210 protein-coding genes and 5 tRNA genes (2 of these 215 cut by a window edge) are annotated in these 230,686 nt (G+C 59.3%); 112 read left to right on the top strand and 103 right to left on the bottom strand.

Going from position 1 to position 230,686, the window contains the following annotated elements:
* A protein-coding gene (locus tag J7416_RS04165; RefSeq protein ID WP_209223343.1) for a cytochrome c3 family protein crosses the window boundary here: on the bottom strand, positions 1-128 show its 5' portion. Its footprint begins 1,774 nt before the window's first position; only the first 128 of its 1,902 coding nucleotides appear in the window; the start codon lies at positions 126-128; its stop codon lies beyond the left edge, outside the window.
* Positions 125-991: a YihY/virulence factor BrkB family protein gene (locus J7416_RS04160; protein ID WP_209223341.1), complete on the bottom strand. Its 867-nt coding sequence runs from the start codon at positions 989-991 to the stop codon at positions 125-127. Before J7416_RS04160 ends, J7416_RS04165 begins: the two co-directional genes overlap by 4 nt.
* A 179-nt stretch (positions 992-1,170) precedes the next feature.
* On the opposite strand from J7416_RS04160, the gene J7416_RS04155 reads away from it, so the two are divergent.
* From J7416_RS04155 to J7416_RS04120, 8 genes are all read left to right on the top strand, one after another.
* Positions 1,171-2,256, top strand: a complete 1,086-nt coding sequence (locus J7416_RS04155; RefSeq protein ID WP_209223339.1) for an AI-2E family transporter — start codon at positions 1,171-1,173, stop codon at positions 2,254-2,256.
* A 3-nt stretch (positions 2,257-2,259) separates the two neighbouring features.
* Positions 2,260-3,372, top strand: coding sequence for an acetoin utilization protein AcuC (locus J7416_RS04150; protein WP_209223337.1), 1,113 nt, complete (start codon positions 2,260-2,262; stop codon positions 3,370-3,372).
* 116 nt (positions 3,373-3,488) lie between these two features.
* Positions 3,489-4,466 carry a MoxR family ATPase gene (locus J7416_RS04145; RefSeq protein ID WP_209223335.1) on the top strand — a complete coding sequence of 326 codons (978 nt, stop codon included), beginning with the start codon at positions 3,489-3,491 and terminating at the stop codon, positions 4,464-4,466.
* Positions 4,467-4,483: 17 nt separating this feature from the next.
* Positions 4,484-5,431: a DUF58 domain-containing protein gene (locus tag J7416_RS04140; protein ID WP_209223333.1), complete on the top strand. Its 948-nt coding sequence runs from the start codon at positions 4,484-4,486 to the stop codon at positions 5,429-5,431.
* The gene (locus J7416_RS04135) at positions 5,428-5,901 is read left to right on the top strand and encodes a DUF4381 domain-containing protein (RefSeq protein ID WP_209223331.1); all 474 of its coding nucleotides are present in this window, start codon (positions 5,428-5,430) and stop codon (positions 5,899-5,901) included. Before J7416_RS04140 ends, J7416_RS04135 begins: the two co-directional genes overlap by 4 nt.
* Entirely contained in the window at positions 5,901-6,884 is a 984-nt protein-coding gene (locus J7416_RS04130; protein WP_209223329.1) for a VWA domain-containing protein, read from the top strand. The genes J7416_RS04135 and J7416_RS04130 overlap by 1 nt, the downstream gene beginning before the upstream one ends.
* An 80-nt stretch (positions 6,885-6,964) precedes the next feature.
* Positions 6,965-8,386 carry a VWA domain-containing protein gene (locus J7416_RS04125; RefSeq protein WP_247744093.1) on the top strand — a complete coding sequence of 474 codons (1,422 nt, stop codon included), beginning with the start codon at positions 6,965-6,967 and terminating at the stop codon, positions 8,384-8,386.
* Positions 8,383-9,618 (top strand): BatD family protein, encoded by a 1,236-nt coding sequence (locus tag J7416_RS04120; RefSeq protein WP_209223325.1) that lies wholly within the window; start codon positions 8,383-8,385, stop codon positions 9,616-9,618. Before J7416_RS04125 ends, J7416_RS04120 begins: the two co-directional genes overlap by 4 nt.
* Here J7416_RS04120 and J7416_RS04115 read toward each other — a convergent pair.
* Positions 9,609-10,289, bottom strand: a complete 681-nt coding sequence (locus tag J7416_RS04115; protein ID WP_209223323.1) for a Crp/Fnr family transcriptional regulator — start codon at positions 10,287-10,289, stop codon at positions 9,609-9,611. The genes J7416_RS04120 and J7416_RS04115 overlap by 10 nt on opposite strands.
* Before the next feature lie 238 nt (positions 10,290-10,527).
* On the opposite strand from J7416_RS04115, the gene J7416_RS04110 reads away from it, so the two are divergent.
* The 3 genes from J7416_RS04110 (at position 10,528) to cls (ending at position 14,585) form a co-directional block, all read left to right on the top strand.
* Entirely contained in the window at positions 10,528-12,099 is a 1,572-nt protein-coding gene (locus tag J7416_RS04110) for an arylsulfatase (protein WP_209223820.1), read from the top strand.
* Between the two features lie 73 nt (positions 12,100-12,172).
* Positions 12,173-13,147 carry an HAD family hydrolase gene (locus tag J7416_RS04105; RefSeq protein WP_209223321.1) on the top strand — a complete coding sequence of 325 codons (975 nt, stop codon included), beginning with the start codon at positions 12,173-12,175 and terminating at the stop codon, positions 13,145-13,147.
* A 25-nt stretch (positions 13,148-13,172) separates the two neighbouring features.
* On the top strand, positions 13,173-14,585 hold the full coding sequence (gene cls / locus J7416_RS04100; protein ID WP_209223319.1) for a cardiolipin synthase: 1,413 nt from the start codon (positions 13,173-13,175) through the stop codon (positions 14,583-14,585).
* Here the strand turns inward: cls and J7416_RS04095 are convergent.
* Positions 14,582-15,016: a two pore domain potassium channel family protein gene (locus J7416_RS04095; RefSeq protein ID WP_209223317.1), complete on the bottom strand. Its 435-nt coding sequence runs from the start codon at positions 15,014-15,016 to the stop codon at positions 14,582-14,584. The genes cls and J7416_RS04095 overlap by 4 nt on opposite strands.
* Before the next feature lie 169 nt (positions 15,017-15,185).
* Between J7416_RS04095 and J7416_RS04090 the strand changes: the two genes are divergently transcribed.
* The 4 genes from J7416_RS04090 to J7416_RS04075 all read left to right on the top strand — a co-directional run bounded on the left by J7416_RS04090 (position 15,186) and on the right by J7416_RS04075 (position 20,157).
* Positions 15,186-15,833, top strand: a complete 648-nt coding sequence (locus tag J7416_RS04090) for an ABC transporter ATP-binding protein (RefSeq protein ID WP_209223315.1) — start codon at positions 15,186-15,188, stop codon at positions 15,831-15,833.
* A complete protein-coding gene (locus tag J7416_RS04085; RefSeq protein ID WP_209223313.1) occupies positions 15,830-18,244 on the top strand; it encodes an ABC transporter permease in 2,415 nt (804 codons plus the stop codon). The genes J7416_RS04090 and J7416_RS04085 overlap by 4 nt, the downstream gene beginning before the upstream one ends.
* Positions 18,234-19,274 carry a lipocalin-like domain-containing protein gene (locus J7416_RS04080; protein ID WP_209223311.1) on the top strand — a complete coding sequence of 347 codons (1,041 nt, stop codon included), beginning with the start codon at positions 18,234-18,236 and terminating at the stop codon, positions 19,272-19,274. The genes J7416_RS04085 and J7416_RS04080 overlap by 11 nt, the downstream gene beginning before the upstream one ends.
* Positions 19,275-19,341: 67 nt before the next feature.
* On the top strand, positions 19,342-20,157 hold the full coding sequence (locus tag J7416_RS04075; RefSeq protein ID WP_209223309.1) for a sugar phosphate isomerase/epimerase family protein: 816 nt from the start codon (positions 19,342-19,344) through the stop codon (positions 20,155-20,157).
* Between the two features lie 2 nt (positions 20,158-20,159).
* Here the strand turns inward: J7416_RS04075 and J7416_RS04070 are convergent, their stop codons facing one another.
* The 3 genes from J7416_RS04070 to J7416_RS04060 form a co-directional block, all read right to left on the bottom strand.
* Positions 20,160-20,591 carry a universal stress protein gene (locus tag J7416_RS04070; protein WP_209223307.1) on the bottom strand — a complete coding sequence of 144 codons (432 nt, stop codon included), beginning with the start codon at positions 20,589-20,591 and terminating at the stop codon, positions 20,160-20,162.
* Entirely contained in the window at positions 20,588-23,200 is a 2,613-nt protein-coding gene (locus J7416_RS04065) for a TRAP transporter permease (protein ID WP_209223304.1), read from the bottom strand. Before J7416_RS04065 ends, J7416_RS04070 begins: the two co-directional genes overlap by 4 nt.
* 100 nt (positions 23,201-23,300) lie before the next feature.
* Complete coding sequence (locus J7416_RS04060) at positions 23,301-24,269, bottom strand: TAXI family TRAP transporter solute-binding subunit (protein WP_209223302.1); 969 nt, start codon at positions 24,267-24,269, stop codon at positions 23,301-23,303.
* A gap of 362 nt (positions 24,270-24,631) precedes the next feature.
* Here J7416_RS04060 and J7416_RS04055 point away from each other — a divergent pair, with 362 nt between their 5' ends.
* Positions 24,632-26,152: a BCCT family transporter gene (locus tag J7416_RS04055; RefSeq protein ID WP_209223300.1), complete on the top strand. Its 1,521-nt coding sequence runs from the start codon at positions 24,632-24,634 to the stop codon at positions 26,150-26,152.
* 238 nt (positions 26,153-26,390) lie between these two features.
* On the opposite strand, the gene J7416_RS04050 is transcribed toward J7416_RS04055, so the two are convergent.
* Positions 26,391-27,074, bottom strand: coding sequence for an OmpA family protein (locus J7416_RS04050; RefSeq protein WP_209223298.1), 684 nt, complete (start codon positions 27,072-27,074; stop codon positions 26,391-26,393).
* 151 nt (positions 27,075-27,225) lie between these two features.
* Here J7416_RS04050 and J7416_RS04045 point away from each other — a divergent pair, with 151 nt between their 5' ends.
* The 3 genes from J7416_RS04045 to J7416_RS04035 are packed head-to-tail and all read left to right on the top strand — an operon-like array spanning position 27,226 to position 32,207.
* Positions 27,226-28,638, top strand: a complete 1,413-nt coding sequence (locus J7416_RS04045; RefSeq protein ID WP_209223296.1) for a TolC family outer membrane protein — start codon at positions 27,226-27,228, stop codon at positions 28,636-28,638.
* A complete protein-coding gene (locus J7416_RS04040; RefSeq protein WP_209223294.1) occupies positions 28,583-30,901 on the top strand; it encodes a type I secretion system permease/ATPase in 2,319 nt (772 codons plus the stop codon). The genes J7416_RS04045 and J7416_RS04040 overlap by 56 nt, the downstream gene beginning before the upstream one ends.
* Positions 30,888-32,207: an HlyD family type I secretion periplasmic adaptor subunit gene (locus J7416_RS04035; protein WP_209223292.1), complete on the top strand. Its 1,320-nt coding sequence runs from the start codon at positions 30,888-30,890 to the stop codon at positions 32,205-32,207. The genes J7416_RS04040 and J7416_RS04035 overlap by 14 nt, the downstream gene beginning before the upstream one ends.
* Positions 32,208-32,213: 6 nt before the next feature.
* Here the strand turns inward: J7416_RS04035 and J7416_RS04030 are convergent, their stop codons facing one another.
* Together J7416_RS04030 and J7416_RS04025 are read right to left on the bottom strand one after the other, a co-directional pair.
* Positions 32,214-43,214, bottom strand: a complete 11,001-nt coding sequence (locus tag J7416_RS04030) for a hypothetical protein (RefSeq protein WP_209223290.1) — start codon at positions 43,212-43,214, stop codon at positions 32,214-32,216.
* A gap of 417 nt (positions 43,215-43,631) precedes the next feature.
* Positions 43,632-43,717: transfer RNA gene (locus tag J7416_RS04025), tRNA-Leu, on the bottom strand.
* Positions 43,718-43,863: 146 nt separating this feature from the next.
* Between J7416_RS04025 and J7416_RS04020 the strand changes: the two genes are divergently transcribed.
* Both J7416_RS04020 and J7416_RS04015 read left to right on the top strand, forming a co-directional pair.
* A complete protein-coding gene (locus J7416_RS04020; protein ID WP_209223288.1) occupies positions 43,864-44,442 on the top strand; it encodes a YqaA family protein in 579 nt (192 codons plus the stop codon).
* Positions 44,439-44,903: a disulfide bond formation protein B gene (locus J7416_RS04015; protein ID WP_209223286.1), complete on the top strand. Its 465-nt coding sequence runs from the start codon at positions 44,439-44,441 to the stop codon at positions 44,901-44,903. Before J7416_RS04020 ends, J7416_RS04015 begins: the two co-directional genes overlap by 4 nt.
* A gap of 3 nt (positions 44,904-44,906) precedes the next feature.
* Here J7416_RS04015 and J7416_RS04010 read toward each other — a convergent pair whose 3' ends face one another.
* Positions 44,907-45,494, bottom strand: a complete 588-nt coding sequence (locus J7416_RS04010) for an HNH endonuclease (RefSeq protein WP_170424606.1) — start codon at positions 45,492-45,494, stop codon at positions 44,907-44,909.
* Between the two features lie 212 nt (positions 45,495-45,706).
* Between J7416_RS04010 and J7416_RS04005 the strand changes: the two genes are divergently transcribed.
* The gene (locus tag J7416_RS04005; RefSeq protein WP_209223284.1) at positions 45,707-46,312 is read left to right on the top strand and encodes a pseudouridine synthase; all 606 of its coding nucleotides are present in this window, start codon (positions 45,707-45,709) and stop codon (positions 46,310-46,312) included.
* A gap of 31 nt (positions 46,313-46,343) precedes the next feature.
* Positions 46,344-46,769, top strand: a complete 426-nt coding sequence (locus J7416_RS04000) for a VOC family protein (RefSeq protein WP_209223282.1) — start codon at positions 46,344-46,346, stop codon at positions 46,767-46,769.
* A gap of 4 nt (positions 46,770-46,773) precedes the next feature.
* On the opposite strand, the gene J7416_RS03995 is transcribed toward J7416_RS04000, so the two are convergent.
* From J7416_RS03995 to J7416_RS03980, 4 genes are read right to left on the bottom strand one after another with little or no spacing between them, the layout of a single operon-like run.
* Positions 46,774-47,076 carry a putative quinol monooxygenase gene (locus J7416_RS03995; RefSeq protein ID WP_209223280.1) on the bottom strand — a complete coding sequence of 101 codons (303 nt, stop codon included), beginning with the start codon at positions 47,074-47,076 and terminating at the stop codon, positions 46,774-46,776.
* Positions 47,070-47,573, bottom strand: a complete 504-nt coding sequence (locus J7416_RS03990) for a GNAT family N-acetyltransferase (protein ID WP_209223278.1) — start codon at positions 47,571-47,573, stop codon at positions 47,070-47,072. Before J7416_RS03990 ends, J7416_RS03995 begins: the two co-directional genes overlap by 7 nt.
* 2 nt (positions 47,574-47,575) lie before the next feature.
* Positions 47,576-48,241, bottom strand: a complete 666-nt coding sequence (locus J7416_RS03985) for an alpha/beta fold hydrolase (RefSeq protein ID WP_209223276.1) — start codon at positions 48,239-48,241, stop codon at positions 47,576-47,578.
* A complete protein-coding gene (locus J7416_RS03980; protein ID WP_209223274.1) occupies positions 48,238-48,870 on the bottom strand; it encodes a DNA-3-methyladenine glycosylase 2 family protein in 633 nt (210 codons plus the stop codon). Before J7416_RS03980 ends, J7416_RS03985 begins: the two co-directional genes overlap by 4 nt.
* Before the next feature lie 98 nt (positions 48,871-48,968).
* On the opposite strand from J7416_RS03980, the gene J7416_RS03975 reads away from it, so the two are divergent.
* Positions 48,969-50,186 carry an MFS transporter gene (locus J7416_RS03975; protein ID WP_209223272.1) on the top strand — a complete coding sequence of 406 codons (1,218 nt, stop codon included), beginning with the start codon at positions 48,969-48,971 and terminating at the stop codon, positions 50,184-50,186.
* A gap of 5 nt (positions 50,187-50,191) precedes the next feature.
* Here the strand turns inward: J7416_RS03975 and J7416_RS03970 are convergent, their stop codons facing one another.
* Genes J7416_RS03970 through cysS form a run of 3 tightly spaced genes read right to left on the bottom strand, consistent with a single transcriptional unit; the run spans position 50,192 to position 54,002 of the window.
* Entirely contained in the window at positions 50,192-50,974 is a 783-nt protein-coding gene (locus J7416_RS03970; protein WP_209223270.1) for a squalene/phytoene synthase family protein, read from the bottom strand.
* A complete protein-coding gene (cimA, locus tag J7416_RS03965; protein ID WP_209223268.1) occupies positions 50,971-52,605 on the bottom strand; it encodes a citramalate synthase in 1,635 nt (544 codons plus the stop codon). Before cimA ends, J7416_RS03970 begins: the two co-directional genes overlap by 4 nt.
* On the bottom strand, positions 52,605-54,002 hold the full coding sequence (gene cysS / locus J7416_RS03960; RefSeq protein ID WP_209223266.1) for a cysteine--tRNA ligase: 1,398 nt from the start codon (positions 54,000-54,002) through the stop codon (positions 52,605-52,607). The genes cimA and cysS overlap by 1 nt, the downstream gene beginning before the upstream one ends.
* 217 nt (positions 54,003-54,219) lie before the next feature.
* Between cysS and J7416_RS03955 the strand changes: the two genes are divergently transcribed.
* Positions 54,220-54,564, top strand: coding sequence for an MmcQ/YjbR family DNA-binding protein (locus J7416_RS03955; protein ID WP_209223819.1), 345 nt, complete (start codon positions 54,220-54,222; stop codon positions 54,562-54,564).
* 57 nt (positions 54,565-54,621) lie between these two features.
* Positions 54,622-55,809 carry a pyridoxal phosphate-dependent aminotransferase gene (locus J7416_RS03950; RefSeq protein WP_209223264.1) on the top strand — a complete coding sequence of 396 codons (1,188 nt, stop codon included), beginning with the start codon at positions 54,622-54,624 and terminating at the stop codon, positions 55,807-55,809.
* Positions 55,810-55,815: 6 nt separating this feature from the next.
* Here J7416_RS03950 and J7416_RS03945 read toward each other — a convergent pair whose 3' ends face one another.
* On the bottom strand, positions 55,816-56,334 hold the full coding sequence (locus tag J7416_RS03945; protein ID WP_209223262.1) for an outer membrane beta-barrel protein: 519 nt from the start codon (positions 56,332-56,334) through the stop codon (positions 55,816-55,818).
* A gap of 416 nt (positions 56,335-56,750) precedes the next feature.
* On the opposite strand from J7416_RS03945, the gene J7416_RS03940 reads away from it, so the two are divergent.
* The gene (locus J7416_RS03940; RefSeq protein WP_209223260.1) at positions 56,751-58,295 is read left to right on the top strand and encodes a trimethylamine methyltransferase family protein; all 1,545 of its coding nucleotides are present in this window, start codon (positions 56,751-56,753) and stop codon (positions 58,293-58,295) included.
* Positions 58,296-58,349: 54 nt separating this feature from the next.
* On the opposite strand, the gene J7416_RS03935 is transcribed toward J7416_RS03940, so the two are convergent.
* Both J7416_RS03935 and J7416_RS03930 read right to left on the bottom strand, forming a co-directional pair.
* Complete coding sequence (locus J7416_RS03935) at positions 58,350-58,595, bottom strand: hypothetical protein (RefSeq protein WP_209223258.1); 246 nt, start codon at positions 58,593-58,595, stop codon at positions 58,350-58,352.
* 551 nt (positions 58,596-59,146) lie between these two features.
* A complete protein-coding gene (locus tag J7416_RS03930) occupies positions 59,147-62,767 on the bottom strand; it encodes a vitamin B12-dependent ribonucleotide reductase (RefSeq protein WP_209223256.1) in 3,621 nt (1,206 codons plus the stop codon).
* A gap of 535 nt (positions 62,768-63,302) precedes the next feature.
* On the opposite strand from J7416_RS03930, the gene J7416_RS03925 reads away from it, so the two are divergent.
* On the top strand, positions 63,303-63,731 hold the full coding sequence (locus tag J7416_RS03925; RefSeq protein WP_247744091.1) for a hypothetical protein: 429 nt from the start codon (positions 63,303-63,305) through the stop codon (positions 63,729-63,731).
* Positions 63,732-63,741: 10 nt separating this feature from the next.
* Here J7416_RS03925 and J7416_RS03920 read toward each other — a convergent pair.
* The 4 genes from J7416_RS03920 to pdxH all read right to left on the bottom strand — a co-directional run bounded on the left by J7416_RS03920 (position 63,742) and on the right by pdxH (position 65,591).
* Positions 63,742-63,818 (bottom strand) — tRNA-Pro (locus tag J7416_RS03920).
* A gap of 43 nt (positions 63,819-63,861) precedes the next feature.
* Complete coding sequence (locus tag J7416_RS03915; RefSeq protein WP_209223253.1) at positions 63,862-64,329, bottom strand: DUF192 domain-containing protein; 468 nt, start codon at positions 64,327-64,329, stop codon at positions 63,862-63,864.
* 7 nt (positions 64,330-64,336) lie between these two features.
* A complete protein-coding gene (locus J7416_RS03910) occupies positions 64,337-64,864 on the bottom strand; it encodes a cold shock domain-containing protein (protein WP_170424566.1) in 528 nt (175 codons plus the stop codon).
* A 121-nt stretch (positions 64,865-64,985) separates the two neighbouring features.
* Positions 64,986-65,591, bottom strand: a complete 606-nt coding sequence (gene pdxH, locus J7416_RS03905; RefSeq protein ID WP_209223251.1) for a pyridoxamine 5'-phosphate oxidase — start codon at positions 65,589-65,591, stop codon at positions 64,986-64,988.
* A 135-nt stretch (positions 65,592-65,726) separates the two neighbouring features.
* Here pdxH and fabI point away from each other — a divergent pair, with 135 nt between their 5' ends.
* The 5 genes from fabI to trpE all read left to right on the top strand — a co-directional run bounded on the left by fabI (position 65,727) and on the right by trpE (position 71,730).
* Entirely contained in the window at positions 65,727-66,533 is an 807-nt protein-coding gene (gene fabI, locus J7416_RS03900; protein ID WP_209223249.1) for an enoyl-ACP reductase FabI, read from the top strand.
* A 5-nt stretch (positions 66,534-66,538) separates the two neighbouring features.
* Positions 66,539-67,048 (top strand): xanthine phosphoribosyltransferase, encoded by a 510-nt coding sequence (gpt, locus tag J7416_RS03895; protein WP_209223247.1) that lies wholly within the window; start codon positions 66,539-66,541, stop codon positions 67,046-67,048.
* A 57-nt stretch (positions 67,049-67,105) separates the two neighbouring features.
* The gene (locus J7416_RS03890) at positions 67,106-68,281 is read left to right on the top strand and encodes an aminotransferase (RefSeq protein WP_209223245.1); all 1,176 of its coding nucleotides are present in this window, start codon (positions 67,106-67,108) and stop codon (positions 68,279-68,281) included.
* Positions 68,282-68,364: 83 nt separating this feature from the next.
* Entirely contained in the window at positions 68,365-70,206 is a 1,842-nt protein-coding gene (locus tag J7416_RS03885) for a peptidyl-prolyl cis-trans isomerase (RefSeq protein ID WP_209223243.1), read from the top strand.
* A 12-nt stretch (positions 70,207-70,218) separates the two neighbouring features.
* On the top strand, positions 70,219-71,730 hold the full coding sequence (gene trpE / locus J7416_RS03880) for an anthranilate synthase component I (RefSeq protein WP_209223241.1): 1,512 nt from the start codon (positions 70,219-70,221) through the stop codon (positions 71,728-71,730).
* A 45-nt stretch (positions 71,731-71,775) separates the two neighbouring features.
* Here trpE and J7416_RS03875 read toward each other — a convergent pair whose 3' ends face one another.
* Positions 71,776-73,377 (bottom strand): divergent polysaccharide deacetylase family protein, encoded by a 1,602-nt coding sequence (locus tag J7416_RS03875; RefSeq protein ID WP_209223238.1) that lies wholly within the window; start codon positions 73,375-73,377, stop codon positions 71,776-71,778.
* 195 nt (positions 73,378-73,572) lie between these two features.
* Here J7416_RS03875 and J7416_RS03870 point away from each other — a divergent pair, with 195 nt between their 5' ends.
* The 6 genes from J7416_RS03870 (at position 73,573) to lexA (ending at position 78,398) form a co-directional block, all read left to right on the top strand.
* A complete protein-coding gene (locus tag J7416_RS03870; RefSeq protein WP_209223237.1) occupies positions 73,573-74,154 on the top strand; it encodes an aminodeoxychorismate/anthranilate synthase component II in 582 nt (193 codons plus the stop codon).
* Positions 74,151-75,170: an anthranilate phosphoribosyltransferase gene (gene trpD / locus J7416_RS03865; protein WP_209223234.1), complete on the top strand. Its 1,020-nt coding sequence runs from the start codon at positions 74,151-74,153 to the stop codon at positions 75,168-75,170. Before J7416_RS03870 ends, trpD begins: the two co-directional genes overlap by 4 nt.
* Entirely contained in the window at positions 75,167-75,979 is an 813-nt protein-coding gene (gene trpC / locus J7416_RS03860) for an indole-3-glycerol phosphate synthase TrpC (RefSeq protein WP_209223232.1), read from the top strand. The genes trpD and trpC overlap by 4 nt, the downstream gene beginning before the upstream one ends.
* Positions 75,979-76,452, top strand: coding sequence for a cyclic pyranopterin monophosphate synthase MoaC (gene moaC / locus J7416_RS03855; protein ID WP_209223230.1), 474 nt, complete (start codon positions 75,979-75,981; stop codon positions 76,450-76,452). Before trpC ends, moaC begins: the two co-directional genes overlap by 1 nt.
* Positions 76,449-77,621, top strand: coding sequence for a gephyrin-like molybdotransferase Glp (glp, locus tag J7416_RS03850; protein WP_209223228.1), 1,173 nt, complete (start codon positions 76,449-76,451; stop codon positions 77,619-77,621). The genes moaC and glp overlap by 4 nt, the downstream gene beginning before the upstream one ends.
* 78 nt (positions 77,622-77,699) lie before the next feature.
* Positions 77,700-78,398, top strand: a complete 699-nt coding sequence (gene lexA / locus J7416_RS03845) for a transcriptional repressor LexA (protein ID WP_170424540.1) — start codon at positions 77,700-77,702, stop codon at positions 78,396-78,398.
* Here lexA and J7416_RS03840 read toward each other — a convergent pair.
* Positions 78,392-80,437: a ComEC/Rec2 family competence protein gene (locus J7416_RS03840; protein WP_209223226.1), complete on the bottom strand. Its 2,046-nt coding sequence runs from the start codon at positions 80,435-80,437 to the stop codon at positions 78,392-78,394. The genes lexA and J7416_RS03840 overlap by 7 nt on opposite strands.
* 78 nt (positions 80,438-80,515) lie before the next feature.
* Between J7416_RS03840 and gltX the strand changes: the two genes are divergently transcribed.
* Together gltX and gltA are read left to right on the top strand one after the other, a co-directional pair.
* Complete coding sequence (gene gltX, locus J7416_RS03835; RefSeq protein ID WP_209223818.1) at positions 80,516-81,916, top strand: glutamate--tRNA ligase; 1,401 nt, start codon at positions 80,516-80,518, stop codon at positions 81,914-81,916.
* Positions 81,917-82,037: 121 nt separating this feature from the next.
* Positions 82,038-83,333, top strand: a complete 1,296-nt coding sequence (gene gltA, locus J7416_RS03830; RefSeq protein ID WP_209223224.1) for a citrate synthase — start codon at positions 82,038-82,040, stop codon at positions 83,331-83,333.
* Positions 83,334-83,387: 54 nt separating this feature from the next.
* Here gltA and J7416_RS03825 read toward each other — a convergent pair whose 3' ends face one another.
* Entirely contained in the window at positions 83,388-84,452 is a 1,065-nt protein-coding gene (locus tag J7416_RS03825; RefSeq protein WP_209223222.1) for a PA0069 family radical SAM protein, read from the bottom strand.
* Between the two features lie 290 nt (positions 84,453-84,742).
* On the opposite strand from J7416_RS03825, the gene J7416_RS03820 reads away from it, so the two are divergent.
* The 3 genes from J7416_RS03820 (at position 84,743) to J7416_RS03810 (ending at position 87,365) form a co-directional block, all read left to right on the top strand.
* A complete protein-coding gene (locus tag J7416_RS03820) occupies positions 84,743-85,441 on the top strand; it encodes a B12-binding domain-containing protein (RefSeq protein ID WP_170424530.1) in 699 nt (232 codons plus the stop codon).
* A 145-nt stretch (positions 85,442-85,586) separates the two neighbouring features.
* Positions 85,587-86,621, top strand: coding sequence for a Hint domain-containing protein (locus J7416_RS03815; RefSeq protein ID WP_209223220.1), 1,035 nt, complete (start codon positions 85,587-85,589; stop codon positions 86,619-86,621).
* A gap of 75 nt (positions 86,622-86,696) precedes the next feature.
* Positions 86,697-87,365 (top strand): DUF1638 domain-containing protein, encoded by a 669-nt coding sequence (locus tag J7416_RS03810; protein ID WP_209223218.1) that lies wholly within the window; start codon positions 86,697-86,699, stop codon positions 87,363-87,365.
* 3 nt (positions 87,366-87,368) lie between these two features.
* On the opposite strand, the gene J7416_RS03805 is transcribed toward J7416_RS03810, so the two are convergent.
* Positions 87,369-87,779 carry a SufE family protein gene (locus tag J7416_RS03805; RefSeq protein WP_209223216.1) on the bottom strand — a complete coding sequence of 137 codons (411 nt, stop codon included), beginning with the start codon at positions 87,777-87,779 and terminating at the stop codon, positions 87,369-87,371.
* Positions 87,780-87,918: 139 nt separating this feature from the next.
* On the opposite strand from J7416_RS03805, the gene J7416_RS03800 reads away from it, so the two are divergent.
* Complete coding sequence (locus tag J7416_RS03800; protein ID WP_209223208.1) at positions 87,919-88,446, top strand: hypothetical protein; 528 nt, start codon at positions 87,919-87,921, stop codon at positions 88,444-88,446.
* On the opposite strand, the gene rnd is transcribed toward J7416_RS03800, so the two are convergent.
* The 3 genes from rnd to purM form a co-directional block, all read right to left on the bottom strand.
* Positions 88,443-89,606 (bottom strand): ribonuclease D, encoded by a 1,164-nt coding sequence (rnd, locus tag J7416_RS03795; protein ID WP_209223206.1) that lies wholly within the window; start codon positions 89,604-89,606, stop codon positions 88,443-88,445. The two genes, J7416_RS03800 and rnd, sit on opposite strands and share 4 nt — an antisense overlap.
* A 119-nt stretch (positions 89,607-89,725) precedes the next feature.
* Positions 89,726-90,322 (bottom strand): phosphoribosylglycinamide formyltransferase, encoded by a 597-nt coding sequence (gene purN, locus J7416_RS03790; RefSeq protein WP_209223204.1) that lies wholly within the window; start codon positions 90,320-90,322, stop codon positions 89,726-89,728.
* Complete coding sequence (gene purM, locus J7416_RS03785; protein ID WP_209223202.1) at positions 90,319-91,365, bottom strand: phosphoribosylformylglycinamidine cyclo-ligase; 1,047 nt, start codon at positions 91,363-91,365, stop codon at positions 90,319-90,321. Before purM ends, purN begins: the two co-directional genes overlap by 4 nt.
* A gap of 107 nt (positions 91,366-91,472) precedes the next feature.
* Here purM and J7416_RS03780 point away from each other — a divergent pair.
* Positions 91,473-91,549 (top strand) — tRNA-Ile (locus tag J7416_RS03780).
* A 20-nt stretch (positions 91,550-91,569) separates the two neighbouring features.
* Here the strand turns inward: J7416_RS03780 and J7416_RS03775 are convergent.
* On the bottom strand, positions 91,570-92,889 hold the full coding sequence (locus J7416_RS03775; protein ID WP_209223200.1) for an ATP-binding protein: 1,320 nt from the start codon (positions 92,887-92,889) through the stop codon (positions 91,570-91,572).
* Between the two features lie 44 nt (positions 92,890-92,933).
* Here J7416_RS03775 and J7416_RS03770 point away from each other — a divergent pair, with 44 nt between their 5' ends.
* The 3 genes from J7416_RS03770 to J7416_RS03760 all read left to right on the top strand — a co-directional run bounded on the left by J7416_RS03770 (position 92,934) and on the right by J7416_RS03760 (position 94,203).
* A complete protein-coding gene (locus tag J7416_RS03770; RefSeq protein ID WP_209223198.1) occupies positions 92,934-93,848 on the top strand; it encodes an MBL fold metallo-hydrolase in 915 nt (304 codons plus the stop codon).
* 76 nt (positions 93,849-93,924) lie between these two features.
* Positions 93,925-93,999 (top strand) — tRNA-Asn (locus tag J7416_RS03765).
* A gap of 129 nt (positions 94,000-94,128) precedes the next feature.
* Positions 94,129-94,203: transfer RNA gene (locus tag J7416_RS03760), tRNA-Asn, on the top strand.
* Positions 94,204-94,223: 20 nt separating this feature from the next.
* On the opposite strand, the gene J7416_RS03755 is transcribed toward J7416_RS03760, so the two are convergent.
* The 4 genes from J7416_RS03755 to zwf all read right to left on the bottom strand — a co-directional run bounded on the left by J7416_RS03755 (position 94,224) and on the right by zwf (position 99,765).
* Positions 94,224-95,843, bottom strand: a complete 1,620-nt coding sequence (locus tag J7416_RS03755; RefSeq protein ID WP_209223196.1) for a long-chain-fatty-acid--CoA ligase — start codon at positions 95,841-95,843, stop codon at positions 94,224-94,226.
* A gap of 180 nt (positions 95,844-96,023) precedes the next feature.
* Entirely contained in the window at positions 96,024-97,637 is a 1,614-nt protein-coding gene (gene pgi, locus J7416_RS03750) for a glucose-6-phosphate isomerase (RefSeq protein ID WP_209223194.1), read from the bottom strand.
* Between the two features lie 5 nt (positions 97,638-97,642).
* Positions 97,643-98,314 carry a 6-phosphogluconolactonase gene (gene pgl, locus J7416_RS03745; protein ID WP_209223193.1) on the bottom strand — a complete coding sequence of 224 codons (672 nt, stop codon included), beginning with the start codon at positions 98,312-98,314 and terminating at the stop codon, positions 97,643-97,645.
* Positions 98,311-99,765 carry a glucose-6-phosphate dehydrogenase gene (gene zwf / locus J7416_RS03740; protein ID WP_209223191.1) on the bottom strand — a complete coding sequence of 485 codons (1,455 nt, stop codon included), beginning with the start codon at positions 99,763-99,765 and terminating at the stop codon, positions 98,311-98,313. Before zwf ends, pgl begins: the two co-directional genes overlap by 4 nt.
* Positions 99,766-99,926: 161 nt before the next feature.
* Here zwf and J7416_RS03735 point away from each other — a divergent pair, with 161 nt between their 5' ends.
* Positions 99,927-100,880: a radical SAM protein gene (locus tag J7416_RS03735; RefSeq protein WP_209223189.1), complete on the top strand. Its 954-nt coding sequence runs from the start codon at positions 99,927-99,929 to the stop codon at positions 100,878-100,880.
* On the opposite strand, the gene J7416_RS03730 is transcribed toward J7416_RS03735, so the two are convergent.
* The gene (locus J7416_RS03730; RefSeq protein ID WP_209223187.1) at positions 100,877-101,572 is read right to left on the bottom strand and encodes a hypothetical protein; all 696 of its coding nucleotides are present in this window, start codon (positions 101,570-101,572) and stop codon (positions 100,877-100,879) included. The two genes, J7416_RS03735 and J7416_RS03730, sit on opposite strands and share 4 nt — an antisense overlap.
* Before the next feature lie 90 nt (positions 101,573-101,662).
* The gene (locus J7416_RS03725; RefSeq protein WP_209223185.1) at positions 101,663-101,932 is read right to left on the bottom strand and encodes an usg protein; all 270 of its coding nucleotides are present in this window, start codon (positions 101,930-101,932) and stop codon (positions 101,663-101,665) included.
* Positions 101,933-102,125: 193 nt separating this feature from the next.
* Between J7416_RS03725 and gyrA the strand changes: the two genes are divergently transcribed.
* Both gyrA and J7416_RS03715 read left to right on the top strand, forming a co-directional pair.
* Entirely contained in the window at positions 102,126-104,852 is a 2,727-nt protein-coding gene (gene gyrA, locus J7416_RS03720; RefSeq protein WP_209223183.1) for a DNA gyrase subunit A, read from the top strand.
* Between the two features lie 154 nt (positions 104,853-105,006).
* On the top strand, positions 105,007-105,759 hold the full coding sequence (locus J7416_RS03715; RefSeq protein ID WP_209223181.1) for an AAA family ATPase: 753 nt from the start codon (positions 105,007-105,009) through the stop codon (positions 105,757-105,759).
* Positions 105,760-105,773: 14 nt separating this feature from the next.
* Here J7416_RS03715 and J7416_RS03710 read toward each other — a convergent pair whose 3' ends face one another.
* From J7416_RS03710 to J7416_RS03700, 3 genes are all read right to left on the bottom strand, one after another.
* Entirely contained in the window at positions 105,774-107,243 is a 1,470-nt protein-coding gene (locus J7416_RS03710; RefSeq protein ID WP_209223179.1) for a carboxypeptidase M32, read from the bottom strand.
* A 4-nt stretch (positions 107,244-107,247) separates the two neighbouring features.
* On the bottom strand, positions 107,248-108,393 hold the full coding sequence (gene ctaA, locus J7416_RS03705; RefSeq protein WP_209223177.1) for a heme A synthase: 1,146 nt from the start codon (positions 108,391-108,393) through the stop codon (positions 107,248-107,250).
* Positions 108,394-108,455: 62 nt separating this feature from the next.
* Positions 108,456-109,199: an RNA methyltransferase gene (locus J7416_RS03700; protein WP_209223175.1), complete on the bottom strand. Its 744-nt coding sequence runs from the start codon at positions 109,197-109,199 to the stop codon at positions 108,456-108,458.
* A 153-nt stretch (positions 109,200-109,352) separates the two neighbouring features.
* Here J7416_RS03700 and J7416_RS03695 point away from each other — a divergent pair, with 153 nt between their 5' ends.
* The 4 genes from J7416_RS03695 to J7416_RS03680 all read left to right on the top strand — a co-directional run bounded on the left by J7416_RS03695 (position 109,353) and on the right by J7416_RS03680 (position 112,565).
* On the top strand, positions 109,353-109,970 hold the full coding sequence (locus J7416_RS03695; RefSeq protein WP_209223173.1) for a thiamine phosphate synthase: 618 nt from the start codon (positions 109,353-109,355) through the stop codon (positions 109,968-109,970).
* Positions 109,971-110,015: 45 nt separating this feature from the next.
* Positions 110,016-110,909 (top strand): PfkB family carbohydrate kinase, encoded by an 894-nt coding sequence (locus J7416_RS03690; protein WP_209223171.1) that lies wholly within the window; start codon positions 110,016-110,018, stop codon positions 110,907-110,909.
* Positions 110,906-111,820 (top strand): pseudouridine-5'-phosphate glycosidase, encoded by a 915-nt coding sequence (locus tag J7416_RS03685; protein WP_209223169.1) that lies wholly within the window; start codon positions 110,906-110,908, stop codon positions 111,818-111,820. The genes J7416_RS03690 and J7416_RS03685 overlap by 4 nt, the downstream gene beginning before the upstream one ends.
* Before the next feature lie 67 nt (positions 111,821-111,887).
* Positions 111,888-112,565 carry a DUF502 domain-containing protein gene (locus tag J7416_RS03680; RefSeq protein WP_209223167.1) on the top strand — a complete coding sequence of 226 codons (678 nt, stop codon included), beginning with the start codon at positions 111,888-111,890 and terminating at the stop codon, positions 112,563-112,565.
* Here the strand turns inward: J7416_RS03680 and J7416_RS03675 are convergent, their stop codons facing one another.
* Positions 112,566-113,591: a patatin-like phospholipase family protein gene (locus tag J7416_RS03675; RefSeq protein WP_209223165.1), complete on the bottom strand. Its 1,026-nt coding sequence runs from the start codon at positions 113,589-113,591 to the stop codon at positions 112,566-112,568.
* A gap of 64 nt (positions 113,592-113,655) precedes the next feature.
* Positions 113,656-114,429 (bottom strand): 3-hydroxybutyrate dehydrogenase, encoded by a 774-nt coding sequence (locus J7416_RS03670; protein WP_209223163.1) that lies wholly within the window; start codon positions 114,427-114,429, stop codon positions 113,656-113,658.
* A gap of 292 nt (positions 114,430-114,721) precedes the next feature.
* Between J7416_RS03670 and J7416_RS03665 the strand changes: the two genes are divergently transcribed.
* A complete protein-coding gene (locus tag J7416_RS03665; RefSeq protein WP_209223161.1) occupies positions 114,722-116,536 on the top strand; it encodes an extracellular solute-binding protein in 1,815 nt (604 codons plus the stop codon).
* Between the two features lie 446 nt (positions 116,537-116,982).
* On the top strand, positions 116,983-117,219 hold the full coding sequence (locus J7416_RS03660; RefSeq protein ID WP_209223159.1) for a hypothetical protein: 237 nt from the start codon (positions 116,983-116,985) through the stop codon (positions 117,217-117,219).
* Here J7416_RS03660 and J7416_RS03655 read toward each other — a convergent pair.
* On the bottom strand, positions 117,208-117,831 hold the full coding sequence (locus tag J7416_RS03655) for an XRE family transcriptional regulator (protein WP_209223157.1): 624 nt from the start codon (positions 117,829-117,831) through the stop codon (positions 117,208-117,210). The genes J7416_RS03660 and J7416_RS03655 overlap by 12 nt on opposite strands.
* A gap of 65 nt (positions 117,832-117,896) precedes the next feature.
* Here J7416_RS03655 and J7416_RS03650 point away from each other — a divergent pair, with 65 nt between their 5' ends.
* The 5 genes from J7416_RS03650 to J7416_RS03630 all read left to right on the top strand — a co-directional run bounded on the left by J7416_RS03650 (position 117,897) and on the right by J7416_RS03630 (position 123,699).
* The gene (locus tag J7416_RS03650) at positions 117,897-119,414 is read left to right on the top strand and encodes a class I adenylate-forming enzyme family protein (RefSeq protein ID WP_209223155.1); all 1,518 of its coding nucleotides are present in this window, start codon (positions 117,897-117,899) and stop codon (positions 119,412-119,414) included.
* Entirely contained in the window at positions 119,411-120,070 is a 660-nt protein-coding gene (locus J7416_RS03645) for a DsbA family oxidoreductase (protein ID WP_209223153.1), read from the top strand. Before J7416_RS03650 ends, J7416_RS03645 begins: the two co-directional genes overlap by 4 nt.
* Before the next feature lie 75 nt (positions 120,071-120,145).
* Positions 120,146-121,354: a multidrug effflux MFS transporter gene (locus tag J7416_RS03640; RefSeq protein WP_209223151.1), complete on the top strand. Its 1,209-nt coding sequence runs from the start codon at positions 120,146-120,148 to the stop codon at positions 121,352-121,354.
* 57 nt (positions 121,355-121,411) lie between these two features.
* Positions 121,412-123,076 (top strand): tetratricopeptide repeat protein, encoded by a 1,665-nt coding sequence (locus J7416_RS03635; protein WP_209223149.1) that lies wholly within the window; start codon positions 121,412-121,414, stop codon positions 123,074-123,076.
* A complete protein-coding gene (locus J7416_RS03630) occupies positions 123,073-123,699 on the top strand; it encodes an SH3 domain-containing protein (protein ID WP_209223147.1) in 627 nt (208 codons plus the stop codon). The genes J7416_RS03635 and J7416_RS03630 overlap by 4 nt, the downstream gene beginning before the upstream one ends.
* Here the strand turns inward: J7416_RS03630 and mfd are convergent.
* Both mfd and J7416_RS03620 read right to left on the bottom strand, forming a co-directional pair.
* Positions 123,696-127,154: a transcription-repair coupling factor gene (mfd, locus tag J7416_RS03625; protein ID WP_209223145.1), complete on the bottom strand. Its 3,459-nt coding sequence runs from the start codon at positions 127,152-127,154 to the stop codon at positions 123,696-123,698. The genes J7416_RS03630 and mfd overlap by 4 nt on opposite strands.
* 22 nt (positions 127,155-127,176) lie before the next feature.
* A complete protein-coding gene (locus J7416_RS03620; protein ID WP_209223143.1) occupies positions 127,177-127,701 on the bottom strand; it encodes a component of SufBCD complex in 525 nt (174 codons plus the stop codon).
* Positions 127,702-127,818: 117 nt separating this feature from the next.
* Between J7416_RS03620 and hemB the strand changes: the two genes are divergently transcribed.
* The 4 genes from hemB to J7416_RS03600 all read left to right on the top strand — a co-directional run bounded on the left by hemB (position 127,819) and on the right by J7416_RS03600 (position 132,668).
* Complete coding sequence (gene hemB, locus J7416_RS03615; protein ID WP_209223141.1) at positions 127,819-128,817, top strand: porphobilinogen synthase; 999 nt, start codon at positions 127,819-127,821, stop codon at positions 128,815-128,817.
* Positions 128,818-128,960: 143 nt separating this feature from the next.
* Positions 128,961-129,533 (top strand): YSC84-related protein, encoded by a 573-nt coding sequence (locus J7416_RS03610; protein ID WP_209223139.1) that lies wholly within the window; start codon positions 128,961-128,963, stop codon positions 129,531-129,533.
* A 169-nt stretch (positions 129,534-129,702) separates the two neighbouring features.
* A complete protein-coding gene (locus J7416_RS03605) occupies positions 129,703-132,165 on the top strand; it encodes a penicillin acylase family protein (RefSeq protein WP_209223137.1) in 2,463 nt (820 codons plus the stop codon).
* A gap of 107 nt (positions 132,166-132,272) precedes the next feature.
* Complete coding sequence (locus J7416_RS03600) at positions 132,273-132,668, top strand: nuclear transport factor 2 family protein (protein ID WP_209223135.1); 396 nt, start codon at positions 132,273-132,275, stop codon at positions 132,666-132,668.
* Position 132,669: 1 nt separating this feature from the next.
* Here J7416_RS03600 and J7416_RS03595 read toward each other — a convergent pair whose 3' ends face one another.
* From J7416_RS03595 to trkA, 5 genes are all read right to left on the bottom strand, one after another.
* Positions 132,670-132,954, bottom strand: a complete 285-nt coding sequence (locus tag J7416_RS03595) for a putative quinol monooxygenase (protein ID WP_209223133.1) — start codon at positions 132,952-132,954, stop codon at positions 132,670-132,672.
* A gap of 18 nt (positions 132,955-132,972) precedes the next feature.
* Positions 132,973-134,244 (bottom strand): GTPase HflX, encoded by a 1,272-nt coding sequence (gene hflX / locus J7416_RS03590; protein ID WP_209223131.1) that lies wholly within the window; start codon positions 134,242-134,244, stop codon positions 132,973-132,975.
* The gene (gene hfq, locus J7416_RS03585; RefSeq protein ID WP_005982826.1) at positions 134,244-134,483 is read right to left on the bottom strand and encodes an RNA chaperone Hfq; all 240 of its coding nucleotides are present in this window, start codon (positions 134,481-134,483) and stop codon (positions 134,244-134,246) included. The genes hflX and hfq overlap by 1 nt, the downstream gene beginning before the upstream one ends.
* A gap of 126 nt (positions 134,484-134,609) precedes the next feature.
* Positions 134,610-136,148 carry a TrkH family potassium uptake protein gene (locus J7416_RS03580; protein WP_209223128.1) on the bottom strand — a complete coding sequence of 513 codons (1,539 nt, stop codon included), beginning with the start codon at positions 136,146-136,148 and terminating at the stop codon, positions 134,610-134,612.
* Positions 136,148-137,524, bottom strand: a complete 1,377-nt coding sequence (gene trkA / locus J7416_RS03575) for a Trk system potassium transporter TrkA (RefSeq protein WP_209223126.1) — start codon at positions 137,522-137,524, stop codon at positions 136,148-136,150. The genes J7416_RS03580 and trkA overlap by 1 nt, the downstream gene beginning before the upstream one ends.
* 96 nt (positions 137,525-137,620) lie before the next feature.
* Here trkA and J7416_RS03570 point away from each other — a divergent pair, with 96 nt between their 5' ends.
* Positions 137,621-138,100, top strand: coding sequence for a hypothetical protein (locus tag J7416_RS03570; protein WP_209223124.1), 480 nt, complete (start codon positions 137,621-137,623; stop codon positions 138,098-138,100).
* A gap of 5 nt (positions 138,101-138,105) precedes the next feature.
* On the opposite strand, the gene J7416_RS03565 is transcribed toward J7416_RS03570, so the two are convergent.
* The 7 genes from J7416_RS03565 to dusB form a co-directional block, all read right to left on the bottom strand.
* On the bottom strand, positions 138,106-139,281 hold the full coding sequence (locus J7416_RS03565) for an MFS transporter (RefSeq protein ID WP_209223122.1): 1,176 nt from the start codon (positions 139,279-139,281) through the stop codon (positions 138,106-138,108).
* A gap of 43 nt (positions 139,282-139,324) precedes the next feature.
* Positions 139,325-139,900, bottom strand: a complete 576-nt coding sequence (locus tag J7416_RS03560; protein WP_209223120.1) for a helix-turn-helix transcriptional regulator — start codon at positions 139,898-139,900, stop codon at positions 139,325-139,327.
* Positions 139,901-139,931: 31 nt separating this feature from the next.
* Positions 139,932-141,341 carry a sigma-54 dependent transcriptional regulator gene (locus J7416_RS03555; RefSeq protein WP_209223118.1) on the bottom strand — a complete coding sequence of 470 codons (1,410 nt, stop codon included), beginning with the start codon at positions 141,339-141,341 and terminating at the stop codon, positions 139,932-139,934.
* Entirely contained in the window at positions 141,338-143,626 is a 2,289-nt protein-coding gene (locus J7416_RS03550; RefSeq protein ID WP_209223116.1) for a PAS domain-containing sensor histidine kinase, read from the bottom strand. Before J7416_RS03550 ends, J7416_RS03555 begins: the two co-directional genes overlap by 4 nt.
* Before the next feature lie 99 nt (positions 143,627-143,725).
* Complete coding sequence (locus J7416_RS03545) at positions 143,726-145,093, bottom strand: response regulator (protein WP_209223114.1); 1,368 nt, start codon at positions 145,091-145,093, stop codon at positions 143,726-143,728.
* A gap of 39 nt (positions 145,094-145,132) precedes the next feature.
* Positions 145,133-146,200 (bottom strand): ATP-binding protein, encoded by a 1,068-nt coding sequence (locus tag J7416_RS03540; protein ID WP_209223112.1) that lies wholly within the window; start codon positions 146,198-146,200, stop codon positions 145,133-145,135.
* Complete coding sequence (dusB, locus tag J7416_RS03535) at positions 146,197-147,180, bottom strand: tRNA dihydrouridine synthase DusB (RefSeq protein WP_209223110.1); 984 nt, start codon at positions 147,178-147,180, stop codon at positions 146,197-146,199. The genes J7416_RS03540 and dusB overlap by 4 nt, the downstream gene beginning before the upstream one ends.
* Positions 147,181-147,365: 185 nt before the next feature.
* Here dusB and J7416_RS03530 point away from each other — a divergent pair, with 185 nt between their 5' ends.
* From J7416_RS03530 to J7416_RS03505, 6 genes are all read left to right on the top strand, one after another.
* Positions 147,366-148,496: a bifunctional 2-C-methyl-D-erythritol 4-phosphate cytidylyltransferase/2-C-methyl-D-erythritol 2,4-cyclodiphosphate synthase gene (locus J7416_RS03530; RefSeq protein WP_209223108.1), complete on the top strand. Its 1,131-nt coding sequence runs from the start codon at positions 147,366-147,368 to the stop codon at positions 148,494-148,496.
* Positions 148,493-148,990 (top strand): phosphatidylglycerophosphatase A, encoded by a 498-nt coding sequence (locus J7416_RS03525; RefSeq protein WP_209223106.1) that lies wholly within the window; start codon positions 148,493-148,495, stop codon positions 148,988-148,990. Before J7416_RS03530 ends, J7416_RS03525 begins: the two co-directional genes overlap by 4 nt.
* Positions 148,987-149,451 carry a CinA family protein gene (locus J7416_RS03520; RefSeq protein ID WP_209223104.1) on the top strand — a complete coding sequence of 155 codons (465 nt, stop codon included), beginning with the start codon at positions 148,987-148,989 and terminating at the stop codon, positions 149,449-149,451. The genes J7416_RS03525 and J7416_RS03520 overlap by 4 nt, the downstream gene beginning before the upstream one ends.
* Before the next feature lie 170 nt (positions 149,452-149,621).
* Entirely contained in the window at positions 149,622-150,803 is a 1,182-nt protein-coding gene (locus J7416_RS03515; RefSeq protein WP_209223102.1) for an ammonium transporter, read from the top strand.
* 142 nt (positions 150,804-150,945) lie between these two features.
* On the top strand, positions 150,946-151,626 hold the full coding sequence (locus J7416_RS03510) for an orotate phosphoribosyltransferase (RefSeq protein WP_209223100.1): 681 nt from the start codon (positions 150,946-150,948) through the stop codon (positions 151,624-151,626).
* A gap of 225 nt (positions 151,627-151,851) precedes the next feature.
* On the top strand, positions 151,852-153,342 hold the full coding sequence (locus J7416_RS03505) for a replicative DNA helicase (protein ID WP_209223098.1): 1,491 nt from the start codon (positions 151,852-151,854) through the stop codon (positions 153,340-153,342).
* A gap of 3 nt (positions 153,343-153,345) precedes the next feature.
* On the opposite strand, the gene J7416_RS03500 is transcribed toward J7416_RS03505, so the two are convergent.
* Both J7416_RS03500 and J7416_RS03495 read right to left on the bottom strand, forming a co-directional pair.
* Positions 153,346-153,885: an N-acetyltransferase gene (locus J7416_RS03500; RefSeq protein WP_209223096.1), complete on the bottom strand. Its 540-nt coding sequence runs from the start codon at positions 153,883-153,885 to the stop codon at positions 153,346-153,348.
* A complete protein-coding gene (locus J7416_RS03495; protein ID WP_209223094.1) occupies positions 153,882-154,070 on the bottom strand; it encodes a hypothetical protein in 189 nt (62 codons plus the stop codon). Before J7416_RS03495 ends, J7416_RS03500 begins: the two co-directional genes overlap by 4 nt.
* Here J7416_RS03495 and alr point away from each other — a divergent pair.
* The 7 genes from alr to J7416_RS03460 all read left to right on the top strand — a co-directional run bounded on the left by alr (position 154,069) and on the right by J7416_RS03460 (position 160,598).
* On the top strand, positions 154,069-155,103 hold the full coding sequence (alr, locus tag J7416_RS03490) for an alanine racemase (RefSeq protein WP_209223092.1): 1,035 nt from the start codon (positions 154,069-154,071) through the stop codon (positions 155,101-155,103). The genes J7416_RS03495 and alr overlap by 2 nt on opposite strands.
* Complete coding sequence (locus J7416_RS03485; RefSeq protein WP_209223090.1) at positions 155,100-155,882, top strand: ABC transporter permease; 783 nt, start codon at positions 155,100-155,102, stop codon at positions 155,880-155,882. The genes alr and J7416_RS03485 overlap by 4 nt, the downstream gene beginning before the upstream one ends.
* Positions 155,879-156,625: an ATP-binding cassette domain-containing protein gene (locus tag J7416_RS03480; protein WP_209223088.1), complete on the top strand. Its 747-nt coding sequence runs from the start codon at positions 155,879-155,881 to the stop codon at positions 156,623-156,625. The genes J7416_RS03485 and J7416_RS03480 overlap by 4 nt, the downstream gene beginning before the upstream one ends.
* Positions 156,626-157,071: 446 nt before the next feature.
* A complete protein-coding gene (locus J7416_RS03475; RefSeq protein ID WP_209223086.1) occupies positions 157,072-157,524 on the top strand; it encodes a paraquat-inducible protein A in 453 nt (150 codons plus the stop codon).
* A gap of 147 nt (positions 157,525-157,671) precedes the next feature.
* The gene (locus J7416_RS03470; RefSeq protein WP_170424402.1) at positions 157,672-158,454 is read left to right on the top strand and encodes a DNA repair protein; all 783 of its coding nucleotides are present in this window, start codon (positions 157,672-157,674) and stop codon (positions 158,452-158,454) included.
* A 121-nt stretch (positions 158,455-158,575) separates the two neighbouring features.
* Positions 158,576-159,937, top strand: a complete 1,362-nt coding sequence (gene radA, locus J7416_RS03465) for a DNA repair protein RadA (RefSeq protein WP_209223084.1) — start codon at positions 158,576-158,578, stop codon at positions 159,935-159,937.
* 40 nt (positions 159,938-159,977) lie between these two features.
* Positions 159,978-160,598 carry a CvpA family protein gene (locus J7416_RS03460; protein ID WP_209223082.1) on the top strand — a complete coding sequence of 207 codons (621 nt, stop codon included), beginning with the start codon at positions 159,978-159,980 and terminating at the stop codon, positions 160,596-160,598.
* A gap of 153 nt (positions 160,599-160,751) precedes the next feature.
* Here J7416_RS03460 and J7416_RS03455 read toward each other — a convergent pair whose 3' ends face one another.
* Entirely contained in the window at positions 160,752-161,399 is a 648-nt protein-coding gene (locus J7416_RS03455) for a hemolysin III family protein (protein WP_209223080.1), read from the bottom strand.
* Between the two features lie 808 nt (positions 161,400-162,207).
* On the opposite strand from J7416_RS03455, the gene purF reads away from it, so the two are divergent.
* The 3 genes from purF to J7416_RS03440 all read left to right on the top strand — a co-directional run bounded on the left by purF (position 162,208) and on the right by J7416_RS03440 (position 164,935).
* A complete protein-coding gene (purF, locus tag J7416_RS03450; RefSeq protein WP_209223078.1) occupies positions 162,208-163,731 on the top strand; it encodes an amidophosphoribosyltransferase in 1,524 nt (507 codons plus the stop codon).
* Positions 163,732-164,000: 269 nt separating this feature from the next.
* Positions 164,001-164,249, top strand: coding sequence for a hypothetical protein (locus tag J7416_RS03445; protein WP_170424394.1), 249 nt, complete (start codon positions 164,001-164,003; stop codon positions 164,247-164,249).
* 41 nt (positions 164,250-164,290) lie between these two features.
* The gene (locus tag J7416_RS03440) at positions 164,291-164,935 is read left to right on the top strand and encodes an SDR family NAD(P)-dependent oxidoreductase (protein ID WP_209223075.1); all 645 of its coding nucleotides are present in this window, start codon (positions 164,291-164,293) and stop codon (positions 164,933-164,935) included.
* A gap of 62 nt (positions 164,936-164,997) precedes the next feature.
* Here the strand turns inward: J7416_RS03440 and J7416_RS03435 are convergent, their stop codons facing one another.
* The 4 genes from J7416_RS03435 to J7416_RS03420 form a co-directional block, all read right to left on the bottom strand.
* Complete coding sequence (locus tag J7416_RS03435) at positions 164,998-165,840, bottom strand: ATP-binding protein (protein ID WP_209223073.1); 843 nt, start codon at positions 165,838-165,840, stop codon at positions 164,998-165,000.
* Positions 165,841-165,953: 113 nt separating this feature from the next.
* Positions 165,954-166,829: a twin-arginine translocase subunit TatC gene (gene tatC / locus J7416_RS03430; protein ID WP_209223071.1), complete on the bottom strand. Its 876-nt coding sequence runs from the start codon at positions 166,827-166,829 to the stop codon at positions 165,954-165,956.
* Entirely contained in the window at positions 166,826-167,284 is a 459-nt protein-coding gene (tatB, locus tag J7416_RS03425; protein ID WP_209223069.1) for a Sec-independent protein translocase protein TatB, read from the bottom strand. Before tatB ends, tatC begins: the two co-directional genes overlap by 4 nt.
* Before the next feature lie 6 nt (positions 167,285-167,290).
* On the bottom strand, positions 167,291-167,506 hold the full coding sequence (locus tag J7416_RS03420; RefSeq protein ID WP_209223067.1) for a twin-arginine translocase TatA/TatE family subunit: 216 nt from the start codon (positions 167,504-167,506) through the stop codon (positions 167,291-167,293).
* A gap of 215 nt (positions 167,507-167,721) precedes the next feature.
* Between J7416_RS03420 and J7416_RS03415 the strand changes: the two genes are divergently transcribed.
* Both J7416_RS03415 and J7416_RS03410 read left to right on the top strand, forming a co-directional pair.
* Positions 167,722-168,030 (top strand): hypothetical protein, encoded by a 309-nt coding sequence (locus J7416_RS03415; protein WP_209223065.1) that lies wholly within the window; start codon positions 167,722-167,724, stop codon positions 168,028-168,030.
* Positions 168,031-168,045: 15 nt separating this feature from the next.
* Entirely contained in the window at positions 168,046-168,717 is a 672-nt protein-coding gene (locus tag J7416_RS03410) for a YafY family protein (RefSeq protein WP_209223063.1), read from the top strand.
* 60 nt (positions 168,718-168,777) lie between these two features.
* Here the strand turns inward: J7416_RS03410 and J7416_RS03405 are convergent, their stop codons facing one another.
* The 8 genes from J7416_RS03405 to J7416_RS03370 form a co-directional block, all read right to left on the bottom strand.
* Entirely contained in the window at positions 168,778-169,947 is a 1,170-nt protein-coding gene (locus tag J7416_RS03405; RefSeq protein WP_209223061.1) for a LysM peptidoglycan-binding domain-containing M23 family metallopeptidase, read from the bottom strand.
* Between the two features lie 62 nt (positions 169,948-170,009).
* Complete coding sequence (locus J7416_RS03400) at positions 170,010-170,660, bottom strand: protein-L-isoaspartate(D-aspartate) O-methyltransferase (protein WP_209223058.1); 651 nt, start codon at positions 170,658-170,660, stop codon at positions 170,010-170,012.
* Entirely contained in the window at positions 170,657-171,439 is a 783-nt protein-coding gene (surE, locus tag J7416_RS03395; RefSeq protein WP_209223056.1) for a 5'/3'-nucleotidase SurE, read from the bottom strand. Before surE ends, J7416_RS03400 begins: the two co-directional genes overlap by 4 nt.
* Before the next feature lie 120 nt (positions 171,440-171,559).
* On the bottom strand, positions 171,560-172,645 hold the full coding sequence (locus J7416_RS03390) for an ABC transporter ATP-binding protein (RefSeq protein WP_209223054.1): 1,086 nt from the start codon (positions 172,643-172,645) through the stop codon (positions 171,560-171,562).
* A gap of 80 nt (positions 172,646-172,725) precedes the next feature.
* Entirely contained in the window at positions 172,726-173,772 is a 1,047-nt protein-coding gene (locus J7416_RS03385) for a methyltransferase domain-containing protein (protein WP_209223053.1), read from the bottom strand.
* 105 nt (positions 173,773-173,877) lie between these two features.
* Entirely contained in the window at positions 173,878-174,990 is a 1,113-nt protein-coding gene (locus J7416_RS03380) for a hypothetical protein (RefSeq protein WP_209223051.1), read from the bottom strand.
* A 2-nt stretch (positions 174,991-174,992) separates the two neighbouring features.
* Positions 174,993-175,772: an SDR family oxidoreductase gene (locus J7416_RS03375; RefSeq protein WP_209223049.1), complete on the bottom strand. Its 780-nt coding sequence runs from the start codon at positions 175,770-175,772 to the stop codon at positions 174,993-174,995.
* A 69-nt stretch (positions 175,773-175,841) separates the two neighbouring features.
* Positions 175,842-176,204: a nuclear transport factor 2 family protein gene (locus J7416_RS03370; RefSeq protein ID WP_209223047.1), complete on the bottom strand. Its 363-nt coding sequence runs from the start codon at positions 176,202-176,204 to the stop codon at positions 175,842-175,844.
* A gap of 109 nt (positions 176,205-176,313) precedes the next feature.
* Here J7416_RS03370 and J7416_RS03365 point away from each other — a divergent pair, with 109 nt between their 5' ends.
* From J7416_RS03365 to J7416_RS03350, 4 genes are all read left to right on the top strand, one after another.
* On the top strand, positions 176,314-177,921 hold the full coding sequence (locus tag J7416_RS03365) for a peptide chain release factor 3 (protein ID WP_209223045.1): 1,608 nt from the start codon (positions 176,314-176,316) through the stop codon (positions 177,919-177,921).
* 21 nt (positions 177,922-177,942) lie between these two features.
* Positions 177,943-178,698, top strand: coding sequence for a hypothetical protein (locus J7416_RS03360; RefSeq protein ID WP_209223043.1), 756 nt, complete (start codon positions 177,943-177,945; stop codon positions 178,696-178,698).
* Entirely contained in the window at positions 178,695-179,624 is a 930-nt protein-coding gene (locus tag J7416_RS03355; RefSeq protein ID WP_247744090.1) for a glycosyltransferase family 2 protein, read from the top strand. Before J7416_RS03360 ends, J7416_RS03355 begins: the two co-directional genes overlap by 4 nt.
* Before the next feature lie 184 nt (positions 179,625-179,808).
* Positions 179,809-181,167 (top strand): DEAD/DEAH box helicase, encoded by a 1,359-nt coding sequence (locus J7416_RS03350; protein WP_209223041.1) that lies wholly within the window; start codon positions 179,809-179,811, stop codon positions 181,165-181,167.
* Here J7416_RS03350 and J7416_RS03345 read toward each other — a convergent pair.
* The 3 genes from J7416_RS03345 to J7416_RS03335 are packed head-to-tail and all read right to left on the bottom strand — an operon-like array spanning position 181,164 to position 183,168.
* Positions 181,164-182,066 carry a DMT family transporter gene (locus tag J7416_RS03345; protein ID WP_209223039.1) on the bottom strand — a complete coding sequence of 301 codons (903 nt, stop codon included), beginning with the start codon at positions 182,064-182,066 and terminating at the stop codon, positions 181,164-181,166. The two genes, J7416_RS03350 and J7416_RS03345, sit on opposite strands and share 4 nt — an antisense overlap.
* A gap of 21 nt (positions 182,067-182,087) precedes the next feature.
* Positions 182,088-182,972, bottom strand: coding sequence for a fatty acid desaturase (locus tag J7416_RS03340; RefSeq protein ID WP_209223037.1), 885 nt, complete (start codon positions 182,970-182,972; stop codon positions 182,088-182,090).
* Positions 182,965-183,168: a DUF2061 domain-containing protein gene (locus J7416_RS03335; protein WP_209223035.1), complete on the bottom strand. Its 204-nt coding sequence runs from the start codon at positions 183,166-183,168 to the stop codon at positions 182,965-182,967. The genes J7416_RS03340 and J7416_RS03335 overlap by 8 nt, the downstream gene beginning before the upstream one ends.
* A gap of 107 nt (positions 183,169-183,275) precedes the next feature.
* Between J7416_RS03335 and J7416_RS03330 the strand changes: the two genes are divergently transcribed.
* Positions 183,276-184,139: a helix-turn-helix transcriptional regulator gene (locus tag J7416_RS03330; RefSeq protein ID WP_209223033.1), complete on the top strand. Its 864-nt coding sequence runs from the start codon at positions 183,276-183,278 to the stop codon at positions 184,137-184,139.
* A gap of 94 nt (positions 184,140-184,233) precedes the next feature.
* Positions 184,234-184,416 (top strand): hypothetical protein, encoded by a 183-nt coding sequence (locus J7416_RS03325; protein ID WP_170424350.1) that lies wholly within the window; start codon positions 184,234-184,236, stop codon positions 184,414-184,416.
* Here the strand turns inward: J7416_RS03325 and J7416_RS03320 are convergent.
* The 3 genes from J7416_RS03320 to J7416_RS03310 form a co-directional block, all read right to left on the bottom strand.
* Positions 184,413-185,174, bottom strand: a complete 762-nt coding sequence (locus J7416_RS03320) for an SDR family oxidoreductase (protein ID WP_209223031.1) — start codon at positions 185,172-185,174, stop codon at positions 184,413-184,415. The two genes, J7416_RS03325 and J7416_RS03320, sit on opposite strands and share 4 nt — an antisense overlap.
* Positions 185,171-186,634 carry a carnitine 3-dehydrogenase gene (locus J7416_RS03315; RefSeq protein WP_209223029.1) on the bottom strand — a complete coding sequence of 488 codons (1,464 nt, stop codon included), beginning with the start codon at positions 186,632-186,634 and terminating at the stop codon, positions 185,171-185,173. The genes J7416_RS03320 and J7416_RS03315 overlap by 4 nt, the downstream gene beginning before the upstream one ends.
* 85 nt (positions 186,635-186,719) lie before the next feature.
* Positions 186,720-187,637 (bottom strand): 3-keto-5-aminohexanoate cleavage protein, encoded by a 918-nt coding sequence (locus J7416_RS03310; RefSeq protein ID WP_209223027.1) that lies wholly within the window; start codon positions 187,635-187,637, stop codon positions 186,720-186,722.
* Between the two features lie 132 nt (positions 187,638-187,769).
* Between J7416_RS03310 and J7416_RS03305 the strand changes: the two genes are divergently transcribed.
* On the top strand, positions 187,770-188,756 hold the full coding sequence (locus J7416_RS03305) for a GlxA family transcriptional regulator (protein ID WP_209223025.1): 987 nt from the start codon (positions 187,770-187,772) through the stop codon (positions 188,754-188,756).
* A 69-nt stretch (positions 188,757-188,825) separates the two neighbouring features.
* Here J7416_RS03305 and J7416_RS03300 read toward each other — a convergent pair whose 3' ends face one another.
* Genes J7416_RS03300 through J7416_RS03290 form a run of 3 tightly spaced genes read right to left on the bottom strand, consistent with a single transcriptional unit; the run spans position 188,826 to position 191,839 of the window.
* Positions 188,826-189,872, bottom strand: coding sequence for an aldo/keto reductase (locus tag J7416_RS03300; protein ID WP_209223023.1), 1,047 nt, complete (start codon positions 189,870-189,872; stop codon positions 188,826-188,828).
* Between the two features lie 37 nt (positions 189,873-189,909).
* Complete coding sequence (locus J7416_RS03295) at positions 189,910-190,368, bottom strand: DNA polymerase III subunit chi (RefSeq protein ID WP_209223021.1); 459 nt, start codon at positions 190,366-190,368, stop codon at positions 189,910-189,912.
* A 4-nt stretch (positions 190,369-190,372) separates the two neighbouring features.
* Positions 190,373-191,839 carry a leucyl aminopeptidase gene (locus tag J7416_RS03290; protein ID WP_209223019.1) on the bottom strand — a complete coding sequence of 489 codons (1,467 nt, stop codon included), beginning with the start codon at positions 191,837-191,839 and terminating at the stop codon, positions 190,373-190,375.
* A 240-nt stretch (positions 191,840-192,079) separates the two neighbouring features.
* Here J7416_RS03290 and lptG point away from each other — a divergent pair, with 240 nt between their 5' ends.
* The 5 genes from lptG (at position 192,080) to rsmA (ending at position 198,475) form a co-directional block, all read left to right on the top strand.
* Complete coding sequence (gene lptG, locus J7416_RS03285; RefSeq protein ID WP_209223017.1) at positions 192,080-193,180, top strand: LPS export ABC transporter permease LptG; 1,101 nt, start codon at positions 192,080-192,082, stop codon at positions 193,178-193,180.
* On the top strand, positions 193,180-195,342 hold the full coding sequence (lptD, locus tag J7416_RS03280) for an LPS assembly protein LptD (protein WP_209223015.1): 2,163 nt from the start codon (positions 193,180-193,182) through the stop codon (positions 195,340-195,342). The genes lptG and lptD overlap by 1 nt, the downstream gene beginning before the upstream one ends.
* Positions 195,333-196,586: a peptidylprolyl isomerase gene (locus J7416_RS03275; RefSeq protein ID WP_209223013.1), complete on the top strand. Its 1,254-nt coding sequence runs from the start codon at positions 195,333-195,335 to the stop codon at positions 196,584-196,586. The genes lptD and J7416_RS03275 overlap by 10 nt, the downstream gene beginning before the upstream one ends.
* The gene (pdxA, locus tag J7416_RS03270; RefSeq protein ID WP_209223011.1) at positions 196,583-197,548 is read left to right on the top strand and encodes a 4-hydroxythreonine-4-phosphate dehydrogenase PdxA; all 966 of its coding nucleotides are present in this window, start codon (positions 196,583-196,585) and stop codon (positions 197,546-197,548) included. The genes J7416_RS03275 and pdxA overlap by 4 nt, the downstream gene beginning before the upstream one ends.
* An 84-nt stretch (positions 197,549-197,632) precedes the next feature.
* Positions 197,633-198,475 carry a 16S rRNA (adenine(1518)-N(6)/adenine(1519)-N(6))-dimethyltransferase RsmA gene (gene rsmA, locus J7416_RS03265; protein WP_209223009.1) on the top strand — a complete coding sequence of 281 codons (843 nt, stop codon included), beginning with the start codon at positions 197,633-197,635 and terminating at the stop codon, positions 198,473-198,475.
* 62 nt (positions 198,476-198,537) lie between these two features.
* On the opposite strand, the gene J7416_RS03260 is transcribed toward rsmA, so the two are convergent.
* The 3 genes from J7416_RS03260 to prfA form a co-directional block, all read right to left on the bottom strand.
* Positions 198,538-199,119 carry a DUF4167 domain-containing protein gene (locus J7416_RS03260; RefSeq protein WP_209223007.1) on the bottom strand — a complete coding sequence of 194 codons (582 nt, stop codon included), beginning with the start codon at positions 199,117-199,119 and terminating at the stop codon, positions 198,538-198,540.
* A gap of 240 nt (positions 199,120-199,359) precedes the next feature.
* Positions 199,360-200,205 carry a peptide chain release factor N(5)-glutamine methyltransferase gene (gene prmC / locus J7416_RS03255; protein ID WP_209223005.1) on the bottom strand — a complete coding sequence of 282 codons (846 nt, stop codon included), beginning with the start codon at positions 200,203-200,205 and terminating at the stop codon, positions 199,360-199,362.
* Positions 200,202-201,257: a peptide chain release factor 1 gene (gene prfA / locus J7416_RS03250; RefSeq protein ID WP_209223816.1), complete on the bottom strand. Its 1,056-nt coding sequence runs from the start codon at positions 201,255-201,257 to the stop codon at positions 200,202-200,204. The genes prmC and prfA overlap by 4 nt, the downstream gene beginning before the upstream one ends.
* Positions 201,258-201,320: 63 nt before the next feature.
* Here prfA and J7416_RS03245 point away from each other — a divergent pair, with 63 nt between their 5' ends.
* A complete protein-coding gene (locus tag J7416_RS03245) occupies positions 201,321-201,608 on the top strand; it encodes a hypothetical protein (RefSeq protein ID WP_209223003.1) in 288 nt (95 codons plus the stop codon).
* Here J7416_RS03245 and J7416_RS03240 read toward each other — a convergent pair.
* The 4 genes from J7416_RS03240 to J7416_RS03225 all read right to left on the bottom strand — a co-directional run bounded on the left by J7416_RS03240 (position 201,549) and on the right by J7416_RS03225 (position 205,174).
* Positions 201,549-201,956, bottom strand: coding sequence for a DUF1499 domain-containing protein (locus J7416_RS03240; protein ID WP_209223001.1), 408 nt, complete (start codon positions 201,954-201,956; stop codon positions 201,549-201,551). The genes J7416_RS03245 and J7416_RS03240 overlap by 60 nt on opposite strands.
* 63 nt (positions 201,957-202,019) lie before the next feature.
* A complete protein-coding gene (gene speB, locus J7416_RS03235) occupies positions 202,020-202,967 on the bottom strand; it encodes an agmatinase (RefSeq protein ID WP_209223000.1) in 948 nt (315 codons plus the stop codon).
* Between the two features lie 62 nt (positions 202,968-203,029).
* The gene (speB, locus tag J7416_RS03230; RefSeq protein ID WP_209222998.1) at positions 203,030-203,998 is read right to left on the bottom strand and encodes an agmatinase; all 969 of its coding nucleotides are present in this window, start codon (positions 203,996-203,998) and stop codon (positions 203,030-203,032) included.
* A 12-nt stretch (positions 203,999-204,010) separates the two neighbouring features.
* Positions 204,011-205,174, bottom strand: coding sequence for a M20 aminoacylase family protein (locus tag J7416_RS03225; protein WP_209222996.1), 1,164 nt, complete (start codon positions 205,172-205,174; stop codon positions 204,011-204,013).
* A 66-nt stretch (positions 205,175-205,240) separates the two neighbouring features.
* Between J7416_RS03225 and mazG the strand changes: the two genes are divergently transcribed.
* The 3 genes from mazG to J7416_RS03210 all read left to right on the top strand — a co-directional run bounded on the left by mazG (position 205,241) and on the right by J7416_RS03210 (position 207,549).
* On the top strand, positions 205,241-206,098 hold the full coding sequence (mazG, locus tag J7416_RS03220; protein WP_209223815.1) for a nucleoside triphosphate pyrophosphohydrolase: 858 nt from the start codon (positions 205,241-205,243) through the stop codon (positions 206,096-206,098).
* A 63-nt stretch (positions 206,099-206,161) separates the two neighbouring features.
* On the top strand, positions 206,162-207,103 hold the full coding sequence (locus tag J7416_RS03215; RefSeq protein WP_209222994.1) for a nucleoside hydrolase: 942 nt from the start codon (positions 206,162-206,164) through the stop codon (positions 207,101-207,103).
* Positions 207,100-207,549: a GNAT family N-acetyltransferase gene (locus tag J7416_RS03210; protein ID WP_209222992.1), complete on the top strand. Its 450-nt coding sequence runs from the start codon at positions 207,100-207,102 to the stop codon at positions 207,547-207,549. Before J7416_RS03215 ends, J7416_RS03210 begins: the two co-directional genes overlap by 4 nt.
* Positions 207,550-207,597: 48 nt before the next feature.
* Here the strand turns inward: J7416_RS03210 and J7416_RS03205 are convergent, their stop codons facing one another.
* The 6 genes from J7416_RS03205 to J7416_RS03180 form a co-directional block, all read right to left on the bottom strand.
* Positions 207,598-207,765, bottom strand: coding sequence for a hypothetical protein (locus J7416_RS03205; RefSeq protein ID WP_209222990.1), 168 nt, complete (start codon positions 207,763-207,765; stop codon positions 207,598-207,600).
* A gap of 148 nt (positions 207,766-207,913) precedes the next feature.
* Positions 207,914-208,453, bottom strand: a complete 540-nt coding sequence (locus J7416_RS03200) for a GNAT family N-acetyltransferase (protein ID WP_209222988.1) — start codon at positions 208,451-208,453, stop codon at positions 207,914-207,916.
* A 48-nt stretch (positions 208,454-208,501) separates the two neighbouring features.
* Entirely contained in the window at positions 208,502-209,779 is a 1,278-nt protein-coding gene (eno, locus tag J7416_RS03195; protein ID WP_209222986.1) for a phosphopyruvate hydratase, read from the bottom strand.
* A gap of 144 nt (positions 209,780-209,923) precedes the next feature.
* The gene (locus J7416_RS03190) at positions 209,924-210,805 is read right to left on the bottom strand and encodes a DMT family transporter (RefSeq protein WP_209222984.1); all 882 of its coding nucleotides are present in this window, start codon (positions 210,803-210,805) and stop codon (positions 209,924-209,926) included.
* A 135-nt stretch (positions 210,806-210,940) separates the two neighbouring features.
* The gene (locus J7416_RS03185; protein ID WP_209222982.1) at positions 210,941-211,354 is read right to left on the bottom strand and encodes a Fur family transcriptional regulator; all 414 of its coding nucleotides are present in this window, start codon (positions 211,352-211,354) and stop codon (positions 210,941-210,943) included.
* A 71-nt stretch (positions 211,355-211,425) separates the two neighbouring features.
* Positions 211,426-212,130 carry an endonuclease/exonuclease/phosphatase family protein gene (locus J7416_RS03180; RefSeq protein WP_209222980.1) on the bottom strand — a complete coding sequence of 235 codons (705 nt, stop codon included), beginning with the start codon at positions 212,128-212,130 and terminating at the stop codon, positions 211,426-211,428.
* 210 nt (positions 212,131-212,340) lie between these two features.
* On the opposite strand from J7416_RS03180, the gene J7416_RS03175 reads away from it, so the two are divergent.
* Positions 212,341-213,228: a DMT family transporter gene (locus tag J7416_RS03175; RefSeq protein WP_209222978.1), complete on the top strand. Its 888-nt coding sequence runs from the start codon at positions 212,341-212,343 to the stop codon at positions 213,226-213,228.
* 86 nt (positions 213,229-213,314) lie between these two features.
* Positions 213,315-214,286: a cation transporter gene (locus tag J7416_RS03170; RefSeq protein ID WP_209222976.1), complete on the top strand. Its 972-nt coding sequence runs from the start codon at positions 213,315-213,317 to the stop codon at positions 214,284-214,286.
* A gap of 4 nt (positions 214,287-214,290) precedes the next feature.
* Here J7416_RS03170 and J7416_RS03165 read toward each other — a convergent pair whose 3' ends face one another.
* The gene (locus J7416_RS03165; protein ID WP_209223814.1) at positions 214,291-215,709 is read right to left on the bottom strand and encodes a protein adenylyltransferase SelO; all 1,419 of its coding nucleotides are present in this window, start codon (positions 215,707-215,709) and stop codon (positions 214,291-214,293) included.
* An 85-nt stretch (positions 215,710-215,794) separates the two neighbouring features.
* Between J7416_RS03165 and J7416_RS03160 the strand changes: the two genes are divergently transcribed.
* Positions 215,795-216,214, top strand: a complete 420-nt coding sequence (locus J7416_RS03160) for a cupin domain-containing protein (RefSeq protein ID WP_209222974.1) — start codon at positions 215,795-215,797, stop codon at positions 216,212-216,214.
* A gap of 3 nt (positions 216,215-216,217) precedes the next feature.
* Positions 216,218-217,120 carry a fatty acid desaturase gene (locus tag J7416_RS03155; protein ID WP_209222973.1) on the top strand — a complete coding sequence of 301 codons (903 nt, stop codon included), beginning with the start codon at positions 216,218-216,220 and terminating at the stop codon, positions 217,118-217,120.
* 866 nt (positions 217,121-217,986) lie between these two features.
* On the opposite strand, the gene cydB is transcribed toward J7416_RS03155, so the two are convergent.
* The 4 genes from cydB to J7416_RS03130 form a co-directional block, all read right to left on the bottom strand.
* Complete coding sequence (gene cydB, locus J7416_RS03145) at positions 217,987-218,988, bottom strand: cytochrome d ubiquinol oxidase subunit II (RefSeq protein ID WP_209222969.1); 1,002 nt, start codon at positions 218,986-218,988, stop codon at positions 217,987-217,989.
* On the bottom strand, positions 218,988-220,370 hold the full coding sequence (locus J7416_RS03140; RefSeq protein ID WP_209222967.1) for a cytochrome ubiquinol oxidase subunit I: 1,383 nt from the start codon (positions 220,368-220,370) through the stop codon (positions 218,988-218,990). Before J7416_RS03140 ends, cydB begins: the two co-directional genes overlap by 1 nt.
* 399 nt (positions 220,371-220,769) lie before the next feature.
* Complete coding sequence (locus J7416_RS03135) at positions 220,770-221,060, bottom strand: glycine zipper domain-containing protein (RefSeq protein WP_209222965.1); 291 nt, start codon at positions 221,058-221,060, stop codon at positions 220,770-220,772.
* A gap of 143 nt (positions 221,061-221,203) precedes the next feature.
* Positions 221,204-222,211 carry an AraC family transcriptional regulator gene (locus tag J7416_RS03130; protein ID WP_209222963.1) on the bottom strand — a complete coding sequence of 336 codons (1,008 nt, stop codon included), beginning with the start codon at positions 222,209-222,211 and terminating at the stop codon, positions 221,204-221,206.
* A 398-nt stretch (positions 222,212-222,609) separates the two neighbouring features.
* Here J7416_RS03130 and J7416_RS03125 point away from each other — a divergent pair, with 398 nt between their 5' ends.
* Together J7416_RS03125 and J7416_RS03120 are read left to right on the top strand one after the other, a co-directional pair.
* Complete coding sequence (locus J7416_RS03125; protein ID WP_209222961.1) at positions 222,610-222,990, top strand: hypothetical protein; 381 nt, start codon at positions 222,610-222,612, stop codon at positions 222,988-222,990.
* A complete protein-coding gene (locus J7416_RS03120; protein ID WP_209222959.1) occupies positions 222,987-224,204 on the top strand; it encodes an HlyD family secretion protein in 1,218 nt (405 codons plus the stop codon). The genes J7416_RS03125 and J7416_RS03120 overlap by 4 nt, the downstream gene beginning before the upstream one ends.
* A 246-nt stretch (positions 224,205-224,450) precedes the next feature.
* On the opposite strand, the gene J7416_RS03115 is transcribed toward J7416_RS03120, so the two are convergent.
* Positions 224,451-225,557 carry an anhydro-N-acetylmuramic acid kinase gene (locus tag J7416_RS03115; RefSeq protein ID WP_209222957.1) on the bottom strand — a complete coding sequence of 369 codons (1,107 nt, stop codon included), beginning with the start codon at positions 225,555-225,557 and terminating at the stop codon, positions 224,451-224,453.
* 162 nt (positions 225,558-225,719) lie between these two features.
* On the opposite strand from J7416_RS03115, the gene J7416_RS03110 reads away from it, so the two are divergent.
* Both J7416_RS03110 and tyrS read left to right on the top strand, forming a co-directional pair.
* Positions 225,720-226,985: an MFS transporter gene (locus tag J7416_RS03110; protein WP_209222955.1), complete on the top strand. Its 1,266-nt coding sequence runs from the start codon at positions 225,720-225,722 to the stop codon at positions 226,983-226,985.
* A 90-nt stretch (positions 226,986-227,075) separates the two neighbouring features.
* Positions 227,076-228,326 (top strand): tyrosine--tRNA ligase, encoded by a 1,251-nt coding sequence (tyrS, locus tag J7416_RS03105; RefSeq protein WP_209222952.1) that lies wholly within the window; start codon positions 227,076-227,078, stop codon positions 228,324-228,326.
* 75 nt (positions 228,327-228,401) lie between these two features.
* Here the strand turns inward: tyrS and J7416_RS03100 are convergent, their stop codons facing one another.
* Entirely contained in the window at positions 228,402-229,496 is a 1,095-nt protein-coding gene (locus tag J7416_RS03100; RefSeq protein WP_209222950.1) for a hypothetical protein, read from the bottom strand.
* Positions 229,497-229,737: 241 nt separating this feature from the next.
* Here J7416_RS03100 and J7416_RS03095 point away from each other — a divergent pair, with 241 nt between their 5' ends.
* Both J7416_RS03095 and J7416_RS03090 read left to right on the top strand, forming a co-directional pair.
* Positions 229,738-230,493: a 3-hydroxyacyl-CoA dehydrogenase gene (locus tag J7416_RS03095; protein ID WP_209223813.1), complete on the top strand. Its 756-nt coding sequence runs from the start codon at positions 229,738-229,740 to the stop codon at positions 230,491-230,493.
* Between the two features lie 9 nt (positions 230,494-230,502).
* On the top strand, positions 230,503-230,686 hold the start of the coding sequence (locus J7416_RS03090) for a sugar O-acetyltransferase (RefSeq protein WP_209222948.1). It continues 362 nt past the right edge of the window; only the first 184 of its 546 coding nucleotides appear in the window; its start codon is at positions 230,503-230,505; its stop codon lies beyond the right edge, outside the window.

Below are 230,686 nucleotides of genomic sequence, written 5' to 3'. Positions count from 1 at the left end.
GATGAAGACCATTCAGCGGCCACGTCCTTGTGGCATTCGACACACTGATCTGAGCCGACATACGCCGCTGACTGACCAAAAGCAGCAATGGGCAACAGCAGCCCGACGCCAAGAACCAGAACTTTCACGCCGACCCCTTACCCTGATTATCTTCCAGATCCATCAAAGCACCATTGTATTCGGCGCCAAAGATTAGAATGGCCGCACACAGATACAGGAAAATCAATGCCGCCATGACACCGGCCAGACCCGCATATGTGGCGCTGTAAGTTGCAAACTGGGCGATGTAGATCGAGAACCCCCACCCGCCTGCGGCCCATAGGGCCAGTGTCAGAATAACTCCGGGAAGAATCTGCATGATCTTGTGCCGCCGCGTTGGCAGGATCAGATGCGCCAAAAGAACGGTGCCTGCCGGAACCGCGACTGTGAAGGTCCAGCGCAGGCGTTCGACCGACAGCCAGTCCGACAGGTCAACATCCGTCTTTTCACTGACCAACTGCGTATAGACCGGCAAGACAACCTCGACCGCTGCAATGCCCAAAATGGCGACGCCGCCTACGATCACAAGCCCCAGGCATAGCAGCCGGGTTTTCCAGAACGGCCAGACGTCCCGGTCGTGATAGGCCTGGTTCATTGCAGCCCGTACCGCCATCACCCCATTCGATGCAAAGAAGATCGCCAGCAGACCACCCAAGGTGATGACGCCAGAGCCCGACTCCTGCAAAACCGCCCGCAATTCGGCAACGATTGGGCCCGCAACATCTTTGGGCCAGGCCCCGAACACCAACTCGATCAATTCGTCGGTGACATAGCCTTGCGACAAGGACCCGGCCAACGCCACCGTAAAAAGCACAAAGGGAAACAAGGCCAGCATCAGCGACATGGCGACGTGGCTGCTCATGACAAAGCCGTTTTTGTTGCTGAACCGAACTATGGCAAGCCACAGCGCCCTGATGGGTCGGCTGAAAGAGGGAATCACTTGTGCGCTCATTGGCAGAGCCTAACCCGCGGGGCCATTCCTCTGAAACGGCAAATCCGGGTTGCAACGTAAATTATCCCGGCCAAACATTTGCCCGCATTGCAAAATCCCGCTCGGCTATGCAGGATCGCCTTCCAGACCGACCACCAATCGGTGTAACGTGCCACGCGGTATCACAGGCGGGCTGAGCGATGACTTTGGAACCAGATCAGAACACGAGCGGCCCCCGGTTGAAACTGTCGGTCGTGCGGGACACGACCATCGTGGCCACGCTGATCGTGCTGGGCCTTTATGCTGGGTCTGCCTTTTTGATCCCGCTGACGATGGCGCTGTTGATAAACGTTCTGATCATCGCCCTCAGTGATCGTGTGATCGCCCTGACGCGCGTTCCCATCTGGCTGGCCAATATCGCCGCTGTCACGGTCGTTCTGGCCGGTTTGTTCATGATCATGTACATTCTGGGCAGTCAGGCCACGCAATTCGCCCGCTCTATCAGCACCTATGAAAACCAGTTCGACGGTGCCGTACACCGCATCACGGGGCTGGTTGGCAATGATGTGACAACATTCATCCGCGACAACCTTGTCAGCATCGATATGTCCTACGTGGCCCGTGTATTGCTGAGCAGTGCGACATCGCTGTTGAACCAGTTCTTTCTGATCAGCCTGTACGTCGCCTTCCTGATGGCCGAGCGTCTGGCCTTTCGAAAAAAGATCCGGCTGGCCGCAGGCAGCCCTGAAACCGGGGCCGAGTTCACGGCCATTCTGGACGCCATCACCTACAGCCTGCAGCGGTATGTCGGTGTAAAAACCTTTATCAGCCTTGTCACAGCGGGCATCAGCTATACCGTCTTCAAGATGCTTGGACTAGAATATGCAGAGACATGGGCCGTGCTGACCTTTGCGCTGAACTTCATCCCGTCGATCGGGTCGATCATTGCCGTGATCTTCCCGGCAATGATTGCCTTGGTACAGTTTGAAACGATCGGACCGTTCCTGATCATCGTACTGGGTTGCGGCACCATCCAGTTCATGATCGGCAACTTTCTCGATCCCGCCATGTTGGGCCGATCACTGAACATGTCCACCTTTCTGGTCATCCTGGCGCTGACCTTCTGGACCACGGTCTGGGGCCTGATCGGAGCGTTCCTCAGCGTGCCCCTGACGGTCTGCATTCTGATCATCTTCAGCCACATACCCGCTCTGCGCCCCGTGGCAATCCTGATGTCGCTGGACGGCCGTCTTGGCGATGACACACCGCCAGCGCAGGCCCACTAGTCTGTGAACAGCCCCATTTTCATAGGGTCAGAGATCTATCGCCATTCCACCTATGGCTCAAAACATCCTTTGGCTATTCCGCGTGTTTCCACCGTGATTGACCTGTGCCGCGCGCTGGGCTGGCTGGGCGCCAACAACTATCGCGTCAGCCCCTGCGCGAAACCCAGCGCTTTGCACCGGTTTCATACGCCCGAATATATCGACGCGCTGCAAACGGCCGAGGCTGCGCAGACCGTTTCTGACGATGTCCGCTCAACCTATGCGCTGGGCACATTGTCCAACCCCGTCTTCCCCGAGATGTACCGCCGCCCCGCCACCGCAGCCGGAGGGTCCATGCTGGGCGCTGAACTGATCCGTGACGGTGGCATCGTCTACAACCCTGCCGGCGGCACGCATCACGGTCTGCCCGACCGCGCCAACGGGTTTTGCTATCTGAACGATCCCGTTCTTGCGATCCTGACCCTGCTACAGATGGGTTTGGACCGGATCGTCTATGTGGATATCGACGCGCATCATTGCGACGGCGTCGAGGTCGCGTTCCACGGCTCGGACACTGTTCGCATGATCTCGATCCACGAAACCCGACGCTGGCCTTTTACCGGACGTCTTGAGGACGAAGCTGACGGCGCTGCCTTCAACCTGCCGGTGCCCAGGAACCTCAATGATGATGAGTTTGCCGCCATCCTTGATCAGTTGATCCTGCCCGCAACCCAGGCCTTTGCGCCACAAGCCATCGTTTTGCAATGTGGCGCGGATGCTGTGGCCGAGGACCCTCTGTCGCGTTTGGCCCTGTCCAACACTTCGCACTGGAAGGCGGTCGCCGCTCTCAAAGGCCTCGCGCCGCGATTTCTGGTTCTGGGCGGCGGCGGCTATAACCCATGGTCCGTCGGCCGGTTGTGGACCGGAGTATGGGCCACCCTGAACGGGTTCGACATTCCCGATAAGCTCGATACAAACGCCCAAGACGTTCTGCGCGCGCTGACCTGGAACCGGTCGGCAGGCCGCAACCCTCCGGCGCACTGGTTGGACACCTTGCGGGACGCTGCCAACCACGGCCCAGTCCGAGAGGAATTAAGACAGGACTTGGACCGATTGGCCGCGCGGATTTCACGGTAGATCGTCCGAACGAACACTGCTAACATACGGGTGTCACGACAGATTTTCTGCTCTCAGTCTTTTTCTGAACAACCACACTTCTAACACTGAATGTGGACGCCGATTGGACCCGCCAAATGAATGCACTTAATCAGATAAATGATCTCAAGGCCCGCATGGGGCAATCCATCATCGGACAAACCGACGTAATCGACCGCCTTCTGATCGGAATGTTGGCCAACGGCAATCTGCTGATCGAGGGGTTGCCCGGTTTGGCCAAAACCCGCGCAGTCAAGGCAATGGCCCGCAATCTGGACGCAAGTTTCAGCCGCATCCAGTTCACACCCGACCTCCTGCCCTCGGACGTCACCGGCACCGAGGTCTTTCAGCAAACCGACGATGGCGGAACCTTCCGGTTCGAGCCTGGCCCGATCTTTGCAAATATTGTCCTCGCCGACGAGATCAACCGCGCACCTGCCAAGGTACAGGCAGCTCTGCTTGAGGCGATGGAAGAACGGCAGGTAACCGTCTCAGGCACAACACATAAAATGGAACCGCTGTTCATCGTGATGGCAACGCAGAACCCGATCGAACAGGAAGGCACCTATCCCTTGCCCGAGGCGCAGATGGACCGGTTCCTGATGCATGTGCAGATCACCTACCCTCCGGTCGAAGACGAAGTTGAAGTGATCCGCCTGGTACGCGGAGAAGAGATTGCGGCGGGCAAAGGCGGGTCCAAGGATGCACCGCCGACGATCCCTCAGGACGCGGTATTCGCGGCGCGTGCCGAGATCGGGCAAATCCACGTCTCGGACGCAATGGACCGCTATATGGCAGACCTAGTGCAAGCCACCCGAACCCCGGGCGCACTGAGCGAGGAACTGGCCAGTTGGATCGACATCGGCGCCAGCCCGCGCGCCTCGCTGGCGTTGGACAAATGCGGACGCGCACATGCCTGGATGAACCAGCGTGATTACGTGGACCCCGCCGATATCCGCGCCATCGCCCATGACGTATTCCGACATCGCATAACGCTCAGCTTCGAGGCGCAAGGCAGTGCGAAATCCGCCGACGATGTGATTTCGGAAATCCTGCAGCTTGTTGCGCTGCCCTGATAGCTAAGGAACGCCGCGTGTCCCAGACCGCCGCCTATCCCGACGACCCGCGCATCCATGTGGATGCGGACCACCTGCTACGGTTGGGGCCTAAGTCGCGCGCGATCAGCCTTTTACCACGTCAGCCCGCTCGTTCCATTCTGAACGGACGGCACGCATCGCGTTTGCGCGGGCGCGGTCTGAACTTTGAAGAGCTGCGCAATTATCTGCCCGGTGACGACATCCGCACGATCGACTGGAAAGTCACGGCCCGCACGGGAAAGCCCCACGTTAGGGTCTATACGGAAGAACGCGACCGCCCGGCCCTATTGCTGGTCGACCAGCGAGTTTCGATGTTTTTTGGCACGCAAGTGTATATGAAATCCGTGATCGCGGCCGAGGCTGCGGCGATTTCCGCGCACAGAGTACTGGGTCAAGGCGACCGGGTCGGAGGGCTCGTCTTCGGCGACACCGATCTGGCCGAACACCGCCCACAACGTCGCCCCGCCGCACTAACGCGGTTTCTGTCATCTGTGGGCGCGCTGAACTGCAGCCTGCGCGCCTCGCAGCGCGCCGACGCGACAGTGACCCTAAACGCAGTGCTGAAACAGGCTGCCCGCATTGCGCATACCAACACACTGATCTGCGTCTTTTCGGATTTCGACGGGCTGGATGACAGCTCTGAGATTTTGATACGTGAACTTGCCGCTTCAAATGATCTGATTTTGTTCAATATTTCAGACCCAAGCTCTCGCGAGTTGGTACCCAACCTTAGGCTGACTGTATCGGACGGAGATAACCAGATCGAACTGGACAGCGCGGACACGGGTTTGTCGGACCGTATCCGTCAAGCGATGGAAGATCGGCTGGCTCAGTTGCAAACTTGGTCGCGCCGCTATGGGTTTCCCATCGTGCCTTTGACGACGGCAGAACCAACACTCGACCAGTTGCTCAGGTTGTTTGGTCACGCCGGAGGCCGCAGATGAGTGTAGACGTCGAAGGCAAATCACTGGTCGATCTGCTCGACATGCTCGAACCCGCGCCAGCGCCGGACCCGGTTTCCATGGTGCCGCAGACATGGGGGTGGGTTGTGCTTGCCGCCATTATTGTAGGGCTGATCGCATTTGTCATTCATGCGTTTCTTCGCCATCGACGGGTGAATGCCTACAGGCGCGAGGCGCTGACTGAACTGGCGACTGCAAAAGACAATCCCGCAAAGATCGCCGAGATCCTGCGCCGAGCGGCGCTTGTCGCCTTTCCGCGCGATAAGGTTGCTGGCCTGCACGGAGACGTTTGGATAAACTTCCTAAACGAAACATTTGACCAAAAACGCTTTTCCGGCACTGAAGCTGATGCGTTGACGTCAGCGCCTTACACGACCATTCCCGCCAATCCGGAATTGACGAAACTGGCGCAGCAATGGATCAAATCCCACAAACGCGAAAGGAATACGTGATGTTTTCCTTTGCCGCGCCTTGGGTGTTCGTCCTGCTTCCACTTCCCGCTTTGGTGTACTGGCTCGCCCCGCCTCACCGCGAGAAAAGCAGTTCGATCCGCATTCCCTTTTTCCGCCATGTTGCAAAGGCCGCTGGCGTCGAGCCCCGGTCAGGGTCTGTCATTCCGCGCCGCGCGGCCTTCCAGACTGGGACCGTGGTTGTAATCTGGTGCCTTCTGGTCATTGCAATGGCCCGCCCAGAAAAGCTGGGAGAGCCCGTGGTGATTGAAAAATCGGCCCGAGACGTAGTTCTGGCGCTGGATATCTCGGGTTCAATGGACCAGAGGGATTTCACCGCGTCAGACGGCGCGCCGACGCAGCGCCTCGCCGCAGTAAAGGATGTGTTGCGCCAGTTCATTGCCGAACGGCAAGGCGATCGGATGGCGCTGATCATCTTTGGCACCCGCGCTTTCGTGCAGGCCCCGTTTACCGAAGATCTTAATAGTTTGAATGGCTTTCTGGACCAAACTCAAGTCGGCATGGCCGGTCCGAACACAGCCCTTGGAGATGCCATCGGACTGGGTATCCGCACCTTTGAATCCAGCGAAGTTGACCAACGTCTGATGATTGTCCTAAGCGACGGCGCTGACACCTCCAGCCGTATGACACCGGTCAATGCAGCAGCTATCGCGGCGGAAAAAGGCGTTGTCATCTATACAGTTGGCGTTGGCGACCCGGACGCGTCGGGTGAGGATCGCGTTGATCTGGATGCGCTGAAAGATATCGCGGACAGAACAGGTGGTGCATATTTCTTTGCCAACGATCAGGACGCGCTGGCCGAAACCTATGCCCGCATAGATGAGCTCAACCCAAGAATTGTAGAGACGCAAAGCTACAGACCACGTGAAAGCCTTGCGCACTATCCGCTTGGGTTTGCTGTATTGGTGATGCTGATGACCTTGGCAGTCTTGCTGGTCGCCCAACGGCGCAAGGGTGCGGCATGATAGGCGTTTTGGCAGATTTCCATTTCCTTCGAGCAGGTTGGCTTCTGCTCCTCATACCAGTTTTTGCCCTTTGGTGGCTGATGCGACCTAAACCAAACGCCCGCACGCAGGCTATGTCCGGCATTGCGCCGCACCTTGCTGCTGCGCTTGAGTTGGGGGCTGACAACGCGAAACGTCTCTGTCCGATTGACGTTGCCATGATTGCTTCGGCTCTGGTCACACTGGCCGCCGCTGGGCCAACGTGGTCGCGAGCACCCAATCCGTTGGTTGCAGACACGGCCCCACTGGTGATCGCTCTGAAAGTGACCGACAGCATGGAAGAGCCTGACTTGGCCCCATCTCGTCTGGATCGCGCCAAGTTCAAAGTCACCGATCTGATCAACGCGCGCGTGGGCGCTCGAACTGCGCTAGTCGCATATGCCGGGACACCCCATCGCGTCGCCCCGCTTACCGAAGACGCCAATATTCTGCGCCCGCTACTGGAAGGCCTCACCCCTGCTGTCATGCCCAAACAAGGCGGCGCCGCAGCGGATGCGCTGACGCTTGCCGAGACGATCCTGAACGATAGCGAAACGCCCGGCGCTGTCCTTTTTGTGCTGGACGACCTCGACCCTTCGCAATTGGCCGGATTCGAGAACGCGACTGTGCCCGTGTTCTTTCTGACCATGCTGCCCAATGGTCAAAACATCGCACAACTCGATGGCTTGAACGGGGCGACAGTGGTTCCGTTCTCAGGCGATGATCGAGATATCAATCGCTTACAGCGTCAAATTCAATCGGCTTACACGGCTGCACTGGATGATGATGACCGCTTGGACTGGCAAGACAAGGGATGGGTGCTGGCCTGGCCAGCCGCTTTTCTGTCCTTGCTTTGGTTTCGCAGAGGTTGGGTAATCCGGTTGATATTGCTGGCCTTCTTCTTTGGGTCCCCGTCAGGCCCGGCTTATGCCGATGGCTGGCGCGACTGGTTTCTGACGCCGGACCAGCAAGGCAAGATCGCGATGAACCAGAAACGCTATGCCGAAGCGGCCGAGTTGTTTCAGGACCCCTATCAGGAAGGTTATGCACGACTAAAGGCCGGGCAGTATCCCGAAGCTGCCGCGATCTTTGCCGAGCTGGACACGCCCGAAGCCGCATTTTCCGAAGGCATGGCGCGCATACGCAACCGCGAATATCGCCCCGCTATCACGGCCTTTGAAACCGCATTGGACCGCCGTCCGGATTGGCCCGAAGCGCAGCATAACCTCGAGGTCTCGAAAGCGATCCTCGACTATGTTGAAACCACGCGCGAACAGTCTGATACCGGCGAGGAAGCCGGGATCGGGGCCGACGACACGGTCTTTGACAACGACGCTGGGCGTGGGGAACAGACGACCATTCAGGCCCCAACGGACGGAGCGCAGGCCATGTCAGCTGACCAATGGATCAGTACGATTGATACCGACATGCAAGACTTTCTGCGCAATCGCTTCCTGTTGGAAAATCAGGAGCAACAGCAATGAGATACCTTGCTCTCCTTATGCTTTTGATCCCGACGCATCTTTGGGCCCAGACCAGCGTCCAGCCACAAGTGACCGCCGAGGCACCCACGGAACCGGTCATGGTGGGGCAGCCTGCAATTGTGCGCATCAAGGTGCTTGTGCCAACCTTCATGCCCTCGCCTCCGGTGTTCCCGTCGCTTGAGCAAGAGAACCTTTTGGTGCGCCTGCCGGAACGTGCTTCGGGACCAGTGAGTGAATCCGTTGATGGTGAAACCTGGTCAGGCGTTCAACGCAGCTATCGCCTCTATCCTCTGCGCGCCGGGGACGTTGCGTTTGGTGCGCAGGACGTCGTGGTCACCTTTGCCGATCCCGAAACGAACGCGCCGGTGCAGGTCAGCGTACCCTTGCCGGACTTGACCCTGAAAACAGTGGTTCCCGAGGGCGCACGCGATCTGGATCCGCTGATCATCGCAACCGGTCTGACCGTCGATCAGCAGATCGACGGGGATACGGATATGGAAAATGGCGGATCGATCACGCGTCGCCTGACCGCCAAGATATCCGGGACGACACCGTTTCTGGTGCCTGAACTGATCCCGGACAACCCGGACCCGCTTTTGCGCGCCTATCCAAAAGAGCCCCGATTTACAGAAAATGAAGACCGGGGCGTTCTCTCGGGTCAACGGGTAGATGAAGTCGTCTATCTGGCGCAGGACGGCGGTCAAACCCAACTGCCGTCGATTACGATCCGCTGGTACAATTTGGGCGGCGATCAGGTCGAGACCATCAACATTGACCCGGTCGACCTGACACTGGCCCGGCCTAAGTGGCAACCGCCAGACACCGAAACGATTCTAAGGTTCGTGGTTTGGTTCGCCGCCTTTTCGCTGTTCATATGGCTTGCCATCCGGTTCCTGCGCCCGCGTGTCGACCGATGGCGCCGACTTCGGCGGGATGCGTTCCTGTCTTCGCCCGACTATGCTTTGGGTGAACTTAAGAAAGCGCTGCAAGATCATGATATCGCAGCAGCTTACGCGGCTTTGGAGATGTGGAAATCTCGCTGCGGCATGGCCAGTCAAACGACCAGTTTGGACCAGCACCTCGCCCAGATCGGCGCCGCCAGATACTCGGCGCATCCCGACACCAGGACCGAGGATTGGGCTGGTGCGCTGTCAGCGCTGGCGTCACTCAAGCAATCCGCGCAAGCGCCAGCGAACCCGCTGCCGCCGCTCAACCCCGGAGCTCAGCACTGACACGAAGCGATCAACTGGCGCCGGTCCTTCAGGCGCACGCGCCCGTATCCAAGTTCGATCAGCCCCGCATCTGCGAGACGATGCAAATTGCGATGTAACGTCGGCTGCGACACGGCCACCATCGCGGCCAGTTCTTCTTGCGAGATTACGATCCACCCATCGGATTTTGCGGTCCCTTCGTCCAAGTGCAAAAGGCGTAGAACAAGACGTTTTTCCGTGCCGGTCACAGCCAGATTGGCCATGATACGCAAAGCAGTTTGCATGTTTTCATGAGACAAGGCGTAGAAATCGCGAATGTAATCGGGATTGTCATCAACCAACCGGTCCAACCGAGGCGACGGGAAAAACAACGTTCGTGTGGTTTGGGTGGCAACGACGCTCACCAGCCTTCTGGCCTCGGCAAATAGGGCCAGATCCCCGATCCAGAACCCGCCACCTTGCCTGTGCACAACGAATTCCTGACCATCATCAGCGGGGGCTGTGATCTGAACTGCGCCTTCCAGAACCGCATAAACCCCGTTGGCCAAGTCGCCATACAGGTACAGCGACTCTTCAGCCTCAAAGGTTCGTTCAATTGCGCAGGCCAGCAGGTCCGACTGAAACCGCGCCCCACGCGCGCCAAACCAGCCAGAGCCCAACAATCGCTTTCGATCATGCGGATTATCAAACATTTGTATTCTTCAATCTAATCATATGATAGGTTTCGAGACATTGTCATAGCCTAAGATAAGGCTATTCGATTCTCGACGTAATGCGAATATTTCCTGCCGGGAATCAATACCTTGTTGGCAGATCTAAAACGATACTGATCGCCTTCAATTACTTTTACTTCAACGGATCATTAAGATCCGGTCAGTTCAGGAGCAAACTATGTCACCACCTCGTTCGATTGCAGAAAGTTGGCGCAGCATGATACGCAAATTCGCTGTAGCTTCGGTCGCTGTTGCACTGGCCCTGCCCGCATGGGCGCAGGATCAAAAGCCCAACATCCTGGTTATCTGGGGTGACGATATCGGTCAGTCCAACATCTCGGCCTACACGATGGGCCTGATGGGCTATCAAACGCCGAACATCGACCGCGTTGCAAAAGAAGGCATGATCTTCACCGATTATTATGGCGAGCAATCCTGCACCGCCGGTCGATCCTCCTACATCATGGGTCAGTCGGTTTACCGTACAGGTTTGTCGAAGGTTGGCTTGCCTGGCGCCGATCTGGGGATGCAGGTCGAAGATCCGACAATCGCGGGCCTGCTGAAAGATCATGGTTATGTGACCGGTCAGTTCGGCAAGAACCACCTTGGCGACAAGGATGAGCATCTGCCGACAAATCACGGGTTTGACGAGTTTTTCGGCAATCTATACCACCTGAACGCCGAGGAAGAGCCCGAGAATGAGGACTATCCCGGTGACATGGTTCTGGCCGATGGCCGGACCTTCCGCGAAGCTTATGGCCCGCGCGGCGTGATCAAATCCAAGGCTGACGGCACCATCGAAGACACCGGCCCGCTGACACGCAAGCGCATGGAAACGGTGGACGAAGAAACCGTCGCGGCTGCGATCGACTTCATCAAGCGCGCGCATGAACAGGGTCAGCCCTTCTATGTCTGGTGGAACGGAACGCGCATGCACTTCCGTACCCATGTCAAAGATGAGATGCGCCAACAGGCCAACGAGATCATAGGTGGCGTTGCCGACGAGTACACCGCTGGCATGATCGAGCATGACATGCATGTCGGACAACTGCTTGATCTGCTGGATGAACTTGGCATTGCCGACAACACCATCGTTCACTACTCGACCGATAACGGCCCGCACATGAACACATGGCCGGATGCTGCGGCAACGCCGTTCTGGGGCGAAAAGAACACCAACTGGGAAGGCGGCTGGCGCGTTCCGTCGATGGTCCGCTGGCCCGGCCAGATCGAGGCCGGATCGGTCACCAACGAGATCGTGCACCACATGGACTGGTTGCCGACCTATCTGGCGGTTGCGGGTGATCCCGACATCAAGGAAAAGCTGAAAGCGGGCTATAGCTCGTCAGGCATGGGCCGCGACTATAAGGTGCATCTGGATGGCTACAACATCCTGCCCCTGTTGACCGGTGAAACCACGGAAAGCCCACGTTCCGAGATCTTCTATTTCTCGGATGACGGCGACCTGACGGCGCTGCGCTATGACGACTGGAAGCTCATCTTCCTGGAGCAGAAAGCCTGGGCAACTCTGCGTGCTTGGATCGAACCCTGGACCGAACTGCGCATCCCGCTGATCGTGAACCTGCGTCGTGATCCGTATGAGCGCGCCTATCGCACCTCCAACACCTATTATGACTGGCTGTTGGATCGGGCGTATTTCCTGGTTCCCGCGCAGCAATATGTGGGTAACTTCCTGGCGACCTTCCAGGAATTCCCACCGCGCCAGAAAGCGGCAAGCTTCAACCTGGATCAGGTTATGGAGAAACTGACGACACCGACAAACAACTAAGTCGCGTGTAAGTCAAAACCGGGCCGCCACTTCAATGGCGGCCCTTTTTATCTTGAAATTGAATGAGAAATTCATGCGACACCTAGTTCTCAGCGCACTGCTGATCTGCGCCCCGCTATCCCTGCTTGCCGATCCCCTGCCCAGTTGGAACGACACCGACAGCAAAGACAGGATCATCGACTTTGTCGCCGCCGTCACAGACCCTGAACGTCCTGAATATGTAACGCCTGCCGAACGGATCGCCGTTTTCGACAATGACGGCACGCTCTGGGCCGAACAGCCTGTTTATTTCCAACTGTTTTTTGCCATGGACCGGCTGGCTGAATTGGCCGCAGACGATCCTTCGATCCTGACCTCCCCGACATTGCAGGCCGCAGCCGAGGGTGACCTGAACACCGTATTGCAAGGCGGCCATGATGCCCTGATCGAAGTTGTAAATGCCTCGCATTCGGGCGTTTCGGTCGACGCGTTTCAGGACGCAGTCGCCGAATGGCTTGAGACTGCCCGCCACCCCGAAACCGATATGCCCTATGATCAGATGACCTATCAGCCGATGGTCGAGCTGCTGCGCTATCTGCGGGACGAAGGGTTCAAGACATACATCGTCTCGGGAGGTGGTTTGCACTTCATGCGCGTCTTCGCCGAAGAGGCCTATGGCATCCCGCCCGAGCAGGTTCTGGGCACATACACCGGCACCGCCTATGCCAGCACCGACGGCACTCCGGTCATCACCAAAACCCCTGACATCGCCTTTGTCGACGACAAAGAGGGTAAGCCGATCAATATCGAACGCACCATCGGAAGGCGCCCGATCCTGGCAGGTGGCAACTCGGACGGTGACTTTGCTATGATGGAATGGACCACGGCGGGCGATGGGCCACGGCTGGGCGTTCTGGTGCACCATACGGATGCCGAGCGTGAATGGGCCTATGACCGCGAAAGCCCGATTGGCAATCTGGTCGATGGATTGGACAAGGGTCCTGAAATGGGTTGGGTGATCGTAGATATGGCGCAAGACTGGTCTCGCATCTACACTAGGTCGAATTAAACCGCCTTCGGAGCCCGATAACCCCATGTGGACATTGCTTGTTTCCGTATTTGTATTTGCACTTTATGCAACGGCAATTGTCTTCGCGGTGCGCGCGGCGCAAACCGCGCGAACCCCTCAGGGTGCCGTCGGTTGGGTGGTTTTTCTGATCGCCGCCCCCATGTTCGGTGTGCCGCTATACCTGTTTCTGGGGCACCACCGGTTTCGCGGCTACCGGATCGCTCGGAAGGAAAGTCAGCGTGTGGTCGAAGGGATCAAGACCTTCGCCGACTACTCAAAACCCAACGCAGACAAGATGCTGATCAACCCGCGCCCCTTCGAGGCGCTGGCACACATGCCCGTCTCGCGCGGGAACGGGGCCGAGTTGCTGGTTGATGGGCAGGCCACATTCGACGCCATTTTCGAGGCCATCGACGCGGCACAGGTTTACGTTCTGATTCAGTTCTACATCGTGCGGGACGACGCACTGGGTCAGCGACTTAAGGACAAACTGATCGCAGCCGCGAAACGCGGCGTCAGCGTCCGCTTCATGATGGACGCGGTAGGCAGCTATGCCCTGAACACCGACTATATCCAGGACATGCGGGACGCCGGTATCGCGGTCGTTGACCCCAGTGAACAGCGCGGGCCGAAGTTCCGGTTTCAGCTGAACTACCGCAACCACCGCAAGACGGTCATCATTGACGGTGAGACGGGCTTTATCGGCGGGCATAACGTGGGGGTCGAGTATTTGGGCCAAGACCCACACTTCGGTCGCTGGCGTGATACCCATATCAAGATGACGGGCCATATCGTCCGGCAGTTGCAGCTTATTTTCATCGAGGATTGGCACTGGGCGCATGAAGAGGATTTGATCGACCAGTTGGACTGGGCTGGCACAGTTTCAGATCAGGACATGAACGCATTGCTGGTGGCGACCGGACCGGGGGACGAGACCGAAACCGGCGCGATGATGTTCTTTGCTGCGATCACTGAAGCGCAGCACAGGATCTGGATCGCATCGCCCTATTTCGTCCCCGATATCGACATCATGACGGCCCTGAAACACGCCGCCTTGCGCGGTGTCGATGTGCGTATCCTTGTGCCTGACACCATCGACCACCGCCTGCCGTGGCTTGCCGCTTTTGCCTATTTTGACGAGATCCGCGCCTGTGGCGCGCAGGTCTTGCGCTATACTGACGGTTTCCTGCACCAGAAGGTGTTTCTGGTTGATGACGCACTGGCGGCTGTCGGGACCACCAATCTGGACAATCGGTCTTTTCGTTTGAATTTCGAGGCGATGGCGCTGTTCTTTGATGCGCGGGCCGCCGCTGCCGTGGCCGAGATGCTGGAGGACGACTTTGAGAACAGCTATACGCTGTCCCGCACACTCGGGCAGCAACCGGTCCACATACGCCTCGGCGCACCATTGGCACGCCTGTTTGCGCCGATCCTTTAGGACATGAACCGTTCCTGAAACACGCGGGTCATCAGGGCGACCATATAGGCGGTGGACAGTCCAAACGCCAACAGGCCCGTGACCGCGGCGAATGTGCCGAATATCCGCAGGTCCTCGCCCAGCACGATGTCGCCGTAACCGAGCGTTGTGAACGACACCAATGAGAAATACAGTGCCGTGTTCCAATCCGGCAGCACGTCGTTCGTGACCCAAACAATTGCCCAGATCCAGACCTGAATGGTGTGGGTCAAAACGATAAATGCCAGCGCGGTTGCGATCGGGCCCGCTGTCACCAGGATGACGCCTTTATTCTCCCAGCGTGCGATCAGCTTGTTTGTCATAACGGTGCATAAGGTCAGCAGGATGATCTCGACCAGAAAGCACAGCCCTAGAAACATGCTGCCCCAAAGGATTTGCTGCGACAAGGTCATGTTTTTGCATCCTGATTTCTGCTGACGACAAACAATGCCACAATGACCCGCGCGGGCCTGTGACACAACCCGCCCAATCCGGGCAGAGTGCGGCGAAAGGAACCGATCCTGTGCTACCTCTGGACAGTCGGCGAAACTGTTGCAAATCCTACTGAAAATGGGGACAAACATGCTTCTGACATTTGACAGGGTTCAGAAATCCTATCCCGGCGGACGCCCGGTACTGCGCGACGTGTCACTGACGTTGGAGCGCGGACAAACTCTGGCCCTGACCGGCGAAAGTGGCAGCGGCAAAAGCACACTGCTGAACCTGGCTGCGGCCCTCGACACCGTGGATGGCGGAGAAATCACTCTGGATGGCACAGCCCTGTCGCAATTGGATGATCCGGGACGCGCCGCCCTGCGCCGAAATGCGCTGTCTCTGGTGTTTCAACAGTTCAACCTGATCCCGTCATTGACCGTCGATCAGAACCTGTCCTTTCATGCCCGGCTTGCGGGGTTCCACGACCCCGAGTGGTGCGCGCATCTGGCCCAACGGCTGGGTCTGTCCGACTTGCTGCAACGCTACCCCGAGAACCTCTCGGGTGGTCAGCAGCAGCGTGTCGCCATCGGTCGCGCGATGGCCGCCCGACCGAAACTGTTGCTGGCGGATGAGCCAACGGGGAACCTGGATGAGACCGCTAGCGCAACGGTGCTGGATCTGATGCTGTCTTTGGTCGCGGACACTGGCGCCGCTTTGCTGTTGGTCACGCATTCCACCGAGATTGCGGCGCGTCTGGATCGCCGCGTGCACCTCTCGGGTGGGCATATCGCATGACACTGGCCGTCATTCAGGCGCTGGCGTCGCATTGGCGGGCGCATCGGCTGCAACTGGCGACCCTGTTGATCGGTCTTGCCTTGGCGACCGGTCTTTGGTCGGCGGTGCAGGCCATCAACGCCGAGGCGCGCGCAAGCTACGGGCGCGCTGCCGATCAGCTGGCTCTGGGTCAGTATGACGAGTTGCACAACCCAAGCGGTGCAATTCCCCTGTCGCAGTACATCGCGTTGCGGCGGGCGGGCTGGCAGGTTGCGGCCGTGCTCGAAGGTCCTTTGCGGATCAATGGTCGAACCCTGCGGCTTTTGGGCGTCGACTTTGTCGCCTACCCGGCTCTGCCTGCTGTTACCGAGGTCGAACAAAGCGAGACGCCGCCTGATCCTGCTGATCTGCTGACCGCACCGGGCCGATTGTTGACCACGCCTGAGGTGCAGCCGCTGTTGTCCGGGCAACCAGGCCTGCCACCGGTGCTGACGAGCACAGCGCTGCCGCCCGATCTGATCCTCACGGATATTGGCGTCGCAGAGGTTCTGCTGGACCGGCGCGGAGAGATCTCGCGCCTGATCATTTTGCCAGGACAACCGGGCTCTGTCCCGCCACTGTCAGAAATCGCACCGGACCTGCAGCGCATCGCGGCGGCATCACAGCTGGATACAGCACAGCTGACAGACAGTTTTCACCTCAACCTGTCCGCCTTTGGCTTGCTGTCCTTTGCTGTTGGGCTGTTCATCGTGCACGGCACCGTCGGGCTGGCGTTTGCCCAACGACGGGGGATGATCCGCACCTTGCGCGCGTTGGGTGTCTCGATGCGGCGTCTGGTCTGGCTGATCATGGCCGAACTTTCGATCCTTGCCGTCATAGGCGGGGTATTGGGTCTGGTGCTGGGGTTCTTTCTGGCCGGCGCGTTGCTGCCGGATGTCGCGGCGACGCTGCGCGGGCTCTATGGCGCGCCGGTCAGCGGGCAGATTACCCTGCAACTGCAATGGATACTGGCCGGGCTCGCCATGGCCTTGGGCGGCACCTTTCTGGCCAGCGGGCATGCCTTGTACCGACTGTCCCGGATGCCGATCCTCAGCGGAGCGGGGTTGCAGGCCTGGCGCAGCGCGGCCTCGGGCAACTGGCTTGTCGCGCTTGCAGGCGTAGCTGCCATTGCAATCGGCGTTTTGGCCCTGCTGCTGGTCGGAGGGTTGGTTGCAGGTCTCATCATGGTCGGTGGGCTGCTGGTCGGGGCCGCGCTGGTGCTTCCCTACTTGTTGTCGCGTGTCCTGATCCTGATGCAACGCATCGCAAAGGGACCCGTTGCGCAATGGGTCTGGTCGGACATGCGCGCGCAATTACCCGGACTGTCACTGGCCTTGATGGCCTTGCTGCTGGCTCTGGCCGCAAATATTGGCGTGGGCACAATGGTTTCCAGCTTTCGGCTGACCTTTACCGGTTGGCTGGATCAACGCCTGACATCCGAGGTCTATGTGACCGCAGCCGATGACCAGCAGGGACTGGAGATCGCGGATTGGTTGGCCCCGCAGGTGAACGCCGTCCTGCCGATCCGCAGTGTCGAGCTGGCGCATCCGTCCGGACCGCTGTTCCTCTATGGCATTATCGACGATGAGACCTATCGCGAGAAATGGCCGCTGATCGCCTCACTGGACGGCGTTTGGGATCAAGTCCTTGACGGGTCTGCCGTGTTGATCAACGAACAGCTCGCACGGCGCGAGAACCTGTGGCCCGGCGATAGCGTTGCACTGACCCCTTTAGTCACATTGCCCATCGCCGGGGTCTACTCCGACTATGGCAACCCGACGGGTCAGGCCATCGTGTCGATGCCGCAGCTGGACGCGATCGCTCCGGGTGCTGAAACGCGGCGGTTTGGCATCCGCATGAACCCGGACCGCGCTACCGAAATGACACAGAGGTTGCGTGAGAAATTCGACCTGCCGCCGCGCGCCGTAATCCAACAGGCAGCGCTCAAGGCGCAGTCGATGGCCGTGTTCGAAAAGACATTCGTAGTAACTTCGGCTCTGAATATCCTGACGCTAGGTGTCGCGGGTTTTGCCATTCTGACCAGCCTTCTGACCCTGTGGACCCAGCGCCTGCCGCAAATCGCGCCTGTCTGGGCGCTGGGGCTCACGCGTGCCGAATTGGCCCGGCTTGAGCTGTTGCGCAGCGTTCTGCTGGCAGCATTGACCGCTGTTTTGGCATTGCCGCTGGGTCTGGCACTGGCCTGGACCCTGTTGGCCGTCATCAATGTCGAGGCCTTCGGCTGGCGCCTGCCCATGTTCCTGTTTCCAGTCGATTGGATCTATCTTTTGGGCCTGACCCTGCTGGCCGCAGCCGTCGCTGCCGCCCTACCCGCCGCCCGACTGCTGCGCCTGCCGCCTGCGGATTTATTAAGAGTTTTTGCCAATGAACGTTAAAACGTGGATTCTCATCCTTATCCTGGCCTTGCCCGGATTTGTGCGCGCCCAAGGGTACGCTGGTCTGGGCGGCTCTGCCGAAGGGTTCGCTGTACCGCAGGCCGGGTACCAGTTTCAGTTCCCACAGGATCACGGCCCTCACCCCGCCTATCGGATTGAGTGGTGGTACCTGACCGCAAACCTCAAAGGCGAGGACGGGCGCGATTATGGAATCCAATGGACTTTGTTCCGGTCAGCCCTCAAGCCCGAGGAAACAGGCGGCTGGCAAAGCCCGCAGATCTGGATGGGCCATGCGGCAGTAACGACGCCCGACAAGCACTATTTTGCAGAACGTCTCTCGCGCGGTGGGATCGGTCAGGCCGGAGTGACGGCTGCGCCTTTTGAAGCATGGATTGACGAATGGCACATGCGCGGCCCGGACCCGAACAACGTCAGCCTGTCCGCAAATGGGGCTGATTTTGGCTATGACCTCAAGCTCGACACCCAGGGGCCGCTGGTGTTTCACGGTCAGCATGGGTACTCGGTCAAATCCGCAGACGGTCAGGCCAGCTATTACTATTCCCAGCCGTTCTATCAAGTCGAAGGCGTGTTGCACCTGCCCGATGGCAAGGTCGAAGTCACCGGGCAAGGATGGTTGGACCGCGAATGGTCCTCGCAACCCCTGGCCGCAGATCAAAGCGGGTGGGACTGGTTCTCGCTCAGCTTCGATGACGGCGACAAGATGATGGCATTTCGCCTGCGCGGCGACCGCGGAGACTTTACAGCAGCCACATGGATTGCCGCCGATGGCACGACAACAATGATCCCTGACGGTTCGGTCGCGTTCGAGCCACTTGCATCCGCCCCGGTCGCGGGCCGCGATGTCCCCGTTCAGTGGCGCGTCACCCTGCCCGACCGCAATCTGGACGTCGAAGTCTCGGCACTGGTGCCCGACGCGTGGATGGCGACCCGGTTCGAATACTGGGAAGGTCCGGTGCAGATCAGCGGCAGCCATTCAGGTCGCGGATACCTTGAAATGACCGGTTACTGATCCCCTGTCGCCCTTCTGTCACACGTCCATTCTATCAAGGCGGCGACAAGCGAAGGACGATGATTTAATGACTAAATTGAAAGTAGGCGCTGCATTGATGGTCGCCGATCTGGCAGCGCATCGCGACTGGTTGATCGACGGGCAGCGCGATCTGGAGATTCAAGATTTTCTGCTCCCCGATACCCTCGGAGATGCGGCCGAACCTCTGATAGAAGAGGCGAAATCCGCCCTCAAAGGCCATGCCGGGCGGCTTGGCATCCACGGGCCGTTTTACGACCTTCCGCTGGATTGCCGTGACCCAGATATCCGGGCCGTCATCCAGAAGCGGCTCAGCCAAGGTCTGGACGTTGCGGCATCTTTGGGTGCAACGCAGATGGTGATGCACTCGCCTTACACCACATGGGACCACAACAACCTGAACATGACCCGCAACGCTCGGCAAAGCCAAATGTCACGGGTGCATGACACTTTGCGCCCGATTGTCGAGCGCGCCCAGACGCACGGCGTCGAATTGGTGATCGAGAACATCGAAGACATTGACCCGACCTATCGCGTGGATTTGGCGGAAAGTTTCGGTTCGAAATACGTGCGCGTTTCGCTGGATACCGGTCACGCGCACTATGCCCATGGCTCAAACGGCGCGCCGCCGGTTGACTACTTTGTCCGGGCCGCTGGCGATAAACTTGCCCATGTGCATCTGCAGGACGCGGACGGGTATGCCGACCGCCATTGGCGCCCCGGTCAGGGCAGTGTCAACTGGCAGTCGGTTTTTGAGGCGCTGGTCGAATGCGCGCCACAAGCGCGACTGGTGCTGGAATTGCGCGACAGTAAAGACGTTCTGCCGGGCTTTGAGCACCTGTGCGCACTTGGGCTGGCCGAATAGCCCTAGCGCACCACGTAGACCGAGACACTGGAATGCCGCACGACACGCGCGGCATTCGGGCCCAGCAGGTAATCCTTGAAGTCGGGCTTGTGCGCCCCGATCACGATCAGATCACTACCGGCACTTTCTGCGGTTTTCAGGATCTCCTGATAAGCGGTGCCCGTGGCGACCACGTGGCGGATCTTTTCGTTCCGGTCTGCTCCAACGGCTGCGACACACATCTCGGCCAGTTTGGTATGCGCCTCCTCCAGCGCTTTGTCGTGGAAGTCGCTTTCGAAAAAGCCGGACACCCAGCTTTCTCCGAAGTCCGGAAGGACGGTGACCACGTCCAGCTGTGCGTTCTCCTGATCGGCCAGCGCAGCCGCTTTTTTCAGAACCGGCGCGTCAAGATCGCCATTGCTGATGTCGACGGCACAAAGAACAGCATTTGTCATGCGGGCACCTCTTCTTTTCTGGCGGCACGGCTGCGTTGCAGGAAGGCGATCAGACCCAGCAACAACATTGCCGGAATGTAGATCAGCTGTTTCGGCGGTTGGCTGGACGGCAGGCTGACCGAGGTCAGGCGTACGGCCTCATCCCCGTAGTAGTCAAAGATATCCAGATCGTCGGCAACCGGGGATCCAAACATCGGCTCTTCAAGTTTGACCAACCCATCCTCTTCGAGCAGCAGCAGGCCCATCGCATCAACGCGCGCTTGGCCCCCTTCTTCGCTGCCAACAGGCACGACCACAGTCGTGTCCGTCATCTCAAGCGTGTCAAAGTCCGGCCCGCTGATCACCATCCGCACTTCGGTGCCCGGTGGTGTTTGCCCTATCGTCTCGACAAAGGCAGACGGCTCGACCGAGGTGAAGGGTGGTGAGATGCGGTCCATGAAGAAATCAGGCCTGAACAGCGCGAAGGCCACAAAGATCAGCGCGAAGCTTTCGTAGATGCGGCTGTGGGTCAGGAAGTAACCCATGGTGCCTGCGGTAAAGACTAGGATCGCAATGGTGGCAAATATCGCCACTATGATCCCTTCGACCCAGGTCACATCAATCAGCAGCAGGTCAGTGTTAAAGATGAACACGAATGGCAGGGCAACGGTGCGCAGCGAATAGAAGAAGGCGGTAAAGCCCGTCTTGATCGCGTCTCCGCCCGACACGGCGGCGGCTGCAAAGCTTGCCAGACCAACCGGAGGTGTCACGTCCGCCATGATCCCGAAGTAGAACACGAACAGGTGCACCGCGATCAGCGGCACGATCAACCCGCTCTGCGCGCCCAGTTCGACGACCACTCCAGCCATCAGCGAGCTGACCACAATGTAATTCGCGGTGGTCGGCAGACCCATCCCGAGGATCAGGCTGAGCAGGCCCACCATCACCAGCATGAGGATCAGGTTGCCGCCCGACAGGAACTCGACCAGATCGGCCATCACCTGCCCGACACCCGTCAGCGTCACGGTGCCGACAATCACGCCCGCAGTCGCGGTCGCCAAGGCGATCCCAATCATGTTGCGCGCGCCGTCTATCAGGCCCTGCCACAGATCGGCGACACCGTCGATGAAGGTGTTGTAGACGTTGCTTTGTCCGCGGAAGATCGCCTTGAGCGGTTTCTGCGTCAGCAGGATCACAAACAGCAACGACGTCGCCCAGAACGCGGACAGACCCGGCGATTTCTGTTCGATCATCAGGAAATAGACCAGCACGATGATCGGCAACAGATAATGCAGACCGGCTTTGTAAATGTCTGCAATGACTGGCAGGGTGACTTCCTTGGCGTTCGGATCGTCCGGCTCAAGGTCTGGCACTGTAGCGGCCAGCTTCAGCAGCACCACGTAGACCGCACAGACGATCAGGCTGAGGACCAAACCGGCCATGGACGGCACCCAATTGGTCACCGCCTCGACCGGGAATTGCGAGCCGTAGCAGAGGCCAGCGAATACCAGGAAGAAGGACAGCATCCCAACAACAGTCCGCGCCAGATGCACGTCGCGGTCGCCCAGCGTGGGCATGTTCCGCTTCACCGCTTCAAGGTGCACGATATAGACCAGCGCGATGTAGGAAATCGCCGCGGGCAGGAAGGCGTGGGTGATCACCTCGACATAGGAAATGCCGACATATTCCACCATCAGGAAGGCCGCAGCCCCCATCACCGGCGGCATGATCTGGCCATTCACAGACGACGCCACCTCGACCGAGCCCGCCTGTTCACTGCTGAACCCAACGCGCTTCATCAGCGGGATGGTGAAGGTACCGGTGGTGACAACGTTGGCGATGGACGAACCCGAGATCAGACCGGTTGCTGCCGAGCCCACAACCGCCGCTTTGGCCGGACCACCGCGCAGGTGACCCAAGGCACCAAAGGCCATTTTGATAAAGTAGTTCCCTGCCCCGGCCTTATCGAGCAGAGCGCCGAACAGCACGAACAGGAACACGAATTTCGTAGATACACCAAGCGCGATGCCGAACACGCCCTCGGAGGTGATCCACATGTGGCTCATCGCCTTTTTCAGGCTTGCGCCTTTCCAGCGAATTACTTCGGGCACCCAATCGGATGAGCCGAAGAAAACATAAGCCAGGAAGATCGTCGCAATAATCGCCATTGCCGGGCCAAGCGCGCGCCGCGCGGCCTCGAACAACAGCAGCAGGCCGACCAACGCGACCCATTTGTCTGTGTCATCCGCAAGACCACCCGCATCGACGATCTTTTGGTAGAAGAAATAACCGTACAGCGCGACAAACGCACCAAGCAGGCCCATGATCCAATCCTGAATCGGGATGTGATCACGCGGGCTGGACTTCAGCGCAGGATAGGCCGCAAAGGCCAAAAACATCGCAAAGGCCAGATGAAACTGCCGTGCATTGTTCACGATGCTGCCGGGCAGCACGTAATTCGCAAGGGGTGAGGCCAACACGACCTGAAAGATCGACCAGATCGCAGCAACGACGGCCAAAAATACACCGACATTACCGACCGGATTGCGCCCACCCGCATCGGACGAGGCTACAAGATCCTGCAGCTCTTCTTCGGATAGCGGACGATTGGATTGTGTGTCGGAACTCATGAAATGTCTCCCCGTCGCGGCCGTTTCGACCTTCTAGTTCACCCGATTTGTTCGGGCTTGGGTAGCAGGGCGCCCGTAGGCGCCCTGCATCAGGTCTGGCTTACTGAATCCAGCCTTTTTCTTTGTAGTACTTCTCGGCGCCCGGATGCAGCGGGGCCGACAGGCCGTCTGCGATCATCTCTTCGGGCTTGAGGTTGGCAAATGCCGGGTGCAGCTTTTTGAAGTCATCGAAGTTTTCGAAGACCGAGCTGACAACCGCATAAACCGCGTCTTCCGAAACGTCTGCCGAGGTCACGAAGGTCGCGCCGACACCAAAGGTCGAGGTGTCGCCGTCCGAACCGCGATACATGCCACCGGGGATGGTTGCGGTACGGTAGAACGAGTTGTCGCCGACCAGCTTGTCGACGGCTTCACCGCTGACGTTCACGAGAACCGAGTCACATGCGGTGGTCGCTTCCTGGATCGAACCAGACGGGTGACCAACGGTGTAGACCATGGCGTCGATCTGGTTGTCACACAGAGCTGCGGACTGTTCAGCCGCTTTCAGCTCGGTCGCCAGTTCGAAATCATCGGTAGACCAACCCATTTCGCCCAGCAGAACCTCCATGGTGCCGCGCTGACCGGAACCTGGGTTACCGATGTTGACGCGCTTGCCCTTCAGGTCTTCGAAGTTGGTGATGCCGGAATCGGCACGCGCAACAACGGTGAACGGTTCAGGATGGACCGAGAAGACGGCGCGCAGGTTTTCGAAGGGGCCGGCCTCTTCGAATTTCGAGCTGCCGTTATAGGCGTGGTACTGCCAGTCGGACTGCGCAACACCGAACTCCAGCTCGCCTTCGCGAATGGTGTTGATGTTGTAGACCGAACCACCGGTCGACTCGACCGAGCAACGCACGCCGTGCTCTTTGCGGCCTTTGTTCACCAGACGGCAGATCGCGCCACCGGTCGGATAGTAAACGCCGGTCACACCACCGGTGCCGATGGTGATGAATTCCTCTGCATAAGCGGCCGGAGCCATAAGAGCAGCGGTCACGACCGCACCCAGGCTAAGCTTGCTGCTGTTTTTCATTTTTGAGAACTCCCAACTCTTATTGTGGATGGGAAACCGATCAGCGGCCCCCAACCAGGGACCTTGCCGGTACGGCAAGCGCGCCCGTGTTGCAACGGGTCAAGCATCTGAAATTTAAAAGTCTCCCAACATGTTTGACGTTTCATTCAGACACTCCGCTTGTCAACCCCCGCACCGGGCTAGATGGCCCAGATCGGCAGATGTGAAGATGTTTCCGAAACTTTCCCCCTTTAAACGCGGGGAATGGCAACAATCAGTGCGACAGGCTTGGACCGCGCCGGTTCATATGTGCTAACCACGCATAAACACTTTGAAACTTGGAAAGCCACAATCTAGGCTCAGCGCAGCGACCAAGTGTTTCAATGGACCGAACGAAAGGGCTCTGGACAGTGGACGGAAAATCTCCCAGCCCGATGCTTATGATCGCTCTGACGCTCAGCGCGGCCATTGCGGTTTGGGGTATCGCAGACCCGCAGGGGCTGGGCCGTATCGCAGCCTCAGCTGTTGAGACTCAATTCGACAGCCGTGGCTGGTTCATTATGCTTGAAGTCAGCGCGCTGTTGTTTGTGGCTTTGTATCTGGCTTTGTCCCGGTTCGGCGATATTCGCCTTGGCCCCGACGCAGCAGAACCCGAGTTTTCGACGCCAGCTTGGATTGCCATGTTATTTGCGGCTGGAATGGGCGTCGGACTGTTGTTCTACGGCGCAGCTGAACCCCTGACCCACTTCGAGGTGTTGCGCCAATACAGTCCGGACCCCAAGGCGGCTAGCCATGCATTGTTTGTGACCTATCTGAACTGGGGCTTTCACGCCTGGGCCATCTACGGAATCGTCGGCCTGGTTATCGCCTATTTCGCCTATCGCCGCGGCCGGACCCTGTTGCTGAGCGCCCCGGTTTTGGACGCATTGGGCGAAGCCCGCTGGACCAAAGCAATGGGCTGGTTGTTCGACCTGCTATCGATCGTGGCCATCGCCGTCGGGTTGGCAGGGTCTTTGGCGATGGGCGTCTTTCAGATCCAGACCGGGTTGGCCGGATTGATCGGGGTGGATTCACCCGGCGTTCTGACCCTGCCCGTCTTTGGTTTGCTGTGCATCGCGTTCATCATCCCCCTACGGCGCGACCTGAGCGACGGTATGGCCCGGCTCTCGAATGCCGCAATGCTGATCGCCGTTGGGATGATGGTTTACCTTCTGGTCCTTGGCCCAACGTCTTACCTCATGGACGGAATCGTCACAGGGTTTGGGCGTTACCTGTTCGGCGTCCTGCCCGCAGGGTTTTCGACTGCCGAGTTTTTTAACGACAATCTGGTCGGATGGTTTCACGGCTGGACATTGAATTACATGATCTGGTGGCTGGCCTGGTCACCCTTTGTCGGGATTTTCATCGCCCGGATTTCACGCGGGCGCACGATCCGGGAGTTCCTGATCGGAGTCGTCGTCACCCCGACCCTGTTTTCCATCCTGTGGTTCGGTGTGTTCGGAGGCCTGGGCTTTTTCGATGCGCTTCGACAGGACGGAGCGCTGGCGGCAGTCAACGCTGACAACCTAGACGCCACGACCTTTGCCCTGCTCGAGCGATTTCCGCTGGATCCCATCACGCGAACGGCAACGATCGCCGCCGCGTTCCTGTTCGTGGTCACCAGTGTGGTCAGCGCGGGCTTCACCCTGGCGATGATTGGCGCTGAAGGGGATGAGAACCCCTCGCCCAAGCTCAGAACCATCTGGGGCATCATCCTCGGGGCATTGGGTTTGGCGATGATTCTGGTCGGTGACATTTCATTGGTCAGGTCCATCATCGCCCTATCGGCGATCGCCTTTGTCTTTATCGTACCGATTCTGGTAATCTGCCTTTTCAAATCCCTGGTTCGCGAGGGCAGATCATGAGCGGCCAACTGATCGACACAGCCCTAAACTTAAACATTTTCGCCTATGTCGGATTTCTGGTCTGGCTCGCGCTGCGACCTGACCCCTGAGCCTCACCAATAACGCTGGGGTATCATTTGCGTCTGGCTTTTGCTTCAGCCTTAGCGGAAGTGCTAAATCAGGGAACCCACCGCACTGCCTCTAGTGACCAGTCGGTACTTCGTGAACAACGCCAATCGCCGTTGCTTCTAAGAACGCACTACTGAAGGGCCGCTTCCAGACGCGCGAAGCTGCAGAAACACCGCTTTGAATACTCAATTTTCCTGATCGATCCAGCATCCAGCCCCGCAGCTTTCCCACAATCCTCTCTGGCTGCACCGGCCATCTGGAACGCTGGACCGTTTCGCCCCGAGTTCTGAAGCTGTGCGCGCTGTGAAGTGGCCGTGTTTAAACGTTGCAAAACGTCGGCCTGCAGCTCGTCACCAGCCGCGGTGTCGGGAATCTGAACCTCACGATAGCTTCGACACGCCGCGAGTATTTCAGCCAAGCCGACAGTCACCCGACGGTTGCGACGATCCGCGGTGGTCACCGCGATCAGCAAGTCGGTTTTTCCACGGCTGGAAATATTGCCAATCTCGTCGACCGAGACACCTGCAGCCACCAAAGCGCGTGCCACTGTGTTGGCCCGCCTTAATCCCAAATCCTGGTTGTAGCCTGTCGAACCAACGGCATCCGTGTATCCAACGACAACAGTTGGTTTATAGCTGTTCACGGATTTCAGGCGCTGCGCGATCTCTTCGACCTGTTGCTTGCCCTGCGCATCCAACTGGTCCGAGTCAAAGTTGAAATTGACAGTGCCAAAGACCTCAGCCGCGACCGAGACGGGCAATATCACACAGGCCAGAAACAGAAAACTCCGTACGACTTGAATGCACTGTCTCATCTGAGCCTCACACAAAACGATACAGCAACAATGACAACTGGTGCGGAACTAGGCAAGTCCGAAGCTCCGCACTTGACGGGCGCTGGCAAAACTGAGGAAATGCAATAAGATAAAAATCAAGATACGTTAACTTGAATATTCGAGGTCGTGGATGCGCCAGTTGTTGAGGGCTTGTGTCATTGGGTGTCTGTCGCTGGCAGTTCAGTCCAAATCCATCGAAGCGCTGACGCTGGAAGATGCAATCCTGTTTGTGCTTGAAACAAACCCCGAAATCACCGCGGCGGAAGCCAACAAACAAGCCATCGAGTTCGAACTGCAGCAGGCGCGCAGCTTTTGGGCACCTCGGTTCGAGATCGACGCCTTTGCGGGTGGCAGCATAAACGACGGCAATACCACGCCCGACCTGTCCTCGGCGCAAAGCTGGATCGGCGGGTACGAACTGGGCATTCGGATGTCGCAGCTTTTGTTTGACGGCAAAGAAACGCGATCCGAAATCGAGCGGCAGGCCTACCGGATCGACGCCGCCGCCCTGCGGGTTCTGGAGCGGTCCGAGGTTTTGTCCCTCGAAGCGGTGCGTCTTTACGCTGATGTTCTGCGCGCCCAGTCTTTGGTGCAACTGGCACGTGAAAACCGGGACTATCACGTCGAGGTCCTGAAACGCATCCAGCGCGCCTTTGACAGCGGTGTGGTTGGCATTGGTGATCTGCAACAGGCCGAGGAACGCCTGATCCTGGCCGAAGATACGATCATCTCGTTCGAACTTGATCTGGAAGACATCAGTAACCTGTTCATTGTGGTTGTCGGGGTCGAGGCGGAAGGCCTGTCTACCGTGCCCGATATTCGCCGCGCCCTGCCTTCTGATCTGGATGCGGCGCTGCAAATTGCGCGACGAACCAATCCGACCATTCGGTTCCTGCAAGCCGATGTCGGCTCGGCCGAGGCGCTGTCGCGGCGCACAGATGCCAATGCATTTCCCAAACTATTCCTTGAGGCGGACGGGCGCGTCGGCGAAGATGTGGGCGGTTACGAAGGCGACGTTGCCGATGCCCGCATCGGGCTGGTCCTACGCTATCAGTTCCAGGGCACATCCAAGCGGGCCGCGCGCCAGGAAGAAGTACGCCGTGTGAGCGAAAGCCGGGCGCGGTTGCTAGCCCAGACGCGGCGTGTCGAAAACGAAGTGCGCCAAAGCTATTCGATCTATCGCTCGGCCCAACGGCGCACGAAGACCATCACGGCACAGGTTCAGATCGCGCAAAAGCTGCGGGATACGTATGAACAGGAATTCACTGTCGGGCAGCGCTCGCTTTTGGATGTCCTGAACACCCAGAACGCACTGTTTCAGGCCGAGGCCAACCTGGTGAACGCAAAATCCGCCGAAAACTATGTCAGGTACCGCATACTGGCCTCGATCGGTGTGCTGCTGAAATCCCTGAATATTGAGCCGCCAGAGGACTCGAACGTCTATGCAAGGGACGAGTTGAACGTGCAACCGCTTCGTCCGAAAGGCGATGAACAGAGACTGGACGCGAGGGCCTTCAAGGACTGGCGGAAGTCGCTGGATTAAACAACTCCTCGCAAACGGAGAAAATCAGATCACCACCGACGACACGCCAAAACAAGCAACCCGGCTCAGCATCTCGCCGCGCGTCGTCTCGGGCGAAAAAACTGCTGCCTCCGGCAAGTCGGATTGGCAGTTCAAACAACCTCCTAAAGACCCGTTAGCCAGTGCCGTGGCCGCCTGCATGCATCTGCGTGGTCGGGATATCGGGGTCGAGGTTCTGACAGCCGGCCACCCGTTGGATGCCCATGGCACCCTGAGCCCCGATCAGGCCATCAAAGCGGTTGAGGCCCACGGGTATCGCGCGCATCTGACGCGCCGCAAGCTGAACGACATCCCCACATCCGTCTTGCCCGCTGTTCTGTTTCTGTCTGGGCGCGAGGCCTGTGTGCTGGTCAAAAAGGACCACGATTCAGCAACGGTAGTCTGGCCATCGCGCTCGGATGATACGCTGACTCTGCCGCTTGCAGAGCTTTCGGAAACCTATGCCGGACACGCCTTGTTGTTGCAGACAGAGGCTGCATCTGCTGTCAGCGATACGCCATCAGACACGCCGCGCCACTGGTATTGGAGCGTGGTGAACCGGTTCTGGGGCGACTACATGCAGGTCATCATGGCCTCGGCCATGATCAACGTGCTGGCCCTGGCGATGCCGCTGTTCACCATGAACGTATATGATCGCGTATTTCCGAACGCGGCGGTGATCACGCTCTGGTCGCTGGTCGCTGGTGTGGGTTTGGCCCTGTTCGTGGATGCGATCCTGAAATGGGTGCGCGCGCGGGTTGTCGACAAGGTCGCGCGGCGTGTCGATCTGGCTGTTTCCGCCGAGATTTTCAGGCATATCTCGGACTTGCGACTGGACAGTCAGGCGCAGCCTGCAGGGGGCCTGATAAACAACCTCAAGGACTATGAGCAGGTTCGCGATTTCTTCTCGTCCCAAACACTGGCGTCACTGACCGATCTGGTCTTTGCCTTTCTGTTCATCGGCGTCATTGCCTATATCGGCGGCCCTCTGGCCTGGCCTCCGGCGATTGCATTGGTTTTCGTTCTGGTGATGGGCCTGCTGATCATGATCCCGCTGCGCCAGGCGTCCAATTCTGATCGGCAGATGACAGGCGTCAAAAATGCCGTCGCGGTCGAGGCTGTGACTGACCTTGAGACGCTCAAGGCCGTGTCTGGCCAAAGCCGGATGCAAACACGGTGGGAGCGGATGGTGTCAGAATCCGCAACGACACAGGAACGCAGCCGCCGCTTGGCCACGCTTGCAACAACCGTGACCGGATTTGCGCAACAGCTCTCCTCGATCGGGATCGTGGTCATTGGGGTTTATCTGGCGCTGGAAGGCAATCTGACGATGGGCGCCGTGATCGCGGCGATGATCCTGTCCGGCAGAGCCATGGCGCCTACGGCCGCTTTGGCCGGGCTGTTCGTCCGCGCGAGCTTTGCATTTTCAACGTTACGCGGACTGAACGCGTTGATGTCACAACCTTCGGACAAGGGCGTCTCGGGCGCGACAGTGAATGCGCCGGCCGAAGAGGGACGATTTGAGCTGAAGGCCGTTTCTCTGAAATACCCCGGCACCAAGGTTCCTGCGCTGAAAGAGGTATCGCTCACCACCAAGCCAATGGCGCGGATCGGGGTGATCGGCCCGGTCGGTGCAGGAAAGACCAGTCTGGTTCGCGTTCTTTCAGGCCTGTACGCGCCATCCGAGGGCATGGTTTTGTTGGACGGGCTGAACATGGCCCAGATTGCGCCTGCGCAACTGCGGAAAGACATCCAGCTTGTTCCGCAAGAAGCGGTTCTGTTCTCGGGAACGCTGGCTGAGAACATTGCCTTCGGCGTGCCCCACGCGACCAATGCCGACGTCCTGCGCGTGGCACGACTGGCAGGCGTGGATCGCATCGCCGCCTCACACCCGCAGGGATTTGGCATGCCCATCACCGAACGGGGCCGCAACCTGTCAGGCGGACAACGCCAGTTGGTCGCTTTGGCACGTGCTTTGCTCCCTCGCCCAAGGGTGCTGATTTTGGATGAGCCGACCTCTTCCATGGACACACAGACCGAAAAACTGTTCGTGCAGAATCTGGCGCGCATTTTGGACCACTGGCCCATGAGCCTGATCGTCTCGACACACCGCAGTTCCTTGTTGGCGCTGGTCGACACCTTGATCGTGCTGGACAACGGCGAGGTCACGGCCAAGGGGCCAAAGGATGTGATCCTGAAACAACTGGCAGAGAACAACACGAGGGTTCGCAGTGAGCAATCGTGATTGGGAACTGGTCGATTTCGCGCAAGGTCGCGAGGCGGCAAGCGTCCGGCGATCCTCGGGTTGGGTCTTTGCTGTTCTTCTTGGCCTTTTGCTGATCGTCGGCTGCGCACTTTTGTGGGCTTCGTTGGCGCGGATCGAGGAATTGGCCCGCGCCACAGGTCGCGTTGTCCCATCGGGTCAGGCCCGCGTTGTTGAAAGCCTTGAAGGCGGGATCGTCCGCGAAATCCTGGTGCGCGAGGGCGATGCAGTCACAGCCGAAGAAATCCTGGTACGGCTGGACGATACCAGTTCAGCCGCCAGTCTGGGCGAGTTGCGCGCGCAACAACTGGCCCTGCGCGCGCGTGCCTTGCGCCTTGAGGCCGAGTTGGCCGGAGCTCAAACGCCTGACTTTTCCTCGGCGGGTATCGACCCGGACAGTTCGCTGGCCGTACGGGAAAGCGCGCTGTTTGATAGCCGAACCGCCTCTTATGTGGGGCAAAGCGCTGTTCTGGATGCGCAGGTCCAACAACGCGTGCAAGAGATTGCGGAACTGGACGCGGCGCTGGATCGCGTGGCCGAAAACCTTGCCCTGCTGGACGAGGAGATCCAGATCAAAACCGACAGCGGCATCGTCCCCCGCGCCCAGATCTTGCCGGTCGAACGCGAACGCAGCGCCAAACGACAAGAGCGCGACGCGCTGAACGGGCAACGCGAACAGGCCCGAGCGGCCCTGACCGAGGCCGAAGCCCGTGTGACCGAGGCCGAATTGCAGCGCCGGGCCGAGATCAACATCGAACGGTCCGATACGCTCAACCAACTCAGTGTCATCGAAGAAAGCATCAAAAGCGCAACCGATGTTGTGAACCGGGCAGCTTTGCGCGCGCCGGTGGACGGCATAGTCTCGACCCTGAACGTCTACACCATTGGCGCTGTGATCGCGCCGGGCGAAGAGGTTTTGCGCATCGTCCCTGCAGATGACACCCTGCTGATCGAAGCGCGGGCCAAGCCCGAAGATGTGGCCTTTATCCGCCCCGGCCTGCCCGCCAGCGTGAAGCTGACGTCCTTTGATTTCACCGTTTACGGCTCACTTGACGGTCAGGTCACCCGCGTTGGCGTTGATGCCGAACAGGACGAGGCCACGGGTGAGGTTTACTTCCCACTGGTCGTCGAAACGCAAAGCAACGCTTTGGAAAAGGGCGATCTGCGTCTGGAAATCCGCCCCGGCATGGTTGCCTCGGTCGATATTCTGACCGGAGAGCGTACAGTTTTGGACTATCTCCTCAAACCTTTCCGAAAGGCCCGGTTCGAGGCCATGCGCGAGCGGTGATCCGGTTCAGATCACCGCAGTCTGCTGCGCGCCGCTGGCATCGTTAAAAATCACTTCGACCTGATTTCCAAAACCTCCGCCTGCTGCGTTCACCGTCACAGCCAACGCCCCCGAGACATCCAATTCACCGGTCGTATTGTCATAGGTGACCTCGGTTCCCAGATTGATCGGATCAACGCTGACAAGCGCGGTCAGATCGATCTGATCGCCCGCCCCCGGCCCCTCATAATCCGTGATCACATCAGACGTGGTCAGGTCAGTCATTACGAAGATGTCCGAACCGGTTCCGCCTTCCAGCGTGTCCGACCCTTCTCCTCCGGTTATCGTGTCGTTGCCAGAGCTACCAATCGCCCAGTCATCTCCTGCGCCAAGATCGACGCTGTAACCTTGGGCAGATGCGGACAGGTTGATGAAGTCGTTTCCGTCCAGCAGGCTGAACCCCTCGATCTCGGCATAGGGCGAGGTCGCGGACAGAACCACACCGTCATTCCCACTTGTCCCCTTGGCAATGTCGTTCCCCCCTGCTGCGCCGGTCACATCATCCAAAAGATCGCGCGTGGCACCGCCGGGATCGGTGATTGTCGTGCCTGTGGATTCCATTTGCAGGGTGTCGATGTCCAAATCGGCCTGTGTACTTGTACTGGCAGGAACCGCACCGCTATCAACGACATCATAAGTCAGAACCGGCGTTCCAACATAAGCGTTAGGTACCGTGATCTGAACACCTGCTGCCTGTACGTCGATCGCGACGTCAGGGTCGGTCGTTGCGATATTCGCAACGCTCAATGGTTGATCCGGATCGCTGGCATTGGCCAGCAAAGTCGCAAAATCGATAAAGAAAACCGGATCCGTTGAGGTCACGCTGACCGGGCCCGACACCGCAGGCTGATCATTGACGTCGATCGCGAAACTATCGCTTGGGCCGGAACCATGGTTTGTCGAAACCGTAACAGTCCCTTCCACGGCCCCCGCAAAACTCGCCGGAAGCGTGATTGCCAGTGCCGCGACCAACAGAGCGAAGTCAGCCGGAGAAGTGGCCCCTCTGCTCAGCGTCAATGTCTGTCGGTCCCCTGACAAACTGCCAGCCGAAACGGTTGTTCCTGCAGGCAAAGGTGCCGTGAACTGAACCAGGACCTGCTCCAGCGTTTCTGATGGCGTCGTCTGAGTATCCGTGACCGTCGCAGTGATGCCAAAGTCTACCTGAATGGGGTTGCCGGTTTGCGGGGCGGATTGCGGCATCGGATCAATCGTAACGGTAAGGTCCAATTCACCATCGATCTCGATCGTGAAATTACTGGTCTGATCGCCGCCTTCGTTTGTGGTCACCTGCAACGAGCCGTTCAACGCGGTTCCGTTGGTTGCGAAATCCGCGGGGAAGTTCACCTGCAACTGATTGAAGTCGGCCAGACTGCCGGTGAAGACAAGATCCCCGGTTACGGCAATCGGAGCACCAGCGCCGATCTGATAGGTCGTCCCCGCAGGGACGCCTGTGATCGTATACGTCACCTGATCGACAAACTCTGACCCATCGACATCCGTGACCTGAATGTCAAAATCACCCGCAGGCGTATAGCTAACGACATCGTCCGTTTCGGTCAGGACAACGTCTGGATCGGTCACTGTGAGTATGAGGTCAGGCGTAGGCGTGATCGTGATGTCCAGCGCGATAGGTGCGGATGTTTCAGTATCCGAAAATCCTCCACCGACGGCCGTATCTGTCGTTACCGCCACGACATCAAGGCTGATGTCCCCGGCAAAATCCGGAGGCGGTACAAAATTGACCACGGTCCCGTCGGGAACGAACACATATTGGCCGCCTGCGTTTTGCCCCAGAAACTCACCCGGCAAGGTAACGACGCCACCAACCGGGGTCTGCTCGACACCGGCAAGAAAGATCTTACCGCCAGGTGGAACGGTAATCTGAAAACTCATGGTTTCGTGCGGATCTGGCGTGGTGCCTTCGATCTGCAGCGAGTAGCTCAGACCATCGTCCTCCTGTCCGGTTCCCGGGATGATGTCCGCCTGTAAGGTCGGCACGTCTGCATCCGGGCGTACCTGCACCACAAAGTCGACCGAACCCGAAGCACTGTCCGAGTTCGCAAGCTCCAAAGTGTTGACCGTCAAAGTCAGAGGGATCTGAGACGGCAGCGTCGGGTCCAGCGCGTCCGGCGTCCGGGCGTGTTCATCCTTCAGCTTGATTTGGACCTGTGTCCAAGCCGCCGGAGTGATCGTGAAACTGCCGTCCCCATTGTCGATAAACCCGCTGGCGGGGCCCGTTACCTCAAGGTAATCCGGCACGCCGGACAGCACCAAAGTGACTTCCTCAGACCCATCCTGATCCGGTGAATCCGCGTCAATCACGCTTTTTAACGTAAACGGAATGTCTTCGATAATCGTGATGACCGGTGTCGGCCCGCTGGTGTCAACAAAGGGTTGGCCGGTGTCCGGGTCGATCGGTGTCTGATCAAAGTTGAAAAAGGGCGTGTCCGCGACAGGGATGATGTTGATTGTCCGCGTGATCGTATCAGACAGGGTGGAACCGTCGACATCCTCGGTCGTTGCTGTAACGCGATACTCCAATGGTCCGCTATAGTGTTCTCTGGCCGTTATTTGAACGGTCGCCAATTGAGCCTGAGTTACGGTGTAAGCGATAAAGCCGCCCGCGACCGGGGTGCCGGGGATCGGATTACCGCTGCCGTCCAGCAACTGACCTCCGTTCGCCCCGTCGATTTCGATGATGATATCACCGGTCAGGCGTTCACCGGGGTCGATCCCGTTGATCTCGATACCCGGAGTGAAAGGCGTATCTTCCAAAACCGAGTTGCCACCGGTCGTCGTAATGTCCGGGCCATCGACGACCGGATTGATGGTGATGTTGAAATTACTGGTCGCGCTGTCGGTGGTGCCGCAGGTGAAGTTGTTGAGCAGCATGAAATATTCAAGCTGGGTCAGGTTGTCGTACGGGTCATCCGGTCCAAATGTTTCGTTTGGGTCGAACGGGTTAACCGGGCTCGACTGGTGCTCAGGCGGCGTAAACAGGATCGAACCGGCCGTCTGTGTCGGATCGTTGGGATCAACGCCTAACAGCGCCAGATCAATGGCATACAGCCCTGTAACCGGATCAAACAGCACCGCCCCCGGTGGGTCGCTGCTCAGCGATGCGCCCGGAGGAAGGTTTATGCCCAACCCGAAGTCTCCGGTCACACCATTCGGCAGGTTCGATAGGTCGTCGATACTGTCATAGAAAGGCGGATTTGGTGTGATCTTGATCTTGAAGGCGATTTCTGTGTCTTCATCACCGCTGCCGACCAATTCAAGAACCGGCAGAGGCAAGTCCTGTTCCGGAGTACAGGGATTGCCGCCGCCACCATCAGGGTCCGGGACAACGACGATTGTAAAGTCTTCCGAAACCGCCGCCCCACCGGGCAAAGCGTCAATGGCTGCAATGACCTGTTCTGCGGTCAACCCTGCAAAGTTGGGCGGGTTATAATCATCCTCGACCACAATCGCGGTAAAGGTCATGTCGTAATACGTTGGCTGGCTTACATCCGCCGGGACAAATTCCAGGTTCGGCAATTCGGTCTCGGTGACCAGATAGCTTGTCCCGCTCGAGTCGATCGGCGTTGCGTTTGTAAAGGCCGTCGCCGGGTCCACACCGGTAATGATGTAGTAAATCGTCTCGGACCCGTCAAAGTCCGCATTGGCGGCCCCTTGGGGGACAAGAATTTCGGTCATTTCACCGCTCAGAGGGGTAACATTCTGGCTGAATGTGATGGCCTCGTTCTGGGAAATGATACCGCTGTCGATGGTGAAAATGCTCAGCCGTTTATCAAGCAGGAACGGCGCCGTATCAAAACCGGCATAGCCATAGATACGGTCCGAGTTTTCCACGCCGTCGACCACTTCATCCGGCCTGAAAATAGGATCGATCAGGTTTGGGTTTTGCGGAAAGGACGCCTCGTCCTGAACGGTTATGATCGGATCGTCGGCAATGCCTTTAACGGTCAAAGTGGCGGTTCCCGTTGCGACCTGAACCTGCGTCGGATCGAGCGTTTCGAAATAGATCAGAGACACGTCAAAAACGAAGTCTTCATTGCTATCCTGACCCGGAACGACCCAAAGGTTCGACGCCTGAGCGACCGTCAGTTCCAGAGACCCGCGGGGGCCGGTGAACACTGGCGTCAATTCGACCGAGGCCGGATCATTGGGCGGCCCATCGAAGAACTTTGGAACCCGCCCTCCGGAATCCGCGACAATGTTGCTGATGATCACAACATCCAAAATCGCCTCGGGCGATCCCGGAGAGTTTGTGGGGTTGTCGATCAAGTTTCCGTCGATCGGAAAGAACACAGCCTGATCTTCATTTGTCGAGTTTGTCTCACTCGGGTCGCCACCATCGACAATTGGGTCGATAAACAGCGTTTCTGGAAGAGTCGTCACTCGCGTACCGCCGCCGTCCGCTTCGGTGGTCACTACCTCTACGTTGACAGAAACGGGACCGGCAAAATGCAGCGGTATTCCTCGTGCTTCCGCCTCCAGCCAGCCACCGTTTTCCAAACTCCAAGTGTTGAAACCCGGAGGCGTGTTCACCTCGGTCAGCAAGGCCGGTATTTTGGGGCCACCCGGATTGGCAGGGTCAGGCACGAAAATGGTGATGAAATCTGGAACCTGCCTGAGCACAACGGCTGTAACTTGCTCACTGCCATCCTGATCCTGAATGATCGGATTGAACGGGATTTCCCAGACCCCTCCAGCCGCGTCGATGACGGCCTCGTTGCCTTCGGGCAGCGTTAAAATGACCGCAAAATTGTTGACCGGATCGACGTCCACATCAAACGTGGCATCCGATACCTGATCATCCGTCGTGACCGTGTTGTCATCTTGTGTGGTGAGTGTGATTGTCAGGTCATCACCAAAAAAATCTCCAGCAGACGTGAACGGATCGCTGTTTTCGCGGTCGATGTCATAGTCTTCATAGAGTGTCGGCTGAAGCTGAATTGAGCCTTCGAAGCTGGTGACATCAGGCACAAATGTGATCGTCAGCGCGCCCGTTGCAGCGTCATATGTCGCGCTGTCAATCTTGTCCAACTCGGACTGCGCCAGGGGGCCGGTGCCGTCAGAGGTGAAGAACGCTGCCGCATCAACATCCGATCCATTCAGGAAATCGGCAATCCAGTCGGTGGGCACGTTGCCAATGACCAACGTGCTCAACGCTTCCGAGCCATCCGTGTCGGGTGACGAGGCATCCAGCCCCACAAACAAAGCGACCTGTCCGGGCCCCGAGCCATCACCGGTGCTTTCCAGCAGGGTCAAAATCTCAGCCCCGTTGACAGACCCATCCTCGACGCTGGCCGACACTGCAGTCGGGCTGCCGGATGCAACTTCGGCCGCCGTCAACACAAAGACCGAGGCCGTCAGATCAGCTTCGGCCCTTGGGTTCACGGTTTGGGTGATTTGGAACGTTCCGGTGTTGAAGTTGTCGGATGTGTCATCCTCGACGTCACCGGTTGTGGTTTCGTTCCACGCCAGCGTTCCATTCAACGTCAGAACGCCGCTGAAATGCTGAGGCACGATCGTCTCAAGCGACTCGATGGCAGATGTGAACTGGGCCTGCGTTGCACCGGGTGCTGGCGTCAGGCTGTAGGAGACGCTGTCAGCGGTTGAGCCGGTTTGCGTGATCGTGACGAACCCTCGCAGCGCCGAGTCGCTGACACGCAATTCCAGTTGGCTGGTGTCTGATGGGTCAAACACGTCGCTGGCGGTCGCAACGCTGATCGTCAGGCTGAGCGACGAGATGGTTTCAGATCCGTCATTGTCTGCCAGGGCCGTGCCCGAGATATCGACATCGATCCGGCGTCTGTTATTGACGTTTTCGTTGACCGTGACGTCTGCTGCCGCAAAGTTCAGGTCGTCAACAATCGCATCCACGTCCACATCTACGCTGTCTGTTGCCGTCTGCGTATCCGTTGGCAGTGTCGCCGCCTGATCCACCGATGTGACGGTCGCAGTCAGTTCTCCGCCGACGATTGTTGCAACGTCCCTGTCGTCATTGGCCAGAGGCGTGACACGAACAGCTCCGTCGAAATCCGTTACACCGGGCGTTAGCGTGATCGTCAGCGTCGTTCCCGACAAGCTGGCCGATGTGATCTGGGCTGCACCCTGTTCGAACAACGCCAGATCGACCACACCACCCGTATCAGCAATCCAGCCCGGCGGGACGTTTTCGATCACGATCTGGGTCAGCGCTTCGGACCCATCCCGATCTGGTGTTTCCGCATCGATCAACAACAGGAATGAGCTGTCTTCGTCGACGATGAAATTGTCTGGCCCACGCTCATCCACATTCGGCGTGCTGTCATCGACCGACAGAATGATCGTCGGCTCGGCCACCGGCGTCACATTCAGCTTGAAGCTTTCGGTTGCGACGGTCGGGTCGCCTTCGTCCGTGTCGATGGTCACGGTTATGTCGATGACACCGGAATAATGCGTCGGCAAGCTGACAACGGCGAGGGTTTGCAGTTCGGCCACCGTGCCGGTCCACTGCGTGTTGCCTGCATTCAGGACCGTACCGTCGCTTAGCACCGTATCCCCGGTAGGCAAGTTGGCGAAATCCAGCGTCAGCGCGGTGATGGACTCGGACCCGTCAATATCCGTGATATCAACGTCCAGGTTCAACGGGATTGGCTGGCCCAGATCTTCGATCACCGTGATGTCCTGCGCGGTGATTTCAACATCCTGCTCGGAATTCACGGTGACTGTGAAAGTACCCGTTTCGACGCCGTCATTTGGACCGGTATCCGTTTCTCCGGCCAGCAAGGCCTCATCCGTGGTGAAGGTCGCACTTCCGGTGATCGGAGTTGTGGTCGAGAAATCGTCGGGCAGCCGGATAACAAGGTTTTGGTAGTCAGGCAGGCTAAGGCCCGTCAGGGTCAATACTCCGCCCGGTGTGGCCGCAAGAAACGTCACCCCGTTGTTTATGGAATACTGCGTGCCGGGCGGCAGACCGTTCACCACCACATCCACCGTTGCGATGGACTCAGAACCATCCGCATCCGTTGCCTGCCCGGTGACGGCATCTGCCAATCGGAACTCAAGCGGGGCGGTGGTCGTGTTGTCTTCGTCGGTATCGCCAGGCGCGTCGTTTTCATTCAGGACCAGCGCACCGGGTCCCGACAGATCCAAATCGCCTTCAGCAGACAGGTTGATGACCAGAAAACCATCGTCGACCCCGCCTTCGTTCGTGATGCCAACAACCTGAGCTTCAAGCACAGCAGCCGGGTTTTGGGTCGAGAAATCCGCTGGCAGTTCGATTACAAGGTTCTGGTATGTTGCGAAATCGCCGGAAAAGTTCAAAGTCGGGGACGCAGGCGTGAAGGTCGCGCCCCCATCCGTCGACACGCGCGTGCCCGCAGGCAGGGCGTTGAACACGACCAGCACCTGCTCGACCGATTCCGACAGATCGATATCCGTTGCTCTCGGCAGTATGAAATCGGCGGGCGTGACAAGCACGACATCATCGGTTTCGGCCAGATTTACCGTCGCGTCGTCGACCTCGACGTCACCTTCGAAATTGACCGTGACGGGGATTTGACCCGTCGTCGTGCCCTGATCGGTTACGATCTCCAGCGAGGCCTCAAGGTTCACCAGCGGGCTTGTGGTCGAATAGTCGGTCGGGAACACCAGACGCACATCGCGTGGGTCCGTCCCGGTCCCGTTATAATTGAACAGAAAATTCTCTGTCCCATCAGGGTTGGTGGAAAATGATCCAACCGGGGTCCCTGCCCCATCTACGGCTTGAGTGCCGGGTGGCAGGTTGTCCAGCGAGAATTCCAGCGTCTGGATGGTTTCGTCAGGAGGGATCTGGACATCTATGAAAGTAGACAGCAGCACCTCGACCGGCGCGTCCGTTTCAGTGGCGACGACCTCACCACCAATCGTAACGTCCGAGACTGGATCAACCACGATGACCTGAGGCGTGGTTACCTGACCCTCGGGCGTCGTGACGGTGATAAAGCTGGCGATTGTACCGTTGTAGTCACCGGGCAGACCCAGAACCAGCGCTTCGGCCTCGGCAACTGTTCCAGTCCAGACGCCTGTGGTCGTATCAAAATTGCCGGTTGGGAAAGTTGTACCCGCAGGCATGCCGAAAAACGTGATCGATACGCTGGCTGAAAACGGGGTGCCGGGTGTCGCGGTCTCGGACCCGTCGATATCGGTGATGTCGATGTCGATCTGCAGGTCTACGTCAACGCCGACGGAACTGTTTGGAACGCCGCCATCTTCCTCGGCTTCGATCAAAAGTGGCGCGTCCAGCTCGGCGTCCAGTTCAAAATCGATATCGACGACGCGGGTTGCAGTCGCCGTACCGTCCATAGCCGTGTCTGTATTGGGGTCCTGATCCTCATCCGTTTGTACATCCAGCGTAAAGGTCAGGGGCAATGTGTTGGAACCGTTGGTCAGGTCGGCCCGGTTCGCGGTCGAAAAGTCCTGCGGCAAGGTCAGTTCAAACGCGTCATAGGCCGCCAGAATATCCGCGACCGAAGCCGAATTCATCGTCAAGGTCAGTGTCGCAGCACCGGTCGCAGGATCATCGGCAATGGTCAGCACTGCGCCAGGCGGGGTCGTGATCGCCAGCGAGGCTGCGGTCGATCCCGCGGGAAGACCGGTGATCGTAAGCGTCAGACTCTCCAGACTTTCCGAGCCGTCGGCATCTGTCACAACTGGCTCCAGCAGGTCGGACGGGGTGATCAGCGTTGCAGAGTCCGTCTCATCGGGAATGGTGTCAGGCTTCCTGTCGTCGATGAACACGTCCCCTTCGGCCCCAATGACGATATCGAACGTGTCAGAGACCGGGGTGGTCAACACGCCGTTTTCCCGCGTGGTTACTGTCAAGTCCGCAACCAGCGTCGTAGGCGGGCTTTCTGTCGAGAAATCCGTGGGAAAGATCAGCCGTATTTCGGCGGGATCGAAACCGGAACTGTCCACATCGTAGTTCAGCACCAGATCCACGGTTGATCCGGCACCGGGGGTGAAAGTGCCGATGTCTGCCCCGTTTTCGTCAACCAACCGCGTGCCGGCGGGCAGGCCGTTGATGCTCAACTCGAACTGCGCCAGTTCTTCGTCCGGGTCGTCGATACGTATATCGACGAAATCCGAAATTCGGATGTCCAGCGGCGCATCCGTTTCCTGCGTTACAATGTCCCCGATGATCTCGACATCCGAGGTCGGTGTGACGACGATCTCTTGGTTTATGGTCTCGCTGCCCTCGCGCGTAGTCACCGTGACTTGCGTGTTGATCTGGCCCGAGTAATCCGGCGGCAGCGACAGGATCAATGCTTCGGCTTCGGGCACGGTACCCGTCCAGACATTGCCGTTCAATGTACCGCCATTGACCGTGGTGCCCGGCGGCAATGTGTCGAACCGAACCTCGACCATTGCGCCAAAAACAGGGTCATTCGGATCCTCGGTTTCCGAGCCATCCTGATCGTCAACCGTGATCTCTATCCCAAGATCAATGTCAACGCCGATGCTTGCGTTCGGATTGCCGCCGTCCTCCTCAGCGTCGATACGAGCCGGGCCGGACAGGTCGATATCTTCCTCGAACCCGATATCGATGACCCGCGTGACCGTAACGGTCCCGTCATTGGGCGCGTCCACTGCCGCCGACACGTCCTCATCCGTTTGGATATTCAGTGTCAGGCTGATCGGCAACTGTGTTCCGGATGTCAGGTCCGAACGGTTGTCGGTCGAAAAATCCGCAGGCACAGTGACCTGCAAGGAATCATAAGCGCTTTGGATATCAGCAACCTGCGTGACATCCATCGTAATCGACAGCGTCGCAGACCCATCTGCTGCTGCCGCGATGACCGCAGTGGCCCCGGCGGGCACAACGATCCCCAACCCGGCAAGCGTCGATCCGCCCGGCAAACCCGTAACGATCAACTCAAGCGTCTCATAGCCCTCAGAGCCGTCTGTGTCAGTCACCTGAGGTGCAAGCAGATCGGCCGGTTTGAAGGTGATCGGATCGTCGGTTTCGTCGGGCACCGTGTCCGGCGACGTATCGTCGATGACCGCGTCGCCCTCGGCCAATACCGCGATTTCAAAGCTGAACTGGCTTGAGCCCAGAAAGTTGGTCTCGATCGAAACCGTTGCCTGCAACGGACCCGGCGCGGCGTCGTTGCGGCTTTGCGTCGAAAAGTCGGTGGGATACGTCAGAGACAGTGCGTTGAAATCTGCCTCGGAGCCAGAGAATGACAGCGTCGCCACCCCGCCAGAGACCGTTATCTGGCCAAGGTTCGAGTTCGTACCCACCGGCAATCCGTTGATTTCCAGCGTCACAAGCGTGATCGCCTCGCCCAGATCAGCTTGTTCAATGTCGAATTGCAGAAACGAGGCGGGACGCATCTCAACCGGCGCGTCGGTTTCGCGCGCAACCGGCAGTCCGGACAGGGAAATCCTGTTGTCACCGGGTTCCGGCACGCCGCCATCGTCGAAGACTTCGCCCGCGAAGAATTGTTCATCCCGACGAAGTTCAGGTGGATACTCGGTTGGCGGCAAGAGCGGATTGTATTCCAGACCGATCAGAGGGTCGCCAACCCGCACCTCCTCCTGCTCTCCGGTACCGGGTCTTGTACCGCGCAGGTTTGTCATCTGGTCCAGTGTCAGGCTGGGAACATCGCCCAGCTGATCCCAATCCCCCAGCGCATCAATCGAATCCTGCAACCGCGTCGCGCTGAATGGAAAGCCCTCAGAAAGAAGGATATAGCTCGTCTCGGCACCTGAAATCAGCGCTACGGTTTCCCCATCTTCTGAAATCAGGAACAAGTCGCCATCTACAACCACAAATTTGGTGGCCACGAAGCCGTCGGGCAAATTAACCGCTGTTAAACCATCCGTGTCTACGATCAGGCGAAACAGATCGGGTGCGTTTATCAGCGCCGCGCTTAACTGCTCCGCCGTCGTCTCGTCGGGGAACCTGTGAGATTGGTCAATTGTATCCTTGGCCATCAGCGATCACCGTTCAAAAAACACTCCACACAATGCCCACTATAAGACCCTATTCGAATTTAGGTATCTTTATGTTTGTTGATATCTGCCAGACACTTTGGACCCGCACAGTTGTATGCGTGCCGGTTGTTTTGGGACCACGTTTGACAGTTTCCGCAGCCAGGGCGCGCGCGCCTTGCTCTGTCTTTGAAGTTGGGTATCGGGCTTGGATCATTCGGGGCGATCTCGCGACGCTCGGCGCGCAAGTTGGTCTGACTGACAAGATGTGACTTGCAACCCAGAGCAGCGTGTTTTCAAAGTTATGAAAACCGACCCGTTATCAAACCACTGAACCATCGCAGCAAATTTGATGCCAAACATGTCCGCGAGCAGGGTCGAACCCCAAACATTCCGATGCACGTTCTAAAGGGTTTAAGGTGGTGCCCAAGGAGAGACTCGAACTCTCACGCCCGTGAAGGCGGGGGATTTTGAATCCCCTGCGTCTACCATTCCGCCACTTGGGCCACAAACACTGGATTAGCGTCCAAGTTCAGGAAGGTCCAGAGGCAAAAAACAACCGATATTTAGTTTGTTTTCCTTCCGTCCTGTTGACGGCCCTTCGGTCGCGTGGTTTGGCTGGCTCGACACGAGACTGGGATTTTAGCACCTGATGTTGCGATCGCTCTATGACTGGACCATTCGTCTGGCCGAACACCCGCATGCCCTTTGGGCACTGGCCATTGTGGCGTTTGCCGAAAGCTCGTTCTTTCCGATCCCGCCAGATGTTCTGATGATTCCCATGATTATTGCGCGCCCCTCGCGCGCGTGGCTGATCGCCTCGGTTGCACTGGTCGCATCGGTTCTGGGCGGGCTGCTGGGATACGCAATCGGTGCATTCTTTTACGAGAGCATTGGCCAACCGATTCTTGAATCTATGGGCAAAGCGCAGGCCATGGAGCAGTTCAACACCAAGTTCAACGACTTCGGCTTTTGGGCCGTGCTGGGCGCTGGGATCACGCCTTTCCCGTACAAGGTTATCACCATCATGTCGGGCTGGACGGGCATGCCCTTGGGCACGTTCATCGCCACTTCGATTCTGGCGCGTTCGCTTCGGTTCTTTATCGTCGCTGGCCTGCTTTGGGGCTTTGGCGAGCCCATTCGCGCCTTCATCGAAAAGCGCCTTGGGCTTATGTTCACCCTATTCGTTATCCTGCTGTTCGGCGGATTTTTGGCGGTGAGGTACCTATGACCCGAAAAAGGCTTCTGATCCTGATTGCCGCTGGTGGCTCGGCTGCAATGTTGCTTGGGGCGTGGGGCTTTCAGCATCTGGGTGGCATGGCCCCGTGCAAAATGTGCATTTGGCAACGCTATCCCCACGGTGCGGCCGTCCTGATTGGCGTGCTGGCCTTTGCATTCCCCGGTATTCGTCCCCTGCCCCTTTTGGGTGCAGTGGCAGCCATGGTCACAGCCGGAATTGGCCTGTTCCACGCCGGGGTCGAGCAGAAATGGTGGGAAGGCCCCAGCAGTTGCACCTCGGGCGATATCGGTGGTCTTTCGACTCAGGAACTGATGGACCAGATCATGTCTGCGCCACTGGTCCGCTGCGACGAGATTCCGTGGGAGATGTTCGGCCTGTCCATGGCCGGATGGAACGCCCTGATCTCAGCCGGGCTGGTTCTGGTCTGGCTGGCCGCATTCCGCGCCAAGTAGCCGTTACAGCTCGTCCAGTTCTGCATCCCAATACAGAAAGTCGATCCAGCTGTCGTGCAGGTGGTTCGGCGGGAACTTGCGGCCGATATTCCGCAACGCTTCGGCATCGGGCTGACGAGGAGGCTTTCGCAGGGTCATCCCTGCCTGGCGCAGCGATTTTGAACCCTTCTTGAGGTTACAGGGGCTGCAAGCGGCCACCACGTTTTGCCAACTGGTCACGCCACCCGCCGCACGGGGGACGACGTGGTCAAAAGTCAGATCTCCACGGCTTCCGCAGTACTGACAGCGGAATTCATCCCTCAGAAATAAATTAAAGCGCGTGAAGGCCACGCGCTTTCTGGGTTTTACATAGTCCTTGAGAACAACGACCGACGGTATTCGGATCTCGGTACTCGGGCTTCGTACGACCTCGTCGTACTCGGCGACAATATCCACCCTATCCAGCCAGGCCGCCTTGATCGCTTCTTGCCAGGGCCACAGTGACAGTGGGTAATAAGACAAGGGGCGATAATCGGCGTTCAAAACCAATGCCGGATGATGCTTTAGCGCACCGGGTTCCCTGACAAATTCGGTCCTGAAGTCTCCATCCATGTCAGAATCGCTCCTCGCTCTGCTCTGCCCGTTTTTGACATCAGAGCGGGGAACACCCGCCCCGGCCTTAATCTAACTATATATCGTGTTAAAACTCTGACAAGCCCTGAGTTTCCACAATATCTCGGGGATTGGGTAATCCGAATCCGTAACAGCCACGTGACAGTTATCCACAGGTTGCGCCAATGTGGCCTGCGGGCTATGGCGAGGTCATGAGCTGGTTCATTCGATTCAACAAACCCTTCGACGTACTGCCGCAGTTTACCGACCGTGCAAACGCGGATTCGCCGCGCAGCACGTTGTCGGATTTCATCGATCTGCCCGGTGTGTACCCTGCGGGGCGGCTGGATCGCGACAGCGAAGGGCTGATGCTGTTGACCGACAACGGGAAGCTTCAGGCGCAGATATCGGACCCCAAGCACAAGATGGCAAAAACCTATTGGGTGCAGGTCGAAGGCCTGCCCGACGCAGCCACTCTCAGGGCATTGCGCGACGGGGTCGAGTTGAAGGATGGGCAAACCCGCCCCGCCAATGCCCGATTGATCGACGAACCCGAAGGGCTGTGGCCGCGTAACCCTCCGATCAGAGTGCGGCGGACGGTGCCGGATTGCTGGATCGAACTGACCCTGCGCGAAGGCCGCAATCGACAGGTACGTCGCATGACTGCGGCGGTTGGTCATCCCACGCTACGCCTGATCCGGGCGCGGATCGGCGATTGGACGCTGGATGGGTTGGAACCCGGCCAATGGGACAGCCTCCCCGCACCCGCACTCAATTCCGCGCCGCAACGCAAACGGGATCGCCGCGCGCGCAGGTGACGAAAACGCCTGATTGTGATAGGGTTAAGGCATGAAGGTCACCCGGACCATACCGCCGCCCGAGGGCATTCTGGAAGCCGCGCTTTACGTCGATGACCTCGACGCAGCCGAACGGTTTTATGGGGACATCCTGGCTCTGGAACAAATTCAGCGCGTCGCAAACCGGCACGTGTTCTATCGGGTCGGAGCCTCGGTCCTGTTGCTGTTCAATGCCGACGAAACCGAGCAACCGCCTGGAAACCCGAACCTGCCGGTCCCGCCGCATGGCGCGCGCGGATCGGGACACGTGTGTATGACCCTGTCGCGAGAGCAGATCGAAGAGATGCGCAAACACTTGCTCGAATGGAACGTACCCGTCGAAGCCGAGTTCGATTGGCCAAACGGCGCGCGATCACTGTACATCCGCGACCCCGCCGGAAATTCGGTCGAGTTTGCCGAAGGTCACTTATGGGCCTGATACCTTAGCGCAGCGGCTGTTTCTCACCACCCACAACGCGGTAAATCTCGCTGGAGGTGACGCCCACCTCACCCAGAACCGCTTGAAACTCGGCCATATGTGGCGCGGTGAAATGCGCCTCGAGCGCAGCTTGGTCCTGCCATTCTTCATACACGCGGAACCGGTTTGCGTGTCCAAGGATCTGGCTGAACTCGTAGATCAGACAGCCGGGTTCTTTCACAGTTTCCGCAACCATACGCTGCGCCGCTGCCACGGCTTTTTCTACGCCATCCGGCGACACTTCGACTGTACCTGTGACAATCAGCATGATCTGCCCTTCTTCAACTCGAACCGTTTGGAAATTCTGTCGACGGGCGTCCCGTCGCGCAAAGCGACGCCGTACGCGACCGAGTAATCGCGAAACCCCATCTTGTCGTAGTAGCTTAGCCCCGTTCTGTTATCGGCCCGGATGGTGGCATTGATCGCACCAAACCCAAGGGCCGCGGCCCGGGTGGCGGTTTCCGCAAACAACGCCCGCCCAGCCCCTTTCAGCAGCGGCGCACGTCGCGTGAACGTGGCGATATCGGCGCAGTCCTCGGGCAGGTCCTCATGGGTACCCAGCCATTGAAAACCGGCCACTTCGCCCTGATCGTCCAAGGCGACGTGGCAACATATCTTATCTACTCCATCCAGATAGGCCTGAGCAAAAAGCGCTTCCGAGAACGGAGTTTCAAACGCGGTCGTCCCGCCGATCGCTATGATATCATTGAGGATCTGGCAGGCGACTGCCACATCCTCTGGCATCATGGGCCGGACCGCGATCATCGCTACAGGCTCAGCTTGTCGCGCATAAAGGCCAGCGCGACGCTCAGGCCGTCCGGCGCTATCCCGTGGCCGGTGCCTTTCATGACATGGGCATAGACTTCCTCAAACTTGGCCGCCTGCAAGGCTTCTGCCGCTTCGGGCAGTGATTGCGGCGGCACTACGTCGTCCATATCGCCATGCACCAGCAGAACCGGCATGCGGCTTACGGTTTCGTCTGGCAGCAGGTCAGGTTCCAACAAACGGCCCGAGAAGGCGACGATCCCCGCAATCGGGTCTTCGCGGCGCGGGGCGACATGCAGGCTCATCATCGTACCCTGGCTAAAGCCGAACAATACGACCTGTTCCGGCAGCACGTCCTCATCGACCATCAGGGCATCAAGGAACGCGTTGAAATCCTCGACCGCCATTTCCATGCCGCGGCGCGCCTCTTCCTCGGACGAACCATCGATCCATGGGATCGGGAACCACTGAAACCCGTTCGGCATTCCGGGGATCTGTTCAGGCGCATCCGGCGCGACAAACAGCGTGTCTGGCAAATGCTCGCCCAGCGGATCGGCCAGCCCCAGCAAATCGGCACCATTGGCCCCATAGCCGTGCACGAACACCACGACCGAGCGTGTGTCGCCCGAAACCGGCTCTTTTCTGAGCGCATTCATAACCCGTGTCATCTGATCCCTTCTCGTTCTTTGGCAACCCGGTAATAGGCCCACAGCACCCGCGCCGCAACCGACCGCCAGGGTGACCAGTCTTCCGCCATTTGGCGCAGTTGTTTGTCAGTCGGCCGTTCCGGCAGGTCATAGAGAATGCGCGCAGCCTCTTGCAGGGCCAAATCACCGGGTGCGATCACGTCGGCACGGCCCAGCGAGAACATCGCATAAATCTCGGCCGTCCAGACGCCAATACCCGGCACCTCGGTCAGGATGGCAACCACGTCTTCGTTAGAAGCGACGCGCAACGCCTTGTAATCAATGCGCGCCTCGGCCAAGGCGCGGGCATAACGGATTTTTTGACGGCTTAGCCCGACTGCGCGCAAATCGTCGTCAGTCGCCCACATGATTTTGCGCGGGCCGGTCAGCTTGGCCTCTTGCAACCTTTTCCAGATCGCGTTGGCCGAGGCGACACTCACCTGCTGGCTGACAATCGCGCTGAGCAGCTGCGCAAACCCATCCGGGCGGCGGCGCAACGGCAATGGCCCGGTCTGATCCATCGCATACGCCATACGCGGGCAGGTTTCGGCCAGCCAAGTCGCCCCTTCTGCAACGCAGTCGGGTGTTTCGATGATCCGTCCAACGGACATGTGCCCTCCGGGCCAGAATAAGTACCGGCACGTTAGGCCGCTTTGCCGCAGATGCAACCCGCTTGTGCACAATCGTTTTCGCCGATACGCATGTCCCCATGACAATGATCACCGCCACCCCAGACGATCGTCAGGCCAAACGAAACGTCGCCGTTCTGGTTGCGGCCCAAGCCGTGCTTGGGGCGCAGATGCCGATGATCTTCATCGTCGGCGGGCTGGCCGGTCAGTCCCTGGCCACCAATGCCTGCCTTGCGACGCTGCCTATCTCGCTGATCGTTCTGGGATCAATGCTGGCGGCGACGCCGATTTCAGCCATCATGCAGCGCTGGGGCCGCAGGGCCGGCTTTCTGGTTGGTGCCACCGCCGGGGCGTGCGGAGGTCTGGTTGGGGCCTATGGCCTGTTCTTAGGATCGTTCCCGGTGTTTCTGTTGGGCAGCCTGTTGACTGGCATCTACATGAGCGCGCACGGATTCTACCGGTTTGCCGCCGCTGATACCGCGTCAGACGCGTTCCGGCCAAAGGCGATTTCCTATGTCATGGCAGGTGGCCTGGCTGCAGCGATTATCGGGCCGCAGATCGTCAAGATGACCTCAACCGCGTATGTGATCCCATTTTTGGGCACTTATCTCGCCGTCATCGCCGTAAACGCCATCGGCTCGGTCCTGTTCTTCTTTCTGGATATTCCCACACCGCCCAAACCGGCGGCGGATGCAACTAAAGGCCGGTCGCGGCTTGAGATGCTGAAGACCCCGCGCATCGCGGTCGCCATTATCTGCGCGATGGTGTCCTATGCGCTGATGAACCTGGTGATGACCTCGACCCCTCTGGCGGTTGTCGGCTGCGGTTTCAGCGCCAACGACGCCGCCGATGTGGTCACCAGCCACGTTCTGGCCATGTATATTCCCAGCTTTTTCACCGGGCAGCTGATCGCGCGGTTCGGCGTAGAGAAAATCGTGGCCCTTGGACTGGCCATACTGGCTGCTGCAGGGGTTGTCGCCTTGCAAGGCGTCGAACTGGGTAATTTCTTTGTCGCGCTGATCCTTCTGGGGATCGGGTGGAACTTTGGCTTTATCGGGGCGACCACGATGCTGGCCGATAGCCATGACGTGAGCGAGCGCGGTCGGATGCAGGGCCTCAACGACCTGTTGGTATTCGGCGGCGTAACATTTGCCTCACTCGCGTCCGGCGGGTTGATGAACTGCTCGGGCGGCTCGCCTGTTGATGGCTGGACCGCGGTCAACGTCGCGATGGTGCCACTGCTGACCCTTGCCGGTGGCGCGTTGCTGTGGCTGACGATGCGCCCACGCACGGCCTGACACGGTCACCAGCGCCCCGTCGCAACCTGGGCCATCAAAGACAACCTGCGGCGCATCTCGCCACAGCCAAGCGCCCCAACGGCCACTCGGTCAGGACGCGCCACGGCCTGTTTCAGGATCATTCCGGCCTGCCACCCCGCATGCAACGCAGGACCCGCCTGTGACGACACCGCGCGCCGATTGGACCGGGCCCGGTTCAATCGATCCAAGGCGTTTTGGGCCAGCTGCCGCACGCCCTCGGGCGTGCCATCAAGAAGTGGAATACGCCCACGGGCCTCAAGCTGCGGGACTGCGCGCAGCCAGTTGGCCACACCAACCCCATAACCAAAATCACGCAGAACATCTGCGTCCGCCGTTCCCAGAGCCTGTGCCGAAACCACCATCAGCGTACCGGCGCTGTGGTTGATATAGGCGTCAAAGTGATCCTGGTCTTCGAACGGGTCACGGTAGATATCCCAACGCCTTACGGCCACATATTCATCCAGCATCGCCGCCAGATGCGGCGACAACACACGAGACAAAGGCGTGACAACCTCGTGCCGCCGGACGGTCGGGCCTTCGGCGATTTCCTGCAAGGCATCGCGCCACCATTGCAGGCGCATCTCTGCGATCATCGGCTCTTGTGTGACCCACGGTGCACGCGCAACCTCGACGTTCAGGGCATAGATCGGAAACAGCACGGTCCGTGCCGCAACCGGGCCTGCCATCGCTGCCATGAACCGGTCAGGATCGGCTCGGTGCAACAGCGCGGCACACGCATTTACGTCATCATCAAACGGCCCGCTCACTCGGCCACCACGGCCTGAGGGCCGCAATCACGCACCAGCTTCCAGTGGATCGCGTCCAGCAGCGCCTCGAACGAGGCATCGACTATGTTCGCGCTGACGCCCACGGTCGACCAACGCCGCCCCTGCCCGTCCTCACTGTCGATGATGACTCGGGTCACGGCCTCGGTACCGCCTTGGGTGATACGCACCTTGAAGTCGACCAGGTGCATATCGTCCAGAATGCGCGAATACTGCCCCAGATCCTTGGCCAGCGCCTTGGCCAGCGCGTTCACCGGACCCCGGTCACTGCCGTCGCCATCCAGCGATTCGCTGACCGACAGCTTTTTCTCACCATCGACCTTCACCACGACGACCGCCTCGGACAGGCTTACCATCTTGTTGTACTTGTTCTTGCGCCGCTCAACGGTGACCTTATAGCGCTTCACCTCAAAAAACTCGGGCAGTTGCCCCAGTTCATCCCGCGCCAGCAGTTCAAAACTGGCCTGAGCGGTGTCGTAGGAGTATCCATCCGCCTCGCGCAGCTTGATCCGCTCGAGGATGCGGCCCAGGGCGGGATCACCGGCCTCGACGGCCAACCCGGCCTCGGTCAAACGCTTACGCAGGTTCGATTGCCCCGCCTGGTTCGACATCGGAATGACCCGGGCGTTGCCGACCGATGCCGGATCGACATGTTCATAGGTCGTCGGGTCCTTGAGGATCGCACTGGCATGCAGCCCGGCCTTATGCGCAAAGGCCGACGCGCCGACATAGGCCGACTGTTTGCTGGGCACCCGGTTCAGGATGTCGTCCAGCATCCGGCTGACACGGGTCAGACCGGCCAGAGCCTGAGCGTTGACGCCGATGTTATAGGTCGAGGCATAGGGTTCTTTCAGAACCAGTGTCGGGATCAAAGCGGTCAGGTTTGCGTTACCACAACGCTCTCCCAACCCGTTCAAAGTCCCCTGAATCTGACGCGCGCCCGCATCGACCGCTGCCAGCGAACAAGCCACCGCGTTTTCTGTGTCGTTATGGGTATGGATGCCCAGCCGATCACCCGGCAAGCCTGCCGCGATCACCGCGGACACAATCCGCGATACCTCAGCGGGCAGCGCGCCGCCATTGGTGTCACACAGCACAACCCAGCGGGCACCAGCGTCCAGCGCGGCGCGGCAAACCTCAACCGCGTAATCGGGATTGTCCTTGTAGCCGTCAAAGAAATGCTCGGCATCAAACAGCGCCTCGCGCCCCTGCGCCACGATATGCGCGACCGAGGCGCGCACATTCTCGACATTCTCTTCCAGCGGGATTCCGAGGGCATGGCTCACGTGATAGTCATGCGACTTCCCCACCAGACACACCGCCTGCGTGCCCGCATTCATCACGGCGGCCAGAACGTCGTCATTCTCGGCCGAGCGACCGGACCGTTTGGTCATCCCAAAGGCGGTCAGACGCGCTTTGGTTTTGGGCGCAGCATCAAAAAACGCACTGTCCGTCGGGTTTGCACCCGGCCAGCCGCCCTCGATGTAATCCACTCCCAACTCATCCAGAGCCTGCGCGATCTGCGCCTTCTCAGAGGTCGAAAACTGCACCCCCTGCGTCTGCTGCCCGTCCCGCAGGGTGGTGTCGTAGAGGTAAAGGCGTTCCTTGGTCATCACACACCCTCCAGCTTGGCTGCATCGAACCCGGTACCGGGCACGAGCTCAACGCCGTTCTTGCTCATGCGCACTTCAAGTCCGGCTGCAACATAGGCGGCCTTCAACCGATCAACCTCCGAGAAGTCCTTGCTCTGCATAGCGACCGCGCGGGCATCTGCCAAACGATCCGCATGGGATGAAAGATCAACGGAATCCGTGTCCGCCCAAGCGCCCATTTCCGCAGACAACAGCCCCAGAACCTGCGCGCTGGCCAGCAGTCTCGCCGCATCACCCTCTGCAGCCAGACGGTGCAACTCGGACAGTGCCCCTGCAGTGTTCAGATCATCGCCCAGAGCCGCGATCACCGCAGGGGCCGCGCTGGCGGCGGGCTCGATGCCCGCTGTCAGCGCCCGCCACTTGCGCAACGTCGCCTCGGCTTCACGGGCTTTCTTCTCGGTCCAGTCCATCGGCTTGCGGTAATGGGTTTGCAGAAACACGAACCGGATCACCTCGCTCGGTACACCCTGCACCAGCAGATCATGCACGGTGAAGAAATTGCCCAGCGATTTGGACATCTTCTTACCTTCGACCTGCAGCATCTCATTATGCAGCCAGTAGCGCGCGAACTCACCTTCGGGGTGCGCGCAGCAGCTCTGCGCGATCTCGTTCTCATGGTGCGGGAACATCAGGTCATTGCCACCGCCGTGGATGTCAAAGCTGGCGCCCAGCAACTCATAGCTCATGGCCGAGCATTCGATGTGCCAGCCCGGACGACCCCGGCCCCAAGGGCTGTCCCACCCCGGCAGCTCATCCGTCGACGGCTTCCAAAGCACAAAATCCATTGGGTTCTGCTTGTACGGCGCAACCTCGACCCGTGCCCCGGCGATCATGTCATCGACCGAACGGCCAGACAGTGCGCCGTATTTGGTCTTCCAGCTGTCCACGGCGAACAGAACATGCCCCTCGGCCGCATAAGCGTGGCCTTTGGCGATCAAGTCTTCGATCATCGCGATCATCTGGTCGATATACTGCGTCGCGCGCGGCATCTCGTTAGGTTCGAGCGCGCCCAAAGCGCCCATATCATGCAGATACCAGCCGATGGTCTCGTCCGAGCGTTCCTGCACCAGTTGCTCCAACGTGCCCGCTGCACCCGCTTTCTGGCGCGCCAGTGCGGTCGCGTTGATCTTGTCATCGACGTCGGTGAAGTTGCGCACATAGGTCACGTGGTCGTCGCCGTAGACATGCCGAAGCAACCGATAGAGCACATCGAACACGACAACAGGCCGCGCGTTGCCCAGATGGGCGCGATCATAGACCGTGGGACCACAGACATACATCCGCACGTTTTCTGGATCGATCGGAACGAAATCCTCTTTCGTCCGCGTCCGGGTGTTGTGCAGTTTGATCGTCGTCATCGGTCAGCTCCTAAGAACGGCAAAGCTTTTCGCGTTGGCGCGGGCTTAGCAACTTGTCTCAGGGATGAAAACGAAAGAAACCGGCCCGCTTGATAAATCAGCAGGAAATGCAGCAGATAATGATGCAGGTCATACGGTTCATGTTGCTTCGCATAGCACGGAGATACGATTGAGCCAAGGCTTGAGTTTCAATGCCTCTCAGCGCACCCTAGCATCCATGAGCCGCGAATTGGTCAATTCCATCTGCCGTACGTTTCCGGGGGCCGACCTGTCGGACCCTTGGGGTGGCGGCCATGATGCGTGGAAAGTCGGAGGCAAGATGTTTGCCTGTATCGGCACGGCGAATGACGGCGTGTCGGTCAAAACCGCGGACATAGAGACAGCTCAGATGCTGATCGATGCCGGTGTCGGGGTCAAAGCCCCCTATTTTCACCGCAGCTGGATTCGCCTGCCGTTTGACTGTGACGAGGATGAGATGCGCCATCGGCTGACCGCCTCGTATGATTTGGTGCGGGCTTCGCTGACCAAAAAACTACAGGCCACGTTACCGCCGCGAGACTGATTGACTTTTCCCAACGGCTCTGGCCCTGTCGGCCGGAAGTCACGAGCGGAGCGGGCCATGAAACTGTCGCAGCGTATTACTCAACTGACCGGAGGCGGCAGCGATGGGTGGGATGTATTCTACCGCGCGCGCCGGATGATGAGCGAAGGGCACCCAATCACAGAACTGACGATTGGCGAGCATGACATCCGCACGGATCAAGCCATCCTCGACGCCATGGATCTGTCCGCGCGGCAGGGCAATACCGGCTACGCGATCGTTCCAGGCAACGATCTGCTGCGCGATACGGTGGCGGCGCGTGTTCAGGCCCGGACCGGAGTTCCCACAAGTCGAAACAACGTTTTGATCACACCGGGCGGCCAGTCTGCCCTGTTCGCCGCGCATGTGGCTGTCTGTGATCCCGGCGACGTCGGCCTGTACCTCGATCCTTATTACGCCACCTACCCCGGCACCATCCGCGGTGCGGGCGCTACAGCACGGGCGGTTCAGACCTGGGCCGCGGATGCGTTTCAACCACGGGCCGAAGACATCGACGCAGCAGCGGACGGTGCAGTGTCGCTGTTGATCAACACCCCGAACAACCCAACCGGCGTAGTCTATTCCCGTCAAACCCTTAAAGGAATCGCCGAGGTCTGCCGCAAACGCGACCTCTGGCTGATTTCGGATGAGGTTTATGACACACAAGTCTGGGACGGCGTACATATCTCACCGCGCGCCCTGCCCGGTATGTCCGATCGCACGCTTGTTGTTGGGTCAATGTCCAAGTCGCACGCCATGACCGGATCGCGCTGTGGCTGGGTCGTTGGACCAGAAGAGGTGATTGCACATCTGATCAACCTTGCCACACACACCACCTACGGCGTGCCCGGGTTTATCCAGGATGCCGCCAGCTTTGCCCTGAATGCAGGCACTGATTTCGAAGAAGAGATCGCGGCCCCCTTCCGCCGACGTCGCGCTTTGGCGGTCGAGATTCTCTCTGCGCAAAACACAATCGGTTTGGTGCCTGCCCAAGGCGCGATGTACCTGATGCTGGACATCCGTGCCACCGGGCTCAGCGGTGAAGCTTTTGCCAACGCGCTGCTGGATACACACGAGATTGCGGTCATGCCGGGCGAGAGCTTTGGCAAAGCCGCCGCAGGCCATATCCGCGTTGCGATGACGATCGAGGATGAACGATTTGCCGCGGCGCTGAAAACAATCTGTGATTTCGCGGCAAGTTTGGCTGACAGCGCAGCCGCAGAATAGCTTCGCTTAGAACCGGAAGGTTGTGCGCAGGTTGAACACGTTCGTGTCGACGCCGCCCTGACTGCGTGTGACGTCATTAAAGTTCTGGCGCAGCGCCTCACCGCTGATGACAAAGCTGTCTCCGATCGGATAGGCAAGCCCGATTCCGTACACGGCAGCCGTGTCATTTTCTGGTGACGCATCAAGCCGTGCCGCGCCTACGACCACATAACCAAGCGCCGGTCCGAAATCGTAGCCGCCCCGCAATTTCAGGCGGGTCAGACTGTCCACGCTGCCTTCACCCTGCCCCAGATCCAGCGAGAGCCGGTTGTACTCCAACTCTCCGCCCAGGACAAAATTACCGAAGTCATAGTCATATCCGACATGCGGGCCAAAGGTTGTGTCGTCACCGCCCGAGCCATTTGGGCCATCGACATCTGCGTAACCAAAGCTGAACCCAGCGTACGCACCTGTCCAATCCTCAGCCAATACCGGAGCAGCGCCTATTGCCAGGCAGGTTGTCACGATGGCCTTCAGGGCTTTCATCAACCTCTCCAAAATTGTTTGCAGCTCGCCCGATCGGGATCGGGTTTTGTCACACAATAACTGGCTTGCAATCGTTAAAATTCCATTGCGATCACGGCGCACTCTTAAATAAGTGATAGAAGCATAACAGATTTTCCGGAATTCGGGAAAAAACTTTACCCAACGGCAAGAACTGATGCGCACAGGGCACAACACTTCGCTTTTGGACGGTTGGGTCGCAAACAGGACAGATTGTATGCCGTGGTATTGAGAGAGTGCGCCTCACCAGTTGAGGACCCGCATGCAAAGTGACGTTTGGAAAATTCGCCTGATCAGCCGTACCATTGGTGCGGATCGCGGGCGTGCCGCGCGGGGGCGGCCATTTGCGGTCTGAGTACACTCACCCTGAACGTACTTTTTCGACCGGACTCTAAACTATGAACGAACAAACCCGAAATTCATCGCGTAGCGGCGGCCGTGCCGCGCGTCGTGCTGCCCGTGCCACGGCTCTGCCGGAACATCTGCGCCCTATCCGCCCCGGTATGGAAGGCGGAACGCTGAAGGTTCTCACGCAGGCTCAGATCGAACGTATTCACGAGGCCGCCCTGACCGCGCTGGAAACCATCGGTCTGGCAGACGCACCGCAAAGCGGTATCGACTATCTCGTGGCAGCAGGCTGCACACTGGGCGACGATGGACGGATCCGCTTTCCCCGCGCTTTGGTCGAAGACACCATTGCCAAGGCCAATCGCTCCATCACCCTCCACAGCCGTGACGGGAATAACGATCTGGAGCTGTCTGGCAAGCGCGTCCACTATGGCACCGCCGGGGCCGCTGTCAGCATGGTCGACGTGCATGGGCAAGAGTACCGCGACTCGACCCTTCAGGACCTGCATGACGCGTCGCGTATCTGCGAACAGCTTGAAAACATTCACTTTGTCCAGCGCCCTATGGTGTGTCGCGACATCGCGGACAACCTCGAGATGGACCTGAACACCGTTTACGCGACGACCTGCGGCACGTTCAAACACATCGGAACATCATTTACCGAGCCCAGCCACGTCGCCCCGGCGATTGAGATGCTGCACATGATCGCGGGCGGAGAGGACAAGTGGCGGGAACGGCCTTTCATGTCCAACTCGAATTGCTTTGTGGTGCCGCCGATGAAATTCGCGACTGAAAGCTGCGAAGTGATGGAGGAATGCATCAAAGCCGGGATGCCGGTGCTGTTGCTATCCGCCGGTATGGCCGGAGCCACCGCACCGTCGACCGTTGCCGGGGCGATCACGCAAGCGACGGCCGAATGCCTCGCCGGACTGGTTTATGTAAACGCGGTAAGTCCGGGTGCTCCGGCGATTTTTGGCACTTGGCCTTTTGGCCTTGACCTGCGCACGGGCGCAATGTCCATTGGTTCTGGCGAGCAAGCTCTGCTGACCGCGGGCTGCGCCCAGATGCACCAATTTTATGATTTGCCCGGCGGTGCCGCAGCTGGCGCCTCGGATGCGAAACTGCCCGACATGCAGGCCGGTTGGGAGCAGATGTGTTCAAACGTCATGGCCGGTCTGTCGGGCCTGAACATGGTGTATGAGGCCGCGGGTATGCATGCCTCGCTGCTTGGGTTCTGTCACGAAAGCCTGATCCTCAGCGATGATCTGATCGGTCAGGCGCAACGCTGTGTGCGCGGGATTGAGGTGACGGACGAAACGCTGGCGCTGGATCAGATGGCCGAGGTCTGTCTGGGCGGACCCGGCCACTATCTGGGAACTGACGCGACGCTCAGCCGGATGCAGGCGGACTACGTCTATCCCACCTTTGGCGACCGGTCATCCCCGAAGGAATGGGTGGAACTGGGCAAGCCTGACCTGATTGAAAAGGCCGTGAAACGGAAGGAAGAGATCCTTGCGACCCCGTCAGCGGCCCGATTCGATCCGCTTCTGGATGCCGAATTACGCAGCAAATTCAACATTTACTTGCCTGCGTAACCCATTGAAATAAGGCGGCCCGTGGGGGAACGGGCCGCCGATGCCATCGCGGGATCAGCCGTTGCTGGGCGGTAGCAAACCTGCTTCCTGCGCGACGGCAATTTCATCCGCATCCAGCGACCCGTCGCCATTGGCGTCCATTGCCGAGAAACCATCGGCGTCAACATCGGGCAGAATGGCCTGGACCTCTTCTATGGTCAGAACCCCGTCACCATTGGTGTCTGCTGATGATTGCGCTGCGGCGATTGCGGGCAGACCAAGGGCGAATGCGGAAATGATTGCCAGGTTTTGCGGTTTCATTGTGATGCCTCCTAAGTGGTATTTGTGTGTGTGTTTTCGTCCGGACAGGCACCACAAACACCCAAACGCCTGAGGTCGTCACCCCACCCCCGACGCGCCGTCGAATTCGCGCCATTCTCCGCGTGTTTGTCCGAGTCGCGTCTGCAATCAACCGCTGGGCGAAATCGACAATTCGCGTTTCGGCGGTTCTTGCCCGATGCCTCAGCGGCGTTCCGGCAAAGCCCTGCCCAAATCGCTGAGTCGGTGCAGGAAAAAAGAAAGGGGGCCGAAGCCCCCTGTCAGTTTCGCCTTCCAGGCTCATTTCGTTGACCGCCCGGTGTTTTTTTGCCTGCGGCCTGGACTGCGCATGGGACGAGCGCACCCGCCCCGTGAAAGAGTGGGAGGGAGCAAATATTCCGCCCCACCCTGTTCCCGGCCAACACGGGCATGTCGGCCGAGTGGACCAAGGCATATTTGGTAAGTCTAAATGCCTTGATCCGTGTTCGTCGGGGTCGGTTACCTAGGGCAGCGTCCGACCCCTACACCCCGGGGTGCCGGGGCGTTAAATCCTGTCAGCTACACCCGCTTGTTGCGCCGCAGGTGTTGCACTTCATGCAGGTGCCGTTGCGCACCAGCGTATAGTTTCCGCATTCGCCGCAGGGGTCGCCCTCGTACCCTTGCATCTTAGCTTTGGTGCGAGCGTCCATGGTGGTCGCCGTGGCCGCTTCGATGGTAGGCGACTGGAATACCGCTGCGGTTTCCGCCATCCCTGAGGCGTCGCTCTGACCGCCATTCAAAGCCATCAAATCCTGTGGCAGTCGCTTGCGCAGATACCCGGTCGAGCTGATTTGTTTCAGCACTTCCAGTGACTTGGACGCCGCACTTTCGCTGATTTCCGAGACGTTCGAGACGCCCTCTTCCTCGCCCCGACCCAGATCATCAAAGGTCGCGCCTTCGGGTTTCACATGGGCCAGATCGGTGCGGTCCAGATAGGACACGGCCAGTTCGCGGAAGATGTAATCCAGGATCGACGTCGCGTTCTTGATCGAGTCGTTGCCCTGCACCATGCCCGCCGGTTCGAACTTGGTGAAGGTAAAGGCATCCACGAACTCCTCCAGCGGCACGCCGTATTGCAGGCCGACCGAGACTGCGATGGCAAAGTTGTTCATCATCGCGCGGAAGCCAGCGCCTTCCTTGTGCATGTCGATGAAGATCTCGCCCAGTTGGCCGTCTTCGAACTCACCGGTGCGCAGATAGACCTTGTGGCCGCCGACGATTGCCTTCTGGGTATAGCCCTTGCGGCGATGTGGCAGTTTCTCGCGATGGCTGCGGATCATTTCCTTGACCACGACCTTCTCGATCACCTTCTCGGCCAGAACGACGGCTTTTTCCTGTGTCGATCCGCTTTCCAGCACTTCCGCTGCTTCGTCATCATCCTCGACCAGTGCCGCCGCCAGAGGCTGCGACAATTTCGAGCCATCACGGTAAAGCGCGTTGGCTTTCACACCCAGCGACCAGCTGAGTTCGTAGGCCTTCTGGCAATCCTCGATGGTCGCGTCATTCGGCATGTTGATCGTCTTCGAGATCGCGCCCGAGATGAAGCTCTGCGCCGCTGCCATCATGGTGATGTGGCTATCAACCCCAAGGAAACGCTTGCCTTTCTTGCCGCACGGGTTGGCGCAGTCGAAGATCGAATAATGCTCTTCCTTCAGATGCGGCGCGCCTTCCAGCGTCATGGTTCCGCAGACGTGATCGTTGGCTGCGTCGATATCCGCCTTGGTAAAGCCCAGATGGCGCAGCAGGTCGAAGGTCGGATCATTCAGCTTGGTCGCTGGGATGCCCAGAACGCCGGTGCAGAAATCCTCACCCAGTGTCCACTGGTTGAACACGAACCGGATGTCGAAGGCGCTTTCCAGCGCGGCATCCACCTTGGCCAGCTCGTTCGGGCCAAAGCCATGACCGGTCAGCGAGGTGTGGTTGATCCCCGGCGCGTTGCCGATGGTGCCGTGACCGACAGCGTAGCTGACGATCTCTTCGATCTGCGACGAGGAATACCCCAGCTTTTCCAGCGCCGACGGCACCGAGCGGTTGATGATCTTGAAGTATCCGCCGCCCGCGAGCTTCTTGAACTTCACCAGCGCAAAGTCCGGCTCGATCCCCGTGGTGTCGCAATCCATCACCAGACCAATGGTGCCGGTCGGTGCGATCACGGTCGCCTGTGCGTTGCGGTAACCGTTCTTCTCACCGAGGCTCAGCGCTTCATCCCAGGCCGACATGGCCAGATCGATCAGACGCTTGTCGGGGCAGTTGCCGTGGTCCAGAGGCACCGGCTTGACCGCCAGTTTCTCATAACCCTCGGTCACACCCTGCGACGCGCGGCGGTGGTTGCGGATGACACGCAGCATGTGGTCGGCGTTGCGCTCATACCCTTTGAACGCGCCCAGCTCACCTGCAATCTCAGCCGAGGTCGCATAGGCCACACCGGTCATGATCGCGGTCAGCGCGCCACAGATTGCCCGACCCTCATCCGAGTCGTAGCTGTAGCCCATGTTCATCAGCAGGCCGCCGATATTGGCATAACCCAGGCCCAGCGTGCGGAAGTCATAAGACAGTTGCGCGATTTCTTTCGACGGGAACTGCGCCATCGTCACCGAGATTTCCAGCGTCAGGGTCCACAGGCGCGATGCGTGCATGTAGTCCGCCGCCTGGAAATCACCATCCTTGAGGAAGGTCAGCAGGTTCATCGACGCCAGGTTACAGGCCGTGTCATCCAGGAACATGTACTCCGAGCACGGGTTCGAACCGCGAATCTCACCGTCTTCGGGGCATGTGTGCCATTCATTGACGGTGTCGTGGAACTGAATGCCCGGATCGGCACAGGCCCATGCCGCATGACCGACCTTTTCCCACAGATCGCGGGCCTTGACGGTCTTGGCGACCTTGCCATTGGTGCGGTTGATCAGCTCCCAATCCGCGTCTTTCTCAACAGCGGTCAGGAACGCGTTGGTCACGCGGATGGAGTTGTTCGAGTTCTGGCCCGAGACCGAGCTGTAGGCTTCGGAATCCCAGTCCGTGTCGTAGGTCGGGAACTCGATGCTGTCGTGGCCCTGCCGCGCATAGTCCAGCACGCGCTTGATGTAAGTTTCTGGGATCGCGACCTTTTTGGCTTCGCGCACAGCGGATTTCAGGCTGTCATTCTTGTTGGGATCATACGCATCGTCTTGCGCGCCGTCCCAGCTGCGGATGGCCTCGAAAATGCCGTTCAGCATCTTCTCGTGCATCTTCGATCCGGCAACGATCGAGGCCACCTTTTGCTCTTCGATCACCTTCCATTCGATGAATTGCTCGATGTCCGGGTGATCTGCATCGACGATCACCATCTTTGCTGCTCGACGGGTTGTTCCGCCTGATTTGATCGCGCCAGCGGCGCGGTCGCCGATCTTGAGAAAGCCCATGAGGCCCGAGGACTTGCCGCCACCCGACAGCGCTTCGCCTTCTGCGCGCAGATGGCTGAAGTTGGTCCCGGTACCCGAGCCGTATTTGAACAGGCGCGCCTCGCGCACCCACAGATCCATGATGCCGCCTTCGTTCACCAGATCATCATCGACGGACTGGATGAAGCACGCGTGCGGTTGCGGATGCTCATACGCGGATTTCGATTTGGTCAGCTTGCCGGTTTTATAGTCGACATAGTGGTGCCCCTGCGCCGGGCCGTCGATTCCATAGGCCCAGTGCAGACCGGTGTTGAACCACTGCGGGCTGTTCGGCGCAGCGCGTTGGGTCGCCAGCATATAGCGCATCTCATCAAAGTAGGCGCGCGCGTCTTCTTCGGTCGAGAAGTAGCCACCTTTCCAGCCCCAATATGCCCAGGCACCGGCCAGACGATCGAAAACCTGCTTCGAGGAGGTCTCTCCATCGAATTCTGCGCCATCAGCCGGAACCGAGCGCCACAGGAATTCAGGAACGTCTTTTTCTTTTACTTTCTTGAGCTTGGAGGGCACGCCTGCCTTGCGGAAATACTTCTGCGCAATGACGTCGCTTGCCACTTGGCTCCAGCTTGAGGGGACTTCAATATTGTCCAGTCGGAAAACGATGGTTCCATCCGGGTTTCGGATTTCGGATGTCGCCGAGACAAAGTCCAGCTCTGCGTAAGCATCCTGCCCCGATTTCGTAAACTTCCTGTCAATCTTCATGTCCGCCGCCTATATTCAATTCACTTGTCCAAGGACGTCAGGTCCGGGGATACGAACCGATCGCCATGCCGTAATATCGGGCGTAATCAGCCGGTCGCCGCAATCCGCAGCGCAAAACCGACCCAACGGTGCACGTGAGTATGATGTGCTTTCCGACCCTCGCCCTGTGCCATATTCTGGTTTTGCTACCAGATTTAGTGGCCACCCTTCCGGCCTATACAACTTGACGTATCCACCCATAGATCGTCAACGGCATTTTTAAGTCATTTTTGATATCTTTTGTGTTGACCCGTATTTGAATCTGCCCGGTCGACGGCCATGCTCCGATTCCTCCACAGATTCATCCCCTGCAAGTCATCCTACTAAGGAGAAACCTCCAGCCCGATTAACTGTTTTTCCCGGCACAGTTAGCAGCATTTTGTAAACCAGGGTTATGATGATCAGAGTGGATAGGAATCACGGCGCGGCTATGTTCAGATCGAATGTGATGAAAAAGTTCTGATGGGCTGCATTGAAGGGAACAGGGTATATGGTGATGTTGCGTTTGCTACCGGTACTGGCCCTAATCGTGGCGTGCACACCACAAGATGTGCCCCCTCCGACGCGCAGCGCGCAGTTCGACACTTTCCCCAAAAAACTATTCGAAACCTTCGAAATCAGCTGTGGTGGCCCCGGTGAACGCTTTGAAAAAACGGGGAATCGAATATTTGAATGTACCGAGCTGCTGCCGCCGGACACCACGGCCTTCCTGATTCTCAATTATGACGGCTACCCGCAGGATCTGCCCAAAAGCGTGATGCGGCTGACCTCAACCAAGAATGCGCGTGGGTATCGCGTGGACGCAGACCTGTACTTCAACGTCCCGCGCCGCACCGGTCCAGCGGTCCAGGTGCCTGTAGAAAGTGAAACGCTGGATAAGGCGCTTGGCGCGCTTTACCAAGCGATGGGTGGTTCACCAACGTAAGTGAGAGAAGTGGTCGGGGCGGCAGGATTCGAACCTACGACCCCCTGTACCCAAAACAGGTGCGCTACCAGACTGCGCCACGCCCCGGACCGTGCGCCTTCCTAACGATGCCGATCTGATTTGAAAAGCCCTAACAGGACCAAATTGCCGGACCTTCGGAAAAAATTTCGTGCCGCATCACGGTTCCCGGCTGGATCGCGTAGCGCGCAGCCAGACCGGCGTTGATTTCCAGCACAGCAAAAACGGAATCGCCGCCTTCGATCGGGGTCAAATCACCGGGAATCGCGCCTTGATGGACTCGGGTAACCACCCCTGCCCGGTCCAGGAAAATGATGTCGAGGGGAATCAGCGTGTTCTTCATCCAGAACACAACGGGCTGCGGCGGATCGAACACGAACAACATGCCAGAGCGGTTGGGCAACGACTCGCGGAACATCAGCCCCCGAGAGCGTTCTTGCGGTGTAATCGCCAATTCGATGTTGAAACGAATCTGGGCCGAATCATTCTTGATGTCGATCCGGTCTGCCTGACATGCCGCCCAAGCCATTCCGGACCAAAGCAACAAGGATGCAACAAGACCCGGAAAAAACTTAGACATCAATCACTCAGTCATCCAGGGCAGCTTCCCAAGCGAGAACCTGTGCCGCCATTCGTCCACGTTTGCCATCGATGACTCGCATCGCCAGCGCTTCGCCCGGCTGCAAATCGGACAGGCCCGAGCGGCGCAGAACCTCGATGTGCAGGAACACGTCCTCGCCACGGCCGAACACGTTGGCAAAGCCAAAGCCCTTGCCTTTGTCAAACCACTTGACCCGCGCAGCTTCAAGCGGGGCCGCCGCTATCTCGACCGGGTCGAGTTCAGCGAAATCGGCCAGCATCATGGTATCGGTTCGCGCAGGCGGATCGACGCTGATGACTTCAACCGCCTGAACGCCGCGGTCGGTGCGATGAGTCATGATCTCAATGCCGGCACCATCCGCGACCGAGCTTTGGCCGAAATTACGCAACACGTTGACATGCAACAAAATATCAGGACCGCCCTCGTCGGACACAACAAATCCGTAACCCTTTGCAGGGTCGAACCATTTCACGTGTCCACGGACGCGGTACATATTGTTCAGGTCTTCTGGCACGGTGTTCCCATCGCGAAAATTACCATTTCGTTAAGGGTCCGATGTGTATGGGAATGACACGCAAATTCAAGCTGAAAAAATCTTTTCATTTCGGTCGTTTGCATTTCACGATACGCGAATGTCATGGATTCAACCTCTGTATCTGCCAGTCGGAACCCTCCTGATCCCGCTGCCACCGGAACCTATCATGCAACCGAAAGGCCCCATCGGCCCAAAATTCAATTTCGGTTGGTACCAGTCGATATCCCCCCCAGAACGGAGGACGTGGCGGATTCGGTCCAAGTTTGGCCGTGACCTTGGCCACCTCGGCCATCAGTGCCGCCCGACTGCTGAGAGGCTGAGACTGCTTGGACGCCCAGGCCCCCAATCGGCTTTTGAGCGAGCGTGAGGCGTAATACTCATCCGCCTGCGGCCCACTTTCTTTGGTGATTGTACCACGAACCCGGATTTGCCGCCGCAGTGATTTCCAGTGCATCACAAAAGCGGCCTTCCCGGCGCTATCCAACTCGGCCGCCTTGGCACTTTCATAGTTGGTGTAGAATACAAATGCCGCAGGTTCGATTTCTTTCAACAAAACCATACGCACGTTCGGCATGCCATCCGGGTCAACGGTTGCAAGGGCAATCGCGTTCGGATCGTTCGGTTCTTTGTCTTTGGCCTCGGCCAGCCACCGCTCCGCTATTACAAACGGGTCAGCGCCGGCAAAAATGCCGTCACGTTCGCTCATTCCCATCCCCTGGAAACCAATTACCGGTACCCTAGGGCGAGAACCTGCCACGGGCAAGAGCGCGCGGCCTTGAAGCAGCGCACCCAATGGCATAAACCATCCCAACATGACGCGAAGACAGGCGGAGAACCGAACATGGCAAATCAGTTGATGGCCGGCAAACGCGGCCTCATCATGGGACTGGCCAATGATAAATCAATCGCATGGGGAATAGCCCGCGCCTTGTCCGAATCCGGAGCAGAGCTGGCATTTTCCTACCAAGGGGACGCACTTAAGAAACGCGTGGATCCGTTGGCCTCGCAATTAGGCAGCGACATTGTGCTGCCGTGCGACGTCAGCGACGAAGGGTCAATCGACGCTCTGTTCACCGCGCTGGAAGAGAAATGGGGCAAGCTGGACTTTGTCGTTCACGCCATCGGCTTTTCCGACAAGAACGAATTAAGGGGCCGGTATGTTGACACCTCGCGCGCGAATTTCAAACTGACCATGGATGTGTCGGTCTATTCCTTCACGGCCGTGATGCAGCGTGCCGAAAAAATGATGTCCGAAGGCAGCAGCGCAATCACCCTGACCTACTACGGCGCTGAACAGGTGATGCCGCACTATAATGTAATGGGTGTCGCGAAAGCCGCGCTTGAGGCATCGGTCAAATATCTGGCCGAGGATTTGGGCAAGGACGGTATCCGTGTGAACTCGATCTCGGCCGGTCCGATCAAGACCCTGGCCGCCAGCGGGATCGGCGACTTCCGGTACATTATGAAATGGAACGAGTATAACTCGCCCCTGCGTCGCAACGTGACCATCGACGATGTCGGTAAATCGGCACTTTACCTGCTGTCTGATCTCAGCAGCGGCGTGACCGGTGAAAACCTGCACGTGGATTCGGGTTATCATATCGTCGGCATGAAAGCCGTCGACGCCCCCGACGTGGAAAAGGGCTAAGGATCATGAGCGCGAAAGATCGTCTGCCTCACGAAAAAGGGTTTCACATCAGCTGGGATCAGATTCACCGTGATTCCCGCGCGTTGGCCTGGCGTCTGGACGGGCAAGGCCCGAACGATGGCGCATGGCGCGCGGTTGTGGCCATCACCCGCGGCGGCATGGCCCCCGCGATGATCGTCAGCCGTGAACTGGACATTCGCACCGTCGACACGATCAGCGTGCGCTCATATCACCATCAGGAACAAGGCGAAGCCGAGGTCCTCAAGGCCCCGGATGCCGAGCTGATGGGTGACGGCGAAGGTGTTTTAATCATCGACGATCTGGTCGACAGCGGCAAAACGCTGGAACTGGTGCGCGATCTCTACCCCAAGGCGCATTTCGCAACGGTTTACGCCAAACCCAAAGGCCGCCCGATGGTGGATACATTCATCACCGAGGTCAGCCAGGACACCTGGATCTTTTTCCCTTGGGATATGGCCCTGCAATATGTCGAGCCCTATCGCGGCACAGACTGAAAACGCCCTCTGATCCCAAAGGGCATGAGGCGCAGCACCTTAAAGTACAGGCACGTCATGACCCACTCCCGCACAACGGCAACTTTTGCGCCTCCGGTCATGGAGGCGCGGCGCTGGCTTGAGGGGGTGACCTTTCCGGCCGACCGCCCGCTGATCAATGTCAGTCAGGCTGCGCCGGTTGATCCGCCGCCTTTGGCGCTGCGCGAAGAGATTGCCCGTTTTGCGGTGACCGAAGACAGTGCTCATTTGTATGGGCCTGTTCTGGGCAATCCAAACCTGCGTTCAGAACTCGCGCGTCAGATCGGGCTGCACTATGACGCGCAGGTTGCCAGCGAACAGGTGGCGATCACCTCAGGCTGCAATCAAGCTTTTGCCGCTGCAATCACCGCGATCACCGATCAGGATGACGAGGTGATCGTGCCGACGCCGTGGTATTTCAATCACAAAATGTGGTTGGATATGGCCGGGGTCCGGTCCGTTGATTTGCAAACCGATGACACGCTGCTGCCCGATCCGGCGATGGCCCGGTCCCTGATCACCGACAAAACCCGCGCCATTGTTCTGGTCAGCCCCAACAATCCCGGTGGCGTAGAATACCCTGCGCCGCTGGTTCGCGCTTTCTTTGACCTTGCGCAGGAACACGGCATCCGTCTGATCGTGGATGAGACCTATCGGGATTTCGACAGCCGCAGCGGCCCTCCGCATGATTTGTTTTCTCAATCCGACTGGGACCAGACCCTGATCCACCTGTATTCCTTTTCCAAGGCGTACAGGCTGACCGGCCACCGTGTCGGAGCGATCGCAACGAACCCGGCTTTTCTGTCCGAGATCGAGAAGTTTTTGGATACCGTCGCCATTTGCCCCGGCCAGATCGGTCAGCACTCCGCGTTGTGGGGGATGCAGAACCTGTCTCAGTGGCTGGCCGGAGAACGGGACGAAATCCTCGACCGCCGCGCCGCAATCACCGAGCTTTTGCCCCGTCTTAATGACAAGGGCTGGCGGCTGTTGGGGCTGGGCGCGTATTTCGCCTATTTCGAACACCCTTTCGACATTCCGTCAGATGAACTGGCCCGGCGGCTGGTAACTGAGGCGGGCATCCTGTTACTGCCCGGCACCATGTTCTTGCCGCAGGATGACCCGGCCGGGAAACAGCAGGTGCGCATCGCGTTTGCCAATCTGGACCGCGCCGGAATACAGCAATTGTTCGACCGGCTGGCCGCTCTGTCCTTCTGAGCTTGCCCCCCGACCGCACGCGTCGTATTCAGGGCCGCAACCGACAGGGCAGATACCTGCCGACAAAGCACAAAGAGGGCACGATGGCCGCAGGCATGAAAAACCTATCGAAGACCTTTGTCTGGATTCTCATGGGCCTTTTGATGCTTGGCCTGGCAGGGTTCGGCGCAACAAGCCTGACCGGCACCGTTCGCACGGTCGCCCAGGTCGGGAACGAGGATGTTTCGGTCGACGAATATGTGCGCGAGCTGCAGCGTGAAATCCGTGCGGTTGAACAACAGACCGGCCAACCCCTGCAGATGTCGCAGGCCGTCGAGTTCGGTCTGGACCGTTTGGCCCTGTCGCGCCTGACCGCTCTGGCTGCGCTGGACAACGAAGTCGGCGAGCTGGGTATCTCGATCGGTGACGAAAACCTGCAAAAGGAGATCGTTGCAATCCCGGCCTTCCAGGGTGTCAACGGCACCTTCGATCGCGAGGCCTATCAATTCCAGCTGGATCAGATCGGCATGTCCGATACTGAGTTCGAATCGGATCTGCGCAAGGAAACATCCCGTACCATCGTACAAAACGCGGTCGTCAGTGGCGTTCGCATGCCGGAAACTCTGACCCAGGTGCTGACCGACTACGTCGGTGCGCGCCGCAGCTTTACGGTCGCGACTGTTTCCCCCGATGCGCTTCCTACGCCCATCGGGGCACCCACTGATGCACAGGTGCAGGAGTTCTATGACGAGAATACCCAGCTGTTCACCCTGCCCCGCACCAAGAAGATTACCTATGCCATCCTGTCTCCGGAAATGCTGCTGGATCAGGTCGAAATCGACGAGGACGCGGTTCAACGTCTATACGACAACCGCGCCGCCCAATATCAGCAGCCCGAGCGTCGTTTGGTCGAACGCCTGACCTTTCCGGACGAAGAAGCAGCCCAAAGCGCCATGGCCCAGCTTGAGGTCGGCGGCACAACCTTCGAACAACTGGTCCGCGATCGTCAACTTGAACTGAGCGACATCGACTTGGGCGATGTAACCCGCGAAGACCTGGGCGAGGCTGCCGAGGGTGTCTTTGCCGCGGATCTGGACACTGTCGTTGGCCCTCTGCCGTCGACATTTGGCCCTGCGCTGTTCCGCATCAACGGATCACTCGCGGCCAACAACACTTCACTGGAAGACGCCGCCCCCGAACTGCGTGAAGAACTGGCCGCCGACCGCGCCCGTCGTCTGATCGAGGCGCAGGCCGAGGACATCAATGACCTGTTGGCCGGAGGTGCGACGCTGGAAGAGCTGGTCGCGGAAACCGAGCTGGAACTGGGTCAGATTGACTGGACCGCCCAAAACGGCGAAGGCGTCGCGGCCTATGACGGGTTCCGCAGTGCTGCCGAGGCTGTTCAGGATGGTGACTTCCCCGAGGTTGCCTTCCTTGAAGACGGTTCGATCTTTGCCCTGCGCCTGAACGAAGTGCTGGAGCCCCGGCCTGAACCTCTGGAAACTGCGCGCGACCGTGTGGTTGCCGCGTGGACGCAGGCAGAAACAAACAAAGCGTTGGAAGAACAGGCAAATACTGTGTTGGAACAGGTTCAGGCTGATGGCGATTTCACGGCCACCGGATTGCCGTTCCGTGTCGAAAACGCCCTGACCCGCACGGCCTTTCTTGAGGACGTGCCTGCCGATTTCATGACTCAGGTCTTTGAGATGGAACAGGGCGATCTGCGCGTCATTCCGGGCGCTGGCACCGCGTTTGTCGTGCGCCTGGAAGAGCTTCTGCCACCCGACGAAACCGACGAGCTGCGTCAGGTCAAAGACGCCCTGGCCACTCAGTTGGATCAGGCCCTGGCCCAGAACATCTTTGACGCTTTCGTCCGCGACGCGCAGGTCCGTGCCCGCCCCGTGGTGGATCAGCAGGCCCTGAATGCCGTTCAGGCGAGTTATTAAACGAGACCGCTTATGGCATTGATCCCAGAATTCGACAGTTTCACCCGCGCCTACGAGGCTGGCGAGAATCAGGTTGTTTATACGCGCCTTGCGGCTGATCTGGACACTCCGGTGTCGCTGATGCTCAAGCTGACGGGCGCGCAAAAAGACGCGTTCATGCTGGAATCGGTCACTGGCGGCGAGGTACGCGGCCGGTATTCGATCATCGGGATGAAGCCAGACCTGATCTGGCGTTGCCATGGCGAGACCTCAGCGCTGAACCGCTCGGCCCGTTTCGACCCCGAGGCTTTCACGCCGCAGGACGGCAACCCGATGGACAATCTGCGGGCGCTGCTGGCCGAAAGCAAGATCGACCTGCCGGATGATCTGCCGCAGGCGGCTGCCGGGCTGTTTGGCTATCTGGGCTATGACATGGTCCGTCTGGTGGAATACCTGCCCGACGTGAATCCCGATCCTCTGGGCCTGCCAGACGCGGTCATGCTGCGCCCGTCTGTCGTGGCGGTGCTGGACGGTGTGAAAGGCGAAGTCACAGTCGTGTCCCCGGCCTGGGTCAGCGAAGGCCAATCGGCCAAGGCAGCATACGCTCAGGCCGCCGAACGTGTGATGGACGCCGTGCGCGATCTGGAACGCACCATGCCTGCCGAGACCCGCGATCTGGGGGACGCCTCCGAGGTGGCTCCGCCGGTGTCGAACTTTACCAAGTCCGGCTACATGGAAGCGGTTGAAAAGGCCAAGGAATATATCCGCGCGGGTGACATCTTTCAGGTTGTCCCGGCGCAGCGCTGGACGCAGGAATTTCTCCTGCCGCCCTTTGCCCTGTACCGCTCGCTACGGCGCACAAACCCGTCGCCGTTTATGTTCTACTTCAACTTCGGCGGTTTTCAGGTCGTCGGGGCCAGCCCCGAGATTCTGGTCCGCGTCTTTGGGGATGAGGTCACCATCCGCCCCATCGCAGGAACCCGCCCGCGCGGCGCAACGCCAGAAGAAGACAAGGCGAACGAGGTCGATCTGCTGGCCGACAAGAAGGAACTGGCAGAGCACCTGATGCTGCTGGATCTGGGTCGCAACGACACGGGCCGCGTGGCCAAGATCGGCACGGTGCGCCCGACCGAAGAATTCATCATCGAGCGCTATAGCCACGTCATGCACATCGTCTCGAACGTTGTCGGTGAACTGGCTGAGGACAAAGATGCGCTGGACGCCTTCTTTGCGGGGATGCCCGCGGGCACGGTCTCGGGTGCGCCGAAAGTGCGCGCGATGGAGATCATTGATGAGCTGGAGCCGGAAAAGCGCGGTGTCTATGGCGGCGGTGTCGGCTATTTCAGCGCGGGCGGCGATATGGACATGTGCATCGCTCTGCGCACTGCCATCGTGAAGGACCAGAAGCTCTTTATCCAAGCCGGTGGCGGCGTGGTCTATGACAGCGACCCCGAGGCCGAGTTCATGGAAACCGTTCACAAATCGAACGCCATTCGGCGAGCTGCCGCGGATGCGGCGCGGTTTACAGGTTCTGGCAATTCCTAAAAGTAACGGCTGATCAACGCGATCAGCCGTTTTGCTTTGTGGGAGTTACTGAACTTCTTTCATCATGACCGCTGAAATCGGGGCCATGGCCACACGGCCGCCCCGGTCCTCGAGACCCCACAGCAACAGAGCCGAGATCGTGTCAGGGCGCAGACGGCCCAGCATCACCACAGTGCCTTGCTGCCCCGCGCGGAACGCGGCTTGGTCCAGAAACCGCCGCATGATCTTGGGATCCTGGCGCGCGCCATCAATATCGCGGAAGATGACACCCGAAGGCACTCCGTTGCGCGCGGCCAGTTTTTGGACAGTGTTCAAACCATTGTCCTGCGTGATCAGACCCCGCCCGGTGTCGCCGGCAATGGCAGCAACCTGATCTGCCAGTTTGCGGTTGCCCTGAATCCCGGTATCCACGCCTTCCAAAATGCCGACAGTTTCCGGCAAGGTATCCAACCAAACGGCCATCGAGACTTCGGCGTCCTGCGCGCTGGCGGCTTTGGGCAGATCGGCAAGGGCCAGAACTTCGAACCCGGCCTCGCGGTGACGGGCCATCTTTTCTGCCGCCTCTGGATCCGACGGGCTGACGGCAAAGCTGAGCGGATAGGGGAAATCCTTCAGCGCCTCAGCCCCAAACGCGCCTTCGTCGTCGATCAGAATGATAGACATGAGCGGCTTGGATTCGGGGTTTTCGAACTTGGCCGCGTAGGCATCAATGGGTTTGCCGGGTTGGATGACCACCGCCTGATCGGCCTCTGCCGCCGGCGCGTCATCGCGTTCAGTCAGTGGAACAACGCGCGTGCCAACGGTGAGGCCCGCGGTTTCAGTCTCTTCTCCACCGATCTGAGGAACGGCTGCAAGACGCGGCAGTTTACGCAATTGCAGGTCTTCTTCCCCTTCGACGGCGATCGGGTTGTCTGTCAGCGGATCAACTTCGGGCTCTTGCGGTTCAACTGTGACCGGCTCGGGTTGTTCCTCTGGCTGGATCGCCGCTATCTCGGGCTGCGGCTCGGGCGCGACCTCAGTCTCGGCGACCTCGGGTTCGGTGACTTCCGGCTCGGCGATTTCGGGCTCAGGCTGAACCTCAGCACTTTCGGGCTCGGGTTGTACCTCAACCCCTTCGGGCTCTGGCAGAACCTCAACAACCTGAGGTGCCGGCTGTGGTTCGACCTCGACGACAGTTTCCTCTTCTTCAACCGCTGCAGGCGGTTCTGGGGCAGTCTCGGCAACAACAGGTTCACCGTCGGAACTGGGCGAAGGCTGAATAGGCGCTGGCGCCTGTGGCACAACCGGGGCCTCGGTCGAGACCGTTTCATCCGTTGTCTCCGGAATCTCGGCCCCTTCGACCTGTGTAACGGTTTCGTTGATCTGGGGCTGGGCCTCTGGCGCGGCTTCGACTTCGTCCAGGCCGCTCAGCGTATCCGTTTGCTCGCCGCTCACATCCGGGGAAATCGGCGGTACAGTCACCAGATCGGCATCCGCCACGGTTTCGGCCGCGTCAGTATTGACCTCGGGCGCCTCAGCCGGAGCAGGCTCGGGCGCCTCAGCGGTCACAACCGGTTTTCGGGTCAAAGGGGTGTTCAGGGACAGTACCGCGCCAAGCAGCACCACAACGACCGCCCCCGCGATCATCCCGCCTAAAAATCCGCCCATCTTAACTGCCTCTCGCCTTCATCGTGCTTCGATCGCCTCAACGCCGTTTTTCGCGCCTTTGGCCTGCGATTGCGCTGGGAACAGGATGTCCTCTTGACGCTGCCCCGCAAGCCTGAGCATGTATGTCCCGACATTATACCGTGGCAAAGGGCTGCATCGCCAGTCTGAAATGCCTAAGCCGAGACAAGTGCCCAAATGCTGCTGCTGATCGACAACTACGACTCGTTTACTTACAACCTCGTACACTATTTAGGCGAACTTGGCGCCGAAATGGTCATTCGGCGAAATGACGCCTTGGATGTGCAGGAAGCAATGGCCATGAACCCGGCTGGCATCCTTCTCAGCCCCGGTCCCTGCGATCCGGATCAAGCCGGGATCTGTCTGGCCCTGACCGAAGCCGCGGCTGAGACCAAGACGCCGCTGATGGGTGTGTGCCTTGGGCATCAGACGATCGGTCAGGCCTTTGGAGGCGATGTCATCCGTTGTCATGAGATTGTCCACGGCAAGATGGGCACCATGCACCACACCGGAAAAGGGGTGTTTGCCGGGCTGCCGTCCCCGTTTGAAGCGACACGTTATCATTCGCTGATCGTTGACCGCGCCACCCTGCCCGATTGCCTTCAGATCACGGCAGAGCTTGAGGACGGCACAATCATGGGCCTGCAGCACAAAGAGCTTCCCATTCATGGCGTTCAGTTCCACCCCGAATCCATCGCTTCCGAGCATGGCCACGCCCTGCTCAAGAATTTCCTGTCCGAGATGAAAGTTCCCGCATGAGCGACGCTCTGAAACCGCTGATCGGAGCCGCCGCCGACCGGCCCCTGACCCGCGCCGAGGCTGAACAGGCCTTTGGTATCTTGTTTGACGGCGAAGCCACACCCAGCCAGATCGGCGGGCTTTTGATGGCCATGCGCACCCGTGGTGAAACCGTGGAGGAATACGCCGCGGCTGCGGCCGTGATGCGCGCCAAGTGCAATGCGGTGCAGGCACCGGCCGGGGCGATGGACATCGTCGGCACTGGCGGAGACGGTAAAGGCACCCTGAACATCTCGACCGCAACCGCCTTTGTTGTGGCGGGTGCAGGCGTCACCGTTGCAAAGCACGGCAACCGCAACCTGAGTTCGAAATCCGGTGCAGCAGATGCATTGGGACAGATGGGCATCAACGTGATGGTCGGCCCGCAAACTGTTGAAAAGGCCCTGCAAGACGCCGGTATCGGCTTTATGATGGCGCCTATGCACCATCCTGCGATTGCCCATGTCATGCCCAGCCGGCAAGAGCTTGGGACGCGCACGATTTTCAACATCCTCGGCCCACTCACGAACCCGGCCGGGGTGAAACGCCAGTTGACCGGCGCATTCAGCCGCGACCTGATCCGGCCGATGGCTGAAACGCTGGGTCTTTTGGGGGCCGAACATGCCTGGTTGGTGCACGGATCAGACGGGACCGACGAGTTGACCATCACGGGCGTAAGCTGGGTCGCCTCCCTCGAGGATGGCGTGGTCAAAGAGGTCGAACTGCACCCCGAAGATGCAGGACTGCCCGTTCATCCGTTCGAAGACATTCTGGGCGGAACGCCCGAAGAAAACGCCGTCGCCTTCCGCGCGTTGCTGGATGGCGCGCCGTCGGCCTATCGTGATGCGGTTCTGCTGAACTCTGCCGCGGCTCTGGTCGTCGCGGATGCAGCCGACGACCTGAAAGACGGCGTCGCCAAGGCAAAAGACAGCATCGACAGCGGAAAAGCCAAAGACAAAATCGCGGCACTGGCCCGAATAACGCAGGAGGCCGCATGACCGAGACGGTTCTGGACAAGATCAAAGCTTATAAACTGGAAGAAATCGAAGCCGACAAGGCCGCAAAACCGCTTGCGACGCTGGAAGGCGAAGCCCGCAGCGCCCCCGAGGTCCGCGGATTTGCTGACGCCTTGCGCACCGCCGCACGCCGGGGGTACGGTTTGATTGCCGAGGTCAAGAAAGCCAGTCCTTCCAAAGGCTTGATCCGCCCGGACTTCGATCCACCTGCGCTGGCCCAGGCCTATGAAGAAGGTGGGGCCGTCTGTCTGTCGGTATTGACCGATACCCCAAGCTTTCAGGGCGCCAAAGAGTACCTGACCGCTGCCCGCGCGGCGACCTCGCTGCCTGCCTTGCGCAAGGATTTCATGTACGACCCGTATCAGGTGGTCGAGGCACGCGCCTTGGGGGCTGACTGCATCCTGATAATCATGGCCTCGGTCGATGACGAACAGGCTGCGGAACTGGAACAAACCGCTTTTGACTGGGGCATGGACGTTCTGATTGAGGTTCACGATCGGGAAGAGCTTGAGCGGGCCTCTCAGCTGAAAAGCAGCCTGATTGGTATAAATAACCGCAATCTCAAGACCTTCGAGACGTCTCTTGATACGACCCGGCACTTGTCCAAGCTGGTGCCAGCCGATCGGACAATCGTGTGCGAAAGCGGTCTGAGTACGCCCGAGGACCTGGCCGACATCGCCCGCTATGGCGCGCGTTGTTTCCTGATTGGTGAAAGCCTGATGCGTCAGGATGACGTTGCAACCGCAACCCGCCACCTGCTGGCCAATCCGCTGATCCCCGGAGTGATGTGATGCCGCTCACCCATTTCGACGCTCAGGGGCAGGCTCATATGGTTGATGTCTCGGACAAAGAGGTTACCGACAGGGTCGCCGTCGCAGCTGGTAATATCAAGATGGCGCAAGACACCTTTGACCTGATTTCCGAGGGCCGCGCCAAAAAAGGCGATGTGCTGGGCGTTGCGCGTCTTGCGGGCATCATGGGGGCCAAAAAGACACCCGATCTGATCCCCCTGTGTCACCCACTTCCGGTCACGAAGGTTTCGGTCGAGCTGACATTGGACCCGGACTTGCCCGGCGTTCAGGTGCAGGCAACGGTCAAGACATCCGGCCAGACCGGCGTCGAGATGGAGGCGCTGACCGCAGTCTCAACCGCTGCGCTGACAGTCTATGATATGACCAAGGCCGTGGACAAGGCGATGGAGATTGGCGGCATTCGTGTCCTCCTGAAAGATGGCGGTAAATCAGGACGTTACGAGGCGACATGATCACCGTCGAAGAGGCCCGCGCGCTGCTATTTGATCTGGTCTCGCAACTGCCAAGCGAAACAGTCGCGCTGTCTGACGCTGCTGGTCGCGTTCTGGCACAGGACGTTCAGGCCACGCGCGATCAGCCCCCGTTTGCAGCCTCTTCCATGGACGGCTACGCAGTGAAATCCACCGAAGTCGAGCTGCATGCGATGTTCAAGGTCATCGGTGAGTCAGCCGCCGGGCGAAGTTTTCAAGGCTCGGTCGGCCCCGGCCAGGCCGTGCGTATTTTTACGGGTGCACCGATTCCCGAAGGCGCTGATTTCGTTGTAATCCAAGAAGATACAGAGCGTCGTGGAGATCTGATTACGATCTCGGACCTGCCCGGCCCCAAAACCAATATCCGCCCGGCGGGTGTTGATTTCACCGCCGGAACCAAAATCTCGGCACCGCGCCGACTACGCGCAGAAGATGTCGCCCTGATGGCCGCGATGAACATCGCCGCTGTGCCCGTTGCACGAAAGCCGGTGATCGCACTGATTTCGACCGGGGATGAGCTGGTGATGCCTGGCGAGGTTCCGGGCCCCGACCAGATTATCGCGTCGAACACCTTTGGCCTGAAGGCGTTGCTGGAAGAGGCCGGTGCCCATGTCCGCATCCTTCCCATCGCTCAAGACACGGTTTCGTCTTTGCGCACCGCGTTCGAACTGGCGGAAGGGGCCGATCTGGTTGTCACCATCGGCGGCGCTTCGGTTGGTGACTACGATCTGGTGTCCGATGTCTCGACCGGTTTGGGAATGGAGCAGTCGTTCTACAAAATCCGCATGCGTCCCGGCAAACCCTTGATGGCGGGTCGGATTGGTCAGACGGCAATGGTTGGATTGCCGGGAAACCCTGTGAGTGCAATGGTTTGCGGCTATCTCTTCCTGTTGCCAATGGTGCGCCGAATGCTGGGAGCCGAGCAGGTTCTGACTCCGTTTCAAACCGCGCACCTGACAGAGCCATTGGCCGAGAATGGCCCGCGCGAGCACTATATGCGCGCGATCCGTGACGAGGCCGGTATCCGCGCCTGCCCCGATCAGGACAGTTCGCTGCTCAGCGTTCTGGCGCAAGCGAACGCCCTGTTGGTCCGCCCACCGCACGATCCGGCGCGGCCCGCTGACGATGAGGTTCAGTACCTGCCAATCTGAGGCGCGTTCAAATCCGTTGACACAAAACGTGAACATGCGTAGAACAAAAGAAAACGCATGACCGACGAGGTGTGAGCAATGCTGACCAAGAAGCAGTTGGATTTGTTGGAATTCATCCACAAACGCGTTCAGGCGGACGGTGTTCCGCCCAGTTTCGATGAAATGAAGGCCGCGTTGGACCTAAGGTCCAAGTCTGGCATCCACAGGCTGATCACGGCGCTGGAGGAGCGCGGGTTTATCCGGCGACTTGCCCACCGCGCGCGCGCCATCGAAATTGTCAAACTGCCCGAAAGTTTGGGTGGCGAACCCACTGCGGCCTTCAAGCCGCGCGTGATTGAGGGCGACCGGCCCTCTGGTCCCCGCCCTGCGAATTTTGAACCGGTGACCGTGGATGCGATGGAGTTGCCTGTGATGGGTCGCATCGCCGCCGGTGTGCCGATTGAGGCGATCAGCCACGTTTCCCACCGCGTCGCTGTACCGGGCACAATGGTGTCGGGCAAGGGCGAACACTACGCATTGGAAGTGCGTGGGGATTCGATGATCGACGCCGGGATCAATGATGGGGACGTCGTGGTAATCCGCGAAACTTCGGTCGCGGATAATGGTGACATCGTGGTTGCACTGGTCGAGGATCAAGAGGCCACGCTGAAACGGTTCTTCCGGCGCGGTCAGGCCATCGCGCTTGAGGCCGCCAACCCGGCGTATGAAACCCGCGTTCTGCCCGAAGAAAAGGTCAAGGTGCAGGGTCGGCTTGTCGGTTTGATCCGCAGTTATTGACCCAGCTTGAACACCCGGTCCTCGCGGGTACGCGGGGACCAAAGTCTGTTTCCAATCGCCTCGGCGCTTGTTGTGATCTTGCCATCCATCAGTGCCAGACTACCCGTTTTCAACAGGCGCTTGGGGTCGAACACTTCGCAGCCTCCGCTCAGATCCAATGCCACCGCTGAGACGACAATCTGATTGTCCTTGCAGTCGGTAACCCCCTGTGCGGCACGTTTTCCCGTGACGTGCAGAACCTCTTTGCCCAGCCAGTCCACACGCTGAACGCCCCCCGTTGACTGCGGCCAACGGTTGGCGGCCTGGGGCTGTTCGGCTCCGTCGCCGTCATTCTCCAACCAGACGGTGGCGACGAAGCCGCTCCCTTTTTTCTTGCTTAGGGCCCGGCCCTGTTCGGTCATGACCCCAACAAGCCCGCCCGTATCCGCGATCAGAATATCGGGGCGCTGACCCTGCCCCCACAGCAGCAATGCCGCAACAACTGGTATGGTACCGGCCCATTTAACGCGCCCTTGCCACAACGCGACCCACAGCCCGCCAAGCGCGATCATCGGCAGAACGTAATGCGGTGGGCTGACCACATACCCTTGCGCCCCGTCCAGACCCGACACCCATTCCGAGACCGTCAGTATCCACTCTAACCCCAACCCCATGGCCATCAGGGGCAACGCCTCAAGGCCAATCGGGGCCAGCAAAGCAGCGACCACGGCGGATGGCACCACAATCGTGCCCATCACAGGCACGGATAGCATGTTGGCCAAAAGACCATAGTGGGACATCGTGTTGAAATGTGCGGCACCGATCGGCGCGGTTGCCAGCCCCGCAATGGCCGAGGACATCAACAACCCGGCAACAGGTTTCAACCAGTTCGGCCCCGGCATCGGCCCAAAATCTCGCAAGGCTCCGAATACGGCCACAAGTGCGGTGGTCGCGGCGAACGACATCTGGAAACCGGGACTCAGAAGGGATTCCGGACGTAACACAAGAACGATCAGCGCGGCGACGGCGACCGCGCGCAGGGAAATCGCGCGCCGGTCGATCAGGATCGCACCCAACATGACGCTGGCCATGACGAAGGCGCGTTCTGTCGCGACGTTTCCACCAGACAACAACAGATAGATCGTACCGGCCAGGATCGCGCAGACCGCCGCCAATTTGCGAATTGGAAACCGCAGGGCCAACACCGGTATCGCCGAGAACAGCACGCGGCACATCAGAAACACAAATCCGGTCAACAAACCCATGTGCAAACCCGAAATCGCCAGCAAGTGCGCAAGGTTCGAAGCACGCAGGAATTTCAGTGTTTCTTGCCCCATCCCACTGCGATCGCCCGTGGTGACGGCGGCGGCGAATCCCCCAGCCTCACCGGGCAGGATCGCTTGGACATGGTCGGAAATTGCCATCCGCCAGGCAGTGACCCTGACACCCTCGGGCTGCGGGGGCGCGGCGATCAGAACGGGAACGCGCGTGTATCCGACTGCCCCAAGCCGTTGAAACCAGGCATGTCGTCTGAAGTCAAAACCGCCGGGCTCGACTGGTCCTTGTGGTGGGGACAGATGGGCCGTTGTCATGATCCTTTGACCTGGGAACAGTGATCCTGCGCCACCGTGCAGGGAAAGCCGGACGCGCTGCGGCCGCCGATCTTTTGGCACATCCCCTATGCGCACCTGATCCAGCGTTACCCGCAGCGCATCCGACGCAGAGCGATCCATGGCCACGACCCGCCCCTCGACCGGGCCGTAGTAGCGCCATGACAGGACCGGCTCTGCCACCGTATGGGCGCGTGCACCCACCAGAATGAACCCGGCCGCGATCAGCGCCCCCCCTGTTACCAACGTAGCCCAGCCAGTCGGCAGCCTGCGCGCCATCCCCAGGCAAATGACCGCCGCAGCCGAAAGACCTGCGTAGGTTCGCCAATCCGGCTCAAACCGGAGGCTGAAGTACAGACCAATGCCTACAGCCAGACACACCGGAGACCACTGAAACAAATACCCTGTCTGGTTCAGCAATGCGGTCTCGACCCGTGCCAGAATACGCATGGTTGCCCCCGTCCTTCGGGCTCGTTAGACAGGCGCCAATCTATGCCCGACACGGTTACCAAAAGGTTAATCCAAACAATGTCCGATCAGGTCGTCACTCGTTTCGCTCCGTCTCCTACCGGTTTTCTGCATATCGGCGGCGCGCGCACCGCGCTGTTCAACTGGCTCTATGCCCGTGGCCGGGGCGGCAAGTTCCTGCTGCGGATTGAAGACACCGATCGCGAGCGTTCGACCCCGGAAGCCACGGCTGCGATCCTGCAAGGGATGGAGTGGCTGGGCCTGGATCACGACGGCGATGTGATCAGCCAGTTTGAAGGGGCCACACGGCATGCAGAAGTGGCGCATCAGTTGTTGGCCGAGGGTAAGGCATACAAGTGCTTCTCGACGCAGGATGAAATCACCACCTTCCGCGAGCAAGCGCGCGCCGAGGGTAAATCGACGCTGTTCCGCAGTCCCTGGCGCGATGCAGATCCGTCCACCCACCCGGTCGCGCCTTACGTGATCCGCATCAAGGCGCCGCAGGACGGCACAACCGTCATCCGGGATCAGGTCCAGGGTGACGTGACCATTCGCAACGATCAGTTGGACGACATGATCCTGCTGCGCTCGGACGGTACGCCTGTCTATATGCTCGCCGTAGTGGTCGATGACCATGACATGGGCGTGACCCATGTGATCCGTGGCGACGACCACCTGAACAACGCCGCGCGCCAGATGATGATCTATGAGGCCATGGGGTGGGATGTCCCGGTCTGGGCGCATATCCCGCTGATCCACGGACCGGACGGAAAGAAGCTGTCCAAGCGCCACGGCGCATTGGGCGCGCAGGAGTATCAGGCCATGGGCTACCCGGCTGCCGGGATGCGCAACTATCTGGCCCGTTTGGGCTGGAGCCACGGCGACGATGAGTTCTTTACTGACGCGCAAGCCAAAGAGTGGTTCGATCTGGATGGAATCGGCAAAAGCCCTGCCCGGTTCGATCTGAAAAAGCTGGAAAACCTGTGCGGACAACACATCGCGGTCGCCGATGATGCTGCACTGCGGCAAGAGATTGAAGCGTATCTGGAAGCCGCCAATTTGCCTAACCTCACGGAAACACAATCGGGTGATCTGGAACGTGCGATGTATTGCCTCAAGGATCGGGCGCGCACATTCCCGGAACTGCTTGAAAAAGCGCACTTTGTTTTGGCATCCCGCCCTATCGAGTCCGACGAGAAAGCGGCGAAGGCGCTGGCTTCAGTATCCGATGGTATACTGAAAGAATTGACGCCGCATGTGCAAAATGCTAGCTGGACCCGAGACGAACTGGAGCAAACCCTCAATTCGTTTGCAGAAGCGAAAGGGGTTAAGTTCGGCAAACTGGCAGGTCCGTTGCGGGCCGTGTTGGCAGGTCGGGCAGTGACGCCTTCGGTTTTTGACATGATGCTTGTGTTGGGGAAGGAAGAAACCCTTGCACGGCTTTCTGACGCAGCGACGTAAACCCAAGCTTCATATTTGGGTAACGCTGCTCCGCTAACACCCGGACTGCGCGCCCGCGCGCAGCCGTTGCCCGCAGCGTCGGACAGCGATCCGACATGCGCAAGAATGAGGAAGGGACACTATGACCGACAGTAATAAAACAGCCACTCTGACAGTCCATGGTGAAACGTACGAGTTGCCGGTTCATTCTCCGACCGCCGGTCCTGACGTAATCGACATCCGCAAGCTGTACGGCGATGCCGGCGTGTTCACGTATGACCCCGGTTTTACGTCGACCGCAAGCTGTGACAGCACCATCACCTACATCGACGGCGAAAAAGGTGAGCTGCTGCACCGCGGTTATCCAATCGACCAGCTGGCCGGAAAATCGCATTTCCTGGAAGTCTGCTATCTGCTGCTGTACGGAGAGCTGCCGCAGGCCAAAGACCTTGAGCAGTTCGAAACCACCATCACCCGCCACACCATGCTGCACGAGCAGATGCAGTATTTCTATCGCGGTTTCCGTCGTGACGCGCACCCGATGGCGATTATGGTGGGTGTGGTTGGCGCGATGTCGGCCTTCTATCACGACTCAACCGATATCTCTGACCCGCATCAGCGTGAGGTTGCCTCGCACCGCCTGATTGCCAAGATGCCGACAATTGCCGCATGGGCCTTCAAGTACCATACCGGCCAGCCCTTCGTGTACCCGCGCAACGATCTGGACTATGCATCCAACTTCCTGCGCATGTGCTTTAGCGTTCCGGCCGAAGAGTATGAGGTCAACCCAATCCTCAGCCGTGCGATGGACCGTATCTTCACCCTGCACGCGGATCACGAGCAGAACGCCTCGACCTCGACCGTGCGTCTGGCGTCGTCCTCGGGCGCAAACCCGTTCGCCTGTATCGCAGCCGGTATCGCCTGCCTGTGGGGTCCTGCCCACGGCGGCGCAAACCAGGCATGCCTCGAGATGCTGGAAGAGATCGGTTCGGTGGATCGCATCCCCGAATTTATCGAACGCGCCAAAGACAAGAATGACCCGTTCCGCCTGATGGGCTTTGGTCACCGTGTCTACAAGAACTTCGACCCGCGCGCGAAAGTCATGAAGCAATCGGCGGACGAAGTGCTGGATCTGCTGGGCATTGAAGACAACCCGAAACTGCAGGTCGCAAAGGCGCTGGAAAAGCAGGCGCTGGAAGATCCGTATTTCGCCGAGAAGAAACTGTTCCCGAACGTCGACTTCTATTCGGGCATCATCCTCGAAGCGATGGGTTTCCCGACATCCATGTTCACCCCGATCTTTGCACTGTCGCGCACCGTTGGCTGGGTCAGCCAGTGGAAAGAGATGATTGCGGACCCTCAGAACAAGATCGGCCGTCCGCGTCAGCTGTATCTGGGCGAAACCACACGCGATTACGTGGATATCGAAAACCGCTGATCATCGGTGACATTTTCGCAGCGCCCCAGACCTTGGTCCGGGGCGTTTTTCGTTTCAAAACAGGCTTAACTGGTCACCGGCCTGAGCGGGTTTGGCAAACAGATCGCACCGCAAGGGCGCTGTCTTTGTCATCAATTCCAGACGTTTCACCGCCAACCGGAACCGCTTGGACACCAGTTCCGCATACTCTCCTTCGCCACGCATGCGGTGCCCCCAGCGCGGGTCATAATCCCGCCCCCCGTGCATTTCGCGCAGCTTGGACATGACTTTCTCGGCCCGTGCTGGTTCATGTTCGTGCAGCCACGCTTGCCATAATTCCGACACCTCACGCGGCAGGCGCAGCATGATCCAACTGGCGGAATCGGCCCCGGCCTCTCGCCCCGCTTCCAGCAGGCTTTCCAGCTCATGATCGGTCAGCCCTGGTATGAGGGGCGAGGTCATGACACGCACCGGCACGCCCGCTTGGGTCAACCGCCTGATCGCTGCCAACCGGCGTGCGGGCGAAGGCGCGCGCGGCTCCATCCGCCGGGACAAATCCGGGTTCAACGTCGTCAGCGAAATACCAACCCGCACAAGCCCCAGCCGCGCCATTGGGGCCAGAATGTCCAAATCCCTCTCAACCAAGGTGCCTTTGGTTACGATTGCCACAGGATGTTGAAATGCTTGAAGAACCTGCAAGCACTCCCGAGTGATCTCAAGGCGTTTCTCGACCGGCTGGTAGGGATCGGTGTTGGTCCCCATCGCAAGTGTCGCCACCTTGTATCGCGGGGCTGATAGCTCTTTCCGCAGAACGTCGGCCGCGTTTGGCCGAGCAATCAGCCGGGTTTCGAAATCCAATCCCGGCGAAAGCCCCAGATAGGCATGGCTGGGACGCGCGAAACAGTAGACGCACCCATGTTCGCAGCCGCGATACGGGTTGATCGAGCGATCGAACGGCAAGTCGGGCGAACGGTTGTAGGTGATCACACTGCGCGCAACCTCTTCGCGCACTTCAGTCCTAAGTGGGGGCAACTCTTCTTCTGGTGCCCACCCGTCGTCGCAGGCCACCGTCGCAAACCGTTCGAATCTACCTGTTTCGTTGCTGGCCACACCGCGGGCCTTGATCTCGTGCGCAGGCATATTTGTTCCCGTTATGTTCCAACCCCATCAGTCTTAACCTCCCAACGCGCTTGCAACAAGCAAAACTGGCTGCCCTGCCCTTTGCACCCAACTGAGGTTTTCGCCCGGATGTGAACGGATTGCAGGATGTTGTTGCAGAAAATTCCATCGTGATCGCAAACAATTTGACATATACGTCGGTCCCGGAGCCGCCGAGGTCGCAATCGTCACAGTCTTACTGCGACGAAATGGCCAAAACGGAAAAAATGCCACCACGGGCCAACGGTCCGCTCAGCACAGGGAAATGCCCCATGTCCGATGAAGAAGACATCGTCCTGTCCGAACTGAATGACGACGAACTCGTCGAACAGATGTTCGACGATCTTTATGACGGCCTGAAAGAAGAGATCGAAGAAGGTGTGAACATCCTGCTGGAACGCGGATGGACCCCCTATGATATCCTGACCAAGGCTCTGGTCGGTGGCATGACCATCGTGGGCCATGACTTCCGCGACGGCATCCTGTTCGTTCCCGAAGTGCTGCTGGCCGCGAACGCGATGAAGGGCGGTATGGCGATCCTCAAGCCTCTGCTGGCCGAAACCGGCGCGCCACGTGTTGGCAAGATGGTGATCGGCACCGTGAAAGGCGACATCCACGACATCGGCAAGAACCTTGTGTCGATGATGATGGAAGGCGCCGGTTTCGAAGTCGTAGATATCGGCATCAACAATCCGGTCGAAAACTACCTGGAAGCGCTGGAAACCGAACAGCCCGACATTCTGGGCATGTCCGCCCTGCTGACCACAACGATGCCTTACATGAAGGTGGTCATTGACACGTTGGTCGAACAGGGCTTGCGCGAAGACTACATCGTGTTGGTCGGCGGCGCGCCTCTGAACGAGGAATTCGGCAAGGCCATCGGTGCCGACGCATATTGCCGCGACGCCGCAGTTGCGGTGGAAACTGCCAAAGAGTTTGTATCGCGCAAGCACAACCAACTGGCTGGTTGATGCCCCTAGATACTTTTTGGGTGGGCCGTCCATATTGGACGGCCCTTTAACTTTCCTGAGAGCCAATGACCGTTGGAGACAACGGCCTTTACAAATTTTCAATAGTGTTCTTACTACACGATGTTAAACAAGTTTCGAGGTTCCCGTGCCAACCACCTTTACGGCCATTTCACTTGGCGTTCTTCCAGATATTGACACCACAGAAGGCAACAACGTTGCCGAAAATGCTTCGGCGCTTGTCGGACTGACTTTCGGCGGGACCGGTGACGCCCTTCTGGCCGATGCTGTCACATGGAGCCCCGTCCAAGTATTTGGCGGCGTCTACGACATGGATGGCTCCCCGACAGAGCAGTTTTCGATCAACGGCGGCCCCGCACAGACGTTTGATGGCACCTCCATCTACAACGCGACAATTACTTACATCGACGGAACGACGGCCAACATTTCGGCGGTCGTGGCTCAGGACTTAGACGGCAACACGTATCTGATGCCCGAGTTTTCCGACAACGCCGATCAAACGGCATTGGAAGCCGGACCAATTCAATCCATCACCTTTAACAGTGTCCAAGGGAATTCTTTTTCTGGCCTCACGGCGGACCGTGAGACTTGGGATCTTGTTACCTGCTTTACAACCGGAACTCTTATTGAAACGGCCAAAGGCCCCATTGCCGTGCAAGACCTCCGCGCAGGCGATAGAATCCGAACGCTGGATCGTGGTATGCAAACGCTGCGTTGGGTCGGGCAACGTACGGTTCGCGCAACCGGAGCGTTTGCCCCGGTCCTGATCAAAAAGGGCGCGCTCGGCAATGATCGCGATCTTTTGGTCTCGCAACAGCACAGAATGTTGATCAGCGACTGGCGGGTCGAGCTGCACACCGGCCACCCCGAAGCACTTGCTCCGGCGAGACAGTTGGTCAATGGCCACGATATCGTCATGCAGTCCGGCGGTTTGGTGACCTACTACCACCTGATGTTCGACCAGCATGAACTGATTTGGGCCGAAGGCTGTCTGAGCGAAAGCTTTCATCCTGGCATTCAGGCGTGGAACAGTTTTGAGGATGCCACCCGGCAGGAAATCCTGGCGCTGTTCCCTGAACTGGCCGATCGGGGGATCACAGCCTACGGCCCCCCTGCCCGCCCGTCTCTGCTGTCATTTGAAACCCGGGCGTCGGTGGCCTGACACGCGATGTCGGAACCGGGCTTGCTCTGACCCGGCTTTCGTCCTTTGATGCTGCTACCTTTCAGGGAACGAACCATGCAGCAAAACAGCACTCCGGATGACGACAGCCTGACGACGCAGGGCTTTACCGAACAAGGTCAGACCGGCCGCATCTTGCTGCTGGCCTGCGGTGCCTTGGCGCGCGAAATCCTGCATCTGAAACAACGCAATGGTTGGGATCACATGAGCCTGACCTGTCTACCAGCCATTCTGCACGTGTACCCTGAACGGATCACCCAAGCCGTCGAGGAGGCCGTCGCAAAACATCGCCAAAACTATGACCAGATCTTCGTAGTCTACGCGGATTGCGGCACCGGAGGGTTATTGCAAAAGGCCTGCCAGGACATGGGGGTCGAGATGATCAAGGGCCCGCATTGCTATTCTTTCTTCGAAGGAAATCAGGCCTTTGAGGAACATGGCGAGGATGAAACCACCGCGTTTTACCTGACCGACTTTTTGGCCCGCCAGTTCGACGCCTTTGTGTGGAAACCTCTGGGCCTGGATCGCCATCCTGAATTGCGGGATATGTACTTCGGAAACTACACAAAGCTTGTCTACCAGGCCCAGACAGACGACGCTGACCTGACCGCCCGCGCCCGGGAATGCGCGGACAGGATGGGTTTGTCGTTCGAACGTCGGTTCACCGGTTATGGAGACTTGGAAACCACGCTGGCCGAGTGGGCCACCCGCGCGAACACAGCCTGAGTGTCAGGCGTTTTCCTGCGCGACCTCACGAATACGCTCGATCATCGACCGCAGCCCGTTTGACCGCTGCGCGGACAGGTGGTCGTTCAAACCCAGCCGCGCCAGTTCGCCTCCGGCGTCGACCTTGGGAACCTCAGCCACCGGCAAGCCGTTATACAACGACCGCAGCACTGCAATCAGACCACGCACGATCAATGCGTCGCTATCACCGTCAAAGCGGAAAACGCCCCCTTCGATTACAGCATGCAACCACACCTGACTGGCGCAGCCGTGCACCTTGGTGGCCGGCACTTTGAACGCATCATCCAGCGGCTCCATCGCCTTGCCCTGTTCGATGACATGGCGATACCGGTCTTCCCAGTCATCCAGAAACTCGAAATCCTCGACGATGTCCTCAAAGGCGGGCGTTGCCATGTCGCGGCGGTCCTTCTTGTTGCGTTCACATCTGTGACCTATGCCTCTGTTGGGCACCTGTCCAGCCCTGCCGTGGGTTTTCAAACTTTGGAAAGTGCGATAACCCATTGCTCAAATTACTTCTCTGAGCTTTGGGGCCATGAAAAAATCAATTCCTCTTCTGATGGTCGGCACTCTGGCATTGGCTGCCTGCAGCGGGTGGAGCGAGTCACGTGTGAATCCAACCAACTGGTTCGGTTCCAGCACGCCTGCCCCAGCCGAAACTGCGCCTGCAAATGATGCCAATGCCCTCATCCCTGAACAGCGCGAAAGATCTGGGTTGTTTAGTCGACCAGACGAAGAATTGATCGGGTTCCCCATAACCCGCGTTGATGAACTGCGGATCGAACCCACCCCATCCGGTGCGATCGTTTATGCCACCGGCACGGCGGCGCGGCAGGGGGCGTACAACGCCCGCCTCGTCAAAGTGGACAACCCGGAAAACGCCAAAAACGGTGTGGTGGAATACACGTTCGAGGTCAGCTACCCCGACTACGCAACCAACCAGGGCACTGAGAGGTCGCGACAGGTCACGGATGCGGTGAATATTGGCGCGAAGGAGTTGGGCAGTGTCCGCCTGGTCCGCGTACGTGCCGAGCAGAATGCGCTGGAATCGCGCCGCCGTTAACCTGGCAGCGCAACGACCTTGACTGCTTGCCCTTTGGCGGCCAGAGCGATCTTGCCGTCGCACAGTTTCAGGGCGTCTTCTCCAAACACCTCAAAGCGCCAGCCGGACATCGACGGAAGCTCGCGTTCGCCTGCGGCCAGTTGATCCAGTTCCGAGCTGGTTGCGATCAGCTTGGCGGCCACGCCCGAGCTTTCGGTTTTGGACTTAAGCAAGACGCGCAGCAGATCGGCCAGCGCCGGATTGACCTTGAGCTTGTCGCGACTGTTATCCACGCGCGGCAGTTGGTCCGCGGGGCAGTTCACACCACGTTTCACAGCGGCCAGAATACCTTCGGCAATTGCACCTTTACGGGCCTCGCGCAGCAACAGGCGTGACCCACCCAGATCAGAAGGTGTTTTGGGTTTGGTCGAAGCCAGCTCGATCAGGGCGTCATCTTTGAACACCCGGCTGCGCGGTACATTGTTGTCCTGCGCATAGCCCTCGCGGAACTGCGCAAGTTCGCGCACCACAGCCAGAAACTTGGCCGAGTTGGTCCGGGTTTTCACCCGCTTCCACGCATCTTCGGGGCGGATGATATAGGTTCCGGGTTCGGTCAGAGTGCGCAGTTCTTCGGACACCCAATGGCTGCGCTGCGACTTTTTCAGCTGCGCCGAAAGGTACTCATAAATCTGACGCAAATGCGTCACGTCTGCCAGCGCATAGGTCTTTTGTGCCTCCGACAGCGGTCGGCGCGACCAGTCGGTAAAGCGCGAGGTCTTGTCGACCCCCTGCTTACAGATTTTGCGCACCAGCGTTTCATAGCCGACCTGCTCACCAAACCCACAGACCATCGCGGCGACCTGTGTGTCGAACAGAGGTTTGGGAAAGACCGCAGCCTCGACCCAGAAAATCTCAAGATCCTGCCGCGCTGCGTGGAACACTTTGACAACGCTCTCATCGCGGAACAGATCGTAAAGTGGGTCGAGCGACAAACCGTCGGCCAGCGGGTCCACAAGAACCGCACTGTCCTCGTCCTCGGACGGGACAGCCAACTGCACCAAACAGAGTTTTGAATAGTAAGTCCGTTCGCGCAGAAACTCTGTATCTACGGTGACATAGTCATATTCCGCCGCGGCCTTACAAAACTCGGCCAGCTCTTGCGTCGTTGTCAGGGTTTTCATGCGCGCTGCTGTTCTTGCTCTTGTTCTCAGTGGCGGTTCATCGTCCGTTGACTGCCGTACCCCGCCGTATTGGCGACCATAGGCCGATTATGACGGGCGTGTAAATCACCCTGAGACGTTCAGGGCAGCAACACCGGAGTCCGATCCCCACTGGCGTAACGGCGCAACACTGCGGGGTAGAGTTTATGCTCCCAAACCAACACACGGGCCGCCAAAGCGTCGGGCGTGTCGTCAGCTTCGATATCCACTCGCGCTTGCCCAAGGATCGGGCCGTCATCCAGCGCAGCGGTGACTTCGTGAACGGAACACCCGTGTTCAGCATCGCCCGCCTCAATTGCGCGAGCATGGGTGTTGAGGCCTTTGTACTTGGGCAACAGCGACGGGTGGATGTTCAGCATCCTGCCCTGAAAGCGCGAGACAAAATCGCCAGTCAGTACCCGCATGAACCCGGCAAGGCATACGATGTCGGGCTGGGCCTGCTCCAATGGTTTCAGCAACTCGGCCTCGAACGCGGCGCGGTCACCTTTGAAGGGGCGGTGATCGACCGCTGCTGTTGCAATGCCACGGTCGGCTGCTTTTTTCAGACCACCTGCATTGGGGTCATTGGACAGGACCAGACAGGGTCGCGCCGGGTGGTCACCGATCATGCTGTCGACCAGCGACACCATGTTCGAACCACCGCCGGAAATCAGGATTGCGACGCGCTTGTGGCTCACAACAGTTTGCCCGAATAGGCCATGCCTGCTGTGTCCGTGATAGAGCCGATCCGCGATACGTTTTCACCGGCGTCGGCCAGCAAAGCAGCCAGATCGTCAGCACGCTCTGCGTCACAGACGACAATCATGCCGATGCCACAGTTGAAGGTCTTCAGCATCTCGGCCTCGGCAATGCCACCGGTTTCCGCCATCCAGCGGAAGACGGGGGGCAGCTCCCACGCGGTCAGATCAATCTCGGCGCCCAGTCCTTCGGGCAAAACGCGCGGCAGGTTTTCGGTCAGGCCACCGCCGGTAATGTGGGCCAGCGCATGAACGCCACCCGCACGGATCGCTTGCAAGGCCTGTTTCACATACAGCCTTGTGGGTGTCAGCAGCGCCTCACCCAGCGTACCGTCGCCAAAGGGCGACGCAGCATCCCAACCCAGGCCCGAGATCTCGACCAGTTTGCGCACCAGCGAATACCCGTTCGAGTGCACCCCGTTCGAGCCCAGCCCCAACAGTACATCGCCCGCCTTTACGCCTGCCGGCAGATGCGCGCCACGTTCCATCGCACCGACCGAGAACCCGGCCAGATCGAAATCTCCATCCGGGTACATGCCCGGCATCTCCGCCGTCTCGCCACCGATCAAGGCGCAACCGGATTGCACGCAGCCTTCCGCGATACCTTCGATGATCCGTGCAGCAGTATCTGTATCAAGTTTGCCGGTCGCAAAATAGTCGAGGAAAAACAGAGGCTCGGCACCTTGGCAAATCAGGTCGTTCACGCACATGGCCACCAAATCGATGCCCACACCGTCAACGACACCGGTATCAATGGCAATCCGCAGCTTGGTCCCCACACCATCGGTGGCGCCAACCAGGATTGGGTCTTCGTAACCGGCCCCTTTCAGGTCGAACAGAGCGCCAAAGCCACCCAGCCCGCTCATCACGCCCGAACGGTCGGTGCGTTTGGCGGCAGGCTTGATCCGGTCGACCAGAGCATTCCCCGCATCAATATCAACGCCCGCATCGGCATAGGTGATTCCGTTCTTGCCCGTCGTCATGGCCAGCCCCTTATGAATGGTTCCCGCGCGGGTTATTCGATTGTGGGACATGTTGCAACGGTCAGGCTTGACGCGGGCGATCACCGTGGTACTCAAAGCGCCTAGGCGGGCCTGTAGCTCAATTGGTTAGAGCAGAGCGCTCATAACGCTTTGGTTGCGGGTTCAAGTCCTGCCGGGCCTACCAAATTCACCGTCTGACCTGATTTAGCGCCCGATAATAATGTCGGCGCAGAGGCCGCCCAGCCGTTCACTTTTTCCAAGACGCAGCACGCCGCCATGCGCGCGCGCGATGTCCGCCACGATCGCCAGCCCCAGCCCTACTCCGCTGCCCTGATTCTGATTGCGGGCGGGATCCAGGCGAGAAAAGGGTTTCACCGCCTCGGTACGCTGTTCAGGCGGGATGCCCGGCCCGTCATCTTCAACCCGGATTCGCAGGGTTTTGGCTGACATCGACATACTGATTTCGGCCCGATTCCCATACCGCACCGCGTTGCCGATGAGATTCTCAACCGCGCGGCGAATTGCAGTTGGGCGCAGCATCGCGGTGCCCTCACCCTCGACCGAGACCAGTTCAGCCTGGTGCCCTGCCCGTTGTGCGTCGTCTATGATTTGGCGCAGCAATACTTCGGGTTTGACGGCTTCGGGCGACCCTTCGGCAGCCCCGCGCGAGAAATCAAGAAAGGCGTCCAGCAGCAACTGCATCTCATCCACGTCCTGCTGCAGCGGTGCGGCGTCATCTTCGGGCAGCATGGACAGCCCCAGTTTGAGGCGCGTTAGCGGCGTTCGCAGATCGTGGCTGACACCCGACAACATCATCGTCCGCTGCTCCATCTGACGTTCGATCCGTGCGCGCATCTCCAGAAACGCACTGCCCGCAGCGCGAACTTCGATCGCCCCACCGGGCGAATATGGCACCACCCGGCCCCGCCCAAAGGCCTGTGCCGCGTCGGCAAGGCGGGTGATGGGGCGCAACTGATTGCGCATATAGAGAAACGAGATCGAGGTCATAACAACAGCAAAAAACACCATCGTCACAATCAACTGGTGCGGAGCAGCGGGCGACAGACGGCGACGATCCAGGGTCACCTGCAACAGGCCCAAATCGGTCTCAAGGTACAACCGGGCCTCATCCCCTGAGGGCAACGCGACAGAGACCAAATCGGGCAGTTCCGCGCGCAAATTGCTTTCGACCTGCGGCGCGATAAAATCGTACCAGCGGCGTCGTTCTGTCGCCGGGTCCTGTGCGGTATCGACAAAGCGGGCCTTCATGTCCAACGCCGCCACGTCCAGCCGAATGGCGGCCAGCGCCTGTTGCTGAGTCTCGGCCCCATCCATCGTTTCGAGCAGCAGCAGAACTTCACGCGTTGCGCTCTTGGTCATCTGTGCGGTGACGTCTTCAAGATGCTTTTGCAGAAAGGCGATGCCAACGACAAGCAGCAGCACGACAACCGGCAAAACCAGAATCAGTGCTGCCCGGGCATAGAGGCTGCGCGGCATATATCGTTTGAGCCATTGACTGGACATGCGCTAAACCTAACGAGCTGATCCGCCAAGAGAAAGAGCACAGAATGCAGGCGCCTGACGATTTCAACCCACCTGTCGGTCAAGCAATCGAATTGCAGCCGGGATTGCACCGTATACTTGCACCAAACCCATCCCCGATGACCTATCGGGGCACCAACACCTATTTGGTAGGCGAGCGCGACCTGGCGGTTATCGATCCTGGCCCCCTGAGCGAACCGCATCTCGAGGCGATTCTGAGTGCGTTGCGGCCGGGTCAGCGCATCAGCCACATCGTGGTCACCCACAGCCATCTGGACCACTCTCCCCTTGCCGCCCCACTGGCGGAACGCACGAGCGCACCGATTCTGGCCTATGGCGGACCACAGGCGGGACGCAGCGCGGTCATGACGCAGCTGGCACAGCAGGGTCTGGCCGGTGGCGGCGAAGGGATAGACACCGCGTTCCGCCCCCATATCGAGGTCACCGATGGCGAGCTTATCGACGGTGACGGCTGGCAGCTTGAGGTCATCCATACGCCGGGCCATTTGGGCAACCATATCGCTCTGGCGTGGGGTGACGTTTGCTTTACCGCAGATCACGTTATGGGCTGGGCCAGTTCCCTGGTCTCACCACCGGACGGAGATCTGACGGATTTCATGCAAGCCTGCCACAAGTTGCAAGCACGCGATTGGTCGGTGTTTCACGCAGGTCACGGCGCACCCATCACGGATCCCGCTGAGCGGCTGGAATGGCTGATCGCACACCGGCTGACGCGCGAGGCGCAGATCCTGGCCGCGCTGGAAGATCAACCCAGAACCGCCCGGCAACTGGCCGAGCGCATCTATACTGAAACACCGGCAGCATTGCTTCCGGCGGCCGAGCGCAATGTGTTTGCGCATCTTGTTGATCTTTATGGTAAATCAAAGATTTCAACACACGAGGATCTGTCTGTCGATGCCAAGTTTGTTCGTGCGGCCTAGCGGTTTGAAATTTTTTGCCGTTTGGTGCAGTTCCCCTCTGGACGGCAAAAATACAGGTTGTTATACGCCCCTCAGTTCCGGCGTAGCTCAGCGGTAGAGCAGTTGACTGTTAATCAATTGGTCGTAGGTTCGATCCCTACCGCCGGAGCCAAATTCCCCTAAAATCAAGCTCTTTGGCACCACCCCAGTAAGGTGTTTTTCCCTTGGAACTTTTTCGTCGAAAAAAATTACGCGCCCCTCTGGACGCCGCAGAAACAGGTTGCTATACGGCGCGAACCGTTCCGGCGTAGCTCAGCGGTAGAGCAGTTGACTGTTAATCAATTGGTCGTAGGTTCGATCCCTACCGCCGGAGCCATTTTCACCTCGATTTGGCACTCACCCCATCAGGGCGTCCTCGAAATCCGCGCGCAGATTGCGCTTTAGGATTTTGCCAGTCGCATTCAACGGCAACGCATCCACAAAGACGACCTTGTCCGGCACCTGCCACTTGGCGATCTTGCCGTCGAAAAAGGCGAGCAACTCATCTTCACTTGGGTCTTCACCTTCGGCTTTTACTGCCACCAGCAAAGGACGTTCATCCCATTTCGGATGGGGCACTCCGACAACAGCTGCCGTGGCGAGTTTCGGGTGCGCAACGGCTATGTTTTCCAACTCGACCGAGCTGATCCATTCCCCGCCTGACTTGATAATATCCTTCGACCGATCGCGGATCGTCATATACCCGTCGGGATCAAGCGTGGCGACATCGCCGGTGGCGAACCAACCGTCCTGCAGCAATCCTTCGTCCTGCAATTGGAAATAGCTGTCCAGCACCCAATGCCCCCGCACCAGCAGGTCGCCTTGCGTATCACCGTCATTGGGCAGATCGTTGCCGTCATCATCTACGATCTTCAGCTCGACACCATAAGGCGGACGGCCCTGGCTTTCGCGCAGCTTGTGTTGCTCTTCCAGCGGCAGGTCAAAGTGTTTGGCCATCGGGTTGTTCGTTGTGCCCAGCGGGCTCATCTCGCTCATGCCCCAGGCGTGGACGGTATCCACGCCATAGGTTTCGCGGAAGGTTTCAATCATCGACGGCGGGCATGCGGCACCGCCAATCACAGTGCGCGCAAGACTGTCCAGCTTGCTGCCCGATTGCGCGGCATAGGCCAGCAACCCCTGCCAGATCGTCGGAACCCCCATGGCAAGCGTCACGCCGTAGGTGTCGATCAGTTTCACCAGAGCTTCACCGTGCAGATCAGGCCCCGGCAGCACCATGCGCGAGCCGGACATGGCGCAGGCATACGGGGACCCCCACGCGTTTACATGGAACATCGGCACCACCGGCAGTACCACATCCATGGCCGAAAACCCGATTACATCGCAGGTGTTCGAGCCGAAGCTGTGCAGAACGGTAGACCGATGAGAATAGAGAACCCCTTTGGGATTGCCCGTTGTGCCCGAGGTATAGCAAAGGCTGGACGCAGTGTTTTCGTCGAAGCTGGGCCATTGGAAATCGTCATCCCCGGTTTCGATCAACTCGTCATAGAACACAACATCAGGGATTTGCGCGATGGCATCCTCGTTCCTGGGACCCATCAGAACGAAATGGCGCACTTCGGTCAGGTGTTCATGCAGCCCCGCGACCAGCGGGATGAACGTGGCATCAAAGAACAGAACCCGGTCCTTGGCGTGGTTGATGATATACGTCAGTTGCTCGGGGAAAAGGCGTGGGTTCACCGTATGGCAGACGAACCCCGCGCCCGAGGTGGCATAGTAAATCTCAAGGTGCCGCCGGTTGTTCCAGGCGAGCGTTCCAACGCGGTCTTGTGGTTCAAGACCCAGCTTCGTCAGCGCGGACCCCAGCTTGCGCGCGTTCTGCGCCACCTGTGCCCAATTGGTTTCGGTGACCGTTCCATCGGTTTCGACCGAGTAAATCTCAGTCTGGCCGTGATAGCGTTCGGCGTGATCAATCAGCGACGAGATCAGCAAAGGCTGCGTCATCATCTGTCCCAGCATGGACATCCTCCCTTTGTCAGCACCGCCTGCGTTGGGCCGCACTGTCTACTTGCCCGGAACACCTAGTTCGCTTTCGCGGGTTGTTCAGAGCTCTCCCTAGGGTACGACCCTGCCAATCATTTAATTGTCTGACAATAAAAGAATGCAGCCTTCCTTTACGGCAGGCCGCTAAAAAACGCGTTACTGGTCGCGATGGCGCATTGCATAGGCAACCAGCGCCGCGGTCGAGCCATCCTTGCCGGATGCGCTCTCTTCCCCGTTCACAATCGGTCCCAACGAGGTGGCCAGCTCTTTGCCCAGTTCAACGCCCCATTGGTCGAACGAGTTGATGCCCAGCAGAACGCCCTCGACGAATACGCGATGTTCATACAGCGCAATGATCTGGCCCAGCACAAAAGGTGTGAGTTTGGGGTACATCAGCGTCGTGGATGGCCTGTTGCCCGGGAAAACACGGTGGCGGGCCTGACGTTCCAACTCATCCCCCTGCAAGCCTTTTGCCTCCATCCGCTGGCGTGCTTCGCCCAGGGATCGGCCACGCATCAGCGCCTCGGACTGGGCAAGGCAGTTGGCCAGCAACAAGCGGTGGTGATGCGTCAATTCGGGCTCATGCCCTTCGGCGGCCACCATGAATTCGCAGGGGATCACGTCAGTGCCCTGATGGATCAGCTGATAGAACGCATGCTGCCCATTTGTGCCCGGCTCGCCCCAGACCACAGGGCCTGAGGGAACCGTCAGCGAGCTGCCGTCCATCGCCACGGATTTGCCGTTCGACTCCATTTCGAGCTGCTGGAAATAGGCAGGCAAGCGCAGCAGGCGTTGATCGTAAGGCAGCACGGCTCGGCTTGCATGACCCAGCACCTGACGGTGCCACACACCGACCAGAGCCAGCATCACCGGCATATTCTCGGTCCAATCGGCGGCGCGGAAATGCACATCCATCGCCTGCCCGCCCCGCAGGAATGCATCAAAGGCATTCGATCCGACCGCGATCATCACCGGCAGACCCACGGGTCCCCAAACCGAATAGCGCCCGCCGACCCAGTCGGCGAAACCGAACACGCGATCCTCGGGGATGCCAAAGGCTTGCGTTTTGTCCAGCGCACTGGAAACAGCAGCAAACTGTTTGGCGGGGTCGCCCCCACCATCCTCCATCCAGGCGCGCGCGGTGCGGGCATTGGTCATGGTCTCGATGGTCGTGAAGGTCTTGGAGGCGACGATCACCAGCGTCCGCGTCGGATCAAGCTGACGCAGCGTGTCGGCAATATGCGCACCATCCACGTTGGACACGTAATGCAGCCTTGGCCCGTCATGATAAGGAGCCAGTGCATGGGTCGCCATGACCGGCCCAAGATCCGAACCGCCAATGCCGATATTCACCACGTCGGTGAAACCGCCCCCGACCCCGGCGACCGCGCCGCCGCGCACCTCTTCGGCGAAGACACGCATGCGCTGCAACGTGTCCAACACGTCCGGCATGACGTCCAGCCCGTCGACTTCGACCGGTCCGCCGTCCAGATTGCGCAAAGCGGTGTGCAGAACCGCCCGCCCTTCGGTTTCGTTGATCTTTTCCCCGTCGAACATCGCTGCTCGACGCTCGGCCAAACCGGCCGCGTCACACAGGGCGATCAGGGCCCTGCGCACCTCATCGGTGATCTGAGTTTTGGAATAGTCGAACAGCAAATCACCGGTCGAGGTCGCGAACCCTTGAGCCCGGTCGGTGTCGCCTTCGAACAGGCTCAGGATCGATTGGCTTTCTGCTTGGGATGCCAAGGCCTTTAGTTGGGTCAACTGCATCTGCGTTACTCCGCCCAATGTACCGTCATGCCGGTCAGCGCCGCAGCAATGGGGGCTTCTTCCGGCGGCAAGGACATGGCCTTTTCCAACGCGTCACGCTTGGCGGCCCCGAAAATAATCAGGTGTTTGGACAGCGCCCCGTCCAACACCGGCCCGGTCAGTGTGATCCGCGCTTCGGGCTGCGTTTCAGGGCGCGCCACAGCCAGCGGCCGGGCGTGGCCGTCCAGCGCAGCCTCAAGCCCTGCCATTCCGGGAAACAGGGATGCCGTGTGCATGTCCTCACCCATACCCAGCACCAGGACGGACAATGGCAGGACCGGAGTGATCAGGCTTTCGATCTCGGCCAGCACCGCATCGGGTTCTTTTCCTTCGACATAGAGCGGCACATATTGCGCAACAGATGCGCGGTTTGTCAGCAGCCGCTGGCGGATCAGCCGTTCGTTCGACCGGTCGCTGTCACCCGGAACACACCGTTCATCGGTGGGCAGAACCCGCACACGATCCCATTCCAGATCCGCGGCGCAAAGACTGTCAAAGACCGGTCCCGGAGTCGTTCCGCCAGGCACCGCCAGCGAGACCATATCATGGTGCAGCAAGGCGGCCTCTAACTCTCCGGCCAAAGCGTTGGCGACATCAATGGCCAGCATGTCGCGGTCGGCATATTCCTGAATGTTCATGGGTTTATTCCTTGCCAGCGGCGACCATCTCGATTCATCAGCAGCTCGGCGTCGCCCGGGCCAGTGCTGCCGCTTTCATACGGTTTGGGTACATCGCCCCGCGCTTGCCACCCAGCGATGATCGGGTCGGTCCAGGCCCACGCGGCCTCAACCTCATCGCCGCGCATGAACAGGGTTTGGTTTCCCCGGATCACGTCCATGACCAAACGTTCATAGGCATCTGGCGGGTTTTGGTTCTCTGGCCCCAGCGCTTCGGCAAAACTCATGTCCAGAGGCACATCGACCAGACGCATCCCGCCCTGCCCCGGCTCCTTGATCGTCACTTTCAACGTGATCCCTTCGTTCGGCTGCAACCGGATCGACAAGACATTCGCGTGACGACCAGCATCCGCCCCAAAGATCGAATGCGGCGCGTCTTTGAACATTACGTTGATCACCGAAGACCGCGCCACCAAACGTTTGCCCGTGCGCAGATAGAACGGCGTTCCCGCCCACCGCCAATTGCTGACATGCGCCTTCAGCGCGACATAGCTTTCGGTGGTCGAGCGCGGATTGCCCACAATCTCACGGTACCCTTTTCCGCTGCCACTGCCATCGAATTGACCGCGGACGATGTGGTGCGGCTCGACCTGATCCAGCGCGCGGATGACTTTCAGCTTTTCATCCCGAACCGCGTCGGGATCGAACTTTGCCGGGGGCTCCATCGCGATCAGACAGAGCAGCTGCATCAGGTGGTTCTGCATCATGTCGCGCATCGCACCTGCGCGCTCATAATACTCCTCGCGGCCGTCAATGCCCACGGACTCGGCCACGGTGATCTGGATGTGATCGACATACTGGCTGTTCCAGAGCGGCTCGAACAGCATATTGCCAAACCGCACGGCCATCAGATTCTGAACAGTTTCCTTACCCAGATAATGGTCAATGCGGTAAATCTGACCTTCGCGGAAATGCTCGGCCAGCGTCGCATTCAAGGCGCGGGCACTTTCCAGATCGTGACCAAAGGGTTTTTCGACCACAATCCGAGTGCTGGAGGTCGCCAGATCATGAGCCTTGATCCGTTCCGCCAACGGTCCAAACAGCCGCGGTCCCACGGAAAAGTAAAACGCCCTAACTCGGTCTGCGGTCAACTTGGCCGCCAACTGGTCCCAGCCCTCGTTCGATGACCCGTCCAATGTCACGTAGTCGACGCGCTGCAAAAACGCGTCCAAAGCGGGAGCGTCCTGACACTGTACTGCGGCATGGGTTCGCAGCGATTCGGCCACAATGCCCTGAAACGCCGCCCGATCGTGTTCGGTGCGCGCCGCGCCGATGATTTGCACGGCGTCATCCCACTGTCCCGCGCAAAACCGTTTGAACAGCGCCGGTAAAATCTTGCGCTGCGCCAAATCCCCGGTCCCGCCAAAAATGACGAGATCGAACGGATCAACGGGTATGACGCGAGAAACCATGATTTTTCCTTACCTTGCCCCGCGGGGCATGTCCAATGTTAGCGCCATCAGTCAAGGCAAAAACAACTTCATCAAAACTCTGTCAGGTGTCGTTGGCCTGACTTAACTAATCCGACTCAAACGGCTACATCAAAAACAACTAGAATGAACCGGATACGGTAATGAAAGACAACGCGCCTCAGACCGCCAATATCGGCAAGTTTCAGAACAAACTGGTGACAGCAGATGGGCAGACCCGCGCTTCGGTTGCGCTGAAAAACCCGGAAACCCTATGGTTCAATACCGGCACGCTCTGCAACATCGAATGCGTCAATTGCTATATCGCCAGCAGCCCGACCAATGATGCGCTTGTCTATATCACCGCCGACGAGGTGCGCGATTACCTGGACCAGATCGAAGAGCGCGGCTGGCCCGTGCGCGAGATTGGGTTCACGGGTGGTGAGCCCTTTATGAACCCCGAAATGATCGACATGACCCGCGCCGCGCTGGAACGCGGCTATGAAGTGTTGATCCTGACCAATGCAATGCAGCCGATGATGCGCCGCAAGATGCGCGAAGGTTTGCTGGATCTGCAGTCCGACTATAGTGACAAGCTAACCCTGCGGATTTCTGTCGACCACTACCGCCCCGAATTGCATGACGAAGAACGCGGCAAGGGCAGTTTTGACAAGACGGTCATCGGTATGGAGTGGCTGCGCGATAACGGCTTCAACATCGCCATCGCGGGCCGCACGGTTTGGGGTGACAGCGATGCGGACAGCCGCGCTGGCTACGATGAGTTCTTCCAACAGCATAGCTTTGATATCGATGCGCAAAACCCCGGCCAGACCGTTCTGTTCCCGGAAATGGACGAAAACGTGGAAGTCCCTGAAATCACCACCGCCTGCTGGGGCATTCTGGACAAATCGCCGACCTCTGTGATGTGTTCCAACGCCCGTATGGTGGTCAAACGCAAAGGCGCCAAACGCCCAGCGGTGCTGGCATGTACCTTGCTACCCTATGAGCCAGAGTTTGAAATGGGCGAAACACTGGCCGAGGCCGAGGCCGACGTGCACCTAAATCACCCGCACTGCGCGAAATTCTGCGTTCTGGGCGGGGCGAGTTGTTCGGGCTAGTTCAACTCGGGCGATTTCCAGTACTTCGTGCCTGAAGCGCCGGCCGAGACGCGCCAGCCCTTTTTGCTCAGCACAAAGAATGACCGCCCGTCAGTGAACCTAAGCGTTTCGTCGGTGCGCTCGTCGCCATACATCGCGCCGGACTCTGCTGTGGCGTCGTAACCATTGATAATGAAATGGTTCAAATCCGCTTGGGTTTCGAACAGGATTACGAACTTGGTCTCGAACCCGCCAATGCCCACAGCCGCACCAACGCCGCCGGTTCCCATGTTCATGTAAGTGTGCTGGCCCGTCTCTTTATCCACTGCCACGCCGCGACCATACCCGGCAGCGACCGGAAAGACCGTAACTTTGCGGGAATCGAACGCGGCATACCCGGCACTAACATCGTACAGCGCCTGAGCCTCAGGGTTTTCCGCCAGCAGCTGCGCCAACACATCTGAGGCCATGACATCCAGCTTGGCGCGGGTTTCTTCTGGCGTGGCCTCGTTGGACAGAAGGTCAGATGTGGACGTTATAGTCTCATCCACCACACCGGCGCCTTTTTCGATCGTTTGACCGACGCTTTCAGCCCCACGTCCAATGGCATTCGCTGTGTTTTCAGCGCCCTTCTTGATTTTATCAAGGACGCCCTCAGCTGACACAGGTCCGCCAAGACAAATGGCGACTGCAAACAATAAAACTCTGGTCATTCCGTGTTCCTGCTCGTGATTTATGCTTTGGTCATCACGATACCGGAAGCGCCGAAAATGTATATGGGCTTTGAGCCGGATGCGTCTGCGTCAGTTCACGCGGAACTCACCGACCACGTTGCGCCATTCGCCGGGGGCGATCATCTTGCGATGGGTAAACCGCACCGAGTGCAGTGGCCCCTCGATCTCGCGTTGCCAAAATTCAATAAAATCGAAAAGCTTGGGATGATCTGGCGCAAGGTCGTAATCCTGCCAGATGAACGTGTTTAATACGTGAATGTAATCGGGCATGTGATAAAAAAATTCTGCCGTCGTCAGCCCATACCCCTTGAGCATCAGTTCTGTTTCGCTTTGCTCCATGCAGACCTCCAAAATCGTTGCAAGGTCTCTTCAGCATAACACGAAAACCACCTAATCCTTGGTTAACAATATGTTACCCTCATGTTACGGGGGTTTTTTGCGCGAAATGCGCTGCTTGCTTGCACCTTATGTGCCGGGTCTGATAAGGTACGTCCACAAGATATAGACCCAGCACAATAAACGGGCAGTTTACGTGAGCGATACGCCAGAAACCCCAGAAAACATGGATGAAACCCCGCCAGAGCGTCCCGTTTATGACGGCCCGACGGTGTCCATCGAATCCGAGATGCGCACGTCCTATCTGGACTATGCCATGTCGGTCATCGTGTCCCGCGCGATCCCTGATCTGCGTGACGGCCTGAAACCGGTTCACCGGCGCATCCTTTATGCGATGCACGAGACCGGCAACACGCATGACAAGGCCTACCGCAAATCGGCGCGACCGGTTGGCGATGTGATGGGTAAGTACCACCCCCACGGTGACAGTGCGATCTATGATGCGCTGGTTCGGATGGCGCAGGATTTCTCGATGTCGCTGCCGTTGTTGGACGGTCAGGGTAACTTTGGCTCGATGGACGGCGATAACCCGGCGGCCATGCGTTACACCGAAGTGCGGATGGATAAACCTGCCGCCGCGCTGCTGGCCGATATCGAAAAAGAGACGGTCGATTTTCAGGACAACTATGACGGTAAGGACCAAGAACCGACCGTCCTGCCCGCCCGCTTCCCGAACATGCTGGTCAATGGGGCTGGTGGTATCGCCGTCGGCATGGCGACCAACATTCCGCCGCATAACTTGGGCGAAGTGGTCGATGCGACGCTTGCTCTGATCGACGACCCGGATCTGACGTCCGAGCAACTGATCGAATACGTGCCCGGCCCTGACTTTCCGACCGGAGGCGTGATGCTGGGCCGGTCCGGCGCGCGCAAGGCGTATCTGGAAGGCCGTGGCAGCGTCATCATCCGCGCCAAGACCCGGGTCGAGGAATTGCGCAAGGATCGCTACGCGATTGTTGTGGATGAGATCCCGTATCAGGTGAACAAAGCCTCGATGATCGAAAAGATCGCTGAAGCGGTTCGTGAAAAGCGGATCGAAGGCGTGTCCCACGTACAGGACGAATCCGACCGCAACGGTGTGCGGGTTGTGGTCGAGCTGAAACGCGATGCGACGCCAGAGGTGGTTCTGAACCAGCTTTACCGTTTCTCGCCGATGCAGACTTCGTTCGGCTGCAACATGCTGGCCCTGAACGGCGGTCGACCCGAGCAGCTGACGCTGCGCCGCTTCCTGACCTCGTTCATCGACTTCCGCGAAGACGTTGTCGCCCGCCGCACCGCCTATGATCTGCGCAAAGCGCGCGAGCGCAGCCACATCCTGTGTGGTCTGGCCGTGGCGGTCTCGAACGTGGACGAGGTTGTTGCGACGATCCGGTCGTCTGCTGACGCCGCTGAGGCGCGCGAAAAGCTGATGACCCGCCGCTGGCCCGCGGCTGAAATCGAAGGCTATCTGCGCCTGATCGACGATCCTCTGTCCAAGATGAACGACGACGGCACCTATAACCTGACCGAGGTTCAGGCCCGCGCCATCCTCGACCTGCGCCTGCAGCGCCTGACCCAAATCGGCGTCAAAGAGGTCACGGATGAGCTGGAAGAACTGGCCGCCAAGATCAAGGAATACCTGGATATTCTGTCCTCGCGCGAACGCATCATGTCGATCATCGGTGACGAGCTGCGCAGCGTGCGCGAGCAGTTTGCCGTTCCACGTCGCACAGAGATCGTCGACTGGTCCGGCGACATGGAAGACGAGGACCTGATCGAGCGTGAAGATATGGTCGTGACCGTCACATCGGGCGGCTACATCAAGCGGACTCCGCTGGCCGATTTCCGGGCGCAAAAGCGCGGCGGCAAGGGCCTTTCGGGGATGCAAACCAAAGAAGAGGACGTGGTCACCACCCTCTTCGTGGCGAACACGCATACGCAGCTGCTGTTCTTCACCACCGAGGGCATGGTCTACAAGCTCAAGACATGGCGCCTGCCGCAGTCCAGCCGGACCGGTAAGGGCAAGGCCATCGTAAACATCCTGCCGATCCCGACCGGTGTCTCTATCGCGGCGATCATGCCAGTGGATGTGCCGGATGAAGAGTGGGAGAACCTGCAAATTGTCTTCGCCACCAGCGCGGGCGATGTACGGCGCAACCGCCTGTCGGATTTCACCAATGTCCGCCGCAACGGCAAGATCGCGATGAAATTGCCCGAGGGCGTGGAACTGGTGAACGCGCGCATCTGTTCGGAAGACGAAGACGTGATGCTGGTCACCAATTCCGGCCGTGCAATCCGCTTCCGCACCACTGACGTGCGCGTGTTTAACTCGCGCGAGTCGACCGGTGTCCGCGGTATCAAGTTGACCAATGGCGACCGGGTTGTCTCAATGTCGGTGATCCGCCATTTCGAGGCCGGACCGGATGAGCGCGCCGCCTATCTGAAAATGCGTCGTGCCGTGGCAGGAATTGCCGACGACGGTGAGACCGACGAGGACGAGGCAGCACCCGGCATGATCACGCAAGAACGCTACGCCGAAATGTCAGCCGCCGAGAACCTGATCCTGACGATCACGACCGGCGGCGCAGGCAAGCTGAGCTCCAGTCATGACTACCCCGTCCGCGGACGCGGCGGCATGGGCGTGGCCGCCATGGACAAGGCAATGCGCGGCGGCGAGCTCGTAGCCTCGTTCCCGGTTGATATCGAGGATCAGATCATGCTGGCCACGACCAAGGGTCAGTCGATCCGGGTGCCGGTCGAAGGGATCTCGTTCCGATCACGCTCGGCTGGCGGAGTGAAAGTCTTCAACACCGGCAAGGGCGAAGAGGTCGTCAGCGTTGCCTGGATCGCCGATCAGGGCGACGAGGAAGACGCCGAAGAATAAAGCGTATCAAGGCCTCGAACCTCTGGTTTCGGGGCCTTTTTCATTTTCGGCCAACAGGCATCAAACCGTTGACTTAACCCGCATTGCGCGCCGAAACTCATCAACAGATCGATTTTTTGTTGTGTTTGTTTATGTGTGCGAGGCGCGATCTGGCATGAAAGTCATTGCCTGTTATTCCAACAAAGGGGGCGTGGGTAAGACGGCGACAGCTGTGAACCTTGCCTATGCGCTGTCAACGGCAGGGGTACGCACGCTGTTGTGTGACCTCGACCCGCAAGGGGCTGCCGGGTTCTACTATCGCCTCAAACCCTCGAAATCCCTTAGCAATAGCCGTTTTTTTGAGGACACCAAGCGTCTGAGCAATGCTATTCGCGCGAGTGATTTTAGCAATCTCGACATCCTGCCCGCCAACAAGAGCTATCGGGAGTTCGATGTTTTACTATCGAAGATGTGCACTGACCATTCGCCGCTGGGCCGCGCTTTGGACAGGATTGAGTTCGACTATGAGGTCGTAGTCCTGGATTGCCCTCCGAACCTCTCGGTGATGTCCGAAGACATTTTTCAAACCGCAGACGCAATTGTCGTTCCGGTCATCCCGACAACACTGTCGCAACGCACCTTAAGGCAGTTGGTCAAGTTCTTTAAAAACAATGATCTTTCAATCGAAAAGCTGCATTGCTTCTTTTCCATGGTTCAGGTGTCAAAGACCCTGCATCGGGACACGATGGAGCAAATGAGAAACACCTACGGTCAGCGCTTTCTGACCACCCAAATCCCGTTTACCACGGATGTAGAGCGTATGGGCATGCATCGCGCGCCGGTCATGGTCAGCGCGCGCAATAGCCCGGCAAGCCAGGCCTATCTGGCCCTGTGCGAGGAAGTCGTTTCGCGAGTGTTCAAAACCTGAAAGTTTGCCCGCGTTCAAAGCCCGTAGAGCGCTCCGAACTTGTCTTCCAGATAGCTCAGGAACGGCTCTGGCCCCGGTTCAACGCCGCTGGCGCGTGTGATCGTGTCGCGCGGGGTATAAAGCGCGCCGTACTGCTGAAGGTTCTCGCGCAGCCAAGACGTTGCACCCGACGTGTCGCCTTGTGCCAGTTGCGCGTCCAAGTCCGGCACTGCCCCGCGCAGCGCCTGATAAAGACAACCGGCATAGACATTGCCCAGCGAATAGGTCGGGAAGTAGCCAAACAGCCCCACCGACCAATGCACGTCCTGCAAACACCCGTTCGACGGTTTGTCGACCGCGTATCCGAAATCCGCCTTGAACCGGTCATTCCACGCGGCTTCTAGGTCGCCGACCTGCAGATCGCCGGTCATCAATGCACGCTCAAGATCAAAGCGCATCATGATGTGGAGGTTATACTGCACCTCGTCTGCTTCGGTGCGGATATAGCCGTTATGGACACCATTCACGGACGCATAGAACGCGTCGGCATTTCCGATGCCGAAATCACCAAACGCGTCTTTCATCTGCGCGAACAACCAACCGGTAAAGGCGCGCGAACGGCCCAACTGGTTCTCGTAAATTCGGCTTTGGCTTTCGTGGACCCCCATTGACACGCCCATGCCCAACAGCGTCAAGTTGAATGCAGGGTCAATCCCCTGCTCATAGGCCGCGTGGCCGACCTCGTGGATTGTCGAGTAGAAGCAGTTGAACGGATCGGTTTCGCTGGTCCGGGTGGTGATGCGGACATCCAAGCCACACCCCGAACTGAAGGGGTGCACCGATTTGTCGATTCGACCCGTGTTCAGGTCATATCCAAAGGTCACGGCCAGTTTCTGGGCCAAGCGCATTTGGGCCAGTTCGTCAAAGGTGCCGGTCAGAGCCGCAGGCGCAGGTTTGTCCAACACAGCGGCGCGCAGAGCCACCAAGCGCGGGCGCATCTGGTCAAAGATTTCGGCAATCTGCGATCCGGTCGTGTAGGGCTCGTAATCCTCGACCATCGCGTCGTAGATGTCTCCGCCTTGCGCCAGCGCCGACCCTTCTTCGCGTTTGAGAGAGACAACCTCGCTGAGGGCGGGTAAAAACGCCGCCACGTCCTCATCCGCGCGGGCCTGGGCCCAGGTGCCTTGCGCGGCCGAGGTTACGCGGGCGATGGCCTTGGCCAGATCAGCAGGGACTTTGACCGTCCGCTCATAGGTTCGGCGGATTTCACGCAGTTGCGCCTGCCCAACCGCGTCCTCGGGCGTGGCTTGTTCCAGCCATTCCGCCACGCGAGGGTCGGAACGACGGGCATGCAGCACCGCTTCGATCGCGGCCATTTCCTCGGCCCGCTGGGGGGCCGCCCCGCGCGGCATAACCGTTTCCTGGTCCCAGCCCAATCGTCCTGCAATTTCGCTCAGCGCTGTTGTTTCGCGCTGAAAGGCCATCAGATCATCATAGGCTGCCATGGGGTCAAGCTCCGCGCAGAGAGGTTGCAATTGGGTAAGCGGTCAGGAACCGCGCCCGCAGGATCAGGGTCCAGACGACGACGGCCATGAACTGGTGGAAGATCGCAATCTGCCACGGGGCCGCATAGACCACTGTCACGATGCCGATCACCACCTGCAGGGACAGCGCCGCAAAGGCCGCGTTGAAGGCAAAACGTGTCTGCGGGTGCGCGCTGGTGCTGCCGCGCCGCCAAACGATCACGGCGAAGATGAACAGCAGGTAGCCAACGCAACGGTGGATGAACTGCACCAGACCGGGGCTTTCAAAGAAGTTCCGCCACATGGGTTCCAGCATCGCGGCATCGGGCGGCAAAAGCTGCCCTCCGATCAGGGGCCAGTCGGTGTAAGATCGCCCGGCGTCGATCCCGGCGACAAGCGCGCCAATGAGTATTTGCAAAAAGGTGAAATGCAAAAGGCCGGTTGAAAGCGAAAACAGCTTGGCTTCTTTCGCGCGGCGGGCCTGCATCAGGTCGCGTTCCTCGCGGCCCAGTTCAAAGATGTACCACGCCAGGAATCCTAGGATCACAAAGGCCAGTCCAAGGTGAACCGCAAGGCGGTAGCTGGCGACGGCGATCATACCTTCGCCTTGAGTGACACCCGAAGCGACCATCCACCAGCCGACAGCGCCCTGTACGCCACCCAAAAGGCCCGGGATCAGCAGCTTGGTTGTCCAGCCCGTCGGAATCTTGCGCGCGATCAGGAACCCGAAGAAGCCGATCGCCCAGACCAGACCGATCACGCGGCCCAGTTGGCGGTGACCCCATTCCCACCAGTAGATGAATTTGAAATCACTCAGCTCCATCCACTGGTTCTGGATACGCCACTGGTCGATCTGCTTGTATTTGTCGAATTCGGACTGCCAGTCGGCCTCGTTCATGGGCGGGATGGCCCCGGTGACGGGGCGCCATTCGGTGATCGACAACCCGCTGTCGGTCAGGCGGGTCAGCCCACCCACGGCGATCATGACAACCACCAGTGCAAACAGGATCATCAGCCAGACGCGAATGGCCTTGCGCGCGCCACCGCGCCCGCGGTCCAGCATACCGGGTTGAACGGCCTGTTGTTTTTCGGTGTCTGAGACGTCTTCGAAGATGCTGCGCTTACCGCTCATGCTGTCCTCTTGTGCCTTGGATTTCGTCGCAAGCTAGGGTGATGCGGAACATAGGTCCAGCCTCAGCCCTTGTCTTTCCAGCGGACCATCTGCCGCATGATCCCGTGCAGCATCTGCACATCCGCCCGAGTCATGCGCATCCGCGACCACAGGTTTCGCAAGTTGGTCTTCATGCCTTCTGCTTTTTCGGGCGGGTAGAAAAATCCCGCCTCTTCCAGACGATCCTCATAGTGTTCGACCAGTTTCTCGACTTCAATGCCGGTTGCCCAGTCGCCTTTGCCCAGATCCGTGGCCGCATGCACCACGTCTCCGGTTTGGCGCATCCACTCATACGCAGTCAGCAAAACGCATTGCCCAAGGTTTAGCGAGGCGTATTCGGGGTTCACCGGGACCGAGATGATGGCGTTGGCTTTGGCGATGTCCTCATTCTCAAGCCCGGCGCGTTCGGGTCCGAACAGGACCGAGACCTTCTCACCCGCAGCGACCATTTCGGAAGCCATCTGCATGGCACGCTCCGGGCTGTAGACAGGTTTGGTCAGACCGCGTTGACGGGCCGTGGTAGCAAAGACAAAGGTGCTGTCGGCCAGCGACCCGGCCAGATCGTCGAACAGCTGCGCCTCATCCAACAGCCGACCCGCCCCGCTGGACATCGCCACAGCCTTGGGGTTCGGCCACCCGTCACGCGGTGCCACGATCCTCATCCGGTCCAGTCCGAAATTCCACATCGCCCGTGCGGCGGCGCCGATGTTTTCACCCATCTGCGGGCGCACAAGCACGAATGAGGGCTGGGATTTATCGCTGGGCATGGCTGTCTCCGAAAGTTCCGCCTGCTGTAGTCTGCGCGCCGAAGCAGGGCAAGCCATCCGCGCCGTCATTTGCCGCCAAAACGGGTATAAAAGTTTGCTTCCCCGCCGCAATCCGCTAAACCGCGCAAAAGACTGAAAGCGAAGGACGCGCCAATGGACACCCCCGAGCAGCCGCAGATTTACCTGATCACGCCGCCGACCATCGAGTTGAGCACCTTCCCCAACCGTTTGGCCAGTGTGCTCGACAGTGCCGAGATCGCCTGTATCCGCCTGGCGCTTGCGGGCAGCGATGAGGACACGATCGCGCGCGCGGCCGATGCCTGCCGCGAGGTTGCGCATGCCCGCGATGTGGCGCTGGTGATTTCGAACCATGTCCTGCTGGCGCAACGGCTGGGACTGGACGGAGTGCATTTGGACGACGCGGCCCGTTCGGTGCGCGCGGCGCGCAAGGAACTGGGCGCGGACGCGATTGTCGGCAGCTTCTGCGGGGCCTCCAGCCATGACGGGATGACCGCTGGCGAAGCAGGTGCTGATTACGTGGCCTTTGGACCTGTGAGCGCGTCGACACTGGGGGACGGTACTGTAGCCGAGAAAGACCTGTTCCAGTGGTGGTCGGAAATGATCGAAGTGCCGGTGGTGGCCGAAGGCGGCCTGACGACTGACCTGATCCGCGACCTCGCCCCGCATACCGATTTCTTTGGCATCGGCGAAGAGATTTGGTCTCAGGATGACCCCGCCGCAGCGCTCAAGGTTCTTACCGACGCGATGTGAGCGTTGACCCTTGAACCTGCGCGGGGCCTGCGGCATGACGATCACATGACTCAGAACAGCGACATCCTTTGCATTGGCTCGGTCCTGTGGGACGTGATTGGCCGGTCTGCCAGCGCCATGCGGCAGGGTTCGGACGTGCCAGGACGGATCACCCGCCTGCCCGGTGGCGTGGCGATGAACATCGCCATGACGCTTGTGCGCTTTGGCATGACTCCCACCCTGCTGACCGCTATTGGCCGCGATCCCGAAGGGGATGAGCTGATCAATTCCTGTGCCCGGCTGGGCATGGTGACCGATCACGTCTATCGCTCGCAGGATTTGCCGACCGATCGGTACATGGCGGTCGAAGGGGCCAACGGCCTGATCGCGGCCATTGCCGATGCCCATTCGCTTGAGGCCGCAGGGGCCAAAATCCTGCGCCCGCTGATGCATGGACCGCTGGGGTACGAAAACGCACCGTTCGAGGGCCCGATCGCGCTGGATGGCAACCTGACGCTAAACCTGCTTGAGGAAATTGCCCAAAGCCCCGCCTTTGCGCGTGCAGATCTGCGCGTGGCCCCGGCCTCGCCCGGTAAGGCCGAGCGTCTGCTGCCCTTCCTGAAACATGCGCGCGCCACGCTCTATGTGAACCTCGAAGAAGCCGGCCTGTTGTGCCAACGCGAATTCGCCGATTCCGAATCCGCTGCCAAGGGTTTGCTAGACCGTGGCGCGCTGCGCGTGCTGGTCACCGACGGAGGAAACTCGGCCACTGTGGGCAGCGCGGATGAAATCCTGACACAAACACCCCCGTCCGTTCTGGTCACTCGCGTGACCGGCGCAGGCGATACATTCATGGCGGCTCATATCGCCTCAGAGGCCGGTGGCGCATCGAACGAAGAGGCTCTGACCCGCGCCCTGAACGCCGCCGCAACATACGTATCCGGAGAAACCCCACTGTGATCGACATCCAATATTCCGCCGAGGTCCGCGCCGCCAAAGACGCAGGCCAACCCATCGTCGCGCTGGAAAGCACCATCATCACGCACGGGATGCCTTACCCTCAGAACATCGAGGTAGCGGCACAGGTCGAACAAGACATCCGCGACGCAGGCGCGGTTCCGGCCACGATGGCGGTAATCAAGGGCAAGCTGCATGTGGGTCTGGAAGCCGACGAGCTGAAAGCGCTGGGTCAGGCACAAGGCGTCGCCAAACTGTCCCGCGCCGACATGGCCGCCTGCGTGGCCACCGGCGGCACCGGCGCGACCACGGTCGCGGCCACGATGATCGCCGCGCATTATGCAGGGATCGAGGTGTTTGCCACCGGCGGTATCGGTGGTGTGCATCAGGGTGCCGAGACGACGTTCGACATCTCGGCCGACCTGCACGAACTGGCGCAGTCCCCGGTGACGGTCGTGGCAGCGGGGGCCAAGGCAATCCTGGATCTTGCCAAAACACTCGAGGTTCTTGAAACGCTCGGCGTTCCGATCATCGCCTACGGGCAGGACGAATTCCCGGCCTTCTGGTCGGCGAAATCGCCTTACGCCGCGCCGCTGCGCATGGATAGCGCCGAAGACATCGCCACGGCACACGCGACACGCCGTGCACTGGGTCTGCCCGGTGGCCAGCTGGTCGCCAACCCAATCCCCGCCGACGATCAAATCCCGGCCGAAGAACTGGCCCCGATCATTGCCTCGGCGCAATCCGATGCCAACGCCCACCGCATCAGCGGCAAGGGTGTCACGCCTTACCTGCTGCAGCGGATTTACGAACAGACCGAGGGGCGTTCGCTGACTGCAAACATTGCGCTGGTGCGCAACAATGCCCGTCTTGCGGCTGGTATTGCACGCGCGCTGGCGGACCGGAGCGATTGACATAAAGCTATTGTACCAAGGCACCGGACTGCTTAACTAATTCGGCACAAAGCCGCTCAGGATCGCAATGAACACACCTTTTGACGAAGAACCGCATCGCCGACCGGGCCTGTTGTCCCGGCTGCGGGCGTCGTTCCTGACCGGTATCGTCGTCATTGCACCTGTGTGGTTGACGATCTGGCTGATCTGGTCGGTTGTCGGCTGGATCGACAGCGCGGTGCTGCCGTTGATTCCTCAGCGGTTTCAGCCGCAAGAATACGTGGGCATCAACCTGCGCGGTGTCGGGGTGGTCATTTTCCTGGCCTTTACCGTGGTTGTCGGCTGGATCGCCAAAGGTATCCTCGGGCGCTCACTGATCCATTTCGCCGAAAGCCTTGTGAACCGGATGCCGGTCGTCCGTTCGATCTATTCGGGTATCAAGCAGATTTCCGAGACGGTGTTCGCCCAGACCGAGCGGTCCTTTGAAAAGGCCTGCCTGATCCAGTATCCGCGCCGTGGAATCTGGGCGATTGGCTTTGTCTCGACCACCGCCAAGGGCGAAGTCGCCGAGCGTGCCGAAACCGGTGGGGATCTTCTCAGCGTTTTTGTCCCGACCACGCCCAACCCGACCTCAGGCTTTTTGCTGTTTTTCCCGGCCGAAGACGTAATTCTTCTGGATATGTCCATCGAGGACGCGGCAAAGCTGGTGATCTCGGCAGGCCTTGTCTATCCCAACGACAAAGACCCCACACAGCCGCCCGAGTGATCAGCTGAACATCTCGGGCAGGTTGACCGAGCTGCGCTCGCCCAGATCATCCTTGTGATCCGCCAGAAACCGATCCGCAGCAGCGCGGCCCGCGTCTTTCAGCTTGTGCAGGATCACAGGGTTCGGAACCGTCTTGGTCGCGACGGACAGATCGTTCATCAACGCGTCATCCGCGATCATATGGACCAGCACCCGGCTCATCTCGCCCGCCTTCAGCTTGCCTTCGGCCAACAGGCGCTGCACGAAATTGATCGCCCGCAGCTCACGCAGAAGCGACGAATTAAAGCTGATCTCATTGATCCGGTTCTGAATCTGCTGCGGTGTTTTTGGTACCTCATCCCGTTCCAGCGGATTGATATTCACAATCACCACGTCGTCGGGCAAACCGTCATTGAACAGCGGATAAAGCGCCGGGTTCCCTGTATATCCGCCATCCCAATACGCCTCGGTCCGGCCCGACTTGGGATCGAATATCTCAATCGCCTTGAACAGGTTTGGAAGACAGGCAGAGGCCAGGATCGCGTCCGTCGAAACCTCTTCGCCAGTAAACACCCGGATTTTGCCGCTGCGCACACAGGTCGCACAGACAAAAAGCTGTGGTCCCTGATCTGCACAAACTTCGTCAAAGTTGAACGTGTCGACCACCTGCTGCAACGGATTGCGATAGAACGGACCGTAAGCATAGGGCGACACCAGACGAGACACGGTATCGCCGACGGAGAACGGCAAGGAATACTCCATCGCCTGCGAGATCTGCGCCGGCTCGACCGCCTGCATCCAGTTGGCAAGACGCATGTCGCCGACGGCCCCCATCTGTGCCCAAAGACCGTCCAGACAGGCCCGCGCACCGTCGCGCCCATTGTGAACCATCCCGGATTTGAACGCGGCGCCGTTCAGCGCCCCGGCCGAAGTTCCAGTGATGGCCGCAACCTCGATATCGTCTTCGTCCAAAAGCCGGTCGAGAACACCCCAGGTGAACGCTCCATGCGCGCCCCCGCCCTGCAATGCCAGATTGATCCGTTTCACGACGTGACCCCTTCATCTTTTCCGAAATACTCCGGGGGTTTGGGGGCAGAGCCCCCATGGCGCCTCACAATGCTGTCCACCCACCGTCGACGGAAATCGTGGTTCCCGTGATTTGCGCCGCCGCGTCCGAGCACAGGAAGACCGTGGTTCCCCCCATCTGCTCAACTGTCGCGAACTCTTTCGAAGGTTGCCGTTCAAGCATGACGTTCTTGATCACGTCCTCGCGGCTCATGTTGTATTCCTTCATGGTATTCGGAATTTGCGCTTCGACCAGTGGGGTCAGCACATAACCCGGACAGATCGCATTACACGTGATCGGCTCTTGCGCGGTTTCCAGCGCGACCGATTTGGTCATCCCGACCACGCCATGCTTGGCGGCGATGTAGGCCGATTTGAACGGCGACGCCGTCAATCCGTGCGCCGAGGCAATATTCACGATCCGGCCCCAGCCCGCTTCGCGCATCATCGGCAAAGCCGCTGCCATCGTGTGAAAGGCCGAATTCATATTGATGGCGATAATCGCATCCCACTTTTCGACTGGGAACTGATCAACGGGTGCAACATGCTGAATACCCGCATTGTTCACCAGAATATCGCAAGCCCCCGCCTGTTCGATCAGGGCGCGGCATTCGTCCCCCTTTGACATATCCGCTTTGATGTAGCGCGCACTGGTGCCGGTCTCTTGCGAGATCTCGGCAGCCAAAGCATGATCCTCATCGCGATCCGTGAATGAATTCAGAACCACATTGGCTCCGGCCTTGGCCAGCTCGCGCGCGACGCCCAATCCGATCCCTGAATTCGATCCGGTGATGATGGCTGTTTTTCCCGAAAGGCTCATGGCCGAACTCCCTGAAGGTCCACTTTGGCGATACAGTGCCATGCTGCATCTGCAAAGAAAACGGGGAAACATTCCGCCCGCGCATCCGAGCCGGAAAAGCGCAAAAAAAACGCCCGCACGAAGCGGGCGTTAAGTTATTGAGGCAGGTTTCATACAGGCAAGAAACCTATCGAGCAGTGCATCCTTTATAAGCAATTCCGCGCCTTCGTCCAAGCTAAAAGTTTGATAATAAGAAAAATCATCGCTACGGTGAATCCCAACAAAATAAGGCCAGAGCAGGATTGTTTCCAAAATGAGCCCCAATTTTCTCCGCCCCGTTCGCCCCCTCGTCGCGGGAATCACCGTCCTTTTGGGGGCTGCAATTGCGCATGCAGATTCGGCTCATGGCATAGCTATGTACGGTGACCCCGCTCTACCACCGGATTTTGTGTCCCTGCCCTACGCGAATCCGGATGCGCCCAAAGGTGGCAAGGTCGTGTTTGGAAACACCGGCGGCTATAACAGTTTGAACCCCTTCGTGCAAAAAGGCAGCTCGCCCTGGCAGCTACGGTTTTGGACCCACGAGAGCCTGATGGGCCGCTCTTGGGACGAACCTTTCACACTTTACGGGTTGTTAGCCGAATCAGTTGAGACTGCGCCCGACCGCTCTTGGGTCGAATTTACCCTGCGCGAAAACGCTGAATTTTCCGATGGCACCCCGGTGACCGTGGATGATGTGATCTGGTCGTATGAGACGTTGGGCACCGAGGGGCATCTGCGGTACCGCGGTTTGTGGGGCAAGATCGACAGTATCGAACAAACCGGTCCGCGCTCGGTTCGGATCAGCTTTAACGAACCCGATCGCGAACTTGCCCTGATCGCCGGTCTGCGCCCGATCCTGCAAAAGGCGCAGTGGGAAGGCAAAGATTTTGCCGATGCCGGGCTGCATGACATTCCGGTCGGAACCGGCCCTTATGTCGTCGACAGCTATGAAGCCGGGCGCTTCGTGAACCTGAAACGCAACCCCGACTATTGGGGCGCCGATATTCCGTTCCGAAAAGGCACCATGAACCTGGATGAAATGCGGATCGAATTCTACGGCGACGGCACTGTTCTGTTCGAGGCGTTCAAAGCCGGAGAGCTGACCGCCGTGCGTGAGTTCAACGCCGACAAATGGGCCACGCAGTATAACTTTCCCGCCGTGCAACGTGGCGATGTGATCAAGACCGAGATCCCGCATGGAAAACCATCCGGGATGACGGGCTTTGTCATGAACACCCGCAAGGCTCCGTTCGACGACTGGCGCGTGCGCGAGGCGCTGACGCTGGCGTTCAACTTCGAATTCATCAACGACACGATCACCGGCGGTGCCCAACCGCGGATCACCTCGTATTTCTCGGGCTCGGACCTGGCCATGCAACCCGGCCCGGCCACCGGACGCGTCGAAGAACTGTTGTTGACCTTTCAGGACGACCTGCCACCGGGCACGCTGGAAGGCTACACCTTGCCCGAAAGTGATGGATCGGCGCGCAACCGCAAGAACATCCGCGCTGCAACCAACCTTCTGGCCGAGGCAGGCTGGACCATTCAGGACGGTGTGCTGCGTAACGCAAACGGTGACGCTTTTACCCTGACTGTCCTCCTGCAGCAGGGTGATACAGAAAGCGAAACGGCCATTGAGATTTATTCGCGCGCGCTGGAGCGTCTGGGCATTCAAGTGACCACCGAACAGGTCGACAGCGCCCAGTTCACGGCGCGCACGTCCGAACTGGACTTCGACATGACCTTTTTCCGCCGCGCGCTGTCACTCTCGCCGGGCAACGAACAACGTCTGTATTGGGGCAGCGAGACCGCGGACACGCCGGGAACCCGGAACCTGATGGGTGTCGCCTCATCCGCCGTGGACGGTTTGATTGACGCCATGCTGGCCTCGGAAAGCCACGAGGATTTCGTTTCAGCCACGCGTGCGCTTGATCGTGTTCTGACCGCTGGGCGCTATGTCATTCCGATCTGGAACTTCGATGTCGGCCGGATCGCCCATGCCAAAGAACTGAAACAGCCCGAGACTCTGCCGATCTACGGCGATGGTCCGGAATACATGCCGCAGGTCTGGTGGTACGAGGAATAAACTGCCCCACGAAGATCGGCGGAAATCAGCACAACACGCAGGCACGCCACATTTGGCATGCCGCACACCGCCCCTCGCAAGATGTTGTGATTTCCCCTAATGCGGGTATTCGACAAAAAAACTCATACAAAAGGCTTTACGGAACCGGTTCCGCCGGTATAGCCTTGCCCAATAGTTACGCGTTTGATGCGAATTGATTATATCTTTAGAATTCGAGACATAACTCTTCGCCCGATCCGTAGCACATTGAATTTACGGACCGGCCTCCACTCACTCAAAAATTAGGTCCGTCTGCCCGTTGCGGGTTGGCTGCAACGGGCATTTTCATCCCGACCATCAGCCCCCATAGGGTGCGACATTTTGTCATGCCCGACCATCCCCTTTGCATTCGTACCCTGAATCTCAGGCCGAGCAGTTGTGTAACCGATTAAACGGAAAGATCGCTGATGTTGAAATGGACCGATCTAACGCAAGACTGGGATGCAATGTATGCGCGCGCCAAGCGACGTTTTCCGAACCTGAAAGACCAGGACATGGTGCGGGTCAGCAAGGACCGTAAACGTTTCGAGGCATATCTGGCCGAATGCCACCAGCTGACCGTGAACGAAGCCCACGAAGAACTTGAGGACTTTCTGTTCACAGAAGGTTTGAATCGCGAATTCAGCCGCTCGTTAAGTAAGTGATGTCACCCACAGGATCATTGCGTCTTCGTCACTGACCGAGATGACGTTATGCCCCATGCTGCCGTCGTAATACGCGCTGTCACCACGGCGCATTTCGACGGGTTCGTAGAACTCGGTATAAAGACGCACCACACCCGTCAGCACATACAGGAATTCTTCCCCATCATGGCGAACCCAGCCATCGAACTCATCCATTGACCGCGCACGAACACGCGCACGATAGGGCAGCATCTGCTTTTTGGTCAGCGTATCGGCCAGCAGCTCATGTTCGTAGGTCGTGGTGGGATGCGCCGACCCCTCACCCATCCGTGTCACGGCCATCCGCCCAATCACCTGCTCGCGCTGCGGCGGCGTGAACAACTGCGGCACCGAGATCTCAAGACCGGTCGCGAGCTTTTTCAGCGCGTCATACGTGGGCGACATCTGCCCGTTCTCGATCTTGCTGAGCGTTGAACGTGCTAGACCGGCCTGGCTTGCCGCCTGTTCCAGCGTCCATTTCCGGGCTTTGCGCAGCTCGCGCACGCGCGCGCCGAGGTCCAGCGGTTCCACTTCCGTATGTTCGCCCGTGTCGCGCGCGATGCGGATCAACGATGTCTGGTCTTGGGTGCTCATGCGTCATTCTATAGGCGCAGCCCGTCCTGCTTGCAACGTACCAGTGGTCGCGCTAGCCAGTTGTCATGCTTTCGATATTCGATCAGGGGCCGCCTCCGCCCTGCCCGTCTCCGTTCAACCTGGCCGCCCATGTGCTGCGCAGTGCGGATAGGCTTTCCGACAAAACGGCTTTGTCCGTGCTGGGCTCTGACGGTGCACAGAATTGGACCTATGGAGACCTGAAACAGGCCATTCTTGGCACTGGAACGGGGTTATTGCAGGCCGGGTTGGCACCAGGTGACATCGCGTTGATGCGATTGGGGAACACGGTTGATTTCCCGATTGCGTATCTGGGCGCGATTTCTGTTGGTATTGTCCCCGTTCCGACCTCCTCGCAACTGACCGAACCTGAAACGGCGCGCATGATCGATGATCTGAAACCGGCCGCAGTTCTGCGCGACCCAGCGGTCGCCTGCGCTGCGCACCCTGTTCAGATCAAACTGAGCGATCTGACCGCGATGCGTGATCTGCCCCCGGCTGCGTTCCAGATGGGTGATCCGGACCGGATGGGTTACGTGGTCTACACCTCGGGCACGTCAGGCAAACCAAGGGCCGTGGCCCACGCGCACCGCGCCATCTGGGCGCGTCAGATGATGGTCGATGGCTGGTATGGCCTGCGCGAAACGGATCGGTTGTGCCACGCAGGCGCGTTCAACTGGACCTACACGCTGGGGACGGGCTTGATGGATCCCTGGACGATCGGGGCCACCGCCTTGATCCCGGAACCCGGGACCGACCTAAACGACCTGCCCGCCCTGTTGCACCAGCATCAGGCCACCATTTTCGCGGCCGCCCCGGGGGTCTTCCGAAAGGTTCTGAACGCGGGTGATACGGTCACCCTCCCAGATTTGCGCCATGGGCTGTGCGCAGGAGAAAAGCTGCCGCGCCACCTGCATGAACGATGGGTAGATACGACCGGAACAGAGCTTTATGAGGCCTATGGCATGTCCGAGTGTTCGACCTTCATTTCCTCCAGCCCGGCCCATCCGGCGCGGGGCGATGCGTTGGGGCAGCCGCAGCCCGGCCGTCGGGTGGCAATTCTGAGGCCGGACGGGCCAGTGCCGCAAGGTCAGGAAGGCACGATTGCGGTTCACCGGTCGGACCCCGGGCTAATGCTGACCTACCTTAACGCCCCAGACGAGGCCGACGCCCGCATGCAGGGCGACTGGTTCCTGACCGGCGATCAGGGCGCGATGGCTGTTGATGGGCAGATCACCTATCTGGGTCGAGACGACGACATGATGAATGCGGGCGGCTACCGCGTGTCGCCGGTCGAGGTCGAGGCCGCCCTGTCTCGCTATCCCGGCATAGCTCAGGTTGGGGCCGCAGCGGTCGAGGTCAAACCGGACACATTTGTGATAGCTGCCTTCTATACCGGGCCGGAAAAACTGGACGATGACGCTTTGCGCACTTATGTCGAAGCAAATCTGGCGCGTTATAAGCAACCGCGCGCCTTTATTCATCTGCCCGAACTGCCTGCTGGCGGGAACGGAAAACTTCTGCGCCGGGCGCTGCCGGCCTATTTCAAGGCGACCAACGAATGACCCAGACCGTCAAGCTTGATATCATGTCCGACCCGATCTGCCCGTGGTGCTATATCGGCAAAACCCATCTGGACAAGGCGCTGGCTGCGATCCCTGACCACCCGTTTGTCATCGAATGGCATCCCTTCCAGCTGAACCCCGACATGCCGGACGCTGGCATGGATCGGCGCGAGTACCTTGAGCGAAAGTTCGGCGGCAAGGAAGGCGCCGTCCGGGCCTATGCGCCGGTTGTCGAACATGCCAAGAACGCGGGCCTCAAGATTGACTTTGAAGGTATGAAACGCACGCCCAATACTCTGGACGCGCACCGCCTGATTCACTGGGCCGGGATCGAGGGCAAGCAGAACGCCATCGTGGACGCTCTGTTCGATGCCTATTTCGTGCAGGCCCGCGACATTGGCGATCACGAAGTTCTGGCCGATATCGCCGACAACGCCGGAATGGACGCGGCCGTTGTTCTGAAACTGCTAAAATCCGACGCCGACCGCGAGGATATCAGCAACCGCGACAGCCATTCCCGGCAAATGGGCGTCAATTCGGTCCCGACTTTCATCGTGGCCAATCAACACGCCGTTCCCGGCGCACAACCCCCTGAAATGTGGGAAAAAGTGATTGCCGAGATTATGTCTCAACTTGAGGCTTCTCCTGCAAATTAGCACAGACCCCTGTGCAATTTGACACCTAGCGCCACCTGATTTGCCGTGATAGCGCGATCAGGTCAGGAGGGCGTTATGGCCAATCGCATGTCTCGCGGCGAGTTCATCGCACTAATCGCAATGATGTTTGCAACGATCGCATTTTCGATCGATGCAATGCTGCCAGCCCTGCCGAACATTGGCGCGCAACTCAGCCCGGATGATGTGAACAAGGCGCAATTGATCCTGACTTCCTTTGTTCTGGGCATGGGAATTGGCACGTTTTTTACCGGGCCTTTGTCTGACGCGTTTGGGCGCAAACCGGTGATCTATGTTGGCTCGGTCCTGTATATCGTCTCAGCGGCTGCGGCCTGGGCCAGTTCCTCTCTCGAAGTGCTGCTGATCGCCCGTATCTTTCAGGGCATCGGCTGCGCAGCCCCTCGGGTGGTGGCCATGGCGATTATCCGTGACCTCTATTCGGGCCGTGAGATGGCGCGGATCGTGTCGATTGCGATGATGATCTTCACGCTCGTTCCCGCCATTGCGCCGATGATGGGCGCTGGCGTAATTGCCCTGACCGGCTGGCGGGGTATCTTTGCGTCGTTCATCCTGTTCTCGCTGATTACAGTCGTCTGGATGGGCCTGCGCCTGCCCGAGCCACTGGCTGTCGAAAACCGACGCCCGCTGCGCTTGCCCCTGATGATGGATGCCGCGCGCCAGATGTTTGCGCACCCGACCGTCCGTTTGTCGATAATGGTGCAAACCTTATGCCTGGGTATGCTGTTCACCATGCTGACGATGGTGCAGCCGGTCTATGACATCATTCACGGTAGCGCCGAGAGCTTTCCGTTCTGGTTCGGCTTTGTCGCACTGATGTCGGGCTCGGCCAGCCTGTTGAATGCGGCGTTGGTCATCAAGCTGGGCATGCGTCGGATCGTGACATGGGCCCTGGGGGCGCAGGTGATCTTTACAACCGGGGTCCTCCTGTTGAACGCAGCCGATCTTTCGACCACCTTGTCCTTTGCCGTATTCGTCAGCTGGCAGACCGCCGTTTTCTTCATGGCAGGCATGACCATGGGCAACCTGAACGCCATCGCGATGGAACCGATGGGCCATATCGCGGGAATGGCCGCATCGGTGATCGGGGCAATCTCGACCGTGTTCGCGGCAGCAATCGCCGCCCCCATTGGTCAGTTGTTCGACGGCTCGATCACCCCCCTGGCCATTGGCATCCTGACCATGAGCGCCCTGGGCTTTGGCCTGATGGTTCATATGGGCCGGATTGAAGACAGGCTGCTTGCCTGATCTGTGCAGAACCGGTGAATCGGGTTAACCTCCCCTCATAATGAGGGGGGATTTTCGATGAGCGATTATTACGATCTGGGAAACTATTCCTGTCCGGTTACCACATCCTCAGCCGAGGCACAGCTTTGGTTCGATCGGGGATTGAACTGGACTTACGGCTACAATCATGACGAGGCCGTGGTCTGTTTTCAGCGCGCATTAGAGTTCGACCCGGATTGCGCGATGGCGCATTGGGGCGTGGCCTATGCGGCGGGACCAAATTACAACCTGCCCTGGAATCTGTTGGACGACCGTGGGCAACGCAAGGCGCTGGCTTTGGCCTATGACGCCACGCAGAACGCTGTAGCATTGGCCGAAGGATGCACCCCGGTGGAACAGGCGCTGATCCGCGCCCTGCCGGCGCGATACCCTCAGCGCGATCCTGTTGATGACATGCACCAATGGGACCACGATTTTGCTGATGCGATGCGCGCCGCGTTTGCGGATCAGCCGAGGCACCTCGACCTGCGCACGATCTATGTCGAGGCGTTGCTCAACCTGACCCCATGGCAAATGTGGGACTTGAAGACGGGCCAGCCCGCCGAAGGGGCCGCCACGCTGGAGGCGCAAAAAGCGCTGGAAGACGCAATGGCCGACGATCCGGCCGCCATGTCCCACCCCGGTCTATTGCATCTGTATGTGCACCTGATGGAGATGTCACCGACCCCGGAAAAAGCGCTGAAGGCCGGGGATGTCCTGCGCACGCTGGTCCCTGATGCAGGGCATTTGGTCCACATGCCCACCCATATCGACGTGCTGTGCGGGCATTATCAAAACGTCGTTCACTGGAACGAAAAGGCGACCGAGGCCGACCTGAAATATTACAAACGTGAAGGTGCGTTCAACATCTATACCGGCTATCGCCAGCACAATTACCACTTCGCCATCTACGGCGCGCTGTTTCTGGGTCAAATGGAACCCGCGCTGCGCGCCAATCAGGGCATCTGGGATACCACCCCCGAAGAGATGCTGCGCACCGAGAGCCCGCCCATGGCGGATTTCTTTGAAAGCTACATGTCGATGGGGCCGCATATCCTGATCCGGTTTGGCCGGTGGGAAGAGGCAAAAGCCCTGCCCCTGCCCGAGGATCAGGATCTCTACCGCACCGTCACTGCGACGACCCATTATGCCCGTGCGATTGCATTCGCGGCGACCGGCGACGTGGCTGAGGCCGAGGCCGAAGAACAGCTTTTCCTGGCCGCAAAGGATCGGGTGCCGGAAACCCGGCTGTTGCACAACAACCGGGTGATCGACCTTTTGGAGATCGCCCGCGAAATGCTGCGCGGAGAGATCGAGTATCGCAAAGGTAACTATGACACCGCCTATGACCACCTGCGCCGTTCGGTCGAGTTGGACGACACGCTGCCCTACGACGAACCTTGGGGCTGGATGCAGCCCACCCGCCATGCGCTGGGGGCTTTGTTGTTCGAACAGGGACACGTGGCCGAGGCCGAAGAGGTGTATCGCGAGGATCTGGGGCTGGGCGGCACCCTCAGCCGCGCCTCAATCCATCCTGACAATGTCTGGAGTTTGAAGGGCCTGCATGATTGCCTGAAAGCGCGCGGGGAAACCGTTGAAATCCGCCAGATCAAACAGCGCCTGGATCTGGCGCTGGCGCGCGCTGACCGGGCCGTTGGGGCCTCATGCTTCTGTGCGCAAGCTGCGATGAAGGCGGCCGAATGACCCGCGTCTTTCTTCTATCTCTGATACTCTGCGGCCCTGCGCTGGCCGACCGGCAGACCTTTCCGCCGGTCGATGAGGCAGAGAGCGACCCGACACTTGTGGCCTTTCGCAATGATCTATTGGCGGACGTGACGGCCCGAAACACCGACGCCCTGATCGCGGCGGCCTGCCCCGACATCTACCTCAGCCACGGTGGCGAGGGCGGCCCGGAAGAGTTGCGCGAGCACCTCACCACAGGCGACGCCTACTGGCGCGATCTGGAAACCACCCTGTCCCAGCCGGGCTATTTCGATGATGAGGGCGAGTTCTGGATGCCGCATCAGTGGAAGATCACCCTGCCCGCCTCATTGGACCCGTTCGTGACCTACTATGTGACGGGTCAAAACGTGACCCTTCGGCAAGCCGCCGAGCCGGGCGCCCCCGTGTTGGATCAGATCAGCCACGAGATCGTCATCATCACGAATTATCGCGACGACGCCGAGTATCAGCCCGTTATGCTGACCGACGGCACCCGCGGATTCATGCACCGTGATTTCCTGTGGCCCATGACCGGCCACCGCGCCGCGTTCGTGAAATCGGACGCGGGCGACTGGCAGCTGTGCACCTTTGTCAGCGGAGACTAGGCCTTCGCCTTTTTCTTCTTCTCAGCCATGACTTTTTCGGCCAGATCCCGTGCGATGGCAAAGGCGCCTTTGATCTTGTCGGCGTCCTTTTTCCAGTCGCGCCGGACCACGATCCTGTTGTCCTTGACCTTGGCCAGACCGCTCTGGTTCTGGATGAATTCGACCAACCCCTGAGGCGACGCGAACTTGTCATTGTGGAATTGGATCGTCGCGCCCTTCGGTCCCCCGTCCAGCTTGGCAATGCCTGCGCGCTTGCACATCGCCTTGATCCGCACGACCAGCATCAGGGTGTTGACCTCTTTCGGCAATGTACCAAACCGGTCAATCAGTTCCGCAGCAAATCCCTCCAGCTCGACCTTGGTCGACAGCGATGAAAGGCGGCGATAGAGGCCCAGACGAACGTCCAGATCGGGCACGTAGTCCTCCGGGATCAGGACCGGCACACCCAGATTTATCTGCGGGGCCCATTGGTCGTCGGCATCCGAAAGCCCCTCCATCTCACCGGCTTTGATCTTTGCAATCGCCTCTTCCAGCATCGACTGGTAGAGTTCATAGCCCACGTCGCGCATTTGGCCCGACTGCTCTTCGCCCAACAGGTTGCCCGCGCCGCGGATATCCAGATCCTGCGAAGCCAGAGTGAAACCAGCGCCCAGGGTATCCAGCGAGCCCAGAACGCGCAGACGTTTCTCGGCCGTGGCGGTCAGTTTCTGGCGTGGTTTGGTTGTCAGGTACGCATAGGCACGGGTTTTGGACCGCCCCACCCGACCCCGAATTTGATAGAGCTGCGCAAGGCCGAACATATCCGCCCGGTGCACAACCATCGTGTTTGCGGTCGGAATATCCAGCCCGCTTTCGACAATCGTGGTCGCCAACAGAACATCGTATTTGCCGTCATAGAAGGCATTCATCCGATCGTCGAGCTCGCCCGCCGCCATCTGCCCGTGAGCAACCACATAGGTCAGCTCGGGCAGCTGTTCTTTGAGGAATTCTTCGATCTCGGGCAGGTCCGAGATGCGTGGAACCACGTAGAAACTCTGCCCGCCGCGGTAATGTTCGCGCAGCAGCGCCTCGCGGATCGTGACCGCATCGAACTCGCTGACATAGGTTCGGATCGCCAAACGGTCGATAGGCGGAGTGCCGATGATCGACAGATCGCGCACACCGGTCAGGGACAATTGCAGGGTCCGTGGGATTGGCGTCGCGGTCAGCGTCAGCACGTGCACATCCGAGCGCAGCTGTTTAAGACGCTCTTTGTGGCCGACGCCGAAATGCTGTTCCTCATCGATGATCAACAGGCCAAGGTTGTTGAACCGTATGCCCTTGGCCAGCAGCGCATGGGTGCCGATCACGATATCTACTGTTCCGCGCGCCAGCCCGTCGCGGGTCTGTTGCGCCTCCTTCGCGGATACAAAACGCGACAATTGCCGCACCTCCAGCGGGAAGCCCCGGAATCGCTCTTTGAACGAGGCCGCGTGCTGGCGGGCCAACAACGTGGTTGGCGCAATCACAGCGACCTGCACGCCCGACATGGCGGCGACAAAGGCTGCGCGCATGGCGACCTCGGTTTTACCGAAACCAACATCGCCGCAGATCAGACGGTCCATCGGCGCGCCGGAGTGCATGTCCTCCATCACCTCGGAAATTGCCCGCAACTGATCGTCGGTTTCCTGATATGGGAAACGTGCGCTGAACTCTTCCCAAGCATGGGGCGGCGGATCCATGACCGGAGCTTTGCGCAAGGCGCGCTCGGCGGCGATGCGGATCAGCTTGTCCGCCATCTCGCGGATGCGCTCTTTCAGCTTGGCCTTCTTGGCCTGCCATGCGCCACCGCCCAAACGGTCCAGCAAACCTTCGTCATGGCCGTATTTCGACAGCAGTTCGATGTTTTCGACCGGCAAATACAGCTTGGACTGCTCCGCGTATTCCAGCAGCAGGCATTCGTGCGCAGCACCGGCGGCGGTCACGACCTCCATCCCCATATAGCGCCCGATCCCGTGGTCGACATGAACCACCAGATCACCGGGCGAGAGCGATTGGGTCTCGGTCAGGAAGTTCTCGGCCTTGCGGTGTTTCTTGGGCTGGCGGATCAGGCGGTCGCCCAGAACGTCCTGCTCGGCGATCACGGTCAAACCGGGCGTTTCGAACCCGTGCTCCAGCGCCCAGACTGCCAGATGCAGACCGCGTTTGCCGATGCGCGTGCCGTCAGTGACGGGGATCGCTTCGGCCAGGCCTTCATCCTCGATCAACCCGGTCAGGCGCTCCCGGGCACCCTCGGAGTAAGATGCGATCAGGACTGGCCCCTTGGCCATCTTGTCGGTGATATGGCTTGCCAGCGCACCAAACAGACTGATGCTTTCCTGTTGCCGCTCGGGTGCAAAGTTGCGTCCGATACGCCCACCCGCGTCAATCACGCCGGGGCCACTGGCCTGTGGCAGAGGGCTGAACTGCATCACACGCCGGTCGCCGACCGCCTGTTCCCAGGCGGCATCATCCAGATACAGCAATCCGGGTGGTGTTGGCTTATACACCGTGTCCATGCGAGAGCGGTTTTCCAATGCCAGCCGACGCGTTTCATACTGATCCGCGATCGTGTCCCAGCGAGCCAGTCGCGCGGGCGTGACCTGATCATCCACGGTGATCGATGCCTCAGGCAGATAATCGAACAGGGTTTCCAGCTTTTCGTGGAAAAACGGCAGCCAATGTTCGATGCCCTGATGCTTGCGGCCTGCACTGACCGCTTCGTAGAGCGGATCGTCGGTGCCAGCTGCACCAAACTCGATACGATAGTTCTGGCGGAACCGGGTGATGGCGGCATCATCCAGAATGACCTCGGACACCGGGGCCAATTCGACCACATCCAGCTTCTCGGTGGTCCGCTGCGAGACCGGATCAAACCGGCGGGCACCATCCAGCACGTCACCGAACAGGTCCAGTCGTACTGGGCCGGATTCACCCGGCGGGAAGATGTCGATGATACCGCCGCGAATGGCATAGTCGCCGGGTTCCATCACCGTAGGGCTTTGGGTAAAGCCCATGCGCACCAGAAAGTTTCGCAGCGCCGTTTCGTCAACGCGCTGGTTCACACGGGCGGTGAAAGCAGACTCGCGCAGCACATCGCGCGCAGGCACACGCTGGGTCGCGGCATTTAGCGTCGTCAACAGGACAAACCGGTCGGGCATCTGGTGCACCAGTGCCGCCAGAGTCGCAACACGCGCGGCTGCGATGTCGGCATTGGGCGAGACCCTGTCATAAGGCAAACAATCCCACCCGGGAAAGACGAAGACTGGTATGTCCGGCGCAAAAAAGGCCAAAGCCGCCCGCATCGCCTCCATCCGCTTGTCATCGCGCGCGACGTGACAGACCGGACCGCCGGAACGGGCGATCTCGTTCAGCACAAGTTGCGCATCAAATCCTTCAGGAGCGCCGCCAACCGTCACATGGTTCGGAGCCGTCATCGCCTTGCCTTTCCGATTGCCCTTATCCCAGAACCCCGATCGACAGGTTCTGGTACATGCCCCAGAGGGATGTAATCAAAATTGAGATCATGCCAATGATCTGTGTATAAATTCTGCACCGCATCAGGATTTTTGCCACGGGTTCCAGTGAGGGTTCAATGCGGTTCAGCTTACGCGCCGCGCGGATATTGATCAGCATCACCAGTGAAACTGGGAACAGCAGCAGAAAAACGGCCTGCGCAAATTCCACCTCGTAAAAAAAACCCATTATCGCCAGACCGGTAAAGAAAAAACAGCTTAGCGCCATGAGAACCAAACCAGAGACGTCGACGATATAAAGAACTCGGTTCCTGTTGATCCGCACGATGTCCAGCAGATCCTGCTCAGCCTGTCCACCAATTCGACGCGCCCGCACAACCAGATCATAGGGCACACCCATGGCCCAATGGCTGGCCGAAGACCACAATACTGCCAGTCCGATCCAGTACCACAGATTCGAAAAGCTTCGCATGTCGATGAGTTCGAAAATCGAAGATTGCAAATCCACGCGTCAGCCCTTTGTTCACTGTCTTTGGGCGTTCTTCGAACAAGCGCGTCCATTGTACCCTTGAGACCACCGGGAATTCATGCCACCCAATGCACGAATATTCAAGGAGCGCGAGCCATGAAACCGACTATCGCCCCCTACCCTTTGACCCGATTTCGTCGGGCGCGCCAATCTGATGCCATCCGCGGGCTGGTCCGGGAAAACGCACTGACCACCGACGATCTGATCTGGCCGGTTTTTGTAAGGGACGGCGAAGGGATCGAAGAGCCTGTCCCCTCGATGCCTGGCGTGGTGCGCCGCTCGGTCGATCTGATTGCACAGGCCGCCGTCGAAGCACAGGCGTTGGGGATCCCGGCGATTTGCATCTTTCCTTACACGGATCCGTCCCTGAAAACCGAAGACTGCGCCGAGGCGTGGAACCCGGACAACCTGTCGAACCGGGCCATTCGCGCAATCAAGGAAGCCGCCCCGGAAATCGCTGTGATGACCGACGTCGCACTGGACCCCTACAACATCAACGGCCATGACGGGTACGTGGTCGATGGCGAAATTGTGAACGACCAGACGGTCGAGGCGCTGGTCAAAATGACACTTGCGCAGGCCGAGGCCGGGGCCGACATCATTGGTCCGTCAGACATGATGGATGGCCGCATCGGCGCAATGCGCCGCGCGCTCGAGTCTGCTGGGTACCACAATGTGATGATCCTGAGCTATGCAGCGAAATACGCCAGCGCCTTTTACGGTCCCTTCCGCGATGCGGTCGGCGCGTCGGGCGCTCTGACTGGAGATAAGAAGACCTATCAGATGGACCCCGCCAATTCGAACGAGGCCCTGCGCCTGATCGAACGCGACCTGACCGAAGGCGCGGATATGGTGATGATCAAGCCGGGCATGCCCTATCTGGACATTTGCCGCCGGGTGAAAGACGCATTTGGCGCGCCCACTTATGCCTATCAGGTGTCCGGAGAGTACGCGATGGTTCAGGCTGCGGCGCAGAACGGTTGGATTGATGGTGAAAAGGTGATGCTGGAAAGCCTGCTGGCCTTCAAACGCGCCGGCTGCGACGGTATCCTGACCTACTTTGCGCCGCAGGTCGCCCGCATCCTGCAAGGCTAAAACCCCGAGCAGTCGCAATATTTCGCCGATTGCCAAGGCTGTTGGGCCAGCTTTCCCGTGACACACGGACGCAATCGGCGTATTCTTGCACATAAGATCGGGAACACCCGACACATCAGGCAGTTATAATACAGAGAAAAAACATGAGCAGTTCCAACTCCCCCCGACTGAACCGTCGTGGCTTTGCGCTTGGCATGGCCGGACTGACGGTTACGGCAGCCTGCGGCAATGGCGTGGGCAATTCAAACGCAGCACAGATCGATGCCCGTGTGAACGTCACCCTGAACGAGATGTTCACCAAATTTCCCAACACCGTTGAAATCGCCAACAAATCCACTGGTATGTTGGTGATGCCTCTGATCACCGAGGCCGGGTTTATCTTTGGTGGTGGCTTTGGCCAGGGTGCATTGCGGATCAACGGTGCAACGGTCGACTACTACTCGGCCGTCAAAGGCAGCGCCGGCCTGCAGATCGGTGCACAGCAATACGCGCATGTGTTGTTTTTCATGACCGAGGACGCGCTGAATGACTTCCGCCGTTCCAGCGGTTGGACTGCAGGCGCTGACATCGGCTATGTGGTCGATGCAACCGGCAGCACCTTGTCGACGACAACCACCACTCTGCGCACCCCTGTGATCGCGGCCATCTTCGGTCAGGCCGGTCTGTTGTTCGGTGCAACGCTCGAAGGCACCAAATACACGCGCATCATTCCCTGATTTCGAATACCACACCCCCCTCAAGCGCACCCCGCCGCGTCGTCATTGACGCGGCGGGGTTTTTCATCTCAGCCGCTTAACTTAACGTTCGCGGGGCGTTCCTCTTTCGGTCGGTCAGCCCTTCCAGTAGGGTTCAGCCAATGATTTCGTACGGGAATGTGGGGCGTTCATGGGTCTTGTTTTTCGCTGGCTGGTTCGGATTGCAACGGGTCTGGTCCTGTTGGCGGTTGCAGCCGTGGTTCTTGTCTACTTCCTCGCCAGTCAGTCCCTGCCGGATTACGATCAGACCGTAGAAGTCAATGGGCTCAGCGCCCCGGTTGAGATCGTGCGCGACACGGCCAACGTCCCCCATATCCTGGCTGAAAACGACCCCGATGTTTTCTTTGGCCTGGGCTATGCCCACGCGCAGGACCGCTTGTGGCAGATGACCGTCATGCGCCGCACCGCCCAGGGTCGCCTGTCCGAGGTATTCGGCGCGCGCACGGTGGAAATCGATAAGCTATTGCGGCGGTTTGACCTTTATGGCCTGGCACACCGTTCGGTCCAGGTTCAGGACGATTACACCAAGGCGGCGCTGCGGGCGTACGCTGCGGGCGTCAATGCGCGATTGGATGAGATCAACGAGAATGCGCTGGGTCGCGGCGCACCCGAGATGTTCCTGTTCAACGCACCCGTTTCGCCGTGGCAGCCGGGTGACAGCATCGCAGTGATCAAACTGATGAGCCTGCAACTGTCCGGCCATCTGAAGGATGAAGTGCTGCGCGCCCGGACCTCGCTGATACTGAATGATCCGCAACGGTTGTCCGACATCCTTCCGGACGTACCCGGCCCGGGCATCGCGGCGCTGCCGGAATACGCAGCCCTGTTCCCCGGTCTGCCGCGTTATGCCGAGGGCACTCCGATGCCTGACACGCCCCTGTCTCCTTTCCCCAAACGCGGATTGGCCGGGGCATCCAACGCATGGTCCGCCGCGCCCTCGCGCTCGGCAATCGGAGGCACCTTGCTTGCCAACGACCCGCATCTGGGCCTGACGGCACCCGGCATATGGTATCTGGCGCGGCTCGAACTGGCCAAAGGCGGCGTAATCGGCGCGACTATTCCAGGTATTCCCGCGATCATGACCGGCCGCAGCGATCGTCTGGGTTGGGGCCTGACCTCGTCCTATCTGGACGATCAGGATGTGCATATCGAGCAGTTGAACCCCGAAAACCCCGAAGAATATCTGACGCCTGATGGCTACAAACGGTTCCGCACCCGCCCTTCGATCATCGAGATCAAGGACGAGGCACCCATCACCCTGACCCTGCGCTGGACCGAAAACGGACCGGTTCTGCCTGGCACTCACTATGATCTCGAGACGATCACGCCGCCGGGCCATGTCGCGTCCCTGTCCTGGACGGCGCTCAGCCCGCGCGACACGTCGATGACCGCGTCAATGGGTTTGATGAATTCCAACAGCGTGCGCGAAGCGATTGATGCAGCCGAGCTGTTCATCGCGCCCTCGCAAAACCTGTCACTGGTTGATACGGACACGATCGGCATGAAGCTGATTGGGGCGATGCCGAAACGGGACATCCGCAACCAAAGCCGCGGCCGCATCCCAACGCCAGGCTGGCTGGCGGAAAACCTGTGGCAGGGCCGCCTGCCATACGCGGACAACCCGGAATTCGTAGCCCCGGCAGGCGGAATTCTGGGCAACACCAACAACAAGATCATCGACCGTCCTTTCCCAAACCATGTCTCGTACGAATGGGGCGACACGCAGCGCGTTCATCGTTGGGAGCGTCTGATGCAATCGCGTGAGGTTCACACCCGCGACAGCTTTATCGAAGCACAGCTGGACACCGTCAGCTTTACCGCCCGCTCGCTGCTGCCCTTGATCGGTGCCGATCTGTGGTTCACTGGAGCCTCGGCCCCCGAAGGCACGCCCGAACGACGGCGGCAAGTCGCCCTGTCGCTGTTGGCCGAGTGGAATGGTGAAATGAACGAACACCTGCCCGAGCCGCTAATCTACGCTGCATGGCTGCGCGCCCTGCAAATCCGGTTGATTTCCGACGAGCTCGGCCCGCTGGCCGCCGAGTACAAACACGTCGAGCCACTCTTTATCGAACGGGTCTACCGCGACATTGACGGGGCCTCGGTCTGGTGTGACGTGCGCCAAAGCGCGCCGGTCGAAACCTGCACCGACATGGCCCGGCTTGCGCTTGATGATGCGCTGATCTGGATCACCGAAAAATATGGCGGCGCGCTGGAATCGCTCCGCTGGGGTGACGCGCATCAAGCTACGCATGACCATCCGGTGCTGGGCACGGTCCCGGTGCTGCGTTTCTTCGTCAATATCCGCCAGTCCACAAGCGGCGGCGACAACACTCTGCTGCGCGGCCGGACGTCGGGTGAAGGGCCCGACCCGTTCCAGAACGTCCACGGCGCGGGCTATCGCGGCGTGTATGATTTTGCCGACCCCAACAGTTCGGTCTTCATCACCGCGACGGGTCAGTCCGGTCATTTCCTGTCACGCTACTATGATGATCAAGCGCAGCTGTGGAGACGGGGCGAATACATCCCGATGTCGCTGGACCTTGATCTGGCCCGCGCGGCCGCAGTCGGTGTGACCAACCTTATCCCGCGCTGATTTCGACGCTTCGGCAAGACCTTGCCCCTTTTTTTCGCGGTCGTGGACGCGCACCGGTGTTTTCGCCTACGATCTGAGAGGCGACCATTTCGAGCCGGGGGGTACAGATGGCCAGTATTCGGGATATGATGAACAATCTCGCCCGCGACTACGCAATCGCCTGGAGTTCTGGCGACCCGGACTCTGTAGCCAGTTTCTATGCCCCGGACGGGCAGATCATCATCAACCGGGGCGAACCCATTGTCGGCCGCGCCGCCGTCGCAGATATGGCGCGGGGGTTCTATGCCGATTTCCCGGACCTTGAGGTGCGCTGCGACATGCTGCGATGGGCAGGAACTCATGCCATCTTTGTCTGGACGCTGGAAGGCCACCACGCGCAAACCGGCAACCATGTCGTCACCCGCGGCTGGGAAGAATGGGAGCTGACGGCGGACAACAAGGTTCAATCGTCGCTCGGCTGGTTCGATGCCGAGGATTATCAACGTCAGATTGATGGCAAGTAACCTATTCCATCGTGATCTCGTAGTCTCGCGGGATACCCTCGGTCACCTTGAACCAGGCCGAGGCTTTTGTCCGTGCCTGATGCGCGTCGAAGGCGGCCTGGTTTTCGAACACCTCGCTGACGTTGAAACGGCCTGACACTTCCACGTCTTCCGCCACGTCAAAGGCGATGCATCCGGGCTCGGCCCGCGTCAACGCGATGTGATCTGACAACGCAGCGCGTACCTGCGCGATCCGGTTATCAGGTACGGAGATATAGCCGTTTAAGAAAACCTTGGCTTCTGACATCGTGAACTCCTGCGCAGATCACAGGGCGGCGAACTGCGCCGCCTGTTTGTCAGTCCACAAGACGGTGATCTGAAACCCATCCTCCGTCTGCTCTTCGGATCGCACGACGTCCTGGCGGAACAGCCAGGCCCGCTTGTTTCCTTCGGCAAATCCCAGCGTCAGAACATTTTCATGCCGCACGCCTTGCAGTTTCTCGGCGATTTCGGCCAGCAAGGGTTCGATCCCCTCACCTGTCACGGCAGAGATGGCAAAGATCGACGGATCACGCTCGGCCCGCGCGGACGCGGCTTCACGCTCGTCTTCGCTCAGCAGGTCGATCTTGTTCCAGACCTCAAGCCGCGGGCGTTCGTCATCCACGCCAAGCGAGGTCAGGATCGCCTCGACATCCTGCGCTTGCTCATCGGTTTCTTCGTGACTGATATCGCGGACATGGACGACAATATCCGCGCCCAAAACCTCTTCGAGCGTGGCGCGGAAGGCCGCAACCAGTTCCGTCGGCAGGTTCGAGATGAACCCCACCGTATCAGACAGGATCACCTCGGGACCGTCGGGCAGTTCAACGCGGCGCATGGTTGGATCCAGCGTAGCGAACAGCATGTCCTTGGCCATCACCTCGGCACCGGTCAGCCGGTTGAACAGCGTGGATTTACCGGCGTTCGTATAGCCCACCAAGGCCACAATAGGGTACGGCACCTTGGCCCGCGCCTTGCGGTGCAGTTCGCGGGTTTTGACCACCTTTTGCAGTTGCCGCCGCAGACGTACGAGTTGTTCGTCAATGGCACGGCGGTCGGCCTCGATCTGGGTTTCACCGGGGCCGCCGACAAAGCCCAATCCGCCCCGCTGCCGTTCCAGGTGGGTCCAGGCGCGCACCAGTCGCGTCCGCTGATAGCTGAGCGCGGCCATCTCGACCTGCAGCACACCCTCACGGGTCCGGGCGCGATCGCTGAAAATCTCAAGGATCAGTCCGGTCCGGTCGAGGATCTTGACCTTCCATGCCTTTTCCAGATTGCGCTGCTGAACAGGCGTCACCGGGCCGTCGATCAGCACCAGTTCAATCTCGTTTTCCTTGAACCGCGCGCCCAGTTCCTCAATCTTGCCACTGCCGAACAAAAGCCCCGGCTGGGCACGCTGAAGGCGCACGATTTCGGCCCCGATCACATCCAGATCGGGCAAAGCGGCAGCCAAAGCCACCGCTTCTTCCAGCGCTGGTTCGGGGACACGGCGCTGTTCATCTGATTTGATTTCCGGATGCAGCACCCAGGCCCGGGTGCGCACCCTGTCATGTTCCATCAAGAGGCGTCTTCGCCCTCATACAGGTTGATCGGCTGTGACGGCATGATTGTCGAAATCGCATGCTTGTAGACCAGCTGCGACTGTCCGTCGCGGCGCAGAAGCACGCAGAAATTGTCGAACCAGGTGATCACACCCTGCAATTTCACACCGTTGATCAGGAATATTGTGACCGGGACCTTTGCTTTCCGTACATTGTTCAGGAACGCGTCCTGCAGATTCTGTCTGTCCGAAGCCATATTTTTATAATCTCGCCATTGTTCTTGCTACGCGCTGCGGACCAACGCGCTCCCTCCGGCAGAGTATGGAGTGTCGTTAACCGATATTCCAGATGAAAAATCAGGCAGCCTTGCAGGTGAGGATTCTCAGTCCCGCCAGAGGCTTGGCGTAATCAGCGCAATGATCGCCAGCGTTTCCAACCGCCCGATCACCATCGCTGCGCACAGGGTCAGCTTTGCCCCCCAGGGCAAATCGACCAAGCGAATGGGAACATCGGTGGCCAATTCGATCAACGGACCCGTGGTGCTGAGCGCCGCGACGCTCAGAACCATCGCCTGTTCAAACCCCGACCCCATGGCTGCCAACAGCAGGTTAAACAACGCGGTCGTCAGAGCGAACATCATCAAGAAGATCCAGGCGATAAAGGCACCGTCGCTTTGGATGCGCCGGTTCCCTCCGCCAATGCCGCTCACGGATGAGGGATAGATCAGCCGGTCAATCTCGCGCGCGCCGTTCAGGTAGAGGGCAAAGACGCGCAGAAGTTTGACGCCCCCCGCAGTGGTCGCCACGCCGCCGCCGATCAGGGCCAGACCCATCAGGATCAGCCCGGGCGTACCCAAACCGGACAGTTGCTGCGCGTCGTTCCAGTTGGCGCTTTCAAAACCGGCCGTGGTCAGGAAAGACAACGCGGTGAACGTCATCCCCCAGATCACGCCAAGCGCCTGCATCGGCTCTAGCTGGTTGCCGATCTCAAGCACCCCAGCCCAAACCCGCGCAAACAACAGGGCCGCCACGAAGGCAACGATCATCAGGCCAATCCGAAACTCGGGGTCCTTATCCAGGCGGGAATAGCCCGTGGTCGCTGTATCGGTGGAAAAGGTCAGCCGTGAGAGCGCGAAGAACAGGAACAGGAAAAGGATGGCTTCACCCGTAATACCCGCCTGTGCCCCTTCCAAGCCACCCACCGGAGAAATGCCGGACGTGGCCATGGTGGACATCGCGTGACACACGGCGGTCAGTCCGTTTTCACCTGCGACCAGTAGCAGGATACAGATAACGGCGGTCAGACCCGCATAGACCGGTGTCAGGGTCAGGGTCACGCGGATCAAGCGACCGCGCGGATCGACCTCTTCGCTCTGGGCCACGCCCGAGACCGGACGGCCGGGCTGGCCGCGCGCTGTAATCTCGAACCCGCCCAGCGACAAAGGGGCAAGAATGGCAGCCGCTGCGATCCACATCAGCAAACCGCCCATCCATCCGACCAAAGCCCGCCACAGGTGCAGCGGCGCAGTTAGTCGGTCCGGGTCGGGAAACAGATCTGCGCCGGTCGTCGTCACCGCGCTGACCATGTCGAAATAGGCGTTCAGAAAGGTAGTGTTTCCCAAGGCGTCATGCAGCGGGATCGCCAGGAACAGAGGCAAAATCGTAAAGCATCCCAGTAAAACGGCCAGCTGCCCCAAGGTGCCGCGACGCGGTATTCGGTTTGACGAAGCCAAAGCGATGGTCGAAACGACAAACAGGCCCAGCAAACCGGAATAGAAAAATGACCGCGACGTGTCGTGGTCATCCAAAGCAAGCGCATAGATTGCCGGGATCCACATCGAAAGCGAGACAATGCCCCAGATCAAAAGGAACAGCGGCAAGCGCTGTATCAGCCTGATCTTTTGTCTCCGAGCGCGCGCCATCAGAAGAAATCGATTGAAACCTGTAACAGGCGCTCGACTTCGGGCACGTCCTTGGCCATCGCAAAGATCGCCAGCACGTCTTTTTCTTCGATCCGCAGACTGCCGGTCGGACGCAGCAGTTCATCGCCCTTTCGGACGGCCCCCACCAGAACGCCTTCGGGAAAATCGATGTCCCGCAGTTTCTGTCCGGCCATGGGAGAGGTCGACAGGACCTCGGCCTCGATCACTTCGGCCTCGGCATCGCCGATCGAATAGACCTGACGCACCCGCCCGTGACGGATATGGCGCAGGATCGAACTGACAGTGGTCGCACGTGGGTTGATGTAAGCATCGATACCCAAAGGCCCCATCAGCGCCACCATGCTGGGGTCGTTGATCAACGCAATTGCAAGGGCGCACCCCTCGGCCTTCGCGCGTACGGCAGCCAGCATGTTCGCCCGGTCATCATCAGTAACCGCCAACATCGCATCGGCGCGCTCAATCCCTGCCTCACGCAACAGCGCAGCATCCAACCCGTCGCCGTTCAGGACAATCGTGCGCTCCAGCGCTTCTGCAGCCAGTTCGGCACATTGGCGGTCGCGTTCAATGACCTTGGCGCGCACGCGACTTTCACGTTCTTCCAGTGTCCGCGCGACCTCGAGCCCGACATTTCCGCCGCCCACAATCACCACGCGGTCCTGCTTTTTCTGGGCTTTACCGAACACCTCCATGGTGCGGTCCACGTCTTTGACATTGGTAAAGACATAGCATTCGTCGCCGACAAACAGTTGGTCTTCAGATTCCGGAGCGAACAGCGTGCCTTCGCGTCGAACCCCAACCACAATCGAGCTGAGTGTCGAAAACAGATCCGTCAATTGGCGCAGGGGCGTGTTCACGATGGGGCAGTCTTCGTCGATGCGAATGCCCAGCAACTGCGCCTGCCCGTCCATGAACATCTCGGTATCAAAGGCCGAGGGGGCCGACAGGCGGCGCATGGCGGCGGCGGCGACCTCGCGCTCGGGGCTGATCACCACATCAATCGGCAGATGGTCGCGCCGAAACAGGTCCGAATGGATAGCCTGCAGGTAAGACTTTGCCCGCAGACGTGCGATCTTGCGTTGGATCGAGAAAATCGAGTGCGCCATCTGACAGGTGACCATATTCACCTCGTCCGAATGGGTCGCCGCGATGATCATGTCCGCATCCCGCGCGCCTGCACGTTCCAGAACGTCCGGATAGCTGGCAAATCCGGCGATCCCCTGCACATCCAGCGTCTCTGTCGCCCGGCGCACCAGATCGGGATTGTTGTCCACCACTGTTACGTCATTCAGCTCGCCCGACAAGTGGCGTGCGATCTGCCAGCCGACCTGACCGGCACCGCAAATGATGACCTTCATGTTTCTGGCCCTTCTGCCTGAAATCCTTGAATGACAGATGCCCCCATAGCGGTCAATTGAATTGTCATATCTGCCAGATTGAGGCAAGATAAGCCTATGAAATCAGTGCTTCGCCTGCTTGTTCCCGTGATGACCCTGTCCGCGTGCAGTGGCCCGCTTTCGCTGTATTACCGCGAGGGCGAGAGCGTCGCGCGCGCCCAGTCCGAAACCACGCAATGCCAGGTTCAGGCCGTTCAGAATGTGCCCGTGGCCAATCAGGTAAGACAAAGCCCGCCCACTTATTGGCCCGGCCGCACCTACTGCGACAGTCGCGGTCGGTGCCACCGGTCACCGGGTTGGTGGCAACCGGGGCAGATTTACACCGTGGACGTCAACGCAGGGCTGCGCAACTCGGTCGAGGCGCAGTGCATGGCGCGAAAAGGATTTCGACCTGTCAGCCTGCCGCCCTGCAAGCAGAATGTGAAATCTCAGGTTGCGCCAGCGCGTACTACGACACTGCCGCCGCTGGGAACCGAGTCCTGCTACGTTAAATTCGACGACGGATCATTCCAAATCATCACACCCGGCCAAATCTGACCGGATCACTCCGGTTCGACCTGCCGTCGCCTTGCCGCAAACCACAGGTGGAGTGCGATGGCGATAAGATAGATACCAATGACCACGGTCAGCATCCCTGCCTCATCCGTACGCAACAGGATTGCCAGCAAAAACGGCGTGCCCAGCAGGTTGCCGCCATTGCCCATTTGCGCCATCGCTCCATAGCTGAGCGCTTGCGCCTCTGCCGAAGTGTTGAGCTGCGGAACTGCCGCAAAGCTTCCCCCCTGAACCAAGCCCAGCACCGCGAACAGCGCGATGCACACGACTGTCAGTGGCGCGCCCAGAAACAGCGCTGATATCGTTAGGATGGCCAACCCAAATCCAAGGTTGATGACAAAGACGCTGGACACAAAGTTCAACAACAACGGAACAACCAGTAACGACAGCACGATACCTGCAAGTGGCATCAGCCCGGCAATCGAGGCCCGGGTCGCTTCGGGCAATTGACCGGGCAGAATTGCCAAAAGCGACACAAAGGTCAGTGTATAAAAGAACCACCCCAGCGCCGGAGCGGCCACAAATGCGGAACGGTATGTGCGCACGTGGACGTCTGCGATGTATCTCAGGCTCCAACGCACCCGCTCGGGCGGGTCCATATTCACCTGCAATCTGATCAACACAATCAGACCTGCAGTTGCCAACATCAAACCACCATGCAATCCGAAAAAGGCAGGCAGGCCGAACTGATCGACAAAAGGCAGGCCAATCCAGGCGTTCATGGCAAAAGCCACTCCGAAAAAACTGCTCCAAAGAACCATCGCTGCATTGCGGGCTTTGCCTTGGGTGATCTGCGCGATCAAGGTTGGCGCGGCGACGACGATAGCAAGATGCGACACCCCTTCCAGCACGCGGCTGATCAGCATCGCGTCAAACCCGGGGATCGTCGCTTGGTATAACGAGATTGCGCCGCCAAGAAGCAAGCCGAAGATCAATAATTTGACAGGCCCCACCCGGCCAGTAACCGCACCCGACACAGCCCCGAAAACGGCACCAATCAGGCTGATGATCGACAACATCCACCCCAGGAAGCCTGCGTGATCAGGATAAAGCAGCCCAACATCGGCGAAGGGCACCGCAATCTTGGCGAACTGCGTGGCAGCGCCCAAACCGGCAAGCCAGAGAATAAGTACTTGTGTAAAAACACGAACGGGCTGAGTCATGCGCCTGTTCTACAGGCTCGTTGAATCCAAGCACACGCATAAATTATGCGCGGCTTTCCCGTGCCCCGCTCACCAGCCGAACCGGAGTCCCATCGGACAGGTACAGACGTTCCCAAATGATCTGCCCCGCACTGATCCTGATTTGGTCATGACTAGCCTCAGAAGTGATAAAGGCTTTGGGTTCAGGGTGCTGAAGGTCCCACCAGCCATCCTTCTGCAACTCGGCTTCGGCTTGTCGGATTTCATCGGTTGCGAACTGCCACAGCGACACGCCCAGCAATGCACGCTGACTGGTTTTCCAGTCTTTGGCCCGGCTGGCCGAGTACGCCAGACACGCGTGACTGGCCTCTTCCACCAGATGGACGCATTCGTTCGAGTTCATCACCAGCCGTTTGAGCGCGCTGTCATCCCGTCTGGTTGAACTCAGCGTCGAAAAAACCGTGGCCTGCACGGCGGGCTCGGGAACCTGAACTCCGTTCTCCCACCTGGAAATCGTGGTCTGATCAACTCCCAACAGCTCGGCAAGTGCCGACTGTTTGTAGCCCACCGACCGCCGCATCCTTTTCAGACGCGGCCCAAATGCCGGATACCCTGCACCGTTTGAGGCTATCTGGAGCATCACTTTCGATTTCTCCATCCCGGCCGGCGGATTACTCCGCCGGTTCCGGTTCGTCGATTTGCGCCACGCGCGCGCCGGATTTGTTCGACGTTACAACCCCCAATGATTTCAACTTGCGGTGCAGCGCGCTGCGCTCCATCCCGACAAAGCTGGCGGTCCGGCTGATGTTACCGCCAAAGCGATTGATCTGGGTCAGCAGGTATTCCCGCTCAAACGCCTCGCGCGCTTCGCGCAGTGGCAGGGTTGCCAAGGCGCCAGACAGGACCACGCGACCAGAATCGTCGGTCTTTTCCTCTTCGGTCGGCAACTCACGGGCCTCAATGGGGCCTGTGCCGTCGCCAAGGATCAGAACTCGCTCGATCAGGTTTTTAAGCTGACGCACATTGCCCGGCCAAGTCATGGTCTGCAGCAGCGCTACGGCCTCTTCCGAGATATCACGGATCGGCAAGCCTTGGGTTTCATTGCACATTTCGATAAAGTGCTGCGCCAGAACCGGGATGTCCTCGCGCCGGTCCTCCAGCGACGGCACTGCAATCGGAACAACGTTCAGTCGGTGATACAGCTCTTCGCGGAACCGGTCACCTTCGATCTCGGCCTCAAGATCGCGGTTCGTCGAAGAGATCACCCGCAGGTCAACCCGCACTTTGTCCGAGCCACCGACCCGCTGGAATTGCTGGTCGACCAGCACCCGCAGGATCTTGGATTGGGTGCCCAACGGCATGTCAGCGACTTCGTCGAAATAGATCACGCCGCCATGCGCCTCTTCCAGCAGACCGGATTCGATCCCGCGTTCCGAGGATTCGCGCCCGAACAGCACCTCTTCAACACGTTCAGGTTCAATCCCGGCGCAATTGACGGTGACAAACGGCGCGTTGGCGCGGTTGGAATGGGCGTGAATATAGCGCGCGGCAATCTCTTTGCCCGACCCGGCCGGTCCGCTCAGCATGACGCGACCGTTTGACTTGGTGACCTTGTCCAATTGGCCCTGCATAGCCCGGAAAGAGGCCGATTTGCCGATCATGTCCGAGTTCGTCACCTCGCGCCGTTTCAGAGAAGCATTCTCGCGGCGCAGGCGCGACGTTTCCATGGCGCGGCGGATCACCACCATTAACTGATCAATATTGAAGGGCTTTTCGATAAAGTCGTACGCCCCCTGCTTGATTGCGGCGACGGCGATTTCGATGTTGCCGTGGCCGGAAATGATCACAACCGGCACATCCGGGTTGTCGCGTTTAACCGCCTTCAGGATGTCGATCCCGTCCATCCGGCTGTCTTTCAACCAGATATCCAGGATCAATAGACCCGGTGGTTCCGAGTTGATGGCCGCCATGCATTCGTCCGAGTTGCCAGCCAACCGGGTTGCATAGCCTTCGTCCTCCAGAATGTCGGACACCAGTTCGCGAATATCGCGCTCGTCATCTACGATCAGAATGTCACTCATCTTTGGCCTGCTTTCAGTTTGTTGGTTTTGATTGCCTGCTTTTGTGGCGCTGATGTCTGGGAAAAATTGCCCCCCGGCAAACGGATCACGGCCATCGCACCGAAATGGTCCTGTCCGTCGAAAACGGGCGCATCTTCCAAAGTCAGCGCTCCGCCATGTTCTTCTATGATCTTTTTGACGATGGGCAGGCCCAGACCCGTACCCTCGTCGCGGGTGGTGACATAGGGTTCAAACAACCTTGCCCGGTCCTCGGGCAGGCCTATGCCATTGTCCGCAATCGTGATTACCGTTCCCGCATCGTCATTGGTAACGTCCACTTTTATCTGTGGCTTCAGGTTTTCAGGTGGACCTTTTTTCTTAAGCGTTTCAATGGCCTCACCCGCGTTCTTTATCAGGTTTGTCAGAGCCTGATTCAGCATCGTCGCGTCCACATCCGCCTGGATCGGATGATCCGGTAAAGTCGCGTCGATCTGCACATCCGGTTGTCCGGCCTGCTGCAACAGAACCGCTTCGCGCACCAGTCCAACGATGTCTTCTTCCCGTCGGTCAGGTTCCGGCATACGCGCGAATTTCGAAAATTCATCCACGATCCGCCGCAGATCATTGGTCTGCCGCACGATCACATCGGTCATGGATTCAAGGCTGTCGCAATCCTCCTCGTCCAGCTTGCGCGAGAATTTGCGTTTGATCCGTTCAGCGCTGAGCTGGATTGGTGTCAGCGGGTTCTTGATCTCATGCGCGATGCGCCGGGCCACGTCACCCCATGCGGCCATACGCTGCGCACTGACCAGATCGGTCACGTCATCGAAAGCGACCACATAGCCCTCTAAGCCACCATCCTCGCCACGCCGGGTTGCCATCCGCACCAGCAGGTTTTCCAGCCGCCCTTTGCGCGTGACCTTAATCTCCCCCTGTACAGCCTCTTGCCCACTGTCCTTAAGGCTTTCAAACAACGGCAGGAATTCCGGAACCGCGATCCCAATCGCCAGATGTTCTTCGCCGCGCGACCAGTCCAAAAGACGTTCAGCCGAGCGGTTCACGAAGGTCACGCACCCATCCGAATCGACGCCAACGACGCCCGAGGTCACCGAGCTGAGAACCGAATCAAACAGACGGCGGCGGCGTTCGATTTGCTGAGTGTTTTCAAGCAGAGTGTCCCGCTGCCCTTTAAGTTGGCGCGTCATCTGATTGAAATAACGGCCTAACATGGCGATCTCGTCATCGCTGGCCTCTTCAATGACCTGAACGCTCAGGTCTCCGGCACCGACCCTTTGCGCCGCCGTTGTCAGACGCCCCACGGGACGCGAAAGGCGTTCGGCAAACCACATGCCCAGCGACATTGCTGCAAGGATCAGGATGACAGCGAAGCCAAGGTACAGAAGCCCGAACTCGAACAGAACCCGGCCCCTTTCGCTTTCGAGCTGTTGATAGAACTGCACCGTCTCTTTGGTGTCATCCAACAGAGTCAGCAACTCTCCGTCCACCTCGCGGCTGACATAGAGATACCGGTCCAAATAGGCCTGCAAAGGCACCAGGGCGCGGAATTCATTGTTTTGCCAATCGGCGATAATCAGCAGGCCATTATCGGTGGCCTCGACCATCTGCTCTGGCGTCGGAGCCTCGTAGTTGAACAGATAGGACCGGTCCCCGCGGGACTTGATTTCTCCACTGCCGTCAATGACATAGGCCTCACGCAGCCCGCGTTGAATCTGAGATTGTCCTTGCGCCAGAACCTCGCGCAACTCAGCATCTGAGATGTAGAAATCAAGCGACCGCGCGTTATCAAGATAGCGCGACAGAACGACAGCGTCCTGTGTCAAACCGCGACGATGCTCAAGCTCATAGGCCTCGGCTGCAGACAGGGACGATCCGACCACCTGGCGGACCCGATCCGAGAACCAACCTTCCAGGCCGATGTTCACAGTAAGACCTGCAAAGATCGCAACAGTCACCGTCGGCACCAGCGCCAGAAGTGTAAAGGCACCGATCAGCCTTAGGTGCAGGCGTGATCCGGCGGACTTGGCGCGGCGCGCAGCGATCAGGCTGCCCACCTGCCCCAACACCAAGGCTGCGACGACCAGCACATAAACCAGATCCGCCAGAAGAATCAGTCGCAGAGTGGGGGCGGCAGAGCCCAGATCAAAAGGACCGATGACCAGATAGGTGGCCAGCGCCAGAACCGGCCCCAGAAGAACCAGCCCCAAGGTGCTAATATTGCGCAGTTTTCGGGATTTCCGCCACCGATCAATCGATAGGATCAGCCCGCTCTGTGCTCGGGTTGCCACCGTCTGCCCTCATCCTGATGTGCCGCTTTCGCGGCTTACCGCCATATCTCGTGGTCGTTGCCGGATGCGTACCCGGATGCCACGCTTTGTGTGGCCATATTACATCAGTTTGCGGCGTCGTGTCACCTGAATATCGAGATCGGTGATTTTTTTGCGAAGCGTATTCCTGTTGATCCCGAGCAAATCGGCACATTTCGCCTGATTTCCGCCGGTTGCGTCCAATGCCTGTTCGATCAAGGGGGCCTCAACCTCGCGCAGGATGCGCTGATAGAGGCCCGGCGGTGGCAATAAATTGCCATGCAGATCGAAATAGCGGCGCAAATGGCGGGCGACTGACGCCGAGAGTTTTTCGCGCTCACCGTCCCCCAGAACCGGTTCCGCTTCGGGTTGGCTGCCCAACACCATCTCGACCTCGGATTTCGAGATCTCTTCGGCGCGGCTGGTCAAGCTCAGGCGGCGGATCGCGTTTTCCAGTTGCCGGACGTTGCCGGGCCACGAATACCGCCGGACCAACTCCACCGCCTCGGGGCTAAGCCAGCGCTTCGTGCCGTGTTCACGCTCTTCCCGCGCCAGAAAGTGGTCGGCCAGCAAGGTGATATCATCCACACGCTCGCGCAGAGCCGGAACATGGATCGTTGCGCCGCACAGACGGTAATACAGGTCCTGACGCACCCGTCCGCTCTCCATCGCTTCGGTCAGATCCGACTGGCTGGTCGCCATGAAGCGCGGGACATGGTCGCCGGGTGTGTCCATCATACGGACGATCCGGGCCTGAATCTCATCCTCGATATCGGCGATCTCATCAATCAGCAGCGTGCCACCACGCACACGGGCCATGATGCGCGCCGGGCCTTCCAAATCGCGCAGATCGCCTGCGGTCGCAGTTACGAAGGGCAGCGTGCGCCGATCCGAGAAGTCATGAATAGCGCGCGCGATCAAAGACTTACCGGTGCCACTTTCACCCGAAATCATCACCGACAGGTCAGTATTCATCACCCGCGCAACCAGACGATACAAGGCCTGCATCCCCGGCGTGCGGCCAACCAGCGGCAATTCTTCAGGGCGATCTTCGACCGGGGCAGCGGCTTCGCTCTGGACACGCTGTTTCTGCTCTAACGCCCGTGCGGTGCGCTTCATCAGATCCGGCAGGTCGAACGGTTTGGGCAGATAATCGTAGGCGTCGGCTTCAGCGGCCTGAATGGCCGTCATGATCGTATTCTGGGCCGAGATCACGATCACCGGCAGCCCCGGACGGTCCTGCGCGATCTTGGGCAGCATCTCAAGCCCGTTGCCGTCCGGCATGACCACGTCTGAGATGACGACATCGCCTTTACCTTCGCCGACCCAGCGCATCAGCGTCGTCAGGGATGAGGTCGCATGCACCTTGCACCCGGCCCGAGTCAGGGCCTGGGTCAGAACGGTTCGGATCGTGCGGTCGTCGTCTGCGACCAGTACTGTGCCATCCATCGGGTGCTCTCCTTACTTATCTCTGCTCGGCTGCCCGTCTCAGTTTGCGTCGCGCGGCGCGCGTCTGAGGGACAGGCGGAATACTGTGTGGCCCGGAACCGACTCGGCCGAAATCCAGCCGTCGTGGTCCGAGATGATTTTGCTAACCAGCGCCAGCCCAAGGCCGGTGCCGTTGTCCTTGCCGGAAACGAACGGGTCGAAGATGTCACTGCGAATTTTGTCCGGCAGACCGGGGCCGTCGTCGATGATCTCGATCTGAAGCGGCAGCGAATGCCCCGACCCGTCACTGCGGCGCAGGCGGAATGAATGCTCGAAATAGGTGCGCAGGCGAATGGTTCCGCCCTTGTCACCGGCCGCCTCGGACGCGTTCTTGAGCAGGTTCAACACCACCTGCAGCAACTGATCCGGGTCTCCAAAAGCCAGCGGCAGTGAGGGGTCGTAATCCTCGATGATCGTCATATGAGCGCCGAAGCCTAACAAGGCCGAACGGCGCGCACGGTCCAGAACATCATGAATGTTGACCGGTTTGAAATCGGGCTGAGACAAGTTTCCGAACTGCTCGACCTGCTCCAGCAGCTTTACGATCCGGCGGCTTTCGGCAACGATTAAATCTGTAAGCTCAAGGTCTTGCTGGCTGATATTCATACTCAACAGCTGTGCTGCCCCGGTGATCCCGGCCAGCGGGTTTTTGATCTCGTGCGCCAGCATTTCCGCCATGCCGATGGCCGACTGTGCCGCCGATTTAACGGTATTGCCCCGCGTCATCCGCCCGGCCAGTTCACGTGGCGACATCGTCATGATCATGAACCCGGGATGCCCCAGCAGCGGCGCGATCTGCAGCGCGCATTGCAACGGCGCGCGATTTCCCGAACCCACATCGACATCGTTCACGAACAGTGGTGTCCCTTGCTGCCGCGCGCGCAGGAAGGCCTCTTCCAATGGCGCATCCACGGCGATCTGATCCCAGACCGGGTGGCCAACGACCGCTTTGCGGGATGCGTTCAGGAACCCCTCGCCAGCCGAGTTCACATCCGTGATCCTATCATCGGCATCGATGATAAAGGCCGGAACAGGCAGCGATGCCCAGATGCTCTGATCCGAGGTCATGCCGCTGCCTCCGCATCGCCACTGAGCGCATCGCCTAACAAACGCATCACCTCTGCTGTGTCGCGCGAGGTCAGAACTGCGCGGCGCAAGGTGGGTGGGGTGCCGGCCTCATCCATGTACCAACCCAAATGCTTGCGAGCCACGCGCAGCCCAAGATCGCTGCCGTAGAAGGCCAGCATAGCCTCGTAGTGACCCCGCACCATGTCGATCAGGTCGCCAATGGCGGGAATGACCGGAGCATCCGCGCCGTACAAGTCGTGACAGATCTGGGCCAGCAGCCACGGCTTTCCCTGCGCCCCGCGGCCCACCATGACGCCATCTGCGGCTGACTGATCCAGCGCTTTGCGCGCCGCGCGTGTATCCACGATGTCCCCGTTCGCAATGACTGGTATTGAGACCGCATCTTTCACCGCCCGGATCGCCTGCCAATCGGCATGGCCTTTGTAGAACTGGCACCGCGTCCGCCCATGGATGGTCACCATGCAGATCCCGGCGTCTTGCGCCCGTCGCGCCACATCCGGCGCGTTCAGCAAGTTGTCGTCCCAGCCCAAACGGGTTTTCAACGTCACCGGAACATCGACCGCCTCGACCACCGCCTCGATCAGTGTCAGAGCGTGGTCCGGCGTTTTCAACAAAGCTGACCCCGAATAGCCGTTCGTTACCTTTTTGGCCGGGCACCCCATGTTGATGTCGATGACCCGTGCGCCGCGATCGGCGACCTGACGGGCAGCCTCGGCCATCCAATGCGCTTCGCGCCCCGCGAGCTGAACGGCCGTGTTCTCGACATCTGCCGACAGCTCTGCCCGCTCGCGCACGCCGGGTTTGGCCTGAACCATTTCCTGGCTGGCGACCATTTCGCTCACGACCATGCCCGCGCCAAAGCGCATCACCAGATCACGGAATGGCCGATCGGTGATTCCGGCCATCGGCGCCAGCATGACTGGCGGGTTCAGGGTTTTGTCAGCGAGTTGCAGGGTCAACGTGCTTAATCCTTGGGCAGTTGCGACTTAGATATCGAATTCGCGGCATATGAACAACAAAACGGCAGGAAACAAGCCTGCAAAATCATCACGTGCTTAATTTTTAGGCAGCATTACGCGGGTGATTGCCACTGCATTCACCGCAGCTTAAACACTGCGCTCAAATCACCGGAGATTTCGCCCTCATGACCACCGCCGCCATCATCGTCGCCGCAGGACGCGGGCTGCGCGCCGGAGGGGGGATGCCAAAGCAGTGGCGGCCCTTGGCAGGACGCCGTGTAGCCGATTGGACTCTCGACAGGTTTCGCGGTCAGGTCGACCATATCGTGCTGGTGCTGTCTGACGAGGATCAGACCGCTTGGGATGAGTTCTCCGGAACCGATCTGATTTTGACCGCCGGCGGCAATGATCGCGCCGGTTCTGTCCGCAACGGTTTGGCGGCGTTGGAGGGCCTAGAGGTCGAGCAGGTTCTGATTCACGACGTTGCCCGCCCCTGCGTCTCTGGCGAAACAATTCAGAACGTTCTGAAGGCGCTTTCAACGCATGACGCGGCCGCACCCGGGCTGTCCGTGACGGATGCACTCTGGACTGGGGACGGCGCGGTTGTCACAGGAACGCAAGATCGCGGCGGCCTGTTTGCGGCGCAAACCCCGCAGGGATTTTGCTATGAAGCGATTGTCGCGGCCCATGCGGCCCACCCGGGTGGTGCGGCGGATGATGTCGAGGTCGCCCGCACCGCAGGTCTGGACGTGGCCATCGTGGCTGGCGCCGCGGACAACATTAAAATCACCCGGCCCGAGGATTTTGCCCGGGCGGAACGGATATTGGGAAATCACATGGATGTAAGACTGGGCAACGGCTATGACGTGCACCGTTTTGGCGACGGCGATCACGTGGTCCTGTGCGGCGTGAAGGTGCCGCATGATCGCGGGCTGCAAGGCCATTCCGACGCGGATGTTGGCATGCACGCAGTCACCGATGCGATCTATGGCGCGTTGGCGCAGGGCGATATCGGCCAGCACTTTCCCCCGTCTGACCCGCAATGGAAAGGCGCGGCCAGCGAGACCTTTCTGCGCCACGCGGTCGAGCTGGCCGGGCAGATGGGCTATGGCATCTCGAATGTCGATTGCACGCTGGTCTGCGAATATCCCAAGATCGGCCCCCATGCGCCCGCCATGCGCGAGGAATTAGCCCGTATCATGGGACTGCGCGCAGATCAGGTCTCGATCAAGGCGACCACCTCGGAACGGTTAGGCTTTACCGGGCGCGGCGAAGGGATTGCGTCACTGGCCACAGCCTGCCTGGTGAAATCATGACCGCCGCGCGCCTGATTGGCACCGTCTGCGGCGTGGGTTACCTGCGCCCCGCCCCAGGCACCTGGGGATCGCTGGCCGCGCTGCCACTGGCCTGGGTCCTGCACACGCTGGGCGGATTTCCCCTGTTGGTTATCGCCACGATCGCCGTGTTTTTTGGCGGTCTATGGGCGACCAAGGTCATGACCGCCGGGCAGGACGACCATGACCCCTCGGAAATCGTGATCGATGAGGTCGCCGGGCAGTTTATTGCGCTCTGGGCGATCTCTTACCCCTCTTGGGCGCATGGGATTGAGATCACAGCGCTTTGGCCCGGTTGGATCGCGGGCTTCCTGCTGTTCCGCCTGTTCGACATCACCAAACCCGGCCCTGTCGGCTGGGCGGACCGCAAGGGCGACGCGATTGGGGTTATGCTGGATGATGTAATTGCAGGCGTATTTGCTGGGATCGGCGTGCTAATCCTGGCCGGTATCTCGCACGGAGTTCTGGGTCTATGAATGTCGCCGATCTGCTAGACCGCGCCAAGGCGCAGGGCGTGATGATCGCCACCGCCGAAAGCTGCACCGGCGGCATGGTCGCCGCCGCGCTGACGGATATTCCCGGCAGCTCGGCCGTGGTGGATCGGGGCTTTGTCACCTACACGAACGAAGCCAAGCAGCAGATGCTGGGCGTAAGTGCCGATACGCTGGACGCGCACGGAGCTGTGTCAGAAGAGGTCGCGCACGAAATGGCAGACGGAGCGCTGAAAAATTCAGGTGCACAACTGACAGTGTCCATCACCGGCATTGCAGGCCCCGGTGGATCAGAGTTCAAGCCCGAAGGCCGCGTATGCTTTGGGCTGGCTGTCGAAGGGCTGCAAACGGTCACCGAAACCATCGAATTCGGCGCATTGGGCCGCGATAAGGTCCGCCTGGCCGCCCGCGACCACGCGTTGGAACTGCTGTCGCGCAACCTTTAAACAATTGCACAAAATTAAAGCACACAGCGCCTTTGGCCGCACATTTAATCACCGGTTGGCAAAAAGCCCTTAAAATAAGCACTCTACTCGGCGGTTGCCTCTTTTTTCCCCGCCCCCTCTCCGCTTGAACGCCCCACGCAAGTGGAAGACGCCTAAAAGGAGACCGGCTGATGAATGGAGCCGATACCGCCTGGATCATAGTTGCAACCGCACTGGTCCTTTTCATGACATTGCCGGGCCTTGCCCTGTTCTATGGCGGCCTCGTGCGCGCCCGCAACGTGCTGAGCGTATTCATGCACTGTTTCTCAATCGCCTGTTTGATGAGCATTCTGTGGCTGGTCGCAGGCTATTCTATCGCGTTTGGCGACGGCGGTTCGGGCCTGTGGGGCGGTTTGGGCAAAGCCTTTCTGAATGGCGTCGATGCCGACAGCCTGTCGGGCAACCTGCCCGAGATCCTGTTCTTTGCCTTCCAGATGACATTCGCAATCATCACCCCCGCCCTGATCGTTGGTGCCTATGTGGAACGCGTGGGCTTTGGGTTCGTGCTGACGTTCTCGGGCCTTTGGATGCTGCTGTGCTATGCGCCGGTCGTCCATTGGATCTGGGGCGGCGGTATTCTGACCGATGGTGGTATTCTGGGTGAGGTCGGCGTGCGCGATTTCGCAGGCGGAATCGTGGTGCACGAAACCGCAGGTCTGGCCGCCCTGATCATTGCCATTGTTCTGGGCCCGCGCCGCAATCGTACGACCCCGCCGCACAACCCAGGCTTTGTGATGATCGGTGCCGCGATGCTGTGGGTCGGCTGGTTCGGCTTTAACGGCGGCTCGCAGTTGGCCGCTGACGGAGGCGCCGCGATGGCGATGACCGTCACCCATATCTCTGCCGCGACCGCATCGCTAACATGGGCACTCTACGAACGGATCAAGTATGGCAAGGCCTCGATGGTCGGTCTGGTCACCGGGACGATTGCCGGTCTGGCCTCGATCACCCCAGCTTCGGGCTATGTCGATCCGGTTCAGGCACTGATCATCGGTGCTGTTGCGGGTGTGCTGTGCCAAGAAGCGGTCAACGTGATCCGAAACGTTTTCAAGATCGACGACACGCTGGACGTGTTCGCCGTGCACGGCGTCGGCGGCATCTTTGGCACCATCATGATCGCTGTCTTTGGTCTGGGTGCGTGGACGGCGCAAATCGGTGGGCTCGTTATCGTCGGTGCGTTTACGGCAGTTGTCACATTTGTGTTGATCAAGGTGGTTGCGCTGATCACGCCGCTTCGCGTAGATGCGGAAACTGAGACAAACGGGCTCGATCTGTCGGTACACGGCGAACGGGCATACGACATGAGCAGCTAAGCCCACCTTGGCTGCGCATCGCCCGAAAGGGCGCAAAGCGGACCTGTCGCGGGTCCGCTTTTCTTTTGTGCGCAACCCTCTCGACTCTGGGCCAAGGGACAGGCTATCAGCCCGCAATGCCATTTAGCCCAGAGGTACCGTTATGATCCCCAGCTCCTTCCCCGATAGCACCGAAATCGCCCGCCTGACTGCACGGATGCTGCTGGAGATCAAGGCCGTACATTTCAATTCCCGTGAACCGTTCACGCTGGCCAGCGGCCTGCCCAGCCCGACCTATATCGACTGCCGTAAGCTGATTTCATACCCGCGCATCCGCTCGACCCTGATGGATTTCCTGACGGTCACCGTGATGCGCAATGCAGGGTTTGAGGCATTCGACAACATCGCCGGCGGCGAGACTGCTGGTATCCCCTTTGCGGCCATGGTTGCAGAACGCATGGCGCTGCCCATGACCTATGTGCGCAAAAAGCCCAAAGGCTATGGCCGCAACGCCCGGATCGAAGGCGCGATGAGCGAGGGCGAGCGCGTCCTGCTGGTCGAAGACCTGACCACGGATGGGGGTTCGAAGCTGTCTTTCGTGGATGCAATCCGGGAAACCGGCGCCACCTGCGGCCACACGGCGGTGATCTTCTACTACGGCATCTTCCCCGAAACGGAAAAGACGCTGGGCGACCACGGTGTGCAGCTGCACCACCTGTGCACCTGGTGGGACGTTCTGGCCGAAGCCAAGGCGCAAAAAGCCTTTGATCAGGAAACACTTGAGGGTGTCGAGGCCTTCCTGAACGACCCCCGCGGATGGCAGGAAGCCAATAAATCCACGTAAACCTCCTGTGGACGAATTGGGGATAAGCGCCAAAGAATCGGAACAAGGGCTACGATATCTGGTGACTTTTCCCTCAACTCCTACATAATAAGCGAAGCATGCACAGGTATCCAAACTATCCGGAAAGTTATCCCAAGGCCTTACCCGAACTTAACCACAGGTATTTCCAGATAGCTTGTTAGCGCAAATCGCGTGTAAAACCTCGGAACGGGCAGCGGGGACAAAATGAACGAGATAAGCAGCATCGAGCAGGCAGCGGCGCAGATTCAGAACGCCGAAACCATGCCGCATTCCATTGAGGCTGAACAGCAGCTTCTGGGTGCGATTCTGACCAACAACGATCTGTATGACCGGGTCGCTTCGATCATCGGGGCCGAGCATTTCTATGACCCGGTCCATGCCCGCATTTACGAGGTCGCGGCCAATCGCATCGCCAAGAATGCGCTGGCCTCGCCCGTTACGCTGAAATCTTTCATGGCCGAGGACGAAGGCCTGAAGGAACTGGGTGGTCCGGCTTATCTGGTCAAACTGGCCGGTGCCTCGATCAGTGCGTTCGCGGTGCATGACTACGCCCAGATGATCTATGACCTCGCCATCCGGCGCGAGTTGATCCGGCTGGGCCGCGACATCTCGGACAAGGCGGCGCGGGTTGATGTCAGCAGCGAGCCAAAAGAACAAATCGTCGAGGCCGAGCAACAGCTTTATCAGTTATCCGAGCAGGGCCAGACCGAACAAGGATTTCAATCCTTCCTCAAGGCGGTCACAGAAGCCGTCAACGTCACTAACGAAGCGTACCAGCGCGGTGGTGGCATGGCGGGGATTTCCACCGGTCTGGCCGACTTGGACAAACAGCTTGGCGGCCTGCACCCGTCCGACCTAATCATCCTTGCCGGTCGCCCCTCGATGGGGAAAACGTCGCTGGCGACTAACGTCGCGTTCAACGTGGCCAAGGCCTACAAGCGCGGCACCAAGCCGGACGGTTCTGAGGGCGCAATTGATGGGGGCGTGGTCGGGTTCTTCTCGCTGGAAATGAGCGCCGAGCAGCTTGCGGGCCGTGTTCTGGCCGAAGCGTCGGAGATTTCATCGCATAAGATACGTCAAGGTGACATGACCGAGTCCGAGTTCCGCCGCTTCGTGGATGCCGCCAAAGAGCTGGAAGCCTGCCCGCTGTTCATCGACGACACCCCGGCCCTGCCAATCTCGCAGCTTGCCGCGCGGGCGCGCCGGTTGAAACGGACGCACGGGCTGGACCTGCTGGTCATCGACTACCTACAGCTTTGCCGTGGTATGTCCGACAACCGGGTGAATGAAATCGCCGAGATTTCGATGGGCATGAAAGCCATTGCCAAGGAACTGAATATTCCTGTCATCGCGCTTTCGCAGCTGTCACGTCAGGTGGAAAGCCGAGACGACAAGCGCCCGCAACTGTCCGACCTGCGGGAATCGGGCTCGATCGAACAGGACGCCGATGTGGTGATGTTCGTGTTCCGCGAGGAATACTACAAGGAACGCGAAAAGCCCGGCGATCACGAGCTGGAAAAGATGGAAGAGTGGAAGCAGGCTATGGAGCGCCTGCACGGCAAGGCCGAAGTTATTGTCGGCAAGCAACGTCACGGTCCCATCGGCACGGTTGAGCTCTCGTTCGAGGCGCAATTCACCCGCTTCGGAAACTTAGTCAAACCCTGGCAGCAGGGTGGCGAGATCGAAGGCTACTAACCCCTACCAAAGCTCTGGTTTGTTGAAAGCTTCGACACAATGGGACGGCCCCTTGAAGGGTGCCGTCTCGGTCTCAGTCAGAGCTTGTCCCAACCACCCGTGCGGGTGGCTCAGAGGCATTGGGGCCGGAGCGAAATCCTCAGAGATCGGCACAAACCCGGATCTGCCATAATAAGCCGGATCGCCGTAGGTCACGACATAGTCGACATTCGCGCTGCGCAACCCTTCCAGACCAAACCTGATCAATTTCTGCCCAACCCCTGATTTCTGGCGATCTGTGCGCACCGCGACCGGTGACATCAGAAAAACCTGTCGTGTATCCTGCTCAAAGCGCAGACGCGAAAACAGTATACATCCCAACACCTTAGGTCCATCTTGGGAAATCGCGGCCTGCAGATCATCCTCGGGCGTATTTGATAGCAGATCGGATACCAGGGCCCCAATCACTTTGCCCTCATCTTCACCTTCCGAGTCCGAAAACACCTGCTGGAACAGCTTGGGCAGCGAGTCGCGCCACTGCGGGATTTCTGCGCTAAATTTCATCGTTCGCCCTGTCGGTCCGGCATCTGTAAAACCTCAATTTTGATACTCGCGCGCGTGGACACAACCTCTTTTTCGCCAATGGCTTGCAAGACAGGCCGGAACTTGCCCATGTTCGTGCCGAAGTTTGCAATAATCGTCGCTTCCCCTCTTGACCTGCCGCGATCCAATGTCATGAACGGTGCCATGAGTACCGCACGTTTGACGATCAACCTTCAGGCGCTGGCCAGCAACTGGCGGGCGCTGGATGCAAAAACCGAAGTCGAGACCGGCGCCGTGGTCAAGGCCGACGCCTATGGGCTTGGGGCCGAACCGGTGTCTGCGACCTTGGCCGATGAAGGTGTTCGCAAGTTCTTTGTCGCCGTCGCCGAAGAAGGCGTCGCCGTGCGCAAGGCCATCGGCCCCGGTCCGATGATTGCCGTATTCTCGGGCCATATGGAAGGCGACACTGATCTGCTGCGCGATCACGATCTGACGCCGCTGATCAACTCGCCTGAACAATTCCTGCGCCATCAGCAGGCCCTGCCCGATCACCCTTTTGGGATCCAGTTGGACAGCGGCATGAACCGACTTGGGCTTGAGCCCGCCGATTGGGCCGAACTGCGCCCGAAGGCCGAGGCGCTGACCCCTGCTGTTGTGATGTCTCACCTGGCTTGCTCGGATGAGCCCGATCATCCGATGAACCGCCAGCAACTGAAAACCTTTCGCGAGATGACCGATGGTACCACTGCGCCCCGGTCGCTGGCCGCCACAGGTGGTACGCTGCTTGGGCCTGAATTCCACTTTGATTTTTGCCGCCCCGGCGTCGGCCTTTATGGCGGCATGCCATTTTCCGAGGCAAAGCCCGTCGTGTCAGCCGACCTGCCGGTTGTTCAGGTTCGCCCTGTCGAGGTCGGTGAAACGGTCGGATACGGCAACAGCTGGACCGCGCGCCGCCCGTCGCGCATTGCAACAGTCGCCGCTGGTTATGCCGATGGCCTGCACCGTGCTATTGGCGGTGGTATCGACGCCTTTTCAGGTGGCAAGCCCTGCCCTGTTGTCGGGCGCATCTCGATGGACCTGATCACTGTCGACGTGACCGACCTGCCTGAAGACCCCGAACGGCTGCGCATTCTGAACGGCCATCAAACGGTCGACGATCTGGCCGAAGCGGCGGGCACAATCGGGTATGAGATCCTGACCTCATTGGGCGCACGCTATTCCCGAGGTTACGTGGAATGAACCCTTTGGCCGCGCTGGGTGGGTTGGGCCGCGCTGTCCTGTCCCTGCTTGCCACATTCGGCAAGGTCGGAATTTTTGCGGTGGACGCGATCTCACACATCTTTCGCCCGCCGTTCTACCCGCGCGAGTTCTTCGTGGCCCTGATGAATGTGGGCTGGCTATCCCTGCCGGTCGTGGGTCTAACCGCCATCTTTACCGGTGGTGCCTTGGCACTGCAGATTTATGCAGGCGGCGCACGTTTCAACGCCGAGGCCGTAGTGCCCCAGATCGTCGCAATCGGGATGGTGCGCGAGCTTGGGCCGGTGCTGGTTGGCCTGATGATTGCTGCGCGTGTGACCTCGTCCATTGCTGCTGAGATTGCGACGATGAAAGTGACCGAGCAGATTGACGCGCTGGTCACCCTGTCGACCCACCCGATGAAGTATCTGACCGCCCCGCGTGTACTGGCCGCCTTGATCACCGTCCCCCTGCTGGTCGGGATCGGAGACGTCATCGGCATCGCCGGTGGCTATGTGGTGGCGACCGAAAACCTGGGGTTCAACGCGGCAACCTATCTGCAGAACACCGTCAATTTCCTTGAAACCAAAGACATCGTGTCGTCTTTGGTCAAAGGCGCGGCCTTCGGCCTGATCGCGGCCATCATGGGCTGTTACTACGGCATGAATTCCGGCCGCGGCGCACAAGGCGTGGGTCGGGCCACCAAATCCTCGGTCGAATCCGCCGCGATCATGATCCTGGCCGCCAACTTCATTCTTACAGGGGTATTCTTCTCGGTATGATCAGAATGGAGAACGTAACGAAAGCTTTTGGCGACAATCAGGTTCTGCAGGGCATGAATCTTGAGATCCCCAAGGGCACGTCAATGGTCATCATCGGAGGCTCGGGCACCGGGAAATCCGTGGCTTTGAAGTGCATTCTGGGCCTGATTAAACCCGACAGCGGCATGATCTATGTCGATGGCAAAGACGCCACCAAAGGCGACCGAGATGCCTTTCTGGCCCGTTTCGGGATGCTCTTCCAGGGTGCTGCGTTGTTCGACTCTCTGCCTGTCTGGCAGAACGTTTCGTTCCGTCTGCTGCGCGGGCCATTGAAGCGCCCCGCTGAATATGCGCGTGAGATCGCGATTGAGAAACTGCGCCGCGTGGGTCTGAAATCCGACGTGGCCGACCGCTTTCCGTCCGAGCTGTCCGGCGGGATGCAAAAACGCGTGGGCCTTGCCCGCGCCATCGCCGCCGAGCCTGAGATCATCTTTTTCGACGAACCCACAACCGGGTTGGACCCGATCATGTCCGGCGTCATCAACGACCTGATCCGCGAAATCGTGACCGAGATGGGCGCCACAGCAATGACCATCACCCACGACATGAGCTCTGTCCGCGCGATTGCCGACAACGTCGCTATGCTGCACGGAGGCGTCATCCAATGGACCGGCCCGGTCAGCCAGATGGACGCCTCGGGCGATCCCTATGTTGAGCAATTCATCAGTGGCAGTGCCGAGGGGCCGATTGAGGCGGTGCGGTAATTCCAAACCTATCGGCGGGAGCGCTACGTCAAGCTTGTGGGTCGTGGTCCGGTTTTTTCCGCTTTGAAAATTCGACCACGCCTCTTACGAACATGATTATTGCAATCAGCGGAGTGACCCATACCGCCACGGGTATAATGGCGCTAGATCGGCTGTCCAAATAGAACTCTGGTTGCGCAGTAACGTAGTAGATAAAGACAATCTCGCAAACGACCATCACTATCAAGAAATAGAACATTCACAGTCCCGGGCATTCACGACAAAACCGAAATATGTCTGTAATGCTGGGCATGCTGAACACTCGATCTTTCATGTTGCTGTTTGGTTTTTCTAGTCTTTTTGATTTCAATTCAAGTAGACTGTTCAGTTAAACTTTAGTCTCTCTTGGAAAGCCATTTCCAGCTCAAGTGTCTAATATTGAGTATCGCACAAAGTAGCCCTTTTTCATGATCCTCCGCCTCGCCACCCTCTCCCTTCTGATCCTATACCCCATCGCATGGTTCGCCCCGCTGATGCGCGCGGGTCTGCTGCCGATCTTCGGCCTCAGCGAGATCAGCGTCATCACCGGGCTCCAGTCGCTGTGGAAGTCGGACATCTTCTTGGCGCTGGTGGTCACTGTCTTCGCCCTCTTCGCGCCGTATATCAAAACCATCGGCACCGCCCTGATCCAATGGGACCTGCTGGATGCCCGCGTTCAGCCTGCCCTGAACATCCTCGGCAAACTGGCGATGGCCGACATTTTCCTGATCGCGCTCTACATCACATTGGCCAAGGGGATCTCCTACGCGACCATCGAAACGGCGTGGGGATTGTACCTGTTCACGGCCTGCATTCTGGCCTCGATCGCGTTGGGCCACATTACCGAAATGACACGCAGTTCACGAAATCCTCAGAGCTAATTGATTGAAAACGCTTATCTGAGTATCATCTTTATATTTCGAGCAGTAAATATTTGTAGTTTCGGTCCTAAGCGGATCATTCTGTGTGTTTTAGATGTTCCCCGCTTTGGGCTGGTTTGTACCGGTTATCAAAGGAGTTCGTCTAGCATGACTGCCCTCCACAACATTACATTGCAATTTCAGAATGCCTTTTTAAGACTGACTTTTTTCCTCATATGCACTGCAGCGCTCTTCTCGGTCGGTGCGTGCCTTCTGTCCGCTTTGGGGGTCTTGCCCTGGCTATCGATGCAGGCCGGATTCGGCTCTGGTCCCGTGGTCGATGCGGGCATGTACATCCAGATCGGTTTGACCGTACTGATTCTCATGCTGGCCTTCTACCTGCCCGCAAATGCCAGGATGATGGCCCTTGAAACGTCTCATCGTAAGTTCTCGCTGAACATGCACGACGTGGCACAAGCCTATCAGCTGGCTCACGCCGCCGATCGGGGCGATACGTTTCTGCTGTCGTCCGAGTTTGATGCGGTCAAGGAACGAATGGCCTTTCTGCGCCATCACCCAGACCTGCAATCGCTGGAGCCCGAGATCCTTGAGCTGGCGGCCCAGATGAGCCATCTCAGCCACGAACTGGCCGAGACCTATGGCGACGCCCGTGTGAACCGCGCCCGGATGTTCCTGCAGCAGCGGCAGGAAGAGATTGAGCTGTTCCAGCAACGCATCGAAGAAGCGCAGGTCATCCAGCATGAATTGCGCCAGTGGACCCAGGATATCGAGATGGAGGAAACCATCGCGAAATCGCAACTAACCCGTCTTCGGGACGAGCTGTTCGAGCTGCTGCCGGAACTGTCGGCCCAACTGCAACCGCTCGCCGACGAGCGCGATCCAAAGAAATCGCGCGTTGTCGCGATGTCCCCGCCCCGCGCTGCAGAATAGGCGCGTCAGCGCCCGTCGCGCACGATGGCCCACCGGGCCCGAGGGCGCGACGCGCCACCGGCGGAGATGAAAGTCTCGCAAGGGCTTGAAGAACCGCCCGTCCTCGGGCACGAATTGCGCCATGGCAAAGACGACTTTCTCCTGCTCGGCCTGTGGCGCAACGCATACCCGATGGTCCGGGCGGTGTGATTCCTGCGGTGAATGGAACACCATCACGCAAGACGTGCCCCTTTCGGCTGGCCCCGCAAAAAAATCCCTCGGCGGCAAACGCGGCCAGTCCATCTCACTCACGGACCTGTCGACCGAGGAAACGCCCCCACCCCGCACCCTCTGCGGCGTAGAAGAGTTGGACCGCGTTTTGGGTGGCGGTCTGGTTCCGGCCTCGGCCCTTCTGGTCGGAGGCGATCCGGGGATCGGCAAGTCAACACTGCTGTTGCAGGCCGCTGCGCGGTTTGCTCGTGCTGGCGTCAAGACAATCTATGTCTCCGGCGAAGAAGCCAGCGCGCAGGTCCGCATGCGCGCCCGGCGCCTGGGGCTCGAGGATGCACCGGTTCAACTGGCGGCGGAAACCAATCTGCGCGACATCCTGACGACGCTTGAGGCCGAAAAGCCTGGCCTCGCAATTATCGACTCGATCCAGACCATGTGGGCCGACAATGTCGACAGCGCTCCGGGCTCTGTGTCACAAGTGCGGGCCGCGGCGCATGAATTGACCACGTTTGCGAAACGACACGGCGTCTCGGTCATCATGGTCGGCCACGTCACAAAGGAAGGCCAAATCGCCGGCCCGCGCGTGGTCGAACATATGGTCGACACAGTGCTTTATTTCGAAGGCGAACGGGGCCACCAGTTCCGCATCCTGCGCGCTGTAAAGAACCGTTTCGGCCCGGCGGACGAAATCGGCGTGTTCGAGATGACCGGCAAGGGTCTGGCGCAGGTCACCAACCCCTCGGCCCTGTTTTTGTCGGAACGTGGCTCACCCAGCCCCGGATCGGCCGTTTTTGCCGGAATTGAAGGCACACGGCCTGTTCTGGTGGAGTTGCAGGCGCTTGTCGCCCCTTCGCCCCATTCACAGCCCCGCCGGACCGTTGTGGGCTGGGACAGTGGACGGTTGGCGATGATCCTCGCCGTGCTCGAAGCACGCTGCGGCATCCCCTTTGCAGGGCTCGACGTCTATCTGAACGTCGCCGGAGGGCTCAAAATCGGTGAACCCGCCGCGGACCTCGCGGTTGCCGCAGCGTTACTCAGCGCGCGCGAAGACACCGCCCTGCCCGCAGACACGGTGGTTTTCGGAGAAATCTCGTTATCTGGGGCACTTAGACCCGCCCCGCAGACCGAAAACAGGTTGAAAGAAGCCCAAAAACTTGGTTTCACATCGGCAATCGCTCCGGCCGGTGGCAAAACCGGTACTGTGGCAGGTCTGACACTCACCCGACCCTCTGATTTGGTTGGGTTTGTTGGCGAAACCTTCGGAGCAGGTTAGAGTCGCGCCTTGAGGGGCAGAAAAAGAACAGGCGAGGGCCATGGAAGGTTTTACAATTATTGACGGGGTCGTTGCCCTGATCATCGTCGTGTCAGGCATTCTCGCCTACTCACGCGGTTTCTTACGAGAGGTTCTGGCCATTGCAGGCTGGGTCGCAGCCGCAGTGCTGGCCTTCATCTTTGCACCACAGGCGGTTCCGCTGGTGAAAGAGATCCCGGTGGTCGGAGATTTCCTGCGCGACAGCTGCGAACTTTCGGTCATTACGGGCTTTGCCGCCGTTTTCGCGGTGGCCTTGATTATCGTCAGCATCTTTACCCCCCTGTTCTCATCGCTGGTTCAGCGCTCGGCGCTGGGTGGGCTAGATCAGGCTCTGGGCTTTTTCTTCGGCATTGCACGCGGCATCCTGCTGGTTGCGATCGCGTTCTTTGTCTACGACACCGTGATGACCGGTCAGCCTTATACGATCGTGGACGAAAGCCGCTCGGCCAAGGTGTTCGAACAGTTCAGCGATCGGATCGAAGAACAAAACCCCGAGGCGGCCTTGGGTTGGGTGACACGCCAGTACGAAGAGCTGGTCGCCAGCTGCACCGAAGGTTCGGCACCTTCGGAAGAGCTGACAACACCGACCACAACGGAAACAGCACCTACCACAACGGAATAAGAAAAAAGCCCGGCATCAGCCGGGCTTTTTTACCGCAGCAGGGCGAAGTCATGCTGCACAGAATGTCTGCTTGCAGTCCAAAGCAGACCTATTGCTCCACTACAATATCGAACAAACCGTTTGCGAAGCAGTCATTCCTTGCCTCTGGAAAACCTACCATTGCGTGGACAGCGCTATCCATATGCCCGCGAACATCAGCGCTCCGCCAATATTGACCCAAGTATGCCAAACAGCATACCGGTAAGGCACAGTTTTTTGGGCGTAAAACACCGTTCCAATGACGTAGGCGGCAGAGCCCGCCAAGATGCACCACAATGTCGTAACAGGTAAATTCGTGAGGTCAGGAAGGGCACTCAACCCAATTGCGCCCAGCCCCAGGTAGGAGGCGGTTGACCATCGTGACTTGACCGTTTCATTGGTGATCTTGTTCCAGACGGCCACCGCTGTCAGCCCCCAGCAAATCCACAGCAAGGTCATCGTCCATGTCGTGCCTGCCAAGACGAAAAAAGGTGTGAAAGTACCCGAAATGCTGGGGTAGATCGCGGCGTGATCAATGCGCCGCATCAGTTTGCGCCCGTGGTGCCACGTGGAAAAGTGATAGGCGACGGATGCCAGATTGGAGGACAGCGCGCAAAGTACGTAAACCACGACCGCAAGAACCAGCTTTGGTTCGAGACCTAGGATTGATTTATAAAGAAGCACTCCACCGGCCGTTAGGATCGCCACCAGCCCGATCGCATGGACGGCAATGTCGGCATGGCGGTGCGACTGGACAGGGCTTGGATATGTCGTTTCCGTCATTTTGGTTCCAGGCAAAGGTTTGTCTGGCGCTACATCCAGACACGCCGAGTGTCCATGCTTCCGGCGCGTCAAATCTTGCCGTTAAGTCATATGCTGCTCGGTCCGTAGATCGGCCACTGGGTCAAGAATGTTGAGGGTCGGGCCCACATACCGCAATTGCGGGCGCTGAGTGGGTTCAGATCATCTCACTCCGATGTTCAGGAACTTGCGACGATCCACCTGGGGTCAGACAAACCCCTCACCTCCGCACACCGTACATCGGATTGTTTTCAAGCCGAAACAGCCATCGCACCGACCCATGATTGGCTTCCCATGGATGTCGCGGCTTTTAATGACCTCGCCTGCCCCGTTACAGATTGGACACGGCGCACGTCCCATACCCCTGCATCGGTGACACCGGCGCTTTACGGGTTCTTCCTTTTTTGTTCCTTGCTTGTGTTGCCACATGGCGTAAATCCACCAGAACCTTTGTCATTACTGCAAAACCTGTCACTTTTGTTATGACATCACACGCGGACCGCTCATGTCACGTTTTCAAATGCATTTTGGTCAAAAACACATGCGTCAAATTGCAAATGTGATCCTTTGATGACACAGGCGCAGTTAGGCATTATGTGAGTGCCGAACTGACATGGAATCGGAGCCGCCGATCTTGCTGTATCTGTTTTCTTTCGCGCTCGCCCTTGTGGCTCTGGCGCGCGTGCACCGCCAAGTGGTCGGGCGACAACACGCACAGTTACAGTATTTCAGCCAGCCCGACCTGCAAAGCTCATCACAATAAACACGTCGTAGAGATTGGAGCCCGTATATGTGTGGCATTTTGGGGATTGCGAGCAGGACGCACGATGTCTTTGCGGAGCTCTATGACGGGCTGCTGATGCTGCAGCACCGGGGTCAGGACGCCTCGGGGATCGTCACCTTTAACGGTGAGTTCTTTCGCGAGAAAAAGGCCAACGGACTGGTCAAGGATGTGTTCAACGCTCAGGACGCCGAGACTCTTTTGGGTAAGGTCGGCATGGGGCATGTGCGTTACCCCACCGCCGGATCGCTCAGCGCGGCCGAGGCGCAGCCGTTCTTTGTAAACGCGCCTTATGGAATCTATCTGGTCCATAACGGCAACATCACGAACACGGCCGAACAGCGTGAGAAAGTTACCGCAAAATATAGCCGCCATCTGCGTACTACGTCGGATTCGGAAATCCTGCTGAACGTGCTGGCCGACAAAGTGGCCGATGCGATCAAGGTGAATGGCAATGCCGAGCCGATCCGCAACATCTTTGCTGGTGTAAAGATGACGATGGAACGGGTTCAGGGTGCCTATTCGGTGATCTGTCTGGTCGCAGGCGTTGGCATGCTGGCGTTCCGCGACCCCTATGGCATTCGCCCTCTGTCGGTGGCCAAGCGCGATGTGGATGGTGAAGGCGATGACTATGCCTTTGCTTCCGAAGATGTGGCCTTCGGTATCAACGGCTTTGAAAAGCTGCGCGATGTGAAACCCGGTGAGGCCATCCTGATCGATCTGGACGGCAACATGCACACGTTCCAGGCGGTCGAAGGGCAGCTGACCCCGTGCATCTTTGAATATGTTTACCTCGCCCGTCCGGACTCGCTGTTGGACGGTGTTTCAGTCTACAAAACGCAAATGCGGATGGGGCAGACGCTGGCCCGCCAGATCGAGGCTGCGGGGCTAGAGATCGACCGCATCATCCCCGTACCGGACAGCGCCCGCCCCGTCGCGCTTGAGGTCGCCAAGGCGACAGGCATTCCTTATCGCGAAGGTCTGGTCAAGAACCGCTATGTCGGCCGCACCTTCATCATGCCCGGCCAGGAAGAGCGACAGAAATCCGTGCGCCGCAAGCTAAACGCTGTACCCCTGGAGTTCAAAGGTCATAACGTGCTGCTGATCGACGACTCGATCGTGCGGGGTAACACGATCAAGAAGATCGTGCAGATGTGCCGCGAAGCCGGAGCAAAAAAGGTGTTCATCGCCAGCGCCTCACCCCCAGTGAAGTTTCCGAACGTCTACGGCATCGACATGCCCACCAAGCATGAACTGATCGCCAATGGCAAAGAGATCGAAGAAATCCGGCAGGAACTGGGCGCGGATGCCTTGTTCTATCAGAACCTTGACGACCTGATCTGGTCGGCCAAGGAAGGCAACCCCGAGATCGAAGCCTTTGACTGCTCGTGCTTTGACGGCAACTACATCACGGGCAGTGTCAGCGAAGGGTATCTGGACAGTCTGGAAAACAGCAGCCGGGTCAGCAAAAAGCGGCAGGATATGCAAGTTCCGGGCGGGTCGTGGAACGGGGCCAAACTGGCCTCTGGCTAACAAAAACGCACCGAATCAAACTTGGTTCCAGACCCGTATCGCAACAGAGGTGCGGGTCTTTTTTCGGCATTCAACGCGCAGCACCGGTTGGTTTCCGCGCACAACTTTTCGATGAAGAAACCGCAATCGCAAGGGGTTCGACAGCGCGACTTCCGGCGTGAAGCACGCCACTGCCGCCGCCCCTTTTGTTCCGGGATCTGGTTTGATAGCCCCTGTGCCGAACCACTCATAAAACAAGGGGCCGGACCGCTTTGGTCGGGCCGGATTTCATGTCGAACGCCACCGTCAAAAGCGCGGCCACGCAGAAGGGCGCGTTGAAGAAGAATTCCGTTTCCGTCCTTGGTGTCTTTGGGCCCAAAGCCAATATGCGGGCCCTTATGCGCCTGTCCTCGGGCCGGGTCAAAGAGGTTAAGCCGGGCAGTCGGGTCTCGTCCGGCACTGTGATCGCCATCGATGAAGAAGGCATCATGCTGCGACAAAGCGGCCAGACACGTCGGATCGCAATCCCCGGCAGCTAAACTGCCTTGACGCCCTGCGCGCATGGGTTCAAACCGCCCCTATGACCGATCAGACCAAAATTGCCCTCATCACCGGGGCCTCGCGCGGTTTGGGTGCTGCCCTGGCCGAAGCATTGGCACCCGAGTATCACATCGTCGCCGTTGCCCGCACCACCGGCGGGCTGGAAGAGCTGGACGACCGTATCAAAGCCAAAGGCGGTGCGGCGACCCTTGCGCCCATGGACATCGCGGACCCGAACGCCATGGCCACCCTGTGTCGCGGGATCCACGATCGCTGGGGCAAAGTTGATCTGTGGATGCACACTGCGGTCCACGCCTCGGCCCTGACGCCTGTGCATTTCGTCGATCCGAAGGAATGGACAAAGGCCGTGAACATCAACGCGACCGCCACGTCTGTTCTGATCCCGTACGTCGCCCCCCTGTTGGGCGAGAGCGGCCATGCGGTGTTTTTCGACGACCCCAAGGCGGGTGAGAAATTCTATGGCATCTATGGTGCGACCAAGGCCGCGCAATTGGCGCTGGCGCGCAGCTGGGCGTTGGAGACCGAGCGCACCGGTCCACGTGTCTCGGTCGTAGAACCCGCGCCTATGCCCACAGCTGTGCGCGCGCGTTTCCATCCCGGTGAGGATCGTGATGTGCTGACCAGCCCCGCGGACGAGGCCGCGCGCATACTGGCGCTGCTGTAAAGGATGGCCCTGACGGGCCATGCCTCCGGCGGGGATATTTTTGGCCAGATGAAGCGAGCGGATTACGCGATATGCACCCCGTTCCGCCCGGCCAGATCAACGAAGAATTGCCATGCGACCCGGCCTGAGCGCGCTCCGCGTGTGGCCTGCCATTCGATGGCTTCGGCGCGTAGCGTTTCCGCATCGACGGATACGTCATATGCTGCGCAATAGCGGTCAATCATGGCCAGGTATTCGTCCTGATCGCACGGGTGAAACCCCAGCCAGAGGCCGAAACGGTCGGACAGAGAGACTTTCTCCTCAACAGCTTCGGACGGGTTGATCGCGCTGGACCGTTCGTTTTCGATCATGTCCCGCGGCATCAGGTGGCGGCGGTTTGAGGTGGCGTAGAACACGACATTCTCGGGCCGGCCTTCGATGCCGCCATCCAGCACCGCCTTGAGCGACTTGTAGTGCTGATCGTCGTGGCTGAACGACAGGTCATCGCAGAATAGGATGAACCGGTGCGGCGCGGCGCGCAGATGGTTCAGCAGGCGCGCGACCGAGCCCATATCCTCGCGTTGCAGTTCCACCAGTTTGAGGTCGGGGTGGTCGGCCTGCAACGTGCCGTGTACGGCTTTGACGAGGCTGGACTTGCCCATGCCGCGCGCGCCCCACAAAAGCGCGTTGTTGGCCTTGTACCCGGCGGCAAAGCGACGCGTGTTGTCCAGCAACGTATCGCGGGATCGGTTGATGCCAACCAGCAGGTCTAGATCGACGCGATTGACCTGAGCGACCGGTTCCAGCCGATCAGGTTCAACGTGCCAAACGAAAGCCGGGGCAGCCCCGAAATCCGGCGCGGCCAAAGGGGCCGGAGCCATACGGTCCAGAGCATCAGCGATACGGTTCAGGGCTAGGTCGTCCATGGGTGCCTCCGGGAGTTTTGGAGTTCAAACCATGTTCCGGCTGGCGCAACAAGAGCTTGGCATGAAAAAGGCGCGCCCGTTGGGGCACGCCTGATGTTCAAGGGTCGCAGAGGTTACTTGCCCTCTTCTTCGCGAATGATTTCTTCATCCGCTTCTTCCTCATCATCATAGTAGCCGTCGGCGCGCAGTTGCTTTTCGCGCTTTCTTTCAACTCGTGCGACCAGGAAGATCGACACTTCGTAAAGGCCGTAGACCACGACAAACAGGATGATCTGCGTGATCACGTCAGGCGGTGTCACCAGCGCGGCCAGCACAAGGATGGCAACGACCGCATACTTGCGGACAGATCCAAGACCTTCAGCCGAGACCAGCCCGGCCTTGCCCATCAGGGTCAGCAACACGGGCAGTTGAAAACACAGACCAAAGGCAACGATGAACTTGATCGTCAGGTTCAGATATTCTTGTGCGGACCCCTGGAACACCACGCTCAGCGGCGCTGCGGTTGTGCCTTCGGTTACTGCCTCTCCTTCAGCTCCAAACTGCTGGAACCCCAGGAAAAAGTCATAGGCCAGAGGTGTGACGACGTAGAAGGCAAAGCTTGCACCCAGCAGGAACATAAACGGCGAAGCCACCATGAACGGCAGGAACGCGTTCTTCTCAGAGCGGTAAAGACCCGGTGCCACGAACCGCCACATCTGCATCCCGATATAGGGGAAAGCCAGGATGAAACCGCCCAGCAGTGAGACCTTGATTGCGACAAAGAAACCCTCTTGCGGCGAGATAAAGATCAGATCGCAATCCTGTCCGCGTTCAGCCAGCACGTCACACAAAGGATGGGTGAGAAAGTTGAAGATCGGCGTGGCCACTGTAAAGCAAATGATCATGCCGATCAGGAACGCCACAACGCAGTGAATGAGCCGCGTGCGCAGTTCCGCCAGATGCTCGATCAGCGGGGCTGAGCTGTCTTCGATCTCGTCGGTCTTGGTCATGTTTTACTTTCAGTATTCAGCGCGGCCTCGGCCTCTTCAGCCTTGGCCAGTGCATCCGCAGCTTCCTTGGCCTTGCGCTCGGCTGCTGCGCGGGCGGTCGAGGCCTGAATCTTCTTGGCCTGCTCGGCGCGTTCTGCCGCCAGTTTGCCGGTCTCGCTATCGGGATCGAACTTGGTCGGGTCGATGCTTGTGGCCATGTCCTGTGCGGCTTTCTTCACACCATCCATGGCGGTGTTCACAGGGTTGGTTGCCGCATTCAGACCTTGCTTGATCTCGTTCACGCCAGCCTGATCCGCTGCCTCGTTCATGGCGCTGCTGAATTCGCGCGCCATGCCGCGGGCCTTGCCGACCCAGCGGCCGACATTTCGGAACAGCACCGGCAGGTCCTTTGGCCCGACAACAATCAGGGCAACGATGCCGATGACCAGAAGCTCGGTCCAGCCCAGATCAAACATCTGCGCTTAGGCCTTGTCTTTGTCGGTCTCAGGCGTGACGTCTTTCGCCACGTCGGCTGCGTCCTGCTCCAACTCGTCCGCGCCTTCTTTCACGCCCTTTTTGAACGAAGTGATGCCCTTGCCCACTTCGCCCATCAACGAGCTGATTTTACCGCGGCCAAACAGCACCAGCACCACAACGGCGATCAGCAGAAGACCGGGAAGGCCGATATTGTTGAGCATGTCTTATCTCCTTTGAAATCGGCGCACCGCACCGGGAATGTCATCTGCCCGTGTGTTTACGCCTGTGCGCGTCAACGCAAAAGCATGTCGCGCCGGTTCTCACAGCAAATTTGAACGGATCACGCGGATTTTGAGGGCTGGCAAAACACAACTGACAGGTTTATGTCAGTTGAGGAGGCATAAAACGCACCTGTCTCAGCAAACAGGAGCATCACGTGACACAAATCGCAGAAACCGTAACCTTCAAACTGGCAACCGATGTAACCAAGGAGGAGTTCGTGACCATCATGAAACGCACAGAATCCTTTGTTCGGAACGCCGAAGGCTTTGTCTTTCGCCGTCTCAGCGCGGGTGAGGACGGGCAGTGGACCGATACGGTCATCTGGACCGATATGGATTGCGCCCAGGCCGCCGCGACCGCCTTTCCCCAACAAGATTTTGCCCCTGCGGTCATGGCAGCAATCGCACCGGACTCGGTGACCATGCGTCACGATACGATCCATTGGACCATCGGGGCGTCATGACCGGCAAGAGATCCCATGCGCCGCACTGATCGGCTGTTCGATATCATCCAGATCCTGCGCGACGGCAAACTGCACCGCGCGCAGGACATCGCGGACCGCCTCGAAGTGTCGGTTCGTACGATTTATCGCGACATGGACACTCTGGTCGCCTCGGGAGTCCCGGTCGAGGGCGAGCGCGGCGTTGGTTACATGGTGCGCGAGCAGATCACCCTGCCCCCGCTGAACTTGACCCCGGCCGAACTTGAAGCCCTGAACCTCGGGATGGCCATCGTCGCCGAAGCTGCCGACCCAGACCTCAAAGCCGCAGCCGAGTCGCTGGCCGACAAGATCGACGCGGTACTACCCACGCAGGTCGTAGCCGAGGCTGACAGTTGGAAATTCGCCGTCTATCCATTTGCCGACGCGGCACGCGGATTGGCGCATATGGCGCCGATCCGCGCCGCCATCAAATCACGGCAAAAGCTGCGATTGTCCTATCGCCGAATTGACGGTGTTATGACCGACCGGATCATACGCCCGTTGCACATGGAATATTGGGGACGGGTCTGGACCCTGACCGCCTGGTGCGAACTGCGTCAGGGGTTTCGCGTCTTTCGCATCGACCTGATCGAGACTGTCTCACCCCTGCCCGAGGTTTTTGCGGATGAGCCCGGCAAACGTCTGAGCGACTATGACCCACACGCCTGACAGGCTTCATCTTTTCACAAATACTCTCGCCGAAGGCATGGCCCGTCAGGGCCACTCCTCTCACCGCAAGTAGGGTTCAGGATCGACGGATTCGAACCCTTTGCGCACCTCAAAGTGGACATAGGCATTATCTCCACCGCGCAAGGAGGCAAGTTTTTGGCCGCGTTTGACGCGGTCACCCTTTTTTACGGTGATATTTTCAACGTTCGCGTAAACGGTCAGCAGGTCGCTGTTGTGTTTGACCACAATGATCGGCACCTGATCCGCATCCGCCGTAATGGCCGCGACTGTGCCCGCAGCGGCCGCGTTCACCCGGGTGCCCGGAGACGACGCAATATCGATCCCTTCGTTTTTGCCTTTTTCATAGGTCCGAATGATCGTTCCGGTGACCGGCATGCCTAGAGCGGAATTACTTTGGTTTGTCGGAGCTTCGGCGGTCACATCCGGCGCAGGTTCGGCCGGTGCGATCACCTCGTCCGGCAAAGGTTGCGTCGCACTTGGGGGCGTCGGCGTGGGGGATCCCTGCCCTGGCTGCGTGATCGTGGTCGCGGGAACCGTCGCCGCCGCAGCTTGTCGCGGTGCGGGCTGGTTCTTGACCGGGATCAGCAGGAACTGGCCTTCACGCACGGTGAAGTCAGACCCCAACCCGTTCCACTCGGCCAGCGCATCAACCGGCACATCATAGAGGCGTGCGATCGTATAAGCGGTTTCGCCCCGCTTTACCTTGTGACGAATGGGCTCTGGCCCGGACGCCACCGGCGCGGGTGCCGGAGCGGGTGTCGCAGCCGTTTGCGCCGGTTCCAAGATCGCCGTACGCACTGTGCCATCCGCCGGGGCCTCTTCAATCGCAGCCCCTGCAATGGATGCAATATCGACCGAACTGGCAGCGCTGACTGTTCGGGGCAAAGCAACAACTTCGCCATCGCGCAGTTGATCTGCGGCCTGCAACCCATTGAACCGCGCGACTTCTTCAGCTGGCAGGCCGACACGTGCGGCCACATCGCTGACCGTATCGCCGCGACGGGCAACGACCACCTGGTAATTCGGATAAGTGATCACGCCACGCGCATCGGGTGCGGGCCGGTTGGCGGTGGCCGCCTGCGCCGCATCCGCAGTGGAAAACCCGCCGACGTTTCCGCGCAGGTCATAGTCAATGGGGCCTTCGCATCCCGCGAGCACGGCCAAAGAGGCCACACCTGCCGCGATTGCTGATTTGGAAACTGCTCTCATTTTACTGTCCTCACCGCCTGCCCCTGTTGTCCGGGGTTCCAGCGCTTATCGCAAATATTCCTTCACGCCTCGTCTTTGCCTAGCCCCTCCAGCAGAGGTACAAAACGGACGGGCAACAATTCGTCATAGTCCAGACCGGTCTCGGTACGCCTGACCCGGATCAGGGTCTGAACCGCATCCGACTGTCCCACCGGCAAAACCATGATACCGCCGATTTTGAGCTGCGCCAAGAGCGGCCCGGGCGGGTCCTCGGCAGCGGCGGTCACAATGATACGATCAAAGGGCGCTTGTTCCTGCAGCCCAAAGGACCCATCCGTCAACATCGCAGTCACGTTGGTCAGCCCCAACTCGCGAAACAGATCGGACGTTTCACGCACCAGCCGCTTATGGCGTTCCACGGTGTAAACCCGGCGCGCAAGCTTTGACAGGATCGCGGCCTGATAGCCCGAGCCTGTACCAACCTCCAGCACTGTATCCCGAGGCCGCACGTCCAGTGCCTGCGTCATCAGACCCACAACCGAGGGCTGGCTGATCGTCTGCCCGCAGGCAATTGGCAGCGGCGTGTCTTCATAGGCGCGCTCGGCAAACAGTCCTTTGACGAAACGGCCACGGTCGACCTGCTCCATCGCGGCCAGAACGCGCGCATCCGTCACCCCGCGTGAGCGCAGGGCAAAGAGGAACTGCATGGTGGTTTCTGGATCGGGTCCGGTCATTCGATTGTCTTCAGTTGATCCAGCATATCATGCGCCGTCAGATCCGCACGCATCGGCGTGACCGAAATGTAGCCATCCAGATTGACCGCCGCGTCCGTACCGGGCGCGGTGGGATTGTGCTGATAACCGCCCTTGATCCACAGGAACCGACGCCCCGATGGCGAGCTGTGCGGCTCGACCGAAAACCGCGTATCGCGGCGATAGCCTTGCGCCGCAATGCGGGTGCCCTTGACCTCATCCGCTGGCACGGGTGGGAAATTCACGTTGTAGAACAACCGGTAATCGCCCTGCTCGGCCGGTGTCGCATCCAGAATGCGGCGCACAAGGTCGGCCCCGAACCGCGTTGCGGTTTCGAACGGGTCGTCCAGCCCCAGATTGCGCGGGCCAAAGTATTGCGACAGCGCAATGGCCGGAACGCCTTGCAAGGCAGCTTCCATCGCGCCCCCGATCGTACCGGAATAAAGCGTGTTTTCCGCCGAGTTATTGCCCCGGTTCACACCCGACAAAACCAGATCAGGCGGGGTGTCTTTCATGACGTCGTGCAAACCTGCCAGCACACAATCAGCCGGAGACCCCTCGGCGGCGTAGCGACGCTCGCCCAGCTTGGCGACCATCATCGGGTGGGTATAGCTGATGCAGTGACCAACCCCGGATTGCTCGAAGGCCGGGGCCACGACCCAGATCTCGCCATCCGGGCCCGCCAGATCGGCGGCAATTGCCTCAAGCGCGATCAGCCCCGGAGCATTGATCCCGTCATCATTGGTCAGAAGAATACGCATCGCCCCATCCATCCCAGCGTTTTGACCTTGATAATCATGCCCCCGCGTGGCGGCAAGCAAAGCGCACCCGCAATCTGAGGCTTTCGGGCACCACTTGGCGCTAAACTGTCACACCAGAGCCTAAACCGGGAATACGAAACACTTGTCGCGGCGGATCGTCAGCCACATCACCCGCCCCGGACTAGGGACAAAGACATTTGGAACAGTGGCCTTCAGGATCGAGCCGTCATAGTCCATCCGAAACTCGACAAGGCTTTCATTGCCCAGAAACCGAGCCCGTTCGACCACGCCCCGCGCGGCAACGCCATCGGTTGGTGTTGGCAACGGCCCCTTGCCATTTCGGTCGAAATCCAGACGCACATGTTGAGGTCGGAAGACGATCTCGACATCGGTGTTGTCGGGCACGCCCGGCGCCAGAAACTGCCCAAAGGGCGTTTCCGCCAAAGCTCCATTCACTTTGGCGGGCAATACATTGACATCACTAAAGAAAGCAACAGCGGCTTTATCCGCCGGACGGGTGTAAACGTTGTAGGGCGCGCCTTGCTGAACGATCTTTCCGCGGCGCATCAGGGCGATCTCATCGGCCATACGCATCGCCTCTTCGGGCTCATGCGTGACCAGAACGACGGCCGCGTCTTCCTCTTTGAGGATGGCCAGCGTCTCATCCCGGATACCGTCGCGCAAGCGGTTGTCGAGGCCCGAGAAAGGCTCGTCCATCAGCATGATCCGTGGACGCGGGGCCAACGCGCGCGCCAAAGCCACCCGTTGCTGTTCGCCACCAGACAGATGATGCGGGTAGTCGTCGATAAAGCGCATCAGATCGACCTTGGTCAGCAACTCTTCAACGCGGGCACGCTTTTCATCCTTGTGCCCCTTCAGGCCAAAGGCCACGTTATCTGACACACTCAGATGCGGGAACAGTGCAAAGTCCTGAAACATCAGCCCAATTTCACGCCGCTCGGGCGGCACCCGGAACACCGTGTCGCAGATCAGCTTGCCATCGACATAGATTTCACCGGATTCCTGCATCTCGACCCCGGCGATCATGCGCAGAGTTGTCGACTTGCCGCAGCCTGACGGCCCCAACAGACAGGTCACCTGCCCCGCCTGCACCGTCAGCGAAACATTGTCCACCACGACCCGCCCCTCGTACCGGGCGATCAGATTTCGGATTTCCAGCCGAGGAGGAGTTGCGTTTTCTGTCACCGATGGGCCCCGTTGCCTTTCCCGATCAATTCCATCGGGCTTAGGCGGGGATAACAACCCCGCCCCTCAGGCGCAAGAGATCAGCAGCAGCCGCCCGATGCGGCCTCGCCGGTGGCCTCAAACGGGCTTTCGCCGCCACAGCCTTCGAAGATTCCGTAGTGGGTCGAGAAATCACCAATGAATTCAAAATGCCGTGCAAACCGCGTGTCTTTCAGCATCATCCATGTGTTGCCGCAGACGGGAAACACTTTGCCCGCCTCAATCGCGTGGTGGTCGTCCAGTTCGAACAGATGCGGCGCGTTCGGGATGGTTCCCTTGTAGATCACGGCCTGACCATAATCCTCGCACGCGGGCTCCAGCTCGGGCAGCTTGAACAAACGGTATGTTGCGGACAGGAAGTTCAGGGGCGCGACGCGCTCTTCCAGAACCGGGTTCTCGATGGTCAGCGGGCGGTGCGTAACACGGCGCGGATCACCGAAACCGGCCTTGCGCGACATCGACAGGAAGTCGTTCCAGTACAGCGCACCCGACAGGCACTCACCGTACAGAACCTCATCTTCAGCCATTTCCTGCGGCACGCGGCGGTCTGCATAGACGTCTGAGAAATACATCTCGCCCCCGTCTTTCAACAACCGATGCGCGCCACGCAGGACGGCGTCCTTGTCCGTGGCCAGGTTGATGACACAGTTCGATACGATGATGTCGAAAGACCCCGGCTCAAGATCCAGTTCATCCAACTTTTCGATATAGCCGTGGTGGAATTCCACATTCGACGCGGCATGCCCAAACGCCTGCGCGTGATAGTCCTGATGCGCGCGCGCGACGTCCAATTGCTCGGGCGTCATGTCCACGCCCACGACGCGGCCTTTTTCGCCCACCATGTCGGACAAGGCGTACACATCGCGTCCGGCACCACAGCCAAGGTCTAGAATACTCATCCCTTCAAGGTCCAGCGGCGCGATCAGGCCGCAGCCATAGTAGCGCGTCAGCACATCGTCGTGGATTTTCGACAGGGTTTTTTTGAGGTGATCCGGCATCTCATCCGGCGTGCAGCACGCGTTGGTCTGCAAATCCGCGCTGCCCTGCAGGACCTCGCCATAGTAATTCTGCACTGCCTCATGCTTCATTGCGGCTACCCTTCTGTCTGATCGCTGCTTTGCAGCTAATGCAGCGCCGGGCGCGGTGCAATCCGGGCGTTCGCGATCTGACGAAAGCGTGAGGATATTTGGGCACTAAGCCAGCAGTTCGAAGTCCACACCCGTGCGGACCTGACCGTTCACCTGTATCTCAAGCCGATGCGCGCCGGGGACAAGTTTGAACGTGGTCGCGTCGCCCTTGAGCTTATGTCTTTTGCTCAGCGTCAGAGCGCCTTCCTTCAGCGCGGCCTGCTTCAGCTTGTGAACCTTGGCTGAGGTTTTTCCACCAGGGCGCTGAAAATGAACGATATAATCGACCAGAACGGGCTGACGACCCGCTCCGCTCAGCGCCACATCGAACTCCAACGCTCCGCCGATCCGTGCTTCGCCGGTGATCGTGATATCCGCGCGGATATCCGCGTCCGGGTCAAAACCTAGCATCTTCATCGCGCGCGGATGACCAGACTTCACAAGCCCGCGCAAGGTGTGTGCGGTCATCCACTCCAGCTCGGCGCGGTCTTGTTGCGCATCTTCGGCCCAGACCTGCAATCGGTCCAATACAAGTTCGGGGTCTTTCTTGGTAATATCGTTCAAATGGTTCGCGACTGACCGCGTGACGTACCGCGTACCATCAGCATGCAACCGGTCCAGCAGTGGCAGCGGATCACTCAGCTCCAACCCCACCGCCTGCCCCCACGGCAAACGCGGGCGGGTGCCTTCGCTGACCAATCGGCGAACATGGTAACTGTCATGAGCGCACCACGCCTCCATCCGCGCGAGAACCTGTTCGGGGTATTCATTCAGGAACGGGCGAATGGCCCATTCCATTGAAAACCTCTGAGTAATCTGCTCCAGAACATCCAGCGCCTGATCCGGGTGATCCAACCCAACGGACACGACCCAGTCACCCAAAGGCGCAAAGATGAAATCACCAAAGTCGTCATCTGTCTTGGTTGGGTCTAACGGCGGCGGCAAAGCGCGCAGCAGCGTCGGTGCGACCTCGGGCAGATCACCGGGCACGGCCTGTTGCAGGCACTCGGCGATCCAGGCCATCCGCTCTTTCAGCTCAAGGTCCAGCAGGCGCGACATGACCTGCGTTTGAAATGCATCGGCGTCAAAGGATGCGTCAGCACCGGCAAAAAGGCCCGCCAGATAGCGGGTCTTTTCTGCGTTAAACAATTGATCCTTGAGCGAAAAGTTCTGTGCCATCGTCAAATCGTCAGGTTGGTCGCGCCGCCGTCCAGCAGGATGTTTTGCCCGACAATGAACCCGGCGTGCTGCGAACACAGGAAGGCGCAGGCTGCCCCGAACTCTTGCCGTGTTCCGTATCGGCGCGCAGGGATCGTCGCCTCGCGTTGCGCCCGGGCCTCGTCGATCGAGATCCCTTTTTGCGCCGCAACTCCGCCGTCCAGCGAATTTGCCCGGTCGGTGGCATGGATTCCCGGCAACAGGTTGTTGATCGTCACGCCGTTAGGGGCGACCTGACGCGCGGTTCCGGCCACGTATCCGGTCAACCCTGTGCGCGCCGCGTTGGACAGGCCCAAAGCCGGGATAGGCGCGCGCACGGATTGCGACGTGATGTTGACCACCCGGCCCCAGCCCTTGTCCATCATGCCCGGCAGCAACGCCTTCATGAACGCAATCGGGGTCAGCATATTGGAATCCAACGCCTTGATGAAATCGTCGCGATCCCAGTCCGACCACAGCCCCGGAGGTGGCCCGCCCGCGTTTGTCACAAGAATATCAACGCCCTGCGCCGCTTCGATCACCTGCGCCTGCCCCTCAGCCGAGGTCACATCGCAGGCAATGGTCTGGACCTGAACACCATGCGCCGCGCGGATACTGTCGGCCGACGCCTCCAAAGCCTCGGCCCCACGCGCATTCATCACCAGATCGACACCCGCAGCGGCCAAAGCCTCGGCACAGCCCAGGCCCAAGCCCTTGCTGCTGGCACAAACCAGCGCGCGTTTTCCTTTGATTCCCAGATCCATCCGATCCTCCCTGTCTTTGCCGCACATGTAGCACCAGCCTTTCAGGGAAGACCAGTAACCGTTCTGGGATCAGTAAAAGAACTCTTCGCGCACGATCTTACCGTCAGCGACATGATAAATTGCCACTTCGCGCATATCAAAGCTGTCACCACTTTCTTTCACGGTTCCCTTGACTTCGAAGATCACCGCAAAGCGGTCTTCGCCATGCATGAAGGGATCGCTGACCGACGCGTCGGTCACGTCATGCGCGCCTTCCCACCAGTCATGCTTGCCATGTATGGCTTCGCGGCCCTTCGCCTCGCGGCCCATGCCCATTGCATCCGCCGCTTCGACAGAAACAGCATCGTCAGCATAGAGTTTGTCCAAATTCGCTTTGGCGCGGCCTTCGCGGCAACCGGCGACCAGTTCGTTTGCAATTTCTTTTAAATTCATATCACCTCTCCATCATTTGTTCACCATATGTTCTCATTGCCACAGCCCAGCGATTCGAACCAGTCCCTTTGTCTTGCCTCGGCAGGATTCCCCGCATATACGCGCGTTCATGCTTGATACCGCCTCGAACCAACCCGTGTTGCCGCCCGAGATCGCCCGACGCCGGACATTCGCCATCATCTCGCACCCGGATGCGGGCAAGACGACGCTGACTGAAAAGTTCCTGTTGTACGGGGGCGCGATTCAGATGGCCGGTCAGGTGCGCGCGAAGGGTGAGGCACGGCGGACACGCTCGGACTTCATGCAGATGGAGAAGGATCGCGGTATCTCGGTTTCCGCATCGGCGATGTCGTTTGACTACGACAACTTCCGGTTCAATCTGGTGGACACGCCCGGCCACAGCGATTTCTCGGAAGACACTTATCGCACACTGACCGCCGTGGATGCTGCCGTAATGGTCATCGACGGTGCAAAAGGTGTGGAAAGCCAGACGCAGAAACTGTTCGAGGTCTGCCGCCTGCGCGATCTGCCGATCCTGACCTTCTGTAACAAGATGGACCGAGAAAGCCGCGATACGTTCGAGATCATCGACGAAATTCAGGAAATGCTTGCCATTGACGTAACACCTGCGGCGTGGCCGATTGGTGTGGGCCGCGACTTCATCGGCTGCTACGACATGCTGCGCGACCGGTTGGAGTTGATGGACCGCGCCGACCGTAACAAGGTCGCCGAAAGCATTCAGATCAACGGATTGGACGACCCGAAACTGGCGGAACACGTGCCCGAGCACCTGCTGGACAAGCTGCTGGAAGAGGTCGAAATGGCACGCGAATTGCTGCCTGCCCTTGACCCGCAGGCCGTGTTGGAAGGTCACATGACCCCGATCTGGTTCGGTTCGGCCATCAACTCGTTCGGCGTGAAGGAACTGATGGAGGGCATCGGTGCTTATGGCCCGCAGCCACAGACCCAATCCGCCCAGCCGCGTCAGATCGCGCCTGACGAGAAAAAGGTCGCAGGCTTTGTCTTCAAGGTGCAGGCCAATATGGACCCCAAGCACCGCGACCGGGTGGCTTTTGTTCGCATGGCCTCGGGCCATTTCAAGCGTGGTATGAAGCTGACCCATGTGCGGTCGAAGAAGCCGATGGCGATTTCGAACCCCGTTCTGTTCCTCGCCTCCGACCGCGAACTGGCCGAAGAGGCCTGGGCCGGCGACATCATCGGCATCCCCAACCACGGCCAGCTGCGCATTGGCGACACGTTGACCGAGGGCGAAGCGCTGCGTGTGACGGGCATTCCGTCGTTCGCGCCGGAACTGCTGCAAGGCGTTCGCGCGGGTGATCCAATGAAGGCCAAGCATCTGGAAAAAGCCCTGATGCAGTTTGCCGAGGAAGGTGCCGCCAAAGTGTTCAAACCCTCTATCGGATCGGGCTTTATCGTCGGCGTTGTCGGCGCGCTGCAGTTCGAAGTGCTCGCCAGCCGGATTGAGATGGAGTACGGCCTGCCCGTACGCTTCGAGGCGTCTCAGTTTACCTCAGCCCGCTGGGTCAGTGGCGACAAGGCCGAGGTCGAGAAATTCGTCAACGCCAACAAGCAGCACATCGCTTATGACCATGACGGCGACATCGTTTATTTGACGCGTCTGCAGTGGGACATCGACCGCGTTGTGCGCGACTACCCAGAGCTGAACCTGACCGCCACGAAAGAGATGATGGTGTAATGGTGCGGGCCGAAAGTCCGAATGGATGATGATCTGACGTATTCGGGTGGTCTGCCCGCCCTCCAAGACAGGTTCGAAAGGCGACGTGCGCCTTTCGAATGGTCGGACGTAGATTTTCCCGCGGCAGATGCCGATTTGGTCCCGCTGACGCATCAGATCGTGCCCGAAAGCGCGACACGGCCGGATCCCGGCAAAGCGGACACATCCTGGACCCGCAAACGCCAGCAAATCGCGCGGGAATTCGTCGGCAAATCGGAACTGGCCTTTCTGAATGCACAGCTGATCTCGAACCTGCGAAAACGGGCGTGGCCCAGTCACGCCCCTGCCCTGTTTTGCCGGTTGTGGGCCGAGCATTCGGAACACCTGTTGCAACAGCTTGATCTGCGTTGGCAGGTGTCTTCCATTCAGACATTTGCCGACCACGGCGCCACACAGGCGCAACGCGAAGTCGGGAGCGCGATGCGCATGCTGTTCGGCATCATGAAGCTTTATGAGTTTGAACGTCTTTTCTCTGGTCGCCCGCCCGACGTGCCCTATCCGCTGCGGCGCAAGGCGGATGCTGAACTGCCGATGGAGATGAACAGTTTCTCGTTCGAAGCCGGAGGGCTGGACATCAACATCCTGACGCCCGTATGGGCGCAGGCGAAAACCGACCAGACGATCGCCCCACTTGCCGACCATCTGTTCACCGCTTTGAACCGCGATCCCGGCACCGTGTTCCGACGCCTGGCCAAAATGCGTGAGGCGCGTGAAGCGCGCCGGGCGGCGCGACAATGACGACCTGGGGTATCGTGTCGATGGTTCGCGGCTCGACCCGCGACATACTTGGATTTGCGGCGCATCACCTCGGTCTGGGTGCGGACTATCTGTATATCTATATGGACGAGCCCAATCACGCGGCGCACCGCACCCTCAGGAATCACCCGAAAATCCGGGTGCGAATCTGCGATGATGCCTTTTGGAAGAACCGCAAGCGGGACCGGCCGGAACGCCATCAGGTCCGCCAGACGCTGCACGCGACATTCGCCTATCGCAACACCGATCTGGACTGGCTGGCGCATCTCGATGTGGATGAGTTCTTGTGGTCCGAAAAACCGATCCGGGAACAGTTGAATGCCGTCCCCAACGAAATCCCTGCCGTCCGCGTCCGCCCGATGGAGGAAATGGCAGGCGGCGAGGATTTGTATAAGGCTTATATCCCGAGCGGACCCGACCGCTCGGCGTTGGTGCAGTCGCTCTATCCCAACTATGGCGAATTCGTTCTGGGAGGGTTCCTCAGCCATACCCAGGGTAAGCTGATTGCCCGCACAGGCATGGAAAAGCTGAACTTTCGCATCCACAACCTGTTTCAGAACAAAGAACCCCTGACCTGCAAGTTCGAACTGTCGGGGTTGGAGCTGTGCCACCGGCATGCCCCAGACTGGGAACACTGGATGGCACATTACCGGTTCCGCATGGACCGCGGATCGTACCAGGCCGGCATGTCGCCCAACGTCCCACGCGAGTTGGGGGGATTGAACAAGAACGAACTGTTCAGCTGGATCGAGGAAGAACAAGGCACGGACGGCCTGCGCGCGTTCTACGATGAGATCAGCGGAGCCGACCCCGAGGTCCGGGCGCGACTGCAAGAACACGGCCTAATCCGGCACAGGCCTCTGGATCTGGACACCAAGATCGCGAAACACTTTCCCGGAAGCTGCTGAATTGTTGCGCAAAATCAGCAGCGGCCTTTGGCGACGTTAGGTTAAAGGCTCTTCATTTGACCCTGCCTCATGATTTTGTTATGTCCGCGCAAAGCCGAAATGTGCCTGACAGCGCATGGCCATCCGGGCCCGGCACTCCATTGACGCGCGGGCCAGGTCTAGTGTCCGCAAAAACCGGACATACATGACAAAATTCAACGAACTGAACCTGAACCCGAAGGTCCTCAAAGCCATTGAGGAAGCCGGATACGAAACGCCCACCCCGATTCAGGAGGGCGCCATCCCCCCCGCGCTTGAAGGGCGCGATGTGCTGGGGATCGCTCAGACCGGTACTGGCAAGACCGCCAGCTTTACCCTGCCGATGATCACACTGCTGGCCCGTGGCCGCGCCCGTGCGCGGATGCCGCGTTCGCTGGTGTTGTGCCCAACGCGGGAACTGGCCGCACAGGTCGCGGAAAACTTTGATACCTACACCAAGCACCTGAAACTGACTAAGGCGCTGTTGATCGGCGGTGTCAGTTTCAAGGAACAAGAGGCACTGATCGACCGGGGCGTGGACGTTCTGATCGCCACTCCGGGCCGTCTGCTGGACCATTTCGAACGCGGCAAGCTGCTACTGACCGGCGTTCAGATCATGGTGGTGGATGAGGCCGACCGGATGCTGGACATGGGGTTCATCCCAGATATCGAACGCATCTTCTCGCTGACGCCATTCACCCGTCAGACCCTGTTCTTCTCGGCCACCATGGCGTCCGAGATTGAGCGGATCACCGACACCTTCCTGTCCGCGCCCGCTCGGATCGAGGTCGCCCGCCAGGCCACCGCGTCCGAGACCATCGAACAGGGCGTGGTGATGTTCAAAGGCGGCCGCCGTGATCGTGAGGCCAGCGCCAAGCGCAAGACTCTGCGCGCGCTGATCGACGCCGAGGGCGAAAAATGCACCAATGCGATCATCTTCTGCAATCGTAAGACAGATGTGGATATCTGTGCGAAATCGCTGAAGAAATACGGCTACAACGCCGCTGCCATTCACGGCGATCTGGATCAGTCGCAGCGTATGAAAACGCTGGACGGATTCCGTGATGGCTCACTTCGTCTTCTGGTCGCGTCCGATGTTGCTGCCCGTGGTCTGGACATTCCTTCGGTCAGCCACGTGTTCAACTTCGATGTTCCCGGCCATGCCGAAGACTACGTGCACCGCATTGGCCGTACGGGTCGCGCCGGGCGTGAGGGCAAAGCCATCACCATCTGTTCGAAGCGTGATGAAAAGGCGCTGGATGCGATCGAAAAGCTGATTCAAAAGGACATCCCGCGGATCGAAAACCCGATCAAGGATGAGCCCAAGGAAGAAGCACAAAAGCCCGAGAAGAAAGCCAAATCTCCCGAAGGCAAGAAAACCGACAGCAAACGCGGCGACCGCAAAAAGGACAAGGACTCCAAAGGTCGTGGCCGCCGGGACGACGGCGGGCCAGCGGTTGTCGGCATGGGCGATCACCTGCCCAGCTTCATCGCGCTGAGCTTTGATGAGCGCCGCGCAGGCTAAATCGCCAGTACCAGCGCCAATATCGACACACCAAGCAATGCCATCCCGGCGATCTCACGCCGGGTTATGCTTTCGCGAAAAAACAGGATCGAGGCAAACAGGCTGAGGATCAGCTCGACCTGCCCCAGCGCTTTGACATAGGCCGCGTTTTGCAGCGTGAACGCCAAGAACCAGCAGAACGACCCGCAAAGGCTTGTGAGTCCAACAAAAACGCCGGTCCTGCGCGTCTGCCAGACCGCGCGCAATTCTGCCCTATCACGCCACAGCAGCCACAGCCCCATGCTGAGAAACTGGAATGTGACCACGACGGCCAGCGTGATCAACGCCCGGTACCAGGCGTCAATATCACCCAGTTCCAATGAAGCACCCCGATAGCTGACAGATGAGAAGGCAAACAGAACGCCTGAGCCCAACCCAAGCCGCGATGCCCGGTTGGTGAGGTGCGTCCACCAAACCCCGTCACCACCGGGATTTTTTGACAACAGCAAAACCGCCATCAAACCCACAACGATGGCGAACAAGGCGCCTGCCGACACCTGGTCGCCCAACACCAGAAAACCGACGATGGCCGTTTGGATGACCTCAGTCTTTTTGAACGTGATACCAACCGCGAAGTTGCGCTGCTTGAACAACGCCACGACGCAAATGGTCGCCAGAATCTGCGTCGTTCCACCGATCATTGCAAAAAACCAGAACCGCCCGGTCAGAGGCGGCAGGCTGAAACCTGTGACCTGCATCGCCACGATCAGTCCCAGCACAGCCAGAGGCATGGAATAGGCAAAGCGCGCAAAGGTCGCCCCCGCTGCCGAAAGCTTTACAGTGCTGAGCGACTTTTGCAGCATGAACCGCACGGTCTGAAACGCAGCGGCGGCAATGGTGACGGGAATCCACAAACTCATGGAGCCCCTTGTGTCGACAAATCAACCCTTTGGCCAGAGCGGATGCGCCACCGGATCTTTCGCGCGCCAGAAGTACGAGCGGAAAACCTGCCCGTAGGAGCGGTACACGTAGGCTTCATTGCTGGCCAGATAGCGATCCTTTCCCGCACGATACAGCGCAGGCAATCGATACCATGGCGCACCTGGGTTCATGTGATGAACGACGTGTAGGTTGTTGTTCAAAAACAGAAAAGCCAAAGGCCCCCGATCTTCCACGATCACAGTGCGGGCACTGGAATTCTCGTGCGCCCGGTGTTCCAGAAAGGTGCGAATCTTGACCAGCCCCAACCCGATGTAAGCCGACAGCACAAAGGCCCAAATCGGCATCGGGGACTGAGATACGATCCACAGAACGACGGCCACTCCGACCAAGTGAAGCGCCCAGGCCCGCAGTATGGCCCCATCCCCGCGCATGGCCCCGCGCAACTCATCGCGCAGGAACGTATACTGGCCGATCGCCGGCCCCAGAACCATACGCCCAAGCAACGTGTTATTCGCCCGCAGCAGTTTCCGCTGCCACCCCGTCAGAGCGTTCCAGACCTTGGGATCCAGATAGTTCGACTCGGGGTCGTCATAAGGGTCGGTCAGCGTCGCATCGCGGTGGTGCGCCAGATGCAGGTCGCGGAACCGGTTGTACGGGATGAACAAAGTCAGCGGCAGCGCCATCAGCGCCTCATTCAGCCAACGAGTGCGGAACGGGTGGCCGTGCAGCGCCTCATGTGTCAGCGACGAATGCAGCGCCGCGACCAGTCCCATGGCTGGAATTGCAAGCCAGACCGGCAATGTGAAAACCACCATGAGCCACACCGCATAACACACGAGGATCAGGGCGAAAGTGCCCCACTCGGGTCCCGGACGCTCAGACATTTCTGCCCCACGAGATACCCGCCCACACGCGCTCGTAGATCACATACATCGTCAGGCCGATTGCGGTGTTCACAATCGCCAGTGTTCCGCCTACGGCTGCCGAGCCCGTCGCGACCAGACCCACCACCGTCATCACGGCCAAGCCCATCGCATTCCACAGCACTGCCTTCACGACCGATCTTCGTCGCGTTTCCATTCCGTCACCCATATTGTTGTTATATTTTAAAAAATACGGGTCTGACCCCAGTTTGAAAATTCTGAATATGATTAACAAAACTCATCATCTGTGATATTTATCACCACATGCAGGATAAAATAGACAAACGAGACCGCGCCGCACAGTTCCGACTGCGCCTTGCCCGCGCCATGGAAGAACAGCATGTGAGCCAAAGCGCACTTGCCCGGGATATTGGCGTGGACCGCTCGACCGTGTCCCAGTTGTTGACCGGTGAAGGCGCACGCCTGCCCAACGCCCATGTGGTCGGCAGCTGCGCCTCGGCGCTTGGAGTATCGGCGGATTGGTTGCTTAGCCTGTCGGATCGCCCCGAAAGCGCGGCCGAGTTGCTGGCCAGTTCGCTCAGCATGACCGAGGCCCCGCGTGCACTGGTCGATGAACGGATTTTCGAGTGGCACCAAGAGGCCGCCGGATACAAGATCCGATATGTCCCGGCCACCCTGCCCGACATGCTGAAGACGCGCGCGGTATTGGAGTGGGAATACGCCCCGCATCTGGGCCGCACGGCAGATCAGGCCATCGGCGCCTCAGCCGACCGCCTGACATGGATGCGCAGCGCGCAATCGGACTATGAAATCGCGATGCCCCTGTTCGAATTGGACAGCTTTGCCCGCGCAACCGGATACTACGAGGGTCTTTGCCCCAACATCCGCCTGAACCAGATCGATCATCTGCTTGAACTGTGCGAGCAGCTTTATCCCCGGATGCGCATCTATCTGTTCGACGCGAAACGCCTCTACTCTGCACCGGTGACCATCTTTGGTCCTCTGCTATGCGTGTTCTACGCAGGCAGCCATTACATGGCCTTTCGCGACCGCGATCGAATCGAGATATTTAGTCGTCATTTCGATACGTTAGTACGCGAAGCGGATGTGACCGCCCGGGATTTTCCCGATCATCTCAGACATCTGCGATCGGCGATTCCCGCTTGAACATAATGCCAAAGATGCAAGCTGGGTCATCCTGTGTTACTGTCGTTGGGCGCGAACCTTCAGGCAATCCGATCCCAGACGGAGGAGCACAGGAATGGACGCACTGAAAACCGCTCAATACGCCCGGGCCCTATATTCGGCCCACGGAGACCAGGCCGAGGCGGAAGCCGCGCAGAAAATGCGCGAATGCGAAGCCGCGGGGAACATGGACCAAGCCCGCGATTGGCAGGCGGTCCGCCAGTCGATCCGCCAGATACGCGGTCCCAATCAGGGTTAAACCTTTGGGTCCGGGTTGACCGTATGCCCGTCGACGGCAATTACCTGCCCCGACACCAACCGAGCTGCGTCTGAGGCCAGGAACACCGCCATATTCGCGATGTCCCGCCCTTCGACAAAACGCCCCATCGAGGTGCCCGAAGCGTAACCTGCATAGACCTGATCCCGGGTCATTCCCTTGGCTTGCGCCTCGCGGTGCAGCACGCCCTCCATGCGGGGGCCCTCAACCGCGCCCGGACAGATCGCGTTGCATCGCACGCCATGTGGGCCCAGTTCCATCGCCAGGGTTTTGGCCAGACCGATCATCCCCCATTTCGCGGCCGCATACGGCGCGCGGTTGGGATAGCCATATTGCCCGGCGGTTGACGACGTGATGACCAGCGCCCCGCTGCCCTGGCGCTTCATCAGCGGAGAGGCGTATTTAGCACACAGGAACGCCCCCTCAAGGTTTACCGCCAGACACAAGCGCCACTCCTCCAGCGCGACGTCTTCGACCAGCGCGGTCGGTCCCGCGATCCCGGCATTGGCGCAAAGCGTATCCAACCCGCCCCATTCCGCTTCGATCTCACCAAACAAGACTGAAACCGCCGATTCATCCACGACATTTACCTCAGATCGCCGCCAATGGTCAGGGCAGTTCGACAGAGCCTTGGGATCGACATCCGCCACCCAAACTTGCGCGCCCGCGTCATCAAACGCTTCGGCCATGGCACGGCCAACGCCCGAAGCGCCGGCCGTGATCAGAACGCGCCCGCTCATGCCGGTTTGCGGATCGCGGCCCCGGCACCCTCGGGATACGGCAAGCCAGCCTGCGCTTCGGCGATGCGAGCCATAGCCGCTTCGATCTCGGCTGATGGGGCACTGGGACGACGTGTTTCCAGACTGACATGCAACAAGAAGCTCTCGCCCGTGGCCAGCAGCTTGTCCCCCTGATACATCGAGTGGAACACGTGCAGTTTCTTACCCTGCCCCAGCAACAGCTGAGTCCGCACTTCGATCTTCGCACCCGCATGCACTTCGTCGATATACCGAATGTGATTCTCAGCGGTGAAGTAGCTTCCACCTGATGAGATATAGTCCGCATCGCAGCCCATGATCTCCATGAACCGGTCGGTGGCTGCGGCAAAGGCTTCCAGATAGCGTGCCTCGTTCATGTGGCCGTTATAGTCGGTCCAGTCTAGCGGAACGGCACGTGACAGGGTCAGGATCGGCTGGCTCAGATCGGCTCGCTCCATCGTTGGCAAGGCACCCGGCTTCAGCGCAGCATCATGCTGGTTCAGCACCGCGCCGGCCCCATAGTTCTGCGCTTTCAACGCCCGCATCATCCCGACAAGGTTGTTGTCGCGAATCCGTTCAAGTTCACGGATCGAGTGCATGCCCGACTGCGCATCCGACTGATCCGCGATCATATCAACCAGCTCATCCGTGAATTCCGGCACGTCCATCAGCTTGGTCCAGGGCCATTTCAACGCCGGGCCGAATTGCGCCATGAAATGCCGCATCCCGGCCTCACCGCCCGCCACACGATAGGTCTCGAACAAGCCCATCTGAGCCCAACGGATGCCAAACCCCATACGAATGGCCTCATCGACCTCTTCGGTCGTAGCAATGCCGTCCTTGACCAGCCACAGCGCCTCGCGCCACACAGCCTCAAGGAACCGATCGGCAATATGCGCGTCGATCTCTTTTTTGATGTGCAGCGGGAAGAAACCCACAGATTTCAACAAGTCCTGCGCCCGCTTGATCATCTCGGGCGGGTTCTTGTCGGTCGGAACCAGCTCGATCAACGGCAGCAGGTAAACCGGGTTAAACGGGTGCGTCACCACGATCTGCTCCGGTCGCAGAGCGCCCTCCTGCAACTCGGATGGCTTGAACCCGCTGGTGGACGATCCGATGATCGCATGCGGGTCACAGGCCTCCTGCAACCCTTTGTAAACCTTCAGCTTCAGGTCCAAACGCTCTGGTACGCTTTCCTGAATCCAGGTCGCCCCCTGAACGGCGTCCGCCAGCTCGTCGTGGAACGTCAAAGCGCCCTCAGGCGGCAAAGGCACATCGCTGAGCCCCGGCAAAGACCGACGCGCATTCTCCAGAACCTCGCCAATCTTGCGCTCGGCCTCGGGATCAGGGTCGAACACCCGGACATCCCAGCCGTTCAGAAGAAACCGAGCAGCCCATCCGCCACCGATTACGCCGCCACCTATGATAGCTGCTGTTTTCATGCCATCCCGCCTGTCCAAGTACGTCTTTTCATCTTTTCAAAAATACTCCGGGGGTTTGGGGGCTGGCCCCCATATCCCAGGTGATTCACCGCGCGACCGGCGCCCGCTTGGTCAGCCCCAGCTTCTCTCGCACCTCCTGCGCGCCGATCACCCGCGCACCCATGTTCGAGACAATGGTGTTCGCCCGCTCAACCAGCTGCCAGTTTTCAGCCAACACGCCTTTGTCCAGCCACAGATTGTCCTCCAACCCGACGCGCACATTGCCACCCGCCAGCACAGCCGCCGACGCATAGGCCATCTGGTTCCGGCCTAGCGAGAACGCACTAAAGGTCCACTCATCAGGCACGTTGTTCACCATTGCCATGAAGGTGTTCAGATCATCGGGTGCGCCCCACGGAACGCCCATGCATAGCTGAACCAGGGCGTTTGGCTCCAGAATCCCCTCTTTCACCAGTTGTTTAGCAAACCACAGATGACCGGTGTCGAATGCCTCAATCTCGGGCTTCACCCCCATATCCGTCATCATCTTCCCCATCGCCCGCAGCGCGCCCGGGGTATTGGTCATGACGTAATCGGCCTCGGCAAAGTTCATGGTGCCGCAATCCAGCGTGCAGATTTCGGGCAAGCATTCCGCGATATGAGCGACCCGCTCGGACGCGCCGATCATGTCCGTGCCAGCCTCGTTCACGGGAAACGGGCTTTCCACGCCACCAAACACGATGTCGCCGCCCATCCCGGCGGTCAGGTTCAAAACCACATCCACCTCGGCCTCGCGAATGCGGTCGGTCACCTCGCGATACAGGTCCAGACGACGGCTGGGCGTACCGGTTTCGGGGTCGCGCACATGGCAGTGGACAATCGCCGCGCCAGCCTTGGACGCCGCGATCGCGCTTTCGGCAATCTGCTTCGGCGAGCGTGGCACATGCGGGCTGCGATCCTGCGTTCCACCCGAGCCTGTCACAGCGCAGGTGATGAAGACGTCGCGGTTCATTTCCAGAGGCATGGTGTTTTCCCCAAGTTATACCGGGTTTCGCCCTGACTTATCCTCAGGCTTCTCCCCGGATTCCGATTTGCGTTCACCCCCGACTCTGACGCAGCCTTGTGAAAACACTTGCCAGAATGCGAATCGAACTTGATGAAATCCGCAAAAAACATATTGCAGCCTGAACATCGCGCCCTGAAAACAGCGGTGCTGGTTCTGGACGAATGCAACACGCTCAGCTTCGCATCCGCCGTGGATCCAATGCGCGCCGCAAACCGGCTGGCGGATCGACCGGCATTTGACTGGGATTACGTGACCGCGACGGCCGAACCTGCGATGCTGACCAGTGCGCTGATGGTTCCCGGCATTCCTCTGGCCCGCTTGCAAAGCTGCGACCTGATGATCGTCGTCGCCGGGTTTCAACTGGCCCGCCACGCAACCCCCAGCCTACTGGCCGGTCTGCGCCGTATCGCGGCCACCGGCGCCACCATGGCCGGGATCGATGGCGGCCCTTGGCTGCTCGCCGAGGCCGGTCTGCTGAACGGCCACGCAGCAACCACGCACTGGGAAGACCTGGACAATTTCGCCAACCGCTTTCCAGAGGTCGACGTACGCCCCGACCGGTTTACGGTATCTGAAAACCGCCTGACATCGGGCGGTGCGATCCCCGCGGTCGAGATGATGCTCCATATCATCGCCGCGCGACATGGTGCCGGTTTTGCCGCCCGGGTCTCGGGCCTGTTTCTGTACGACGGCGCGCCCAGCCCAACCAAGCCGCAGAGCCGCACAGGCGCTCCACATCGGCACACTGCCCTGACGGCCAAAGCAAACTCCCTGATGGAGTCTTCCCTGGAAGACCCCTTGCCGCTGGCCGACATCGCCGAAACGCTTGGGACCAGCCCCCGCACCCTTCAGCAGCAATTCCGCCTGCGCCTGAACACCACTCCACAGGATCACTACCTGCAACTGCGTCTGGCCGAGGCCCGCCGCCTGGTTACCGATACAGACATGCCCCTAATGGACGTGGCGCTGGCCACTGGCTTTGCCTCACAATCCAGCTTTGCCCGCGCGTTTCGTACGGCGCATGGCCTTTCTGCCCGCGACCTGCGTCAGGACCGCACGCTGCCCACCCATCACTAACGGGATCTGCTTCATCTGGCCAAAAATATCCCAGGGGAGCCGCGCGCAGCGCGGCGGGGGCGGCGCCCCCTAGAATGGCATGGGATGCGCGCGATGCGCCTGACCAATCTCGGCCAGAACCTCATCTGACAACCGCAGGTCTTTCCCGGCAAGGATGTGTTCCAACTGGGCCACGGTCGTAGACCCGAAAATGGCCGACATCATGAAGGGCCGCGTCCGGCACCAGGCCAGCGCCATATGAACCGGGTCCAGTCCATGTCGTTCCGCGACCGCCAGATAGGCATCGACGGCACCAAACACGCGCTCATACTTGCGTCCGCCCATGGTGGGTACCAGATCCATGCGCGATCCCTTGGGCACCGCCCCGCCTTGATACTTGCCCGTCAGGAACCCGGCCCCAAGCGGAGAGAACGCCATCAGGCCCACATCCTCATGCACGCTCAGTTCGGCCATATCCGTGTCGAAGTGACGGCACAGCAAGGAATACTCGTTCTGAACAGATGCCACGCGCGGGGTGCCCATCTGCTCGGCCAGGCGCAGCCATTGCGCGGTGCCCCAGGCGCTTTCGTTCGACAGACCAAAAGCACGGATGTTGCCCTTGTCGACCTGCTGCTGCAGTGCCTCAAGGCATTCCTGCATGTTCTCCAACACTTCGTTGGTATTGTGCCCGGACGGCGCATAGTCCCAGTTCTGCCGGAACATATAACTGCCGCGGTTGGGCCAGTGAAACTGGTAAAGATCAATGCACTCCGTCTGCAACCTACCCAGCGAGCCTTCGATCGCCACGGGGATTGTCTCTGCCGAAATCGCGGCTCCGTCGCGCGCGTGCATGAACCCCGCGCCGGAGTGCTTGGTGGCCAGAATGTACTCATCCCGTCGCGCCTTGTTGGCGGCGCTCCAGTTTCCAAGAATCTCTTCGGTCCGCCCGACCGTCTCTTTCGACATCGGGTTGACCGGATACATCTCGGCCGCATCCACAAAATTGATCCCGGCGGCCAGTGCCATGTCCAACTGCCGGTGCGCGTCCGCTTCGGATGTCTGGGTGCCGAATGTCATTGTACCCAGACACAGGTCGCTGACCTCGATACCGGTGCGGCCCAAAGGCTTCATGTCCATCTGTCACTCTCCTGAAATCACTTGTAAGGCCTGACGCTCAGGCCTCGGCTTTCTTTTCCCAACGGCCCGTCTCCTCGGACCAGTATTGTGCCGAACACCCCGCGCCGGTCAGCGCTTTCCATTGTTCACGCGCGTGCTGGACGGCTTCCCCATCATTGCCGTCAAACAGAATGCAAACGCGGTCGAGTTTGTTGACCTCGTCAGGCTCGACCGACGCGCCGTCCACCGCCATGACGCAGGTCGGGTCATTGGCAGCCTGCGCCTCGGTCGTCAGCAGAATAGGTTGTGCTGCATCATGCGGGCCACCGGTCCGACCATGTGGCAGAAAGCCCTCCTCGGGTCCCAGCCACAGTTTTTCATCCAACCAATCCATCCGTGCGGGATCAGTGCCCCGCACGGCAATCTTCCACCCGGCCTGCCGCGCCTTGTCCAGCAGCACCGGCAAGGTGTATTCCAGTGGCTGGCGGGTCAGGTGGTAGAAATAGACGGCCCCCATGTGCTTACTCGAAATTGTCCTGCACAAAACGGCTGAGCGCGCGTACACCCCAGCCGGTCGCGCCTTTGGGCGCATAGGACGTCTCGGACGAGACCGAGGCCACACCTGCGATGTCCAGGTGAATCCACGGCGTATCCTCTTTCACGAAGCGCTGCAGGAACTGCGCAGCCGTGATCGAGCCTGCCGGACGGCCCCCCACGTTCTTCATGTCGGCAATCCGCGATTTCAGCTGTTTGTCATAGGCGTCACCCAAAGGCATCCGCCACGCGCCTTCATCCTCGGCACCCGCGGCTTTCAGGAAGGCGTTGCAGAACGTGTCGTTGTTCGAAAAGACACCGGCATTCTCATGGCCCAGCCCGATGATGATTGCACCGGTCAGAGTGGCCAGATCAATCATACCCACAGGTTGGAACTGTTCCTGCGCGTACCACATCACGTCGCACAGAACCAAGCGGCCCTCGGCATCGGTATTGATGATCTCGACCGTGTCGCCTTTCATGGATTTGACCACATCACCCGGACGGGTGGCGTTGCCAGACGGCATATTCTCGACCAGACCCACCAGCCCCACTACATTGGCCTTGGCTTTACGCTTGGCCAGCGCCCGCATAGTACCCGCGACAACGCCCGCACCGCCCATGTCCATGGTCATGTCTTCCATGCCGCCCGCTGGTTTGAGCGAGATACCACCGGTGTCGAACACTACGCCCTTGCCGACAAGAGCCAACGGCGCGTCATCCTTGTCGCCACCATTCCACTGCATCACCACAACCTTCGAGGGGCTGACCGAGCCTTGCCCGACGCTCAGCAGTGTGCGCATGCCCAGCTCGGCCAGCTTGTCTTCCTCCAGAACTTCGACCTCAAGCCCCAGCTCTTTCATCTCATCCAGCCGGTCGGCGAATTCGGTGGTGGTCAGCACGTTGGCCGGTTCGTTGGTCAGGTCGCGCGTCATGCGCACACCGTCGGCCACCGCGTAGAGCGGTGCAAAGCTGGCCTCGACCTCATCGGCCTTTTGGTGGCTGATGGTGAAGGCACCGGGCTGATCCGCCTCTTTGGACTTGTGCGCGTCAAAGTCATAGCTGCGCAGCGCAAGCCCCATCGCCAGATCTTCGGTACGGACCTGATTTCCGGCCATGACCAGCACAGGCCGGCCGTCCGCCAACTTGGCCAGTTTGGCCCCTGCCTTGCGCGCTTCGGCTGGATCGGGGCGACGGTCCAGGATCAGAATGTCCAGCGCCTCGGCCGCCATGCCGCTGGGCCAGGCCAGCGAGACCACATCCCCCGCTTTGACCTTTTCGAACCGGTCGCTTTCAACCAGACGGGCAATCGCGCCGCGGGTCAATCGGTTGGCGCGCCGCACAGCCGGACCCATTTTGGCCTCGGGTGTTACGATGACGACAACGCGCCCCTCGGCCTGTGCCATTTCATCCACGTCGAAAGCCTGAAAACGGATCGGTACAAGACTGCTCATTGCAAACTCCTCAAAATCAGTTCCCCAAGACCTAGCCCGCGCCGCGCGCCTTGACCAGATAGCAGTTTTCCCCGGCCCGCATTTGCATTACAGTCCCGGAAAAAATCCGACAGGCTCGGGGGAGAAGATCTTGGCAAGACAGGGCAGGCATAGGCCGTCACGCACATGGGTGCGCTGCGGTGATTCTGGTCTGTACCCGGCACTGAACCGGTTGAAAATTTGCGTTGCGGAGGGTCCCGCGTGATCCTCGACCGTTATTTCGCCCGCCGTTTCGTTCAAAGCTTTCTGGTTATCGGCGTTATTTTTCTGACTCTGATGATTCTGATCGACCTGATCGAGCAGGTCCGCCGCTTTGACGAAGTAAACCTCTCGTTCGGCCAATTGCTGCAACTGACCTTGCTGAACACACCCGCCGCGATCAGCGAGATGCTGCCGCTGCTGATTATTCTGTCCACAATCGCGTTGTTCATCGGGCTGGCCCGCAGTTCCGAGCTGGTGGTGACCCGTGCCACGGGACGGTCGGGCATCCGCGCCCTTTTGGCGCCCGTGGTCATTGCATTGATCATCGGCGCGATGGCGGTTGGCCTGTTGAACCCAATCGCTGCGGCCACGTCCGAGGAGTACAAGCGACTGGCCGAAAGCTACAAGAACGACGGCGGTTCAACCCTGTCGATCAGTGCCGAAGGGCTGTGGTTGCGTCAGGGCTCGGCCAATGGGCAATCAGTGATCCACGCGCGCGAAACGTCGAACGGGGACACATTCACGCTGAACGAAGTCACGATCATAACCTTTTCCCCGGACGGAACACCGATCCAACAGATCACGGCAGATCAGGCCGATCTTGAGGGCGGTACATGGGTGCTGAGCAACGCCAAGATCTGGTCATTGGAAGACGGCGTGAATCCCGAAACCCACTCAAAGGAACACGCGCGGCTTGAAATCCCGACATCGCTGACGCGTCAGCGGATCCTGGACACGCTGGGCGAGCAGGATTCTGTATCCATCTATGATCTGCCGGAACTCATCCGCGATCTGCGCGAAGCGGGGTTTTCGACCAAGCAATACGAGGTCTGGCTGCAGGTCCAGCTGGCCCGCCCGCTGTTCTTGATGTCGATGGTTCTGATCGGTGCCGCATTCACCATGCGCCATGTGCGTTTCGGCGGCACCGGGATCGCCGTTCTGACCGCCGTATTGCTGGGCTTTGGCATCTACTTCATTCGCAACTTTGCCCAAATTCTGGGGGAAAACGGTCAATTGCCTATCTTTGTCGCGGCCTGGGCCCCGCCCTTTGCAGCCATTCTTCTCTCCCTCGGCCTTTTGCTGCACGCGGAGGACGGCTGATGCGGATTTTAACCGGCTTGCTGCTATCCGGTGCCGTCGCACTGGCAATGCCTGCAGGCACTTTGGCCCAGTCGCAACCCGCCACAAACGCGCCCCAAAGTACCGCGCAAGAGGATCAACCGGCCCTTCTGGTCGCCGACCGCATCTTTATCACGCCCGAGCGCAATCTGGTCGCCGAAGGCAATGTCGAGGCGTTCCAGGGTGACACTAAAGTCACCGCGTCACGCATCACATACGACCGAGAGACCGGCAATCTGTCGCTGGAGGGGCCGGTTCGCATTGATCAGGGTGGTGCCACGACCTTGCTGGCAGATTCGGCCGAGTTGGATGACGGCATCATGAACGGCCTTCTGATCGGCGCGCGCATGGTGTTTGATCAACAGGTCCAGATCGCTTCGGTCCAGGCCACGCGGGCCAGTGGGCGCTATACGCAGTTCAGCAAAGTCTCGGCCACATCGTGCCACGTCTGCGCCAATGGCAAACCGCCAATCTGGCAGATAAGGGCGCGCAAGGTGACGCATGATCAGCTGGAACGTCAGCTGTATTTCGAAGGGGCGCAGTTTCGCCTTCTGGATGTGCCGGTCTTCTACCTGCCCTACCTGCGCCTGCCTGACCCGACACTGGAACGGGCCACCGGCTTCCTCGTCCCGTCGCTGCGCACGACATCGCAGCTGGGTACGGGGCTGCAGGTGCCGTATTTCATCAAAATGGGCGACCACAAAGACCTGACCCTGACACCCTATCTATCGTCCAAAACCCGCACGCTGGGGTATCGTTATCGACAGGCATTCAGACGCGGGCGGATCGAGTTCACCGGCGCATTCACCCGCGATGACCTGCAACAAGGCGAGGATCGCGGCTATTTGTTCGCCAATGGTTTCTTTAACCTGAACAACGACTTCCGCTTACTGTTTGATCTAAAGACAACGTCTGACAACGCCTATCTGGCCGATTACGGCCTGCCCGACTTTGACCGCCTGCGCAGCGAGGTGGCGCTAGAACGTATCAAACGCGATACCGCCTTCCGCACCAGTTTTATCCACTATAAATCTTTGCGCGACAGCGAAAATGAAGAAGAGATTCCGTCGCGTATCTTCGACCTCTACTTCCAAAAACGCTACTTCCCGACCTCGGTCGGCGGTGAAGTGCGTCTGGGCTTTGTGACCCACACCCACAAGCGCACCAGCGATGAGGACATCGTGGGCCGCGACGTGGCGCGCGGAACATTTGATGCGCAATGGCTGCGCAGCTGGACATTTGCCTCGGGTTTGCGTGCTGACGCGCAGCTTGGGACGTCGGTGGACACCTTCAATATCCGTGACGACAGCCAGTTTCCTGATCGCGTGACACGGGCCACGCCGCGCGCGGCGCTGACGCTGCGGTATCCCATGAGCCGACGCGAGACCTCCGGCGCGATACAGGTTCTTGAACCCATCGCGCAGATTGGCTGGACGCATGTGACGGATCAGGACGTGCCCAATGACGAAAGCACCTTTCAGGAATTCGATCAGGGTAACCTGCTGTCCCTGTCCCGCTTTCCGGCACCCGATCGGCGTGAAGATGGCACGACAGCTGTTTTCGGGCTGAACTGGTCGCGCCAGGCCCCCAATGGATGGCGGGCACTGGCCACTGTCGGTCAAGTCTTTCGTTCGACCGCGGACCCGAACTTTAACCTGACCTCGGGCCTTCAGGGCACCGCATCTGACATCTTGCTGGCGGGTCAGCTACAGACAGCGAATGGCTGGTCCCTGGCGGGCCGCGGTCTGTTGAACGGCGACTTTAGCTTTGCCAAGGCCGAGGTGCGCGCCGCTTGGGTTGGGGAAAACGCTGATGTTGTCGGCAGCTATGTCTGGCAAGAGCCGGACCCGGCGGAAAACGTGGATGACGAGATCTCCGAGATCTGGGTGGACGGGCGTTACCGTGTGGATCAGAACTGGCTGACAACGGCGCTGGCACGATATGACTTTAGCGAATCCGAACCGATCCGCTATGGGCTGGGGATTACCTACCAGAACGAATGTGTGCGGGTTAACATGACTGTCAGTAGACGATTTACCTCGTCATCAAGTATTGAGCCTTCGACAGAATTCGGGTTTACCGTTGCCCTGACAGGTTACTCCGTCGAGGGTGGCGGCCAACAGTACAAGAGAAGATGCAGTTGATTTCAGGTTTCTCCCGATTCATTCGTTCCGGTTGGCTAAAACCGGTCGCACCGGCGCTGGCTGCCGTTCTGGTGACCCTCTCCGGCGCGCAGGTGCAGGCGCAAAGCCTGTTTTCGCCTGCGATCAAGGTCAATCAGGACATTGTCACCTGGTACGAGCTTGAGCAGCGTCAGCAATTCCTGTCAGCACTGGGCGCACCCGGCGCGACCGAGGCCGAAGTTCGCGAAGCATTGATTGACGAACGGCTGCGCAAGCAAGCCATGCGCGAGGCTGGAATCGAGGCCGCTCCTGAAGATATCCAAGTGGGTATTGACGAGTTTGCCGCCCGTGGTCGACTGTCGACGGACGAATTTCTGAATTTGCTGGCTGATGCTGGGGTTTCACCTGAAACCGTGCGGGACTTCGTTGCCGATCAGTTGTCGTGGCGCGACTTTGTCAGCGCGCGCTTTCTGTCGCAGGCCCGTCCCAGCGAGGATGAGATCAACCGCGCCATGGGTCAGGCAGGCAGTGGCGGGCTTCAGGTCCTTTTGTCCGAGATCATCATCCCGGTGACACAGCAGACCGTTGCGCAGGCCGAATTGCTGGCCGAGGAAATCGCGCTTTTGGAAGGGTTTGACGCCTTCTCTGCGGCTGCGACCCAATACTCCGCTGCCGGCACGCGCAATGACGGCGGACGATTGGAATGGCTGAACCTGACCGATCTGCCCCCTGCACTGCAGCCGGTGATTCTGGAACTGAAAAACGGCGATATCACGCAGCCGCTTTCACTGCCCAATGCTATCGCATTGTTCCAACTGCGCGGATTGCGAGAGACCACAGCCAGCGCCCCACGCTATTCCAAGATCGATTACGCCGTCTACAACATGGCGGGTGGCCGCAGCGCCGAAACCCTGGCTCGCGCCGCCAAACTGCGCGAAGAGATCGACACGTGTGATGACCTGTATGGTATCGCCAAGGATCAACCGGCTGGGGTTCTGCAGCGGGTCGACGCCAGCCCATCCGAGATCCCGCGTGATGTCGCGATTGAGCTGTCCAAGCTGGACCTGAACGAAGTCTCGACAACGCTGACCGGCAACAATGGCCAGACGTTGAAGTTCCTGATGCTGTGCACCCGCACGCTGGATCGCGGCGAGGACACCTCACGCGTGGATGTGGCCAACGCCCTGACTCAGCAGCGCCTGCAAGCCTTTGCTGACAGCCTGATCGAACAGATGCGCGCCGACGCCACGATCATCGAGCAATGAGCGCGCCCATCGCGCTCAGCTGCGGCGATCCGGCGGGTATCGGGCCCGAGATCGCCGCCAAAGCCTGGGCGGAATTGCGCGTCTCCTGCCCGTTTTTCTACATCGGGGATGCTGCACACCTACCTGCGGATACCCCCGTTCAACGGATCGACAACCCGGCAGCGGCCACCGAAATCTGCGCGACCGCCCTGCCCGTATTGCAATTGGATTTTCCTGCCCCGAACACGCCAGGGCAGCCCGAACCGGCCAACGCACCCAGCGTGATTGATGCCATCGAGACCGGTGTCAATCTAGTCCAATCCGGCGCGGCATCGGCACTTTGCACGGCGCCCATCCACAAAAAGGCGCTGATCGATGGGGCCGGGTTCGCCTATCCCGGCCATACCGAGTTTCTGGCTGCACTGGCCGGGCAAAAACGCGTCGTCATGATGCTGGCGAGCGATCAGTTGCGTGTGGTCCCCACCACGATTCACATCCCGCTGTCGCGCGTTCCCTCCGAGCTCACCCCCGAGCTGCTGCGTGAAACCATCGCTATCACGGTCGAAGGTCTGCGAAATCAGTTTGGCATTCCACATCCACGCATCGCGGTTGCCGGGCTGAACCCGCATGCTGGCGAAGGTGGGAAGATGGGGCAGGAAGAACTCGACTGGATCGCGCCACTGATTGCGGAATTGCCCAACGATTCGTATCTGGTGACCGGCCCCCATCCGGCAGACACATTGTTCCACGCCGCCGCGCGCGCGCAGTACGATGCGGCGGTCGCGATGTACCACGATCAGGCGTTGATACCTATCAAAACGTTGGATTTCGACCGGGGTGTGAATGTGACCCTGGGCCTGCCATTCATACGCACCTCGCCGGACCATGGCACGGCTCTGGACATTGCCGGCAACGGAATCGCCACCCCCACCAGCCTGATCGAGGCGCTGAAACTCGCCCAGCGGATGGCGCAGGCCTCTTGACCCTTCACCTGGCTGAAAATATCCCCGCCGGAGGCAAAAAATCTCTGGCGCTCACCCATCCACACGCGCCACGGTAATCGGATCATGAGCGCAATCGACACCCTTCCCCCCCTGCGTGAGGTCATCGCGACCCACCAGCTTTCAGCGCGCAAGTCGCTGGGGCAGAACTTTCTGCTGGACCTCAACCTGACCGCCAAGATCGCAAGGCAAGCAGGCGATCTGACCGAGTGCGACGTGCTCGAGATCGGCCCTGGCCCGGGCGGCCTGACCCGTGGCCTGCTCTCCGAGGGTGCGCGCAAGGTCGTGGCCGTTGAAAAAGATACCCGCTGTATCGCGGCTCTGAACGACATCGCGGCGGCCTATCCCGGCCGGCTCGACGTGATCAACGGGGACGCACTGGAAATCGACCCGCTGGCACATCTGACGCCGCCGATCCGCATTGCCGCCAATCTGCCTTACAATGTGGGCACCGAACTGCTGGTCCGCTGGCTGACCCCGCCCAATTGGCCGCCGTTTTGGCAAAGCCTGACCCTGATGTTCCAGCGCGAGGTTGCCGAGCGGATCGTCGCGCAACCGGGCAGCAAGGCTTACGGCCGGTTGGCCATTCTCGCCCAGTGGCGGGCCGAGGCGCGCATTGCCATGTCCTTGCCACCCGGAGCGTTCACCCCGCCACCCAAAGTTTCCAGTGCGGTGGTGCACCTCACCGCCCTGCCGGAACCACGCTATCCGGCTGATGCTGCCACGCTGTCGCGTGTCGTCGCCGCCGCGTTCAATCAACGCCGCAAGATGTTGCGTGCGTCGTTGAAGGGCCTGGCCCCCGATATCGAGGACCGTTTGCAAGCTGCGGGCATCAAACCGACCGAACGCGCCGAGCAAATCCCGCTCGAGGCGTTCTGCGCCCTAGCCCGCGAAGTTCAAAAAAGCTGAGCTACAACGAAAAAAGCCCCGGACCAGGATCCGGGGCTCTTCGCTAAATTCTGGTGCCGAGATTACTCGGCTGCTTCTGGCGCATCGCCGTCGCCTGACGGAGTGCCTTCAGCCGCCGCTTTGGGCTTGCGGGTGCGTGGGCGGCGCGGCGCTTTTTCCTTTTTCGCTGGTGCGTCTGCCGGCGGCGACTCCACCGGGCTTTCCGGGGTTTCGACCAACCCGGATTCCGGCGCAGAAGCCTCGGGCGAGAAATCCATCACGTCGGGCTGCGGCGCTTCGGCAGGATCGGCCTGACGCGCGGCGGCTTCGCGTTCCTGACGCTCGGCGCGTTCGCGGTCGCGCTCGGCCTGCCGCTCGCGGTTCTGACGCTCCTGTTCTTCGCGACGCGCTTCCATCTCACGCTGCGCCTCGCTCAGCAGGCGCAGGTAGTGTTCTGCGTGCTGCTGAAAGTTTTCGGCGGCCACACGGTCGTTGGACAGCTGGGCGTCGCGCGCCAGCTGGTTGTATTTGTCGATGATCTGCTGGGGCGTACCGCGCACCTTGCCTTCTGGACCCGAGCTGTCAAAAACCCGGTTAACGACGTTACCCCCAGAAGGGCGATTGCGGTTGTTCTTGGCCCGCGAGCGGGATTTGGAAGATCTCATCTTACTTTACGTCAGCCTTGTCATTCGATGCCGATCTGTTCGCGTCCTGCACTGCTCAAAGGCTTTAGCCGTCACGCGATGTCGACTTTTTTGGGCTTGGCGTCAGGGGCCCGCTGAAACAGCGTCAACCTCTCCGACTGATCCTGAGTAAACACGTCCTGCGCGTGCAGACAAGGGGGTTGTCCAAAATTTCGCAGCTTTTTTACATCATTCGGCGCTTTTCGGCGTCAGGTTGCCAGCTTATTGGGGCATTCTGGCAAAAACCACGCGATCACGACCATCCAGATCAGGAATGATCCGAGCGGCCGTCAAACCGGCCGACTCGAACAAAGCTGCGACACTGCGTCCCTGCGATGGGCCGATTTCCACCAGCAAGCGCCCTCCGGGCAGCAAAAAGTCCGGCGCGCCAGCCGCAATGTGCCGATATGCGCCCAGACCGTCGCCCTCGTCCGTCAACGCCATGCGCGGCTCGTGCTCACGTACTTCGGGCGAAAGTGCATCCATTTCGGCCAGAGAAATATAGGGCGGATTCGAGACGATAAGGTCGAACTGCCCCTCAACGCTTTCGAACCAGTTGGATTGCAGAATCTCGACGCGGTTCTGCACATGATGCTGCACTGCATTGGCGCTGGCCTGCAAACAAGCGGCCTCGCTCAGATCGACGCCCACGCCTACCGCACTGGTCCGTTCGGCAAGCAGTGTGATCAGGATACAGCCAGACCCGAGCCCCAGATCCAGAACATGATCAAACGGCTCGCTCAGCGCGGCTTCGATCAGCGTTTCGGTTTCAGGGCGCGGGTCCAATACGTCGCGACTCACCCGGAACCGGCGGCCATAGAATTCGCGTTCGCCCAACAAATGTGACACAGGCACACGAACAGCGCGCAGAGCGATCAGTTGATCATAGCGCTCGGCGATCTCGGGCGACAATTCCTCGGGGGCGATCAGGGTCACGCGGCTGGCCTCAATCCGTGCCGCATGGGCCAGCAAAACCCGCGCGTCCCGCGCCGGATCGTCAACACCCGCCGCCCGCAGACGCGCTGTGGCGGCGACCATCGCCTGCGCTGCCGTCAAAGCCGCGATCATTGCGCCATCTCGGCCAGCAACCGAGCCTGATCGTCCGCGGTCAGTGCGTCGATCACCTCATCCAGATCACCCTGCATTACCTGATCCAGCTTGTAGAGCGTCAGGTTGATGCGGTGATCGGTCATGCGGCCTTGCGGGAAGTTATAGGTTCTGATCCGTTCTGACCGATCCCCCGACCCCACCTGACTGGCCCGGTCGGCGGATCGTTCGCTGTCGATCCGCTGACGTTCCATATCGTATAGCCGTGTCTTGAGCACCTGCATCGCGATCTCGCGGTTGCGGTGTTGGGATTTCTCGGAACTCGTGACCACCAGACCCGTCGGAATATGCGTGATCCGCACGGCCGAGTCGGTGGTGTTCACGTGCTGCCCGCCTGCACCCGAACTGCGCATGGTGTCGATACGGATGTCATTCGCGTCGATCTGGATGTCCACATCTTCGGCCTCGGGCAGCACCGCGACCGTCGCGGCCGAGGTATGAATCCGCCCGCCGCTTTCGGTTTCGGGCACGCGCTGCACCCGGTGCACGCCGGATTCGTACTTCATCCGGGCAAAGACGTTCTCGCCCTTGATATGGGCGACGACCTCTTTGATCCCGCCCAGATCGGATGCCTGCTCCTCGATGATCTCAAACTGCCATCCGCGCGTCTCGGCATAGCGCTGGTACATGCGCAGCAGATCGCCTGCGAACAGCGCGGCCTCATCCCCGCCGGTTCCGGGGCGGATTTCCAGCATGGCCGGGCGCGCATCTGCTGCGTCCTTGGGCAGCAACGCCAACTGCAAGGCATGTTCAGCCTCGGGGATGCGCGCCTGCAGCGCAGGAATTTCCTCTTCGGCCAGTTCCTTCATGTCAGGATCAGCCAGCATCGCCTCGGCCTCGGCGAGATCGGCCACCAGCTGACGCCATGCCATGATCTGATCGACCACCGGCTTGAGGTCGGAATACTCTTTTGCCAGCACAGCGATGTCCCCGCCCGAGGCGCCATCGGCCATGGCGGCTTCGAGGTACTGGAATCGCTGGGTTATCTGTTCAAGACGTTCTTCGGGGATCATCCCGGCGGTGTCTATCAATCCGGGCCTTTGGTCAAGGCCCGTCCGTGTGCTAGGTTACTGCACATGAAACGGTTGATACTTGCTTTAACACTGTTCGTAACGCCCGCACTGGCCGATGTGGTCGGCCCCGGAGGCAAGGTTCAGGACTGCTATTGCACCGACAAATCGGGCTCACGAGTTGAACTGGGCGAGATGATCTGTCTGCAGGTCGACGGCCGCATGTTCATGGCGCAGTGCCAGATGTCGCTGAACGTTCCCATGTGGCGCGAGGTGCAGGAAGGCTGCTTGTCCTCAGGGCTGCAGCAGAGCAAGCCACCCCTCAACACGGGCCCGGTTTACCCCAAAATCTGAGCGCCCAAAGCGAAGGCGCGCGTAGATGCGCAGGGTGTCGCCGTCCTGCTGCACGGTCGTGTAGTCGGGAAAGCCGATCACTTTGGTTCGGGTGATATAGGTGATCATCCCCTCGTCGATCGAACCGGCCAGAACTGACGTGCGCGGCGTGTCGCGTGCAATTGCGTCCAGTTTTGCCAGGCCGTCCGGCCCGGTCTCGACCGCGCGAACGGCCCCTCCTTCGAGATCGCGGTTTTGCTCACCATTGGGAGCCACATGCCATTTCGCAGGATCCGAGGGGGCGAGACGGATATACGCCCACAGCAGAAAAACCGCACCAATACCAAGCCAAAGCGCTATCATCTTCATCCCAATCCAGTCCCTTTGGGAAAGAATATCCCGACCGACCGGTGGAGCAAGCCGTGAACCTGCCTACCGTGACGTCACACCGGGCAGAATGCACAAAAGCTCGAACAACAGATTGGCTGCCGTCAGCGCTGTGTTCCCCGTTGGGTCATAGGGTGGAGATACCTCGACCAGATCGCATCCGACCACGTTCACACCCGCCAGCGCATGGATCAGTTGCAAGGCTTGCGGCGTGGTCAGCCCTCCGATCTCGGGCGTGCCGGTGCCAGGGGCATAGGCCGGGTCGAGGCTGTCGATGTCGTAGGTGATATAGACCGGGTGATCACCGATCGTCTTGCGGATCTGCGAGCCGATCTCAGTTAGGTTCTGCTGCCACAGCTCCCACGCGGGGAACTGACGAAAACCCCAATCCCGCGCCTCAGAGAAATCGCTGGCGGCGTAGCCCGAACCGCGAATACCGATCTGAAACGTCTTTTCCGGGACGATCAGCCCCTCTTCGTAAGCGCGTCGAAAGACGGTGCCGTGGGTTTCACGCTCGCCAAACATCTCGTCATTCACGTCCGCATGCGCATCCACATGAACCAGCGCGACCGGCCCGTGTTTCGCTGCAACGGCACGCAGGATCGGCAGAGTGATCGAATGATCGCCCCCCATCGCCACCGGAATCACGGCCTGATCCAGGATCGCGTCATAACTCTCCTTGATGATCTTCAGACTGTCGGCCAGTGAGAACGTATTGATCGCCAGATCCCCGATATCCGCGATCTGCAGGCTGTCAAACGGGGCTGCGGAATTGGCCATGTTATAGGGCCGGATCATCGCGCTTTCGCTGCGGATTTGCTTGGGCCCGAACCGCGTTCCCGACCGCCACGAGGTGCCGATATCCATCGGAATACCCAGCACCGCCACATCCAGACCAGCCAGCGAGTCCGCCTGCGGCAACCGCATGAACGTGTTCGGCCCGGAAAACCGCGCCAAATCATTGCCGCTGATCGGTTGGTTAAAGTCAGTCATGCCCGTATGTCTCCCGTCCGGCTTTTGGTTAACCAGATACCGGAAAGATGGCTAACCAAAGGTTAATCCTGCACCAGCTTGTTCCACCCCAACAGGCAGATGATCTGCGTCGCAACATGCGCACCCGCGATGGCCGTAGCGCCCGAGGTGTCATAGGGCGGAGAGACCTCGACCACGTCCCCGCCCTTGATATTGATGCCGGCAATATCGCGGAGGATGATCTGGGTCTGGATTGAGGTCAGACCACCCCAAACTGGCGTGCCGGTGCCTGGAGCAAAGGCTGGGTCCAGACCGTCGATGTCAAAGCTCAGGTAAACCGGACTGTCACCGAGGATGCTCTTGATCTTTTGCGCCACGGCGGCGGGGCCGGCTTCGTAGACCTCGCGTGCGTCGATGATGTTGACGCCCAGAGTGTCCTCATTTGTTGTGCGGATACCCACCTGAACGGACCGTTTCGGGTCCACAATCCCAGACTTCACCGCCTTGTAGAACATCGTCCCGTGGTCTACGCGGGACATGTCGTCATCGGCCCAGGTATCGGTATGGGCATCAAATTGCAGCAAAGACATCGGCCCGTATTTATCGGCATAAGCCTTGAGGATCGGGAAGCTGATGTAGTGATCGCCGCCCAGCGTAACCGAGGACACATCAGCAGCCAGAATGGTGCGAATATGGTCGGTCAGCGTATCGGGGAAAGCCGGGATATTGGCGTAATCATAGGCCATGTCGCCATAATCCACGATGGCCAGCTCGCTAAGCGCATCGAAAGGCCAGCCATAGGGCGCATCGGGGGATTGCAAGGCACTGGCTTCGCGAATGGCGCGCGGTCCCAAGCGGGTGCCGGGACGGTTCGTCACGGCCTGGTCAAACGGCACACCGGTCACGGCGATATCGACGCCTTTCAGGTCCTTGGTATAGAGCCGTCGCAGGAACGATGTCGCCCCGCCAAAGGTATTCTCGTAGGACAGCCCCTTGAGGTCCGGGTTGGTGAACGCCTCATCCACCTGATTCTTTGCGTCTTCCAGTGCCATGTCTTCCCCTTATCAGCCCAGCGGCTGCGCCTTTTCGACGATGCGTGCAAAGAACGAAGCCCCAACCGGCGCGATCTCGTCGTTGAAGTTGTATTTTGGGTGGTGCAGCCCGGCGCTGTCACCCTGCCCGACGAACAGATAGGCACCGGGACGGGATTGCAGCATGAACGAAAAGTCCTCGGCCCCCATCATCGCGTCGATATTGGCAATGACCTGAGTGTCTCCGGCAATATCGCGGGCGACCCCAGCTGCGAAGTCTGTCTTGGTCGCGTCATTGATGGTGGCGGGGTAGTTAACCTCGTAATCCAGCCGCGCCTCGACGCCATAGGATTGCGCCTGCCCCTGCACGATCTGCTCCATCCGTTCCATCACCATCTTTTGGACGGTCGGGTCGAATGTGCGCACCGTGCCGTTGATGTATGCCGTGTCCGGGATCACGTTGTTCACGGTACCGGTGTGGATTTGAGTGACCGAAACAACCAGATCATCCAGCGCATAGTTGTTGCGGCTGACGATGGTCTGGATTGCCTGTGCGATGCCACAGGCCGCCATCACCGGATCGCGGGTCTCATGCGGCATGGCTCCGTGACCGCCGACACCTTGGATATGAACCTCGAACGTGTCCACGGCCGCCATGATCGGGCCCGGTGTGGTGTGAAACGACCCCTCGGGCAGGCCCGGCGCATTGTGCAACGCATAGACTTGAGAGATGTCGAACCGGTCCATGATCCCCTCATCCACCATGATGCCTGCGCCGCCGCCTTCTTCTTCGGCCGGTTGAAAGATCAAAGCGACGCGGCCGCGAAAGTTCCGCGTCTCGGCCAGGTAACGCGCGGCACCCAGCAACATCGTCGTATGTCCGTCATGACCGCAGGCATGCATCTTGCCCGGGTTGGTCGAGGCGTATTCGACCCCCGTCTCTTCCGGGATCGGCAGAGCATCCATGTCCGCGCGCAAACCAATGGTCGGCCCCTCGCCCTGACCATTGATGATGGCGACGATTCCGGTTTTGGCGATGCCTTCGTGTAGCTCATCCACTCCGAACTCGTGCAGGCGGTCTGCTACGAAGGCTGCCGTTTCGTGGCATTCGAACTCCAACTCGGGGATCGTATGCAGGTGCTGGCGCCATGCGGCCATATCGGCAGAGTAATCGGCAATTCGGTTGACGACGGGCATCTGGGGTGGACTCCTGATCGGGACTGCGGAATGGATGCATCTGACACCGGAACGAAAGGGTTCGCAATGGCCGAAAATCCTCTGATCCATGACAGCGACGCAGGTATCGAGCGCCTGTTGGAAATCATGCGTCGCCTGCGCGACCCTGAAACGGGGTGCCCGTGGGACATAGAACAGGATTTTGCCACCATCGCGCCTTACACAATCGAAGAGGCCTATGAGGTCGCCGACGCCATCGAACGCAATGCTTACGATGAGTTGAAAGGTGAGTTGGGCGATCTGCTGTTCCAGTCGGTCTTCCACGCGCAAATGGCTGAAGAGGCTGGGCATTTCACCTTTCAGGATGTGGTCCGCACCATGTCGGACAAGATGGTTGCCCGTCACCCACACGTGTTTGGCGATGAATCCCGTGACAAATCGGCAGACCAGCAGACCGTGGATTGGGAAACCATCAAAGCGGCTGAGCGCGCAGGCAAGGAACAGAAAGGCGCGCTGGACGGTGTGGCGGCGAACCTGCCTGCGCTATTGCGTGCGCATAAATTGCAAAAACGCGCCGCCCGCGTGGGATTCGACTGGCCGGATGCCAGCCATGTGCTGGCCAAAATCACCGAAGAGGCAGCCGAACTGGAAGAGGCGCGTGACAGCATGGATGCCGATGCGCTGGAGGATGAATTTGGCGATCTGCTGTTCGTAATGGTTAATCTGGGCCGCCATCTGGGGATCGAACCCGAGGCCGCCCTGCGCCGCACCAACGCCAAGTTCACTCGTCGGTTCGAACAGGTCGAAGCACGTCTGGCCGCCCGGGGCAAAACACCGTCACAAAGTGATTTGGCCGAGATGGACGCGCTGTGGGACGAGGTGAAAACCGAGGAGCATCGCGCCAACGGCAAACTCCCGCCTGTGGATGCCGCGAACGGGGTCTGAAACCGCTGGACAAGTGCGGTGACACTTGCGAGTGTCCGCGCTTCAAGACCCCGGAGGCAAAGCATGGCACCGCGCAAAATCATCATCGACACCGATCCCGGTCAGGACGACGCCGTCGCCATCCTGCTGGCCCTGGCCAGCCCGGAAGAGGTTGATGTTCTTGGCGTTACTGCCGTCGCCGGTAATGTACCGCTGGAGCTTACAGCCAAGAATGCCCGGATCGTTTGCGAACTGGCTGGTCACACGCAGATTCCAGTCTATGCCGGATGCGACCGCCCGTTGAATCGGCCTCTGGTCACGGCCGAGCATGTTCACGGCAAAACGGGGCTGGACGGCCCCGTGCTACCCGATCCCGAAATGCCGCTGGCCGAGGGGCACGCGGTTGACTTCATCATTGAAACCCTGCGCGCACACGACCCCGGCACGGTGACGCTGTGCCCGCTGGGGCCGCTGACCAACATTGCGACAGCGTTCCAAAAAGCCCCCGATATTGTCGACCGGGTTCAGGAAATCGTTCTGATGGGCGGAGCATATTTTGAGGTTGGGAACATCACTCCGGCTGCTGAGTTTAACATCTATGTCGACCCCGAAGCCGCTGATATCGTGTTCAAATCCGGCGCTCATATTGTCGTGATGCCATTGGACGTGACCCATGACGCGCTGGTCACACCACACCGCAATGATGCATTCCGGGCACTGGACAGCAAAGTTGGACATGCCGTGGCAGAGATGACCGATTTCTTCGAACGCTTCGACAAAGAGAAATACGGCTCGGAAGGCGCGCCGCTGCACGACCCCTGCGTCACCGCCTATCTGATCCGCCCTGAGTTGTTCTCGGGCCGCCACATCAATGTTGAGATCGAAACACAGTCAGAATTGACCTTGGGCATGACTGTAGCCGACTGGTGGCGGGTCACCGACCGCGCACCAAATGCCATGTTCATGGGCGATGTTGACGCTCAGGGGTTCTTCGACCTGCTCACCGAACGGCTGGCTCGGCTATGAGCGCCGCACTCCGCCTGGCCCGCCCCGAGGATCTGGACCGTTTGATGGGTCTGGTCACCGCGTTTCACACCGAAACGCAGATCGCGCAGAACATGGATCAGACCCGCAACGCGTTGGCCCCTTTGCTTGAAGGGATCCCCCATGGGTGCGTCTACCTGATCGGCCCAGGGCGCGCGCCCTTGGGCTATGTCATCCTGACCTTCGGTTGGTCGGTCGAGTTCGGCGGCATGGACGCGTTCGTGGACGAGATTTACATCCGCCCCGCCGTCCGCGGCCGTGGCATTGCCACCGAAGTTCTTTTGGATCTGCCCAAAGCGCTGGCCGAGGCTGGCTTGACAGCCCTTCACCTCGAAGTTGATCGCACCAACGAAACCGCACAGAAACTGTACCTGCGCACCGGGTTCAAACCGCGCGATCGCTATGTGCTGATGAGCCGTAAGCTCTGAAACAGATCGGTATTCAAGGGCGTTGCCGCCCTTCCCCCCGTGGAAGCCCTAGCGAGCTTCGCCGCGATACATGTACGTTGGCGATTGCATTTCCAGAACCGGGTCGTTGGCTGACACCTGCGCCCCGGTGATCGGATACGTGCCCGGCCCTGCGCAGGCCGCCAGAAAAACAGCGCTGATCACTGAAGCTACGAGAAGGAATTTCGAACCAGTCATGGCGTTCTCCTTTCTGTAATGCAGCCAACCTATGCATCTCAAAGTGATACAAATAGGAAAAAGTTCACACAAAACAGAAATTATGCCGCCAATTTGCAGGCTAAATTGATTTCCCTAGGAAAAACAAAGTGAAACAGCGCAAAAATTTTTAGGAGTTCTGCGGTTTTTTCACCATGCCCTTGCGCAGGGGCATCTCAAAAAACACTAATGTGTCTTTCGCGATCTCCGGCACTTCGAAATATGCGTCGCGTGGATTGAACCCCATCGAAAGGTACAAACGGATCGCCGCTTCCAGTGGTTTTCCGGTGTCCATGCGAATGACATCAAAGTCCTGCTTGCGGCATTGATCAATAAGGGACGTCATTATCGCGAATCCCGCCCCCGTCCCGCGGGCTGCATCACTCACAAAGACCCGTTTGATTTCGGCGACGCCCGGCTCAATTGTCCGGAACATACCGCACCCAACGGCTTGTCCGTTTTTGAGTGCCAGCCTCACGCCACCGCTGGGCGTGGCATGCTCGACTTCGATCTGATCCATCAGCTTGGTGTAAACATCTTCGGGATAATAGGTTTTTGCGACGCGCACGGACTTTTCGTCCAGCGTCATCAGAAAATCGCGGTATTCCCAACACAAACGCCGAACCTCATCAAAGTGGTCCGGCGTCTTGGCTTCAATAACATCTAACAAAACAGTGTCCTCAGAAAACAACTGAGGACCAGTTTAGCAGTGTTGAGATCAGTTGCGAAGGATCGAAGTCCCTGCGTATTCCGCGACTTCGCCCAACGACTCTTCAATACGGATCAGCTGGTTGTACTTGGCCAACCGGTCCGACCGTGCCAGCGATCCGGTTTTGATCTGACCGCAGTTGGTTGCTACCGCAAGGTCCGCGATGGTGGCGTCCTCGGTCTCACCCGAGCGATGGGACATCACGTTGGTATAGCGTGCGCGGTGGGCCATATCGACGGCGCGCAGGGTTTCGGTCAGCGATCCGATCTGGTTCACCTTGACCAGCATCGAGTTGGCACAGCCACGCTCGATCCCCTCGGCCAGACGTGCCGGGTTGGTCACGAACAGATCGTCGCCCACCAACTGCACCTTGTCACCAATCATGTCGGTCAGCGCTTTCCAGCCGTCCCAGTCATCCTCGGACATACCGTCCTCGATCGAGATGATCGGGTAGTCGTTGACCAGAGCAGCCAGATAGGCTGCGTTTTCCTCGGAAGACAGCGAGATCCCCTCGCCCGCCAGAACGTACTTGCCGTCCTTGAAGTATTCGGTCGCGGCGCAGTCCAGTGCCAGGTGGATTTCTTCACCCGGCTTATAGCCTGCCTTTTCGATGGACTTCAGAATGAAATCCAGTGCCTCGCGAGTGCTGGCGATGTTCGGGGCAAAACCGCCTTCGTCGCCGACACCGGTGGCCAGACCCGCAGCCGACAGCTCTTTTTTCAGGGTGTGGAACACTTCGGACCCCATGCGCACGGCTTCGCGGATATTCGCGGCCGAGGTCGGCATGATCATGAATTCCTGAATGTCGATCGGGTTGTCCGCGTGCTCGCCACCGTTGATGATGTTCATCATCGGAACCGGCAGAACACGGGCCGAAGTGCCGCCCACGTAACGGTACAAGGGCTGCGTGGTGAAATCCGCGGCGGCTTTGGCCGTTGCCAGCGACACACCCAGGATCGCGTTTGCGCCCAGACGACCCTTGTTCTCGGTTCCATCCAGTTCGATCATGGCGCCGTCGATGGCGACCTGCTCGGTTGCGTCATAGCCGACCAGTTCCTCGGCGATCTCGCCGTTCACGGCGGCAACAGCCTCGAGCACGCCTTTGCCCATATAACGCGACTTGTCGCCGTCGCGCTTTTCCACCGCCTCGTAAGCACCGGTCGACGCGCCAGAAGGGACAGCAGCGCGGCCCATGGTGCCGTCTTCAAGGATCACGTCCACTTCGACCGTTGGGTTCCCCCGGCTGTCCAGGATTTCGCGTGCATGGATGTCGATGATAGTGCTCATGAGGCCCGTCCCTATGGCTGAATTCATTGCACGCCTCATAGCATCACGCAGCCAAAAGTAAACCGTTGATGTTACCGCTAACAGGTATATTCACTGGCCTTTAGGGCTAACAGCCTTCTGTTTGCGCAAACGTGCGACGATCCGTCAGGCCGCAACCGCCATTGCGCGGGCCAGGCGGCGTTCGCGCAAAAAGGTATACATACCCGACCCGATGATCAGCGTCGCGCCCGCTATCGTCATCATGTCAGGACGCTCACCAAACATCATCATGCCGGCCGCAATAGAGAACACCAGTCGGGTGTACCGGAACGGTGTCAGGGCTGAGGCCTCGCCGATCCGCATGGCCGTCACGATGGCGTAATAGGCCAGAACGCCAAAGCCGATCGCGCCTAGATACGGGCCAACATGCGCGGATTGCAGTGGAACCACAGGCTGGCCCATAAACACCATCAGGGCCGCGCCGGCCAACGCTATGCCCAGATAGGCTTGCAAGGCCACAACGGACGAGGCAACGCGCGCATCCAGCTTGCGCGTGATCAGATCGCGCGCGGCTATGGCAATAACGGTGGCCACCACAAACAGGGACTCAGGCTGGAACCCGGCCAAACCCGGTCGGATGATCATCAGCACGCCGACGAAACCAACACCGATGGCGCTCCACCGTCGCCAGCCGACCTGCTCGCCCAAGAACAATGCTGCCCCTACAGTTACCGCCAGCGGCATGGCCTGAAAGACAGCCGCAACGGTGGACAGATCGACCAGAGACAGCGCGGTGACAAAGGTCACCGCACCAAACGCCTCGGACCCGGCACGCAACAGCGGCAAGGGTTGCCACGCCAGCGGGTCAAAGATGCGTTTACGGGTAACCACCGACATGCCCACAAACACAAGGCCGCAGACCACGCCAAGGATGATCATGATCTGACCGGTCGAGACACTGGCCGACAGGTGCTTGATGAACATGTCCTCAAGCGCGAAGGCGGCCATCGAGCCGACGATCAGCAAAATGCCGTGTACGTTGTTCATGCGCGTGTCCGTAGGATTGGGCCGAAAAATCCGGGCCGTTACCTCACAGAAACCGTATCATCCGCGACGTCGCAAGCGATATTGCGACAAGTTTCATGAATTGCCGTGGGGCCATCAATCGCGTTTGGTGATGGATCAGTCCTGTTCCAGCGGAACGCCGTACAGTTCCAGCCGATGCCCTTTTAGCCGGTACCCAAGTTTGGCTGCGATTTTTTCCTGCAGGGCCTCGATCTCGGGGTCGACGAATTCGATCACCTCGCCCGATTGCATGTCGATCAGGTGGTCGTGATGGTCACGTTCGGCATCTTCATAGCGCGCGCGCCCGTCGCCAAATTCCAGACGCTCGAGAATCCCGGCCTCTTCGAAAAGTTTCACGGTCCGGTAAACCGTAGCAATCGAGATGCCTGCATCGACATCCGAGGCTCGTGCATACAACTCTTCCACATCCGGGTGGTCATCGCTCTGCTGCAACACCTGAGCAATCGTACGGCGCTGCCCCGTCATGCGCAGGCCTTTGGCTTCACAACGGGCGATGATCGTGTCGGACATAGTTACCCTCAAAGTAGTTCGGGCTTCTGTCTTAATACGTCTGCTGCGCTGGCGCCACAGGGGAATTGCGCTTAGGCCACCCGCCGCAAGTCTGCCCAGATCGGCAGATGGTCAGATGCGATATGCGCAGGTCGCGCGCTGTGGACGCCGTGCACCACTGCCTCAAGCCCTTCGCCCAGCGCGATCCGGTCCAAAGCGCCCAACGGCTGAGCGGCGGGAAAACTCGGCACCGGCGGCAAAAAACGCATATCCGGGGCCAGGTGATCCAGCACCGGTTGACGTGACCATTCATTGAAATCCCCGGCCCAGACAGTTGGCATTTCGTCCAGTTCATCGTCGCACCGCCGCAGCTGGTGGATTTGCTGCCGCCGGGAGGCGGGCAGAAGACCCAGATGCATACCCATGACGCGCAGCGGGCCGATCTGGGTGTCAAACTCGACCCGAACCGCGCCGCGCGGTTCGAACCCCGGCAAATCGTGGTGTCCGGTCTGACGCACGTCGATCCTGTCGCCGCGCCAGATGACCGCATTCCCGTGCCAGCCCAGACTGCCCGCGCCACCCAGATCAACAATTTCCCAGCCTGCTTCATCCAGCATGAAATGCGGCAGAGCAGCGGGCCGTGGCGGCAACCTCTTGTCGGCCTCTTGCAGCACGACAATGTCAGCCTGCATGCTTTCGATAACCTGCAGGATACGCTGTGGCTGACGGCGAAAGTCCAGCCCAACGCATTTCTGGATGTTATAGCTTGCAATCCGCAGGGTTGACGTAGGCGACATAGGGTTCCGATCAAATCACTGAACGCCAAAGTGCCACGCTTGTGGCCGGGCGCAACCCCTCAGTGTGCCGCATGCGGGTCCTGCAGCGGATTGAAACAAGGCGTCACTGCACAAAATTCAGGCAAGTGGCGCGCGTATGAACGCCATGCTTGATCCTTATGTTGCCGATACTCTATCCCGGCAGCACACGGCCTCATACCCGGAGCACCAATGGTTTCCAGCGACACAATTTCGAACAATCGCGCTTGGGCCAGCATCGTTCTGGTGATCGGCGGGATGATGTGGGGTCTTTACTGGATCCCGGTGCGCTTTTTCTACGATCTTGGCCTGACCGGACCCTGGCCGGGGATCGCGATGTACAGCGTGGCCCTGTTGGCGCTGGTTCCCTTCATCTGGGCAGAACGCGGAACACTGGCCTTGCAGTGGCGTGATCTGGTGTTCAGCGGGATGTTTACCGGTGCAGCCTTCAGCCTTTACTCCATCAGCCTTGTCTATACGGACGTGGTGCGGTCGATCCTTCTGTTCTACCTCACGCCGATCTGGGGCACGATTTTGGGGCGTGTGTTCTTGGGCGAACGCCTGAGCGTCGGGCGACTTGCGGGTCTTGTCTGCGGCGTCGGCGGCTTGTTCGTTGTGCTTGGGGGATCGGGCGGCATCCCCCTGCCACAGAACACGGGCGACTGGCTGGCGCTGGCGTCGGGTATGTGCTGGGCGCTGGGGACACTTGGCCTGTACCGGACCAGCACGATCTCGGCCTCTGGACAGGTCTTTGCTTTCGTCGCGGGCGCGCTGGTCCTGTCGCTGCTCAGCCTCATCGTCTTGCCGGAACCTGTGCTGCCGGTCATTGCCCAGGCTGATCTGATCTGGACCCTACAGTTCGTTCTGCTGTCTGCGTTCTACACTCTGCCGATGGTGTTCATGACGATCTGGCCCGCCACCAAGCTCTCCCCTGCCCGCGTCGGGTTGTTGCTGATGAGCGAAGTGGTCGTGGGCTTGGCCTCGGCCGCTGCGTTTGCCGGCGAACCGTTTGGTCTGCGCGAACTGTTAGGAGCGGTGCTGATCGTTTCAGCCGCAGTCCTCGAGATCCTGAGGGACTAGCGAGATAGCGCGTATCCCACGTGTTGGACTTGCCCCGACAAACCGGTATCTGTTCGGGTGTTTGATGCCATATCAGGACGTTGCCCATGTCGATGCCAACCGCGGACCGCCGAAAACAGCTTGAGGGGCGCGCGCTGATCGTAGCGATGATCGGCAACCTTTTCATGGGTGCGGCGGGTATTCTGGCCGGGATTCTGTCCAACTCGAACGCGATCATGATGGATGGCTTGTTCTCGCTGGTGGGGTTTGGATCTGCATTCCTGGGTCGTCAGATCAGTTTGCGGATCGACGCAGGCCCCGACAAGCGCCGACCCTTCGGCTATGCGGCGGATGAGGCGATCTTTTCCACTTTTCGCGCGCTCTCGTTGCTGGGTCTGGTGCTGTTTGCCATCACCAACGCGGGCAAGAACATCTACAGCTACTACACCGGCATGACGCCTGAGCCGCTGATTTTCGGCCCTATGTTCCTCTACTTTGCCACGATTGGTCTGACCTGCCTGCTTTTGTGGGCGTTTCACTTTTTCACTTGGCGCAAGACCGGCAAAGCCAGCGCGATCCTGCGGCTGGAAGCCAAAGCGGCGCTTTTCGACGGGTTGTTCACCGCGGCCGCTGCGATTGGCCTTGGTGCCATTTACCTATTCCGGGACGGAGCGCTCGCGGGCATTGCGCCCATAGGTGACTCGATCATCGTGCTGTTCCTGTGTTTGCTGGCCATCGGATCCTATCTGCGCGACTTCCGCGGCGGGTTGGGAGAGCTGGCATATGCCACGGCCAGCCCTGACCTTCTGGCCGCCGCGCGCCGCGCCTTGCGCCCCGCGATCACCGAGGATGGCGGCGCATTGCGGGACATGTCCGTGACCAAACAAGGCCGCACCGTTCTGATTACGGTCTACTATGACCCGCTGCGTGCGATCACCGCCGATCAGGTCGACACACTGAACCTGCGCATGATCGCCGATGCGCGGCAGGCTATCGACGGTGCAGACGTGTATCTGATGATCTCGCAATATGCGCGACGCTGGCCGGACGAAATTAATCCCTATCGCGACGAGGCTTAAGCAGTCAGGTTCCGCAAAACGTTGCGTGCACCACTTCGCTATCGGCTGGAGGTCGTTTGAGGTCGTCCGCATCCGGCTGATCTTCGTAGGGTCGAGACAGAACCGAGTTCAGCCGATGGAATGGCTCGTAGTCCCTTTGAACTGCCGACTGAATCATCTGCTCAACGCGATGGTTACGGGCAATGAAGGCCGGGTTTACGGCAGCCATAACGGCCTTTGGATCCTGTTCGCGGCCAATACGCGCGGTCCACAACTCGGCCCAGCTGTCATAGGCTGTCGGATCGGTGAATTGATCCCGCGCAGCCCCTCCGCCCAGCGCCCGGAACGTATTGGTGAAATCGGCCTGATTCTGCGCCATCCGCGTCAGCAAGTCCGAAATCAGCTCAAGATCGCCCTCTTCCTCAGTCACCAGTCCGATCTTGGCACGGAACCGTTTCAACCAGTTCTCCTGCAGCAGCCCGGGCATGGCGTGTACGATCTCGGTCGCTTCTTCTACGGCAGCGTCCTTGTCCTCCATCTGCTGGATCAGGGCCGTCGCCAATTGCGCCAGATTCCAAACCGCGATGTCGGGCTGGTTGGAATAGGCGTATCGTCCCATCCGGTCGATTGAGCTGTAAACGGTATTCGGATGATAGCTGTCCATGAATGCGCAAGGGCCATAGTCGATGGTCTCACCGGCGATCGAGCAATTGTCGGTGTTCATCACCCCATGGATAAAGCCCACACTCATCCAAGCCGCGATCAGCTGCGATTGGGCCTCGACCACGGCGCGCAACAGGTCCATGGGGCCGTCGGCATCCGGATAGTGGCGCGCGATGGCGTAGTCCGTCAGTTGACGCAGGCTGTCCAACTGCCCGCGTCCGGCAAACACCTGAAACGTGCCGACGCGCAGGTGGCTTTGGGCCACACGGGTCAGAACGGCTCCGGGCATCGGTCCTTCGCGCAGCACGATCTCTCCGGTCTCAACCGCTGCCAGGGCTCGGGTCGTCGGAATGCCCAGCGCATGCATCGCCTCGGACACCACATATTCGCGCAGCACGGGACCCAACCAGGCGCGCCCGTCTCCGCGACGACTGAATGGTGTCGGGCCCGAGCCTTTCAGCTGAATGTCTCGACGAACGCCGTCCGCTCCAACGGTCTCGCCCAGCAGAACAGCGCGTCCATCACCCAGTTGTGGGTTATAGCTGCCGAACTGATGGCCGGAATAAAGCTGCGCAATCGGCTCGGCCCCATCCGGCAGCGTATTGCCTGCGAAGGCTTCGGCCATTTCTTCGACATCACCCGGCGTGACGTTCAGAATCTTGGCCAATTCCGCGTTGAACGCGATCAGGCGCGGCGCACGTACAGGGATCGGCGCCTGCCGTGCATAGAAGCTGTTAGGAAGGCGGGCGTAGCTATTGTCGAAAGGGATCGTCAGGGTCATGTCGCAAACATATTCCTTGCGCGCACGAATACCATAGCGGATCAACGGATCGCGTGCATAATCAGCCCGAAAATCGAGAGGCCCCATGACCGCACAAGACATCATCGACCACCTGAACCTGCAGCAACATCCCGAGGGCGGCTGGTTCCGCGAAACCTGGCGTGCCGAGAACGAAGGCCGCGCCACCGGCACCTGCATCTATTTCCTGCTGGCTGCAGGCGAAAGCAGCCATTGGCACCGCGTGGATGCGACTGAGATCTGGCTGTATCACGCGGGCGCGCCTTTGGTCCTGTCGCTCAGCGCCACGGATGACGGTCCCGCCACCGATCACCTGCTGACCCCAGACCTGTCGAAAGGCGCGCCGCAACTGATAGTGCCCGAAAACCATTGGCAGGCCGCGCGCAGCACCGGGGATTACACTCTGGTCAGTTGCACCGTCTCACCGGGGTTTGAATTCGAAGGGTTTGAGCTGGCCCAGCCCGGCTTCGACATCCCACGCGGCTGAGGCATGGATCACCGCGCCCTCATAGCGTCCCTGCCGACCGAGGCCAAAGAGCGGCTGCAACAGCGTTCGGATTGGGCGGGGTTGTGTCATCTGGCGGGCTATCTGGCGCTGCTGGGTGTGACCAGTGCAGGCATCGCACTGCAGGCGCCATTGTGGCCGCTGCTGATCCTGCCTCAGGGCGTTTTGTTGGTGTTTCTATTCACGCTCAGCCATGAATGCACCCACAAGACGCCCTTTAAAACCGGCTGGGTGAATGACGTTGTCGGGCATCTTGCTTCAGTGGCAATTGCCCTGCCCTTTACATGGTTCCGGTACTTTCATCTTGCGCACCACAAGTGGACAAACCACCCCGAAAAAGATCCCGAACTGGGTGGCAAGCCGCGCCCGCAAGATCGGCGGAGCCTGCTGATCTACCTGTCCGGCTGGCCCTACTGGTCAGGGATGACGCGCGTCCTGTTCCAAAATGCCTTTAGCCGGATTGACGCCCCATACCTGCCAGCGCGCCAGCATAAAGCCATGCGGATCGAGGCACGCCTGCTGCTGGCCCTCTATCTGGTCGCTGCACTAAGCCTGTTCGCCTCCTCGCTACTGCTGTGGTTGTGGATTTTGCCAGTTTTGATCGGTCAACCGTTTCTTCGGCTCTATCTTCTGGCCGAGCACGGCCTCTGCCCGCCGGTTGCCAATATGCTCGAGAATTCTCGCACCACCTTCACCAATCGAATCGTGCGGTTCGTGGCATGGAACATGCCCTACCACGCCGAACACCACGCCTTTCCGAATGTTCCGTTCCATCAGTTGCCTGCGTTGCACGAGTGGACGCGGAAACACTTGCAGTCGAGTTCGGACGGATATTCGCAGTTTACAAGGGACTATGTACAAAGCGTGAAGCCCCAATCGTTCAGCTAGCCCGCTGCGGCAAGGCAGCTTTGAGCCCAAGGCGGAAGTTCATTTTCCTAAAGCGAAACGAGTGGTTTTGGACGGTTTTGCATTAGCCTGACCCCAAGTAGTAGAGACAAACATCCAAAAGCCAATCCGATAGCGAGAGCATTGGCAACGAAGATGCCGCCAAACAAGGATATTGCTGCTCTTCCCGCCTGCTCGACAGACGTATCTACTACGATCGATACCCAGTCTTGAAGGTATAATGCGAACAAGACCGAGAGCCCTATGGGCGAAACGATAAGCGCTGTGCCGAGAGAGACCAATCCTCGGCCGAAGACGGCACGCAGTGTTGACCCTTTCAGTACTATCGCAGCTGTGGACGCAAAAACGAGAAGCACAGAGAACAGGACTAGTGACATGTCCAAAACTGGGGGTAGGTCTTTCGAGACCGCCCCGCTGACGGCCGAGGTTAAGGGCAATAGAACGAAGGTCACAAGCCCTGCAGCAACGAGCCCTGTGAATAGCTTTGGCAACACGCCAGGCGAACCGCTACCGCCGTAGTTGTTTTTAGCTGGTATGGGCAGAGCCGGGTCAATATGATCCCACTGCACAGACATTGGTTTTGCACTAGAAAGCATGAAAGCCCCCTTGAATAGTTGATTTTGAGACCACCTAGCCAGCCGCTTGTTCTTGGGAATCTGGTAGCCCGGAACGGAGTTTCTTTCGGCGCTTGGACTAATATCTGCGCGATCTAGACATGCCGACGCGCGAACATTGGTGTCCTTGCCGTTTTCAAGTGATGAACAACCTGATTGCGTAAGCGAATATCGCTAGGCAAAGGACGCTGCCGAACCAGATCGCGCTGAACCAGAAAACTTGCTTTAGCAGTTTCAATGGAAACTCTCCTCTGGATCGATCTTTCCGCGGAAAACCCAGTACGTGTAGGCGGTGTAGGCCAGGATCACAGGCAGAAGTATGACGGCTCCGACCAGAGCAAAGGCCAAGCTGCTGTCCGGCGCTGCGGCTTCGGCAATCGTGAGGCTTGGGGGTAGCATATAGGGATAGAAACTGATCCCAATGCCAAAGAAGCACACGACGAACAAGGCAATTGCGCAGAAGAAGGGCAGATAGTCGCGCTGTGTCTTCAGGCCGCGATGAAGCATCCATGCAATGAGAGCAACAACAGCCGGCACACACACAGAGAAAACGACACCGGGCCAAGAAAACCATCTGATCAGATAGATTGGATCTTGGAGCGGGGTCAAAAGACTGACTAGGCCAATCAACCCGAGCGTCATAAGCATCAGCGGGCGGGCATAAGAACGCATCTGTCGCTGTATTCCGCCCGTTGTTTTCATATTGAGCCAGGTCGCGCCTAGCAAGGCATACCCGATCACCAAGGCCACACCCGTGAGGACAGAGAACGGCGTCAGCCAATCCCACTGCCCGCCTGCGTACAGCCGTTCCTCGACCGGGATACCCTGGACCAGCGCGCCAAGCGCGATGCCCTGGCAGAGGGCGGCTACGGTTGACCCACCGTAAAACGCAACATCCCAAAGCCAACGCCCGCGCACCGTGCGCCACCGGTATTCGAAGGCGACACCGCGGAAGACAAGCGCGAGAAGCATCACGATAACGGGCAAATAGATCGCGGGCATCACCACAGAGTACGCTAGCGGAAAAACGGCGAACAAACCTCCGCCTCCCATGACCAGCCAAGTCTCGTTCCCGTCCCACACAGGCGTGACCGAGTTCATCATGACATCGCGATCTTTGTCGGTTTTTGCGAATGGAAAGAGGATCCCAATTCCAAGATCGAACCCATCTAGGATCACATAAGTCAGAACGGCAAAGGAAATGATAACTGCCCAGATTGTCGAAAGCTCAAGCATTACGCTGCCTCCGCTTTGGTCAAGATTTCAGTGGGTTTGTGACTTTTGTGGCAAGCTTCGACGGGTGGTTTTCCCATCAAGCGCAGCATGTAGAATGTGCCCGCTCCGAACACCGCGAAGTACACGACGATGAAGGCAACAAGAGACGCGGCAACTGCAGGCGCATCAACTTGGGAGAGGGAATCGGATGTCCGCATGAGCCCGTAAACCGTGTACGGCTGGCGCCCCACTTCGGTAGTGATCCAACCGGCCAGTACCGCCACAAACCCGCTAGGCGCCAACAGAACGGATGTCCGCTGCAACCAGCGATCGTCGTTGAGGCGGCCGCGAACTCGCTGAACAAGCGACCACAAGCCGATACCCAGCATGGCAAAGCCGATGGCGAGCATGATGCGGAAACTGTAGAATACGATTGCGACCGGGGGTTCTTCGTCGTCAGGAATAGTGTCCAGCCCATCAAGCGGCGCATTCAGGTCATGTTTCAGGATCAACGATGAAAGTTTCGGGATTTCGATGGCGTAGTCCACGCGCTTTTCTTCTTCGTTTGGAATGCCGAACAGGATCAGCGGTGCACCTTCGGGGTGGCTGTCAAAGTGACCTTCCATCGCCATCACTTTCTGCGGCTGATGCTCCAGCGTATTCAAACCATGAAGGTCGCCGGCAACGATCTGCACAGGGGTGACCAGAACGGCCATCCACATTGCCATCGAGAACATTCGGGTGACCTCAGCCGTGCGATTGCGGCGTAGTAAATGCCAGGCCGCAACCCCGGCCACCACGAAAGCAGTGGTGAGATAGGCGGCAAGAACCATGTGTGTCAGTCGGTACGGAAAAGACGGATTGAAAACAATCGACCACCAGTCAACGGGAATGAACTGCCCCAGTTCGTTGATGTCGAAACCAGCCGGGGTTTGCATCCATGAATTGACCGACAAGATCCACGTGGCCGAAATCAACGTGCCAAGGGCGACCATCGCCGTGGCCATCATGTGCAAACTGGGACCGACGCGTTCACGACCAAAGAGCATGATGCCGAGGAAACCAGCCTCGAGGAAAAAGGCTGTCATGACCTCGTAGGCCATCAAGGGCCCAATAACAGGGCCTGCGGTGTCCGAGAATACGCTCCAGTTCGTGCCGAACTGGTAAGACATCACAATGCCGGACACGACGCCCATGGCAAAGCCTACGGCGAAGATCTTTTTCCAGTAGTTGAAGAGGTTGAGGTAGACCTTGTCTTTGCGCCATAGCCAGAGGCCGTTGAGAACGGCCAAAAAGCTGGCCAAGCCAATGGAGAAGGCCGGGAAGATGATGTGGAACGACACAGTAAAGGCAAACTGGATGCGTGCCAGGGTCTCTGCGTCGAAGTTTGCGAATAGGTTCATTGCCGTGTCCTTTGGCATTGGGTTGCAAAGTGTGGCAGGGAACAAAAGCACTTCAGCTGCCAGCTCGTCGATGTCATTCAGATGAGCCGGATTTGGGGTGGTGCCGGTTTCAGTTCGTTTGGGTTCTGGACGGTTGTTTTTGGGTTTTGGACAAAACTCGGTTCGAGTTAGTCGACTGAAAATTGAAACCGCGAGCGCCTCGGGCGTGTGACGTTCAAAGGCCCAAAAACAAAGTTGCCACCCGGCTCGATTACGAGCCGAATGGCAACCTATCAGAAACTGTGCGAGTTCTGTGCGGGATGGTCAGTCAAACTGCGTCTGGATGCTAACAGAGCATGCTGACCGGTCGGGTTTGTTCGGCTGTGTTTCTCCTTTTTCTATTTCGCTGGCGGTCAAGCTTTAGTCGTTCCAGTCATTATGCTCTTCTTTGAAGTCGTCACGACGCTCTTGAGCTTCGTCCTGCGCGTCTTCGAAGTTGTCCTTCTGGATCGCGCCGCCCACGGCCCCAACTGCGGCACCCGCTGCAGCGCCACCCACGATGCTTTCGCCAGCGATACCGGCGACAGTGGCACCGACAACTGCACCCTTAATCGCTTTGTCGGTGACGTAGTCAGCATGAGCAGTCGCAGCCATGGTGATCAGAAGTGCGCCTGAGATCGGGGCGATAAAAAGTTTCTTCGAGGTCTTCATAGGGTTCATCCTTGTTCTTGGTCAGCAACCACCGTGGCTGCTGTGTGCCACTGAACTAGGTGACCCCGCGGCCTGCTTTCTTTTGGAGACGGGACAAGGTTTTGTGGATCTTGGACATCTTTCGACCCCTGACGCTAAGCCCTTTATCGGCCAGCTCTACGGAACCTGGCGGGTGTTTCACCTGTCCAGCGCTTGAACGCCACCGAAAAGGCGGCCTGATCTGCAAATCCAAGCATGAAGGCAACCCGGGCAACACCTTCTCCACTACGAAGCATCCGCTTGGACAAGTCGCACAACACCCCTTCTAAAAGTGCTTTAAAGCTTGTTCCCTCGGCCGACAGGTGCCGGGTCATAGTGCGCCGCGTCAGTCCAAGCTCTCCGGCTATATCGTCGCCATTTGGTATCGGTCCGGGAAGACGCTCTCCAAGCATGTCTACAATGCGGTCGGATAGACTGCGGACAGCATCAGGCCGAGCCTTCAATTGCTCTTCTCCGTGCCTGCGTAAATGCCCCAATAAGGTGGGGTCTGCCGTTGGTATCCGAAAACTCATGCCGTTTGAGGGCAGAGCCAAGGCGTATCCGGATTTGAAGCCTGAGACTTCACATCCTGCCAAATCCGCCAGTTGCCTACAGTGCTCGGCATCGTCCGTTTCCAACTCGATAGAGATCGGGGCAAGCCCGCCAGAGGTGATTTGTTGAACTCGCTTGTAAAGACCAAATATCAGCATTTCACGGTGGCGAGGATATTGATGCGCTGGGATAACACTGCTCTCCAGAGTGATCTTTGGCTCATCTGGTGCCCCCACGACGTCTAAGCGCAGGTCAGGGTCTTGCATTGCATAAAAGCGCTGTGTCAAAGCCAGCGCGTCTTCCACCGTTTCGGCTGCCCGCACGATGTAAGCCAGAAGCGTTCCCGGACCTTGCGCCGCAAGCCCCACTCGCGCGGCGAAGGTTTTGTCTTCCAGAACCCGGCACGCAGTTTCAACTGCACCCGCCTCATGAAGCAGCTCGACAGTGGCGTCGGGGCTGTTGCCGATATCAACGGGTACCCCAGCCATCTCTAAGACTTCAGGAAACGGAATGCGCGCTCCGGGTTCTTGCGAATAGCGCAACCCAACGTTTTGCAATCTGTAAGCGCTGATGCGTGGCACTCGTACGTCCTCCCCTGATTTGCACGCAACCCCCTGCAGCCACTGCAATTGTCCAGAAGCCAATAACAAATGTCCAGAACCCTCAGGATCGCGATCGCGAGCGCGGTTAGGTCCAGGTCATCAGAAAGGAAACGACCATGATCTACTTCGCAAGGTACTACCGCGTACTAAGGGCAATCCAAAACTCCGCCAAACAAGAGTGGTCCGGGGGGAACATCCACGGTCTGCACACCTCACCACTTGGCGAGAAAACACCGAACGGGCGTCGTTGGGATCCACCCTACTCTCCGCAGGAGAGACCATCAGAACCCGTACAAAAACCAACCGAGAATTGACGTTCTCAAGACACCAAAAAACCGACACGCGCAGCTTGGCTGCGCAACAAAAGGACTTGAAACATGAAACCACCCACGTTCCTGATGGCGCCTGTACTTGGGCTCATCTCAACGCCTGCCTTTGCCGCAGGCGGCGATCCCAGATGGTGGGTCGCGCCCAATCAAACCGACACTTATGCATGGGTCGGCTTGGTCGTTCTCGCCCTTGCCATCCTGCTGGTCGTACATCTCTATGCGCGCTTTGAACGCTATACCGAACACAAATCAATCGGCACTCCGCTGCGGACAACTATTCCGACGATGCTGACCGTGGCGCTGGCGTATGAGCTGATGCCTGCACTCAGCCACTTTAGCAACCTGCTGCCGGGCGCCCTGATCCTGACCGCAATCGCTCGCGACTTCATGTTGTGGTGGCGTCCTTCGAAAGAGGAGATGGTGAAATGATCGAACTTCTCGTCACATCTTTTCCGTTTGTCCTGCGCGTGATCTATCTGAAATGGCGCGGGATGCCCGTAACGCTCTACAACGTCCATCGTGCGGTCTTTATGTGGTTTGTACTGGCCCTGATCGTCTTTTTTGCGGTGTTCTATTACTATCCCAAGTCCTACACCGGCCTTGTCCCGTTCCGGACTGTACCTGTCGTGGCCGAAAATGGTGGGACCGTCACGGACGTATTCGTAAAGGGCGGAGAACGTGTCCAGCCTGGTGACCCGCTGTTCGCCGTCGAGAACGCGTCTGAACAGGCCGCAGTTGATTTCGCGCAGCGCAAAGTCGAGGAAATCGAAAGCGCGAAACTGGCGGCCGAGTTGCAAGTCGAAACGGCACAGGCCGTTCTGGACGCGGCGCTCACCGCCAGAGAGCAGGCAAAACTGGTTCTGTTGGATCACCGCGCTTTGCAAGCCAAAGGGTCTGCCGCGTTTCAGGTAAGCCAATTGGAACGGGCCCAAGCGACCTTGGATACGCGCGAGGCAGAAGTTGAAGCCGCTGAAACACAACTGGGTGTAGCGCAAGTTCAGGCGAACGCCGTTTTGCCAGCCCAGCTTGCGTCGGCGCGTGCGTCGCTGAAACAGGCCCAGGTCGAACTGTCCAAAACGTTGACGCTTAGCTCGGTGAACGGTGTGGTCGAACAGGTCACGCTCAACGTTGGATCGCGTGCCGCTCAGGCGGCCATGAGCCCCGCTATGCTGATCGTCCCTGACCGCAAAGACGCTGAGCGCGGACGTATCGTGGCCGGGTTCTCGCAAGTCTCCCGCACTGAGTTGTACGAAGGCATGGCTGCGGAAGTGGCGTGTGAAAGCAACTTCAACATCTCGATGCGCAATACGGTTCTTCCAGCAAGGATCGTACGCATTCAAGAGTCGATCTCTTCCGGGCAGCTTGCGCCCAGCGGTCGACTGATCGAGCCTAGTGAAAAGGCGAAACGGGGTCAGGTCGTCGTTCATCTGGACCTCGTACACCCAGAGCACCGCGAACTTCTGGTACCCGGAAGTGGTTGTATCGTCCAATCCTACACCACCAGTTTTGAAGGTGACATGGAAGGAACACTTGTCGCCCACGGTATCCAGGCAATGGGTATCATCAAGGCGGTTGGTCTGCGGGTCAAAGCCTGGTTTGGCCTGACCTCGGGCATCGGCCTGATCGGTGGCGGACACGCCTGATTTTCCGAAGACCCTCCGGTTCAGTAAACACGGCTCCCGAAAAAAATTGGGAGCCGTTTCCTTTTTTGCGGACAGATCGCATGCCGAAAAATGCGATTTCTTTCACGGCTTTCTATTACGCGGAGAACGGCTGGAAGGACCGTTCAGGCGGTTTTTTGCAAGGAAATTAAAGCCATATGCGGTGGCCCGGAATGTCAACTTTGTCCGCGAAGTGGTATCCAAGCAACCACTTTTTCCACCGCCCCCTCACGCAACAGAACTCACAACCCCACCCCCAACCAGCGCTTTGACCCCCGTCGTCCCCGGACATGACGTCGGCAACCTGCGCGAGACGCGGGCGGCGAGGTACGCGAAGGCCTGCGCCTCGAGCATGTCGCCGTCCAGACCCACCGCCTCGACCGGCTCGACCGGGCAATTCAAGGCGGCGCGCAGCATCTCCATCAGCACCGGGTTGTGCCGACCGCCTCCGGTCACCAGCAAGCGTGTGGGGCGTTTGGGGCAATATTCCATCCCCTGCACCACACCTGCGGCGCACATGCCGGTCAGCGTGGCCACAGCATCCGCATCGCTAAGCTCCTGCACCAGCTTGATCATCTCGGCAAAATCGTTCCGATCCAGCGATTTCGGCGGCATCCGGGAAAAGTACGGCTCGGCCAGAAACAGCTCGAGCGCGCCCATCTCGACCGTTCCGCCACGCGCGACCGCGCCGTCTCGATCCATAGGCAGGCCAAGGCGCGCCTGCATCAGGTCATCAATGGGCGCATTTGCGGGGCCTGTGTCAAAGGCCAGCAACGCGCCTGGGGCCTCGGGGCCGTCAAAGCTGGGGTCCACATAGGTCAGGTTGCCGACACCACCCAGGTTCAGGAAACACAGCGGCTGAGTTGCACCGATCCATTTGGCACAGGCAAAGTGAAAGAACGGCGCCAGCGGAGCGCCCTCGCCCCCCATCGCGACGTCATCGCTGCGGAAATCCCAAACGACCGGGACGCCCAGAGCTTGCGCCAGCCCTTTGCCATCGCCCACCTGCAGCGTTCCGCGTCCGCGGGGTTCGTGCGCCAACGTCTGGCCGTGCACGCCGATCAGATCGACCTCGTCAAACTCGGACAGAGCCTCGGCATGGGCCACGGTCACCAGTTCGGCCGCGGCGTCGACGTCTGGCCCGTGCCATTGGCCCAGCGCCGCGCGCAGCACCGCGCGTTCATCGTCTGAATAAGGCCGATAGCCGCTGGGGCCAAAGCCGATGATCCGGTGTCCGTCCGTTTCCACAACAGCAGCATCCACCCCATCCATCGAGGTGCCGGACATTGCGCCCAAAACCCTGATCGCGCCTGATTGTTTGTTGGCCCGGCCCACGCTTGTCTCTCCTGCGCTTGGTACGTGAACACCGTCATGGTTGAGCGGCGTTGCCCGTTTAAACTGCCCCTTGATCAAAAGCCAAGGCAAGGCAGATCGCACAAGGCGCGCGCTTTTTCCCTGTAGTTTGGTATAAGGAACACAAATCGGAATTTGGTGCACATGGCGGACACATACTCGCAAAAACAACCCTCGGAAGGCAGAAACTATTTCCTGATCTTCTGGTCCGGGGCGCTGGCGACGATCGGGGGACAGTTGATCAACCCCAACCTTGTTCTGCCCTTCCTCTATCTGGCCTTGGGCGCGCCAACCTTCTTTGCCGGCATGCTTCTGCCCTTTGTCACCGGGTCGCGGCTGATTGCTGAGATATTTGTCTCGCCTTTCATCAACCGCATCACCCGCGCAAAGCTGGCGGTTTATGCTCCGAACCTGTTGACTGCGGGTGTGCTGGCGACCGTTGCGTTGTTTTCAACCAAACTACCCGGCCTCATGATCGTGCTGCTGTTCCTGACCACCGCGATTGTCTTGGGGTTGTGTCAGGGGATCACCAGCCTTGGCACCAGCCAGATCTACGGCATGTCGGTCCCGGCCGAGAAACGGAACCGGATGGTGTTCGCGCAGGCCACCATTTCCGGCGTTCTCGCCATCATCGTTGTGCTGGTTACCCGCGACCTGCTTTCGGGCGATCAACCGATGCAACGCCACATCGTCGTCCTGTGGTGCGGTGTCATCGCGATGTTCGCCGCTGGCGTCGCTTTTGCTGGCGTGCAACTGCTGGAAGAGGAACAGGCCGTCGCACTAAATCCTGCGAAAAAGCATAAACCATTGGCCGAGTTGGCAACCGGGTTCAAGACCGGCATGGCCTATCGGTGGTACCGCAAGTTCCTGACGGCGCGTCTGATCTTTGTCTCGGTCGAGCTGGCAATGCCCTTCTACACCATCCACGCCGCGACGCTGCACATGGGAACCAAGCACTCACTCAGCTATTTCGTGATCGGTGCCAGCCTGGGGATGGTCATCGGTTCGATCCTGTGGGGATGGCTCAGCAATCGGATCTCGGTCAAACCGGTCATGTGGCTGGGTTGCATGATCGCCGCGGTATCGGCCGCGATGGCATTGGGCTTCACTTTCCTCGGCTATGCCCAGAATGTCTGGGCCTATGCACTGGTGATCATGCTGCTTTCACTGGGCGGGAACGGGGTCATATACGGGCGCTACCTTTACCTTATTCAGATGAGCGCCGAGCAAGAGCGCCCCTACCTGGTCGCTTTGGGAGACGTCAGCGCGGGTCTCGTCGGAATGGTCTTTGCGGCGATCCTTGGGGCCGTGGCGCATCTGCACGATCCACTTACGCCGATTTTTGCCCTATTGGTGCTGAACCTGATCGCCGTGGCCTATGCGTTTCGCCTGCCACCGGTCAAAAGCTGAAACAGCCCGCATTTTTATTGGAAATGGTGGCTTTTCCTTAACCGGCACCCCGCCTATACAGTGCCCCGCAACACTAACCCGAGGCACGATATGACCTACCACCCCAAATCGGATTTCATCGCCACGATGATCGAGCGCGGCTTTCTCGCCGACTGCACCGATTATCAGGGCCTTGATGAGGCGCTGATCAGCGGGGTGCAAACAGCCTATATCGGTTATGACGCCACAGCGCAGTCGCTGCACGTCGGTCACCTGATGAACATCATGGTCCTGCGTTGGCTTCAAAAGACCGGCCACAAGCCGATCACTTTGATGGGCGGTGGTACCACCAAGGTGGGTGACCCCTCGTTCCGCTCGGACGAACGCCCCCTGCTGGGCCCCGAGCAGATCGATGCGAATATCGCTGGCATGAAGCAGGTGTTCTCGAAATACCTGTCCTATGATGACAGCGACACCGGTGCGCTGATGCTGAACAATGCCGAATGGCTGGACGGCTTGAATTACCTCGATTTCCTGCGCGATATCGGACGGCATTTTTCGGTCAACCGGATGCTGTCCTTCGAGTCCGTGAAATCGCGGCTGGACCGCGAGCAGTCGCTGAGCTTCCTCGAGTTCAACTACATGATCCTGCAGGCCTATGACTTCCTGGAACTGAACCGCCGTTACGGCTGCGTTCTGCAGATGGGCGGCTCGGACCAGTGGGGCAACATCGTCAACGGTATTGACCTGACCCGCCGCGTGCTGGATCACGAGATCTATGGCCTGACCACGCCTCTGCTGACCACCAGCGACGGCCGCAAAATGGGCAAGTCTCAGGGCGGCGCGGTGTGGCTGAACGGCGATATGCTGTCGTCTTACGAGTTCTGGCAATTCTGGCGCAACACGACCGACGCCGATGTGGGCCGCTTCCTGAAAATCTTCACCGAACTGCCCGTGGACGAATGCGACCGTCTGGCCGCCCTGCAAGGATCCGAGATCAACGAGGCCAAAATCCGCCTCGCGAACGAAGTCACCACCCTGCTGCACGGGGCCGAAGCCGCAGCAAAGGCCGAGGCGACTGCCCGCGAAGTGTTCGAGAAAGGTGGCGTTGGCGGGGATCTTCCGACTCTGACCCTAAGCGCGGATGAGCTCGGCGATGGCATGTCCATCGTGCAGGTCATCGTGAAGTCCGGGCTTGCAAAGTCAGGCAAAGAGGCCAAACGCCTGATCGCCGAAAATGGTGCCAAGCTGGACGACGCGCCGCTGACCGATGCGGGGCTGATGATCGACGCAGTTGCGTTGGCGTCCCCAATCAAGTTGAGCGCCGGCAAAAAGCGTCACGCATTGGTCCAGTTGGGCTGATACAAACACACTACGAATAGAAAAAGGCCACCCGACGGGTGGCCTTTTTTGTATCGAGAGCTGAAACAGCCCGGCTTAACGCTCTTCTTTCCCGCCGCCGTTGCTGCCGCCATTTCCGTGGCCGCCGCCGTGACCGTGGCCACCACCGTTGCTGCCGCCATTGCCATGGCCGCCACCGCCCTTACCTTGGCCGTTGTTGCTGCCGCCATTGCCGGTGCCGGGGCCTGAACCGCCGTTGTTGCCGCCACCGTTTCCGGAGTTTCCAGCATTCCCGTTGCCATTGCCGGGACCACCGTTGTTTCCTCCGTTGCCGTTGCCGTTGCCGCCGCCGTTTCCACCGCCGTTACCGTTGCCGCCACCGTTGCCGTTGCCGCCACCGTTTCCGCCGCCGTTACCGTTGCCGCCACCGTTGCCACCGCCGCCATCGTTGCCGCCGCCACCATCGTTGCCGCCGCCACCGTCGTTACCGCCGCCGCCGTCGTTGCCGCCGCCACCATCGTTGCCGCCGCCACCGTCGTTGCCGCCGCCGCCGTCGTTGCCGCCGCCGCCATCATTGCCGCCGCCGCCATCATTACCGCCGCCGCCGTCGTTGCCGCCGCCGCCATCATTACCGCCGCCGCCGTCGTTGCCGCCGCCACCATCGTTACCGCCGCCGCCGTCGTTGCCGCCGCCACCGTCGCCTCCGCCGCGCGGATCACCTGGGGCGCCACCACCGCCATTGCCGCCGCCACTATCGTTACCGCCGCCGCCAGATCCGCCGCCAGAGGAGCTACCTCCTCCAGAAGATTCGCCGCCCGAACCATTCTCACCGCTGGAGTTGGAACCGGTCCCAGATGAACCGCTGGAATCGCGGTCTTCACCGTTTGAGGTGACCGCCGTCGCAATCGTTCCGGTTGAAAAATCCGTCAACAATGCGGCCAAACCTGGGCATTGTTCGCCAGTTGCGGCCAGAATCGAATCGAAATCGGAATGCCGTTGCAACCGGCTCAGGAAACTCGGTGTCACCTGTGTGCAATCACATAGCGCTTGATAGTCTCCGGCGTTCGCAGCGATCCGTGCTGTCCGTGCGTCGCAAACCCCAGGTGCAGCCTGCGCTGCGGTTACCAACAACGCCCCGACAAACGGAGAGGCTACCAAAGCCGAAACGCTGGATTTCAGTTTAATTCGCATCATTTAACTCCTTGCGCCTTAACACCCAAGTGCGTCAGGGCCTTCGGTTACCAAGTGAGAGCCGCAAATGAAGTGCGGGTAAATGCCCGCTGAAGATGCGTTAACTTAGGCTCATCACCACTCATAAATTTCGGGCGCGACACCAGTTGTGACGGTCCGGTAGGCCACATATACAAGATCTATTCCGACCGCCACGTTAAAAGTGGCGGAAAAGTGTCAAAATTATGGAAGGGTATCCATGATGCAACTGTCGTCATCCGCTGCAATCGTAACTGGCGGCGCGTCAGGTCTAGGTGAGGCCACCGCCCGCTATTTCGCAGAACAGGGCGCACAGGTGACGATCCTGGATCGCGACGCCGAACGCGGCCCCAAGGTGGCCGCAGAGATCGGCGGGCATTTTGCAGAAACGGATGTGACCGATGAAGGCTCGGTCGGGTCGGCAATCGCGCAGGCGATGAGCAAGATGGGTCGCATCACGGTCGCGGTGAACTGCGCCGGGATCGCTTACGGCATCAAGACGGTCGGCAAAGATGGCCCGCACCCTCTGGACGCGTTTCAACGCACAATCGACATCAATTTGGTGGGCACGTTCAACGTCTCGCGTCTGGCTGCTGCAGAGATGGCCAAGAACGACCCTGAACCGGACGGCGCGCGCGGCGTGATCATCAACACCGCCTCAATCGCTGCATTTGACGGACAAAAGGGCCAGGCCGCCTATGCGGCCTCAAAAGGTGGCGTGGTCGGAATGACACTGCCGATGGCACGCGATCTGGCTTCGACCGGGGTTCGGGTGATGACCATCGCACCGGGAATTTTCATGACCCCGATGCTGGCCGGCCTGCCCGAAGAAGTGCAGCAGCAACTGGCAGCGGATGTTCCCAACCCTGCCCGCCTGGGTGATCCGCGCGAATACGGGCGGCTGGCCGGGTTCATCGTCGAAATGGGGTACCTGAACGGAGAGGTCATCCGCATCGACGGAGCGCTGCGCATGCGTTAATCCTGTCTCATGACCGAGTGGGAAAAAATGAAATCCGGGCAGTGGTACTGCTGCCTGGACCCTGAACTGGAAGCCTTGCGGGCGCGGGCACGCCGAGCAGTTTATTCGCACAACACCTGCCCGCCGGATGCCCGCGGTGCGATGGCTTCGGACCTAAGGGATTTGTTCGCTGAAATCGGGCCCGACTGCTATC

It is taken from the genome of Ruegeria sp. R14_0 (genome assembly GCF_017743975.1).
Taxonomy (GTDB): domain Bacteria; phylum Pseudomonadota; class Alphaproteobacteria; order Rhodobacterales; family Rhodobacteraceae; genus Ruegeria.
Note: the sequence above shows the minus strand (reverse complement) of the source record. Positions and strands in the feature narration are given on the sequence as shown.

Coding starts and splice junctions, on each gene's coding strand:
- J7416_RS03825 (WP_209223222.1), bottom strand. CDS start 84,452: ATGCCTGCGCACGAGATCAAGGCCCGCGGTGTGGCCAGCAACGAAACA.
- J7416_RS03365 (WP_209223045.1), top strand. CDS start 176,314: ATGCTTGATACCGCCTCGAACCAACCCGTGTTGCCGCCCGAGATCGCC.
- J7416_RS03925 (WP_247744091.1), top strand. CDS start 63,303: ATGTTGCGTTTGCTACCGGTACTGGCCCTAATCGTGGCGTGCACACCA.
- J7416_RS03980 (WP_209223274.1), bottom strand. CDS start 48,870: ATGTCCGTTGGACGGATCATCGAAACACCCGACTGCGTTGCAGAAGGG.
- gltX (WP_209223818.1), top strand. CDS start 80,516: ATGTCCGATCAGGTCGTCACTCGTTTCGCTCCGTCTCCTACCGGTTTT.
- J7416_RS03505 (WP_209223098.1), top strand. CDS start 151,852: ATGAACGAGATAAGCAGCATCGAGCAGGCAGCGGCGCAGATTCAGAAC.
- J7416_RS03100 (WP_209222950.1), bottom strand. CDS start 229,496: ATGCGAATTAAACTGAAATCCAGCGTTTCGGCTTTGGTAGCCTCTCCG.
- J7416_RS03635 (WP_209223149.1), top strand. CDS start 121,412: ATGAGCGATTATTACGATCTGGGAAACTATTCCTGTCCGGTTACCACA.
- J7416_RS04120 (WP_209223325.1), top strand. CDS start 8,383: ATGAGATACCTTGCTCTCCTTATGCTTTTGATCCCGACGCATCTTTGG.
- J7416_RS04070 (WP_209223307.1), bottom strand. CDS start 20,591: ATGACAAATGCTGTTCTTTGTGCCGTCGACATCAGCAATGGCGATCTT.
- J7416_RS03915 (WP_209223253.1), bottom strand. CDS start 64,329: ATGTCTAAGTTTTTTCCGGGTCTTGTTGCATCCTTGTTGCTTTGGTCC.
- rsmA (WP_209223009.1), top strand. CDS start 197,633: ATGAGCGCAATCGACACCCTTCCCCCCCTGCGTGAGGTCATCGCGACC.
- J7416_RS04030 (WP_209223290.1), bottom strand. CDS start 43,214: ATGGCCAAGGATACAATTGACCAATCTCACAGGTTCCCCGACGAGACG.
- J7416_RS03245 (WP_209223003.1), top strand. CDS start 201,321: ATGAAACGGTTGATACTTGCTTTAACACTGTTCGTAACGCCCGCACTG.
- J7416_RS03530 (WP_209223108.1), top strand. CDS start 147,366: ATGACCACCGCCGCCATCATCGTCGCCGCAGGACGCGGGCTGCGCGCC.
- J7416_RS03205 (WP_209222990.1), bottom strand. CDS start 207,765: ATGACTGGTTCGAAATTCCTTCTCGTAGCTTCAGTGATCAGCGCTGTT.
- J7416_RS03560 (WP_209223120.1), bottom strand. CDS start 139,900: ATGCTCCAGATAGCCTCAAACGGTGCAGGGTATCCGGCATTTGGGCCG.
- J7416_RS04080 (WP_209223311.1), top strand. CDS start 18,234: ATGAACGTTAAAACGTGGATTCTCATCCTTATCCTGGCCTTGCCCGGA.
- J7416_RS04075 (WP_209223309.1), top strand. CDS start 19,342: ATGACTAAATTGAAAGTAGGCGCTGCATTGATGGTCGCCGATCTGGCA.
- J7416_RS03955 (WP_209223819.1), top strand. CDS start 54,220: ATGAGCCGCGAATTGGTCAATTCCATCTGCCGTACGTTTCCGGGGGCC.
- J7416_RS04020 (WP_209223288.1), top strand. CDS start 43,864: ATGTTGCGATCGCTCTATGACTGGACCATTCGTCTGGCCGAACACCCG.
- J7416_RS03710 (WP_209223179.1), bottom strand. CDS start 107,243: ATGGCAGCCTATGATGATCTGATGGCCTTTCAGCGCGAAACAACAGCG.
- J7416_RS03470 (WP_170424402.1), top strand. CDS start 157,672: ATGACTGCCCTCCACAACATTACATTGCAATTTCAGAATGCCTTTTTA.
- J7416_RS04055 (WP_209223300.1), top strand. CDS start 24,632: ATGGACCGAACGAAAGGGCTCTGGACAGTGGACGGAAAATCTCCCAGC.
- J7416_RS03445 (WP_170424394.1), top strand. CDS start 164,001: ATGTCGAACGCCACCGTCAAAAGCGCGGCCACGCAGAAGGGCGCGTTG.
- J7416_RS04135 (WP_209223331.1), top strand. CDS start 5,428: ATGAGTGTAGACGTCGAAGGCAAATCACTGGTCGATCTGCTCGACATG.
- J7416_RS03930 (WP_209223256.1), bottom strand. CDS start 62,767: ATGAAGATTGACAGGAAGTTTACGAAATCGGGGCAGGATGCTTACGCA.
- J7416_RS03660 (WP_209223159.1), top strand. CDS start 116,983: ATGTTGAAATGGACCGATCTAACGCAAGACTGGGATGCAATGTATGCG.
- J7416_RS03370 (WP_209223047.1), bottom strand. CDS start 176,204: ATGAATTTAAAAGAAATTGCAAACGAACTGGTCGCCGGTTGCCGCGAA.
- J7416_RS03580 (WP_209223128.1), bottom strand. CDS start 136,148: ATGGCGCGCGCTCGGAGACAAAAGATCAGGCTGATACAGCGCTTGCCG.
- J7416_RS03735 (WP_209223189.1), top strand. CDS start 99,927: ATGAAAGACAACGCGCCTCAGACCGCCAATATCGGCAAGTTTCAGAAC.
- J7416_RS03820 (WP_170424530.1), top strand. CDS start 84,743: ATGTCCGATGAAGAAGACATCGTCCTGTCCGAACTGAATGACGACGAA.
- J7416_RS03190 (WP_209222984.1), bottom strand. CDS start 210,805: ATGAACAACGTACACGGCATTTTGCTGATCGTCGGCTCGATGGCCGCC.
- cydB (WP_209222969.1), bottom strand. CDS start 218,988: ATGCTTGAGCTTTCGACAATCTGGGCAGTTATCATTTCCTTTGCCGTT.
- J7416_RS03140 (WP_209222967.1), bottom strand. CDS start 220,370: ATGAACCTATTCGCAAACTTCGACGCAGAGACCCTGGCACGCATCCAG.
- J7416_RS03690 (WP_209223171.1), top strand. CDS start 110,016: ATGACTCAGAACAGCGACATCCTTTGCATTGGCTCGGTCCTGTGGGAC.
- speB (WP_209223000.1), bottom strand. CDS start 202,967: ATGACTGACTTTAACCAACCGATCAGCGGCAATGATTTGGCGCGGTTT.
- J7416_RS04130 (WP_209223329.1), top strand. CDS start 5,901: ATGTTTTCCTTTGCCGCGCCTTGGGTGTTCGTCCTGCTTCCACTTCCC.
- J7416_RS04125 (WP_247744093.1), top strand. CDS start 6,965: ATGCGACCTAAACCAAACGCCCGCACGCAGGCTATGTCCGGCATTGCG.
- J7416_RS04115 (WP_209223323.1), bottom strand. CDS start 10,289: ATGTTTGATAATCCGCATGATCGAAAGCGATTGTTGGGCTCTGGCTGG.
- J7416_RS03570 (WP_209223124.1), top strand. CDS start 137,621: ATGAAATCAGTGCTTCGCCTGCTTGTTCCCGTGATGACCCTGTCCGCG.
- J7416_RS03185 (WP_209222982.1), bottom strand. CDS start 211,354: ATGTCCGACACGATCATCGCCCGTTGTGAAGCCAAAGGCCTGCGCATG.
- J7416_RS03870 (WP_209223237.1), top strand. CDS start 73,573: ATGCTGCTGCTGATCGACAACTACGACTCGTTTACTTACAACCTCGTA.
- J7416_RS03630 (WP_209223147.1), top strand. CDS start 123,073: ATGACCCGCGTCTTTCTTCTATCTCTGATACTCTGCGGCCCTGCGCTG.
- J7416_RS04155 (WP_209223339.1), top strand. CDS start 1,171: ATGACTTTGGAACCAGATCAGAACACGAGCGGCCCCCGGTTGAAACTG.
- J7416_RS03755 (WP_209223196.1), bottom strand. CDS start 95,843: ATGCTGGGACAGATGATGACGCAGCCTTTGCTGATCTCGTCGCTGATT.
- pgi (WP_209223194.1), bottom strand. CDS start 97,637: ATGCAGTTGACCCAACTAAAGGCCTTGGCATCCCAAGCAGAAAGCCAA.
- J7416_RS03325 (WP_170424350.1), top strand. CDS start 184,234: ATGGACGCACTGAAAACCGCTCAATACGCCCGGGCCCTATATTCGGCC.
- J7416_RS04060 (WP_209223302.1), bottom strand. CDS start 24,269: ATGAAAAACAGCAGCAAGCTTAGCCTGGGTGCGGTCGTGACCGCTGCT.
- J7416_RS04085 (WP_209223313.1), top strand. CDS start 15,830: ATGACACTGGCCGTCATTCAGGCGCTGGCGTCGCATTGGCGGGCGCAT.
- purF (WP_209223078.1), top strand. CDS start 162,208: ATGTGTGGCATTTTGGGGATTGCGAGCAGGACGCACGATGTCTTTGCG.
- J7416_RS03345 (WP_209223039.1), bottom strand. CDS start 182,066: ATGAGTTTGTGGATTCCCGTCACCATTGCCGCCGCTGCGTTTCAGACC.
- J7416_RS03775 (WP_209223200.1), bottom strand. CDS start 92,889: ATGTCCAGTCAATGGCTCAAACGATATATGCCGCGCAGCCTCTATGCC.
- J7416_RS04040 (WP_209223294.1), top strand. CDS start 28,583: ATGAACAGAGACTGGACGCGAGGGCCTTCAAGGACTGGCGGAAGTCGC.
- J7416_RS03600 (WP_209223135.1), top strand. CDS start 132,273: ATGGCCAGTATTCGGGATATGATGAACAATCTCGCCCGCGACTACGCA.
- J7416_RS03700 (WP_209223175.1), bottom strand. CDS start 109,199: ATGCCCAGCGATAAATCCCAGCCCTCATTCGTGCTTGTGCGCCCGCAG.
- J7416_RS03475 (WP_209223086.1), top strand. CDS start 157,072: ATGATCCTCCGCCTCGCCACCCTCTCCCTTCTGATCCTATACCCCATC.
- J7416_RS04110 (WP_209223820.1), top strand. CDS start 10,528: ATGATACGCAAATTCGCTGTAGCTTCGGTCGCTGTTGCACTGGCCCTG.
- J7416_RS03385 (WP_209223053.1), bottom strand. CDS start 173,772: ATGAAGCATGAGGCAGTGCAGAATTACTATGGCGAGGTCCTGCAGGGC.
- radA (WP_209223084.1), top strand. CDS start 158,576: ATGGCAAAGACGACTTTCTCCTGCTCGGCCTGTGGCGCAACGCATACC.
- J7416_RS03155 (WP_209222973.1), top strand. CDS start 216,218: ATGGATCACCGCGCCCTCATAGCGTCCCTGCCGACCGAGGCCAAAGAG.
- pdxH (WP_209223251.1), bottom strand. CDS start 65,591: ATGAGCGAACGTGACGGCATTTTTGCCGGCGCTGACCCGTTTGTAATA.
- J7416_RS03110 (WP_209222955.1), top strand. CDS start 225,720: ATGGCGGACACATACTCGCAAAAACAACCCTCGGAAGGCAGAAACTAT.
- J7416_RS03810 (WP_209223218.1), top strand. CDS start 86,697: ATGCAGCAAAACAGCACTCCGGATGACGACAGCCTGACGACGCAGGGC.
- J7416_RS03655 (WP_209223157.1), bottom strand. CDS start 117,831: ATGAGCACCCAAGACCAGACATCGTTGATCCGCATCGCGCGCGACACG.
- J7416_RS03595 (WP_209223133.1), bottom strand. CDS start 132,954: ATGTCAGAAGCCAAGGTTTTCTTAAACGGCTATATCTCCGTACCTGAT.
- J7416_RS03300 (WP_209223023.1), bottom strand. CDS start 189,872: ATGGACATGAAGCCTTTGGGCCGCACCGGTATCGAGGTCAGCGACCTG.
- pgl (WP_209223193.1), bottom strand. CDS start 98,314: ATGAACATTCAGGAATATGCCGACCGCGACATGCTGGCCATTGATGTC.
- J7416_RS03460 (WP_209223082.1), top strand. CDS start 159,978: ATGGAAGGTTTTACAATTATTGACGGGGTCGTTGCCCTGATCATCGTC.
- J7416_RS03605 (WP_209223137.1), top strand. CDS start 129,703: ATGGGTCTTGTTTTTCGCTGGCTGGTTCGGATTGCAACGGGTCTGGTC.
- purM (WP_209223202.1), bottom strand. CDS start 91,365: ATGACGACGGGCAAGAACGGAATCACCTATGCCGATGCGGGCGTTGAT.
- J7416_RS03680 (WP_209223167.1), top strand. CDS start 111,888: ATGAACACACCTTTTGACGAAGAACCGCATCGCCGACCGGGCCTGTTG.
- pdxA (WP_209223011.1), top strand. CDS start 196,583: ATGAGCGCGCCCATCGCGCTCAGCTGCGGCGATCCGGCGGGTATCGGG.
- J7416_RS04105 (WP_209223321.1), top strand. CDS start 12,173: ATGCGACACCTAGTTCTCAGCGCACTGCTGATCTGCGCCCCGCTATCC.
- J7416_RS03340 (WP_209223037.1), bottom strand. CDS start 182,972: ATGTCTGAGCGTCCGGGACCCGAGTGGGGCACTTTCGCCCTGATCCTC.
- J7416_RS03305 (WP_209223025.1), top strand. CDS start 187,770: ATGAAATCCGCAAAAAACATATTGCAGCCTGAACATCGCGCCCTGAAA.
- J7416_RS03730 (WP_209223187.1), bottom strand. CDS start 101,572: ATGACCAGAGTTTTATTGTTTGCAGTCGCCATTTGTCTTGGCGGACCT.
- J7416_RS03310 (WP_209223027.1), bottom strand. CDS start 187,637: ATGCCTCTGGAAATGAACCGCGACGTCTTCATCACCTGCGCTGTGACA.
- J7416_RS03975 (WP_209223272.1), top strand. CDS start 48,969: ATGACAATGATCACCGCCACCCCAGACGATCGTCAGGCCAAACGAAAC.
- J7416_RS04005 (WP_209223284.1), top strand. CDS start 45,707: ATGAGCTGGTTCATTCGATTCAACAAACCCTTCGACGTACTGCCGCAG.
- J7416_RS03400 (WP_209223058.1), bottom strand. CDS start 170,660: ATGACCGGACCCGATCCAGAAACCACCATGCAGTTCCTCTTTGCCCTG.
- hflX (WP_209223131.1), bottom strand. CDS start 134,244: ATGGAACATGACAGGGTGCGCACCCGGGCCTGGGTGCTGCATCCGGAA.
- J7416_RS03380 (WP_209223051.1), bottom strand. CDS start 174,990: ATGGCACAGAACTTTTCGCTCAAGGATCAATTGTTTAACGCAGAAAAG.
- J7416_RS03295 (WP_209223021.1), bottom strand. CDS start 190,368: ATGGGGGCCGTCTATTTCTACCACCTGACCCGCCAGCCACTGGAATAC.
- tatC (WP_209223071.1), bottom strand. CDS start 166,829: ATGACCAAGACCGACGAGATCGAAGACAGCTCAGCCCCGCTGATCGAG.
- J7416_RS03335 (WP_209223035.1), bottom strand. CDS start 183,168: ATGGAAACGCGACGAAGATCGGTCGTGAAGGCAGTGCTGTGGAATGCG.
- J7416_RS03645 (WP_209223153.1), top strand. CDS start 119,411: ATGACCCAGACCGTCAAGCTTGATATCATGTCCGACCCGATCTGCCCG.
- J7416_RS03715 (WP_209223181.1), top strand. CDS start 105,007: ATGAAAGTCATTGCCTGTTATTCCAACAAAGGGGGCGTGGGTAAGACG.
- J7416_RS03240 (WP_209223001.1), bottom strand. CDS start 201,956: ATGAAGATGATAGCGCTTTGGCTTGGTATTGGTGCGGTTTTTCTGCTG.
- J7416_RS03170 (WP_209222976.1), top strand. CDS start 213,315: ATGTCGATGCCAACCGCGGACCGCCGAAAACAGCTTGAGGGGCGCGCG.
- J7416_RS03890 (WP_209223245.1), top strand. CDS start 67,106: ATGACCCACTCCCGCACAACGGCAACTTTTGCGCCTCCGGTCATGGAG.
- J7416_RS04050 (WP_209223298.1), bottom strand. CDS start 27,074: ATGAGACAGTGCATTCAAGTCGTACGGAGTTTTCTGTTTCTGGCCTGT.
- J7416_RS03360 (WP_209223043.1), top strand. CDS start 177,943: ATGGATGATGATCTGACGTATTCGGGTGGTCTGCCCGCCCTCCAAGAC.
- J7416_RS03520 (WP_209223104.1), top strand. CDS start 148,987: ATGAATGTCGCCGATCTGCTAGACCGCGCCAAGGCGCAGGGCGTGATG.
- trpE (WP_209223241.1), top strand. CDS start 70,219: ATGGCATTGATCCCAGAATTCGACAGTTTCACCCGCGCCTACGAGGCT.
- J7416_RS03545 (WP_209223114.1), bottom strand. CDS start 145,093: ATGGATGGCACAGTACTGGTCGCAGACGACGACCGCACGATCCGAACC.
- J7416_RS03665 (WP_209223161.1), top strand. CDS start 114,722: ATGAGCCCCAATTTTCTCCGCCCCGTTCGCCCCCTCGTCGCGGGAATC.
- J7416_RS03225 (WP_209222996.1), bottom strand. CDS start 205,174: ATGCCCGTCGTCAACCGAATTGCCGATTACTCTGCCGATATGGCCGCA.
- J7416_RS03935 (WP_209223258.1), bottom strand. CDS start 58,595: ATGAAACCGCAAAACCTGGCAATCATTTCCGCATTCGCCCTTGGTCTG.
- J7416_RS04000 (WP_209223282.1), top strand. CDS start 46,344: ATGAAGGTCACCCGGACCATACCGCCGCCCGAGGGCATTCTGGAAGCC.
- J7416_RS03135 (WP_209222965.1), bottom strand. CDS start 221,060: ATGAAGACCTCGAAGAAACTTTTTATCGCCCCGATCTCAGGCGCACTT.
- glp (WP_209223228.1), top strand. CDS start 76,449: ATGATCACCGTCGAAGAGGCCCGCGCGCTGCTATTTGATCTGGTCTCG.
- moaC (WP_209223230.1), top strand. CDS start 75,979: ATGCCGCTCACCCATTTCGACGCTCAGGGGCAGGCTCATATGGTTGAT.
- cls (WP_209223319.1), top strand. CDS start 13,173: ATGTGGACATTGCTTGTTTCCGTATTTGTATTTGCACTTTATGCAACG.
- eno (WP_209222986.1), bottom strand. CDS start 209,779: ATGAGCACTATCATCGACATCCATGCACGCGAAATCCTGGACAGCCGG.
- J7416_RS03940 (WP_209223260.1), top strand. CDS start 56,751: ATGAACGAACAAACCCGAAATTCATCGCGTAGCGGCGGCCGTGCCGCG.
- J7416_RS03840 (WP_209223226.1), bottom strand. CDS start 80,437: ATGCGTATTCTGGCACGGGTCGAGACCGCATTGCTGAACCAGACAGGG.
- J7416_RS03175 (WP_209222978.1), top strand. CDS start 212,341: ATGGTTTCCAGCGACACAATTTCGAACAATCGCGCTTGGGCCAGCATC.
- J7416_RS03320 (WP_209223031.1), bottom strand. CDS start 185,174: ATGAGCGGGCGCGTTCTGATCACGGCCGGCGCTTCGGGCGTTGGCCGT.
- J7416_RS03565 (WP_209223122.1), bottom strand. CDS start 139,281: ATGACTCAGCCCGTTCGTGTTTTTACACAAGTACTTATTCTCTGGCTT.
- J7416_RS03480 (WP_209223088.1), top strand. CDS start 155,879: ATGATCAGAATGGAGAACGTAACGAAAGCTTTTGGCGACAATCAGGTT.
- J7416_RS04015 (WP_209223286.1), top strand. CDS start 44,439: ATGACCCGAAAAAGGCTTCTGATCCTGATTGCCGCTGGTGGCTCGGCT.
- J7416_RS03275 (WP_209223013.1), top strand. CDS start 195,333: ATGCAGTTGATTTCAGGTTTCTCCCGATTCATTCGTTCCGGTTGGCTA.
- prmC (WP_209223005.1), bottom strand. CDS start 200,205: ATGATCGCGGCTTTGACGGCAGCGCAGGCGATGGTCGCCGCCACAGCG.
- prfA (WP_209223816.1), bottom strand. CDS start 201,257: ATGATCCCCGAAGAACGTCTTGAACAGATAACCCAGCGATTCCAGTAC.
- J7416_RS03160 (WP_209222974.1), top strand. CDS start 215,795: ATGACCGCACAAGACATCATCGACCACCTGAACCTGCAGCAACATCCC.
- J7416_RS03725 (WP_209223185.1), bottom strand. CDS start 101,932: ATGGAGCAAAGCGAAACAGAACTGATGCTCAAGGGGTATGGGCTGACG.
- J7416_RS03995 (WP_209223280.1), bottom strand. CDS start 47,076: ATGCTGATTGTCACAGGTACAGTCGAAGTGTCGCCGGATGGCGTAGAA.
- J7416_RS03350 (WP_209223041.1), top strand. CDS start 179,809: ATGACAAAATTCAACGAACTGAACCTGAACCCGAAGGTCCTCAAAGCC.
- trpD (WP_209223234.1), top strand. CDS start 74,151: ATGAGCGACGCTCTGAAACCGCTGATCGGAGCCGCCGCCGACCGGCCC.
- tyrS (WP_209222952.1), top strand. CDS start 227,076: ATGACCTACCACCCCAAATCGGATTTCATCGCCACGATGATCGAGCGC.
- J7416_RS03525 (WP_209223106.1), top strand. CDS start 148,493: ATGACCGCCGCGCGCCTGATTGGCACCGTCTGCGGCGTGGGTTACCTG.
- J7416_RS03515 (WP_209223102.1), top strand. CDS start 149,622: ATGAATGGAGCCGATACCGCCTGGATCATAGTTGCAACCGCACTGGTC.
- J7416_RS03405 (WP_209223061.1), bottom strand. CDS start 169,947: ATGAGAGCAGTTTCCAAATCAGCAATCGCGGCAGGTGTGGCCTCTTTG.
- J7416_RS03485 (WP_209223090.1), top strand. CDS start 155,100: ATGAACCCTTTGGCCGCGCTGGGTGGGTTGGGCCGCGCTGTCCTGTCC.
- J7416_RS03540 (WP_209223112.1), bottom strand. CDS start 146,200: ATGACCTCGGATCAGAGCATCTGGGCATCGCTGCCTGTTCCGGCCTTT.
- J7416_RS03095 (WP_209223813.1), top strand. CDS start 229,738: ATGCAACTGTCGTCATCCGCTGCAATCGTAACTGGCGGCGCGTCAGGT.
- J7416_RS03640 (WP_209223151.1), top strand. CDS start 120,146: ATGGCCAATCGCATGTCTCGCGGCGAGTTCATCGCACTAATCGCAATG.
- J7416_RS03210 (WP_209222992.1), top strand. CDS start 207,100: ATGAGCGCCGCACTCCGCCTGGCCCGCCCCGAGGATCTGGACCGTTTG.
- J7416_RS04160 (WP_209223341.1), bottom strand. CDS start 991: ATGAGCGCACAAGTGATTCCCTCTTTCAGCCGACCCATCAGGGCGCTG.
- J7416_RS03455 (WP_209223080.1), bottom strand. CDS start 161,399: ATGACGGAAACGACATATCCAAGCCCTGTCCAGTCGCACCGCCATGCC.
- J7416_RS03260 (WP_209223007.1), bottom strand. CDS start 199,119: ATGAGATCTTCCAAATCCCGCTCGCGGGCCAAGAACAACCGCAATCGC.
- J7416_RS03420 (WP_209223067.1), bottom strand. CDS start 167,506: ATGCTCAACAATATCGGCCTTCCCGGTCTTCTGCTGATCGCCGTTGTG.
- surE (WP_209223056.1), bottom strand. CDS start 171,439: ATGCGTATTCTTCTGACCAATGATGACGGGATCAATGCTCCGGGGCTG.
- J7416_RS03510 (WP_209223100.1), top strand. CDS start 150,946: ATGATCCCCAGCTCCTTCCCCGATAGCACCGAAATCGCCCGCCTGACT.
- J7416_RS03945 (WP_209223262.1), bottom strand. CDS start 56,334: ATGAAAGCCCTGAAGGCCATCGTGACAACCTGCCTGGCAATAGGCGCT.
- J7416_RS03180 (WP_209222980.1), bottom strand. CDS start 212,130: ATGTCGCCTACGTCAACCCTGCGGATTGCAAGCTATAACATCCAGAAA.
- trpC (WP_209223232.1), top strand. CDS start 75,167: ATGACCGAGACGGTTCTGGACAAGATCAAAGCTTATAAACTGGAAGAA.
- lexA (WP_170424540.1), top strand. CDS start 77,700: ATGCTGACCAAGAAGCAGTTGGATTTGTTGGAATTCATCCACAAACGC.
- J7416_RS03990 (WP_209223278.1), bottom strand. CDS start 47,573: ATGATCGCGGTCCGGCCCATGATGCCAGAGGATGTGGCAGTCGCCTGC.
- J7416_RS03695 (WP_209223173.1), top strand. CDS start 109,353: ATGGACACCCCCGAGCAGCCGCAGATTTACCTGATCACGCCGCCGACC.
- J7416_RS03125 (WP_209222961.1), top strand. CDS start 222,610: ATGAAACCACCCACGTTCCTGATGGCGCCTGTACTTGGGCTCATCTCA.
- J7416_RS04090 (WP_209223315.1), top strand. CDS start 15,186: ATGCTTCTGACATTTGACAGGGTTCAGAAATCCTATCCCGGCGGACGC.
- alr (WP_209223092.1), top strand. CDS start 154,069: ATGAGTACCGCACGTTTGACGATCAACCTTCAGGCGCTGGCCAGCAAC.
- gpt (WP_209223247.1), top strand. CDS start 66,539: ATGAGCGCGAAAGATCGTCTGCCTCACGAAAAAGGGTTTCACATCAGC.
- J7416_RS03500 (WP_209223096.1), bottom strand. CDS start 153,885: ATGAAATTTAGCGCAGAAATCCCGCAGTGGCGCGACTCGCTGCCCAAG.
- J7416_RS03120 (WP_209222959.1), top strand. CDS start 222,987: ATGATCGAACTTCTCGTCACATCTTTTCCGTTTGTCCTGCGCGTGATC.
- J7416_RS03610 (WP_209223139.1), top strand. CDS start 128,961: ATGAGCAGTTCCAACTCCCCCCGACTGAACCGTCGTGGCTTTGCGCTT.
- J7416_RS03330 (WP_209223033.1), top strand. CDS start 183,276: ATGCAGGATAAAATAGACAAACGAGACCGCGCCGCACAGTTCCGACTG.
- gltA (WP_209223224.1), top strand. CDS start 82,038: ATGACCGACAGTAATAAAACAGCCACTCTGACAGTCCATGGTGAAACG.
- mfd (WP_209223145.1), bottom strand. CDS start 127,154: ATGACGGCTCCGAACCATGTGACGGTTGGCGGCGCTCCTGAAGGATTT.
- J7416_RS03315 (WP_209223029.1), bottom strand. CDS start 186,634: ATGAAAACAGCAGCTATCATAGGTGGCGGCGTAATCGGTGGCGGATGG.
- ctaA (WP_209223177.1), bottom strand. CDS start 108,393: ATGAGCGGTAAGCGCAGCATCTTCGAAGACGTCTCAGACACCGAAAAA.
- J7416_RS03375 (WP_209223049.1), bottom strand. CDS start 175,772: ATGGATCTGGGAATCAAAGGAAAACGCGCGCTGGTTTGTGCCAGCAGC.
- trkA (WP_209223126.1), bottom strand. CDS start 137,524: ATGAAGGTCATCATTTGCGGTGCCGGTCAGGTCGGCTGGCAGATCGCA.
- J7416_RS03410 (WP_209223063.1), top strand. CDS start 168,046: ATGCGCCGCACTGATCGGCTGTTCGATATCATCCAGATCCTGCGCGAC.
- hfq (WP_005982826.1), bottom strand. CDS start 134,483: ATGGCTTCGGACAGACAGAATCTGCAGGACGCGTTCCTGAACAATGTA.
- lptD (WP_209223015.1), top strand. CDS start 193,180: ATGCGGATTTTAACCGGCTTGCTGCTATCCGGTGCCGTCGCACTGGCA.
- J7416_RS03985 (WP_209223276.1), bottom strand. CDS start 48,241: ATGACACGGGTTATGAATGCGCTCAGAAAAGAGCCGGTTTCGGGCGAC.
- J7416_RS03805 (WP_209223216.1), bottom strand. CDS start 87,779: ATGGCAACGCCCGCCTTTGAGGACATCGTCGAGGATTTCGAGTTTCTG.
- J7416_RS03555 (WP_209223118.1), bottom strand. CDS start 141,341: ATGAGTGACATTCTGATCGTAGATGACGAGCGCGATATTCGCGAACTG.
- speB (WP_209222998.1), bottom strand. CDS start 203,998: ATGGCACTGGAAGACGCAAAGAATCAGGTGGATGAGGCGTTCACCAAC.
- tatB (WP_209223069.1), bottom strand. CDS start 167,284: ATGTTTGATCTGGGCTGGACCGAGCTTCTGGTCATCGGCATCGTTGCC.
- cimA (WP_209223268.1), bottom strand. CDS start 52,605: ATGACCAAGGAACGCCTTTACCTCTACGACACCACCCTGCGGGACGGG.
- J7416_RS03165 (WP_209223814.1), bottom strand. CDS start 215,709: ATGACCCTGACGATCCCTTTCGACAATAGCTACGCCCGCCTTCCTAAC.
- J7416_RS03435 (WP_209223073.1), bottom strand. CDS start 165,840: ATGGACGACCTAGCCCTGAACCGTATCGCTGATGCTCTGGACCGTATG.
- zwf (WP_209223191.1), bottom strand. CDS start 99,765: ATGGTTTCTCGCGTCATACCCGTTGATCCGTTCGATCTCGTCATTTTT.
- J7416_RS03495 (WP_209223094.1), bottom strand. CDS start 154,070: ATGGCACCGTTCATGACATTGGATCGCGGCAGGTCAAGAGGGGAAGCG.
- J7416_RS03885 (WP_209223243.1), top strand. CDS start 68,365: ATGGCCGCAGGCATGAAAAACCTATCGAAGACCTTTGTCTGGATTCTC.
- J7416_RS03440 (WP_209223075.1), top strand. CDS start 164,291: ATGACCGATCAGACCAAAATTGCCCTCATCACCGGGGCCTCGCGCGGT.
- rnd (WP_209223206.1), bottom strand. CDS start 89,606: ATGAAAACCCTGACAACGACGCAAGAGCTGGCCGAGTTTTGTAAGGCC.
- fabI (WP_209223249.1), top strand. CDS start 65,727: ATGGCAAATCAGTTGATGGCCGGCAAACGCGGCCTCATCATGGGACTG.
- J7416_RS04045 (WP_209223296.1), top strand. CDS start 27,226: ATGCGCCAGTTGTTGAGGGCTTGTGTCATTGGGTGTCTGTCGCTGGCA.
- J7416_RS03290 (WP_209223019.1), bottom strand. CDS start 191,839: ATGAGCAGTCTTGTACCGATCCGTTTTCAGGCTTTCGACGTGGATGAA.
- J7416_RS03875 (WP_209223238.1), bottom strand. CDS start 73,377: ATGGGCGGATTTTTAGGCGGGATGATCGCGGGGGCGGTCGTTGTGGTG.
- cysS (WP_209223266.1), bottom strand. CDS start 54,002: ATGACGACGATCAAACTGCACAACACCCGGACGCGGACGAAAGAGGAT.
- J7416_RS04095 (WP_209223317.1), bottom strand. CDS start 15,016: ATGACCTTGTCGCAGCAAATCCTTTGGGGCAGCATGTTTCTAGGGCTG.
- J7416_RS03770 (WP_209223198.1), top strand. CDS start 92,934: ATGCAGGCGCCTGACGATTTCAACCCACCTGTCGGTCAAGCAATCGAA.
- hemB (WP_209223141.1), top strand. CDS start 127,819: ATGAAACCGACTATCGCCCCCTACCCTTTGACCCGATTTCGTCGGGCG.
- J7416_RS04010 (WP_170424606.1), bottom strand. CDS start 45,494: ATGGATGGAGACTTCAGGACCGAATTTGTCAGGGAACCCGGTGCGCTA.
- J7416_RS03215 (WP_209222994.1), top strand. CDS start 206,162: ATGGCACCGCGCAAAATCATCATCGACACCGATCCCGGTCAGGACGAC.
- J7416_RS03800 (WP_209223208.1), top strand. CDS start 87,919: ATGAAAAAATCAATTCCTCTTCTGATGGTCGGCACTCTGGCATTGGCT.
- J7416_RS04065 (WP_209223304.1), bottom strand. CDS start 23,200: ATGAGTTCCGACACACAATCCAATCGTCCGCTATCCGAAGAAGAGCTG.
- J7416_RS03355 (WP_247744090.1), top strand. CDS start 178,695: ATGACGACCTGGGGTATCGTGTCGATGGTTCGCGGCTCGACCCGCGAC.
- J7416_RS03950 (WP_209223264.1), top strand. CDS start 54,622: ATGAAACTGTCGCAGCGTATTACTCAACTGACCGGAGGCGGCAGCGAT.
- J7416_RS03650 (WP_209223155.1), top strand. CDS start 117,897: ATGCTTTCGATATTCGATCAGGGGCCGCCTCCGCCCTGCCCGTCTCCG.
- J7416_RS03670 (WP_209223163.1), bottom strand. CDS start 114,429: ATGAGCCTTTCGGGAAAAACAGCCATCATCACCGGATCGAATTCAGGG.
- J7416_RS04145 (WP_209223335.1), top strand. CDS start 3,489: ATGAATGCACTTAATCAGATAAATGATCTCAAGGCCCGCATGGGGCAA.
- mazG (WP_209223815.1), top strand. CDS start 205,241: ATGGCCGAAAATCCTCTGATCCATGACAGCGACGCAGGTATCGAGCGC.